This window comes from Dyadobacter frigoris (assembly GCF_005280585.1).
Taxonomy (GTDB): Bacteria; Bacteroidota; Bacteroidia; order Cytophagales; family Spirosomataceae; genus Dyadobacter; species Dyadobacter frigoris.
The window spans coordinates 173,015-403,700 of sequence record NZ_SZVO01000007.1 but is presented as its reverse complement, the minus strand read 5'-3'; the positions used below and the strand labels follow the sequence as shown (position 1 = coordinate 403,700).

Annotated in this window: 196 protein-coding genes (1 of these 196 only partly in view); 94 read left to right on the top strand and 102 right to left on the bottom strand. The window is 40.1% G+C overall.

The genetic code is table 11. The features are described from left to right. Window positions 1-12: 12 nt before the first annotated feature. The 11 genes from FDK13_RS17125 to atpD form a co-directional block, all read right to left on the bottom strand. Window positions 13-321, bottom strand: coding sequence for a DUF6787 family protein (locus FDK13_RS17125; RefSeq protein WP_137341216.1), 309 nt, complete (start codon window positions 319-321; stop codon window positions 13-15). Window positions 322-327: 6 nt separating this feature from the next. Continuing rightward, window positions 328-1,059 carry an RluA family pseudouridine synthase gene (locus tag FDK13_RS17120; RefSeq protein ID WP_137341215.1) on the bottom strand — a complete coding sequence of 244 codons (732 nt, stop codon included), beginning with the start codon at window positions 1,057-1,059 and terminating at the stop codon, window positions 328-330. A gap of 54 nt (window positions 1,060-1,113) precedes the next feature. Continuing rightward, complete coding sequence (panB, locus tag FDK13_RS17115) at window positions 1,114-1,932, bottom strand: 3-methyl-2-oxobutanoate hydroxymethyltransferase (protein ID WP_137341214.1); 819 nt, start codon at window positions 1,930-1,932, stop codon at window positions 1,114-1,116. 77 nt (window positions 1,933-2,009) lie between these two features. After that, on the bottom strand, window positions 2,010-3,350 hold the full coding sequence (locus FDK13_RS17110; RefSeq protein WP_137341213.1) for a murein hydrolase activator EnvC family protein: 1,341 nt from the start codon (window positions 3,348-3,350) through the stop codon (window positions 2,010-2,012). 95 nt (window positions 3,351-3,445) lie between these two features. Continuing rightward, window positions 3,446-4,276: a lipoprotein insertase outer membrane protein LolB1 gene (gene lolB1 / locus FDK13_RS17105; protein WP_137341212.1), complete on the bottom strand. Its 831-nt coding sequence runs from the start codon at window positions 4,274-4,276 to the stop codon at window positions 3,446-3,448. Next, the gene (locus FDK13_RS17100) at window positions 4,266-5,966 is read right to left on the bottom strand and encodes a tetratricopeptide repeat protein (RefSeq protein WP_229216073.1); all 1,701 of its coding nucleotides are present in this window, start codon (window positions 5,964-5,966) and stop codon (window positions 4,266-4,268) included. The genes lolB1 and FDK13_RS17100 overlap by 11 nt, the downstream gene beginning before the upstream one ends. 196 nt (window positions 5,967-6,162) lie before the next feature. Further along, window positions 6,163-8,595, bottom strand: a complete 2,433-nt coding sequence (locus FDK13_RS17095) for a TonB-dependent receptor plug domain-containing protein (protein WP_137341210.1) — start codon at window positions 8,593-8,595, stop codon at window positions 6,163-6,165. 806 nt (window positions 8,596-9,401) lie between these two features. Next, on the bottom strand, window positions 9,402-9,863 hold the full coding sequence (gene tnpA, locus FDK13_RS17090; RefSeq protein WP_137341209.1) for an IS200/IS605 family transposase: 462 nt from the start codon (window positions 9,861-9,863) through the stop codon (window positions 9,402-9,404). A gap of 37 nt (window positions 9,864-9,900) precedes the next feature. Further along, the gene (locus FDK13_RS17085; protein WP_137341254.1) at window positions 9,901-11,241 is read right to left on the bottom strand and encodes an APC family permease; all 1,341 of its coding nucleotides are present in this window, start codon (window positions 11,239-11,241) and stop codon (window positions 9,901-9,903) included. Between the two features lie 164 nt (window positions 11,242-11,405). Further along, entirely contained in the window at window positions 11,406-11,648 is a 243-nt protein-coding gene (gene atpC, locus FDK13_RS17080; RefSeq protein WP_137341208.1) for an ATP synthase F1 subunit epsilon, read from the bottom strand. Window positions 11,649-11,687: 39 nt separating this feature from the next. Further along, window positions 11,688-13,208, bottom strand: coding sequence for a F0F1 ATP synthase subunit beta (gene atpD / locus FDK13_RS17075; RefSeq protein WP_137341207.1), 1,521 nt, complete (start codon window positions 13,206-13,208; stop codon window positions 11,688-11,690). A gap of 304 nt (window positions 13,209-13,512) precedes the next feature. Here atpD and FDK13_RS17070 point away from each other — a divergent pair, with 304 nt between their 5' ends. The 8 genes from FDK13_RS17070 (at window position 13,513) to FDK13_RS17035 (ending at window position 19,996) form a co-directional block, all read left to right on the top strand. Continuing rightward, window positions 13,513-13,722 carry a DUF433 domain-containing protein gene (locus FDK13_RS17070; protein ID WP_137341206.1) on the top strand — a complete coding sequence of 70 codons (210 nt, stop codon included), beginning with the start codon at window positions 13,513-13,515 and terminating at the stop codon, window positions 13,720-13,722. A 141-nt stretch (window positions 13,723-13,863) separates the two neighbouring features. Next, on the top strand, window positions 13,864-16,527 hold the full coding sequence (locus FDK13_RS17065; RefSeq protein ID WP_137341205.1) for a tetratricopeptide repeat protein: 2,664 nt from the start codon (window positions 13,864-13,866) through the stop codon (window positions 16,525-16,527). A gap of 97 nt (window positions 16,528-16,624) precedes the next feature. Beyond that, window positions 16,625-17,089: a hypothetical protein gene (locus FDK13_RS17060; protein ID WP_137341204.1), complete on the top strand. Its 465-nt coding sequence runs from the start codon at window positions 16,625-16,627 to the stop codon at window positions 17,087-17,089. A 39-nt stretch (window positions 17,090-17,128) separates the two neighbouring features. After that, window positions 17,129-17,839 (top strand): ABC transporter ATP-binding protein, encoded by a 711-nt coding sequence (locus FDK13_RS17055; protein WP_137341203.1) that lies wholly within the window; start codon window positions 17,129-17,131, stop codon window positions 17,837-17,839. A gap of 8 nt (window positions 17,840-17,847) precedes the next feature. Then, the gene (locus FDK13_RS17050) at window positions 17,848-18,093 is read left to right on the top strand and encodes an RNA methyltransferase (protein ID WP_137341202.1); all 246 of its coding nucleotides are present in this window, start codon (window positions 17,848-17,850) and stop codon (window positions 18,091-18,093) included. Further along, complete coding sequence (locus FDK13_RS36635) at window positions 18,093-18,347, top strand: type II toxin-antitoxin system RelE family toxin (protein ID WP_220417376.1); 255 nt, start codon at window positions 18,093-18,095, stop codon at window positions 18,345-18,347. Before FDK13_RS17050 ends, FDK13_RS36635 begins: the two co-directional genes overlap by 1 nt. 122 nt (window positions 18,348-18,469) lie before the next feature. Then, window positions 18,470-19,192 (top strand): RluA family pseudouridine synthase, encoded by a 723-nt coding sequence (locus FDK13_RS17040; RefSeq protein ID WP_137341201.1) that lies wholly within the window; start codon window positions 18,470-18,472, stop codon window positions 19,190-19,192. 36 nt (window positions 19,193-19,228) lie between these two features. Continuing rightward, a complete protein-coding gene (locus FDK13_RS17035) occupies window positions 19,229-19,996 on the top strand; it encodes a hypothetical protein (RefSeq protein WP_137341200.1) in 768 nt (255 codons plus the stop codon). A 74-nt stretch (window positions 19,997-20,070) separates the two neighbouring features. Here the strand turns inward: FDK13_RS17035 and FDK13_RS17030 are convergent, their stop codons facing one another. Together FDK13_RS17030 and msrA are read right to left on the bottom strand one after the other, a co-directional pair. Next, window positions 20,071-20,604 carry a hypothetical protein gene (locus tag FDK13_RS17030; protein ID WP_137341199.1) on the bottom strand — a complete coding sequence of 178 codons (534 nt, stop codon included), beginning with the start codon at window positions 20,602-20,604 and terminating at the stop codon, window positions 20,071-20,073. Window positions 20,605-20,744: 140 nt separating this feature from the next. Then, window positions 20,745-21,419, bottom strand: a complete 675-nt coding sequence (gene msrA / locus FDK13_RS17025) for a peptide-methionine (S)-S-oxide reductase MsrA (RefSeq protein ID WP_170982820.1) — start codon at window positions 21,417-21,419, stop codon at window positions 20,745-20,747. A 276-nt stretch (window positions 21,420-21,695) separates the two neighbouring features. On the opposite strand from msrA, the gene FDK13_RS17020 reads away from it, so the two are divergent. Together FDK13_RS17020 and FDK13_RS17015 are read left to right on the top strand one after the other, a co-directional pair. Beyond that, a complete protein-coding gene (locus FDK13_RS17020) occupies window positions 21,696-22,241 on the top strand; it encodes a CopD family protein (protein WP_137341198.1) in 546 nt (181 codons plus the stop codon). 131 nt (window positions 22,242-22,372) lie between these two features. After that, window positions 22,373-22,567, top strand: coding sequence for a hypothetical protein (locus tag FDK13_RS17015; RefSeq protein ID WP_137341197.1), 195 nt, complete (start codon window positions 22,373-22,375; stop codon window positions 22,565-22,567). A gap of 73 nt (window positions 22,568-22,640) precedes the next feature. Here FDK13_RS17015 and FDK13_RS17010 read toward each other — a convergent pair whose 3' ends face one another. Next, window positions 22,641-24,038, bottom strand: a complete 1,398-nt coding sequence (locus tag FDK13_RS17010) for an MBL fold metallo-hydrolase RNA specificity domain-containing protein (protein ID WP_137341251.1) — start codon at window positions 24,036-24,038, stop codon at window positions 22,641-22,643. Window positions 24,039-24,163: 125 nt separating this feature from the next. Next, window positions 24,164-24,694, bottom strand: a complete 531-nt coding sequence (hpt, locus tag FDK13_RS17005) for a hypoxanthine phosphoribosyltransferase (RefSeq protein ID WP_137341196.1) — start codon at window positions 24,692-24,694, stop codon at window positions 24,164-24,166. A gap of 109 nt (window positions 24,695-24,803) precedes the next feature. On the opposite strand from hpt, the gene FDK13_RS17000 reads away from it, so the two are divergent. After that, a complete protein-coding gene (locus tag FDK13_RS17000) occupies window positions 24,804-26,036 on the top strand; it encodes a tetratricopeptide repeat protein (protein WP_229216072.1) in 1,233 nt (410 codons plus the stop codon). An 89-nt stretch (window positions 26,037-26,125) separates the two neighbouring features. On the opposite strand, the gene FDK13_RS16995 is transcribed toward FDK13_RS17000, so the two are convergent. The 7 genes from FDK13_RS16995 to FDK13_RS16965 all read right to left on the bottom strand — a co-directional run bounded on the left by FDK13_RS16995 (window position 26,126) and on the right by FDK13_RS16965 (window position 36,719). Further along, window positions 26,126-27,493, bottom strand: coding sequence for a dipeptidase (locus tag FDK13_RS16995; protein ID WP_137341195.1), 1,368 nt, complete (start codon window positions 27,491-27,493; stop codon window positions 26,126-26,128). 133 nt (window positions 27,494-27,626) lie between these two features. Next, window positions 27,627-28,283, bottom strand: coding sequence for a glycerol-3-phosphate 1-O-acyltransferase PlsY (plsY, locus tag FDK13_RS16990; protein ID WP_137341194.1), 657 nt, complete (start codon window positions 28,281-28,283; stop codon window positions 27,627-27,629). A gap of 153 nt (window positions 28,284-28,436) precedes the next feature. After that, on the bottom strand, window positions 28,437-33,104 hold the full coding sequence (locus FDK13_RS16985; RefSeq protein WP_137341193.1) for a hypothetical protein: 4,668 nt from the start codon (window positions 33,102-33,104) through the stop codon (window positions 28,437-28,439). Between the two features lie 88 nt (window positions 33,105-33,192). Beyond that, a complete protein-coding gene (gene prmA / locus FDK13_RS16980; protein ID WP_137341192.1) occupies window positions 33,193-34,029 on the bottom strand; it encodes a 50S ribosomal protein L11 methyltransferase in 837 nt (278 codons plus the stop codon). A gap of 108 nt (window positions 34,030-34,137) precedes the next feature. Further along, the gene (locus FDK13_RS16975; protein ID WP_137341191.1) at window positions 34,138-34,488 is read right to left on the bottom strand and encodes a HepT-like ribonuclease domain-containing protein; all 351 of its coding nucleotides are present in this window, start codon (window positions 34,486-34,488) and stop codon (window positions 34,138-34,140) included. Continuing rightward, window positions 34,478-34,774, bottom strand: a complete 297-nt coding sequence (locus FDK13_RS16970; protein ID WP_137341190.1) for a nucleotidyltransferase family protein — start codon at window positions 34,772-34,774, stop codon at window positions 34,478-34,480. The genes FDK13_RS16975 and FDK13_RS16970 overlap by 11 nt, the downstream gene beginning before the upstream one ends. Window positions 34,775-34,904: 130 nt before the next feature. Beyond that, window positions 34,905-36,719, bottom strand: coding sequence for a glycosyltransferase (locus tag FDK13_RS16965; RefSeq protein ID WP_137341189.1), 1,815 nt, complete (start codon window positions 36,717-36,719; stop codon window positions 34,905-34,907). A 226-nt stretch (window positions 36,720-36,945) separates the two neighbouring features. Between FDK13_RS16965 and FDK13_RS16960 the strand changes: the two genes are divergently transcribed. Together FDK13_RS16960 and FDK13_RS16955 are read left to right on the top strand one after the other, a co-directional pair. Continuing rightward, window positions 36,946-38,514 (top strand): glycoside hydrolase family 10-like protein, encoded by a 1,569-nt coding sequence (locus FDK13_RS16960; protein WP_170982819.1) that lies wholly within the window; start codon window positions 36,946-36,948, stop codon window positions 38,512-38,514. Window positions 38,515-38,601: 87 nt separating this feature from the next. Next, window positions 38,602-39,819 carry an NADH-quinone oxidoreductase subunit D gene (locus FDK13_RS16955; protein ID WP_137341188.1) on the top strand — a complete coding sequence of 406 codons (1,218 nt, stop codon included), beginning with the start codon at window positions 38,602-38,604 and terminating at the stop codon, window positions 39,817-39,819. 293 nt (window positions 39,820-40,112) lie between these two features. Here FDK13_RS16955 and FDK13_RS16950 read toward each other — a convergent pair whose 3' ends face one another. Then, window positions 40,113-41,123 carry an aspartate-semialdehyde dehydrogenase gene (locus FDK13_RS16950; RefSeq protein ID WP_137341187.1) on the bottom strand — a complete coding sequence of 337 codons (1,011 nt, stop codon included), beginning with the start codon at window positions 41,121-41,123 and terminating at the stop codon, window positions 40,113-40,115. Between the two features lie 1,284 nt (window positions 41,124-42,407). Then, window positions 42,408-42,983, bottom strand: coding sequence for a 5-formyltetrahydrofolate cyclo-ligase (locus FDK13_RS16945; RefSeq protein ID WP_137341186.1), 576 nt, complete (start codon window positions 42,981-42,983; stop codon window positions 42,408-42,410). A gap of 272 nt (window positions 42,984-43,255) precedes the next feature. Here FDK13_RS16945 and FDK13_RS16940 point away from each other — a divergent pair, with 272 nt between their 5' ends. The 6 genes from FDK13_RS16940 to FDK13_RS16915 all read left to right on the top strand — a co-directional run bounded on the left by FDK13_RS16940 (window position 43,256) and on the right by FDK13_RS16915 (window position 50,561). Then, window positions 43,256-44,467, top strand: coding sequence for an NADP-dependent isocitrate dehydrogenase (locus tag FDK13_RS16940; protein ID WP_137341185.1), 1,212 nt, complete (start codon window positions 43,256-43,258; stop codon window positions 44,465-44,467). A gap of 179 nt (window positions 44,468-44,646) precedes the next feature. Then, the gene (locus tag FDK13_RS16935) at window positions 44,647-45,903 is read left to right on the top strand and encodes a BamA/TamA family outer membrane protein (RefSeq protein ID WP_137341184.1); all 1,257 of its coding nucleotides are present in this window, start codon (window positions 44,647-44,649) and stop codon (window positions 45,901-45,903) included. A 48-nt stretch (window positions 45,904-45,951) separates the two neighbouring features. Further along, a complete protein-coding gene (locus FDK13_RS16930) occupies window positions 45,952-46,737 on the top strand; it encodes an AAA family ATPase (protein ID WP_137341183.1) in 786 nt (261 codons plus the stop codon). 210 nt (window positions 46,738-46,947) lie between these two features. Beyond that, window positions 46,948-48,165, top strand: a complete 1,218-nt coding sequence (locus FDK13_RS16925) for a pyridoxal phosphate-dependent aminotransferase (protein ID WP_137341182.1) — start codon at window positions 46,948-46,950, stop codon at window positions 48,163-48,165. Between the two features lie 170 nt (window positions 48,166-48,335). Beyond that, on the top strand, window positions 48,336-49,400 hold the full coding sequence (locus FDK13_RS16920) for a ferredoxin--NADP reductase (RefSeq protein ID WP_137341181.1): 1,065 nt from the start codon (window positions 48,336-48,338) through the stop codon (window positions 49,398-49,400). 138 nt (window positions 49,401-49,538) lie between these two features. Next, on the top strand, window positions 49,539-50,561 hold the full coding sequence (locus tag FDK13_RS16915; protein WP_137341180.1) for an LLM class flavin-dependent oxidoreductase: 1,023 nt from the start codon (window positions 49,539-49,541) through the stop codon (window positions 50,559-50,561). Window positions 50,562-50,626: 65 nt separating this feature from the next. On the opposite strand, the gene FDK13_RS16910 is transcribed toward FDK13_RS16915, so the two are convergent. The 5 genes from FDK13_RS16910 to FDK13_RS16890 form a co-directional block, all read right to left on the bottom strand. After that, window positions 50,627-52,501, bottom strand: a complete 1,875-nt coding sequence (locus FDK13_RS16910) for a M56 family metallopeptidase (protein ID WP_137341179.1) — start codon at window positions 52,499-52,501, stop codon at window positions 50,627-50,629. Window positions 52,502-52,503: 2 nt separating this feature from the next. Further along, the gene (locus tag FDK13_RS16905; RefSeq protein WP_137341178.1) at window positions 52,504-52,878 is read right to left on the bottom strand and encodes a BlaI/MecI/CopY family transcriptional regulator; all 375 of its coding nucleotides are present in this window, start codon (window positions 52,876-52,878) and stop codon (window positions 52,504-52,506) included. A gap of 272 nt (window positions 52,879-53,150) precedes the next feature. Continuing rightward, window positions 53,151-54,275: a DNA polymerase III subunit beta gene (gene dnaN / locus FDK13_RS16900; RefSeq protein ID WP_137341177.1), complete on the bottom strand. Its 1,125-nt coding sequence runs from the start codon at window positions 54,273-54,275 to the stop codon at window positions 53,151-53,153. A gap of 111 nt (window positions 54,276-54,386) precedes the next feature. Next, window positions 54,387-56,039, bottom strand: coding sequence for a gliding motility-associated ABC transporter substrate-binding protein GldG (gldG, locus tag FDK13_RS16895; RefSeq protein ID WP_137341176.1), 1,653 nt, complete (start codon window positions 56,037-56,039; stop codon window positions 54,387-54,389). A gap of 64 nt (window positions 56,040-56,103) precedes the next feature. Beyond that, window positions 56,104-56,997, bottom strand: coding sequence for a 3-keto-disaccharide hydrolase (locus tag FDK13_RS16890; RefSeq protein ID WP_137341175.1), 894 nt, complete (start codon window positions 56,995-56,997; stop codon window positions 56,104-56,106). 195 nt (window positions 56,998-57,192) lie between these two features. Here FDK13_RS16890 and FDK13_RS16885 point away from each other — a divergent pair, with 195 nt between their 5' ends. After that, complete coding sequence (locus FDK13_RS16885; protein ID WP_137341174.1) at window positions 57,193-57,417, top strand: hypothetical protein; 225 nt, start codon at window positions 57,193-57,195, stop codon at window positions 57,415-57,417. Here the strand turns inward: FDK13_RS16885 and rnr are convergent, their stop codons facing one another. The 4 genes from rnr to lipB form a co-directional block, all read right to left on the bottom strand. Then, complete coding sequence (gene rnr / locus FDK13_RS16880; RefSeq protein WP_137341173.1) at window positions 57,418-59,805, bottom strand: ribonuclease R; 2,388 nt, start codon at window positions 59,803-59,805, stop codon at window positions 57,418-57,420. It abuts the gene before it with no gap. Window positions 59,806-59,868: 63 nt separating this feature from the next. Beyond that, complete coding sequence (locus tag FDK13_RS16875; protein WP_137341172.1) at window positions 59,869-60,603, bottom strand: 3'-5' exonuclease; 735 nt, start codon at window positions 60,601-60,603, stop codon at window positions 59,869-59,871. A gap of 21 nt (window positions 60,604-60,624) precedes the next feature. Then, window positions 60,625-61,038, bottom strand: a complete 414-nt coding sequence (locus FDK13_RS16870; RefSeq protein WP_137341171.1) for a hypothetical protein — start codon at window positions 61,036-61,038, stop codon at window positions 60,625-60,627. Window positions 61,039-61,053: 15 nt separating this feature from the next. Then, the gene (lipB, locus tag FDK13_RS16865; protein ID WP_137341170.1) at window positions 61,054-61,806 is read right to left on the bottom strand and encodes a lipoyl(octanoyl) transferase LipB; all 753 of its coding nucleotides are present in this window, start codon (window positions 61,804-61,806) and stop codon (window positions 61,054-61,056) included. Window positions 61,807-61,998: 192 nt separating this feature from the next. On the opposite strand from lipB, the gene FDK13_RS16860 reads away from it, so the two are divergent. The 7 genes from FDK13_RS16860 (at window position 61,999) to FDK13_RS16830 (ending at window position 73,085) form a co-directional block, all read left to right on the top strand. Beyond that, complete coding sequence (locus FDK13_RS16860) at window positions 61,999-62,355, top strand: YraN family protein (RefSeq protein ID WP_137341169.1); 357 nt, start codon at window positions 61,999-62,001, stop codon at window positions 62,353-62,355. 1,027 nt (window positions 62,356-63,382) lie between these two features. After that, complete coding sequence (locus FDK13_RS16855; RefSeq protein WP_220417375.1) at window positions 63,383-65,698, top strand: glycosyl hydrolase family 95 catalytic domain-containing protein; 2,316 nt, start codon at window positions 63,383-63,385, stop codon at window positions 65,696-65,698. Window positions 65,699-65,856: 158 nt separating this feature from the next. Further along, entirely contained in the window at window positions 65,857-68,610 is a 2,754-nt protein-coding gene (locus FDK13_RS16850) for a DUF1553 domain-containing protein (protein ID WP_137341167.1), read from the top strand. 39 nt (window positions 68,611-68,649) lie between these two features. Further along, complete coding sequence (locus FDK13_RS16845; RefSeq protein ID WP_137341166.1) at window positions 68,650-70,125, top strand: DUF1501 domain-containing protein; 1,476 nt, start codon at window positions 68,650-68,652, stop codon at window positions 70,123-70,125. 53 nt (window positions 70,126-70,178) lie between these two features. Further along, on the top strand, window positions 70,179-70,502 hold the full coding sequence (locus tag FDK13_RS16840; protein WP_137341165.1) for an L-rhamnose mutarotase: 324 nt from the start codon (window positions 70,179-70,181) through the stop codon (window positions 70,500-70,502). Between the two features lie 22 nt (window positions 70,503-70,524). Further along, window positions 70,525-72,006 (top strand): c-type cytochrome domain-containing protein, encoded by a 1,482-nt coding sequence (locus tag FDK13_RS16835; protein WP_137341164.1) that lies wholly within the window; start codon window positions 70,525-70,527, stop codon window positions 72,004-72,006. Between the two features lie 158 nt (window positions 72,007-72,164). Beyond that, complete coding sequence (locus tag FDK13_RS16830; RefSeq protein WP_137341163.1) at window positions 72,165-73,085, top strand: sugar phosphate isomerase/epimerase family protein; 921 nt, start codon at window positions 72,165-72,167, stop codon at window positions 73,083-73,085. On the opposite strand, the gene msrC is transcribed toward FDK13_RS16830, so the two are convergent. Beyond that, entirely contained in the window at window positions 73,086-73,571 is a 486-nt protein-coding gene (gene msrC, locus FDK13_RS16825) for a free L-methionine (R)-S-oxide reductase MsrC (protein WP_137341162.1), read from the bottom strand. It abuts the gene before it with no gap. Between the two features lie 132 nt (window positions 73,572-73,703). On the opposite strand from msrC, the gene purU reads away from it, so the two are divergent. Further along, window positions 73,704-74,537, top strand: coding sequence for a formyltetrahydrofolate deformylase (gene purU / locus FDK13_RS16820; RefSeq protein ID WP_137341161.1), 834 nt, complete (start codon window positions 73,704-73,706; stop codon window positions 74,535-74,537). A gap of 140 nt (window positions 74,538-74,677) precedes the next feature. Here the strand turns inward: purU and FDK13_RS16815 are convergent, their stop codons facing one another. The 17 genes from FDK13_RS16815 to ilvD form a co-directional block, all read right to left on the bottom strand. After that, window positions 74,678-75,832: a 2-isopropylmalate synthase gene (locus tag FDK13_RS16815; RefSeq protein ID WP_137341160.1), complete on the bottom strand. Its 1,155-nt coding sequence runs from the start codon at window positions 75,830-75,832 to the stop codon at window positions 74,678-74,680. A 301-nt stretch (window positions 75,833-76,133) separates the two neighbouring features. Continuing rightward, window positions 76,134-77,204 (bottom strand): 3-isopropylmalate dehydrogenase, encoded by a 1,071-nt coding sequence (gene leuB, locus FDK13_RS16810; protein ID WP_137341159.1) that lies wholly within the window; start codon window positions 77,202-77,204, stop codon window positions 76,134-76,136. A 304-nt stretch (window positions 77,205-77,508) separates the two neighbouring features. Further along, window positions 77,509-79,092, bottom strand: coding sequence for a hydroxymethylglutaryl-CoA lyase-like TIM-barrel protein (locus FDK13_RS16805; RefSeq protein WP_137341158.1), 1,584 nt, complete (start codon window positions 79,090-79,092; stop codon window positions 77,509-77,511). An 81-nt stretch (window positions 79,093-79,173) separates the two neighbouring features. After that, window positions 79,174-79,770: a 3-isopropylmalate dehydratase small subunit gene (gene leuD / locus FDK13_RS16800; protein ID WP_137341157.1), complete on the bottom strand. Its 597-nt coding sequence runs from the start codon at window positions 79,768-79,770 to the stop codon at window positions 79,174-79,176. A gap of 130 nt (window positions 79,771-79,900) precedes the next feature. Next, complete coding sequence (locus FDK13_RS16795) at window positions 79,901-80,272, bottom strand: GxxExxY protein (protein ID WP_137341156.1); 372 nt, start codon at window positions 80,270-80,272, stop codon at window positions 79,901-79,903. Window positions 80,273-80,411: 139 nt separating this feature from the next. Beyond that, complete coding sequence (leuC, locus tag FDK13_RS16790; RefSeq protein WP_137341155.1) at window positions 80,412-81,815, bottom strand: 3-isopropylmalate dehydratase large subunit; 1,404 nt, start codon at window positions 81,813-81,815, stop codon at window positions 80,412-80,414. A gap of 538 nt (window positions 81,816-82,353) precedes the next feature. Continuing rightward, a complete protein-coding gene (locus tag FDK13_RS16785) occupies window positions 82,354-82,560 on the bottom strand; it encodes a DUF2683 family protein (RefSeq protein WP_137341154.1) in 207 nt (68 codons plus the stop codon). 72 nt (window positions 82,561-82,632) lie between these two features. After that, window positions 82,633-83,481, bottom strand: coding sequence for a helix-turn-helix transcriptional regulator (locus FDK13_RS16780; protein WP_137341153.1), 849 nt, complete (start codon window positions 83,479-83,481; stop codon window positions 82,633-82,635). 11 nt (window positions 83,482-83,492) lie between these two features. Further along, on the bottom strand, window positions 83,493-83,795 hold the full coding sequence (locus tag FDK13_RS16775; protein ID WP_137341152.1) for a nucleotidyltransferase family protein: 303 nt from the start codon (window positions 83,793-83,795) through the stop codon (window positions 83,493-83,495). Window positions 83,796-83,806: 11 nt separating this feature from the next. Next, on the bottom strand, window positions 83,807-85,063 hold the full coding sequence (ilvA, locus tag FDK13_RS16770; protein ID WP_137341151.1) for a threonine ammonia-lyase IlvA: 1,257 nt from the start codon (window positions 85,061-85,063) through the stop codon (window positions 83,807-83,809). A gap of 96 nt (window positions 85,064-85,159) precedes the next feature. Then, window positions 85,160-86,206 (bottom strand): ketol-acid reductoisomerase, encoded by a 1,047-nt coding sequence (ilvC, locus tag FDK13_RS16765; protein WP_137341150.1) that lies wholly within the window; start codon window positions 86,204-86,206, stop codon window positions 85,160-85,162. Window positions 86,207-86,268: 62 nt separating this feature from the next. Further along, on the bottom strand, window positions 86,269-86,802 hold the full coding sequence (gene ilvN / locus FDK13_RS16760; RefSeq protein WP_137341149.1) for an acetolactate synthase small subunit: 534 nt from the start codon (window positions 86,800-86,802) through the stop codon (window positions 86,269-86,271). A 54-nt stretch (window positions 86,803-86,856) separates the two neighbouring features. Next, entirely contained in the window at window positions 86,857-88,617 is a 1,761-nt protein-coding gene (ilvB, locus tag FDK13_RS16755; protein WP_137341148.1) for a biosynthetic-type acetolactate synthase large subunit, read from the bottom strand. Between the two features lie 43 nt (window positions 88,618-88,660). After that, window positions 88,661-88,873, bottom strand: coding sequence for a hypothetical protein (locus tag FDK13_RS16750; RefSeq protein WP_137341147.1), 213 nt, complete (start codon window positions 88,871-88,873; stop codon window positions 88,661-88,663). A 17-nt stretch (window positions 88,874-88,890) separates the two neighbouring features. Next, window positions 88,891-89,223, bottom strand: coding sequence for a type II toxin-antitoxin system PemK/MazF family toxin (locus FDK13_RS16745; protein ID WP_137341146.1), 333 nt, complete (start codon window positions 89,221-89,223; stop codon window positions 88,891-88,893). Continuing rightward, on the bottom strand, window positions 89,220-89,456 hold the full coding sequence (locus tag FDK13_RS16740) for a CopG family transcriptional regulator (protein ID WP_137341145.1): 237 nt from the start codon (window positions 89,454-89,456) through the stop codon (window positions 89,220-89,222). Before FDK13_RS16740 ends, FDK13_RS16745 begins: the two co-directional genes overlap by 4 nt. Before the next feature lie 34 nt (window positions 89,457-89,490). Continuing rightward, window positions 89,491-91,176 (bottom strand): dihydroxy-acid dehydratase, encoded by a 1,686-nt coding sequence (gene ilvD / locus FDK13_RS16735; protein ID WP_137341144.1) that lies wholly within the window; start codon window positions 91,174-91,176, stop codon window positions 89,491-89,493. A gap of 338 nt (window positions 91,177-91,514) precedes the next feature. On the opposite strand from ilvD, the gene murQ reads away from it, so the two are divergent. The 3 genes from murQ to FDK13_RS16720 all read left to right on the top strand — a co-directional run bounded on the left by murQ (window position 91,515) and on the right by FDK13_RS16720 (window position 93,639). Further along, on the top strand, window positions 91,515-92,318 hold the full coding sequence (gene murQ / locus FDK13_RS16730) for an N-acetylmuramic acid 6-phosphate etherase (RefSeq protein ID WP_137341143.1): 804 nt from the start codon (window positions 91,515-91,517) through the stop codon (window positions 92,316-92,318). A 189-nt stretch (window positions 92,319-92,507) separates the two neighbouring features. After that, a complete protein-coding gene (locus FDK13_RS16725) occupies window positions 92,508-93,155 on the top strand; it encodes a T9SS type A sorting domain-containing protein (protein ID WP_137341142.1) in 648 nt (215 codons plus the stop codon). A gap of 151 nt (window positions 93,156-93,306) precedes the next feature. Beyond that, window positions 93,307-93,639, top strand: coding sequence for a hypothetical protein (locus tag FDK13_RS16720; protein ID WP_137341141.1), 333 nt, complete (start codon window positions 93,307-93,309; stop codon window positions 93,637-93,639). Window positions 93,640-93,672: 33 nt separating this feature from the next. Here the strand turns inward: FDK13_RS16720 and FDK13_RS16715 are convergent, their stop codons facing one another. Together FDK13_RS16715 and FDK13_RS16710 are read right to left on the bottom strand one after the other, a co-directional pair. Beyond that, a complete protein-coding gene (locus tag FDK13_RS16715) occupies window positions 93,673-94,461 on the bottom strand; it encodes an NIPSNAP family protein (RefSeq protein WP_137341140.1) in 789 nt (262 codons plus the stop codon). Between the two features lie 131 nt (window positions 94,462-94,592). Further along, entirely contained in the window at window positions 94,593-95,621 is a 1,029-nt protein-coding gene (locus FDK13_RS16710) for a PorP/SprF family type IX secretion system membrane protein (protein ID WP_137341139.1), read from the bottom strand. A gap of 224 nt (window positions 95,622-95,845) precedes the next feature. Between FDK13_RS16710 and FDK13_RS16705 the strand changes: the two genes are divergently transcribed. The 3 genes from FDK13_RS16705 to FDK13_RS16695 all read left to right on the top strand — a co-directional run bounded on the left by FDK13_RS16705 (window position 95,846) and on the right by FDK13_RS16695 (window position 100,397). Beyond that, a complete protein-coding gene (locus FDK13_RS16705) occupies window positions 95,846-98,716 on the top strand; it encodes a PKD domain-containing protein (RefSeq protein WP_137341138.1) in 2,871 nt (956 codons plus the stop codon). Window positions 98,717-98,807: 91 nt separating this feature from the next. After that, the gene (ruvB, locus tag FDK13_RS16700; RefSeq protein WP_137341137.1) at window positions 98,808-99,833 is read left to right on the top strand and encodes a Holliday junction branch migration DNA helicase RuvB; all 1,026 of its coding nucleotides are present in this window, start codon (window positions 98,808-98,810) and stop codon (window positions 99,831-99,833) included. A gap of 117 nt (window positions 99,834-99,950) precedes the next feature. Further along, window positions 99,951-100,397 carry a (deoxy)nucleoside triphosphate pyrophosphohydrolase gene (locus FDK13_RS16695; protein ID WP_229216071.1) on the top strand — a complete coding sequence of 149 codons (447 nt, stop codon included), beginning with the start codon at window positions 99,951-99,953 and terminating at the stop codon, window positions 100,395-100,397. On the opposite strand, the gene FDK13_RS16690 is transcribed toward FDK13_RS16695, so the two are convergent. Next, the gene (locus FDK13_RS16690) at window positions 100,383-101,744 is read right to left on the bottom strand and encodes a dihydroorotase (RefSeq protein WP_137341136.1); all 1,362 of its coding nucleotides are present in this window, start codon (window positions 101,742-101,744) and stop codon (window positions 100,383-100,385) included. The genes FDK13_RS16695 and FDK13_RS16690 overlap by 15 nt on opposite strands. A gap of 127 nt (window positions 101,745-101,871) precedes the next feature. On the opposite strand from FDK13_RS16690, the gene FDK13_RS16685 reads away from it, so the two are divergent. Continuing rightward, the gene (locus tag FDK13_RS16685) at window positions 101,872-102,558 is read left to right on the top strand and encodes a ComF family protein (RefSeq protein ID WP_137341135.1); all 687 of its coding nucleotides are present in this window, start codon (window positions 101,872-101,874) and stop codon (window positions 102,556-102,558) included. 87 nt (window positions 102,559-102,645) lie between these two features. Here the strand turns inward: FDK13_RS16685 and FDK13_RS16680 are convergent, their stop codons facing one another. After that, entirely contained in the window at window positions 102,646-103,905 is a 1,260-nt protein-coding gene (locus FDK13_RS16680; protein WP_137341134.1) for an SUMF1/EgtB/PvdO family nonheme iron enzyme, read from the bottom strand. A 99-nt stretch (window positions 103,906-104,004) separates the two neighbouring features. Then, a complete protein-coding gene (mfd, locus tag FDK13_RS16675; protein WP_137341133.1) occupies window positions 104,005-107,355 on the bottom strand; it encodes a transcription-repair coupling factor in 3,351 nt (1,116 codons plus the stop codon). 195 nt (window positions 107,356-107,550) lie between these two features. Here mfd and pnuC point away from each other — a divergent pair, with 195 nt between their 5' ends. Continuing rightward, a complete protein-coding gene (pnuC, locus tag FDK13_RS16670; protein WP_137341132.1) occupies window positions 107,551-108,171 on the top strand; it encodes a nicotinamide riboside transporter PnuC in 621 nt (206 codons plus the stop codon). Here pnuC and FDK13_RS16665 read toward each other — a convergent pair. The 3 genes from FDK13_RS16665 to FDK13_RS16655 form a co-directional block, all read right to left on the bottom strand. Continuing rightward, window positions 108,168-108,608, bottom strand: coding sequence for a barstar family protein (locus FDK13_RS16665; protein ID WP_137341131.1), 441 nt, complete (start codon window positions 108,606-108,608; stop codon window positions 108,168-108,170). The two genes, pnuC and FDK13_RS16665, sit on opposite strands and share 4 nt — an antisense overlap. A 69-nt stretch (window positions 108,609-108,677) precedes the next feature. Continuing rightward, window positions 108,678-109,163, bottom strand: a complete 486-nt coding sequence (locus tag FDK13_RS16660) for a guanyl-specific ribonuclease (RefSeq protein WP_229216070.1) — start codon at window positions 109,161-109,163, stop codon at window positions 108,678-108,680. An 87-nt stretch (window positions 109,164-109,250) separates the two neighbouring features. Continuing rightward, entirely contained in the window at window positions 109,251-109,547 is a 297-nt protein-coding gene (locus tag FDK13_RS16655) for a muconolactone Delta-isomerase family protein (RefSeq protein WP_137341130.1), read from the bottom strand. Between the two features lie 367 nt (window positions 109,548-109,914). Between FDK13_RS16655 and FDK13_RS16650 the strand changes: the two genes are divergently transcribed. The 6 genes from FDK13_RS16650 (at window position 109,915) to FDK13_RS16625 (ending at window position 116,963) form a co-directional block, all read left to right on the top strand. Beyond that, window positions 109,915-110,478 (top strand): RNA polymerase sigma factor, encoded by a 564-nt coding sequence (locus FDK13_RS16650; protein ID WP_137341129.1) that lies wholly within the window; start codon window positions 109,915-109,917, stop codon window positions 110,476-110,478. Continuing rightward, entirely contained in the window at window positions 110,453-112,003 is a 1,551-nt protein-coding gene (locus FDK13_RS16645; RefSeq protein WP_229216069.1) for an outer membrane beta-barrel protein, read from the top strand. Before FDK13_RS16650 ends, FDK13_RS16645 begins: the two co-directional genes overlap by 26 nt. A gap of 111 nt (window positions 112,004-112,114) precedes the next feature. Further along, a complete protein-coding gene (locus FDK13_RS16640) occupies window positions 112,115-113,347 on the top strand; it encodes a serpin family protein (RefSeq protein WP_229216068.1) in 1,233 nt (410 codons plus the stop codon). A gap of 253 nt (window positions 113,348-113,600) precedes the next feature. Continuing rightward, window positions 113,601-114,899, top strand: a complete 1,299-nt coding sequence (locus tag FDK13_RS16635; protein ID WP_137341128.1) for an LVIVD repeat-containing protein — start codon at window positions 113,601-113,603, stop codon at window positions 114,897-114,899. Window positions 114,900-114,972: 73 nt separating this feature from the next. Further along, entirely contained in the window at window positions 114,973-115,563 is a 591-nt protein-coding gene (locus FDK13_RS16630; protein WP_137341127.1) for a hypothetical protein, read from the top strand. Window positions 115,564-115,727: 164 nt separating this feature from the next. Next, window positions 115,728-116,963 carry an LVIVD repeat-containing protein gene (locus FDK13_RS16625; protein WP_137341126.1) on the top strand — a complete coding sequence of 412 codons (1,236 nt, stop codon included), beginning with the start codon at window positions 115,728-115,730 and terminating at the stop codon, window positions 116,961-116,963. A 6-nt stretch (window positions 116,964-116,969) separates the two neighbouring features. On the opposite strand, the gene FDK13_RS16620 is transcribed toward FDK13_RS16625, so the two are convergent. Then, window positions 116,970-118,094 (bottom strand): glycosyltransferase family protein, encoded by a 1,125-nt coding sequence (locus FDK13_RS16620; protein WP_229216067.1) that lies wholly within the window; start codon window positions 118,092-118,094, stop codon window positions 116,970-116,972. Window positions 118,095-118,102: 8 nt separating this feature from the next. Beyond that, window positions 118,103-118,975 (bottom strand): UDP-2,3-diacylglucosamine diphosphatase, encoded by an 873-nt coding sequence (locus FDK13_RS16615; RefSeq protein WP_137341125.1) that lies wholly within the window; start codon window positions 118,973-118,975, stop codon window positions 118,103-118,105. 177 nt (window positions 118,976-119,152) lie between these two features. Here FDK13_RS16615 and FDK13_RS16610 point away from each other — a divergent pair, with 177 nt between their 5' ends. The 5 genes from FDK13_RS16610 to FDK13_RS16590 all read left to right on the top strand — a co-directional run bounded on the left by FDK13_RS16610 (window position 119,153) and on the right by FDK13_RS16590 (window position 125,602). Further along, window positions 119,153-120,595, top strand: a complete 1,443-nt coding sequence (locus FDK13_RS16610) for an energy transducer TonB (protein WP_170982818.1) — start codon at window positions 119,153-119,155, stop codon at window positions 120,593-120,595. A 59-nt stretch (window positions 120,596-120,654) separates the two neighbouring features. Further along, window positions 120,655-122,082, top strand: a complete 1,428-nt coding sequence (locus tag FDK13_RS16605; protein ID WP_137341123.1) for an energy transducer TonB — start codon at window positions 120,655-120,657, stop codon at window positions 122,080-122,082. Window positions 122,083-122,208: 126 nt separating this feature from the next. After that, complete coding sequence (locus FDK13_RS16600) at window positions 122,209-123,072, top strand: SPFH domain-containing protein (RefSeq protein WP_137341122.1); 864 nt, start codon at window positions 122,209-122,211, stop codon at window positions 123,070-123,072. A gap of 1 nt (window position 123,073) precedes the next feature. Further along, window positions 123,074-123,262 carry a type II toxin-antitoxin system antitoxin gene (locus FDK13_RS16595; RefSeq protein ID WP_137341121.1) on the top strand — a complete coding sequence of 63 codons (189 nt, stop codon included), beginning with the start codon at window positions 123,074-123,076 and terminating at the stop codon, window positions 123,260-123,262. 156 nt (window positions 123,263-123,418) lie between these two features. After that, window positions 123,419-125,602, top strand: coding sequence for a S9 family peptidase (locus FDK13_RS16590; RefSeq protein WP_137341120.1), 2,184 nt, complete (start codon window positions 123,419-123,421; stop codon window positions 125,600-125,602). 59 nt (window positions 125,603-125,661) lie between these two features. On the opposite strand, the gene FDK13_RS16585 is transcribed toward FDK13_RS16590, so the two are convergent. The 6 genes from FDK13_RS16585 to FDK13_RS16565 form a co-directional block, all read right to left on the bottom strand. Beyond that, window positions 125,662-126,339: an ATP-binding protein gene (locus FDK13_RS16585; RefSeq protein WP_229216066.1), complete on the bottom strand. Its 678-nt coding sequence runs from the start codon at window positions 126,337-126,339 to the stop codon at window positions 125,662-125,664. Then, entirely contained in the window at window positions 126,320-126,526 is a 207-nt protein-coding gene (locus FDK13_RS36120; RefSeq protein ID WP_229216065.1) for an AAA family ATPase, read from the bottom strand. Before FDK13_RS36120 ends, FDK13_RS16585 begins: the two co-directional genes overlap by 20 nt. Window positions 126,527-126,642: 116 nt before the next feature. Next, the gene (locus FDK13_RS16580) at window positions 126,643-128,172 is read right to left on the bottom strand and encodes a M28 family peptidase (RefSeq protein WP_137341119.1); all 1,530 of its coding nucleotides are present in this window, start codon (window positions 128,170-128,172) and stop codon (window positions 126,643-126,645) included. A gap of 225 nt (window positions 128,173-128,397) precedes the next feature. Further along, the gene (locus FDK13_RS16575) at window positions 128,398-128,790 is read right to left on the bottom strand and encodes a GxxExxY protein (protein WP_137341118.1); all 393 of its coding nucleotides are present in this window, start codon (window positions 128,788-128,790) and stop codon (window positions 128,398-128,400) included. 159 nt (window positions 128,791-128,949) lie between these two features. Continuing rightward, window positions 128,950-129,930, bottom strand: coding sequence for a porphobilinogen synthase (gene hemB / locus FDK13_RS16570; RefSeq protein ID WP_170982817.1), 981 nt, complete (start codon window positions 129,928-129,930; stop codon window positions 128,950-128,952). A gap of 107 nt (window positions 129,931-130,037) precedes the next feature. Further along, window positions 130,038-130,730: a response regulator transcription factor gene (locus FDK13_RS16565; protein WP_137341117.1), complete on the bottom strand. Its 693-nt coding sequence runs from the start codon at window positions 130,728-130,730 to the stop codon at window positions 130,038-130,040. Window positions 130,731-130,882: 152 nt separating this feature from the next. Between FDK13_RS16565 and FDK13_RS16560 the strand changes: the two genes are divergently transcribed. From FDK13_RS16560 to FDK13_RS16540, 5 genes are all read left to right on the top strand, one after another. After that, entirely contained in the window at window positions 130,883-131,896 is a 1,014-nt protein-coding gene (locus tag FDK13_RS16560) for an alpha/beta hydrolase (protein ID WP_137341116.1), read from the top strand. 120 nt (window positions 131,897-132,016) lie between these two features. Beyond that, window positions 132,017-132,841 (top strand): enoyl-ACP reductase FabI, encoded by an 825-nt coding sequence (locus FDK13_RS16555; RefSeq protein WP_137341115.1) that lies wholly within the window; start codon window positions 132,017-132,019, stop codon window positions 132,839-132,841. Window positions 132,842-133,041: 200 nt separating this feature from the next. Then, a complete protein-coding gene (locus tag FDK13_RS16550; protein ID WP_137341114.1) occupies window positions 133,042-133,824 on the top strand; it encodes a hypothetical protein in 783 nt (260 codons plus the stop codon). A gap of 133 nt (window positions 133,825-133,957) precedes the next feature. Next, window positions 133,958-134,782, top strand: coding sequence for a DUF4349 domain-containing protein (locus FDK13_RS16545; RefSeq protein WP_137341113.1), 825 nt, complete (start codon window positions 133,958-133,960; stop codon window positions 134,780-134,782). 23 nt (window positions 134,783-134,805) lie between these two features. Beyond that, window positions 134,806-135,912 carry a DUF6438 domain-containing protein gene (locus tag FDK13_RS16540; protein ID WP_137341112.1) on the top strand — a complete coding sequence of 369 codons (1,107 nt, stop codon included), beginning with the start codon at window positions 134,806-134,808 and terminating at the stop codon, window positions 135,910-135,912. A 10-nt stretch (window positions 135,913-135,922) separates the two neighbouring features. Here FDK13_RS16540 and FDK13_RS16535 read toward each other — a convergent pair whose 3' ends face one another. Both FDK13_RS16535 and FDK13_RS16530 read right to left on the bottom strand, forming a co-directional pair. Beyond that, window positions 135,923-136,570 (bottom strand): Uma2 family endonuclease, encoded by a 648-nt coding sequence (locus tag FDK13_RS16535; RefSeq protein WP_137341111.1) that lies wholly within the window; start codon window positions 136,568-136,570, stop codon window positions 135,923-135,925. A gap of 71 nt (window positions 136,571-136,641) precedes the next feature. Beyond that, window positions 136,642-138,183, bottom strand: coding sequence for a YifB family Mg chelatase-like AAA ATPase (locus FDK13_RS16530; protein WP_137341110.1), 1,542 nt, complete (start codon window positions 138,181-138,183; stop codon window positions 136,642-136,644). Window positions 138,184-138,433: 250 nt separating this feature from the next. Here FDK13_RS16530 and FDK13_RS16525 point away from each other — a divergent pair, with 250 nt between their 5' ends. Together FDK13_RS16525 and FDK13_RS16520 are read left to right on the top strand one after the other, a co-directional pair. Beyond that, complete coding sequence (locus FDK13_RS16525; protein WP_137341109.1) at window positions 138,434-139,432, top strand: N-acetylmuramoyl-L-alanine amidase family protein; 999 nt, start codon at window positions 138,434-138,436, stop codon at window positions 139,430-139,432. Between the two features lie 10 nt (window positions 139,433-139,442). Beyond that, window positions 139,443-140,141, top strand: coding sequence for an N-acetylmuramoyl-L-alanine amidase (locus FDK13_RS16520; protein WP_229216064.1), 699 nt, complete (start codon window positions 139,443-139,445; stop codon window positions 140,139-140,141). A 3-nt stretch (window positions 140,142-140,144) separates the two neighbouring features. On the opposite strand, the gene FDK13_RS16515 is transcribed toward FDK13_RS16520, so the two are convergent. From FDK13_RS16515 to FDK13_RS16505, 3 genes are read right to left on the bottom strand one after another with little or no spacing between them, the layout of a single operon-like run. Next, entirely contained in the window at window positions 140,145-140,615 is a 471-nt protein-coding gene (locus tag FDK13_RS16515) for a Uma2 family endonuclease (protein WP_137341108.1), read from the bottom strand. Between the two features lie 39 nt (window positions 140,616-140,654). Further along, a complete protein-coding gene (locus FDK13_RS16510) occupies window positions 140,655-141,503 on the bottom strand; it encodes a TIGR01459 family HAD-type hydrolase (protein ID WP_137341107.1) in 849 nt (282 codons plus the stop codon). A 20-nt stretch (window positions 141,504-141,523) separates the two neighbouring features. Further along, window positions 141,524-142,609 carry an aminoglycoside phosphotransferase/kinase family protein gene (locus tag FDK13_RS16505; protein ID WP_137341106.1) on the bottom strand — a complete coding sequence of 362 codons (1,086 nt, stop codon included), beginning with the start codon at window positions 142,607-142,609 and terminating at the stop codon, window positions 141,524-141,526. A gap of 206 nt (window positions 142,610-142,815) precedes the next feature. Between FDK13_RS16505 and FDK13_RS16500 the strand changes: the two genes are divergently transcribed. Continuing rightward, entirely contained in the window at window positions 142,816-143,826 is a 1,011-nt protein-coding gene (locus FDK13_RS16500; RefSeq protein WP_229216063.1) for a 1-acyl-sn-glycerol-3-phosphate acyltransferase, read from the top strand. 91 nt (window positions 143,827-143,917) lie between these two features. Here the strand turns inward: FDK13_RS16500 and FDK13_RS16495 are convergent, their stop codons facing one another. Next, window positions 143,918-144,973, bottom strand: a complete 1,056-nt coding sequence (locus tag FDK13_RS16495) for a VOC family protein (RefSeq protein ID WP_137341105.1) — start codon at window positions 144,971-144,973, stop codon at window positions 143,918-143,920. Between the two features lie 291 nt (window positions 144,974-145,264). On the opposite strand from FDK13_RS16495, the gene FDK13_RS16490 reads away from it, so the two are divergent. The 6 genes from FDK13_RS16490 to FDK13_RS16465 all read left to right on the top strand — a co-directional run bounded on the left by FDK13_RS16490 (window position 145,265) and on the right by FDK13_RS16465 (window position 149,944). After that, the gene (locus FDK13_RS16490; protein ID WP_137341104.1) at window positions 145,265-145,702 is read left to right on the top strand and encodes a thioredoxin family protein; all 438 of its coding nucleotides are present in this window, start codon (window positions 145,265-145,267) and stop codon (window positions 145,700-145,702) included. After that, entirely contained in the window at window positions 145,695-146,624 is a 930-nt protein-coding gene (locus tag FDK13_RS16485) for an FAD:protein FMN transferase (protein ID WP_137341103.1), read from the top strand. Before FDK13_RS16490 ends, FDK13_RS16485 begins: the two co-directional genes overlap by 8 nt. Continuing rightward, window positions 146,611-146,835: a DUF4266 domain-containing protein gene (locus FDK13_RS16480; RefSeq protein WP_137341102.1), complete on the top strand. Its 225-nt coding sequence runs from the start codon at window positions 146,611-146,613 to the stop codon at window positions 146,833-146,835. Before FDK13_RS16485 ends, FDK13_RS16480 begins: the two co-directional genes overlap by 14 nt. A 6-nt stretch (window positions 146,836-146,841) precedes the next feature. Continuing rightward, entirely contained in the window at window positions 146,842-148,068 is a 1,227-nt protein-coding gene (locus tag FDK13_RS16475; protein WP_137341101.1) for a DUF3570 domain-containing protein, read from the top strand. Between the two features lie 178 nt (window positions 148,069-148,246). Beyond that, window positions 148,247-149,281: a 3-dehydroquinate synthase gene (gene aroB, locus FDK13_RS16470; RefSeq protein WP_137341100.1), complete on the top strand. Its 1,035-nt coding sequence runs from the start codon at window positions 148,247-148,249 to the stop codon at window positions 149,279-149,281. 87 nt (window positions 149,282-149,368) lie between these two features. Beyond that, complete coding sequence (locus FDK13_RS16465; RefSeq protein WP_137341099.1) at window positions 149,369-149,944, top strand: DUF4136 domain-containing protein; 576 nt, start codon at window positions 149,369-149,371, stop codon at window positions 149,942-149,944. A 43-nt stretch (window positions 149,945-149,987) separates the two neighbouring features. Here the strand turns inward: FDK13_RS16465 and mraY are convergent, their stop codons facing one another. The 5 genes from mraY to rsmH all read right to left on the bottom strand — a co-directional run bounded on the left by mraY (window position 149,988) and on the right by rsmH (window position 156,618). Next, window positions 149,988-151,202: a phospho-N-acetylmuramoyl-pentapeptide-transferase gene (mraY, locus tag FDK13_RS16460; protein WP_137341098.1), complete on the bottom strand. Its 1,215-nt coding sequence runs from the start codon at window positions 151,200-151,202 to the stop codon at window positions 149,988-149,990. Between the two features lie 68 nt (window positions 151,203-151,270). After that, entirely contained in the window at window positions 151,271-152,755 is a 1,485-nt protein-coding gene (locus FDK13_RS16455; protein WP_137341097.1) for a UDP-N-acetylmuramoyl-L-alanyl-D-glutamate--2,6-diaminopimelate ligase, read from the bottom strand. A gap of 9 nt (window positions 152,756-152,764) precedes the next feature. Beyond that, window positions 152,765-154,912 carry a PASTA domain-containing penicillin-binding protein gene (locus tag FDK13_RS16450; RefSeq protein ID WP_137341096.1) on the bottom strand — a complete coding sequence of 716 codons (2,148 nt, stop codon included), beginning with the start codon at window positions 154,910-154,912 and terminating at the stop codon, window positions 152,765-152,767. Window positions 154,913-154,943: 31 nt separating this feature from the next. Further along, window positions 154,944-155,351 carry an FtsL-like putative cell division protein gene (locus tag FDK13_RS16445; protein ID WP_137341095.1) on the bottom strand — a complete coding sequence of 136 codons (408 nt, stop codon included), beginning with the start codon at window positions 155,349-155,351 and terminating at the stop codon, window positions 154,944-154,946. A 343-nt stretch (window positions 155,352-155,694) separates the two neighbouring features. Next, on the bottom strand, window positions 155,695-156,618 hold the full coding sequence (gene rsmH / locus FDK13_RS16440; RefSeq protein WP_137341094.1) for a 16S rRNA (cytosine(1402)-N(4))-methyltransferase RsmH: 924 nt from the start codon (window positions 156,616-156,618) through the stop codon (window positions 155,695-155,697). A 140-nt stretch (window positions 156,619-156,758) separates the two neighbouring features. Between rsmH and FDK13_RS16435 the strand changes: the two genes are divergently transcribed. The 3 genes from FDK13_RS16435 to FDK13_RS16425 all read left to right on the top strand — a co-directional run bounded on the left by FDK13_RS16435 (window position 156,759) and on the right by FDK13_RS16425 (window position 161,179). Further along, the gene (locus tag FDK13_RS16435) at window positions 156,759-158,006 is read left to right on the top strand and encodes a peroxiredoxin family protein (protein ID WP_137341093.1); all 1,248 of its coding nucleotides are present in this window, start codon (window positions 156,759-156,761) and stop codon (window positions 158,004-158,006) included. A gap of 135 nt (window positions 158,007-158,141) precedes the next feature. Continuing rightward, window positions 158,142-158,585 carry a MarR family winged helix-turn-helix transcriptional regulator gene (locus FDK13_RS16430; RefSeq protein WP_137341092.1) on the top strand — a complete coding sequence of 148 codons (444 nt, stop codon included), beginning with the start codon at window positions 158,142-158,144 and terminating at the stop codon, window positions 158,583-158,585. 188 nt (window positions 158,586-158,773) lie between these two features. Then, complete coding sequence (locus FDK13_RS16425; RefSeq protein WP_137341091.1) at window positions 158,774-161,179, top strand: 3-hydroxyacyl-CoA dehydrogenase/enoyl-CoA hydratase family protein; 2,406 nt, start codon at window positions 158,774-158,776, stop codon at window positions 161,177-161,179. On the opposite strand, the gene FDK13_RS16420 is transcribed toward FDK13_RS16425, so the two are convergent. Beyond that, window positions 161,180-161,860, bottom strand: coding sequence for a M10 family metallopeptidase domain-containing protein (locus FDK13_RS16420; protein WP_137341090.1), 681 nt, complete (start codon window positions 161,858-161,860; stop codon window positions 161,180-161,182). A gap of 277 nt (window positions 161,861-162,137) precedes the next feature. Here FDK13_RS16420 and FDK13_RS16415 point away from each other — a divergent pair, with 277 nt between their 5' ends. Next, window positions 162,138-162,584 (top strand): RrF2 family transcriptional regulator, encoded by a 447-nt coding sequence (locus FDK13_RS16415; RefSeq protein WP_137341089.1) that lies wholly within the window; start codon window positions 162,138-162,140, stop codon window positions 162,582-162,584. On the opposite strand, the gene FDK13_RS16410 is transcribed toward FDK13_RS16415, so the two are convergent. From FDK13_RS16410 to FDK13_RS16390, 5 genes are all read right to left on the bottom strand, one after another. After that, entirely contained in the window at window positions 162,529-164,196 is a 1,668-nt protein-coding gene (locus FDK13_RS16410) for a hypothetical protein (protein ID WP_137341088.1), read from the bottom strand. The genes FDK13_RS16415 and FDK13_RS16410 overlap by 56 nt on opposite strands. Before the next feature lie 6 nt (window positions 164,197-164,202). After that, a complete protein-coding gene (locus tag FDK13_RS16405; protein WP_137341087.1) occupies window positions 164,203-165,150 on the bottom strand; it encodes a glycosyltransferase in 948 nt (315 codons plus the stop codon). Between the two features lie 72 nt (window positions 165,151-165,222). Beyond that, the gene (locus FDK13_RS16400) at window positions 165,223-166,296 is read right to left on the bottom strand and encodes an NAD-dependent epimerase/dehydratase family protein (protein ID WP_137341086.1); all 1,074 of its coding nucleotides are present in this window, start codon (window positions 166,294-166,296) and stop codon (window positions 165,223-165,225) included. A gap of 592 nt (window positions 166,297-166,888) precedes the next feature. Continuing rightward, complete coding sequence (locus FDK13_RS16395) at window positions 166,889-167,140, bottom strand: hypothetical protein (RefSeq protein WP_137341085.1); 252 nt, start codon at window positions 167,138-167,140, stop codon at window positions 166,889-166,891. Window positions 167,141-167,217: 77 nt separating this feature from the next. Further along, on the bottom strand, window positions 167,218-168,948 hold the full coding sequence (locus FDK13_RS16390) for a M3 family oligoendopeptidase (protein ID WP_137341241.1): 1,731 nt from the start codon (window positions 168,946-168,948) through the stop codon (window positions 167,218-167,220). Between the two features lie 145 nt (window positions 168,949-169,093). Here FDK13_RS16390 and FDK13_RS16385 point away from each other — a divergent pair, with 145 nt between their 5' ends. Genes FDK13_RS16385 through FDK13_RS16370 form a run of 4 tightly spaced genes read left to right on the top strand, consistent with a single transcriptional unit; the run spans window position 169,094 to window position 175,058 of the window. Then, window positions 169,094-169,705 carry an RNA polymerase sigma factor gene (locus FDK13_RS16385; protein ID WP_137341084.1) on the top strand — a complete coding sequence of 204 codons (612 nt, stop codon included), beginning with the start codon at window positions 169,094-169,096 and terminating at the stop codon, window positions 169,703-169,705. 7 nt (window positions 169,706-169,712) lie between these two features. Next, the gene (locus FDK13_RS16380; RefSeq protein WP_137341083.1) at window positions 169,713-170,435 is read left to right on the top strand and encodes a tetratricopeptide repeat protein; all 723 of its coding nucleotides are present in this window, start codon (window positions 169,713-169,715) and stop codon (window positions 170,433-170,435) included. Window positions 170,436-170,455: 20 nt separating this feature from the next. Continuing rightward, entirely contained in the window at window positions 170,456-172,243 is a 1,788-nt protein-coding gene (locus FDK13_RS16375) for a S8 family serine peptidase (protein ID WP_137341082.1), read from the top strand. 31 nt (window positions 172,244-172,274) lie between these two features. Then, entirely contained in the window at window positions 172,275-175,058 is a 2,784-nt protein-coding gene (locus FDK13_RS16370) for a CHAT domain-containing protein (protein ID WP_137341081.1), read from the top strand. Here the strand turns inward: FDK13_RS16370 and FDK13_RS16365 are convergent. Next, window positions 175,051-175,254, bottom strand: a complete 204-nt coding sequence (locus FDK13_RS16365; RefSeq protein WP_137341080.1) for a DUF433 domain-containing protein — start codon at window positions 175,252-175,254, stop codon at window positions 175,051-175,053. The genes FDK13_RS16370 and FDK13_RS16365 overlap by 8 nt on opposite strands. A 70-nt stretch (window positions 175,255-175,324) precedes the next feature. Beyond that, a complete protein-coding gene (gene dctA, locus FDK13_RS16360; protein WP_137341079.1) occupies window positions 175,325-176,590 on the bottom strand; it encodes a C4-dicarboxylate transporter DctA in 1,266 nt (421 codons plus the stop codon). 257 nt (window positions 176,591-176,847) lie between these two features. Here dctA and FDK13_RS16355 point away from each other — a divergent pair, with 257 nt between their 5' ends. The 5 genes from FDK13_RS16355 to FDK13_RS16335 are packed head-to-tail and all read left to right on the top strand — an operon-like array spanning window position 176,848 to window position 181,042. Beyond that, the gene (locus FDK13_RS16355) at window positions 176,848-177,201 is read left to right on the top strand and encodes a DUF6686 family protein (protein ID WP_137341078.1); all 354 of its coding nucleotides are present in this window, start codon (window positions 176,848-176,850) and stop codon (window positions 177,199-177,201) included. Window positions 177,202-177,205: 4 nt separating this feature from the next. Further along, window positions 177,206-178,051 (top strand): heme/hemin ABC transporter substrate-binding protein, encoded by an 846-nt coding sequence (locus tag FDK13_RS16350; protein ID WP_137341077.1) that lies wholly within the window; start codon window positions 177,206-177,208, stop codon window positions 178,049-178,051. After that, window positions 178,051-179,163, top strand: coding sequence for a FecCD family ABC transporter permease (locus tag FDK13_RS16345; RefSeq protein WP_229216062.1), 1,113 nt, complete (start codon window positions 178,051-178,053; stop codon window positions 179,161-179,163). Before FDK13_RS16350 ends, FDK13_RS16345 begins: the two co-directional genes overlap by 1 nt. Next, window positions 179,160-179,951, top strand: coding sequence for a heme ABC transporter ATP-binding protein (locus FDK13_RS16340; RefSeq protein WP_137341076.1), 792 nt, complete (start codon window positions 179,160-179,162; stop codon window positions 179,949-179,951). The genes FDK13_RS16345 and FDK13_RS16340 overlap by 4 nt, the downstream gene beginning before the upstream one ends. 47 nt (window positions 179,952-179,998) lie before the next feature. Next, window positions 179,999-181,042 carry a hemin-degrading factor gene (locus tag FDK13_RS16335; protein WP_137341075.1) on the top strand — a complete coding sequence of 348 codons (1,044 nt, stop codon included), beginning with the start codon at window positions 179,999-180,001 and terminating at the stop codon, window positions 181,040-181,042. A gap of 490 nt (window positions 181,043-181,532) precedes the next feature. Here the strand turns inward: FDK13_RS16335 and FDK13_RS16330 are convergent, their stop codons facing one another. Next, window positions 181,533-186,989, bottom strand: coding sequence for an alpha-2-macroglobulin family protein (locus FDK13_RS16330; protein WP_137341074.1), 5,457 nt, complete (start codon window positions 186,987-186,989; stop codon window positions 181,533-181,535). A 185-nt stretch (window positions 186,990-187,174) separates the two neighbouring features. Then, window positions 187,175-188,398, bottom strand: a complete 1,224-nt coding sequence (locus tag FDK13_RS16325; RefSeq protein WP_137341073.1) for a 4-hydroxy-3-methylbut-2-enyl diphosphate reductase — start codon at window positions 188,396-188,398, stop codon at window positions 187,175-187,177. Window positions 188,399-188,684: 286 nt separating this feature from the next. On the opposite strand from FDK13_RS16325, the gene FDK13_RS16320 reads away from it, so the two are divergent. The 3 genes from FDK13_RS16320 to FDK13_RS16310 all read left to right on the top strand — a co-directional run bounded on the left by FDK13_RS16320 (window position 188,685) and on the right by FDK13_RS16310 (window position 190,978). Continuing rightward, on the top strand, window positions 188,685-189,251 hold the full coding sequence (locus tag FDK13_RS16320; protein ID WP_137341072.1) for an RNA polymerase sigma factor: 567 nt from the start codon (window positions 188,685-188,687) through the stop codon (window positions 189,249-189,251). A gap of 112 nt (window positions 189,252-189,363) precedes the next feature. After that, window positions 189,364-189,954, top strand: coding sequence for a hypothetical protein (locus FDK13_RS16315; RefSeq protein ID WP_137341071.1), 591 nt, complete (start codon window positions 189,364-189,366; stop codon window positions 189,952-189,954). After that, window positions 189,926-190,978, top strand: coding sequence for a hypothetical protein (locus FDK13_RS16310; RefSeq protein WP_137341070.1), 1,053 nt, complete (start codon window positions 189,926-189,928; stop codon window positions 190,976-190,978). Before FDK13_RS16315 ends, FDK13_RS16310 begins: the two co-directional genes overlap by 29 nt. A gap of 7 nt (window positions 190,979-190,985) precedes the next feature. Here the strand turns inward: FDK13_RS16310 and bshC are convergent, their stop codons facing one another. From bshC to FDK13_RS16285, 5 genes are all read right to left on the bottom strand, one after another. After that, window positions 190,986-192,536, bottom strand: coding sequence for a bacillithiol biosynthesis cysteine-adding enzyme BshC (gene bshC / locus FDK13_RS16305; RefSeq protein WP_137341069.1), 1,551 nt, complete (start codon window positions 192,534-192,536; stop codon window positions 190,986-190,988). 321 nt (window positions 192,537-192,857) lie between these two features. Continuing rightward, on the bottom strand, window positions 192,858-194,675 hold the full coding sequence (locus FDK13_RS16300) for an acyl-CoA dehydrogenase FadE (RefSeq protein ID WP_137341068.1): 1,818 nt from the start codon (window positions 194,673-194,675) through the stop codon (window positions 192,858-192,860). Between the two features lie 152 nt (window positions 194,676-194,827). Next, on the bottom strand, window positions 194,828-197,731 hold the full coding sequence (locus FDK13_RS16295) for a putative Ig domain-containing protein (protein ID WP_137341067.1): 2,904 nt from the start codon (window positions 197,729-197,731) through the stop codon (window positions 194,828-194,830). A gap of 21 nt (window positions 197,732-197,752) precedes the next feature. Then, entirely contained in the window at window positions 197,753-198,886 is a 1,134-nt protein-coding gene (locus tag FDK13_RS16290; RefSeq protein ID WP_137341066.1) for a glycosyltransferase, read from the bottom strand. Further along, window positions 198,883-199,887 carry a glycosyltransferase family 2 protein gene (locus FDK13_RS16285; protein WP_137341065.1) on the bottom strand — a complete coding sequence of 335 codons (1,005 nt, stop codon included), beginning with the start codon at window positions 199,885-199,887 and terminating at the stop codon, window positions 198,883-198,885. The genes FDK13_RS16290 and FDK13_RS16285 overlap by 4 nt, the downstream gene beginning before the upstream one ends. 231 nt (window positions 199,888-200,118) lie before the next feature. Here FDK13_RS16285 and FDK13_RS16280 point away from each other — a divergent pair, with 231 nt between their 5' ends. Then, window positions 200,119-201,258, top strand: coding sequence for an alpha/beta hydrolase (locus FDK13_RS16280; RefSeq protein ID WP_137341064.1), 1,140 nt, complete (start codon window positions 200,119-200,121; stop codon window positions 201,256-201,258). Window positions 201,259-201,278: 20 nt separating this feature from the next. Here FDK13_RS16280 and FDK13_RS16275 read toward each other — a convergent pair whose 3' ends face one another. The 3 genes from FDK13_RS16275 to FDK13_RS16265 form a co-directional block, all read right to left on the bottom strand. Further along, complete coding sequence (locus tag FDK13_RS16275; RefSeq protein WP_137341063.1) at window positions 201,279-202,406, bottom strand: acyltransferase family protein; 1,128 nt, start codon at window positions 202,404-202,406, stop codon at window positions 201,279-201,281. 354 nt (window positions 202,407-202,760) lie between these two features. Beyond that, window positions 202,761-203,939 carry an acetyl-CoA C-acyltransferase gene (locus FDK13_RS16270; protein WP_137341062.1) on the bottom strand — a complete coding sequence of 393 codons (1,179 nt, stop codon included), beginning with the start codon at window positions 203,937-203,939 and terminating at the stop codon, window positions 202,761-202,763. 165 nt (window positions 203,940-204,104) lie between these two features. Next, window positions 204,105-204,335, bottom strand: a complete 231-nt coding sequence (locus tag FDK13_RS16265) for a PspC domain-containing protein (RefSeq protein ID WP_137341061.1) — start codon at window positions 204,333-204,335, stop codon at window positions 204,105-204,107. A gap of 445 nt (window positions 204,336-204,780) precedes the next feature. Here FDK13_RS16265 and secA point away from each other — a divergent pair, with 445 nt between their 5' ends. Then, window positions 204,781-208,125 (top strand): preprotein translocase subunit SecA, encoded by a 3,345-nt coding sequence (gene secA / locus FDK13_RS16260; RefSeq protein ID WP_137341060.1) that lies wholly within the window; start codon window positions 204,781-204,783, stop codon window positions 208,123-208,125. A 157-nt stretch (window positions 208,126-208,282) separates the two neighbouring features. Further along, window positions 208,283-208,942 (top strand): phosphatidylserine decarboxylase family protein, encoded by a 660-nt coding sequence (locus FDK13_RS16255; RefSeq protein ID WP_137341059.1) that lies wholly within the window; start codon window positions 208,283-208,285, stop codon window positions 208,940-208,942. Here FDK13_RS16255 and FDK13_RS16250 read toward each other — a convergent pair. After that, a complete protein-coding gene (locus FDK13_RS16250; RefSeq protein WP_137341058.1) occupies window positions 208,934-209,554 on the bottom strand; it encodes a rhomboid family intramembrane serine protease in 621 nt (206 codons plus the stop codon). The genes FDK13_RS16255 and FDK13_RS16250 overlap by 9 nt on opposite strands. A gap of 66 nt (window positions 209,555-209,620) precedes the next feature. Further along, entirely contained in the window at window positions 209,621-210,595 is a 975-nt protein-coding gene (locus FDK13_RS16245) for a polyprenyl synthetase family protein (protein WP_137341057.1), read from the bottom strand. A gap of 362 nt (window positions 210,596-210,957) precedes the next feature. Between FDK13_RS16245 and FDK13_RS16240 the strand changes: the two genes are divergently transcribed. Next, on the top strand, window positions 210,958-211,788 hold the full coding sequence (locus FDK13_RS16240; RefSeq protein WP_137341056.1) for an aminotransferase class IV: 831 nt from the start codon (window positions 210,958-210,960) through the stop codon (window positions 211,786-211,788). 137 nt (window positions 211,789-211,925) lie between these two features. Here the strand turns inward: FDK13_RS16240 and thiL are convergent, their stop codons facing one another. Then, window positions 211,926-212,948 (bottom strand): thiamine-phosphate kinase, encoded by a 1,023-nt coding sequence (gene thiL, locus FDK13_RS16235; protein WP_137341055.1) that lies wholly within the window; start codon window positions 212,946-212,948, stop codon window positions 211,926-211,928. A 143-nt stretch (window positions 212,949-213,091) separates the two neighbouring features. Next, a complete protein-coding gene (locus tag FDK13_RS16230) occupies window positions 213,092-213,541 on the bottom strand; it encodes a hypothetical protein (protein WP_229216060.1) in 450 nt (149 codons plus the stop codon). 137 nt (window positions 213,542-213,678) lie between these two features. On the opposite strand from FDK13_RS16230, the gene FDK13_RS16225 reads away from it, so the two are divergent. The 12 genes from FDK13_RS16225 (at window position 213,679) to FDK13_RS16170 (ending at window position 228,052) form a co-directional block, all read left to right on the top strand. Further along, a complete protein-coding gene (locus tag FDK13_RS16225; RefSeq protein WP_137341054.1) occupies window positions 213,679-213,918 on the top strand; it encodes a cytochrome b5 domain-containing protein in 240 nt (79 codons plus the stop codon). A 6-nt stretch (window positions 213,919-213,924) separates the two neighbouring features. Beyond that, window positions 213,925-214,788 (top strand): N-acetylglucosamine kinase, encoded by an 864-nt coding sequence (locus FDK13_RS16220; protein ID WP_137341053.1) that lies wholly within the window; start codon window positions 213,925-213,927, stop codon window positions 214,786-214,788. A 72-nt stretch (window positions 214,789-214,860) separates the two neighbouring features. Beyond that, the gene (locus tag FDK13_RS16215; RefSeq protein WP_137341052.1) at window positions 214,861-216,105 is read left to right on the top strand and encodes a sensor histidine kinase; all 1,245 of its coding nucleotides are present in this window, start codon (window positions 214,861-214,863) and stop codon (window positions 216,103-216,105) included. A gap of 35 nt (window positions 216,106-216,140) precedes the next feature. Next, the gene (locus FDK13_RS16210; protein WP_137341051.1) at window positions 216,141-216,827 is read left to right on the top strand and encodes a response regulator transcription factor; all 687 of its coding nucleotides are present in this window, start codon (window positions 216,141-216,143) and stop codon (window positions 216,825-216,827) included. Between the two features lie 89 nt (window positions 216,828-216,916). Next, complete coding sequence (gene rpmB, locus FDK13_RS16205; RefSeq protein ID WP_031528537.1) at window positions 216,917-217,156, top strand: 50S ribosomal protein L28; 240 nt, start codon at window positions 216,917-216,919, stop codon at window positions 217,154-217,156. 134 nt (window positions 217,157-217,290) lie between these two features. Then, window positions 217,291-217,818, top strand: coding sequence for a 2-amino-4-hydroxy-6-hydroxymethyldihydropteridine diphosphokinase (gene folK, locus FDK13_RS16200; RefSeq protein ID WP_170982816.1), 528 nt, complete (start codon window positions 217,291-217,293; stop codon window positions 217,816-217,818). 238 nt (window positions 217,819-218,056) lie between these two features. Then, window positions 218,057-220,456, top strand: a complete 2,400-nt coding sequence (locus tag FDK13_RS16195) for a TonB-dependent receptor (RefSeq protein ID WP_137341050.1) — start codon at window positions 218,057-218,059, stop codon at window positions 220,454-220,456. A 6-nt stretch (window positions 220,457-220,462) separates the two neighbouring features. After that, window positions 220,463-221,404, top strand: a complete 942-nt coding sequence (locus FDK13_RS16190; RefSeq protein ID WP_137341049.1) for a DUF4249 domain-containing protein — start codon at window positions 220,463-220,465, stop codon at window positions 221,402-221,404. Window positions 221,405-221,534: 130 nt separating this feature from the next. Next, window positions 221,535-222,653, top strand: coding sequence for a DmpA family aminopeptidase (locus FDK13_RS16185; protein WP_137341048.1), 1,119 nt, complete (start codon window positions 221,535-221,537; stop codon window positions 222,651-222,653). A gap of 123 nt (window positions 222,654-222,776) precedes the next feature. Continuing rightward, window positions 222,777-223,172: a hypothetical protein gene (locus FDK13_RS16180; RefSeq protein ID WP_229216059.1), complete on the top strand. Its 396-nt coding sequence runs from the start codon at window positions 222,777-222,779 to the stop codon at window positions 223,170-223,172. Between the two features lie 125 nt (window positions 223,173-223,297). Further along, window positions 223,298-226,276, top strand: coding sequence for a protein translocase subunit SecDF (gene secDF / locus FDK13_RS16175; RefSeq protein ID WP_137341047.1), 2,979 nt, complete (start codon window positions 223,298-223,300; stop codon window positions 226,274-226,276). A 126-nt stretch (window positions 226,277-226,402) separates the two neighbouring features. Then, window positions 226,403-228,052 (top strand): amino acid permease, encoded by a 1,650-nt coding sequence (locus FDK13_RS16170; protein ID WP_137341046.1) that lies wholly within the window; start codon window positions 226,403-226,405, stop codon window positions 228,050-228,052. A 74-nt stretch (window positions 228,053-228,126) separates the two neighbouring features. On the opposite strand, the gene lhgD is transcribed toward FDK13_RS16170, so the two are convergent. Next, the gene (gene lhgD, locus FDK13_RS16165; protein ID WP_137341045.1) at window positions 228,127-229,326 is read right to left on the bottom strand and encodes an L-2-hydroxyglutarate dehydrogenase; all 1,200 of its coding nucleotides are present in this window, start codon (window positions 229,324-229,326) and stop codon (window positions 228,127-228,129) included. 602 nt (window positions 229,327-229,928) lie between these two features. Continuing rightward, a complete protein-coding gene (locus tag FDK13_RS16160) occupies window positions 229,929-230,423 on the bottom strand; it encodes a hypothetical protein (protein ID WP_137341044.1) in 495 nt (164 codons plus the stop codon). Between the two features lie 32 nt (window positions 230,424-230,455). Here FDK13_RS16160 and FDK13_RS16155 point away from each other — a divergent pair, with 32 nt between their 5' ends. Beyond that, window positions 230,456-230,686, top strand: partial view of a hypothetical protein gene (locus FDK13_RS16155; RefSeq protein ID WP_137341043.1) — the 5' portion only. It continues 393 nt past the right edge of the window; only the first 231 of its 624 coding nucleotides appear in the window; the start codon lies at window positions 230,456-230,458; the stop codon falls past the right edge of the window.

Genomic DNA, 230,686 nt, shown 5'->3' with positions numbered 1-230,686 from the left:
TATCGTATGAGTCTATCCTTTCCGTCCAAACCAGCTCCCTATCCGTCGAAACATTCTTTTTTCAAATTCCCAGAAAAAAGAAAATCTACCCCAAATCCAGCCCCAGGCGAGTAAAACAGCTTGGTAAAGGGGTAAAATAATCAGAATGTTAACCGTCCAGAGAAGCCAGGACGGAGATGTTTCCTTTGATAGTCCAACCAGATCAAAAAGTGCGCGCTTGATGTATAAAATGGAAAATCCGGTACAGGCAAAAACCAGTAAAATGATTAAGACGTCCCATCCATTTTTAACATTCCAGCGCTCTTTTAACTTTTCAATCATACTGGTTTATTCGTATAAAAATCCTAAGTGATCTGCTTTGATTATTTCGGTATCCAAGGGAAGGAATTCTTCCCAGAACGGGTCATTTGGAAGGCCTGCTTTGCAAATAATCGGCTCCTTTTTTACAGGATGTTCAAAGAATAGGCGACGGGCATGTAAGTTAATGCTCGCATCCGGATTGGGTTTTGGATAACCATATTTCAAATCACCGCGAATCGGGCAACCCATAGAAGCCAGCTGAACACGGATCTGATGCGGACGGCCCGTTACCGGTGTTACTTCCAACAAATTAAATTTATTGACATCACCCAAAAGTCTGTAACTAAGCTCGGCACGCTGTGATCCGGGAACTTCGTAATCATAAGCAGTAGTAACATTTCTCTGCTCATCTTTAATAAGCCAATGCACTAGTTTTCCTTTTTTTTCTGGCGGACGGTTTTTTACAACAGCCCAATACGTTTTTTGAACGTCGCGTTTACGGAATATTTCATTCATTCTTTCCAACGCTTTTGACGTTTTTGCAAATACAACCAAACCGCTAACGGGACGATCCAGACGGTGTACAGTTCCTAAAAACACGGCTCCCGGCTTGTCATATTCTTCTTTGATATATTCTTTCAACATTTCAAGTAATGGCTTGTCACGCGTTGAATCGCCCTGGACAAGTATACCTGGCTCCTTATTAACAATCAGTAAGTGATTGTCTTCATATATAATTTGAAATGGGCGCTTTGCCATAATTTTTTGTTTTAAACTTTTGTTTTTCTATCGAAGGAAACAAAAGGGAGGTGATCAATAAGACTCCTTTTCGTTTGGAAAAGATTTGCCTTTAACGTCTTTAATATAATTTGTAATTGCCTCGTTCATGATGTCATTTAAATTGGCATACTGACGAAGAAAACGTGGTTTAAACCCTTTATTAATACCCAACACATCGTGAATAACGAGAATTTGTCCATCAGCATGTGGTCCCGCTCCTATTCCTACCGTTGGAATGGCGATACTTTCAGAAACCAGCTTAGTAAGTGCCGAAGGAATTTTTTCCAGAACCACCGAAAAACAACCGATCTCATCCAGCATTTTGGCATCTTCCAAAAGCTTTTTAGCTTCAACTTCTTCTTTGGCACGAACGCTGTAAGTACCAAATTTATAAATAGACTGCGGCGTAAGTCCCAGGTGGCCCATTACGGGAACGCCGGCACTTAATATCCGCACAACAGACTCTTTGATTTCCAGTCCGCCTTCCAGTTTCACAGCATGAGCGCCGGATTCCTTCATAATACGAATGGCAGAACGCAGTGCTTCTCCTGAATTTCCCTGGTAAGAACCGAAAGGAAGATCAACCACGACCAATGCACGTTTTACAGCACGTACAACGGATGATGCATGGTAAATCATTTGGTCAATCGTAATAGGTAATGTGGTTTCATGACCTGCCATCACATTGGAAGCAGAATCTCCTACAAGAATCAACTCAACACCGGCAGCATCCACGATACCGGCCATTGAATAATCGTAAGCGGTCAAACAGGAAATTTTCTCTCCCCGCGTTTTCATTTCCTGAATGATATGGGTCGTAACGCGTTTTATATCAGAACTATGTACAGACATCTTTTTTAATTGTTAATGGTTAAGGGTTAATTATTAATGGTTAACCATTCACCATTAACAATTAATCATTAAAAAAACTATCTTCTTATCAGCCAGCTTTCCGGATTAAGCCGTGATGTGCTTTTCCAGATTTGAAACTGAAGTTCAGAAGTTCCGTCACCGTCCGTTGCTACGCGGCCGATCGTTTCCCTCGCCTTTACTTTTTGTCCGGCCTGAACTGTTACACCCGACATTTTAGCATAAACAGTCATGTAATTTCCATGCTGAATAGCAACCACATTACCCATTCCCGGCATTTGTGTTACATCCAAAACAACACCGTCATAAACAGACCGAACTGTTTCTCCTGCGTTTGTTTGTATATCCACACCCAGGTTATCAACCATTACACCTTTTAAAACGGCATGTGGGCGTTGTCCAAAATGACCGGAAATAAATCCTCTAGTTGGCCATGATAAACGTGATTGCGAAGCAGCAAATGACGATGCAAGCGTAACTTCTTCATCACTCATCCCACTTGATGAAACAACCGGCTCTTCTTTTGGTTCTTCCTCAATTATTTTTGCTTCACCTTTTTTCTCTCTTTCTGCGTTTTCGCGGGCTATGCGTTCACGTTCAGCTTTTCTTTTTGCTTCACGTTCAGCACGTTCCTCTCTTTCCCTTCTTTCGCGCTCCTTTTTCTCTCTTTCGGCAATACGACGGATGTTCGCTTCCAGTAAGTTTGTCGCTTTCCGGTTTTCTGCTAATTGATTGCGCAGTTCAACTTCCTTTTGCGATAATTCTTTTACAACCTCATCCTGCTTGGTTTTCAGGCCTTCAAGTTTTGTGTTTTCCGAAACCTGAGTAACGAGTACGGTTTGTTGCTGTTGTTTTTTGGAAGTAATACGCTGGCGTTCGGCCATCAGTTCCTTTTCCAGCACTTCCATTTGTTTTACCTGTCCCTGACGGGCGTCTGTATATTGTTTTAAATATTTGTAACGCAACACAAACTGATTGAAAGTTCCCGAAGAAAACAGGAAAACCAACTGATTCAGATACACGTTCCTTTTGGAAGCTTCATAAATCATGTCGCCATATTCGGCTTTTAACTTGCCCAGGTCATTAGCAAGTACAGACCGCTTTTTTTCAAGCGTTTTGAGTTCCTTATCCAGGATTGCCATATCGTCCGACAGCAGATCAATCTTTTTCTTTAAGTTATTGATTTGCTGATTCAGCGCACGCAACTGACCAAGGTTGACGTTTTTCTGAGAGGATGTCTGTTTCAGAATGCTCTGAATTTCGTTCATCTTGTCCTGGTTTTCACTTTTTTCCCGTTCCAGCTGTTCACGGGATTTTTGAGCAAATACGCTAAAAGACGTACAGCACAAAAGTGTCAGTACCAGAAATAAACGGCGATAATCGGGTTGATGAAAGGGCATATTTATTTTTCTTGCTGCCAAAATACCTTAAACGGCACGCAAAGTTAAGCAGACTTCACGTTTTTGTGCCTATAAATGAGTGGAGAATCTGATTTTTACCTTTTTCGGGTGTAGCTGGAAGGTATACTAAACGGGAATCCTGGGTTTTTAGCCGCCAATTCTACTTTATTATGTTTGATACGCATAGTGGTCTGATAGAATTGCTTGTCTTTTTGAGACTGAACATCCAGGTTGATAAGGCTGCCGAAAGGAAACAGAAATCCGCTTACGTCTTTAAAATCCTCGTAATTCAGCGTAAAGGTATTTTTTGTAGGAATTTCAATTGCTTTCAATTGTTGAAGTTTCAGATTTTTTTCATCAATATAATTATCCAAAATAATCCGCTCGTTCTCCTGATGAAGAACAATAAACTCATTTTCCTTATAAAATTTGGAGTCAGACGCAGGTGCGATAGGAAGATTTCCTACAATGATTGATTGTAAAAGTTTAAAATTCAGATCGAAATTATATTGTTTACTTAGCTGCGCATAAGTGAAAACAAAATATTCCTTGTGAAATTTGTCAACAAAAACAATGGAATCCGGCGTGATTAATCCGCGGGCAACTTCAAAGCCAATTCCAGTTACGGAAAGCCAGATCAGACTGTCTTTTTTTATTCTTATATTGACATTAGTATTGTCAAAATCCTGCGTGCTGCTTCGAAAGGAAAATTTGGATTTTGTCAGAAGATAGTCAAACGCAATTTCACTCACATTTACAGGTGCCACTGCATTGGCTGCCATGGAATCCGTTTTTGAAGAATCTTTTAATACAAAGGCCGAATCAAGCGCTGGCCTTGTTGTTCCTTTTGAAAGATGTTTTTTGTGGCATGAAGTAAACCAAATGCAGCCCAAAGCCAGGAACCATACCGTAATCTTATTGTTCATGTAATGTCCCGGTTGCTATTTTTTTATCCAGTAGTTCAGTTGTTTCTCCCATTTTCTTGGCTTTTTTCCATTGAAGAACGGCGTTATCGCGTTCGCCCAACTTGAATAGTACATCTCCATAATGTTCAACAATTGTGCCACTAATATTGGATGTATCCTTAATCGCTTTTTCCAGCGATTCCTTTGCTTTTTTGTAATCTTTCCGAATGTATAAAACCCAGGCATACGTGTCCAGGTAGGTGGCATTATCCTGATGCTGCTGAACAAGACGTTCGGACATTTTTAGTGCCAGATCCAGTTTTTCTTTACGAAGAGAAAGGAAATAACTGTAATTATTCAAAACGTGATCATTGTCAGGGTTTTCCTGTAAAGCGAGGTCGTAAGCTGCGTCTGATTTTGCGTTATCACCAAGCCCATTATATGCGTCACCGAGCTGAGCGTGGATATAAGGAATCATATCCGGCTTATCTGTGATTAGTTTCAGACTTTCTTCAAATGATGAAATGGCTTGTTTGTAATTCTTTTTCATCAAAAGTGCCGTTCCGTTGGAATACCATAACAGGCCTTGATTTGGGAAAATTTCCAACGCTTTTTCTGAATGCGCCAACAGGCTGTCGGCCTGATTCAATTCCCCGTCGAGCTGAATAATGGCACCCCAGACTTCATAAACAGAACCGTCCAGCCCGGCAGCTATTGCATACTTATCGCGGGCCTCTGCTTTTTTTCCGCGGCGCATGAGCAAGTCTGCATAAATAACGTGCGTACGTGCTTCACTTGGATGTGTTTCAGCCAATTGCTTGGCAAGAACGAGTGCCTCGTCCATTTCATCTTCTGTTTTCAGCATTTTAAGATAACCTGAAAGCACACGAATTTTGGGATCAGCATCCAGGTTTGGGTTAGCAAAAACCAGTTTTAACTCCTGATTACATTTTTGGACGTCACCATTTCGGCGATAAATATCTGCCAGAAGAACGTGTGCCTGTGCTTCATCAGGATTAATTTTTAAAGCTTCCTGTAAAGGGAGAACGGCATCCGAAATTTTGTCGTTAGCAATCAGCATTTCTGCTATTTCCACACGATAACTTGCTTCTCCAGGTTCGCTGTCTATCAGTTTTTTTGCTTCACCCAGCGCTTTTTCCAGTTTATTTTCCCTTAAATAAAGCTGTTCTTTCTGATGTGTAATTTCCTCAGTTACCCCAATTGATTTTTCAAGGAGATCGTAAGTCTGGATTGCTTTGTCAAATTGTTCGTTGAAAACATAAATAGCAGCAAGCTCAATTCCATACTCAAGATTTTCAGGATTTTTGGCCACCAGCGGCTCATAAATTTGCGCGGCTTCGGTATATTTTCTTTTCTTGGCATAAAGTTCTGCCAGTTGTTTTGCATAAAACGCATTGGTTTTATCAAGCTCATAAGCTTTTTTAGCAAGAATAAGGGCCTCATCCTGCCTGTCCAGTTTCAAAAGAGCAGTGGCTAACAAAAAATATCCGGCTCCGTCCGAAGGACTTTTTTTGATAATCTGTTCAAATACCGGAAGTGCACGGGCGGGCTGATCCGTCATCATGAATTTCATTCCTTCCGCGGTAAGTGTTTCCTCTTCCAGCCGAAATCCGGAGACAACTGCGGATTTTTCCTTTTCATGGGTTTTACTTCGACGTTGTGCATCGACGCGCGTGATTCCGAAAGCCATTAAAAGGCTTGTTAGCAAGAATATCTTCAATAATTCTATCCTCATATTTTTCTTGTTGCCAATCAGGAATTAAGACTAATCGGCTGTTTCAATATAAACAGCAAAGGTACCATTTTTTTTTCTGGTTGATTGGCAGAATCCCGGGCCGCTCTTCAATAGTAACGGATATTACAAAATATTCTTATAAGAAAGTCACTTATCGTACAGAATAACCTCCTTCTCCTGAACCCGGTATCCCCCAGGCAGTTAATGCCTCAGCCCGGATTGTTACATTTGTAGTGGCATCGGTATTGAAATAACTGAATTTTGCTTTGCCATCTTTGTCGGTTCTAAGCATTGGGGCCCAGAAAATTGTCGAGCGGTAATCAGGAACATTGTTATTGGGCAGGTCCAAATCGTAGCGGGGCGTATAAAATTCCCGGGGCGTGTTAAAACCTGCAATTTTTGAAACGGTTACACCTGGCAAGATGTCTTTCGAATAATCATAGTTGACGTTAGCACGTTTTGTTAAAACTGAAATAACGCCTCCTCCTCCACGGCTTCCGAAAATTGCAGCGGAAGTACCTTTTAGAACATCAATTGTTTCAACATCAAAAATATTAAGAGAAGTGATCATAGCTTTGTCAACAGGCACGCCGTCGAGCAAAAAGGTAGGTTCTGTATTACTGTTTCGAATACGTATCGAAGCATTGGAGCCTGATCCTGAGACTAGCACACCGGCCACACGGCCCTGAATCATATCCAGCACAGTCATGGCACCGCCTGTTGTCATGGCCGAAACTTTTATCGTCGCATCGGCGTGATTATATAATTTTCTGTTATCCCGGGGAACCTCTTTTTGTCCACGGATCGTCACTTCTTTTAATAGTTTTTCCCTGCTCGCGCGAATTTTTCTTTCAATTTCCAGATATTCTTCCGTCCTTTTTAAATAAGCCGCCATTTGTAATGCATCCACAGTAATCGGGTAAAACGGTATCCGGGAAATTGTAAATTTAGGCGGGTCAAAAGGAGTGACCAGAATGTTGAGCATATCCCTGTTTTTAGGATTCATTCCCTGCAAACGAACATTTAAGGAATCTTTAAAAACCAGGTTATCCAGCGAAAACAATCCTGTTGACCCCGTTTCTGTAGTCAAAAATGTATTTATGCTATCGCCGGTAAGATAAACTGAAAGCATCACATTTTCTGCCGGTTTTTTACTGTTTCGTTTTACTTCACCCTGAATTGAAAAACCCTGTTCTACAAAACGGGCGGGTGCGGTATGTGTTTCCTGCAAAACGTCTTTCCAATCAAATCTGCGCCAACCCTGAGTCATCATCAGGATATCAACTTTGATTTTCCGGTCTTCATTTTTTTTGTCAAAATAATAGGAGGGTTGCTCAATAGTACCTTTCAGGTCGGAAGAAAGCAGTAAGTAAGAAACGATATTCTGGTCAAATGGCTGCTGTGCAATTTGTCCCGCGTCTGTAACGGCTACCGACAAATTGGTTTCTACCGGTGCGCCGGAGCTATCTGTGACCATTACTTCAACCTCCGTTTTCTCTCTTAATTTGTATATGTTTTTTTGTGTATTGATCTTGACATTAAGCCGGTCGCCATGGTCTATAAAAACAACCCGCTCACAAACAGGTTGATTCAAATGGTCAAAAAGTGTCAGCTGCGTTATACCATCCGGAAATGCTGATGTTGGAACATTAAGCTGCAATCCCTTTTTTGTTACTTTTCCTTTTGCCGCAAAAGCAACCAGACCTCTTGTATGTGCGACAATATTTATTTCCTTATCCGTATTGTCTGAAAAATTGGCATAAATCAGGACACGCATTTTATCTGTTGTAGTCAGATTATTAACCATCATGATATATCCTTCCGGTTTTATTTCGGGAAAATTAAATGCTTTGAACGGCTCCGACTTTTTTCTCAGATAGGCTGTGTATTTCTGGTTGGCGGCTGGTTCAAAAGGGAATTTCCCCATGCCTAAATGCTCACTTTTCAGAGCAGCAATCGTATCGTTATTTTGGTTAAGAATAAAACCATTCACATCCGGACCCAAACCCGATTCGTCAATTGCCTTAAATCCTATACGAGTGCTCAGGCCGGCAACAAGTTGGCCGCCCTCGGGAAAAAACTGAACATCGAGTGCAGAGGCCGGACTTGCGGGTTTTTCTACATTATCATTGAAAAGGTAAATGTCTTTGTGAAAAAAGAAATCTTCCTGGAAATTACGCATCCAACTGGTATAGGCCCGAATAGTATATGCTCCTTTTGGTAAATCATCATTTAGTATAATGTCGCCCTTTCCAAATCCTCCGCTCAGTTTTACCCTTCTCAGCGCTATGCTTTTACCGTTCCGTTTATCAAGAAGATCAACATAAAGAACCTGACTCGCGCTATCTGCAAAATGCACGGAACCTTCTGCCAGATATGCATTGAACCAAAGTGTATCGCCGGTGATATAGTAAGGTTTATCAAGATGCAGATAAGCTTTTTCCTGAGGGAAAATACGGCGGTATTCCTGTAATCGGGTTAAAATTATTTTTGAAAAATCGTCTTCTGCCCATTTGTAAGAGGCAAGGGCGAAAACAGAGAAAATGAGAATTAGGGTCTTAGGTAAGGTGAGTTTGAAGGGCATGGCTGGTGATAAATTTTTAGTTTGATATGAAAATTAGAAGTGTGGTTTTATCATAATATTTTTTTGGAATTATAAATTGGTTTGGTTGCGATCTCCTATGCCACCCTTTCAGGGTTTAACGGTTGATCATCGTTTACGTTTTTCTATAATAATGTCATCCCTTCGGGATTTTTGCCCTTCGAATTTTTTAAATTGAAAAGATTTTGATTATTTCCTATACCCCCCTTTCAGGGTTTAACGGTTGATCGTAGTTTATATTTTTCTATAATAATTTCATCCCTTCGGGATTTTTGCCCTTCGAATTTTTTAAATTGAAAAGGTTTAGATTATTTCCTATACCCCCCCTTTCAGGGTTTAACGGTTGATCATAGTTTATATTTTTCTATAATAATATCATCCCTTCGGGATTTTTGCAATTCGGATTTTTTAGATTGAAATGGTTTTAGATTATTTCTTATACCACCCTTTCAGGGTTCTACAAATAGCTATTGGTTGCTTTTTCTATAATAATGTCATCCCTTCGGGATTTTCTATATTCGAATATTTTGATTGAAAACTAAGTTTTTGCCAAACCTTTTATATCATATTGCGTATTTAAAAATATTGTGGAATGTTTCCTTTCTCTTTTAATGTAATCATTCGAGATTATTATACCTTAACATCTTATGAACTTCCGAGATCCAAAATCCCGAAGGGATGATATTATTATAGCAAGTTAGATCGAGCCGAAAACCAAACCCGGAACGGGTGGCATAACCAGCTTAACTATTGTCCTGTCGGTCGACTAATGTGTTGAAAGTTGATACCTACTCAATCCAATCAAACAAATACTTTTCATCATACTGAACCTGAAATTTCGTCAGCATATCAATATATTCTTCTTTAAAAGTTTTCTTTTGATGATGTGCTTCCTGGTTACTAATATACTTAAAAACAGAATCGATCTGAGATTGTCCATAAGTAAATGAACCAAAACCTTCCTGCCACGCAAACTTACCTTTCACAAATTTTTTGGAATTAATAAAATTCGAAGAGTTATTCTTGATATCTCTAACCAAATCAGAGACAGACATTGATGGTCGGAGCCCGATGAAAACATGTACATGATCACCGACACCATTAACGATAATCGGTTTTTGATCTTTTCCTTTAATGGTGCCAGCGATATATTCGAAAACCTCAGTCCGAAATTCTTTTTTAATCAAATTTTCTCTGCCTTTTACAGCAAAAACCACCTGAACATACAATTGTGAAAAAGTACCAGCCATAGTATCATTAAGTTAGTGTGTGTTAAATATTCGAAATTCAATTCTTCCGATTCAACCTCTGAACGGCAAGAAAAATAGGATAACTCAATACCAAAAACAAAATCGAGTATTTACTGCTTGAAATATCCTGAACCACCGCCGAAACCAAAAATGCTATCGAAATAATCAGCATCAAAACTGGCAAAATCGGATAAGCAGGCACTTTCCATGGACGAGCCAATTCCGGTTCTTTTTTCCGTAACATCAGCAACGAGGCAAACCCGGAAGTATATCCCAAAACAAAAAAGAAAGTAGCAATATCCGAAAGTTTTTCACACGCCTCCTTTCCAACCAAAATAAGAATGATAGCGACAGCGGCTGTTATGGGCATGGCCAGAGCGGGTGTTCCTCCTTTGTTTACATAGGTCGCAGCTCTGATAAATAAACCATCACGGCTCATCGAGTATAGCACGCGCGGATTGAATAACATTTGTGCATTTACAATTCCAAGGATTGAAACCATCAAAAATATCGTTACAATTTTCCCTGAACCTTCTCCAAAAATTAAGCGGATTGCATCGGCAGCGGCAAGTTTCGAGCTGGCTAATTCATTCATTGGCAAAATGTAAAGTATCGCCAAATTGCAAAGCAGATAAATAATGATGATCAGTAAAACGCCGCCAATCATCGATTTTGGAAGATTTTTTGTGGGATTTTCGTCTTCCTCGGTGAAGTAAGCTGCTGTGTGCCAGCCGTCATATGTATAAAAAATGGCTTGAAGAGAAAATATGATTGGACCGATAAAACTTCCGGTTTGAATAATTTTACTTGTAGTCAAACTGGCATCTGCGGAGGAAATTTCTTTTCCATAAATATAACATACAGCTACAAAAGTGAATAAACCTACGGCTTTCAGGAAACTCATCACATTTTGAAAAGTACTTGCCAAGGCGAGGCCAATCCAGTGTATTCCGGTTAAAACCAATAATATAGAAGCTGCAACATACGGCTCATAACCCAAAAGTGATGGAATTAATAGCGCAAGGTATTCGCTCATCGTATAAACTCCGAAACCCAGGGCGGCGCAAGTACCCATCCAACTGTTTATTCCTACAACAAATCCTGCATAATCGCCGAAAGCGCGACGTGCATACACATACCAGGCTCCGGCTTTTGGTACAGAAGTCCCGAGTTCAATGGTGCAAAGTGTTCCGAGAAAGGCGTATAAACTGACTGCAATCCAAGCGCCCATAATGAGCCAGGGTTCTCCTAATTGGGCTGCAATCGGTCCGGGTTTTCTGAGAATTCCGGTTCCAATAGTACCGCCGATAGTCACGGCAATACCAAAGCCGACACCGAGTATTTTGAGTAATTCTTTTTTGGGAGAAGGTTGTGTCATAGGAGTGATTGGGAAAAGTGCTTTTCCGAAAATAGTCAAACTTTCGGAAAGTTAACGCTACCATACCACCGTTTTGTCAAAATGAAGATTGACAAAATAAAACCAAAAAAATAGGGTACAAGCCCGAAAGCGTGTACCCTACTAAAAAATTTATCGTTTTTACCCTACAAAATCGCCTCAGCCAAAACCAAAACTTTATTGTTCAGTACCTCAACCACACCACCATCGATGGTATAAGTTGTTTTGGCGCCACTGATATCAACAACCACATCGCCACGTTTAAGCGAGCTTACAAGCGGTGCGTGGTTATTCAACACCTGAAACTGTCCGTCGGTACCCGGTAAAGTAACAGCATTTGCCTCTCCGGCAAATACTTTTTTATCTGGGGTAATGATATCTAAATGCATATTTAATTGGCTTTTGGCTGTTAACGATCAATATTGTGATTATCTGTTAGCAGCTTCTGCCATCATTTTTTCACCTTTGATCTGAGCATCTTCGATCGTACCAACAAGGTTGAAAGCCATTTCAGGAAGGTGATCGTATCCGCCGTCCATGATCTGGTTGAAACCTTTAATTGTATCGTTGATGTCTACCAACACACCTTTAAGACCTGTAAACTGTTCAGCCACAAAGAAAGGCTGTGACAAGAAACGTTCTACACGACGAGCGCGTGATACAACCAGTTTATCTTCGTCAGATAATTCTTCCATACCCAAGATCGCGATGATATCCTGCAATTCTTTGTAGCGTTGCAAAATGCTTTTCACGCGTTGAGCACAATCGTAATGTGCATCACCTAATGTTTCAGCGTTCAAGATACGAGAAACTGAATCCAGTGGATCCACAGCTGGATAAATACCTTTTTCTGCAACTTTACGAGAAAGCGTAGTTGTTGCGTCCAAGTGGGTAAATGTCGTCGCTGGCGCTGGATCCGTCAAGTCATCCGCAGGTACGTAAACCGCCTGTACAGATGTAATAGAACCACGTTTTGTGGAAGTAATACGTTCCTGCATCTGCCCCATTTCAGTAGCCAAAGTTGGTTGGTAACCTACCGCAGAAGGCATACGCCCCAAAAGAGCCGATACTTCAGAACCTGCTTGTGTAAAACGGAATATATTATCGATAAAGAAAAGGATATCACGTCCTTGTCCTTCGCCATCTCCGTCACGGAAATATTCAGCAACTGTAAGACCTGTCAAAGCAACACGTGCACGTGCTCCAGGAGGTTCGTTCATCTGACCGAACACGAAAGTAGCTTGTGAATCTTTCAAAGTTTCGTAATCTACTTTTGAAATATCCCATCCGCCTTCTTCCATGCTGTGTTTGAAATCGTCACCGTATTTAATAATACCCGCTTCGATCATCTCACGCATCAAGTCATTTCCTTCACGAGTACGCTCTCCAACACCTGCAAATACGGAAAGACCGGCATATGCTTTTGCGATGTTGTTGATCAATTCCTGGATCAATACCGTTTTACCAACACCCGCACCACCAAACAAACCGATTTTACCACCTTTTACATAAGGAGCAAGCAAATCAATTACTTTAATACCTGTGAAAAGTACTTCAGTCGCCGTTGCAAGATCTTCATATTTTGGAGCAGAACGGTGAATTGAGATACGTTTGTCAGAAGCGTCAACTGGTCTAAGACCGTCGATAGGCTCTCCAATTACATTAAACAAACGTCCTTTAATTGACTCACCAGTCGGGATTGTGATTGGTGAACCAAGCGGAGTTACTACCATCCCGCGGAACATACCTTCAGTACTATCCATCGCAATAGTACGAACTCTGTCTTCTCCCAAGTGTTGCTGACACTCAAGAACTACTTTTTGTCCGTTTGATTTGATGACTTCTAATGCATCAAGAATAGCCGGGATGCGTTCGCTGTCTTCAAATGATACGTCTACAACGGGTCCAATTACCTGCGTAATTTTTCCTAAGTTTGTTGCGTTTGCCATTATAAGAATTTTAGTATAGTCTATGAGAGGTTATTTTCGAACCGCAAAAGTAGGAGATAATTTGGTCAGTACCAATAGTGTCACAATTGATTTATAGGATATTTTTTAGAAAATCACCCAAATTATGTGAAAAGTGTATAGAAATTATCAGAATCGATGACAAAAATAGTTTTCGAAGGAACTTTTTGTTTCTTGTTATGGCAAATGTTATTAAGCTATAAGTTATATTTTATTTTCGTCGGGCTGCGATTGAAATGAAATTCAGATCAATCTTTAAACACTTACACACCAAATAATACTAAATATGAATGCTGAACTTTTGAACCGTATCACATTCAATTTTTACCAGTGCGGTGGAAAACCATGCATTCGTAATATGCGTATCAGAGTTAAAGATATTCTTGAGTTATTGGCAAATGGCTTAACTGCGGATCAAATAATTGATGGGGAATTCCCTTCGCTTGAAATAAATGATATAAAAGCCTGCCTTTTATATGCATCCCTTAAATTGTAAACCAAACTTCATATAAATATCAAACCCTTCAAAAACCCGATTAAATAGAAATTACCGGACGTTAATGTTAGTTTTAACCCATTATATCAAAACTACAAAAGCCATCGTTGGTAAACTTTCCATATCGGACTAAAAATATTTATGAAAGAACTTTTTTTCTGGAGAGTGTGGTCTTCATCTGAACGCCGTATCAGTATAGCGGCTTTTGCTACAATTATATTGGCCCTTCTTTTCTTTATTGTTAAAGGTATTGATCCGCTTGCCAATGTTATCCGCTGGGATGTTTTGAGTGAATTGTCAGAGATTTCTACCGTTGTTGACATATTAAAATTTGATAACTGGCAATATGGAATTTCCGGTCCATCCAATCTTGTGACGGAACAGTTTGTGGCATCAACCATGCAGACTGATTTTATTACGATCAAAATATTCTGGGGGTTAATCATCGTTGGACTTTCCTCTATTCTTGCTTCATTAACCACCATGCCACGCTTCTGGTATCTGACCGGAATGGTAGCTTTTATCGTTTTAGTAGCCTCTGCCCGATTGGAAACGCTTGGTGTTTTCGGGGAAGGAAGTCGTACATTGTTCATTCTTACCGTCGTTTTATATGGGGGATTGAGCTACTATTTCCACGCATTTCGCCCGGATCTTGGTATTGGGTCCAGGATTATGGGACTTTTAGGAATTTCCATTTTCCTTGTGCTGCTAATAACATTTCTTTCGACGGTAGCTTTTCCTGCACTTACCGCGGCATCTTATTCGCTGCCGATCTGGCTGCTAATTTCTATTTTATTTTTGCTGATTTCAGCTACGGAAATTATTGCAGGCCTCGTTTGGCTAAGTACCAGTGGCCAGATGAAAGCCGGGAAATCCGGTTTTGCTAATTTTTTGGTAATAACAATCCTCTACCTTCTTTCGCTGGTATTGCTTTATTTAAAAAATACGAGGCAGATTGATTGGGACCTTACCTTATTAAGTCCGGTTTATCTGGCTATTGCAGCTGGTATCCTTGGAATATGGGGTTTCAAAAAAAGAGTTGATTCTACCAATGGGCTGCTTTCGTTCCGCTCAACGGGCTTCTGGTTATATACCGGAATGTTTATTGTTGCAGGCGCCTTCGCAGGTTATGCAGCAGGTACAGCCAATGATCCGTTACTGGAAGTATTGGAAGATGTTGTTGTTAATGGCCAGTTAGCGATGGGAATAGTGTTTCTGTTTTACATCATTATCAATTTTTATGCGGTCTTTAAGCAAAATCTGGCCGTTCATAAAGTCTTGTATAAACCCATGCGTTTTGGATTGACTCAAACGCGGCTGTTTGGCTTTGCAGGTGTGGTTATATTGTTTTCAATCCAAAGGTTATTGCCCGTTCATCAGGGAATTGCAGGATATTTCAATGGATTGGGTGATTTATATTCAAACACCGGTGAATATCCTTTAGCTGAGCAATATTACAAAATGGCTTTGCAGCAGGAATTTCAAAATCATAAATCCAATTATGCGCTGGCGTCTCTTGCGCTTACGCAGGGAGATAAAGTCGCCGGAGCCTACTATTTCCGTCAGGCATTATTGAAAAATCCCTCACCACAGGCTTATGCAGGGCTAACGGGAGTATTAATGCAGGAAAGTTTATTTTTTGATGCAATTTTCAGTTTGCAGGAAGGGTTACGCGCTTTCCCGGAAAGCGGAGAGCTCCTGAATAATCTGGGTATGCTTTATGCCAAAACCAATGTCGCGGATTCAGCGCATTATTATCTGGATAAAGCAGAAAAAAATAGCAAACGTCCGGAAGTTCCTGCTACTAATTTGCTGGCGATCTGGGCCAGAAGTACGGATTCAGGTTTACTCGATTCCTTGGCAAATAATAGTACGGCTCAAAAATATCTTTCATGGCAGGCTAACTGGCTTGCGGTCCAAAACTTACGTCAGAAATTTTCAAAACAGAATTTCGAAAATGATGCAATCAAATCGGATTCGTCTTTAAGTGTTTCCGGTCTGGCTTATTTAGTCAATTATTCCAAAAATCAGGCAGGTCTGGATAGTTTTCCGGCTACTTTTTTACCAAAACTGGCTAATAAAAATCAGTTGCTATCGGAAGATCTTTCTCTTGCCGCTCTTTATCCGGAATTTTATAGTGGTAATAAATTGAAAGCCGTTGAGACACTTTCAGTTTGGGCGGAACAAGGTGGAGAAAAAGCCAAAGTTTATCACAAGATTTTAGGTCACTGGTTATTACAGGTGGGGTTGTATGATCTTGCGATCAAACATCTTTCCAATGTTGATGGAATTGAGGGAGTATTGGGGCAGGCCGTTGGCTACTCACTTTCCGGGCAACAGGCGATTGGCGGATTATTATTGGAAAGAATGCAGGAAAAAGAGCCAAACGCAGCACTGCAAAAACTGCAAAATTCTTTAATGACGATAAAAGCACCGAAAACTAAGGCAGATTCGCTTTTTGCAATCGCTCAAAAATCACCATCGGAAAAAAATTACAGCAATGCTGTTCATGCCAATCCTTTTGACGAAAAAATTGTCTCTGCTTCCGCCAGTTATTTCAGACAAAAAAAGCAGATCCCGAAAGCTTATAGTATCGTTTTAGATGCGTTAAAATTCAACGACCGTGCTCCGCTTCTCTGGGAAGAATATACGATTTTAAGTTTACAGCAAGGCCTCATCGGACAAGCTGATGAAGGAGAAGCACAGGTGAAGGAAATCTCCTCTCCTGCCGGTTATCAGGCTTTTCTTGCTCGCTATCAGCCTATGCGCGCTCTCATCGAAAAACAGCGGGCGGAGTTTAAGTGATTTTTTATTTTAGCATTTGAAAGACGCGATTTGCCAGTTTTGAAAAACAAATTGTCCTGACGAGCCGGCATATTTTCTTCAAAATCCCAACAAACCTATGACGTTACAGTGGACATCAACGATGAGCGGAACGGAAACGCGTATTTTTCGAGGAAAACTGATCGCCGGATTATTGAAAGGAAGCCTTTGGAAGGATGATGCTTATGGCGAATTGAACGGGCATATGGTGCGGTTTAAAACCACAGGTTTTTGGAAACGCAAAACGCTGATTCTGGATATTGAAGGAACAAAAGAACTTGGCCATATCGAATACAATTCCTGGAAAACATCTGCCGTGATCATCTATGAAGATAAATCCTATGAATGGACTTTTGACTCGTGGGCGGGGAAAAACTGGAAAATAAAGAGCGGTGAAGATCAGGCGATCTATTCCAAAACCAGCGTCTGGAAAAACAAGGGAGATATTGAAGTAGAAAATATTTCTCCCGCGATCATTCTGGCCGGACTTTTTGTTTATGGTTATTTCCAGAAAATGGCAGCAGCGGTGGCCGCGTCTTCCTGATTAATTGAAACTTTCCTACCAAACAATAATTTCATTTATATGAAAATCATTGAAACGACCGATATCTCAAAACGTTATGTGATGGGCAGCGAGATTATCCAGGCATTAAAATCGGTAACCATTTCTGTCAGCAAAGGAGAATACGTCGCTTTTATGGGACCGTCTGGTTCCGGGAAATCGACGTTAATGAACATTATCGGTTGTCTGGATACGCCCAGTACCGGAAAATATATTTTGAATAATAAGGACGTCAGCGATATGACGGAAAGTGAACTGGCGGAAATCCGTAACAAGGAAATCGGATTCGTTTTCCAGACCTTCAATCTTTTACCAAGAATGTCTTCACTGGATAATGTGGCTTTGCCGCTGATTTATGCGGGTTTGAATAAGGCTGACAGAACTGAAAAGGCAATGCTTTCGCTTAAAAATGTTGGTTTGGAAAATCGTGCAGGACATAAACCCAATGAACTTTCCGGGGGGCAGCGCCAACGTGTGGCGATTGCGCGTGCGCTTGTAAATGATCCAAGTATTTTACTAGCGGATGAGCCAACGGGAAACCTGGATTCGAAAACTTCCTACGAAATCATGGATCTTTTTGACCAGTTATATAGCAAAGGAAATACAATCGTAATGGTTACGCACGAAGAGGACATTGCGCATTATGCGCACAGGATCATACGCTTACGTGATGGTCTGGTAGAATCTGATTCTATCAATCCTAATCCTACGAAGGTTGGGCATCTGGTCTGATGATATAAATGTCATTTGACATAATTTTAGTAACTTTCGGAAAAAGAAAGAAGAAGATGGAAGGGATCAGCTATTTAACGGACAATGCGGGACAGAAAAAGGCTGTGGTTATTGATTTTTCTTTATTGAAAAACAAGGATAATTTGGCCGAAATTCTTGAAGGTATAGAAGATGAAATTGCTGTGGAATTAAGACAAAACGAACCGAGATTGAGCTGGAAAGATGTACGAGATACATTGCTTGATAAGGACTGATGTATCAAATAGAAGTAGTAAAATCGGCACTTAAAGAACTGGAAAGCATACCAAAAATCTTCAAGTCAAAAATAATTTCGAAGATTGATGATTTGGCCGCGGAACCAAGACCCGGCGGTGTGAAAAAATTGGAAGGTTCAATTAATACTTATAGGATTGGAGTAGGAAACTACCGTATAATATACCAGATTAAGGATCTTCAATTAATTATTACAGTCATAAAAATTTCGGATAGAAAAGACGCATACAAGTGATGATATAGAAATATTTCAGTTTTTAAGCGTTTTAGTTTAACGAAATACAAGAATCAAAGTAAAATCCGAATGAATTACTTAATCGATGTAATTTATTCGGATTATTTTTAGTTAATACCTTTATGAAAATCAATTTCGCAGACTTAATTTTATTTGAAAACGAGGATTTTCTTCTCGTTAATAAACCACCTCATTTGGCCACGCTGGATGAACGTACCGCCGATCGTGGCGGAAGTGTTTTACGCCTTGCCAAAGAATATAATTCTGAATTACAGGCAGCGCACAGGTTGGACAAGGAAACTTCGGGTGTTTTGGCTTTTGCTAAAAATCCGGCAGCTTATCGTCATTTGGCTATGCAATTTGAGCATCGTCAGGTTACCAAACGTTATCACGCCGTAACAAATGGAATCCATAACTTGGATAGTATTTCCGTTTATCTGCCAATTTTGGCTTTAAAAAATGGTACGGCAGTAAAAATTGATAGGGTAGAAGGAAAGGTTGCAGAAACAATTTTTAATACACTAAAAGTGTATCGTGGTTACACACTTGTGGAATGTATCCCCATAACGGGCCGTATGCACCAGATCCGTATTCACCTTTCCTGTCTGAAAGCTCCCATCGTTTGTGACCCTCAATATGGCGGAGAACCAATTTTTCTTTCCACTTTAAAACGGAAATTCAATTTGAAAAAAGAAACCGAAGAACAACCACTTATTCAACGGGTTGCACTCCATGCGTTTTCTCTTTCTTTTGCATTGATGAATGGAGAGCAGGTGAGAATTGAAGCGCCTTATCCGAAAGATTTTGAAGTTTTGGTTAAACAATTGAATAAGTTTGGGGTGTAAAACTTTTGTTTCCAGTTATTTATAAGTCCAGGATCTATGAAATCAAATTTATCCTTTTCAAAAGTATTCATTGCTACGTTTTGTTTTTTGATGATGTTGGTCAGCCTTTCAGAAGCTCAGAATGTCAGAAAAAATGATGTGATTATAACCCGGACAAACGAAAAGATAGAGGCGATTATTCAGGAAATTGACGCTAGTACGGTTAAATATAAGAAAGCTAGTGACCCTGAAGGGCCTGTTTTTACCCTAGACAAAAAGGAAATTTCATCTATTCTGTATGGTAATGGTGAGGTTGAAAAGCTGGATAATGCTACGGATGAGTACTTTGCGCCGGGGAAAGTAGAGCCACCTGTTATTTATAATAAACCGGCGGAAAGGACTTATGATAACAGGAGCGGTGTTTCTTCATCGCAGAATTCTGATCAGCTGCGTAGAAATTATAACTTGTACTTAAAGAAATCGAGGTCGTACAAAAAGCTGGGTATCATTAGTGCATCTGCGGGGATATTATTTACGGTTATTGGATTTATCAAAGTTTCGGACGAGATAAATTATTACAATACTTATGGATATTATCAGTCGGAATCAAATCTTACGGCCGGTTCATTGCTTTTCACAGCTGGGCTTGGAGCAGGTATTCCGCTTACGATTCTTGGATTTGTAAAAGGTAAGCGATACGCAAGAAAAGCGGTTGACGCTCAACAGGAATTGAGAAGACGAAACGAACCTTTTTCGTTGAGACTAAGTCCAGGATTCAATCCGGTAACACAATCTGGATATCTTGCTTTGAAAATGAATTTCTAAAAATATCGGATAAAAGGCATTAAAAAAGCGGTTTGGAATCCCCAAACCGCTTTTTTAATGCCGAAAAGAAATTCTTAAAATTTGAAAGATATACCGAGCTGTAAAGGAGATGCACCATAGCCTACTTCTGCCCATCCGCTTAGCGCTGGCTTGAAATAATAACGGGCACCCGCATGAACAGATGGTACAATATCTGTATAGGACGTTTTATAGTCATTGTTATAAGTTCCTCCACCTTTGTACTTTGCAGAATAAGTACGGACATAAAGGCCTGCACCTGCGTAGATATCCAACTTCTCAATATTTAATTTTAGTAATTCATTGAAGTGATATGAGGCCCGCGGTCCAACATAGACATAAGAATAGCGCCAATCTCCACCCAGATATTTTGTGCTTACAATGGCTGCATAAACGCCTCCGCTGATTTGATTAGTAAATCCATATTCCGCAGATACATTAATTGGAACCCCATTTCCGTAAAGCCCGAAAGTACCAAGACCAATCCCGACATTCAATAATTTATCTCCTTTTTCATATTGTGCGTAGGCTGAGTGCGAAGTAACACTCAAAATGGCAATAACGATTAGCGTTGATAGAATCTTTTTCATTTTGAATAATTGTTAGAAGTATAATAATAGCACAAATAAAAGTGATTATTTCGTCCCTTCAAAACTTGTGCCATTACTACTTATTATTCGGGGGCTTATACTTGATGAACGGTTGTTTTCATTGATATTTCCAATGCAAATCAGATATCTTTTTTCAATTTGTCATGAAAAACTTTACGGAATTTTTCAAGTTTTGGGGCAATGACAAACGCGCAATATCCCTGGTCAGGATTCTTTGCAAAGTAATCCTGATGATAATCTTCGGCCGGATAAAACTTGTCTGCTTTTGTTATTTCCGTCACGATCGGCCTGGCATATGCACCAGATTTGTTCAACTCGTTTTTTGCTTCTTCGGCCAGTTTTTTCTGTTCATCATTTTGGTAAAAAATCACAGAACGATACTGTGTCCCAACATCATTTCCCTGACGGTTTAATGAAGTTGGGTCATGTCCGCGGAAAAATGCTTCCAAAAGCGCTGTATAACTGATCTTTTTAGGATCATAAGTTACCTGAATACATTCTGCATGGCCTGTCGTTCCTTCACAAACTTCTCTATAACCGGGATTTTTAACATGACCGCCGGAATAACCGGATACTACATCTTTTACACCATCCAGCGTTTCGAACAGCGCTTCAGAGCACCAGAAACAACCTGTTCCAAATGTGGCAATTTGCATATTGGCAGTATCAATTGCAGCCGATGCTGATGACTCATTATTCATTTTTTTCTTTTGTTTTTTGTCAGACTGTGCACATGATACAACGACCATACAGCACATTAATATGAATGTGAAAAACGGGATGTTTGGTTTCATTGAAATGATATAGTTAATTTTAAACTTATGTTAGGCAAACAACTAATTACAGCAGAAAGTTTATACCGTAATTTTACACTTCGAACCGAATTTGAATGTCTGTGGCCTCACAATCCGATCTATTCAGATATACGATTAAAACGGATTTGACGATCATAAAGAACAAACGGTACCGGGAATTTGTATAATTATTGTATAAATAATCAGTCATTTGTTTAGACGCAACTTGTTTCTTTTCCTTACAGATTATCACCTGAATTTTTGATTATTTTTCAAATGACTTATTTACATTTTAAAGCACTTCATATCATTTTCGTAGTGAGCTGGTTTGCAGGCCTTTTTTATATGCCGCGCCTGCTTGTTTATCACACAGAAGCCCAAAGTAAAATCGAGGCCGCCAGAGAAGTTCTGAATGAACAATTCATCAAAATGGAAAAACTGCTCTGGAACGCGATCATGGTCCCGGCTATGTGGATGACTTTGATTACAGGAAGTATTATGATTTACATTACGCCTGGCTGGCTAAGTCAGGGCTGGATGCATATGAAACTTACTTTTGTGCTAGGATTGATAGTATATCATTTTTTTACAAGAAAACTGATTCTGGAAATTCAAAAAGGTCACTTTCGTTTTTCTTCCATTCAATTACGCTTGTGGAATGAAGTAGCTACGATCTTCTTATTTTCCATTGTTTTTCTGGTGGTACTGAAAAATTCGGTAGACTGGATCTGGGGCGTTTTGGGTTTGATTGCTTTTGCGGTAATGATCATGTCGGCAGTCAGGATTGTAAAAAAGATCCGGGAAAAGAAGGTTAGTGAATAAGTTTCCACAGTATTCGGACATTTTATATTAGAGATAAGCAACTTAATGTATTTCCTGTACGTTAAATTATTTTGGTATGGTTCTTTTAAATATCAAATTGTTTATTTCTTATATACAAAAACTCAACGATCATGGTTTATATAAATAAGGTAATATATTTCATCGCAAAAGTCTGGTTTGCATTTGTTATGCTTCTGGCTCTTGTGCTTACGGCGATACTTTCTTTTCCATTTTTTATTCTGGAATGGATTGACAAATCACCAGCTAAAACAGATAATCTTGTTTTAAAAAGCAAACTGATACAGTTAAATAAAACTTCCGGGTAAGGAATTTTTATCGTTTTATATCAAAATGAGAGCTTTTCCAAGTGGAAAAGCTCTCATTTTTTTACGTTAAAAACTAAATTTCTATACTTTCATATAACTCAGGGATCACAACATTTTTAAATCCTGCATTTTCCAATTTGGCTTTATAGGAAACCTGTGTGTCATATTCTCCATGCACAAGAAATACCTTTTGAACTTGCTCAGGATTCTGGCAGGCGAGGAATTGAAGCATTTCACTATAATCGCCATGGGCCGAAAAGGAGTCCATCACTTCAATTTTTGTTTTAACTTCAAACATTTCACCAAAAATATTAACTTCCTTATCTCCTCTTTTCAAAGCGCCCGCCAAGGTATTGGAAGACGCATAACCAACAAGCAAAATAGTTGAATCCGGATCGCCAATATTGTTTTTAATATGATGTTTGATACGCCCGGCCTCTGCCATTCCCGAAGCAGAAATGATGATGCAGGGTTTGTCCAGATCATTTAAAGCAATGGATTCACTGGTTTCAGAGATATAATGAAGATTTGGAAAGGCAAAAGCATCGCCATCTTTTTCAATATAATCCAGAATTTCAGGGTTAAAACATTCCTCATGATCTTTCATGATTTTCGTAGCACGAACTGCCAGCGGACTGTCAATATACACATCAATCCGGGGCAGTTTCCCTGAATTTGATAATTTATCCAGCGTATAAATCAATTCCTGCGTACGGTCAATGGCAAAAGCGGGAATGATCACTTTGCCCTTTTTTTCTACACAAGTTTCGCTGACCACCTTTAGCAAATGCGCCTGCATATCATTTTCTTTTGGATGCAGTCTGTCGCCGTATGTTGATTCGCTGATGATAAAATCAGCTTGGGGAAAGGGTTGTGGTTTTCTTAAAATATTATCTTCCTGTCTGCCAATATCTCCGGTAAAAGTCAGTTTTTTAATTGTTCCTTTATCCGGAATACTCAAATGAACAGCGGCGCTTCCTAAAATATGTCCGGCATCGGTAAAGAAAACAGAAACTTTATCTTCTCCTAAATCAAATTTTTCTCCATACTGAACGCCTTTGAACAAAGTCAGCGCTTTTTCTGCATCTTCCGAATTATACAATTCTTCCACGAAAGGCCTTCCCTGCTTTTGGCGGCGTTTGTTAACGCGTTCCAGATCTTTTTCCTGAATATGAGAACTGTCCAGCAGCATAATTTTACAGAGATCGGCCGTTGCCGTTGTACAATAAATTGGCCCGGAAAATCCTTGTTTTATCAATCTTGGAATTAAGCCTGAGTGATCAATATGGGCGTGGGAAAGAACCAGGTAATCTACTTCTGACGGCTCAAAACCGAATTTCTGATTAAAATCGTCTGTTTGAATTCCCTGAAATAATCCGCAATCCAGTAATATTTTTGTGCCTTTTTCGGTTGTAATTAAATGTTTGCTGCCTGTAACGGTGCGTGCGGCACCAAAAAACTGAATTCGCATGTTATTATCGGCTAATCGTTTGTTGATATTTGAAAATTCAATTTGAAGAATTTCAATCAAATAAACGCGAATTGGTATAAATTTTTCCTTAAAACGTACAATCAGTTACCTTTGTAGAATAGAAATTATTCTGGTAGCACATAAAGCGCGTTCAAGTTGCGGCCAACGCCATCATAATCCAGACCATAACCTACAACAAAACGATTGGGTATTTCAAATCCAACGTAACGAAGGTCTACGGGTTTTTTAATCGCTTCCGGTTTGTGAAGAAGCGTAGCAATTTCAACAGACAAAGGTTTTAAAGCATGGATTTGAAGTAATAACTGGTGCATGGTAAGTCCGGTATCAACAATATCCTCGATAATTATGACGTCGCGGTTCGTAAGCTTTTCTTCCAAACCAATGATTTGCCGTACCTTTCCGGTAGATTCCGTTGCGGTGTAAGAAGACAGCCTGACGAAAGTGATCTCACAGGAAAGAGGAATATTTTTGACAAGCTCCGAAGCGAACAGAAATGCACCGTTTAATACTACTATGAACAAAGGACTGCGTCCTTCATAATCGGAATTAATTTGGGCTGCCAGTTCAGCAATCCGGTTTTCAATGTCGTCCCTGGAAATGAACGGAGAAAAAGTTTTATCGTGAATTGTAATCATGTCAGAATTTTCTTGGACAGTAATATTAACTCTTTTTTCAAAAACAGGACAGCACACAAACGTAAAATATGAATCCGACGTTAATATTGACAGATTTTTAAGCTTAATTATGAAAATAGTGCTGATTAAACCTATTGCTTTCAGTCTTGTTATTTTTCTATCCATTTCATCAGCCGTCGCCCAGCTTTACTCTTCGGCGGAACTGGATAAGAATTATGATATGGTTATCAAAAATCCAAGCGTACAGATCGAAGCAACAGAGGCAATTAACATGTTGTATAATTTTAAATTTGCCGAAGCTGATGCTGAATTTCGCTGGCTGAAATATCGATATCCCAAACATCCTATGCCTCATTTTTTAATGGGTTTGGCGGAATGGTGGAAAATTGTACCGAATACTGAAATTGAGACTTACGATAAAAGTTTTTTGGCCCAGATGGATTCTACGATCAATTTGGCAGAAGAACTTTATGATAATGAAAAGAATAAAATTGAACCGGCATTTTTTCTGGCTGCTGCTTATGCCTTCAAAGGGCGACTTTATTCTGAACGGAAACAGTGGACAAAAGCGACTTTTGCGGGTAAAAATGCGCTGAAATACCTGGATGTCTGCAAAGGAAACGGAGATCTGACGCCGGAACTTTTGTTCGGAGACGGGATTTACAATTATTATGCGCAATGGGTTCCAAGTGAATATCCGTTACTAAAACCGATTCTGGCTTTTTTCCCAAAAGGAAATAAAAAGCTTGGCGAACAGCAATTGGAAACAGTGGCGAACAATGCTTTTTACACCCGTGTGGAAGCGAGATATTTCCTTCTTCAGATTTACAGCATGGAAAATGAATATGGAAAAGCGTACGAAATGGCGAAGTACATGTGGCAGACATTTCCAAACAATCCGTATTTCGAACGTTACTTTTGCAGAACTGCATTTGTGACGGGAAAAACCGGGGAAGCTGAAAAAGCGGCTCAAAATATTCTTGACAAAATCAGCCAGGGCATCCCGGGTTACGAAGGTGTAAGCGGCAGGAATGCAGCGTATGTTTTAGGTTTTTACAATTTGCAGTATTACCGGAATTATGACCTGGCGAGCAAGTATTTCAAACAGGCAGTGGATTTTTCAACGCAGACAAATTCGATGAATGCGGGTTACTATGTGTCGTCGCTTTTGGGGTTAGGTAAAATTGCAGAAATGCAGAAAAACTATGATGAGGCACTTAGTTATTATAAACTCGCTGACGACAAAGCAGATAAACATTCAAGTCAGGAAAAAGAAGCGCGCAAGCATATTGAAGCCTTGAAAAAGCTAAAACGTGAAGAGCGCCGTAACAGAAGGAAATAACCTGATATTCCGTCGGACGGCTTTTTTGCCGTCCGACGGATAAGAAACCGAAGAATAATCAATCAAGTTTTCAAATAAATAAGAACTTCTTATTCCCCTTTTTTCAATTTCGCATAATGCTTGAAAAACAAAGGAATTGTTTCAATCCCTTTGTAATAATTGAAAAGGCCATAACTTTCATTAGGTCCATGCAGACCGTCAATATCAAGCCCAAAGCCCATTAAAATACTTTTTCTTCCCAATTCCTGCTCAAATAAAGCAACAATCGGGATACTTCCGCCGCCGCGTGTTGGAATAGGTTTTTTGCCAAAAGATTCTTCCATCGCTAATTCTGCTGCGTGGTATTCAAGAGAATCCGTTGGCGTCACATAAGGCAAACCGCCATGATGAGGAACGACAGAAACTTTTACAGAAGATGGTGCGATGGATTTAAAATGTGCTGTAAACAGATCACAAATTTCCTGATCCGTTTGATTTGGCACCAGACGCATTGAAATCTTGGCGTTTGCTTTTGAAGGCAAAACGGTTTTCGCGCCCTCGCCGATATAACCGCCCCAGATTCCATTTACATCCAGCGTCGGGCGCACAGACGTGCGTTCAATGGTGGTATAACCACGCTCTCCGGCGACATCCTCAATAGAAAGGTCTTTCTTGTATTCATTCAGATCAAAAGGCGCAGCGTTTAAAGCAGCTCTTTCTGACGAAGTCAGTTCCTCTACATTATCATAAAATCCAGGTATCGTAATATGACCGTTTTGATCTTTCAGCGATGCGATCATTTCACACAAAATATTGATCGGATTTGCCACACCGCCACCGTACACACCTGAATGAAGATCTCTGTTGGCTCCAACAACTTCCACTTCAAGGTAAGTCAGTCCGCGTAATCCCGTTTCAATGGAAGGCACATCATTAGCGATCATGCTTGTATCCGAAATCAGAATCGTATCACATTTCAGCAATTCACGGTTTGCTTTTACAAATGTTTCAAGGTGTGACGAACCAACTTCTTCTTCTCCTTCGATTATAATTTTAATATTACAAGCCAAAGAATCTGTCGCCAACATGGTTTCCAGCGCTTTTACGTGCATGTAAAACTGGCCTTTGTCGTCACAAGCACCACGGGCATAAATACGGTCATTTTTAATTACCGGCTCAAAGGGGGGCGAATTCCAAAGTTCGTAAGGATCAGCAGGCTGGACGTCATAATGGCCATAAACCAGCACAGTTGGTAAAGCCGGATCAATTATTTTTTCACCATAAACAATCGGATGTCCCGGTGTCTGATAAATTTCAACTTTGTCTGCTCCTGCTTCTGAAATGCGGTCGCGTACAAATTCTGCTGCACGGATCATGTCCTCTTTGAATTTGGAATCGGCACTTACCGAAGGAATTCTGATCAGATCAAGCAGTTCATTTAAGAATCTATCGCGGTTTTTTTCGATGTAGTTATTCATTGGTTCAAGCATTATTATTTTAAAATAAATCTTTATTACGGTTTAAAACCTGTAAGATTTTATCGGTGCCCAATATAAAAAAATAACCCCTAAGGTTTGAGCCTTAGGGGTTGGTATTTCAATTTTTTAATTCTCAGGAATGTCCTTTTGATTTTGATCTAGCGAAAATATTCACGCGGCTTTCATTTCCATTCAGTAATCTGACAATGTTTTTCTGATGTGTTATTACAACGAGGACAAACATGACAAATCCAAAAATGACAAGCAAAGTTTCAGGTTGCCCGAAGACTCCCAATAAGGATAATACCGGGAAAGCCAATGTGGCAAGTATAGAACTCAAAGAAACAAATTGAGAGGCGATTAGTGTCAGTAAAAATATGGTAATACTCATAGCTGCAAGCTCAGGATGAATGGCAAGCACCATACCCAATAACGTTGCAATTCCTTTTCCGCCTTTAAAACCAACAAAAACCGGAAAAATATGACCGACAATGGCGATAACTCCAAAGATAATCTTGTACATCAAAATATCCGTTTCGGCAATGGCACCCATATAAAACAGCATGGAAGCCAAACAAGTTGCCGTCCAGCCTTTCATTACGTCAATAAGCATTACAATTGTACCGGCACGTTTTCCCAACACTCTGAAAGTATTGGTGGCTCCTGCATTCCCACTTCCATGTTTACGCACATCAATGCCGAAATAACCAATCCCATACCATACAGAACTCGGAATGGAACCTAATAAATAGGCGGCTATTATCGTAATGATCAATAAGGCTATGCTCATTTTGTATTATTAGTAGGTTTATTTGAACTTTAAAAGTTTCTTAAAAATACGACACTTTTGTTTCTATAGCAAGCAAACAGGATTAAAACAATAAAATGCAAAAATAGGTTTAACTATTGAAAAATTCAAATCGGGAACATAACTATATGAAAATCAGAAGCCTTCTGTCTTTTCTTCTTTTTTCTTTTTCTCTTCTGCTACGGCTGCTTTTTTCTTCACAGTTTTTGCGGCAAGTTTGGCTTTTTTCAAGGCAGGTTGATAAAAGTCATCAAAGCGACTTACAAACATATCTTTTTCTTCAACACCTAAAGATACAAGTGACATGTCTTTGGATTTTGTATTACTGCCTTTTGCCGTAACCAGATCGTTGAAGTCAACCTGCGAAGAAATCACGCCCAACTCTTTTTCTTTATAGTCAAAATAATACCAGATATCCGGTGACGCCTGAATATACAGACTGAATTCATCACCTGCTTCTGAACGCCGGATTTCCAGCACACCATCCATTTGTGCATTGATATTATTTCTGCCAAAATTGGAAACGCCTATTGGTCCTTGTGAAAAATAAGCGTTATGTACCGGCGACCAATGCAAGTCCACGCTCGAAAGCACGAGTGGCACATCCAGCATTGGAGAAGCGTCAAATAATGGTTTATAACCAGCAGCCGAAAGTTTCACATAAGCATCCGTTGCTTTTGAACCGATCAGTGCGGCCAGTTTTCTGTTTAGTTGTTCCGCGTCATCATCCGCAGCCGTACTGTTTTGTTCTTCCAGATTTGTTTCAATAATTTTTGCTGAAAGCTGAGGCAAAACTGGAACAAGCGATGAAAGTTTCATTAACAACATAGCGTTAAACGAAAATCTGGAACTATCTACCTGGACATCGGCAATGGCCGTAGATTGAAGCCAGTCAGCGGAAGCCAGTTTCATCGGTCCTGAAAAAGAAGCGATTCCGGTTTTATCATCAAATGTCAATGTGTTTGCCTCGTCAACCAGGCTATCTTTTCCAACCGGCGGTGCCACTTTGAAAGCTTTTTTATCTTCATCATAGGCCATAGAACCCTGCGCCAAGTAAATATCTTCGTCACCATCTGATTCTTTTGGAGACAAAAATGTCATATACATACCGCGTTGTTCGTTGAAATGAAGACCAACGGAAAGTGGCAACTCGTGTTCGTTTTTCAGGTTTTTATCAATCTTAATTGAAACAGATTGTCCTGGTGCTTCTTTGTAAACTATCCATGAACTCTGGAAATCCTTGCGGAATTTCAGCATCGGTTTCACAAAACCATCCAACTGCAATGAAGGTTGATACGCGATAAGATTGATACCACCTTTGTATTGAATTCTTGGTGAAAGGATCAGGTTTTCAGTTTCTTTAATTTCCGCTCTGGCGGTTGTGTAATACCGGATCGGACCAGAATCTTTATTTCCTTTTGATTTTTTTCCTTCCGCCGCAGCTCCGATTTCTACCAGCTCAAAATTCTGCATTTTGATGTTGAATGTATCTTTTCTGGCGGTTATATATTGATACGTTGCCGAACCTTCAAAACGGTTTCTAGAATCGATTTTAATATCGGCATCGCGTAAATGGTGCGACGCGTTTAAGGTATCAATTTCTATTCTGGCCTTTTTCAACGGAACAATTCGTCCGTTACTTCCAATACTTACCATCCCTTTGTCCGGAATAATTTTCACATCAGCCGTGCGGATGAATGGGACGCCGCGAACATTCAGTGTTACTTTTTCAACATCATAAATACCTTCAGAGCCTTCAAAAGTCAAACCTTCCTGTTCTGGTGCGATGGAAGTATAGGATGAAGTTTCCCCAAATCCTTTCATCAGAATGGTCTTTTTCAAAATGTCCCATTTCGCTGTTGCGATCAGTGTTTTATAAGCCGCAACAGGAATTTCCATACCCGAGGAATCGCTGTCAAAACCGGTGGAATCGGTGACGAAGTTTACCACGGAAGTTTTAATATTGAAATCAATGTTGACATTTTTACCGGTCAGGATATTTTTGGCATCTTTTAGTTGTCCGCTGTTCACCGTAAACCGGGAGCGGTTTGCTAAAAATCCGTCTTTGTTAAATTTAATATCCTGCGATGTAAGTTCAGAATCCGGTCGTTTTAACTTTCCATGTCCGTATAATCCGGTTGAACGTAAAAGCAGCCCACCTTCCAGACTTGTTGTTCCTTTATAAAAAGAGAATGATTTTCCCGTTGTATTGATAAACATACTATCCGTACTTGGAGTCCAGCGCAAGGTGTAATCTTTCAGGTCAACCGCCGGGAAATATCCCTTGCCGATTGTTGCTTCTTTAATACTCGCCAGTTCACCCGAAGCATACAGAGAATCGGAAGCAAGCAAAATATTTTTAGCTGTCATGGAAGCGGATAAATAGCGCAAAACAGCTTTGGATTTCAAACCTGCATTGTCCATGACCAGCGTATCCGTAAACCTCGCCATGGCTTTTCCGCCATAGATTTTCATTTCAGTTACCGGCGGTTTGTACTCAAATCCGAGCGAATTGTCCGGCATACTTTTCAGAATTGTCTGGATAGGAGGAATGATGCCGTTTGAATTAAAAGTCCCTTCAAAAATCACATCACGCTGATCCAACCCGTCCATATCGATTTTCGGGATTTTGAAAAATACCTCACGCGGATAAAGCACTGTCCCGCGTTCAGGCTGATCGAAATAGACGATCATACCATCCGGAACGACCAGTCTCGGCGATTTTTTTCCTTTCTGAATACCCGATTTGTTTTGCGGATCACTCAGATAAAAGGTACCACCTTTTTCATATTTCACGTGTCCGCCAACTTCTCCGGTCTGCCCTTTTGCAAATTTTTCTTTCGGCGTGAAAGTGATCGAGTCACTTGGATTGACATTAACGAAAAACTGACCGTAGTTAAATTTAAGATTCTGACCTCTGAACTGGTAATTGTTAGCCACCAATTGTCCGTTCATGGTGAAGTCACGGTTGCGGCCGATAACTAGCTTTTTGTCAGATGGTATTGCAAAAATTTTCAACGAATCACTGACGATAAACCGGCCGACGCCCATTACGGTAAGCAAGGTATCTGGCAAATTAATGGTAGCATTGGCAACTTCATCGCTGGCTGAAAATTGGGATGTAACTTGGAAATTATCATAATCCGTTTTATCCAGACTGCCCAGAACATATAAAATTCCCTTTTTGCTTACTGCAAATTCATCGGTTTTTTTATCATAAATAAAATATCCGTCAAGGGCCAGTCTTTGCAATGCGCGACGAATAATCACCGGATCCTGTTTGAATTTTTTGGCTAAATCTTCGGCTAAAAAAGTTGGTTTTTTTTCAGTTTGAACATAATTTGTAGCCATCAAAAGCGGCTGAAAACCAAATTCCTGACTGATTCCTCTGAAACGTTCTTTTTTGAAAAAATCGAAAGATTCCAGTTTCACAGGTACAACGGATTTTCCGTCAATACGAAAAAATTCGACTTTGTTATTTGGAAAAGTCCAGCGCATCGCCTGCGACCAGATGCTCATTTTGTGGTAAGAATCAAGATAGGGCAACGGGCCGAAATCTGTTTTTTCGGCACGGCCAAGTTTTACCTGTCCCTCGGTATCATTGTAAATAAAAGTCACGCCCGGATGCGTCAGTGAATCTTTTCCGAGCGGCATTGAAAAAGAGGCCAGCGGGGCTGAAATAACAGAATCTCTCAGAGAAAACCGCTTACTCACTGCTGTAAAGGCAGGTTTGTCTTTATAAGAAACGGTAATTTTTGAAGGGTCATCACTAAGCGAAGTACTGTACATGACGTTTCCTATCAACGTAAAACCACCTTTGTAAGCAATATTTTTACGCGAAGCCTTTAATTTGGCATCATTAGTATTTGAAACAAAACGCGGATAAGGTGCAGGCTGACTTCTGGATTTTTTAACGCTTCGGTATTCCAGAGTTCCCTTAATAGGATTGGCCAGCTGATTTTCATTGTGTAATGTTACATTCTGAGCGACCAGTTTTGGCTGTGTAATATTGAAAGAATAAGTATCCAGATCCACGTAAACAGTCGAATCGCCCGCGGCCTGCCAGTTGAACTTTCCACCTTTTCCGGCAAAAATTCCATCTTTTAAAGAAATGCTTCCCGTGGCGGGACCAAAAGCGATGGAATCTCCCGAACCAATCATGCCAAAAATGACATTTTGTAAATCAATTATCGCACCTGAAACGGGTATCACGGGAGCAGATTTTGGAGAAATTACTTCATTGGAATCCACCGGCGTGTCCCAGTTATCAGCAGCAGCCACTTTTTGTGCTTCCACAACTTCTGCTTTTGTTGTATCAAAACGGAATTTATAAGTACCGCTTAACAGATAAAGTGAATTGAAATTCGATGTGTAAAGTCTGTTTGTTTCAATTGTATTCTTGATCGTTTCCAGAATGCGCTGGAAAGTTTTCGCATCATATTTATCACCCGATTTTGCTGCGAGGTCAAGAAATCCGTTTACGTCATTTCCCGATTTAGCGAGTGTTTGGGTATTTTTGATCAACAAATGAAGCACGGGACCAGCTTTTTGCCCTTTGGAAAACTGCGTTTTGACAATACCGATGAATTTGGTTTGCTGCGCAGGCGTGACAGTACTCATCCAGATACTATCGAGCTGAGCGGTAGACCGCATATAAACCGGGTTTTTGCTGCCGTCCATAAGCTTCCGGATCTGTACCATAAACTGGCCCGGATCGTCAGAAGCTTTGATATTTTGGGCATATAAATTTTCCCCGATGAATAGTATAATACAGGTTAACAGGAAGTAACGAGTGATCTTCATGTAGTATGTCAAAAGTTGGCCTTATAGTTTTATATTAAGCTATTGAAATCTAACGAATTAATCAGTTCAATAGCTTAATTCGCAGGATCTATTTTTCTTTCTCAAAAACAACGGTTGCCCATTGGTTTCGTGTATTGGATCTTAATTTTTTTAATCCGGTTTCTGCGGCACATTTTTCGATATCAGACTGATCCATTTCATAGAATCCGCTGGTGACAAGCCAACCGCCCGGCAATAGGTGCTTTACATATTTTGGAATTTCTTCCAGTAAAATATTTCTATTGATATTGGCGAGAATGCCGCCAAATTGTTTTTCTGCCTGAACTTCATTAATGGTTCCTTTAAATACTTCCGCCTCCTCGCCCAAGCCATTCATTGAAAAATTCTCAACGGTATTTTCCACCGCCCATTCGTCAATATCGAAGCCTAATAAACTTGTGGCTCCCAGTTTTGATGCTAAAATTGCCAAAATTCCTGTTCCGCAGCCAACGTCCATAATCGAAAGACCCGCATGAGGCAAGTTTAGTTGCTCGTTCATAACAAGCCAGGTCGTTTCGTGGTGACCGGTTCCAAATGACATTTTAGGCTGAATGAGCAAATCGTAAGTAAAAGTCGGATCCGGCTCATGAAAAGTTGCCCGAATACGGATGTCATTTCCTACTTCAATTGGCTCATAACTTCTTTCCCATTCCTCATTCCAGTTCTTCCTTTCTAACGATTTCCAGGAACTCGAAATTGCGGTAATCTCACTGTATTTGGCAATTAGGTCCTGTAAAACGGTTTCATTGAAATCTTCTTCAATAATATAAGCCTGCAAACCTTCGTCGGTTTCCACAAAAGATTCAAAACCTGCCTCGGCAAGTTCAGCCATTAATATTTCTGTAAATTCAGATTCAAGTTCCAGTTGTACTTCTACGTAATTCATGCTTTGTTGGTATAATATTCTATGGTGAAGGTCTTGAATTTTTTTATAAATTCAAGAGAGAAGGCTGGAAGTGCAGGTTATTGAATTATAAGAATTATGTTTTAGAAGCTATCTATTCAAGTGGTCAATAGCATTTTGGATTTGAAGTTTTAGCGTCGGCAATTCTTTTCTAACAACACCCCATAAAATCTGAGTACTTACACCAAAGTACTCATGCGCAATAATATTTCTAAACCGTTTAATAGGCTGCCATTCAATTTCGGGAAATTTTAATTTGGTATCTGAAGAGATTGAAGCGGTAGCTTCTCCAATTATTTCCAGTTGACGTTCAGTTGCTGAAAGATGCAATTTACTGATTTCAAACTCAGCGAAATCCATATTTTGAAGAAACATCTCGATATTTTCAATGGCTTCAAGAATATGCGCCAAACGCTCAGGGTCGCCTAAGTTATTCTTCATAAATCAGCAATTTTTCGCGGTCAATTGACGGTTGGATATGGGGAGATAATCCATCAGTTGTAACGAGATCCACTTTTCTTTCCAGCAAACTTTCCAGAGCCTCAATTATTTTAATATACTCGATCATTCCTATGAGTTTACTTTGGTCAAGCTCTACTAAAATGTCTATATCGCTTTCCGGCAACAATTCCTCTCTTGCCGCAGAGCCAAATAAATAAGCCTTTTTGACAGGTTTATCGCTCCAAAAGCCTGAAAGCTTGTGTTGTAAATTTTGTAGATTATTCATTCGGAGCGTAGGTATTAAAATAAAAACCTGATTAAAATTCTACTGGAAAAGAAACAAATCTTCAACAATATAAATTTAATCAGGCTTAAAACAAATTGTTATCTGTGTCGTCGCTATAAACTTAACGTCATTATGGTTTCCTCCTCTTTGTCGCCAAATCATGAGCCGTGTCATAATACGATCTCAAATTCATCCAGTCAAAAACATCAGAAATATTTTCAACGCGGTTACGCTGCATAATACGGTCGCGGCGCTGCATCTTTACAAATTTGAAAAGAATATCAGCCATTTGATCAGCTGCCTGAGCATAAGTCTGGGACTTACGGTTGATCACATAAATTCCGCGGTTTTCGTAATCGCGCATGATCTGCATGATATAATCACCAAATCCTGATAAGTCACTCGTTACAGTCGGAACCCCACGAACAACACATTCAAGCGGAGTATAGCCCCATGGTTCGTAATAACTTGGGAAAACGCCTAAGTGACAGCCGCGCACAAATTGTCCGTAATCAAGTCCGAATAATGGATTTGTTGAAGAAATAAAATCCGGGTGATAAACGATTTTTACACGGTCACGTTCGTTGTTGATCAGATTTGCTTTTCTGCAAAAATCTGTAATTCCGTCTTCCTGTTTCAAATCATGTGTAACAAATGCCGGCAACTTGTCCGTTTTCCAGGTCTGGATCGTACGGCGTAAGCGAAGGCGCCAGTACTCATCTACGAAATTATTTAGATCCGGCATCTTATGATCCACGCCCGAAGCCGCAGCCAGGAAAAGTTTCTCGCCAACTTCTTTTTCAATCGCTGTACAAGTTTCCTGCAATTCATTCAACACAGCTCGCGACTGCAATACATCCGGATTTACAGAATAATAAGGCTGTTTGGTCACGATGAACATCACAACCGTCATGTCCATATTAGCCTGTACCATTTTGTAATTCAGCCTTGCCAATGCTTCAAGAGTCAAGTCGTAGCCCTTATTACTAAATTCGTAACGGCCTGAGGTGAAGAAGTAAAGCGTTTTGTCAAGGTCAAAAGAATAACTCGGAAAGAAATGCCCTAATACAAACTCGTGAATCCTTTCTTTGTATTTCAAATGCAGATTCTGGAATTCATGAACTGCCTGAAAACGAACAACATTTAGCCCATTCGGCGTAACCAGATCCGGCATTCTTCCCAGGAAAACTTCACATTCACGCGCTGTTACGTCACTAACCGTTGTTAAAACGTGCGCACTTAATGCTGCAAATCTTTCAATAGAGGCCTGGGTTACAATGTTGTAATTTTTCGCTTCCTGTTCCCAGTCAAAAAATGGAAGTTTACTGTAAAACCCGTCAACATTCTGTGCAAGATAACGGCCCAGCATGGTGGCGTGCGTAGTAAAAGTTGTAGCAATTTTTACGTTTTCTCTTTTCAGATCAGGAAGTCCGCTGCTCGCCATCCACTCGTGGAATTGTGCAGAAATATCCTCTCTTCGCGCATTTTCTTCTGCATATTCTTTCAAATAAATACGCACCATTTCACCAAAACATAATGTCTGGTTAACCAATGGTTCGGTATTAATGGTTGAAATGCGGTTTTTCTCCCAGAGATTGTACTTAATGGTATCCAGCTCATGATTGATACTTTCCAGATCAAAAAGTACAACGCGTGGTTTGCCGGTTACAAGCCAGAATCCGTAATGAACTGTATAGCCCATTTCACGCAGTCTGCGCACTGTTTTACCTACATTGGTATCATCAAGATCTGTAATTTCTTCAAACTCGGCCGATGCTTTCTTTTCAAAATAAGGCCCAAGCAAATAATAATTATCATCCCACTTCTCGACCATCGCCGGCACCTTGGTTCTGATAACGGTATAAATCCCACCGACCTGATTACAAACCTCCCAGGCTATTTCAAAAAGGACGTTTTTTTTAGTTGTTTTTACAAATGGTTCCAATATGGGAGATAGGTTAAAACGTTATAGCGGTATATTTTGGTAATTTCTTGGGAGTTCGTCACAAAAAATCCTTGTAATTACACAATAAATATCCAGAAAAATTATTCACAATAACAATAATACCGGGATGTTTATTTGCTGATAAGACAAATTAAACAACTTCTCGGCTAACTTTGGTCTAAAATACGTTACTTTGATCGGATTAACATTTTGCATTCGTTATATAGTGAAAAAAATTCCAATTATTGCGTTTACCTTGCTGCTGGCCATTTTTTTGCTGGAAGGCTGTAAAGCCCAAAGCACAGAATTTGAAGATATTTATCCTCCAAAACGAGAATTCAGGGCAGTTTGGATCGCGACGGTTGATAACATCGACTGGCCCAGCAGTAAAAATCTTGTGCCTGATGAACAGCGGAACGAGTTTTCGAATCTTCTTGATTTTCATAAAAGGGCCGGAATGAACGCCGTTTTTGTGCAGGTCCGGGCTGCGGGTGATGCCTTTTATGCAAAAAGTAATGAGCCATGGTCTGAGTGGTTAACAGGGCAGCAAGGGCGTCGGCCTGACCCTATGTGGGATCCGATGGAATATATGATTAAGGAATCACACAGGCGCGGCCTGGAATTTCATGCCTGGTTAAATTTGAATCGACTCGTTCACAAATCGTCCACAAGTGTTTCTTCGGAGAATATGAGCCGTACGCATCCTGACTGGATTCTGAGTTATGACGGGTATAAATTATTCAATTTCGGAATTCCTGCTGTTCGTCAGTTTATTACGGAAATAGCGGTCAATGTTGCCAAAAATTATGATGTGGACGGTATTCATTTTGATGATTATTTTTATCCTTATGCCGTCGCTGGTCAGGTTATTAATGATGACGCAACATTCAGACAATACGGACAAGGGTTTTCTAATAAAAATGACTGGCGGAGAAATAATGTGGATTTGCTTGTCAAACAAATACACGACGCTTTAATGGCAGTAAATCCCAGAATCAAATTTGGTATTAGTCCGTGTGGTGTATGGAGAAATAAAGGCAACGATGCGGAAGGGTCAAAAACATACGGCGCACTTGCTTCTTATGATGATCTTTTTGCCGACAGTCGAAAATGGGTTCGCGAAGGTTGGGTTGATTATATTGCGCCGCAGGTTTATTTTTCTTCAAGATTTGGCAGAGTTCCGTACAAAAATCTGGTCGACTGGTGGGCCGAAAATTGTTATGGCCGTCATTTTTATGTTGGGCTGGGCGCTTATCGTGTAGGAGGAAAAGAAAAGGATACGCAGTGGCAGAATCCGACAGAAATACCAGGGCAAGTCCGTTACTCCCGTGAAAATGAGGCTGAGGGAACTATCTTTTTTAGCTCACGCTCCCTCAAAAATAATAACCTGGGCTTTGTTGATTCTTTAAGAAATGATTTGTTCCGTTATCCCGCATTGGTACCAACGATGAGTTGGAAAGACGCGATTCCGCCGCTTACACCAAAAAGTCTGAAAGCTACTTTGCTGACAAACGGTTTGGAATTATTCTGGGAAAAACCGGATCCTGCAACAGACGGGGAAACGGCTACTTATTATGTAATCTACCGTTTTCTACCGGATGAAAAGCCCTCAGCATATGACCCGAGAAAGATTTTGGGTATGGCGTATGAGGGAGAAAAATTTGTTGATACAACAGTTCAGTCAGGAAAAAGATACGTGTACTATATTACTGCTGTTGACCGTTTGCATAACGAGGGACGTCCTATTGGCCCGTTGAAAGTTCAAGTTTCGGATCAGAAATTACAGAGATTCTGAGAAAATAGTATTAGAAACCGGATCAATTCCGACCGCTTTTTGTTCTTATATTTGAATGAATTTCTGATAAGGAAAATAGAATATATCATGAGTCAAGCCATTCAATACGAATACCGTCCTGAATATCTTTCAGTTTCTGCTCCAAATAAATACAACTCCGAAACGCTTCGTACGGAAGAAATGGTGCTCAACATGGGACCGCAACATCCTTCTACACATGGTGTTTTGCGACTGGAGGTAGTTACGGATGGAGAAGTTGTCGTTGATGTAGTACCTCATATAGGTTACCTGCACCGCTGTTTTGAAAAACATGCAGAATCACTCCCTTTCAACCAGATCATTCCTTACGTTGACCGGATGGATTATGTAGCGGCGATGAATTCTGAACATGCCTATGTGATGGGTGTGGAAAGAATGCTTGGCATTGAAAACGATATTCCGAAACGAATTGAATATATACGTGTTGTAGTTGCTGAATTAAATCGTTTGGCCTCTCACTTTGTTGCTCTTGGTACATATGCTATGGATATTGGCGCTTATACGCCATTTTTATGGATGATGCGTGATCGTGAGCAGATTCTTCGTTTGCTGGAATGGACATGCGGGGCAAGAATGCTTTATAATTATATCTGGATTGGCGGTTTGTTTTATGACTTGCCTGTTGGTTTCGAAGAACGGTGTTCGGAATTTATTAATTATTTGAAGCCAAAACTGGTTGAATTACAGCAACTGGTTGTTGATAACAAGATTTTCATTCAGCGTACTGCAAATGTGGGTGTACTTCCTTTGCCGGTAGCTATTAACTATGGCTGTACGGGTCCTATGCTTCGCGCTTCAGGACTACGTTATGATTTACGTCGCGTGGATGGCTATTCTGTTTATCCCGAACTTGATTTTGATGTTCCGATTGGTGAAGGAAAAATGGGTGCTGTTGGTGATTGCTGGGATAGAACCTGGGTTCGCGTTGCAGAGTGTTGGGAATCTGTAAAAATAATAGAACAAAGTTTGGTACAGTTGCAGGGAGATCACAAAAGAACGCCATCTTTTGATCCACAGGCACTGGTACCCAAGAAAATACGTCCCAAAGCAATGGATTTTTACGTTCGTGCTGAAAATCCAAAAGGAGAATTAGGATTTTTCTTCCGTACCGACGGTCGCTCAGATATCCCTGTACGATGCAAAGCGAGAGCTTGTTCGTTTAACAATCTTTCTGTGATTGGAGAATTATCGAAAGGTGCATTGTTGGCGGATTTGGTGGCGATTATTGGTTCTATTGATGTAGTAATGGGTGAGGTTGACCGATAAGTATATTCATTGCATTAAATCATTAATTAGAAATGGCTCCTTTGGAGTCTCCTGTTTCTATAAATGCATGGAACTAACACATTTCCCTGCTCCATCGGAGCCTCCTTGAATTTCCAGGGCACTCCTGCGGAGTGAAAATTAACTAATTCAAGATTCCAATGCTATAAAAAGGTTGCTCCTATGGAGCAGTGCATATAATATTCTAGTTGAATTATTAATATCATTTTCCTAAAAACGAGAAAAGAGTGGCCATTCGGCCACTCTTTTCTCGTTTTTAACGTATTTGGAAAACCTTACGCTTCCTGCGCAACACCAACTAAATCATGTTTTGCAAGGAATTCAGCGATTTGAACCGTATTGGTAGCAGCACCTTTACGAAGGTTATCTGCAACGATCCACAGGTTCAAAGTTTTAGGCTGAGATTCATCACGACGGATACGTCCCACAAAAGTTTCGTCCTTTCCATGTGCTGTTAATGGCATTGGATAAAGGAAATTTTTAGGATCGTCCTGGATAATAATACCTTCTGCTTCACTCAAAATCTGACGAACTTCATCAAGATCAAATTCATTTTCGAATTCAATATTAACAGCTTCCGAATGACCGCCAATTGTTGGGATCCGAACAGTGGTTGCTGTTACGGCAATACTATCGTCACCCATAATTTTTTTCGTCTCATTCGTCATCTTCATTTCCTCTTTGGTATATCCATTGTCAAGGAACACATCGATGTGAGGCAAAACGTTTAAATCGATCGGATGCGGATACACTTTTGAAATGCTGTGATCTCCTGCACGCTCAGCAAAAAGCTGGTCAACAGCTGCTTTTCCGGTACCAGTTACAGACTGGTATGTCGAAACAACAACACGTTTGATTTTATATTTTTGGTGTAAAGGATGCAAAACCACTACCATCTGAATCGTAGAGCAGTTTGGATTCGCTATAATTTTATCTTCTTTCGTTAACGTAATTGCATTGATTTCTGGTACCACGAGTTTCTTCGTAGGGTCCATTCTCCATGCAGATGAGTTGTCAATAACGGTAATTCCAGCCGCAGCAAATCTTGGTGCAAGTTCAAGAGAAGTGCCGCCACCGGCAGAAAATATTGCGATTTCAGGTTTGGCTGCAATGGCATCCTCAAATCCGATTACCTTAATCTGTTTACCCTTGAATGTAACTTCCTTACCAACAGATCTTTCAGATGCAACGGCCAATAATTCCGTCACCGGGAAATTACGCTCTTCGAGCACTTTGAGGATTTCGCCGCCTACCAAACCGGTAGCGCCTACTACTGCGATTTTCATTCTAAAACCAGGATTAATGTGATTTGTAAAATTGTCTGTAACTCAACAAATTCCGGTAAAATCTGCCGGATTTGAAAAGTGGTGCAAATTTACGAGGAATTTAATAACAAATTGCGTTTTTATTGTACAAATGCTTTGGAGGATAAATTGAGAATTTCCTTTTTTGAGAAAATGAAATTTGATTTCGGTAAAATATGTCACCCCGCTGGGGTTTTGGACGATAATGGGTCGTAATTATTTCTATAATAATGTCATCCCTTCGGGATTGCGGAAAGGGAAATTGTTGAATACAAAAGGATAATCAGATAGTTGAATTCGGAATGAAATTTGATTTCGGTAAAAATATGTCACCCCGCTGGGGTTTTGGACGATAATGGGTCGTAATTTTTCTATAATAATGTCATCCCTTCGGGATTGCAGAAAGGGAAATTGTTGAATACAAAAAGATAATCAAATAGTTGAATTCGGAATGAAATTTGATTTCGGTAAAAATATGTCACCCCGCTGGGTTTTTGGACGATAATGGGTCGTAATTTTTCTATAATAATGTCATCCCTTCGGGATTGCGGAAAGGGAAATTGTTGAATACAAAAAGATAATCAGATAGTTGAATTCGGAATGAAATTTGATTTCGGTAAAAATATGTCACCCCGCTGGGGTTTTGGGCGATAATGGGTTGTAATTTTTCTATAATAATGTCATCCCTTCGGGATTGCGGAAAGGGAAATTGTTGAATACAATAAAGATAATCAGATAGTTGAATTCGGAATGAAATTTGATTTCGGTAAAAATATGTCACCCCGCTGGGGTTTTGGATGATGAGGGGTCGTAATTTTTCTATAATAATGTCATCCCTTCGGGATTGCGGAAAGGGAAATTGTTGAATACAAAAAGATAATCAGATAGTTGAATTCGGAATGAAATTTGATTTCGGTAAAAATATGTCACCCCGCTGGGGTTTTGGACGATAATGGGTCGTAATTTTTCTATAATAATGTCATCCCTTCGGGATTGCGGAAAGGGAAATTGTTGAATACAAAAAGATAATCAAATAGTTGAATTCGGAATGAAATTTGATTTCGGTAAAAAAACCACCATTTGATAAATTAAGATTGCGAAAAAAATCATGATTACAAATATTCTCTCAATTCACAATCCCGACGGGATGACATTATTATAGAAGTTCATTATTCACGATTTCCCTAACCCGGAACGGGTGACATAACCCTGGCAAAATCTGAATTATTACAAATCAATATTCTTTCAACATTTCATTACACCATACTAAAATTGCACAATCTCAAATGGCGTAATACAATAATTCATAGCCACATCAAATGAATCCAAATCATCAATTTCGTCTATTGCTTCAAAAAACGACAAACCAATTTTAACAACATCAGACCTACACTCAACCAGAAACCGATCATAATAACCTCCGCCGTAACCTACCCTAAATCCCCTTTTATCAAAAGCTAAAAGCGGTATTAGTACAGCGTCAATTTCATTTGGTGAAACGCTGAGCGAAGTTTCAGGATCTGGCTCAGGAATTTGCCAGCGATTGTTAATTAATATGGTTTCGGGTGTTAACAGATAATGTTCCATTTCCCTGGTTCCCGGTATGATCCGCGGGGAAATGATTTTTATCTGAGGGAAATTGCGAAGAAGTGAGATGATTCGCCAGGTATCAATTTCATTTTTACCGAGTTGAGGCAGGAATACGTGTACCGTTTGGATAATGTTAATTTTGAAAAAGAGCGTAATGTTTTTTAAAATGGCCTCATTTATCTCTTCAAGTTCTTTTTCCGACAGATTTTTTCTCCTTTGTAAAAATTCAGAACGTAGAGAAGATTTATCCATAATAAGGTAAAGAATTTAATGGTCAGGAATATTATTAAGCGTCAATATTAAAAAAAATATCCGGCGATAGTTCATAATTTATGGGAAACCGGGTAGATCAGGTTTACAGACGCTTTTTAAAGGATAATTATAGCGTCAAAGTGTTACAAAATTTGAAAGACTGAATTATAAATTCAAACTTACTTCCCGTTCTGTTTCGCCTTTTCAGTCTATAATTGTACTTTCACGGTCGCATTTCAATATCTTTAACTTTCGAATAGTAAATAATAATCATGAGCAAAATTAAAGTTGCAAATCCCGTAGTAGAGCTGGACGGTGATGAGATGACTAGAATCATCTGGAAGTTTATCAAAGAAAAACTTATTTTACCATATCTGGACGTAGATATTAAATACTACGATTTAGGTATTGAATATCGCGACGAAACCAATGATCAGGTTACGATCGATTCTGCCAATGCGATTAAAGAATTCGGTGTAGGTATCAAATGTGCTACCATTACGCCAGATGAAGACCGCGTTAAAGAGTTCAACCTGAAACAAATGTGGAAATCTCCAAACGGAACGATCCGTAACATTTTGGATGGAACTGTTTTCCGTGAGCCTATCGTAATGAGCAATGTACCTCGTTTGGTAACAAACTGGACTGCTCCTATCATCGTTGGACGTCACGCTTTTGGTGATCAATACAAAGCAACGGATTTCGTTGTGCCAGGAAAAGGAAAACTTACTGTTAAGTTTGAAGGTGAAGACGGACAGGTGATTGAGCACGAAGTGTATCAGTTCCAGGGACCTGGTGTTGCCATGGCGATGTACAACGTGGATGAGTCGATCCGTGGTTTTGCGCGTTCTTGTTTCAATGTAGCAATGGGCAAAGGATGGCCTTTGTACCTTTCTACTAAAAATACCATTTTGAAAAAATATGACGGTCGTTTCAAAGACATTTTCCAGGAAATTTACGATGCTGAATTTGCAGGAAAAGTACATTACGAACACCGTTTGATCGATGACATGGTTGCTTCTGCTCTTAAATGGGAAGGTAACTTTGTTTGGGCTTGTAAAAACTATGATGGTGACGTTCAGTCGGATACAGTTGCACAAGGATTCGGTTCTCTTGGTTTGATGACTTCTGTATTGTTGACTCCGGATGGAAACACTTTGGAAGCAGAAGCTGCGCACGGAACTGTTACACGTCATTACCGTGAATACCAAAAAGGAAGACCAACTTCAACAAATCCAATTGCTTCAATTTTTGCATGGACACGTGGTTTGGAATTCCGTGGTAAACTTGACGGAAACCAGCCATTAATTGATTTCTGCCAGACTCTTGAAAAAGTTTGTGTTGAAACGGTTGAAAGTGGTAAAATGACAAAGGATCTGGCTGTTTGTATTCACGGAAATAAAGTGAATCACGGAGAGCATTATCTTTATACTGAGGAATTCCTTGAAGCAATTAATGATAATTTACAAGCTGCGTTGGCTTAAATTGTTTTTTGCATATAATGAAAAGCTGCCGGCTCGTTTGAGAGCTGGCAGCTTTTTTAATGTGGGTCAATTGTAAAGGTCATTTTAAAGTATAGTTAGAAAATACTTAGATCTTTTCATTCCGGGCACGGATTTTGTATTTTGAGTTAAATTTGATCTCAATTAACCGAATTTTCGACTTGTTTAAAGCCTTTCTCAGTTTTATTATTTTATCATTTTGTGGGGCTTTCTTCCTTGAAGTTCAGGCACAGGTTGTTGTACCTATTGATAATTCAATAAGAGTCCAAACAAGTGTAATTCCTGATAGCTCTGCTCCTTCGGATAAAAAGGGTGAAGACAAAGATATTATGGATGTGCTTGGCCAGTTAAAAAAAAAGAGCAAAAGGGACAGTTTCAAAATAAAGGATAAAAAGTCCGGGAAGATTCTTTATTCCATGGTTCCAGCCGTTGGTTATACATTATCAACCGGTGTCGTTGGTTTGTTAAGCGCAAATGCGGCATTTTATTTGAGTGATACGGCTACAACCAACATTTCAAGTATCAGTACAAGCTTCAATTATACGCAATACAATCAGATAATGATACCGGTTATAGCCAATATCTGGACAAAAGATAATGGTTATAATATAATTTTTGACTGGCGATATTTCAAATATCCGCAGGATACCTATGGCCTTGGAGGCCACAGCGCGATAGCAAATGCCGACAGAATTGATTATTCCCACATTCGGATGCATCAAACTGTTTTGAAAAAAGTAGGAGGCTCTCTCTATATGGGCGTTGGTTATCTGCTGGATTATCGATGGAAAATCAGGCAGGAAGGAAGTAACGAAGATGTAACAAAATATGGACTTCCACCCAAATCCGTCTCTTCCGGGCTCGTTGCGAATATCCTTTATGATAATAGAAAAAATTCAATAAATCCAGTGGCCGGACTTTATGCCAACGCACGCTATAGAAACAACCTGACTGTTTTGGGAAGTAATACAAACTGGCAATCGCTGGTTTTGGAATTGCGTAAATATGTCAATTTTCCAAGGGGAAGCCGTAATACGCTGGCTTTCTGGGATTTTAACTGGCTGACTTTATCCGGAAAACCGCCGTATCTGGATCTGCCTAGTACAAGCTGGGATCCTTCGAATAATACAGGCCGTGGCTATATCCAGGGAAGATTCAGAAGCCCGAACATGCTGTATTTTGAAACAGAATACCGCTTTTCCCTTACGCAAAACGGTTTACTGGGAGGTGTGGTTTTTGGTAATGCGCAAAGTTTTTCTAATTGGCCAACGAAAAAATTCGATAAAGTTGCACCGGGCGTTGGCTTTGGTATCCGCGTGAAAATCAATAAAACTTCAAGGACTAATATTGCAGTGGATTACGGGTTTGGAGCAAATGGTTCAAGAGGATTGTTTGTTAATTTGGGGGAGGTTTTTTAAAAATAATGCGTTATTCATTTGTTTTAATGACCAAGAAATTAGAAAAAAATGATCGCTTCGATAGAAATACAGAATTTTCGTAATCTTAAAAATCTCCATATTGACTCATTAAGCCGTGTTAATTTAATTATTGGAAAGAATAATACCGGTAAAACGAATTTCCTTGAATCGATAAATTTCTATTCTTCACAGAATGAATTTCTTCCGGAAGAAAAACTTGTTGTTGATGATCTGGCACCAAATCTGCTGACAGAAGATGAAATTCTTTTTTCTCCAAATGTTAAACTCATCAGTCCACATTCCGGTATCCAAGGTTTTTTGAGACAGCATACTTTTGATATTTTCTCTGATTTCATTAGGGAGAAGGCGATGAATTGTCTGAAAATTATGGACGACCGTATTATCGAAGTAGATTTTGGCACAGATAATTTAAAGAATCCGATTGTTACTTTCATAAATGGGAAAAACGATGCATTGCTCCGCATGGGCAATGGCGTTCACAGAATTCTGACTATTTTACTGGCTTTAACTACTTGCGAAAACGGGATTGTGCTTTTCGATGAAATTGAAAATGGTTTACATTATTCGGTTCATGAAACTTTGTGGGACACGATCTTTGACATTTCGGAACGTTTAAACGTACAGGTTTTTGCAACGACACAGAGCATGGATACCATCCGGGCCTTTGGGGAGATCGTTAATCAAAATGAAAAACGGGCTTTAAATGGTGTACTGGTCAAACTTGAAAACACTGATAGTATAATTGAGTCTTTAATTTTTGATGCGGAAGAACTAAAAGTAATTACAGAACATTCGATTGAGGTAAGGAGATAACTAATTGGTTAATTTTTATGGTTTTAAGCTCAACAATCGTATTTGGTATACTAAAAAAACTCCGGCATTAATTCTTTTTTTTCTTTAAGACCTCCTATTTCTCCAACTCTTCCAAAAAAGCCGTAACTTTGCGGGCAATTTGTTGATATTGACCTGCGACAGGTTCAAATCACAAATGGAATATTTTCATTTAACTTAATTTTTGTTGCAATGTCCGCAGTAGCAGAGCAAACCCAGGTGCTGGCCAACCGTATCAATGCCCTCGATGAATCTTCGACGTTGGCAATGACCAAAATGGCCCGTGAATTGGCTGCCCAAGGCCACAAAGTGATTAGTCTGAGCGTGGGAGAGCCAGACTTCAAAACGCCCGCATTTATCTGTGAGGCTGCCAAGAAGGCAATTGACGATGGATTTCATGGATATTCGCCGGTAGCAGGTTACCCTGATCTGCGAAAGGCGATTGCTGATAAGCTTAAACGCGACAATAATATAGATTGGAAACCAGAAAATATTGTAGTTTCTACAGGAGCCAAACATTCTCTGGCCAACGTGATCCAGGTTTTGGTTAATCCGGGAGATGAGGTGCTGATCTTCGCTCCTTACTGGGTTAGTTACTCTGAAATGGTGAAACTGGCAGAAGGGAAATCTGTGATTGTGGAAGGTGCTTTTGACAATGGTTTCAAAGTAACCGCTGCACAAATGGAAGCTGCGATTACGCCACGTACAAAAGTTATCATGTACGCTTCACCAAACAATCCGACTGGCGCTGTGTATTCAGAAGCTGAGTTGAGAGAAATTGGGGCTGTTTTGGAAAAACATGAAGGAATTTATGTTTTGGCTGACGAAATCTACGAATATATCAACTTTACCAAGGAAGGACATTTTAGCATGGGATCAATTCCTGCGTTGAAAGACCGCGTGATTACCGTGAACGGAGTAGCGAAAGGATTCGCTATGACAGGATGGAGAATCGGGTTTATCGGTGCTGCAAAATGGATTGCTGACGGCGTTGAAAAATTACAAGGACAAGTTACTTCCGGTACTAATTCAATCGCTCAAAAAGCGGCCACAGCTGCATTTAATGGTCCATTGGATGCAACAAGAGAAATGACGAAAGCTTATGCTCGTCGCCGTGACCTTGTTGTTGGCTTGCTGAAAGAAATTCCAGGTTTCAAAGTAAATGTTCCGGACGGCGCATTTTACGCATTTCCGGATGTAAGTTATTACTTCGGAAAATCGGACGGAACTAATCTTATCAAAGATTCTGACGATTTTGCAAACTGGTTGCTTAACAATTCTTATGTTTCTACCGTGGCAGGTTCAGGTTTTGGTGCACCGAATTGTATCCGGATTTCTACCGCTGCTGCTGATGAATCATTAGTAGAAGCGGTACAGAGAATTAAAGATGCAGTTGCAACTTTGAAATAACATAGAATAAATTTATTGCCGGGCCTCATGGATTTTCAAGACCATGAGGCTTTTTCTTTTTATTTATGCGAATTACATTTACCAATTTCTTGTTGAAATATTAAAGCACGGTAAATTCTGGAATATTAAAAGCTGACAGCCGATGGCCGAAAGCTGACAGCCACATCATCATGAGCAAATATTATTTTTTAAAGATTAAAGAAATAGAAAAAGAAACGGAAGATGCGTCTACAATCCATTTTTGGCATCCTCTTAATGAAGTCGTAGCATACCGTCCCGGACAATTTATTACCCTGTTATTACCGGATGGAGACAAAAAAGTACGCCGCTCTTACTCCATGTCGAGTTCACCTTATACGGATGTTTCGTTAGCGATTACGATCAAACGTGTTCCTGGCGGGTTTGCCTCTAATTTTTTATTGGATACCGTGAAAGTAGACGACGTATTGGAAGCGATGGAACCTATGGGATTATTTTTTCCAAAACAGGAAGATGATCAGACCCGTCAGGTAGTTTTTATTGGTGCAGGAAGTGGAATAACACCTTTATTTTCAATCGCCAAATCAGTTTTGATGGTTGAACAGGAAAGTGAAGTTGTACTAATCTACGGCAGCCGAACAGAGTCCAGTATTATTTTCAAAGATAAGATCAAGGTTCTTCAAGATAAATATAAAGAGCGTTTTAAAGTAATTTATACGCTTAGCCAGCCAGAAGAAAGCTGGGAAGGACAACGTGGCCGTTTGAACAAAAGCCATATCTTAAAAATCATGGAAGGTTTGCCAGATTTAAAAGTCAGCGAAGCCGAATTTTTTCTATGCGGACCGGAAGATATGATGGAAGAGGCAAATCGTGCTCTGGCGATACGTGGAGTTGCTTTAAACAAAATAAGACAGGAAAGTTTCTTAACTGCCGCACCTAAACATGGAGAAGTAATTTTGGAAGAAACTGACGATTCGCCGAAAACGCATGAAATAACGCTTTTCTATGAGGGAACGGAATATAAAGTTCCTGTAAAACCTTATGAAACGATTCTGGAAGCAGCAATGAATATGGATATCGACCTTCCGTATTCTTGTCAGGCAGGAATGTGCACAGCCTGCATGGGCCGCTGCGTATCCGGAAAAGTGCAATTGGATGAGGAAGATGCGCTATCAGAAGCAGAATTAAAAGAAGGTTTTATTTTGACCTGCGTAGCACATCCGATGAGCGACGATGTGGTGATTGAAGTGGAATAATTTCGATAAAGGAATTTAATAATGCAGTGCTATACAAAAGGATATCGACGTTCCTAATGTATAGCATTGCTTTTTTGCAGGTAAATCAAGGTAACTTTGCATTTTATTTGAGAAACAAACATCGTCAAAGGAAATACTATGGAAATAGGAATTGATAGTTTCGCCGCCATGTTCAGTGGCGAGTCGGTTACGGCAATTGATGATGTGGATGCAATGGCTCAGTTACTGGAAAGGATTGAACATGCGGATCGTTGTGGCCTTGACGTCTTTGGAATCGGTGAGCACCACCGAAAAGGATTTCTGGATTCTGCGCCTTCGATGATTTTGGCCGCTGCTGCTTCAAGAACCGGCAAAATTCGTTTGACAAGTGCTGTGACCGTGTTAAGCGCTGCCGATCCGGTAAGGGTTTTTCAAAATTTTGCTACGCTGGATTTGATATCGCAGGGAAGAGCTGAAATGGTTGTTGGCCGTGGTTCTTTTACTGACGCGTTTCCTTTATTTGGATTGAATTTGCAAGATTATGATAAGTTGTTTTCAGAAAAACTGGATTTATTACTCAAAATAAGGGATAATGAATTTATAACCTGGTCTGGTAAATTTCGTCCTGCGCTACAAAATCAGCCTGTTTATCCGCGACCATTGCAGGAAAAAATACCAATTTGGTTAGGTGTGGGCGGTACCCCCGAATCTTTTATCCGCGCCGGTGTATTGGGTCTGCCCTTGATGGTAGCGGTTATTGGTGGAGAAACACATCGTTTCCGTCCCTTGGTTGATCTTTACAGAGAAGCAGGGAAAAGATCGGGATTTAAGCCAGAAGAATTGCAAGTTGGTTTGCATTCGCTGGGTTATGTGGGCAATTCAACGGAAGAAGCAATCGAAGAATTTTTTCCGGGATATTCCGAATCATTCACTAAAATCGGAAAAGAACGTGGCTGGCCTCCGATGACAAGAGCTCGTTTTGAATCTCAAATGGGACCGGAAGGAGCTTTATTAGTTGGTGGACCGGAAGAAGTTGCAGAGAAAATACTCCGCCACAGTAAAGCACTGGGTGGTATATCCAGACTTACTTTTCAAATGGATAATGCCGGATTGACGCATGAAAAACTTATGAAGTCAATTGAGATCATTGGGCAGATAGTTTCACCTTTGATTAATAAATAGAATTATTAGAAATTAAAAAGCCGTTTACCGTCATCGTATAGGACAGTAAACGGCTTTTTGTTTAATTATTTTTTAGCGGGCGGCGGCGGCGGAGTTAATGGCGCTTTTGGAGAAACTGGTGCTGCTTTTGGAGCTGCTGGTGGCGGAGGTGGTGGAATTGATACGGAAATTCTCCTGGCAGAAGCTGCCTTAGGGGCTGCCGGCGCTCTCGGTGCTTTTGCTGGTCTTGGTGGTGCAGGATGTAAATCTTTCAGTCCCAAGGAAGCCAGTCCCATATTCTTGCCTATTTCATCCATCTTACCGCTCAATTGATCCATTTCTTTTTCCATCTCACGATAAGGATCACCTGCTTTTTCTGCTTCTTTCAGGTTATTTGCGAGATCGGCATTTAGTTTGGTGATGACCTGTTCCTGCGCTTTGATCTGTTGTTCAAAATCGGCGAGTTGTTTTTCAAGATCAGTCTCGTTCAGTTTTGTTTTTGATTTAACATCAGGATGCAAAAGATTAGAACGTTTTTCCAGTAATCCCTGACGGATCTCATTAGCATTATCTTTTTTCCAATCAATTTTTTCGCGGTCTCTGTCAAAATGCTCCATTTCAAATTGACGTTTTTCCATTTCAAGTTGTAGCTCATTCATCCGGGTTTGTAACGGCTCCATTTCTTTCTGTAAAACGGCCATTTTTTGATGGAATTCATTCATCTTACTTTTAAGAGAATCACTCATAAACGGAAGTTCCGATTCATCAAAATCTTCATTAATGTTTATATTGATGTTTTCATTAATCTCGGGTATTTCAATATCAATCTCGGGTTCAACATCCACAACTACCCCGTTTTCATCTCTTACTGAAACATTTCTGGATTGTCTCGAGGCAGCCTGATGTGTTTTGGCTTTCGCTTTTTTCTTCTTTAAAGTATCCTGTCCAACAGCATAAACAGAAACGCCGATCAATGCAGCGATAAATAACATCGTAACCGGTAACCCGCCAAAAATTCGGGTCGACTTGGGAGCAACGCCCAATACGCGTTTTACACGTTGTAATAAAAGTGGTTTTTTAGAAGCAAAAGCCATAGCTAATGAATGATTTGTTTTAAATTCTGCAATTCCAACCAATGCGTGGGCTAACGAAAGGCGATCTCCGCAAGCTTCAATAGCCAGATCATCACAGCAATGTTCACGTTCAACCCGAACTCTTTCGGACAACCACCAAAGTGCAGGATGGAAGAAGAAAACGACTTCAATGAAGGATTGCAGCATATTGATAAGATAATCATGGCGGCGAATATGTGCAAGCTCATGCGCAAGAATGGCCTCAATCTGAGCCGTAGGAAAACCTAATAATAATCCGATTGGAATTAATACCACCGGCTGTAACGTTCCAATCACCATGGGCGTCAGGATTTTTGAAGATTCTTTAAGTTCTATGGATTGATAGACTTTCAGTTTCGCCGTCAACACACCAAATCTCGCTCTCCATTCCTTGTTCATAACCAACCGTGAATTGTGGCGAAGGTATTCGGTGTAAATCCATCCTCCAAGAAATCTTACTACCAAAACAGCAGCTCCTATAAGCCAGCAAATGACAAGCTCCTGTATATGTGCAGTCAGCCAAAGCTGAACTTTGGAAGTCAGGGAAAGTTCGTAAGTTAATGTTTTCCAGTCTGCTACGTTACCCGTTGTGGTTTTCAATGCGGTGCTTAAAATCTTGGGCGTAGCGTTGAAGTAATAATAGGAGAATGTTACAAGAGAAGAAATAACCTGGGTGGAAAGTGCCAGAATTCCTACGTTGTAACGAACCGCCGCGGGACTTTTTCTTAAAAGATATAGGGTAATACTGGCGATCAATACCAGCAAAGCACCCTGCCATAAGGAATGAACCAGCATCCATCCGAACGATGAAATGAGCGCATCAGAGAATAAGTTGAAAAACGATTTCATGGCTATTTTTTGTTTTCAAGGTTGTTTAACAATTCACGAATTTCATCTAATTCTTCCTGGGACGTCGAATGATTTCCCAAAGCCTGCATCACCAAACGGGCTGCGGAGCCCCGGAACGTTGATTCAACAAAACGGCCAAGCAAATCCTGCTGTGTTTCTTCTTCGTCCAACAGTGCTACGTAAATGTGAGAGCGGCCGTTTTCGGTTCTGTACAAAACGCCTTTGTCATGCATAATCTGCATAAGTTTTAATGTCGTTGTATAACCTGTGTCTTTGGATGCGGATAGGAAATCGTGAACTTGTCTGACGGTAGAAGGTCCTTCTTTCCATAAGTAGTTCAAAATTTCCAGTTCAGATTCAGTTGGTTTTATTATCATGGCTAATAAATTTTTATTAAATTGATTATTAATACGCAGGATCAAATTTGTCGCCTACGATTAAGTTCGTATCAAATGTCTACGAAAATATTCGTATTTGCAAACATCTATTACGATTATTTTCGTACTTAGGTGAAAAGTCAATGAAAATTGGGTGCAAGTGATTGATTAGCAGATAAATAAAAAATGCCAGCAGAAAATTTCTACTGGCAGTTTTTAGTATTTTAACAAAAATTAAGATAATGAATATCTGAATTTTGATTGATTTTATTCTAAACGTATGTATTCAACATTACTGGCATAACCAGCATCAATATATCTTCATTTGCTTCCTGATCAACCGGAATAATCAAACCGGCACGATTTGGTGCAGAAAGCTCGAATGTGATCGTCTTGCTGGACAAGTTTCCAAGTACCTCAATAAGAAATTTAGCATTGAAGCCGATTTCCATATCGTCGCCATTGTATTCGCACATCAAACGTTCATTTGCTTCGTTTGAATAATCAAGATCTTCCGCAGAAATCACAAGATCATTCAAAGACATTTTTAAGCGAACCTGGTGTGTAGTACGGTTTGAATAAATAGAAATACGACGCAATGAGCTCAGAATTTCCATCCGGCCAATTGTCAATGTATTTGGATTGTTTGTAGGAATGGCATTTTCGTAATCCGGGAAACGCTCATCAATCAAACGACAGATCATACGGATATTTCCAAAACTGAAAAATGCATTTGAAGCAGTAAATTCGGCTTTCACAGGCACATCATCAGAAGGCAGACAAGATTTAAGCAAGTTCAAAGCCTTACGCTGAATGATCATCGACGTATCAACATCCGATTTGATATCAGAACGACGGTAGCGCACCAAACGGTGGCCATCCGTAGCTACAAATGTTGCATTTTCAACACCCATCTGAACAAAAACCCCTGTCATCGCAGGTCTAAGATCATCTGTACTGGTTGCAAACAATGTGTTCGCGATTGCTGCTCCCAAAGCGGAAGAAGACAGATCAACAGATTGTCCACGGTTTACAGACGGCGTTTTTGGGAAATCGATCGGGTTTTCGCCAGACAATTTATAACGTCCATTGTCTGAGATAATTTCTGTTCCGAAAGTTTCGCTGTTAACCTGAAGCGTGATAGGCTGCTCAGGAAGGCCGCGTAATGTATCCAGCAAAAGTTTTGCAGGAACGGCGATAGCGCCTTTTTCGGTAGATTCTACTTCGATTTCAGTAATCATAACGGTCTGCAAATCAGATGCAGTAACCGTTAAGCGATTACCTTCCAGGGAAAGTAAAAAATTTTCTAATATAGGTACGATAGGGTTCGTTGAAACGACACCATTAATTGCAGACAGTTGCTTGAGCAGTACCGATGACGAAACGACAAACTTCATAATTCGTGACGGAAGTGGTTAATTAAAAAATATAAAAAACCCAGGCAGATCTTTAAATCTGTCTGGTAGGGAACAAAAGTAAGAAAAAAAATGTACTCCGCCGCTTTATTATTAAGCGAATTTGCGCTTGCGGATATAGTAACGGATTGCTCCGAAGATGCCAAGAATAACCAGGGGTAAAAGAAGATTCAGTGCCTGCCAGAATTTCTTGTCTTTATGCACTGCAATTTTATCCAAAGCACGAATGCTGATCTGTTTGCTGCGTGAATTGATGATTCCATTTTCGTCTGTCATGTAGTCCAGGGCATGCATGACGAAATCTTTATTGCCGAAAATATTGCTCGAAGCACGGTCATAACCGAGCGGAAGCGGCGTATTTCTGCGGTAGTCATAATCATTAACCACAACATCGCCGTCTGCGCAGATAATGATTTTCCCCTGCCCCGTCGGCTTAAAAGTCTTGGAACGCGGATCGTTTGGTAAAATCCTGTTTTCGAAAAGCGAATTAAAAGTCCCTTCCAAAAGAACTGCGGCTAATTTCACACCTCCTTTGTACTCAGCAGGATCAGGCTGCTGACGTGCTTCATTATAGCCAACCAAAGCAGGCGTATTAACCAGATTGGTATAAGGAGAAGTCATCAAAAGTGGGATTTTTTGAATACCCGGTGCACCACCCACTGTGTCCAGAGAACTTAGGAAACGCGAATAAACGGCATCCGTATTTCTGGTGATCGGGCTTGGGCCGAAATTATTCAAAAGAGGAAAAAACCGCCATGGAACTGCTTTGATCTCGGGTTTATCGCCCATATTTCCAATATTCATTGGAATCGTTGCGCAATTCAAATCCTTGACAAGATTGTTATTGATCCTGGCTCCCCAACGGAAAAATAGGTCGTTCAGGTTTAAATCAAGTGGTTGTACGTAATTTCCTTCCAGACTTACGCTATCCACTTTCGCTCCGTCAACAAAAAAAAGCGCTTTGCCGCCGCCGATTACATATTGATCCAGTTTGTATTTTTCTTCCTCGGAAAAGGGAACATCCGGTTTCAAAATCATTAAAGCGTCAAGTCCTTCGTAGGTTTCCGGATCATTAACGACCATAAAAACATCATAACTTTGCTGCATCGTCGCGATGAGATCGCTTAGTCTGGCCGGCGGAAGTTTTTGTGTATGATTCACAAGTAAGCCCACTTTCTTTTTTGCAGGATTATCAAGCACGCGAATCGCAGAAGCCAATTGGAATTCCACGTTTTCGTAAGATTGATTCAATTGTTCTTCGGGAGTACTGCTTTTATTTCCTTTTAAGAGCTGGACAGGAATCGCAAGCGTATCAGCCTGAACAATGGCCCCCGGAAAAATTAGTTTTTCTGTACGTTTTCCATCTTCATTGGCGAAAAGATTAGTCGGTGTTAAGCCACGATCTACCAGATTCTGATATTGTTTTTTCCTTTCATCTTCACTTGCCGCATCAGACGGATCTGAAAACTGGAAGGATAAATGTCCGTTGGAATAGGTTTTAAATTCTTCGAGTGTTTCGCGGGTAGCACTTTCCAGACGCTCAAAACCAGGAGGAAATTCACCGGAAAGATAAACGTTGACAATCACGTTTTTATCCAAATTGCTCAACAGCCGCTTGGTCGCGTCCGAAATGGTATATCGCTTATCTTCTGTTAAATCCCAGCGGAAAAAGAACAAAGAAGCCAGCCAGTTAACTCCGGCCAGAATAATCAATACGAATAAGAACCTTAAAATTGTTTTCTTCATGAAGCAGTAACGCCCGTTTTTTAGCAAAAATATAAAAACTATACGGAGTTATTGCGGCAGGCTGTTATTTCTTGTATTTACAGCTTTTGTTATCCGCAGATTGGTAGTATGATTTGTAGTTGGAAGCTTTCGGATCCATGCAGCCTTGCAGGTTTAGTATTTCAATATCTTTAAAATCAATCGGGTGACTTTCTGCCTGTAATGCGATATAACCACTCGTTAACGGCGTACCGTCTTTTTTGATCCACTCTTCAGCATTACTAAAATGTCCGGCTTTAAAATCATGGTCTTTGCCCACATAACCGCCGCCGATTTTTGGTTTGGTAAATGTGAAAACAACATCGCCGTTGATGATATGATGAACGATAGAATCGCCCAGAACAATTGCTTCGGCAGAAACCCATTGATCGCCATCGTAGGTTTTTGAAGTGGAGTTAATACAATGTGCCTGATCGATTTTCCCGTTAACCTCAACGATGGTACCCGGTGTGCAGAGATTTCCTGTGGTACGTTCTCCGGCATTTAATCCTCCCAGATATTGCATTTCCAGTGAAACCGGAAAATCCTGATCAAGGCCTAAACTGGCAGCAGATTGGGAATGCAACATGATACCGCTGTTACGGACATTCCAGGAAGCGCCGCCTGGGACCTGATTTCCGGTGAAACGATATTTCAGGCGTAGGCGGTAATGAGAAAACGGCTTGTAATAATACATATGGCCATATTCCGTGGTAAAAGTTTTGTATTCCTTATAATTCACCCGGATCATGCCATCTTCTACGATGAAGGTATTTTTATAATTGTCATTAACCTTATGTCCTGCAATTTTAATATCCCAGTTTTTCAGGTCTTTCCCATTAAATAAAGACTGCCACTCTTCTTTTTCAGGATTATTTTGGGCGAAGGTGGTGTAGGAAAGTAAAAGGAAAAGAGATATAAACTTGCAGAATTTGGACATAATGGAATATCGTTTGTTTCGAAAAGGTGGCGTTTGGAGTTTCCTACTTGATAAATCAAGAATTTAAGATTGATCTATACAGGCTCCATAGAGCCTCCTGCTATTTTCAGGAAACTCCAAAAGGAGTTATATTGATGCCGAGATACTTTCTGGCTATAAACAGGACGCCCTTACAGGGCGATGAAATTCAAAACTATGAAGCAAGAACCACTAGTGCCGGAATTATTGCAGGAAGCTTTCAATCGCTTTTCAACTTTGGAAACCGAAGAAGAAAAGGCGCAGTTTTGGAAGGAGCTGGCTAAAAATTCAAGTGAAATTTCTCCTGAAATTCTTAACCAACTTTTGCAAAATGGAGTTTTGAATTTATCAGAAAGAGTAAAGACTTTACACCAAACGGTCAAAGAAAAACCCCCTGCCTGACTATCTCCTTTTTCTCCGCTGCTTATCTTTTGGTGCAGCCGCTGAAGGCTTGCTTCTCCTCGAAGATGCTGGTTTTCCAGAATCCCGTGAAGACGATCCACGAGAACTTCTCCCACTTTTCTCATCAAATCCACCACCATTTCGTGAACGAATCGATGATGTTGTATTACCAGCCAAATACAAATCCATACTTCTGCGCGCCAGATTCGTATCTTTTACCTGTACTTTCACAGCATCTCCAAACGTGTAAATCTTTTTGGTACGCTGGCCTATCAGACGGTAATTATCTTTATCGTGTTCGTAATAATCATCACCTAAGTCATTCATCCTCACCAATCCTTCCGAAGCCGTTTCTGTGATTTCAACAAAAATCCCGAATTCGGTCACGCCGGTGATGATGCCATCGAAAACACGATCCTTGTCCATCGTGCTCATGAATTCAACCTGTTTGTATTTGATCGAAGCACGTTCTGCGTCAGACGCTAATCTTTCGCGTTCGGACGAATGTTTGCAGGCACTTTCGTAGGTTTCGCTGTTCACCGATTCTCCGCCGTTCAGATAATGCTGCAATAATCGATGCGCCATTACATCCGGATATCGACGGATTGGGGAGGTAAAATGCGTGTAACGTTTGAAAGCCAATCCAAAATGCCCCAGATCTTCAACGCTGTATCTTGCCTTTGCCATTGTTCTTACGGCCAAAGATTCGATCAGGTTTTGTTCCGGTTTTCCTTCGACTTCATGAAGCATACTGTTCATGGATTTCGCGATTTGCTTTTCATCATCCACTTCCAGTTTATGACCAAGTTTGGCAACAAATGAAGCAAAGGTTTTCAAACGATCCGGATCCGGTGCTTCGTGAACACGATAGACCATCGTATTTTTCGTAGGGCCTTTGGAAAGAGAATAGACAAATTCCGCCACACGTTTATTCGCTAAAAGCATAAATTCTTCAATCAGCTTGTGCGAATCGTGGCGTTCTTTTTGGTAAACACCTAAGGGTTTTCCATTTTCATCCAGACGGAAACGTACTTCGGCCGTTTCGAAATTGATGGCCCCATTTTTAAAGCGTTCTTTCCTTAGTATTTTCGCGATGCTGTTCAGCAACGTTAATTCATTTGGATAATCTCCTTCTTTCGTATCCAAAACCTGCTGGGCTTCTTCATATGAATAGCGGCGTTCCGAATGGATTACCGTTCTTCCAAACCATTCTTTCAAAATTTTGCCTTTCGGGCTCAACTCAAAAACAGCTGAAAAAGCCAGCCTATCCTCATTTGGACGGAGTGAACAAAGATTATTGGACAATTTTTCCGGAAGCATCGGCACCGTCCGGTCGACAAGATATACCGAAGTTGCGCGACGATTAGCTTCTTTTTCAAGCTCCGTTCCCGGACGTACATAATGTGACACGTCAGCGATATGCACACCAACCTCCACATTACCCTCGTCCAGATAACGCACCGAAAGCGCGTCATCAAAATCCTTCGCATCAGCAGGGTCAATCGTAAATGTTAAAGTTGCACGCATGTCACGACGCTTCAAAATTTCCTCTTTTGGAATAACATCCGGAATTTTCTGCGCCTCTTTTTCAACCGATTCAGGGAATTCGTAGGGCAAGCCAAATTCAGCCAGGATCGCGTGCATTTCTACATCATTCTCTCCCGCTTGTCCTAAAACATGCACAACTTCTCCCTCCGGCTGACGCGTTCTTGTTGGCCAGGTGGTCATTTTTATAATTACTTTATCGCCATTCGAAGCACCATGAAGATGTTCCGGTTCGAGGAAAATCGGGTCAAATAATTTTTTATGATCAGGCTGAACCACAGCATATTTCGGCCACACCTCAATGATTCCAACGATTTCTCTTTGTGATCTTTCAACGATTTCAACTACACGGCCTTCCACTCTGGTTTTTCCGGAATCTCCACGGCTCGTTTGTTGTCTTCTTCCTGATTTGGAAAGAATCTGAACCTTCACGATATCACCATCCCAGGCGCCGTTGAGCAATTCGGTTTCCACATATATATCATCTTCTCGACCTTCGATGATCACAAAAGCAAAACCTTTGTTCACACGGTCGACACGGCCTATTAAACCTGGATCTACCTGTGGTTTGTTGGGAGAAGCGGAAAAAGTACCATCTGCGTTTGAAATGATACGTCCGGCTTCCTGAAGTTCATGAAGGATTTCATTAAAAAGTGCCCGTACTTTTCGATCTTCCACACCAAAATGTCCATGTACGTCAAAAGGACGAAATGAATGTTCACTGTTCAGGTCGAAAAATGCCGCAATATCTGCTTTCAGATTATCAATATAGGATACAATATTATGCGGCGCATTAACTGTCTTATTTTCTTTAAATTCTTTGTTTGGTTTTTTATCTCTCATGAAGTTTTATGAGTAATTGTTGATTAAGGAAGGTGGAATAATTGTCTTGTTAAACTAATCAATTTATTCCACTCTTGTAATATTAGCGGCTCGCACGGGCTGAAAACTATTCATTTTCAAATATAATTGCGCCAGTACGACCACGTCTTCTCTGCAATATCGGCAAATTTTAGCGAGATCGTTCTCCTCGTAATAAACGCGCGTTACCTGATCGCCGCTCATTTCATTTTTGCTGCCGGGTATATCAAAAACCGCGGCCAGCAAATCCAGGGAAGTATAACTCTTGTAATCACCGAATTTCCAGAGATCCATTGTATCCTGATGCAGGATTTCCCAGGGCTTTTTACCGGTAATCTGTAATGCTTTTGGAATTTCAATGCCCAAAATAAGCATACGGCGGCAAAGAAACGGGAAGTCAAATTCTCTGCCGTTGTGGGCACAGAGAATGAGTTGTTCTGCTGGATATTTTTCTATCAGTGCTTTAAATTCAAGCAAAAGATTAACCTCATCGTCGCCGGAGAAGCTGCGGACTTTGAAGGCCATCTCATTATTTTCATCCCAATAAAATGCACCGAAGGCAATACAGACGATCTTGCCAAATTCTGCATAAATGGCACTGCGATCGTAAAAATATTCTTCATTGGAAATGGTATCGTCACCCTTTCTCAGCGTTATCGTTTTCTTATCCCAAAGCTTTTGCATCCGCTCCGGAAGCTGATCATACGAAGCGTAACCCGCTACGGTTTCGATGTCAAGAAGGAGAAAGTTTTTTGCTTTGCGGCGAAATTCATCTGTCATAGTGTGTGGTTCATTTATGCTTTAATCATGCAGGACACCTTCAAGACCAAGCGGCTCAATTTTGATAATATTGTCTTCTACAATACTGTCAGGAACGAAGATAAACTTTTTATCGTAAATCTGATTTCCAAGGAAATAGCTGATCCAGAATTCGTTATTCAATGGAAAAACATCCGGCATGATCGGCTCTACAACTACGTAATCCGCTGGTCTAATTTCAGGAAAAAAATGACGTAGTGTCGACGTTTTGATAGCTGCGTTTATACCAGATTCCGTATTTCCGTAACCCTTGGAAGTAACAAAAACACCGGTAATCGGCTGATCGTTTCTATTAATTACAATGACATTCCATTGCGCCTCATTCAATTCGTCGATTGTGCGGATAATTGCCACCTTAACGCCTTCTACCGGATGAAATATAATATCCTTCTTCATTCTTTTCCTTTATGCTTAATTTTCTAAAATATCTGTTTTCGAATAATATGGATTTGTCCAGATCATTTCAAAAAGACGACCTAAATGATTTTTTAACTGTGACGAAACTTCATCAAAATCAACTTCGTGCCCAAGTTCCTGGGAAATCGATGTAACGGCCTTGTCTTCAATCCCGCACGGAACAATGTTTCCAAAGTAAGTCAGATCCGTATTTACATTCAAAGCAAATCCGTGCATTGTAACCCAACGGCTGGCTTTTACGCCCATTGCACAGATCTTTCTTGGATTTCTTTGATCAACAAAATCGATCCAGACTCCCGTTAATCCACTGATTCTTCCCGCACTGATATTGTAATCGGCCAAGGTAAGAATAATCGCTTCTTCCAGAGTCCTCATATATTTGTGAATATCTGTGAAAAAATTGTCAAGATCAAGAATCGGATATCCTACAAGTTGTCCAGGACCGTGGTACGTAATATCTCCACCGCGATTAATTTTATAAAACTTTGCCTGGTTCTGGCTCAGATCGTCTTCACTCAGTAATAAATGATCCAGTTTTCCACTTTTCCCCAAGGTATAAACATGCGGATGTTCACAGAAAATTACCCGGTTTGGCGTAATCAATTGCTCATCAGCAGGAAGTGTGCGGTTTTGGGTTTTAACAGAAATCGTTTCAGCAAAAAGTTTTTCCTGGTAATCCCACGCTTCCTGATAATCGATCAGACCTAGATTCTGGAATTCTACTTGTTTATTAATGAGGGTATTCATGTCTGAAGGAAATCGATTTAACAACGGAAAATATCAAATCAAATGGTTTTAAACAAATTATGCCTTTTCGGCTGTGGTAAATCAAGTATTAATAATGGACAGTTTAATCGAAGATCGATTAAAACGCATAATCGATTTGAGATTTCTTTTACTTACTAATGAATAACACTATTTTGTACTAAAAATGTTCGAATGGCTATACACAACACGACCGGAAGCTGGGGTGAAACTCAGGCAACAACCTTTTTGGAAGGAAAAGGGTATGAAATTATTGAAAAAAATTACCGCCACAAACACGCGGAAATTGACCTGATTGTCAAGAAAAATAAAACCTTGATTTTTGTAGAAGTCAAAACCCGAAGCGGGACAGGCTTCGGAATGCCTGAGGAATTTGTGAATTATACCAAGGCGAAACTGATCATGAAAGCGGCAGAAAATTACATTTATGCCAAAGACTGGCATTTTGATATCAGGTTCGATATCGTCTCCATTTTAATTCTTTCCAGTGGAGGGATAAATATTAAACATATTGAGGACGCATTTTCGTGAGATAGTATTGTTTTGGTGCTTTGGAGTATTAAGATTAGTCTGGATTCTTTGTTTTGAAATATGGAATTCAATTATTGTTAGTGGTTTGTGAAATTTCCAGGGGACTCCTACGGAGTCGGGAATCCAGCTAAGGTAAATGCTAGCTATAAACAGGATGCTCCTATGGAGCGGGATAATTCCGAATGACCGATAATAGAATGTTTGATTCGAAATGCTTTTCAAGTTTCGGATATTTCCCTGCCACTTAGTGGCTTCTTGTTTATAGAAAACGCTGCTAACCACGACAAATCCTGGCTCCGTAGGAGCCTCCTGATGTTTGGTCTTACTATTCTTTGACCAGCGAAAAATTAAATATATTGTAGGTGCATTTTTGCTAGAAAATAGGATGGAAATACTTTGGAATAGAAGGGGACGGAAAAATCTAAAAAAGCAAACCGTAGATATTTCCAGGCGACTCCTAGGGAGTCAGGAAGGCGAGTAGCGACATTTAAGCTATAAACAGGATGCTCCTATCGGAGCGCGATAATTCCTGAATATCTAATATAATTAACAAGTTAAATTCATAAAATGTATTTGAGATTTCCAGATATTTCCCAGCCACTTGGTGGCTTCCTGTTTATAGAAAATTCTTGTTAATCACCGAAACCCGGCACCGTAGGAGCCTCGTGATGTTTGGCCTAACTATTGTTTTGACCGGCGAAAAATCAAATATTGAAGATGCATTTTTGTGAGAAGATACGATTGAAATGTTTTGGAATTGATAAGAAGGGTATGAATAAAATCTAAAAGCGGATCCTGGAAATTTCCAGGCGACTCTTACGGAGTCAGGAAGACGAATCGTAGTATTTGAGCTATAAACAGGATGCTCCTATCGGAGCGGGATAATTGCTGAGTGGCGAATAAAATAGAAAATTTAGATTCGAAAAATGCCGTTTGTATTCCGAATATTTCCCAGCCACTTGGTGGCTTCCTGTTTATAGAAAATGCTTGCTAATCTCCAAAAACCCGGCTCCATAGGAGCCTCCTGATGTTGCTATATATTCCGATAAAACCGATGTGTAAAATTTTCTGCTCACTCTTTTTTATTCTGACTGCGATAAACGCCTACGCGCAGCCGACTACAAAACACGACCTTCAATTTGATTCTTTGGCAACCGTTTGGGATGAAGCAATTCCACTGGGAAATGGAACCATCGGTGCGTTGGTCTGGAATAATGGCAACAAATTACGTTTTTCCCTCGACCGGGCCGACATCTGGGATATGCGTCCCATGGCTGGTTTACATCGAAAAGAATTCAGCTACAAATGGGTGCAGCAACAAGTTGAAAAGAAAGATTACAAACCAGTACAACAATATTTTGACGCACCCTACAATAAAGAACCAGCTCCATCGAAAATCCCTGCAGGCGCATTGGAATTCGACTTTGCAGGGAAAGATAAAGTGAAATCCGTTCATCTTTCATTGGACAAAGCTTTATGTGAAGTGCAATGGGAAGGCGGAATGACATTGAAAACCTTTGTTCATGCGACAGAGCCCGTAGGTTGGTTTAAGTTTGAAAACGTTAAAACCGATATTATCCCGCAGTTAATCGCTCCAAAATATCATGGAAAATTATCGGGCGGTGAGGTTAATTCTCTGGTAGGAGATGATCTGGCCAGATTGGGCTATAAACAGGGAACGGTAAATCGGCAGGGAAACAGCATTACTTACAAACAGGTAGGCTGGGGCGGATTTACGTATGAGATAACGGTTCAGTGGAAAAAAATTGGAATAGGAATAATTGAAGGGGTATGGAGTATTTCGTCACAATACCCTGATAAAAAGCTGAACCCCGTCTCCTATTCATTTGTCAAGACAACTATTTTGCATGGATTTGAAAAGGACTTTTTAAGTCATGCAAACTGGTGGAAAAAATTCTGGAACCAATCAGCGATCCATGTCCCCGACCCTGTTATTGAAAAAGAATGGTATCTCGAACAATATAAATTCGGCTCAGCTGCCCGCCGAGGCGCTCCTCCCATTTCTTTGCAGGCAGTCTGGACGGCAGATAACGGAAGGATCCCGCCATGGAAAGGCGATTTTCATCATGATTTGAACACCCAGCTAAGTTACTGGCCAAGTTACAGTGGAAACCATCTGGAAGAAGGATTAGGCTATTTTGACCATCTGGATGAAAATCTGGCTAATTACAAACGTTATACCAAAATGTATTTTGGCGTCGATGGACTGGCTGTTCCCGGCGTAACCACGTTGGATGGAACGGAAATGGGTGGCTGGATTCAATATTCACTTTCGCCGACGGTTTCGTCCTGGCTGGCTCATCATTACTATTTGCAGTGGCGGTACAGCATGGATACAAATTTTCTGAAAAACCGCGCTTATCCGTGGGTGAAAGAAGTTTGTACTTTTCTTGAAAAGATAACGGTAAAAGACGAAAATGGTCAGCGGAAACTACCGATCAGTTCAAGTCCGGAAATAAAGGATAACAGTCTGGAAGCCTGGTTTCCACAGAATACAAATTACGATCTGGCACTAATGAAATTTTCTTTCGGAGCCGGAGCTGAACTTGCTTTGGAATTGGGTTTAGTAGCCGAATCTGATCATTGGAAAGACATACTTTCTGAGTTTGGAGATTATGCGATTACGGAAAACGAGGAATTAATGTTTGCACCCAATTTGCCCTATCAGGAATCACACCGGCATTTTTCGCATATGATGGCCATTCATCCGTTGGGTTTAATTAAATGGGAAGACGGCGAAAAATCACAGGCAATTATAAAAAACACGATTGCATTACTGGATAAAGTGGGCCCTGACTGGTGGTGCGGATATTCCTATGCGTGGCTTGCTAACATGAAAGCACGCGCAAAAGATGGTGAAGGCGCAGCGAAAGATCTGTCCATTTTTGCCAAAGCCTTTGTATTGCCAAACAGTTTTCATGTCAATGGCGATCAGACGAAATCAGGTTTGTCAAAATTTACTTATAGGCCCTTTACGTTAGAAGGCAATTTCGCTTTTGCTGCCGGTTTGCAGGAAATGCTGCTTCAAAGTTATGCCGGATTTATTGAGATTATGCCAGCCGTTCCGGAATTATGGAAGGATATTGCTTTTGAAAAACTCAGGGCGGAAGGTGCTTTCCTTGTTAGTGCCAAAAAAGAAAACGGTCAAGTCACAGAAATTAAAATAGAAGCTGAAAAGGAAGGAGTTGCTACATTGAAATTACCTTTTAAAAAATATCAGGTTTTATCAGCCAAAGCTGTAAGTGCCAGTGTTCCGGAAGATGGCTTTATCGAATTGAAATGTAAAGCTGGTGGGAGCGTTGTGTTGAAAGTAGTTAATTGAATCAATCAAAACCATATTTTATTTTGCTAAATGCATATTGAATACGGGAAATAAGCTATTGAAATAAAAAATGGCGAAATTTAAAGGAAAGGAAGTATTTTTATAAATACGGGTTCTTTTAAATGATCAGTAAGTCAAGTTAAATTCAGTTCCTGACAATGAAAAAGTGGCAGTTTATTGGTTTGGGGGTGGCGGTGGTTTTATTATCATCCTTTTCCTGGTCGGGATTTTTCGACCATAAGGTTGATTATAATGAAGAAGTTAAACCAATATTGAACAAAAACTGCATGGGTTGCCATGGCGGTGTGAAGCAGGCGGGTGACGTAAGTTTTTTGTTTGAACATGAAATGCTGGAACCCGGGAAATCAGGTAAAATTCCTGTGGTGCGCGGTGATGCCGATGCCAGCGAAATGATACGCAGAATTCTATCGGAAGATCCGGACGAAAGAATGCCAAAAGGTGGTGCACATTTGAAGGAAGAGGATATCAAAATCCTGAAAAAATGGATTAATCAGGGTGCAAAATGGGAAACGCATTGGGCCTATAAAAGGATTGAAAAACCGGAGGTACCTGCCAATAAAAACCTTTGGAATTTTTTCGGATTGATTAATACCGGAAATGCCAATTGGCCTAAAAACGAAATCGATGAATTTGTCCTTCAAAAATTAAAACAAGAAAAACTTTCACCTTCTCCCGAAGCCGACAAAGCGACTTTAATTCGCCGCGTGAGTCTGGATTTAACCGGCCTGCCTCCTACTGAAAAAGAAGTTGCTGATTTTGAAAAGGATAACTCTGCCGAAGCTTATGAAAAAGTAGTGGACCGGCTTTTAAAATCACCATCCTATGGTGAACGCTGGACTTCCATGTGGATGGATCTTGCACGTTATGCAGACACGAAAGGCTACGAAAGTGATGGCGGAAGAAATATCTGGCGTTACCGGGATTATGTAGTGAAATCTTTCAACGCGGATAAACCTTTTGATCAGTTCACGATTGAACAATTGGCCGGTGATTTGATGCCGGAAAAGAAAACGGGAATGCCGTCGGATGAAAATATGATCGCCACGGCTTTTCACCGAAATACAATGATCAATAACGAAGGAGGAACAGACGATGAAGAATTCCGGGTAGCCGCTCAAATTGACCGTGTTAACACAACCTGGGAAGTTTGGCAGGGAACAACTTTCGCCTGTATACAATGTCACAGCCATCCTTATGACCCGATTCCTCATGAAGATTATTACAAATACATGGCGTTTTTTAACAATTCCCGCGATGAAGATGTATGGGATGAATGGCCGAAACTTCGTTTTTACAAAGGCGATGATTCGGCAAGGGTTGAAAAAGTGAAGTCCTGGATCAATAAACATAATCCCAAAGAGACGCAAAAATTCACGCAGTTTATGCGTGTGATGGAGCCGAAAATCAATGCGCATAGTATCGTCAAAGGTGATGAATCAACGGTTCTGCTGATTTCTTATTATGGTGTGAAGGATAAGGGAAATGCAAAAATTCCAAACGTCAACCTGACTGATGCTGGAAATCTGGTGTTGAATATTTCTACCAAAGCAGAAAATGCGGTGATGACTTTCCATTTAGATAAAATTGACGGACAGGTTATTTCCACAGTGAATGTTCCAACCAGAGATACCGTTTTGGTAACACCAATCCCGAAAATTTCCGGGAAACACGATATTTTTTTAACGCTAAAAAGCACCAAAAATCCAACAGAATGGGTGCGGATTACCTGGCTTGCATTTCAGGAAGCTTTGCCCGGATCCGGTGAACCGGAATATCCGGAAATCCTGAAAGATTATTCTACAATTCTAACCAAGTCAACGGAAAGTATGCCTGTGGTTTGGGAAGGAACGGGAGATTTTGCCAGAAAAACCAATGTTTTTGTCAGAGGAAACTGGTCGGTAAAAGGCGCTGAGGTAAAACCGGATGTTCCTAAATTATTGGCACCGATGCCAAAGGATTATCCAAAAAATCGGCTTGGACTGGCAAAATGGATGGTTAGCCGAGATAACGCATTAACTTCAAGAGTCATTGTAAACCGTTTTTGGGAGCAGTTATTTGGGAGAGGAATTGTGGAAACGGTTGAGGATTTCGGCTCGCAGGGAGCCGAACCTTCTCATCCCGAACTGCTGGATTGGCTCGCGGTAAACTTTATGGAAGATGATCATTGGAGCGTTAAAAAACTCCTGAAAACAATGGTCATGTCGGCTACTTATCAGCAAAGTTCAAAATCAGATAAAGCCAGACAAGAGCAGGATCCATATAACCGATTTATTTCAAGAGGTCCAAGAGTACGACTTAGCGCAGAACAGGTTCGTGATCAGGCGATGGCTGCTTGCGGTTTGCTTTCCAAAAAAATGTATGGTCCAAGTGTGATGCCACCGCAGCCGGAAGGAATCTGGTTATCGCCATATAGCGGCGAAAGCTGGAAAGTAAGCGAAGGAGAAGATAAATACCGGAGAGCGGTTTACACTTATTGGAAACGTACGGCGCCCTATCCTTCCATGACCACTTTTGATGCGCCAAGCCGTGAGTTTTGCCAGTCGAGAAGAATTCTGACCAATACACCTTTACAGGCTCTGGTAACGTTGAACGATCCTGTTTATCTGGAAGCTGCCGAAAAACTGGCGACAACGATGCAGAAACGAGGAAAAACGCCTGAACAGCAATTACGGGAGGGTTACAGACTTTTGACTTTCCAGCCAATCAACGATAAAAGTTTGCAGGTTTTGGTAAAAATATATGGTGACGCTTTGAAAACATACCGGGCCAGGCCATCCGATGTGGACAGTATTCTTGTGTATGGAAAAGAAAGGAAATCGCCGGAACTGGCCGCGCTGACTATTTCTGCCAATGTGATGTTAAACCTGGATAATGTGGTGACCAAGGAATAACCTGAGAAATTTTCTCTGATTCTAATGCTGATTACAGATATGGAAAAGTTATTGAAAGAATTACAACATGCTGATCTGCATAGTCAAACACGCCGACATTTTTTGCAGTCTGCTGGGTTTGGGCTTGGAGCTTTGGGTTTGGGCTCGCTTTTGGGATCCTGCGGTAATTCAAATGCAGAAACCAGCGCGACAGCCGAAGCGATGGGAGCGAAGATCCCTCAATTTGCGCCAAAGGCAAAACGGGTCATTTACATCCATATGGCCGGAGCGCCTTCGCAGCTGGAACTGTTTGATTATAAACCGGAACTGGAAAAATATCACGGAAAAGATTGTCCGGCTGAATTTCTGGAAGGAAAGAAATTTGCTTTTATTCAAGGGGTTCCAAAAATGTTGGGACCGCAGGGGAAATTTAATCAATATGGACAATCGGGAGCCTGGATGTCTGATTATATCCCTTATTTACAAACAGTTGCCGATGAAATTACTTTCATCAAAGCGATGCATACCGATCAGTTTAACCACGCTCCTGCGCAGTTGTTGCTGCATACCGGAAGCGCGCGATTAGGTCGACCGAGTTTAGGTGCCTGGTCGGTTTATGGTTTGGGATCAGAAAATCAAAATTTACCAGGTTTTATTGTGCTTGCTTCTGGCGGGCGACAGCCGGATGCGGGGAAAAGCGTTTATGGCAGCGGTTTTTTACCTTCGGTTTATCAGGGCGTGCAATGTCGCACAGGTGGAGATCCGGTTTTGTACGTGACGGACCCTAATGGTATGAACCGGAATATGCGGAAACAGACCATTGAAGCGATCAATGAGATTAATAAACAAACCTATAATGATGTTCAGGATCCTGAGATATTAACCCGGATCAGTCAGTATGAAATGGCGTTCCGGATGCAGATGTCTGTGCCTGAGGTCATGGACGTGTCCAAAGAACCACAGTTTATTCTGGACATGTATGGGGTAAAACCGGGCGAAGGAACCTTTGCTATGAATTGTCTTTTGGCTCGAAAACTTGTTGAAAATGACGTACGTTTTGTGCAGTTGTTCGACTGGGGCTGGGACGGCCATGGCACCACGGCGGGTGATAATGTTGAAGGAGGATTGAGAAATAAATGTCGACTTTCAGATAAACCGGTAGCTGCCCTGATTCAGGATTTGAAAATGCGCGGTTTGCTGGACGAAACGCTGATTATCTGGGGTGCAGAATTTGGCAGAACGCCTATGCAGGAAAATAGGAACGGTGTCGTTATGCCCTATATGGGCCGTGATCACCATCTTGAAGCTTTCACGATGTGGATGGCTGGCGGAGGCGTTAAAAAAGGATATACCCATGGTGAAACGGATGAATTGGGTTATTATGGTGTAAAAGACCGTGTCCATGTGCATGATTTACAGGCTACGATTCTCCATTTGATGGGTTTTGATCATGAAAAATTCACTTATCCATTCCAGGGAAGAAATTTCAGATTAACCGATACAGAAGGAAAAGTGGTGAAAAATATTATTGCTTAACAGGATATAATTCAACAATCATCGTCTTAAGCCTGAAATCAAACTCCAATCCAATGCAAAATGATACTGTGCTTGCTTTCCGAATGCAATTGAACAAGGGAAATGAAGCAGAATACAAAAAAAGACACGATGAAATCTGGCCGGAGTTGTCCGCACTATTGAAAAATGCCGGTATTCAGGAATATTATATTTTTCTGGACGAAGTAACTCTGGCACTGTTCGCATTTCAAAAACTCTCGCCAGATGCGGATACTTTCGGATTGTCTTCTTTACCAATTATGAAAAAATGGTGGGATCACATGGCTGATTTAATGGAAGTCAATCCGGATAATTCACCAAAAATTGTTGCCTGTCCGGAAGTTTTCCGGTTATTGTAATTTCAATTGTTCTCGTTTTTCTATGTTAATCCTCTTTCAGGCCACAGACTGGACCTATTTTATTGGACGTTTTCATCCGGTTCTGGTGCATTTGCCCATTGGATTTTTGCTGATCGCGGCACTTTTGGAAATTGGTAAGCGAATCGGAAAAATCACGGTAAGCGATTCTTCTATCACCTTTATTCTGGTTTGGTCGGCCATTGGTGCCACGCTGGCTTGTATTGCAGGTTATCTCTTGTCGCTTGGCGGAGGATATGATGAGGAATTACTGAGTGACCATCAGTGGCAGGGAATCGGTGTGACCGTTTTTGCCTGGATTGCCTGGTTATTTAAGTCAGGAAAAATTTCGATCGGTTCCGCTATTTATCTTCCAGCCTTGGGACTTTCCACGATTTTAACATTTACAGCCGGCCATGATGGCGGTTCGCTTACGCATGGAGACGGATATTTGACCCAATATACACCTGAACCATTCCGGTCTATGGCAGGAATTCCTCCGAGGACAGAAGAGAAAACGGAAATTAAACCGATTACCGATATTAATCAGGCAGTCGTCTACAAAGATATTGTCCAGCCGATTTTAGAAATGCGTTGTGCGCAATGCCATAATGCTAACAAGCAAAAAGGCGGTTTGCGAATGGATAATATGGCGATGCTGGTAAAAGGTGGTGAAGACGGCCCCGTATTTGTTTCGGGAAAAGTGCTGGAAAGTGCCATGATTAAGCGTTGCCTGCTACCTGAAACGGACGACGACCATATGCCACCAAAAGGGAAACCGCAACTCTCAGAATCGCAACTCGCTTTACTCAGCTGGTGGATTGAACAGGGTGCTTCCGGGGACAAAAAAGTTTCTGATCTGAAAATCACGGAACAGGTTAAGCCGGCTCTTGCGTCATTAACTTCTGGTTCAGGAGGGGAAAACTCAAAAAATGTTGACTCTCCGGTTTTAAGTTTGCAGGTTCCTGTACCTAATGAAAAGGCTGTGGAAGCCGTTAAAAAGGTTGGACTTTTGGTTATGCCCATTTCTCACGATAAAAATCTGCTGGAAGTAAGTGCAGTGAATGCATCCGGTTTTGGTGATGGCCAAATCGGTTTACTATCGCCTCTTTCTGAGCAAATTATCTGGCTTAAACTGGGTGGTACAACGGTGACTGATAATTCAATAAAAGAAATCAGGAAACTCAAAAATCTTAACAAGCTGCATTTGGAATATACTACTGTTACCGATGCTGGTTTGGCCACTTTGAAAGACTTGCAATATCTGGAATATATCAATCTGGTTGGGACAAAAATTACCGATGCCGGTTTGAAAAATCTTGCTTTGTCGAAAAGTTTGAAAAATATCTACATCTGGAAATCTGCTGTTACTGAAAACGGCGTTGCCGAAGTACAAAAATTGCATCCGGATCTGCATATTGTCAATGGATTTAATGAGGCGAAGGTTGCTGAATTTCTTAAAGCCGGAGATACAATTAAGAACGAGGAAAAGCAAAGAATTCAATAAGTCTACTTATTATGTGTGGTAGACAGCAGCAGAGCTGCGAAATATTTGTAGCTCAAATATTCTTCTAGCCGGTAAAGGTGCAGCGCACCGAAATATTTGTAAAATGCATTCTGTCAAGGGTTTAATATATTTAATTTGTTTTCACAATCAATTACGAAATGAATCGTAGACAATTTGTTAATACCTCAATGGCCGGGTTAGGCACTTTTGCATCCATAGAAACAATTGCAAAGGAGAATTCACGGATGTTTGAAAAAGCCAATGCCAATTCTCTAAAAATCCTGGCGACAAATTGGGGTTATGAAGGAAGTGTTGATGCATTTTGCGCTGCTGCAAAAAAGGAAGGATATGACGGTGCGGAATTCTGGTGGCCACAAGGTAAAAAGGAGCAGGAAGAATTATTTACCGCCCTGAAAAAGCATGGTTTAGAGGTTGGATTTCTATGCGGAGCTGGCCTGAAAGATTATTCGGCGCATCTGGATTTTTTCAAAAAATCAATTGATGCAGCAACCAAATCAGAAATCAAACCACTTTATATTAATTGCCATAGCGGAAGAGATCATTTCAGCTATGATCAGAATAAAGCATTTATAGACCATACGAGTGAAGCTTCTGAGAAAAGCGGAATTCCGATTTATCACGAAACGCATCGTGCAAGAATGCTTTTCGCAGCACATATTGCCAGAAATTTTATTGAGAAAAACCCGAAATTGAAGTTAACACTGGACATTTCGCATTGGTGTAATGTGGCGGAAACCTTGCTGGAAGATCAGGAAGAAACGGTTAAACTGGCACTTTCACGAGTAGGACATATTCATGCGCGTATCGGGCATCCGGAAGGGCCGCAGGTTAATGATCCGCGCGCTCCTGAATGGGAATCTGCGTTAAAGGCGCATTTGGCCTGGTGGGATGTTGTTGTAGAAAGAAAAATAAAAAGCGGAGAGCAAATTACGTTTTTGACAGAATTTGGCCCTCCGCACTATATGCCTACGCTTCCATTCACGAACCAGCCATTAGCCGATCAATGGGGAATTAATGTCTTTATGATGCACTTGCTGAGAAAGCGTTATAGTAAATAACTATAATTTTCTTTCCAAAAGCGTTAAAATGCTTTGCAATCCTTCAGCATCTGTTTCTGAAAAATCATTTAACTGATCGCTGTCGACGTCCAAAACCATCGCTACTGTCCCATTTCTATGGAAAACCGGCAGGACGATCTCTGATTTTGAAGCAGAGGCGCAGGCGATATGTCCGGGAAATTGATCAACATCCGGTACAATAATTGTTTTTTGCCGCGAATAACTTGCGCCGCAGACGCCTTTATGGAAGGGAATACGCGTACAGGCAATCGGTCCCTGGAAAGGTCCAAGAACAAGTTGTCCTTCTTTTGCTACATAAAAACCAACCCAAAAGAATCCGAAAGCTTCTTTTAATGCGGCAGCGATGTTAGCAAGGTTTGCGGTCAGATCACTTTCTGTTTCGATCAAACTATTGATTTGTGGTAATAAGACTTCGTAAATTTCCTTACGATCCGTTCCGACAGGTATTATTAGTTCTTCAGCCATTTCTTAGGATGTACTATTTGTAAGTTGAACAGTGATTTCTTTTAAAAAGTTGGACAAATAGCGGGTAATTTTAACAGGCCGGAAATTAAAAATGTGTTATTTAGCGCATTATTTTCCGTATCAATTGAACAAATGAATCACCGCCATATATTGCTGATGGACGGCCCCGATCACAAAGGGCTCATTTATCAGGTAACCCGCGTACTTTTTGAGCACAATCAAAACATTATTCGTAATGATGAATACGTAAGTCCGTCGGCTTATTTTTTCATGCGTACGGAGTTTGAAGGAGAAACTGATGCGACTGAGTTGTTGCAGATTCTTAAACAGGAATTGCCTGCCGGGATTAATCTTCGTTTAAACCCCAAAAAGAAAAAAGACATCGTCGTTCTGGTAACGAAAGAACATCACTGTCTGGGGGAATTATTGCTTCGTTATGCTTTTGATGAGCTGGATGCCAATATTCTGGCCGTGATAAGTAATTACAACACATTGCAGCCGCTGGTTAGTAAATTCGGAATACCTTTTCATTTTATTTCTCACGAAAACAAAACGCGCGAGGAACACGAAGAAGCGATTTTGAGAACGTTGGATGTATACCGCCCGGAATATCTGGTTTTGGCAAAATACATGCGGATCATTACACCAGAATTTGTTAATCATTTCCCGGATCGCATTGTTAATATCCACCACTCGTTTTTGCCAGCATTTATTGGTGCAAATCCATATCGTCAGGCTTATGAACGCGGGGTGAAAATTATTGGCGCGACAGCGCATTTTGTGAATAACGATCTGGATGAAGGTCCAATTATTGCCCAGGATGTGAAGTCAGTGGATCACCGGCAAACGGCTACTGATATGTCAACTTTGGGTAGAGATACAGAAAAACGGGTATTAACATCTGCTTTAAAGCTTGTTTTCAACGACCGCGTTTTCATTCACAACAACAGAACCATTATTCTTTAAACAAGAAAAAAGCCCTTAGTCAGACTCACCGAGGGCTTTTTGTAATCTGATGGATGTTATTGATTATGTAATAATACTAAAAAGCATTGTAATATCAAATTCAAATTCAGGTAATTATCCAAAATGATGTATGAAAAATATTAAGCAATGACAACGGTACGTGCCAAATCCACTAAATCTTTATCGTTAACTTCTTTCTTCAAATCAGCAACATCAAGGAATTTTTTGTAAAGATCATCCAGGATCGCTTTCTCGAAAGTGAAGCCCAGAAGTTCTAGACGGTGTTTCAAAGCATGGCGACCGCTACGCGCTGTCAATACGATATCCGATTTATCAACACCTACATCCTGCGGATTCATGATCTCGTAATTCAGCGTATTTTTTAAGAAACCATCCTGATGGATTCCTGAGGAATGCGCAAATGCGTTACGTCCAACAATCGCTTTGTTGGCCTGAACCGGCATACGCATCATTTTTGAAACCAACTGGCTTGTAGGATAAATCAATTGTGAATTCACCCCTGTTTCGTAACCTAATTCTTTATGAACATTCAAAGCCATCACCACTTCTTCCAAAGAGGTATTTCCGGCGCGCTCTCCAATTCCATTCATGGTAACCTCAACCTGGCGCGCACCTTCACGGATACCAGCCAGTGAGTTAGCAGTCGCTAAACCAAGATCATTATGACAGTGAATAGAAATTGTTGCGTTATGAATTCCTTTTACGTTTTCGAAAATATATTTAATTTTTGCGCCATATTCTTCTGGTAAGCAGTACCCTGTTGTATCAGGAATATTTACAACCGTAGCACCGGCAGCAATCACGGCTTCGACCAGTTGTGCAAGAAATACAAGGTCAGCTCTTCCCGCATCTTCACAATAAAACTCTACGTCTTCTACCTTTGTTTTGGCATATTTAGTAGCAGCAATCGCTCTTTCAATAATCTTTTCTCTCGTCGTATTGAATTTGTGCTGAATATGAATATCAGATGATCCAATTCCTGTATGGATACGACCGCGTTTTGCGAATTGCAAGGCATCGCCGGCAGCATCAATATCACCAGTCACTGCACGGGAAAGTGCACAGATAATCGGTTCACGGACAGCTTTGGATATTTCCATGACAGACCTGAAATCACCAGGACTTGAAATAGGAAATCCAGCTTCAATTACGTCTACACCAAGCTTTTCGAGTTGTGTGGCTACAATTATCTTTTCTTCCGTTGTCAATTGGCTTCCAGGGACTTGTTCGCCGTCGCGTAAGGTAGTGTCGAAGATTTGAACTCGCTGACTCATTGTGGGTACTTTGATTAAAGATTGAATTACGAATTTACTAATTTTAAGACAATATAAAACCCTTTCCGTTTGAGAGAAAGGGTTTTATATCTATTCAAGACAATGCCTTTCTCAATCTTAGGGATTGGTCTGAAGGAGCAGAAAAATGCAATTGTCGTGTGATTTCATGTTCAATATATCTTGCGAAAATTCGCTAACTGTGATTTTCTTCTGCAAAGTAATAAGAAGATTTTGGTTGAACAAATCTTCTTAATGAAAATTCAAAAAAAGATATATTTTATAATGAATCTAATTTTTTATATTAAATACGTTTTAAGATTTCTTCACCAATCGCATCAGTACCCAGGATCATTTCAGGAGCCGTTGTTGAGTCAGCGATATCGCGTGTACGGAAACCAGCTTTCAAAACCTGTTCAATTGCAGAAATAATTGCATCTGACTCTTCTTTCAAGCCAAAAGAAATGTCAAGAAGCAAAGCCGCAGAAAGAACCGAAGCCATTGGATTGGCAACGCCCATGCCTGTAATATCATGTCCTGAACCGTGAATTGGCTCATAAACTCCCGTGCTGTCTCCTACCGAAGCCGAAGCCAACATTCCCATGGATCCGGCAATCTGACTTGCTTCGTCAGTCAGGATATCACCGAATAAATTCGCTGTAACAACCACATCAAAACGACGTGGATCTTTGATAAGCATCATTGCAGCTGAGTCAACAAACTGGTGTTCTACGGTAATATCCGGATATTCAGGAGCAAGCGCTTGAACAACTTCACGCCATAGTCTGCTTGTTTCCAAAACGTTTGCTTTATCAACAGAACACAATTTTTTGCTACGCGTACGAGCTGCTTCAAATGCCCTGCGGGCGATACGTTCTACTTCATAACGGCTATATTCCGCGATATCGTAAGCGGTATCTCCATTGTTTTTACGGCCTTTTTCTCCAAAATAGATATCACCAGTTAATTCACGGAAAAACAGGATATCAGAACCTTTAAGGATTTCAGGTTTAATCGAAGAAGCTCCCAATAGTTCATCAAAAAGTTTGATTGGGCGTAAATTGGCATATAAACCCAGTTCTTTACGCATTTTAAGCAAACCTTGCTCCGGACGAACTTTTGCAGTTGGATCGTTATCATATTTTGGGTGACCAACAGCTCCGAATAAAATCGCATCGGAAGCGCGCATTTTTTCCAAAGTTTCGTCTGGAAGCGGGTTTCCGGTTGCTTCAATTGCAACGTGACCCATTAATGCTTCGTCGTAAATAAATTCGTGCCCGAATTTTTCAGCAATTTTAATCAAAACTTTTTTTCCAACTTCTGTAACTTCCTGCCCGATTCCGTCACCAGGTACTATTAAGATGTTTTTCTTCATTTTTATGGTTAAAATTTACAATCCGTTGGCCGGTTGAATAAGGTGCAACGGGTTTTATTATGGTTTTTGATTTAGATTTATAGAATTCGTTATCAAGTTAATAGCCCGTCCTACGGGGCTTTGAACCGGCAGGATTGAACCAATTTTCAATAATAATATCATCCCTTCGGGATTAAAATTGCGTGTTGACAATCCCGAAGGGATGACATTATTATAGAAATAGGGACGATTTTATATCGGGGGAACAACCCTGAAAGGGTGGCCCGCGCAGGGTGGCATAACCGAATTAACCAACCTGTTTACCTTACACTTTTTGAAATTCTGAATTAACTTCTTCCAATTTTGAATTCAGATCAAGAGCGCTCGGAACACCCAGCAAATTCAACATTTTCTGCGTGGCCTGAATCGCAGAAACCGTCTGGTCAGAATCCAAACCTCTGGTTTTTACGTCCTTACCATTTATTTCCCAGGTAATGATCGTTTCACAAAGTGCATCCGTCTTTCCACCCGGCGGGATTCGCACGGTATAATCCGTTAACATCGGCAAGGAAATTCCTTTTTTAGCGTAGATCTTTTTCAACGCATTCATGAATGCATCATACTGACCATCACCCTGGGCATTTTCTTCATAAATCTCGTCGCCAAAAGTAATCTGTAAAGTTGCAGATGGTTTAAGATTTTTCGAATGCGTCAAAACGTAATTTAGAATGACAACCTTTTCTTCGATCGCGCTGCTATCCAGTACGTCAGAAATGATGTAAGGAAGATCTTCCGGCGTTACAACCTCTTTCCTATCGCCAAGCTCAATGATTCGCTGAGTAACTTTTTTAAGGTCTGCATCAGACAATGTGATCCCGATATCTTTCAGGTTATTCTCAATATTCGCTTTCCCGGAAGTTTTACCCAAAGCATAAGAACGCAGTCTTCCGAAGCGCTCCGGCATCAGATTACTGAAATAGAGATTGTTCTTTTTATCTCCATCTGCATGAATACCAGCGGTTTGTGTAAAAACACTTTCGCCAACAATCGGTCGGTTGGAAGGAATTCGTATTCCCGAAAACGTTTCAACAATCTTACTAATTTTATATAGAGATCTTTCAACAACCGAAGTTTCAACTTCCGGCATGAAATCTTTTATAACTGCAATTGTACTGGCCAAAGAAGCATTTCCAGCCCTTTCGCCCATGCCATTTACTGTCAAATGAAGTCCATGTGCACCGGCACGAATCGCTTCCATCACGTTAGCAATGCTCAGATCATAATCATTATGAGCATGAAACTCAAAATGATGATTTGGATAACGATCGACGATTGATTTTACAAATTCGTACGATTCAGAAGGCGTAAGAATGCCCAAAGTATCGGGTAAAAGAATTCGTTTTACAGGTTGTTTTGTCAAAAAGTCAAGCGCGGCGAAAACGTACTCACGGGAAGTTCGCATGCCATTGCTCCAATCTTCAAGATAAACATTGCAGCTTATTCCCTTGGATTGTGCAAGTTCGATGACCTGCTCAATATCTTCAAAATGCTGCTGTGGAGTTTTTTTTAATTGAAAAGTGAGATGGTTTAATGAACCTTTGGTAAGCAGGTTCATGACTTTGGCACCTGAATTAAGCATCCAGTTGATAGACGCTTCTCCGTCTACAAAAGTGAGTACTTCGATTTTATCAATAAAACCGTTTTCGTTTGCCCAATCTGTAATTTTCTTTACAGCTTGAAATTCTCCTTCAGAGACACGCGCCGATGCAATTTCGATGCGGTCTACTTTTACCTCCTGCAATAAAAGCTGAGCAATTGTCAGCTTTTCAGATGCAGAAAAAGACACTCCGGAGGTTTGTTCACCATCCCGGAGTGTCGTATCCATTATTTCTATATAGCGTTTATTCATGAGGCGGTCGGCGGTCGGCGGTCAGCCGTCGGCTAATACAGCGGAAAGCTGATTGCCGAAAGCCGATTGCTGAAAGCCATTTTAATATAGTCTTTGTGCTTCAAATTCAGTGATATCACTCTTCATCGCTTGCAGATAATCAATATCATCAAAACCATTGACCATATTGTGTTTCTTGTAGCCGTTGATATCGAAAGATTCCTGTTCGCCTGAGGCAATAATTGTGATTGTCTGCTCAGGAAGATTTACTTCAAGCTCTGCATTTGGATCAGCTTCAATTGCCTGGAATATTTTATCCAGGAATTCTTCGCTAACCTGAACCGGCAAAATTCCGATATTCAGCGAGTTCCCTTTAAAAATATCAGCAAAGAAACTTGAAACCACACACCGGAATCCGTAGTCATAGATCGCCCAGGCAGCATGCTCGCGGCTTGATCCGCTTCCGAAGTTGCGTCCGCCAACAAGGATTTTACCGGAATAAATCGGGTTGTTTAATACGAAATCCTGTTTCGGAGTATCGTCGCCATTATAGCGCCAGTCTCTGAAAAGATTGTCTCCAAAACCTTCGCGTTTTGTAGCTTTAAGAAAACGTGCCGGTATAATCTGATCCGTATCAACGTTTTCAATCGGCAAAGGAACTGCCGTACTTTTTAATATGGTGAATTTATCGTAAGCCATTTTTATTGATGTTTTTTAGGTTACACAGAGGTTCACGGAGGTTGAAAGAGGGACACAGAGATTTTTATTTAATAAGCTAACAATCTCTGTAAATATCATTTTCTAACTATATGGTTCTCTGTGCAATCTTTCAATTTATAAATCTTTTTATACCGTTTTTCAATACTGAAACATTGAAATTGATTAGCAGACCTGCATTCATTTCGGAAAATCTCATATAGGTGAGAATTTGAGCTGTGTGAACGTTATTAATTATTTCAACACTTTTTAATTCTACTACTACCTGATTTTCAACGATGAAATCCATGCGGTAACCATATTCGATTTGAATTTCTTTATAGCGAACAGGTAATGGCTTTTGCCTTTCAAAAAACAAACCCGAATTACTTAATTCGTGGGCCAGACATTCTTCATAAGCCGATTCAAGTAAACCTGGACCTAATTCCTTATGAATTTCAATACAACATCCGATAATATCTCCGGTAATTTCATTAATTTCCATTATTACTTTGTGGTTATGATTCAACATCATAGACCACAAACTGATATCTAGGTCACACGAAAAAGGTTAGTAATATTTGTTCAAAAAACCTCTGTGGTTCTCTTTTTTTCTCTGAGAACCTCTGTGTAACCTTCACCAGTTACAACAGATCACGAGGATCAGTAACAACTCCCGTTACCGCCGCCGCCGCCGCCACCAACGGACTAGCCAAAAGCGTACGTGAACCCGGGCCCTGACGACCTTCGAAGTTACGGTTTGATGTACTCACAGCATATTTTCCTGCCGGGATTTTATCATCATTCATCGCAAGACATGCAGAGCAGCCAGGCTGACGGAGTTCAAAACCTGCTTCGGTTAGAATGTCAAGAATTCCTTCTTCTTTGATCTGGGCTTCAACAATGTGTGAACCCGGAACAACCCATGCAGTTACGTTATCTGCCTTTTTACGTCCTTTTACGATGGATGCAAAAGCACGAAAATCTTCGATACGGCCGTTTGTGCAGCTACCGATAAATACGTAGTCAATCTTTTTGCCCAACATCGACTCATTTTCATGGAAGCCCATGTAATTCAATGATTTGTCGTATGTTGCTTTTCCGCCTTCAACTTGTTCTGATGTAGGAATATTACGTGAAATCCCCTGACCCATTCCCGGATTTGTTCCGTATGTGATCATTGGCTCGATATCCTCTGCGTTGAAAGTATATTCTTTGTCAAAAACAGAACCTTCATCTGTTTTTAAAGTTTTCCAGTAAGCTAATGCTTTATCCCATTTCTCGCCTTTGGGAGCTTGTTCGCGACCTTCGATATAGTCGAAAGTAGTCTGGTCAGGAGCGATCATACCACCACGGGCACCCATTTCGATACTCATGTTACAAACCGTCATACGGCCTTCCATGGACATATTTTCAAAAACGTCACCAGCATATTCTACGAAATATCCTGTCGCGCCCGCTGTTGTCAATTTTGAAATAACATATAAGGTAACGTCTTTCGGCGTTACCGCCTTACCTAATTTACCGTTTACGTTTACACGCATTTTTTTCGGTTTTGGCTGCATAATACACTGAGAGGAAAGTACCATTTCAACCTCAGAAGTACCAATTCCGAAAGCAATAGCGCCAAATGCGCCGTGCGTAGATGTGTGTGAATCACCACAAACAATCGTCATACCTGGTAGCGTGATACCATTTTCTGGTCCAACTACGTGGACGATACCATTTTTTACATTACCCAGACCCCAGTGCGAAATACCGTATTTTGCCGAGTTTGACTCCAATGCATCCAGCTGTTTTGCTGAAAGTGGATCCTGTACCGGAAGGTGCTGGTTGATAGTAGGTGTGTTATGGTCAGCCGTTGCGAAAGTACGGTTTGGATAAATAACACCAACATTTCTGGTTTCAAGTCCCAGGAAAGCAACGGGGCTGGTTACTTCATGGATAAAATGACGGTCGATAAAAAATACGTCAGGACCATCTTCAATTTTACGAACAACGTGTGAATCCCACACTTTGTCAAAAAGGGTACTCGCTTGATTACTCATTCTCAATTTATGGTGAAATAGGTAACTAATATTAAATTTTACTGATTTGTAGCTGAAAACTAGCTACTTAAACCGGAATGCGACCGATAAAATAATCAGGGAAACAAATTTCATCAGAATACTTGAAATAAGTATAACGGGAAACGTTCAAAAAATAGTGTTTTTGGTTTGAAAAGGTGGATTGAGCGGAAATCTTTATTGATTTCGGGGAAATTTTCAAAAATAGATAGGAATTGTACAGTCCGCGGGGTGCTAAACTGATATAGAATCCTGTCGTTGTCCCAGAAGAAAAGAATGTAAATTTCGAAAGAATTAACCTCATAGAAGAACGAGCAATTTTTATTTATTAGTCCTTTTCGTACACTTGGATTCTCCGAAATAGACTTAAAAATTAAAGGTGTTTGAGAGATTTGATTTAGTGTTTCAAACATCTTTATTTCAAACTTATCCGCAACTTTATCTCCCCATCCGGCCCGGATTTGTTCAAAAATTGATTCATACGTTTCAATTGCAGTTTGTGTTAGAACAATTTCATACCTCATCTTAGAGAGGAACGTCTATGCTTAAATTCGTTAAACGACATTGTTTTTCCATCCTTCACATCTTTCAGGCCCTTTTCTATACCTGCGATTACATGATTTGGAAGCAAGTCGTTTCTTTTTTCAAAAGGAACGTGCATAGCTTCAAGAAAAGCAATAATTGCTTTTTCTTGCTCTTTTGTTGGGTGAATGATTAGTGATTCCAAGTTGTGTATAGTTATGTATTAAAGTAGATATACAAAGATAATAAATTGACTCAGAATATAATTACACTAAAATCAACCATGTTTCTTCGGAGTCACCCCAAACTTTTCCTTATACATTTTTATAAAATGCGACACACTTTCATAGCCAATTTCCGTACTAATCTCCGTAACGTTTTTCGTATTATTTCTTAACAAAAAGTCAGCATAATCCAGCCTTTTATTTTTAAGCCAAAGTGCAGGTGAAGTTTTAAATTCATCCTGAAAATCACGTTTGAAAGCAGACAAACTTCTGCCGGATAATCTGGCGAGCTCGTTTAAAGTAAGTGGTTTGAGATAATAACTGTTCATTAAAAAAGACAGATCTACCTTTTCCCCGATAAACAAACTGTAAAGAACAGCCCGAAGCTGTTTTGAAGAATCTAATTCGAGTAAATGCAAAAGTAATTCCTGAAATTTTAACCGGAGAAAATGGTTTTTTAACTCTGTTCTTGACTTGAAATAGGGAAAAACGGATTGAATAAATTTTTCAAAATTCTCATCCGATTTTAGTGGTAAAATCGGGTTTTCAAGTGTAGTTGTTGCCTCTTCCGGATTGAATAACTCAGGATGAAGATTTACAAATTCTTTCAGCAGCTTTTCATCAAAAAAGAAAACCAGACTTTTATACGATTCATTGATTGATTCAGACATCAGGTAAAAACCGCGCTGAATAAAAAGAATATCTCCTTTTTCAACATAAACTTCCTGTGTCGGGCTGCTGAATTTCTTTTCACCTTCCAACACCACAATTACTGCATGTTCCTCAAAAAATACCTCGTAACGGGATGGGTATACTTCATTGCGATAGGCAACAAATGTCATGTCCTGAATCTTTAAGGATTCAAATTCTTGGGAGCTTATGTGGGATGGGACGCGTAGCAAGTGGTTTTGAATTAAATATCAATGTATTCTATTTCTTTTTTTACCTCGCGTTGGACAAATGGAGCCATGCCTTCCCAAGTTAGTAGATCAACTTTTTTTTTAAGATTTTCTTCCAAAAAATCAGCCAAATTAAGATAGTTGCGGTATTTTTTCATGCCTGGTTGAAATTCAACAACGAAATCAACATCACTTTCTTCGTTTTGTTCCTCTCTTACAAATGACCCAAACAATCCTAATCTTTCAACACCAAATCTATAAAGGTCGGGTTTAATGGATATTATAATATCAATGATCTGAGATTTGGTATATTCCATTTGAAATGCTTTTAAACCATAAACTGAAACAAATCCGGCTGGTCATTCAAATATTCATACACAACCCGATTTTCATTCATTCGTTCGATTAAAGGCTCAAAATCTTCACGATTTTTCAATTCGATTCCTACTAATGCTGGTCCTTGTTCACGGTTTGTTTTCTTCACATATTCAAATCTTGCAATATCGTCATTCGGACCAAGTACATTCAAAAACTCGCGAAACGCCCCGGAACGCTGTGGGAAACGGATGATGAAATAATGTTTTAATCCTTCGTAAAGCAGCGAACGCTCTTTAATTTCTTCTGTGCGTGTAATGTCATTATTGCCACCGCTGATTAAGGCGACTACATTTTTTCCTTTGATCTCATCTTTCACCATATCCAGCGCGGCAACAGTTAATGCGCCAGCCGGCTCGGCTACTATGGCTTCTTCGTTGTAAAGTTGAAGAATTGTCGAGCAAACTTTTCCTTCCGGAACCAGTAAAACCTTATCTAAACTCTTACTGCAAATCTCAAAAGTGATATCTCCGGCACGACGAACAGCCGCTCCGTCCACGAATTTGTCAATGTGATCAAGCGTAACCACATGACCTTCTTCAATTGATTTTTGCATCGTTGGAGAACCTAGCGGCTCCACACCAATTAATTGCGTTTTTGGAGAAAGTTGCTTGAAAACAGTTGAGATACCGGAAGCTAATCCGCCACCACCAATCGCCATTAACAGATAATCGATTCTGAAATTGGCATCTTTGAATATTTCCAATCCCACAGTTCCTTGTCCTTCAATGACTTGTAAATCATCAAAAGGATGGACAAAAGTGGCATTATTTGCATTTTGATATTCAACAGAAGCATGGTATGCGTCGTCATAAGTATCACCCACCAAATGCACATCAACCCATTCTTTACCAAACAAACGAACCTGTTTTACCTTTTGAGCCGGTGTCGTGGTTGGCATAAAAATGGCACCTTTTACTTCCATTTTCCGGCACGCATAAGCAACGCCTTGCGCATGATTTCCTGCACTGGCGCAAACCACACCACCCGCTAATGCTTCCGCACTCAGACTTGCCATTTTATTATAAGCGCCTCTGATTTTATACGATCGAACCGTTTGAAGGTCTTCTCTTTTTAAATAGATATTCGCTTCATACTGCTCCGATAAATGAGCATTATAAAGTAATGGAGTATGATTTATGATTCCTCGAAGCCGTTCGGCAGCGAGAAAAATGTTGTCTAAGGTAGGAGTGGATGAAGATGAACACATGTCTGGAAAGAAAAAAGCCCTACGATTATTTCGTAAAGGCTTAAATTTATTAAAACCTTACAGGTTTTGAGGCCTGTAAGGTCAAGAATATTATTATTATCCGCGCTCTGGACGAAGGCTACGTACCGTAGCACCTGCCTGCCAGATTTCTGATTCACGAAGTTCAGCCAATTCTTCTTCCAATTTCACACGGTAGTCAGGTTGTGAGTTACGCGTGATGGAGATCGTAGCTTGTTCGCCTGATTTTACTGAGTTGTAAAGTTGTTCGAAAACAGGTTTAGTAGCGTCACGGAAAGGTTTCCACCAGTCAAGAGCACCACGCTGCGCTGTTGTAGAGCAGTTTGCGTACATCCAGTCCATACCGTTTTCAGCAACAAGAGGCATCAATGATTGAGTCAATTCTTCAACGGTTTCGTTGAAAGCTTCGGATGGCGTGTGTCCGTTTGAACGAAGAACTTCATACTGTGCAGCAAAAATCCCCTGAATAGCACCCATCAAAGTACCGCGCTCTCCTGTAAGGTCAGACGTTACTTCGCGGTAGAAATCAGTTTCGAACAAATATCCTGAACCAACACCGATACCCATTGCGATACATTTTTCACGTGCTTTACCCGTTGCATCCTGGAACACAGCGAAAGATGAGTTCAAACCTTTTCCTTCTACGAACAAACGACGAAGAGAAGTTCCTGATCCTTTTGGCGCTACAAGATATACATCTACGTCAGCAGGAGGAATAATTCCAGTCTGGTCTTTATATGTTACACCGAAACCGTGTGAGAAATACAATGATTTACCGGCAGTAAGATTCGCTTTAACCGTAGGCCACAACTCAATTTGAGCAGCGTCAGAAAGCAAATAGCAAATGATTGTTCCTTTTTGCAATGCTTCTTCAAGTTCGAAAAGTGTTTCGCCAGGAACCCATCCGTCAGCAATCGCTTTATCCCATGATTTACCACCTTTACGTTGTCCAACGATTACGTTAAATCCGTTGTCACGCATGTTTAAGCTTTGACCAGGACCTTGAACACCGTATCCGATCACGGCAATGGTTTCAGTAGATAGTACTTCGCGAGCTTTTTCTAGTGGGAACTCTTCGCGGGTAACTACTTCTTCTTCGACCCCGCCGAAATTTAATTTTGCCATTGATTATTAATTGAATTATTGATTACTACAAAATAAAAGACAATACTATGAAAATTATGTTACTACATATAATATTCCCACTCCGCTTCCGGTAGGTAATCTACCAGTGTTTGGGGAGATTTGCTTACCGCTACCCGTCCTGAGCGTACAAATTCAAGGATTTCGTGTGGTTTGATATAGTTGAAGAATTCAAAAATTTCTTCTTCCGTACCCGTTTTCTGAATGATCACATAAGTCAAATGCCAGTACACAACCCAGGCTTTATAAACTTTGTTAATCGTTTCAATATCAAGCGGTTTTGCTCCGATTGGTGTTGAAATCTTAAACATCGCAATTTCATTGTAAGCGATATCGTCGTTCAGATAACCGAAAACAGCAAGCACTTCGATGATCTTACGGATCTGGCGAACCAGTTTTTCTACAGCTTCGCGTGATTCATGACGAATGACGATGGTGAAGCGGGAAATACCCTTACGTTCCGTTTCCGAAACCGTCAGACTTTCAATATTGATACGGCGACGGGTGAAAATGGTTGTGATCTTATTTAATATCCCAATCGTATTTTCCGTAAATACGCAAATGGTGTAAGTTGTCATGATACTTTTAATGTCTAGTGAAAAAATGCAAGTGATTGTGAAAACTCATTTACATTATTCCAGTCTGATATCCGCTACACAAGCTCCTGTTGGAACCATTGGGAATACATTTTCTTCTTTTTCAACCAATACTTCCAATAAATATGGTTTGTCGGAAGCAAGCATTTTATCAAGCGAATCGTTAAGATCTTCTCTTGCACCGCAGGTATGTCCGTTGATACCAAAACCTTTTGCAATTGTGATAAAATCAGGATTTTGCAACTCAACAAATGAATAGCGTTTTGCGTGGAAAAGTTGTTGCCACTGGCGGACCATCCCAAGGAAATTGTTATTCAGAATGATGATCTTAACAGGCAAACCGCTTTGAGCAATTGTTCCCAATTCCTGAATCGTCATTTGGAAACATCCATCACCAATAATCGCAACAACCTCACGGTCAGATGCCCCTACTTTCGCCCCAAAAGCTGCCGGCAAGGCATAACCCATTGTTCCTAATCCACCAGAAGTGATGAAGGAATTTGGTTTTTTGAACTGATAATAACGAGCAGTCATCATCTGGTGCTGACCAACATCTGCTACAATTACCGCTTCACCTTTTGTTTTATCGGAAAGTGTACGGATAACTTCCGCCATTTTTATTTTTTCCGTCGTTGGAGCAAGTTCCGGCTGCGTGATTTTTTCATCTTCAATCGCATCGAATTTCTTGAATTCTGCTCTCCATGCTTCGTGATTATTTTCTTTCACCAGCGGCAAAAGCATTTCCAAAGCCCTTTTGGCATCACCAACAACCGGAGCATCGGCCTTCTTTATTTTATCAATTTCGGAAGGGTCAATTTCGATATGAACAATTTTTGCCTGCATTGCGTAACGGCTTAAATCTCCTGTCACCCGGTCATCGAAACGCATACCGATTGCGATAATCAAATCACATTGATTGGTAAGAACATTGGTACCATAGTTTCCATGCATACCCAACCAGCCCACATAATTCGGATGATCAACAGAAACAGACGAAAGTCCTAAAAGTGTTGAGGCCGCAGGAACATCAGTTTTTTCTATGAATTTCAACAATTCCTGCTCGGCTCCGGCGATCTGTACACCGTGCCCGAAAAACAAAAACGGGCGTTTTGATTCATTTATAAGCTTTGCAGCTGCTTCAACCTGGTCTTCTTTTGGCGACAAACGCGGACGATAGCTAAGCAGTTTTTCACATTTCTTATGTACAAACGGTTTAGACATCAGTTTCTGTTGTGCATCCTTTGTGATATCAATAAGCACCGGTCCCGGACGGCCAGACTTTGCTATATAAAATGCTTTTGCAATAATTTCAGGAATTTCGTCCGGATTGGTGACCTGGTAGTTCCATTTTGTGATTGGAATGGTCACACCCATAATATCCGTTTCCTGGAAAGCATCCGTTCCCAGCAAATGAGATCCAACCTGACCCACAATACAAACCATTGGTGTAGAGTCAATTATTGCATCTGCAATTCCTGTAACAAGATTCGTAGCACCGGGGCCTGATGTAGCCAAACATACCCCAACCTCACCGGTAATACGGGCAAATCCTTCGGCAGCGTGTGCGGCACCTTGTTCATGACGTACGAGAATATGATTAATTTGTTCCTGATAATCATAAATAGCATCGTAAACGGGCATAATTGCCCCGCCCGGATATCCAAAAATCGTTTTGACGCCTTCGGCGATCAATGACTGGATCAGTGCGTGAGAACCGTTGATCAGTTCTGGTGCTGCTACCGAAACTGGCTGCTCAGCGATTCCGGCTGTTTGTGTTTGGTTTTCATTAAATTCCATGACCTCTACTTATTTAGTCGGATGAATTTTTTCAATCTCAATTTTATAATTCGTGTTTTCGCATCGCGAAAACAGTTCTGTCCATTTTCGGAGGATTGTTCAAATCAAATTGGAAAGCAATACTATTGAGATAGTTAGCGGGCATCAATCTTTCGATTGACGTTTTTGGCTGATTTTTCGCATAGTATTTTTCAGTTTCCTCATGCGTTCCGGCATGAAAAGCTGTTCTATCCAATTTGAATGTATGTCTTTCCATTCGCGTTTTTTATTCTTTCAATATGTCAAAATTTCATTAAGGCCAATCTTTACCTGACGTAATTCATCTTCGGTTATTTGACCAATTTTATTTACGAGTCGGCTTTTACTAATTGTCCTGACTTGAAAAGTTATAATTTCGGAATCCTGATCTAAGCCACTTTTTTTGCCTTTTTTTACTATCACACATCCGGCAAAATTCTTTATTTTGGATGAGAGCGGGCAAGCAATTCCAACATCCAAATGATCATTCATCGTATTCCCACTAATAATGACAACTGGCCTTCTTCCTTGCTGTTCGCTTCCTTTAACCGGATTAAGGTCAGCCCACCAGATATCTTTTTGCTTCATTCCCCAATCATTTTCAGATAATCGTCTAAGCCATCTTCGCTAAGCTCAATTATCTCCTGATCTCCCTTTGCCTTTTTAAAAGAGGCCACGTATTCGGCCTTTTTAATCTGTTCAAAATACAGGTTCAAAGCCGTTTCAATGACGTCTTTTTTACTTGTTTTCAATTTACTGGCAACTGTTTCTAATTCCTTCAAAACAGTATCCGGCAGTTTACTTGTGTATGTGATTTGCATAATCGTAAATACTTTTTGTAAATATAAAAAATATTTACGCTTCGTCAGTAACACATCCTTCACTGGCAGATTTTACCGTGCGGATATATCTTCCCAACATTCCTTTTGTGAATTTTGGCTCTGGTTGAACCCATGCTGCTTTACGTGTCGCCATTTCCTCATCAGAAATATGAACAATAAGCTGGCGGGTGTTTGCGTCAATTGTAATTCTGTCGCCATCTTTCACAAGTGCGATCGGGCCACCGTCAAATGCTTCCGGAGTAATGTGTCCTACCACAAATCCGTGTGTTCCACCTGAGAAACGACCATCTGTGATCAATGCAATTTTATCTCCAAGCCCGGCTCCCATGACGGCAGAGGTTGGTTTCAACATTTCTGACATACCTGGTCCGCCTTTCGGTCCTGCGTTACGGATTACGACAACGTGGCCTTCTTTGATTTCTCCTTTGGAAAGCATGGTAATGATCTCAGATTCATGCTCACAGATTTTTGCTTCGCCATCGAACGTCAAACCTTCTTTTCCCGTAATTTTTGCAACCGAACCTGTTGGTGCAAGGTTACCGTACAATATCTGGATATGTCCTGATGCTTTGATCGGAGTTTCCAGAGGGAAAATAATTTTCTGGTTTTCAAAATTAAGATCCGGTGCTTCGGCTAAATCTTCTGCCAATGTTTTACCTGTTACAGTCAAACAGTCACCGTGAATCATTCCTTTTGAATACAAATATTTCATTACCGCAGGAACGCCACCAATTTCAAGGATGTCTTCCATAAAGTATTTACCGCTTGGTTTAAGATCGGCGATAAACGGAACTTTGTTAGAGATTTCCTGGATATCATCCAATGTTAAAGGAAGATCTGCTGCGCGGGCAATCGCGAGAAAGTGCAATGCTGCGTTTGTAGAACCACCCAATGCCATAACCAGTGTTAACGCATTTTCAAGCGATTTTTTCGTAATAATATCTCTTGGCGTAATATTCAGTTCAAGCAGGTTTTTCATTGCTGCTCCTATTTTTTTGCATTCTTCCTGTTTACCTGTATGTGTTGCAGGGTAAGAACTGCTGAAAGGCAAACTTAATCCCATCGCCTCGATTGAAGCAGCCATTGTATTGGCAGTGTACATACCACCACAAGCACCCTGGCCAGGAATTGAGTTTTGTATTACGCCTTTAAAGTCCTCGTCTGAAATATTGTTTGCAAACTTTTTACCAAGTGCTTCAAAAGCAGAAACGATATCCAGTTTTTGTCCTTTATAATGTCCTGAACGAATTGTTCCGCCGTATACCATAATCGCTGGACGGTCAAGACGTGCCATGGCCATAATAGCGCCCGGCATATTTTTGTCACAACCTACAACGGCGATAACCCCATCATACCATTGCGCAGCCACAACGGTTTCAATCGAATCCGCGATGATGTCACGACTTGGAAGTGAATAACGCATACCATCGTTTCCGTTTGTCATACCATCGGAAACTCCAATGGTATTGAAGATCAAACCGACCATGTCATTTGCCGTGATTCCTTGTTTTACATAAACCGAAAGTCCGTTTAAGTGCATGTTACAAGGGTTTCCCTCATAACCTGTACTGGCAATCCCGATCTGCGGTTTTGCCATGTCCTCTTCTTTTAATCCAATACCGTAAAGCATCGCCTGAGCTGCCGGATTAGTAACTTCCTGGGTTAAGGTTTTTGAAAATCTGTTTAGTTCTGTCGCCATGGTGAATTTTTGTAAAATAAAAAAAACACCTCACTCAGCTAGTGAGTGAGGTGCAGGTATATACCGTTAACATCCCACTCACGCCTGGGGCGTGACTACAATCAGGAGGAAGATTAAACGTGCTGTTAACATAAATCAATCAAAAAACGGAAATTTGCTGTTTAGCGAAATTTCGCTAACTCTTAAATCCTGTTACAAATTAGGAGCCTATCTTTTTATTTTCCAAATTTTGGGGCAATTTTTTGCAGATATACTTAGATAAATCCCATATTATTTATTTGGTAAAGGTTCGTTCAGAGAAAATAATTAATTTTGGATTTAAATCAATGCAACATTCCATGCTAACAACCGAATCTTCGTCTCTATATAATGATCTCGATCAGATGAGTATCAATGAAATTTTGAACTCTATAAATCGGGAAGATCAGACAGTACCCAATGCCGTTCAAAAGGTAATTCCGCAAATTGAAGCGTTGATTGAGGAGATTGTTCCGCGTATGAAAAAAGGTGGTCGTTTATTTTATATCGGTGCCGGAACGAGCGGTCGTTTAGGCGTTGTAGATGCCTCCGAATGTCCTCCGACTTTTGGCGTTCCGTTTGATCTGGTGGTAGGAATTATTGCTGGCGGTGATATTGCTATTAGAAAAGCCGTTGAAAATGCGGAGGACGACTGGAATCAGGCCTGGATTGATTTAGCTCCATATAATTTAACGGAAAATGATACCTTAATCGGACTTGCGGCTTCCGGCCGCACGCCTTATGTTATCGGCGGATTGAATGAAGCAAGAAAAGCTGGGTTGTTGACGGGTTGTGTGGTTTGTAATAACGGATCACCGGTAGCCGAGGCGTGTCAATTCCCGGTAGAAGTTGTTGTTGGTCCGGAATTCCTGACAGGAAGTACAAGAATGAAATCAGGTACTGCCCAAAAGTTGGTATTGAATATGATCTCAACATCTGTCATGATCCGTCTCGGAAAAGTAAAAGGAAATAAAATGGTGGATATGCAGATGACTAATGAAAAACTGGTGAATCGTGCGATCCATATGATTATAGATGAATTAGGCGTTTCTCCGGATGAAGCGGAATCATTGCTGGATCAATATGGTAGTGTTCGTGGAGCAATTGAGGCGGTAAGGAAATAGTCTTCAAAGGTATGCTATAATCGAATTAAGAATTTTACACGATTTGTTTGCATAAAACAGAAGATAACTTGAAGTAGTCATTTTTCTTAAAAAGTAAGAACGTAGATTTAATCTCATTTTCAGGCGGTTGTTTTAAATGAACAACGGTTTGGGGATGAGATTTTTTAATTGTTACATGCTATTATTTTTATGAAAACCATATACCTAAGATATTTTTTCGGTCTCGTTTTTCTTATTCAATATTGTGAAAATCCAAAGGTCGTGGCCAATGGAATTACCCCAATGAGGGCAACAGTTAAACTTATATCGTTTTCAGCAAAAATTGAGAAAGATATTTTAACGCTGAATTGGATAACAAGTTCGGAGAATAATATTAATGGTTTTGAAGTACAAAAAAGTTTAGATACAAAATCATTCCAAACTATAGGAATTGTGAAAGGAGACAAGGGTTCCAAAACGCAAATCAACTATTGTTTTGATGATAATGAACTACCGGCTTTTAGCACCCTTTATTATCGGTTAAAGGAAATAGATAAGGATGGAGCTTTTCAATATTCCAGAGTGATTGCCGTAAGCGGACAAGAACTGGGAATTCTAATGGTTTTCCCCGATCCTGGTGATGGTGTGTTTCCCTTATCAATAGAAAACACAAAATCTTTTGAGGTAAGAATTATGGACACAAAAGGAAATCAAATACCAATTTCGAGGACCATTACAAATAATACCAATGATATCACTGTGCATCCAAAAGGTCCTTTGAAACCGGGTTTTTATCAATTAAAAGTTATTTCTGACGACGGTATAAAGGTGCAAATGATGAAGGTTGTGGTTGAATGATTTTCTGAAATTAAAACTATCATGGAGAAAATATTAAAAGCAGAAGTGCTGGAAAGGAAAAAAAGCACATTTCGTGTCGAACTGACGAGAGCAGAAAACGGAAGGCTATTTGTGTCTGTTAGCCAACATATATTTCCAAAAATTACACGAAGTGGAGGAGTCCATTATTAGGATAAGGGCATCCGATTTGGAAGAAGTTATTCAAATATTGAGAATCTACCAGTCAGAAATTATAACAAATTATCCCAGGAAAAGAGCTCTTACCAGGGTAAAGGCGCATGAGTTGATAAACAGGTACTTAAATAAATGTCTTGAAATCGAAACCTTGGCTATCCAGTTTGACTGCTCTGTAACAGAAATTAAGCAACTGTTTCTGGAAGAAAATATAGTTATTGCCGGCAATAAAATACCAAAAGAAAAACCTGCAAAGATATTTTGGAGAAGAAAAAAAAGAAGGTCAGGATTGCCAGAGAAATGCTGGTAGTCCTGACCTTTTTTTAGTACCAAACTCAAATAATTAAAGATCCGAATACTCAGTTGGATACATATAAAAACTTGTATTTTTAGAAACGTTATTTTGGAATTCAGGATTCACTTTTAATTTGTTCCATTCTGCATCATCACTGAACGATTTCCAGTGTGCGTCACGATCTGCTTTATTTTCAAAAGTGGTCATGTACATCAAATTTGGCTGATGGCTTCCTGCAATCACTTCACCATAAAAGACAGCATTGAAGTTTAATCTTACAAAAAGCGGAACTTCACCTCCGTCGTTAAACATTTTCACTTTATTCTGGTGAATTTTTTCGGTGTGCCCTTCATAGCTACGCATTTCATACACACGCTCATTTTTTGCGCTTTTTAAATTTGGTTTTGCATGAACAGGCATCGTTGTAAATGCTTGTAAAATTGTTGTTTCAATACGGGTATAAGGTGGATTTTTAAATGGAGCATCAATATAATCTTTTCCGGCCGCCAGATATTTTGCATCTTTTTCCAATGTTTTTGGAAGCGCGACTAATTGATCCAACGAACTGATTGGAGTCAGAACGTAAATCAGTTTTCCGCTCATGGTATCGGACGGAACGGGTTTGAAAACCCCTACATCCTTAATTCCGGCACGGTGAGCCGCAGGTACATAAGCATCTTTCAGATAGCTTTCCACGGTTGCTTCCTGCGTTTTATCTTTTACGTGATATATTTTTACTTCATAATACTCTCTTTTCGGAGGAGCTGCCATCGCACTAATGGATAAGGCGAGCATAAAAAGGCTTAAAACTACATTTCTTTTTTGCAGATTGTTCATAAAATTATTTGCTCTTTGATATTTACGGGATAAGTTTTAATCGAAAAGATGGGAGATATGTATTTATACTGTAATAAAAAATGCAGGCAATAATCTACCTGCATCCTGTATATAAGAACGGTTGGGAAATTTTAAAATTTGGGGCACGAAAGCTGGTGTTTATTGCTTCTTGAACGTTTCGGTTTAGGGGTGAGCGGTTCAAATATATAAGACAAAGAAATTTCATGAGCTCCGCCACTACCGGCGCCCAAAGTTGAAATGGTTAAATCATAACTGTAACCGATCGAAAATTTATCCTGACGAAAACCGGCCAGAAATACCAGTGATTCATGGTTATTAATGGTTGGCTCGTACTTTTTGAAAGGAATCCCACGATACCACATACCTAATACCAAAGGTTCAATGGTTACGTACATACCCACATCCAGCTGGTCGTATTTCCCTTGTTTTTTGTAAAGAATAGCTGGAGAAATTGTTTTTTCTTTATCAATCTCATCTCCCAGATACGTATATCCTGCAAAGGGAATTCTTAAACCGGCCTGCAAACTTGCTTTTACCGGTAGTCTGGCTTCGGTGCCACTGAAGGCCTGGTTTGGGCGATTAATATGATGCGCTGATAAACCCGCCCAGTACCAGTCTGAGTAAACCATCATACCGGTTGAGAAATCTGCATAATTTACATGAGGTCCGCCTTGTGCAAAAGGATCAGTTGATGGCGTGCCGGTAAGTCCGCCGTTATTATACTGATCACCAAAAGTTAATCCGTAATAATCAAGCGACCGCGAAGAAAACCCGCCCTGAATACCAAGTCTTAGCGAGGTAACATCATTCAACGCAACCTGGTATGCATATTGTAAAGCGATATCCGTTGCTTTAAGATTTCCCAAACCCTGACTATCCGTTGTTACCTGAATACCGATACCGCTGTTATAATTCGGAAGAAATATATCGGCACCAAAAGATGCAGTGACAAAGTTGGCAGAAAGTGCTGGCCATTGGTTCCGGTAATTGGCGGTAAGTCTAGGTGCTAAGGCACCTCCTGCCAAAGCGGGATTAAGATATAATGGGTTAGCATAAAATTGAGAAAATTGCGGATCCTGGCTCCAACCTTCAAGGCTGAGCAGTGTCATAAAAATAATAGAGAGTAAACGCTTTATCATACAATAATAGACTTTGTCCGCTATTTACGGCGAATTGTGTATAGAGACATAAAAAATTACAAATTTTAATTCACAAATTGTCGCCACATTGCGTATTAATATTCAAATTAGCATGGTTTTTAAGACATTACCACACAAAATTTTAACATATTATTTTCGTTAGAATGATCGGGTAACAAGAATATTAATGTGGCGGGTAGGGATGATTGATTTAGTAACGAAACATGAGGCGATTTTATAATACACATCGGAAAATATTTTATTCTTTTTTCTTTTTGTTTTTCCTGGTAACAGGATTTGCAAAAGGTCAAACCTTTACGGTAACAGAGAAATGCGTGCCAAGTCCGGCGTGCGCAGAGGACGGAACTGTATTTAACGAAGATAATAATAGTAAGGCTACCGCATGGGCCTGGAATTTTGGTGATGGGGGAAATGATAATGTAAGAAATCCTTTGCACGCCTATAAAACAGCCGGGTCATTCACTGTCACATTGACCAGAACTTTCGCTGATGGTTCTAAAACAACTGAAACGCAATTAATTACAATTGGGGATGTTCCGCCTCCATTTCAGAAATGGAAAGCAGATACTACGATTTGTCCCGGACAAAGTATCGATTTGAATCCTTATCCTACCAATGCACCCGCAGGTGCCAAATATATTTGGTATCCGAAAGGAGATACTACACAGATTTTAAAGGTTGATAGTTCCGGTTGTTATTCCGTTCAGGTAATTATGCCAAACGGATGTAAACTCCAGGATAAAGTTAATGTGAAGATTTGTATGGAACCAACCAATTCGGAAGGGGCCAAATGGTATTTTGGAGCAAATGCCGGACTGGATTTCAATAATTCTCCGCCATCACCCTTAACGGATGGACAGGTTAATACGGCAGAAGGGGTTTCATCAATCGCAAATTCAAAAGGCGAATTGCTGTTTTATTCTGATGGTATTACGATTTACAATAAGGATCATCAGAAAATGACCTGTTTCGGGCTCACCAATTGTGAGCCGCTTTTAGGCAGTCATACATCCACGGAATCAGTTTTAATTGTGCCCCAGCCAACATGCCGGGGGTGTGAATATTTGTATAATGTTTTTACAACGACGGATATTCAAGGGACGAAATATCTTACGGTAAGCGTCGTGGATATGCGCCGGAATAATGGAAAAGGCGCGATCATTGAACAAAATACAACCTTACAACAGCCAACAACAGAAAGACTGGCAGCGGTTGAAAATAAAAAAGATACTACTTACTGGGTTGTATCCCACGATTACGGAACCAACAAATTCCGCATTTTTCATGCAACCACAGGAGGTTTAACAGAAACGAGTTCTCCTGAATTAGGCATGGCGCATGATTCTTTGAATAAAGGCGAAGGATATATGAAGTTTTCTGCCGCAGATAGTACAACGGGTGATAGAAGACTGGCGGTTGTAATCCCAGGTCCGCCAACAAATTATGTTGAATTGTTCAAATTCAATGATTCAACCGGTGTTTTGACCTACGATAAATTAATAAATCTAGGTCCCGCCCCGCCCACGGCGTATGGGATAGAGTTTTCGTCCAGCGGTGAAAAAATGTATGTTACCTTTCAGGGTGATGGGAAAACGAAATCGTATTTGAAGCAATACGATCTCACATTCAGCGACAGTACGCTGGTAGAATCGGCGCTGGTGATTGACAGTTCGGCTACGCAGAAATATGGAGCTTTACAAATGGCTTCGGATGGGAAAATTTATATGGCTGTTGACGGAAGCGACTATCTTGGGGTGATCGGCAAGCCGGAAAGAAATTCTGTAAGTACCATTGAATATAAACTTGAAGGTGCGAATCTTGGCGGGAAGAAAAGTGGATTAGGGCTACCGAATATGGTACAGGATTTTTCACAGGAATCGTCCGGACCGGGATTCACGGCTGATGGTTTTTGTACCAATGAACCTACAACGTTTGAAGCCGGGCCGATTTGTGATCCTAAAAAAGATACGTATAGTTGGGTATTTGGAGATGGTTCTGCCTCTCCGCCGTCCAAAGAGCAAAAAGTTACACATACTTATACACAGCCAGGAAGTTACCTCGTAACGCTTTCACAGACAAACGAGTGTACGACAATGGTTACCAAGGATACTGTTGTAATATTTGAGACTCCGCCGGCTATGAATTTGCGTGCGAATATAGATACCTGCGGACAATATATAAATCTGGATATGGGTATCACAGCACAGATTTATGAATGGTACAACAGGGGCAGAATTGTCGGCCGTTCGAGAACTTTGAAAGTTACAGCTACTGGCCGATATATTGCTGTTGCTTATAATGGTCCGCAAAGAGACTGTTTTACGGCTGATACAACCGAAGTCACATTACGAAAGCCACCGGCATTTGATCTCGGCGCTGATACAACGATGTGCCGGGACAGTTCTATTTTGATCACAGCTCCGGGACTTACGTGGCGGGAGTTTTTATGGAATACAGGTGAAACCACAAGGAGTATTACGATCCGTCAGCCAGGCACTTATTTTGTTCAGGTTAAAAATGGGAATGACTGTTATAATGCCGATACAATTCAGGTAGGTGAACTTCCTTCGCCTATTTTGGGACTTGCTCCTGAATATTATATCTGTGTACCCGATGGTGGATCAACCGTTCTTGATGCCAAAGGCGTCGGGGTTGTGCATTATGAATGGCCGGCTTCCGGAGATACGACACAAACGATAACAGTTAATCAAAAAGGTGTTTATACTGTTTTGGGAACAAATAAAGAGGGATGTATTGCCAAAAAGTCGACGACCGTTTTTGATCAATGTGAGCCCAGGTTCTTTATTCCCGATGCATTTACACCCGACGGCAACGGCAAAAATGAGACTCTGGAAGTTTTTGGAGCATATTACATAAATTATTCCATACGGATTTACAACCGTTGGGGAGAGGTAATCTACGCAACCAATTCTATTGAAAACCGTTGGGACGGAACTTACAAAGGCTTGAAAGTTCAGCCGGGTGTTTATCCATATGTTGTGTCTTACGAGGCCCAATATTTCCCTGAACGAAATCCTGTTGTCATGCGAGGCTCCGTTATGGTGATCCGTTAAATGTTCGGTTTTGCCAATAAAAACGATTATTTTTGATCAAATAAATGTGTCCGTTTTTTGTTAAAACGCGATTAATATTGTCAAAAAGCTTATGCGCCAGGATTATCTGTCCGGAGATAAAGAAAATCTTTCTAATACTGAAAAGGATGTAGAGCGGGCATTACGCCCGCTTTCGTTTGATGATTTTACAGGACAGGAAAAAATTCTTGAAAATCTTAAAATATATGTTCAGGCTGCCCGGCAGCGCGGTGACGCTATGGATCATGTGTTGTTGCACGGGCCTCCGGGTCTGGGGAAAACAACATTGTCTTATATCATTGCTAACGAATTAGCTGCCGGAATTAAAATTACTTCCGGGCCGGTTCTGGACAAACCAAGCGATCTGGCTGGTTTGTTGACCAATTTGCAGGAACATGATGTCCTTTTTATTGACGAAATCCATCGTCTGAATCCAATTGTTGAGGAATATCTTTATTCTGCCATGGAGGATTATAAAATTGATATCATGCTGGACAGCGGACCCAACGCTCGCAGCATCCAGATCGGATTGAATCCGTTTACACTTATTGGAGCCACCACACGTGCAGGAATGCTGACATCGCCTTTACGGGCACGTTTTGGTATTAATGCACGGCTGGAATATTATGATGCGCAGCTTCTGACATCTATTTTGAAACGTTCGTCAGTTATATTAGGAACGCCGCTGGAAGATGATGCAGCGTATGAAATTGCCCGCCGAAGCCGTGGAACCCCACGTATTGCCAACAATCTTCTTCGACGGACGCGCGATTTTGCACAGGTTAAAGGAAATGGCAGAATTACGGTAGCAATCGCTGAAATGGCTCTTCTGGCGCTTGATGTTGATCAGAATGGACTGGATGAAATGGATAACCGGATTTTGAGCACTATTATCGAGAAATTCAAAGGTGGTCCTGTCGGTCTGTCTACTATTGCTACGGCTTGTGGTGAAGAGGCAGAAACAATTGAGGAAGTTTATGAGCCATTTTTGATTCAGGAAGGTTATATGAAAAGAACTTCCAGAGGCCGGGAAGTTACCGAAAAAGCATATCGCCATTTGGGTGTGTTACCAAGACACCGTTCCGGAGAATTATTCTAGTTAGCTACGGTTGGAAAAGCTGATGTTTAGCTATTTACGCCCATGTTAAGATAGTGTCAACAAGACAATAATTGAGTTAATGGCATTGCATTTTCTCTAATAATTTCGTACTTTTGCGTGAAATTTTGTGTCACTGCTGGTATGATAGAAAGTATTGTTGCTGTAAAGTTGGTTGTGAGGGTGCCTTGTGCGATAATTGAACATGATGGAAAAGTCTTGGCAGGACAGCGTAGTGCGGCACTTTCGTTTCCGCTTCAATGGGAATTTCCCGGAGGGAAACAAGAGGAAAACGAGACCGACGAGGAAACTCTTGTTCGAGAAATACGTGAAGAGCTTGATGTTGATATTGAAATAATTCAAAAACTGCCTGTAACCACCAAAGATCAGGGTTGGAGAGAAATAATCCTCGTGCCTTTCGTTTGTAAGCTGCGTACTTTTGAAATGGCATTATCTGAACATGAGCAAATCATGTGGCTGGATCCACAAGATTTGCTGTCGTTAAACTGGACGGTCGGAGATTTGGATATTATTAAAAGCTACTATACCTATCTAGCGGGAAAATAATAATCTTTTTCCCTTTACCGTTTCATCGAAATTCCCATTTTCGTAAGCCAAATGGCCTGATACGAAAGTATGTGTTATCTGAGATTGGAAATTCGTTCCTTCAAATGGCGACCAGGCGCATTTTGAATAAAGATTGGACTTTTCTACCATAGTCGTTCCGTCAAGATCCATAAGGACCAGATCCGCCCAATAACCTTCACGAATATATCCTCTGTCCGCGATTTGAAAACAGTCTGCTACGGCGTGACTCATTTTTTCAACGACTCTTTCCAATGGAATTTTTCCTTTTTTACTTAATTCCAGCATAACATTTAATGTATGTTGAATCAAGGGCAATCCGGAAGGAGCCTGCCAGTAAGGAAGTGCTTTTTCTTCAATGGTATGCGGTGCGTGATCAGTAGCAATCACATCGATTCTATTATCCAAAACGGCTTGTAAAATCGCTTCTTTATGATGTGGTGCTTTGATGGCCGGATTGCATTTTATTTTATTCCCAAGCGTATGATAATCTTCAGCATCAAACCACAAATGATGCACACAGGCTTCTGATGTAACAAGTTTAGGAGATCCGTCAGCTAAAATAATTTGCCCGTTTTTGCGCTCTCCTACTTCAAAAAGAGAAACTTCATCACCCGTTGAAATATGAAGAATATGGAGTCTGGTTTTATGTTTATGTGCCAAACCGCTTGCAAAAGTGGATGAAATCAAACAAGCTTCTTCATTTCTGATCAACGCATGAATATCGTAAGGAACATTATCCCCATATTTTTCTTTGAAAAACTCCATACGCCGGCGAACCGTTGCTTCATCTTCACAATGTGTCGCAATTAACATCGGCACATTAGCAAACAGCTTTTCAAGAACATCCGGCGCGTCTACGAGCATATTTCCGGTAGAAGAACCCATAAATATCTTTATTCCGCAAACCTGCGTAGGATCCGTACACATAACCTCATCATAGTTGGTATTGGAACCACCCATAAAGAAGGAATAGTTTGCCAAAGAGCTTCTTTCGGCAATATCATACTTATCCTGCAATAATTGCTGAGTGAGCGCATTCGGAACTGTGTTTGGCATTTCCATGAATGATGTTACCCCACCTGCAACTCCGGCACGCGCTTCGGAATGAATATCAGCTTTATAAGTCAGCCCGGGCTCACGGAAATGAACCTGATCATCAATAATACCAGGCATTAAATAAGTCTCCTTGGCATCAATAACGCGGTCAGCAGGAAGGTTTTGTAGATCTTTTGCTATGCGTTGAATGTGACCATCAACAATATATACGTCAGATTCCTGGATCGTATTTTCATTCACAATCCGGGCATTCAGAATAAGAGTTTTCATTTCTACACTAAATAAATAATTGAAACACTGAAATCGCTTCTATTTCTTAAAAAGGTAAAGTTAAGAATGTCTTCGTTCCGAGCTAAATAATTCAATCATTCTCTCACTCTCTCATTCAAAATTCCCCATGACTTCTCTCTGGTTTGATTTCGTTGACCTTATCTTTCCAAGATGCTGCGAAGCTTGTGACAAAGGATTGGTTGGCAATGAAGATATTATTTGTACCTCATGCCGAATTGGATTGCCCAGAGTTGAACAGGACAGTGTTTTCAGTGAGATGATCGGGCAAAAGTTTGTTAATGTGCATGAAGTAGCCAGCACACATTCCTTTTTGTTATTTACCAAAAAAGGCAAAGTTCAAAAATTGTTGCACGCGTTGAAATATAGAGGAAAGTCTGAAGTTGGTATTTTACTCGGTTTTATGTTCGGGCAGGAAATGATGGAAAATGGGAATTTACCTGATGCAGATCTAATTGTCACAGTTCCGTTACACAAGAAAAAAATGAAAATTCGGGGTTATAATCAAAGTGATAAACTGGCAGAAGGTTTTTCAAATGCTACCAATATTCCGTGGTCGGGGAATGTGCTGGAACGAACCCGGTTTACAGAAACGCAAACAGGTAAAACAAGAAATGAGCGTTGGGAAAATGTGAAAGGCGTATTTCGAGTAAGTGAAAATATGGAAGGAAAAACGGTAATTATTATTGACGATATATTAACTACCGGTGCAACTTTAGAAGCCTGTATGGAAGTTTTGACAGAGGCTGGCTGTAAGCAATTTTATATTTTAACCATTGCTTCTGCTCAGCATTAAAGGAAATTGGCATAAAAAAAGGAAGGATTCAGGTTTTAAAACCGGAATCCTTCCTTTTTACTTTTATATAATAATTCTAAAAGAATCTTATTTACGGCTACCTGTTGCAATCATTGCACAACGGAAACCTACCGATGCAGTTGCAGAATCCTGATCCATGTAACGACGCGTTCCTGGTGACAACCAATAGGCTACGTCAGACCATGAACCACCTTTGTACACACGAAGATTATCGTTGATCAAAGAGTTGCTGTTTTTGCTATCATAATTTTTGGCATCATCCTGATATCCATCACGACGGAATGCATTCAAATCATTTACGTCATTGTTGGAAAGTGGACGATAAACGTCATAAACCCATTCGCTAACGTTTCCGGCCATATCATAAAGACCGTTGTCATTAGCAGGATATGAACGAATTTCCTGAGTAATGATCGCACCATCATTTGATTTTCCAGCGATACCTGCATAATCCCCAGGCCCGCGTTTGAAGTTGGCAAGCATCGTTCCTTGTTTACGGCCACGAGGCTGACGCATCGTAGAACCATCCCAAGGATAAATACGCTGGTTAGATTGATTTTCGTCAGCATACTGTGTACCGATCATGGCAATCGCCGCGTATTCAAATTCAGCTTCGGTTGGCAGACGGTAAGGAGGCATTACGTAACCGCTTTCAATTCTAAGTTGCGTTGGTTCCGCAGATGCAACTGCTTCCGCTTCGGCAGCGTTGGCAGCCTTTTTCTTTTTGCCGATAGCAAATCCTTTTTTCTTCTGTCCGGCTTTATTACCGATTGCAGTATTGCTTTTACTTACAGCAGCAGTTCTCCATGCGCAATAGTCGTTGGCCTGAACCCATGAAACACCTACAACAGGGTACAAACGGAAACCAGGGTGACGAAGATACATGGTCACGTATGAATCGTTAAATGACAATTCATTGAACCAAACGGCTGTGTCGGGTAAGGCTTTGCTGTAAAATTCTTCGGATGAATCTTTTTGAACAGCATTTAGGTATTCAAGATAATGAACGTTGGCAACTTCCGTCTGGTCCATGTAGAACGACTGGATACTCACCGTACGTTTCGGGTTGTCACGTCTGTTCATGACATCTTCTTCCAAAGATCCCATTGTAAAACGTCCTCCTTCGATATAAACCAAGTCAGGACCAGCAGGTAATGCTTTGTATTGTTTCACCTGATAGCCATCCTTGCCATTATACGCCAAGCCTGTTTTTGAACTGGATTTCCCAGGTTTCAAACTCGTTGGTCTTTTTTTCTTACTACAGGAAGTAGCCGCTAATAACACAATCAGTATCAACGCGATCGACCGGATACCCATCTTATGCATGCAAATCATTGCTTTAAAGTGACTTAGAGTGTTTGGTATTTAATAGTATGCGAAACTGCAAATGTATGAAATCAATCGAACTTATTTGCTAAAAATCCATTATTGACACATTTCAACTAAAATCTTATGCGCCTGGTCAATACTTTGTACATTTTCATAGATCAGCATCAGTTTCCCTTTCTGGTCTTTCAATGAACTTTGTTTTGGATGTAACTTGATGTAATCAATTACTTTACCGAATCTTGGCGACTGAAAAAACTCGTCGTTCTGCGAAGTAACGAAGTATCCTTTCAATGTATTGTTTTTTAACGTTAATTTTTCAAAATACAAACTTTCTGCTTCCCAACGCAAACGAACTGTTTTCAATAAATTCTGAACTTCCTTTGGCAGAGGCCCGAAACGATCCATTACTTCTTTCTCAAAACCAACCAGTTCTTCATTTGTCTTCATGTCGTCAAGACGCGTATATAACGAAAGTCTTTCTGAAATATTTTTAACATAAGTTTCAGGAATTAAAGTAGCGAAATCCGTCTCAATCTGGCAATCCGGCAACAATTTTGCAGGTAATCCCAAAGCTGATGAGAATAAATCTTTAAACTCGTTATTTTTCAATTCGGCAACAGCTTCATCCAGCATTTTGTGATATAGTTCATAACCCAGATCATTCACAAAACCACTTTGTTCTGCACCCAATAAATTTCCTGCACCGCGAATATCAAGATCACGCATCGCAACTTTAAATCCATCACCCAGTTCAGAGAATTCCTCCAAAGTCTGAAGGCGTTTTCTTGAATCACTGGCTAAGGTAGACGCATTCGGTGTCAAAAGGTAACAGAATGCTTTTCTGTTGGAACGCCCTACCCGGCCACGCATCTGGTGCAAATCCGATAATCCGAACATATGCGCCGAGTTGATAATAATCGTATTCGCGTTAGCAATATCAATTCCGGACTCAATAATATTGGTAGAAACCAGGATATCATATTCTCCTTCAATGAAATCGACCATCACTTTTTCAAGTTTATCGCCATCCATTTGCCCATGCGCCACCCCGATTCTCACTTCCGGAACGAGACGCATAATAATGTTAGCGATCGACTCAATATCATTTACACGGTTATGAACAAAGAAAACCTGTCCGCCCCGTTGTACCTCAAAACTGATCGCGTCGCGGATAAATTCTTCACTGAATGAATGAACTTCCGTTGTAACCGGCTGGCGGTTTGGCGGCGGCGTTCCAATCACAGAAAGATCTCGCGCACCCATTAATGAAAAATGAAGCGTTCTTGGAATTGGCGTTGCCGTTAACGTCAAAACATCCACATTCACACGCATTTCCTTCAATCTGTCTTTGGCTTTTACACCAAATTTCTGCTCTTCGTCGACGATCAGTAGACCAAGATCTTTGAAATGCACATCTTTATTCAAAATACGGTGTGTACCGATCAGGATATCAATTTTGCCTTCGGCTGCTTCTTTCAGTGTGTCTTTAATTTGTTTAGTTGATTTAAAGCGATTTATATAACCGACTTTTGCCGGGAAATCTGCCAAACGTTCACTGAAAGTTTTGAAATGCTGCATGGCCAAAATTGTTGTTGGCACCAAAACAGCGACTTGTTTACTATCACAAACCGCTTTAAAAGCTGCGCGGATTGCTACTTCCGTTTTTCCAAAACCAACATCACCACAAACCAGACGATCCATTGGATGGCCTTTTTCCATGTCATCTTTCACGCTGGCAATGGCCGTAGCCTGATCTGGCGTATCCTCGTAAATAAATGACGATTCCAGTTCGGCCTGCATGTAATTGTCAGGAGAAAACTGGAAACCCGGTGCCTGACGACGTTTTGCATAAAGCGCAATCAATTCGTGGGCGATATCTTTAAGCTGTTTTTTAACTCTTGATTTTTTAGCTTCCCAATCGCCCGAACCTAATTTGCTCATCGCAGGCGGCGTTCCTTCTTTGCCAGTATATTTGGCAATTTTGTGCAGGTTATGCACACTCACATAGAGCAAATCATTGTCACGATAAATCAACCGGATTGCCTCCTGCTCTTTTCCGTTGACATCTTTCCGCTCCATACCGGCGAAACGGCCGATACCATAATCCACGTGTGTTACGAAATCACCGACATGCAGCGACTTCAACTCTTTCAGCGTAATCGCTTTTGACTTGCTGAATTTTTCTTTTAATCGGTATTTATGAAAACGGGCAAAAATCTGGTGATCCGTATAACATGCAATTTTCAGGTTTTCATCAATGAAACCTTCCCGAAGCGAAATATTCGGCATTGGCTGAAATTTCACAAAGGGATCAAGATCTTCAAAAATCCTTTCCAGACGATCCAGTTGTTTCGGCTGTTCCGCGACAATTATATTGACAAAACCTTTGGACTGGTTTTCAGAAAGGTCGTCCAGTAATCGCTTAAAGTCCTTATTAAAAGACGGTTGTGGTTTGGAAGAATAGGGGAGTTTGCTTTCTGTTTTAAAATAAAACCTGCGGCCGAATTCAACCGTTTTAAATTTTTTGACCTGATTTAAAAAACCACGTCGTGTTTCAAATAGATCCGCCGGATTTGAAACGATCTGAACACCGCCGCTGGTAACTTCCTGCAATGCTTTTTCCGCTTTCTCAAAGCAGCTTTCAATGACTTCAAGTGTTAATTCGGCATCTTTAAACCACAACACAGAATCCTCATCAAGGAAATCCATGAAAGATTCTCTTGTTTCGTGAATCAGTTTTTGCTGAATATCCGGAACAATATTGATTTGTTTGGCAGTTTCAATCGAAAGCTGCGTATCCGGATCAAAAGAGCGGATACTTTCCACCTCATCACCAAAAAGTTCGATACGGAATGGATGTTCACTTGCAAAAGAGAAAACATCCAAAATACCTCCACGTACAGAAAACTGTCCGGCTTCAAAAACGAAATCGGCGATTTCAAAACCATAACTGGTCAGGAATTCTGTCAGAAATGACGGGTCCAGCTTCTCGCCTACTTTCACTGAAAAAGTGTTGGCAATCAACGATCTTTTGTTGATAACTTTTTCAAAAAGTGCTTCGGGATATGTTACAATCTGGAACGGTCCGGGTTTGGCAACGTTCAGTTTGTTCAGGATTTCTCCACGCATCAGAACGTTGGCATTATCAACTTCTTCGTAATGATATGGGCGTTTGTACGATGTAGGATAGTATAAAACCTCCGTTTTGCCCAGCAAATTCTGCAAGTCATTCTGAAAATAAGCAGCCTCTTCCCGATCGCTCAAAATATATAAAGCCGGACTTTTCTTTTTTTTCTGAATGGCCGCTGCAATCACCGCATCCAGACTGCCGACAAGTCCTTTGATCTGAATATGTGCGGCGTCCTGTTTTTTCGAGGCAATTTGTGAAATGAACAGATCCAGATAACTGTCACCTCCGTATAGCGTCAATAAATCTTTTACTTCCAAAAGTATATCTTAATTATTAGAGGGAATTTTCCCGGTTTTATAAACTATATCAAACACAAAAAGCCGTTCCAGAGATTTTCCCGGTCGGCTTAAATGATAACAACAGTTTTTCTACTTTTGTTGATACCATTGATTACTTTACAAAAATAACTGGTAAATAGATAGCATTTGTAATGAATGTGTTAATTTGATAAAATGATCGACTGGCTTAATCAATCCATTACTATCGCAGGCATAGCCACAACTGTTCTTGAAATACTCGGTTTTTTGACGGGCGCAATTTGTGTTTATCTCAATACCCGGCAAAATGTTTTAGGCTGGTTTTTCGGAATTATCAACGCCGTGCTTTATGTGATCGTTTTCTGGCAGGTTAAGTTATATGCTGATATGAGTTTGCAGGGTTACTATTTCTTCACCAGTATTTATGGCTGGTGGATGTGGCTGTATGGCGGGAAAAGTCACGACGGTATTTCTGTAAGTAATACACCATCAAAACTTTATGGAATTTTTGCCATAATCTTTTTTGCAGCAACTTTACTTTGGGGATTTCTCCTGGGTCGTTTTACAAATGCCAGTTTTACCTATGTTGATTCTGCATTAACCATAGCCAGCTTAATTGCACAATGGATGATGGTGCGCAAATATCTTGAAAACTGGATCGTCTGGATTGTGGCTGACGCGTGTTACACAATCATGTATTTTTACAAAGATTTATACCTCACGGCCATTTTATACGCCGTTTTCCTGGCATTAGCTGTTTTGGGATATATTCAATGGAAATGTGATATGAAGAAATTGGCGCGTACCAACCTTTAACAATCACCGAAAGGGATTTCCTGTTCTTCCAGAATTGTTCTTATTCTTGGTGAATCTTCAAAAATAATCCGAAGCTCTTTTTTAGCAACATCTTCCTCTTCGTCCATCCATTTCCAATCTTCCGCTGTGGCGTCGAAAATGTCAATAAGAGCTAAAATCTTATCGTCTGTTTTTTCCTTTGAAAGCCAGTCGTTAGAATTTGTGATGTATAAAATTACTTTTTCTTCTGTGATCCATTCCAGATCGTTCAGCATTTCATCAAGCGCATCCAGGTTTTTCCCGGAATAGTCTGGGAAGTTTAATGCTTCACCGATTTGCTCATGGAAATCTTTTATTGAAGTCGCTTTCTGACCATCAATTTTAGCAATAAATGCGCCGAGGAATGATTTACGAAGGTCTGTGTCTTTTTTGGCAAGAAGAAAATGTGTGTTTTTCATGGTGTTATTACTGATAGAATCAGATGTAAAAGTAAAAGTTGTGTAAAGATAAAAAGCTGCCGGGGAAAATTATTCGATTTGGGTAAAAGAATCATAATGATCACGTGTGTACCAGGCACGTTTATTTTCACTGGTGATCAAACGTTCCGCTCCGCGGTTTTTCCCTTTTTTCTTAGGATTCACATCCCATTCCTGGTATTTCATGATACTCCCCGCATCATCTTTTAGTGGCAAAAGTTTTTCAAAGTTTCCGAATTTTCTGCCTCCCTGATAACCTTCCGGTGCCTGGCCATTTTCGCGGATGTAGGCTAAAATATTCAAAACCTTCTGCGGAATCTGGTCTTTCTGGTTTTTGTTTAAAAGAGATTTATCAGATTTTCGGGTAAGTTTTAATGGTTTTTTAGATTTGGTTTCTGTTTGCTCCTGGCTTTGCGTTTTTTCCTGAGAAGTATTATTTCCATTCCCTGAACAGCCAAGGGCCATTAAGGTTGCAAGAATAAAAACGCCTTGTTTGAGCGAGGAAGAAATCGGGGTGTAGCGAATTTTGGAAATCATAATATCGAAAATATAATAAAGACTTTTTTACATAAAGAACCTCATCGTGCAGACAATGAGGTTCTTATAATTTAAATCATTCGATTTTTAATTCAATGAAAACATGGGCAGCCTAAGCGCAACGACATTGTTAAACATCAGTTTACAAATGGTTGGGTCCATGAAATCAATTAACGGAAATTCTGAAACCAGTGACATGACTTCAAACTCACTTTCCGCTCTTACCACGCACCAGAGTTTCAAACGGTCTTCTGATAAGGCATAAGACATCAATCGTCCCTGCTCCATTAATTCGTTGATCTTTTTTCTCTGCGCCGGTATTTTCTCAGTGTATTCTTCCGTCATAACAGCCGGAAGTTGGATTTCAACCATATATTGACTCATGAGCGAAAGAGGTTAGGTACGTGAAAACTCAATTTTTATACTCTTATAAAAGGATATGCACAAAGTAATAGTTCCTCCAACAGATTTGAGCCGATATGGTTTAACTCATATTAACACAACTGTTACCAATGATTTTTTTAACCATTTTTTCCGAATGTGTCGTTTGAACTTAGGTAAGTTAAAAAAAGTTTTAATTATTTAAACCTCTGTTACAACCATTTTTTAAATAAGCGTGTCAATGTATATAACAACTGGCAAATTATTTTTTCAGGAAGAATTGAGAAGCAGGTTTAGAACGAGACTCAGTCCTTATTTATAAGGCAGAATAAAATAAATCAAACCGAAAGTAGCACCCCTTAAACTTCGGATGACTTTTAACGAACAGGAATTGGTGATTGGCTGTCAACAGCGCAACCGTGTCGCCCAGAAACAGCTATATGATGTTTTTGGCGGCAAATTGTTTGCTATATGCCTGCGATATACCAAAAACCGTAATGATGCGGAAGATGTTTTACAAGATGCTTTTATAAAAATTTATGAGAATATAAGTACGTTTCGAAATGATAGCCCGCTTGAATACTGGCTGCGTTCCATCGCAGTCAATACGGCGTTAAACCATTTGAGACAACATAAATATTTAAAGCAGCTCGACGATATCGATACGCATGAAAATGGCTTGGCTGGTAAGGAAATAACTTTGGCAGATTTTCAGTGGCAGCAGCTTCTGGAATTTATCAAGGAATTGCCTATCGGCTGTCAGACTATTTTTAATCTGTACGCCATTGAAGGATACCAGCATAATGAAATAGCCCAGAAATTAGGTATATCTGAAGGAACCTCGAAATCGCAATATTCGCGGGCCCGTACGCTTCTTCAGGAAAAATTGAACAAAGAAACAAGATTTGATGATGGATCCGTCCAAAAAAAATAGCTTTGATGAGCAATGGAAAAGGGCATTTCAGGAAGCTTCTGAAACGCCTCCTCTATCTGCCTGGGAAGGCATAGAGGCCCGCCTTGACGAGGAAGAAAGGGAAAAAGTAATTCCGCTGTGGTGGAAAACACCAGGATATTGGTATGCAGCAGCTTCGGTAGCAGCATTGCTGCTGGTTGGTATAGCTTTATGGGATGGTTCTTACGATGTGAATAATAATAAAGCAGAGACGCAAATCGCGGCTAATAAATCAGCCTCAGATACTCAAAAAACAATTGCTGAAGAAAATGAAAGTATTATTTCAACTCAAAAACAAAACGGAAAAGAGCAGAATTTAAATTCTGAAAGCGCAATTGCAAATGTTGGAAGAAGCAAAGAATTGCCGGAAAGAGTAAATGTTTCCAAAAACACCGTGGAAAAATTGGCAGAACAAAAATCTGCATTTGGAAAAGGTGGAAATATCGTTGCACCTCCGGTTGAAAATATTATCGCCACGGCATCAGAATTTAAAAAGGAGGGAAAATCTTTGATTGTCAGTGATTTTAAGAAAACGAAAGAAATTACTGCAACAAAAGAAATGTCTGATTTGACAAACAATCCGGAAAAACCGATTGCGATAGCAAATCTGGATGCGGCAAGCCAGATTCTGGCAGAAGCGTTGACGCCGATCGGTTATAAAGATCTGGATGTTTATATGCAGAAACGATATGTATTTTTCAAGCCAGATCCGATGGCTGAAAGCAAACCTCCCAAAAAAGAAAAGAAAAAACAGGAATATTGGGCTGATGTGAATGTGATGCCTGCGAGTTTTAATCCAAATATCAATGTAACGAATGCGCCAAGTGCATATGCTTCAGCGAATGCATCGCGGCAATCCTTGTCAGGAAGCAGCCGTTCAGGAGCATCTTATGCCGTTCAGACACAGGGGGCGAAACGTATTTCCAAACACTGGTCGGTAGAAACGGGTTTGAATTATTTACAGGGAAATTCGACCTATGAAGGTGGTGGATATTTATTGAATGCAGTTACCAGTCAGTCGGAAAATGTTTTGCAAAGTGCATTTGCGGATAAAGCTGCTTTGGGGTCTAATGCGTCTCCTAATAGTCCTACTACTGGTGCTCCTTTATCTTCTTCCAATACCCTTTATATTGATTTAAATAAAGAAGTCAATAATAATTACCGTTTTGTTCAGGTTCCTGTTCAGGCAGGTTTTACATTAAATCCCGATAAGAAATTAAGCTATTCGGTTGTGGGTGGAGTGATAACGAATTTCTTTGTCAACAATGAATTTGAGTCTGCTTCGGGAACTGTTATTACAACAAAAGCGAAGGATGATGTTTACCGTAATTTGAATTACTCGGCAACAACCGGTCTGCGTTTCAACTATAAATTGTCGGCAAGATTAAAGGCAACACTTTCAGGATCTTATCAGAAGTCGCTGCTTTCAGGATTTAAAACCAGCGAATCTCTGGAATCGCATCCTTCTTTATATGGTGTTGCCTGGGGTGTGAGATATTCTTTTTAAAAAAATATTTGACTCATTCCAACCAATCAGCACGGAATTGACTCTTCATAACATAACCTGCTACGAAGGTTCAAAAAAGCTGAAAACCTATACACATTTTATTTATTAGCCATGAATAAAATATTCCAAATCAAGATGTTGATTCCTGCTGTTCTGGCGGGAATTCTTTTAAGTTGTAGTAACGACGATATCGATACTGGCCCGGGTGAAGTGCACCCGGTACAAATTCCCGCACGGATTTCTGCCGGTACCAACGATTTTGCGTTCGATTTCTTTAAAAACTTACAGGTTTTTGAAAAGCCCGAGGCAAATTTATTTGTATCCCCGCTTAGTCTTCACATCGCGCTGGGCATGCTTTTGAATGGTGCTGAAAATGAAACCGCAGCAGAAATCCTGAAAACATTGAAAATGGAAGGGGTTTCGCTGGCAGATCTCAATGATGCTTACAAAACGCTTTTGAATGATATGCCTGTGGCGGATTCCAAAGTAACGCTTGGCCTTGCCAATTCGGTTTGGTACAAAAATACTTTTCAGGTAGAAACTGATTTTAAAAATGTCTTAAATCAGTCTTTTAACGCAGAAGTTACCGGTTTGGAATTTAACGATGCGGCCAAGGATAAAATTAACCAATGGGCCAGTGACAAAACCAATGGGAAAATTAAAAAAGTACTTGACAAAATCAGTCCGAATGATCGGATGTTTTTATTGAATGCCTTATATTTTAAAGGAAACTGGGCTAAGCAATTTAATTCTAACAATACGTCGGATAAGCTATTTTATCTGAGTAATGGCTTGGCTAAGTATGTCAAAATGATGTCGGTGGAGTCTGAATTTGTAGTTAATTATTCTGAAAAATATACTGCCGTAAGATTGCCATATGGAAATGGTCAGTACGAAATGACTATTATCGTCCCGCAAAAAGATATAGTAATTAATGATATAATAGATTCCTTTACTTCAGAGGAATGGACAGGTTTGCGAACAAATGAATCTAAAACAAAAGTAACGGTTGGTTTACCTCGTTTAACTCTGGATTACGGAAAACGGCTGGATACAACTTTGGTAAACATGGGCATTATTAAAGCTTTCACCAGCGCTGCTGATTTAAAGAAAATTAATAAAACGGAAGAAATTTCGGTAGCGTTTGTTAAGCAGAATACCTATCTCGGAATCGACGAAAAAGGTACAGAAGCGGCAGCGGTAACAACAATCGGGATTGGACTAACATCGGCCGGGCCATCAAAAGAAATCATTTGCAACCACCCATTCGGGATCATCATTAGCGAAAAAACATCAAATACGATTTTGTTCATGGGGAGAATCATGAATCCGGATAGTAAATAGCCGTTAGCTGTTAGGGATTAGCTTTTGGCGAAAGTTGGTTAATTATCCATACTAACGCCTAATCGCTAACTGCCAAAAGCTAAAAGAAAATAAACGTTGGTGTCAATCGACGTTTTCGGGGTGCGTTATCGTCCGCTGGCTTTGCTTGCGGACGATTTTGTTTGTTAGGTTACAACCTTTCTTTCAATCCGCGTGTCTATTGTTTTAGTAAGAAAAAGTTTCACTGAATCTTCTCTAACAAATCCCTGCCGTCATGAAAAAATATTTACTTCCGATCCTCTTTGTATTGTTGGCCAGCAGTTTATGGTCTTGTAATGATCAGTGTAAGGAAACCCGTATTACACGACGATATACTCCGGTTTCTATCGCGCTTAAAGAACTACGAAGCAGTGTAAAGGCGGAGGCTCCACACGAGCTGATAAGACCGGGGAAAATTTATGTGAAAGGTAATTATTTGTTTATCAATGAAATAAAAGAAGGAATTCATGTGATCAACAACAGCGATCCGGCAAATCCAAGTTTTGTTTCCTTTATTAAAATTCCCGGAAACGGCGACATGTCCGTTCGTGATAATATTTTGTATGCCGACAGCTATACCGATCTTGTAGCTTTGGATTTAAGTGATCCTGTAAATCCGAAAGAAGTAAGCCGTGTCGAAAATGTTTTTAGGAATGGCCAGTTTGACGGTGCCTCCTGGTATCTGAACCAGACCAATGGCGTTGATAATCTTACGATTCAGGATTACACAATCGATTATGTTACAGAAACTGTTACAACCAGTTGTGAGGAAGATTTCACCCAGTATCTCTATTATAGTTTCTATGCAGATGGTGGTACGAAAGCTTTAAGTTCAGGTTCTTCTTCTGTCTCTGCGGCTACCAACGGGCAGGCTGGCTCTATGTCTCGTTTTGCGCTTTATGATCAATACCTGTATACCGTTGGACAAGGGAATTTACGGTTATTCAACATCGCTAATCCTACCAAACCAACCGATTTTGCAACCGTAAATATTGGCTGGAATGTTGAAACAATATTTCCATACCAACGAAAACTTTTCCTGGGTTCGACAACCGGAATGTTTATTTATGATAATACAGATCCGGCATCGCCTAAGCAGCTGTCCAATTTCCAGCATGGCCGCGCATGCGATCCCGTAGTTGTACATGATGATATCGCCTATGTGACACTCAGAACGGGTACAGCTTGTGCTGGAACTGAAAATCAGCTCGATCTCGTAGATGTTAGTAATGCATCATCTCCGACGCTTATCAAATCATATCAGATGGAAAATCCACACGGTTTGAGTATCGATTTTCCAACACTTTACCTATGTGAAGGAGATAAAGGTCTCAAAGTTTTTGATGTGACTGATAAAAATAACGTTGACCAGCATCTTCTTTCTTTTAAAAAGGATATGCACGCTTACGATGTGATCTCGCTTGGAAAAACACTTTTACTCATTGGAGACGACGGTTTTTATCAATACGATGCGAGCGATCCGGCAAACCTTCGTGAGCTAAGTAAGATACCGGTTAAAAAAGCAATTCAGTAATTTTTTTTGGACTATTTTAGTCTGAACAAATCGTTTGTACCGGTTTCTCCCTCAACAGTTTAAAAAATATAAAATGAAAATACTTTTTTCATTCTTCGTAGCCATTCTGGCTATTTCTACTTCTCTGGCACAGGAAGGATCTTTTAAAAAGAAATTTGTAAACCACACAGAATTTGGAGGTCTGTTTGGTCGTGTGAAATATGTAAATAACTCAGGTTACGGCAATGATCAAAATAAAGTGGATAGCAAAGCCAGTCTGAGCATTCAGACATTTAACGGAATTCATTTGAACCAGCGGCTGGATGTGGGAGTTACTCTGGGTTTTGATTGGTATAAAACGGCACTGTTAAATCCAATAGCAGCCGGAATCCGTTATGATATTACAAAAGGTTCAAAAGCGAGATTGTTTCTTACAGGTGATGCAGGTTACGGTTTTAATTGGCTAAACCAGGATTCTGATGGCTATAAAACAAAAGGTGGCTGGATGATAAATCCAGGAGTTGGGTTGCGAATGGGAAAAATCAATAGCTCTACTTTTACATTTTCAGTAACTTACAAACGGCAGGAAGCATATGCTGATAAACCTTTACTTTACAACCAGACTGTTCGTTATGAAGATAGGGTTTATAATCGGGTGGCTGCCAGGATTGGAATAAGTTTTTAAGACTAGTATCTTTCAATGATTTAAAAGTCAGTTTAGTAGGCATGAAAGCTCGCCTGGAGATAATATTTCAGACGGGCTTATTTTCGCGTAGATACCTTCTTTTTTTATTATATTCGATACGATTTTTAAAATCATATCTCCCTCTTCTTATTATACTCAACGTCGTGAAAATTAAATTATTCGTTATTCTGCTAGCCAGTGGGTTGTGGTCTTGTAAAGATCAATGTACCGAAACAAGAGTTGTCATCCGTGAGATTGCGATCACACATCCCTTTTCAGAAATACGAAATAGTGTGAAAGTTTTGCCGCCCCGAGAAATTGAGGACCCCGGGAAGATCGTTTTCAAGGATAAATATCTGTTTGTCAGTGAGATTAAACAAGGTGTACATGTAATCGATAACAGCGATCCGTCAAATCCAGCTTTTATTTCGTTTATTCAGATACCTGGAAATGGCGATATTATTATCAACGAAAATGTGCTCTATGCGGACAGTTTTTGTGACCTTGTTTCTCTGGATATAACGGATCCGGCAAATGCAAAGGAAACAGGCCGTTCTCCAGTCTTGTTTAAATCAGGCTGGTTTAATGGAATATGGTGGTCAGCAGATCAGAATGGATTGTTTTTTAATGAATATAAAAAAGACACGATCGTAGAGACGGCCGCAGTTGATTGTGAGGATAATACGCAGTTTGTAGAACCGCCAATAATAGATGAAATAAGAATCAGTCCGGAGTATTTGGACTTTTCAAAAACACCGCCCCGTTTTGTCATACAATATAATTATCTCTATACATCAGACGCAGGCAGTCTTGGAATATTCAATTTAAATAACAAAACAAATTTATCTCCACAGATATCGCTTGCTTTTAGGATTGTCTTTGCTAATATTTCTTCCTATCAAAATAAAATATTTATTGGGGATGGTTCCAGTGTATCCATCTATGACAATTCAAATCCTCCCATTCCTGATTTTGTTTCAAGTCTTGACTCCGTAAGTTTATGCGATAAAATTGTGGTTCAAAATGATATCGCATATATCGCCCAACGAGAAAAAACCATTTGCGGTAATGAAAACCAGCTGAAACTTTTTGATATAAGTAATATTAGTGCTCCAAGATTTATAAAGAAATTTCCCATGGACGGCCCACGCGCATTAAGTATTGATTTTCCAGTTCTTTATGTTTGTGAAGGAACTGGTGGATTTAAAGTTTTTGATGTCCGTGATACGGCAACAATTGATCAGCATTTACTTTCACATGAAAAAGATATTCAGGCGAATAACGTATTCGTCAGGGGAAAAAATGTTTTTGTGACAGCCACGGATGGTTTATACCAACTTGACGCTACGGATCCGAAAAATCTTCGCCGGCTCAGCAAAATACCTTTTAAGAAGATCTAATGGTAATTATTTTTTAGTTTGACCTGCGAGTGCAAGTTTTGGCGAAGGCGGATTTTTATCAAAAACTTCAACATTTTTAATAAACATGGCTTCCCCTCTGTGATACCAGTTTCTGAATTTTTCAGATTGGTCAATGTGATGCGGGAGATAATCCAGCAGCACGGAAAGGTTGAAGGTTTTTGACGTTACACCGGCACCGGAAATAACGCCATCCAGCGCATTACATTCCTGTTCGTAATGATTAGGAACAGGAACCATCATCACAGGTTTCCCCAGATACATGGCTTCACAAACAGATTCGAATCCGGCAGTTGTTACCAACGCCCGGCAGCTGGCGAGCATGGAAAGATATTTCTGGCTGTCGATTCTGTGAAATGTAAGCGTTTCGTCAATTTTATGCTCATCCGGAACGTCTGCCTTGTCCCAAAAACATTGCAGACGTATCTCCGGATGTTTCAGGTGCCATGCTATAATTTGCTCGCTCAAACTATGATGGGTCATGTACACCAGGAAAAAATCTTCTTTCAAAGGATATAAATCCCGGACTTCTTGTCTCAAAAGTGGTGGAACCACAATCAGTTTTTCATCAGGCAGTGATTCCATTTCCCGGAACGACAAAGCGAGCCTTTGACTTGCTTTCCAGGAAGCAGCTTTGGAATTAAGGTTGATCAGTATGCGGTTGATGCCGCTGTTTTTGGGAGAAGTAAAATCAGGATGAAGAATTAAATATTGATGCGCGATACAGATCATCGGTATTTTGGTACCATATAACACATTGTAGAGGCCGCTGTATGTTTCGTAAAAACTAATGATCAGATCCGGCTGAATTTCGCGGATCGTCTGGTGTATATAGCGTAAACTTTTTATGTATTGTGGAAGATGCGTGACCAGGCTCAGCAAAGTTCTTTTCACATTCATTCCTCCACCATTGTAGACAATACCGGGTGCATTAAAATAATAAACCGATGACTGGATTTGTTCTTTAAAAAAGGAAGGAATGAGCCGCCCGACCGCGCTGCCAACCATTGCGCCAACAAGGTCATGGCCAGCTCCGCGAAGGATCTGCCCCATAGATATAGCCTGCGTAAGGTGTCCCCTTCCTTCACCCTGTACCAAAAACAAAATCCTCATAAGCCGTATTAAATAATCCGCCTCTTATCTTCACCCAAAACAATTCCTGTGAAAGCTACCTGTTTGTCTATTGTAGGAAAGCTGTCGATTCTGCTTGTTCTTACTTCTTTTTGTTCAGCAGGTTTTTCGTCGAAATGCTGCTGATTGTAGTAAATAAGATTCCAGTTTCCTTCAAAATCTTCAACCAAAGCACTTAGCGTTTCAACCCAGTCGCCGGAATTCATGTACATCACCCCATCAATTTCCCGAATGGCCGGGTGATGGATATGGCCGCAGATTACACCGTCGCAATCACGTGAACGGGCAAGTTCTGTCAGTTTTTCTTCAAAATCCGACATATAATTCACCGCCATTTTCACCGATTGTTTTATTTTTTGGGAAAGAGAATAGTAAGGTAATCCTTTCCAGGCTCTGTATTTGTTGTAAAATTTATTTACCCAAAGCAAAAACGTATATCCGATATCGCCCAGATAAGCGAGCCATTTAAGATTTGTTGTGATTGAATCAAAAACATCGCCATGGGTTACATAAAATCGTTTTTCACCTGAATTCAGGATGTAATCTTTTCTGATCTGGAAATGTTTTCCCAGGCGCAACGGTATGATCTGGTCAAGAAAATCGTCATGATTTCCACGGATGTATATCACCTTGGTTTTATTTTCCTCAATCATCTTCAATACCCGTTTGAAAAACATGGTATGTTTCCGTTTCCAGACTCCATATTTTTTTAACTGCCAGGCATCAATAATATCACCATTCAGAATAAGCTTTTTACATGAATAGCTTTTCAGAAAATTGGTAACTTCTTCTGCCTTGGAACCACCTGCTCCGAGGTGTAAGTCAGAAATGATAATCGTTCTAAAATGAGTTGTTTCTCCCATGTTACAAATATTCTCATTTCATGTTACCTGGATATTACTTACAGGTTATCAGTAGATTAAGTTTTAGATAAACTAGTTCTACAAAATTGACATAAAATATAAATAATAATAATTCTAAGTATAATAATGGTAAATAAAGGATTATCTATATTTGGCTTGGATAAACTCACCCGACAAATGAAAAGACTATTATTGATTTTTGTGTTGATTAGTTATCAGGCTGTAAGTCAAACTGTTTACCAGCCCCATGAAGTTGAAAAACAGGCAACACCTGTCGGCGGATTTTCGATTCTCAATCAGTTCATTTTTGCGAATATTCAGGTTCCTTTCAGTGCATCCGTCAAAGGAATTAATTCAAAAATTTTTGTAAAAGGAATTGTTGAAACAGATGGATCCATGACCGGCTTACAGGTTGTGAAAGGAATCGATTCTTTATGTGATCAGGAAGCCATAAGAGTTTTGAGTTTGTACAAGGCATGGCAACCCGCAGTTTTAAAAGATGTAAAAGTTAGACAGGCAGCTGTTTATCACGTCTCATTTTTGGCACCAAAAAATGAAAACTTTGATAGTGGATTAGCAGGCATTGTGCATTACTACAATGACAAATTTCTTCCTGTAACAGATTCAAAAGATTTTAAATATAGAAGTGTTATGCCTGTGAATGAGCAGGGATTTATAAAAGACGATATTTCTTACGAAGCATTAAAAGGCGACAAATGGAAACGGATGAGTACGATACCTTTTGAGCGAAATGAATTCTGGAAAATAATATATGGAGAACCAGGCGTGGATTCTGTTCAGGCTTATGAACTTTCCGCCAAAGATCGATCAGAGACAAATTATGCACCGAAAATTGCTTTTCAGAAAAACGGGAAAATTTTGTTGTACAGGGAATATTCGTCTGCAAAAAAACTTCTTTTGAAGAAAGATTATTATCTCAGCGGCATGATAAAAGAAGTTGAGAATTTTGAAGATAGTATCAGTACTAAAATAAGCTGGTACAGAAACGGCCAGATCAAAAGTGTTATTCAAAATCCTCCTGCCAGTTTTGAGGTTCTTCAGGAAAGCCGGATAGTAAATGCCTGGGAACCTGATGGTACTCAAAACGTTAAAAATGGTAACGGCTGGTGGAGATATTCAGGTGAGGAAAATAATAAACTTTTAACAGAGGAAGGAGCCGTAAATGTGGGATCTAAGATCGGCAAATGGGTTGGGAAGCTGCCTGATAGTACAATTTATTATGTTGAACAGTATGAAAACGGGCTGTTAAAAGAAGGAACATGTGTTGTTAACGGGGAAAATGTAAGTTATAAGACCAAAGGCTTTCAGCCTAAATTCGGGGATGGAATGAAATCTGTCTACCAGTTTCTCGGACAAAATATTAAATATCCTATTGACGCTTCCAGAAAGGGAATCAGTGGAGTGGTTCTTCTTTCTTTTACCGTTTGTGAAGATGGAAGTCTTTGTGATTATAAACTGGAAAAAAGTGTCGTAAAAGACATTGATCAGGAAGCGCTCAGGGTGGTTAAAAAGATGGATGGGAAATGGAAACCAGGTGAACTTCGCGGCCAGAAAGTAAGGGTTAAGTATAATCTGCCAATTAATTTCATGTTGTTCTAAGCTTCCTTCTAAATCTGATTGCCAAAGGTCCCTGCGTTTAAATTTTAATTTCAACAGCCATGAAATCATTTATTGTACTACTCACTCTTTTCAGTTTTCCTGCTTTAAGCCAACAAGTATATAAGATCAACGAAGTTGAAAAACCCGCCGAGCCGTCTGGCGGCGTGGCATTTTTAAATCAGTTTATTACAGCTAATATCCAGATTCCTATCAAATCCGCTGCGAAAGGAATGAATACCAAAGTTATTGTGAAAGGCATTGTTGAACCTGACGGAAGTATGTCGGGGCTTGAAATTTCAAGATCGGTTGACAAAACAATTGACGCCGAAGCAATTCGTCTTTTAAGTTTATATAAAGCCTGGAAACCTGCTTTGATAAAAGACAAACCGGTAAGACAAGTGACCTTTTTTCCTGTGTTGTTCCGAACAAATCCAATGCCGGAATTTGACAGTACCGAAAATGCTTTGATTGAATATTTTGACAAAAATAATATTTTGATACCCAACGATCAGAGGAAAAATAAATTCAGAAACGTAATTCCGGTGGATGAACGTGGTTTTGTGCGTGGCGATATTTTATTTCAGGAATTTAGATTGGGTAAATGGAAAACGAATCTGACCTTACCTTTTGAAAAGAAAAAAATCTGGACTAAAATATCTAAATCTACACAAACCGATTCCGTAAAAGCGTTCAGTATTTCTGCAAAATCAGGCAATTTCGCGGATGGTTATGAAGAGGTAATTATCCAGCCAGATGGGACACTGCTCTCGAATGCGCGCTATCCGGGAGGTGGACGGCCGCCTTCGTCGGGAAAATATTATTTCCTGAACGGTGTGCTCAATGAGGAACAAAGTGTGAGTGATAGTCTGGTGAAAAACATAAACTGGTATGAAAACGGCCAACTACGAAGCATTATTGAAACCGGTAATAAAAAAGAGGTATCGATCAAAAATGTTTGGGATCGTGATGGTTCTCAACTTGTAAAGGATGGTAACGGTTGGGGTAAGATCAAGTCAAATTCTTATCGTCAAAAAGCATTATTTGAAGAAGGGAAAGTAGAAAATGAGCGTAAGTCAGGAAAGTGGGTTGGAAAATTCGCAGACAGTACGCTGGCCTATGAAGATTTTTATAAAGAAGGAATTCTGGAAAAGGGTATATCCTACTTCGATGGTGAAAAAGTAAACTATGAAAGTGATTATATTATTGAACCGCAGTTTAAAGGTGGAAAAAACAAAATGTATCAATTTCTGGGAGAAAATATAAGGCCTTCTCCAGCTGTTCCAAGAGCCAAGGGAAAAACAATCCTGTCTTTTGTCGTGCGTGAAGATGGGCATTTGGGTGATTATAAAATTGAGCAAAGTTTGGGTAAAAGTTTTGACGATGAAGTTGTACGCGTTGTCAAGAGAATGGACGGGTTGTGGGAGGCGGGAACGCAAAGAGGGCGAAAAATAAGTGTAAGATACAGACTGCCTGTTAATTTTGAATAAATAATTTACCACTCATCCCATCCCAAAGCCAATCAAAAGCTTTGGGATTTTTTTGTACCAATTTGTATTGGAATATGCTTTTCATTTGATAACATTGTGATATCATTTTACTATCACAATTACGCTATGAATGAAAAAGAATTACGCTCGATGTCAGGCTTTTTGCTATTCGGTATTGGTCTGATCATGTTATTTGGAGGTGTCATTTTTTCGATCGCCGAAGGCCGTCCTAATTTTGGCATTCTTGTTTCAATTATCGGATTCATTATCCTGATTGGATTGACAGTTATTAATCCCAATGAAGCTGTGGTAACCACATTTTTTGGTGATTACATGGGCACGATGAAACAAAGCGGTCTGCGATGGGTTAATCCCTTTTTCCGTAGAAAAAAAATGAGTCTGCGTGCACGAAACCTCAACGGTCAGAAGTTAAAGGTTAACGACAAACTTGGTAACCCGATTGAAATCGCTGCCGTGGTGGTTTGGCGCGTAGGTGACACCGCTAAGGCATCGTTTGAAGTGGACGATTACACAAAATACGTAGAGATCCAGTCGGAAGCTGCGGTACGTCATTTGGCCGGCGTTTATGCGTATGACACGATGGAAGCTGAGGAAGTAGAAATTCCGGAATTTACATTGCGTGACGGAAGCGGGAAAATCAACGAAATGCTTGAAGCTGAGCTGACTGAAAGATTGAGTAGGGCTGGAGTGGATGTTCTCGAGGCACGTATCAGTCACCTGGCTTATGCTCCGGAAATCGCCGGCGCGATGTTACAGCGTCAGCAGGCGTCAGCGGTAGTCGCTGCTCGTCGCCAGATTGTAAACGGCGCCGTTGGCATGGTGGATATGGCTTTGGCAATGCTTTCAGAAAAGGGAATTGTAAACCTGGATGAAGAACGAAAAGCAGCGATGGTTTGTAATTTATTAGTCGTTTTATGTGGTGAAAAGTCCGTCACACCTGTATTGAACGCCGGAACTTTGTATCCTTGATATGGCAGAAAAAAAAGCGTTTGTTTTGCGGATTAATCCTGAGATGTTGAAAGAGCTTGAAGCGTGGGCGCAGCAGGATTTCAGGAGTCTGAACGGACAAATAGAATATTTGCTCAGCGATGCGTTGAAAAAACAAAAGCGCTCGCGGAGCAAGGATATAAAAACAGATCCTGAAGAAGGAATTAGTTGATAATCAGTAGTGAGGTAAGCAGGTTTTGGTAAGGCAACTTTACCAAAACTTGCTTATTGTTATTGTATTATGACCAGCACATCGGATTTTGTAAATCAAAGTGTTAAAATTGCATTAGCAATCGTTCGTATAATATTTATTTCATACCCATTCCAAATGAAGCATTTGATCAAAGCACTAGTCTTTGTTATTATCTCCTCCCCTTTATTTGCGCAAATCCCGGCTAATTTTCAGTGGTTGTCTGATGGCAGCGGTTACCGGGATGAAGCAGAGGGTGAAATCTTCGAGATTAAATTACCTGGCAATCAGCCAAGAACACTCGTTTCAAAACAACAACTTACTCCAAAAGGCTCGGATAAAAATTTAGCCGTTCGCAGTTATACCATCAATGAAGCCGGAACTAAGGTTTTGATCTATACCAACTCAAAACGAGTTTGGAGAAGAGATACCAGAGGCGATTACTGGGTTTTGGATCTGGCAACGAATAACCTGAAACAATTGGGAAAAGGTCGTCCTGAATCTTCATTAATGTTCGCGAAATTTTCTCCGGACGGTAAAAAAGTAGCTTACGTTAGCAAACACAATATTTATTCCGAAGATCTGGCGACGGGTGCGATCAAACAAGTTACGCTGGATGGAACGGACCGTGTGATCAACGGAACTTTTGACTGGGTTTACGAAGAGGAATTTGATTGTCGCGACGGATTTCGCTGGAGCCCGGATAGCAAAACAATTGCTTACTGGCAACTGGATGCCCGCAAGATTCGTAATTTCCTGATGATCAATACGACGGATTCAATTTATTCCTACACGATTCCGGTTGAATATCCGAAAGTGGGGCAAACACCGTCACCATACAAAATTGGTGTGGTAGATGTGGTTACGGCCAAAACAAAATGGATGAACATTCCGGGAGATCCTCAAAATACCTACGTTCCGCGTATGGAATGGGCAGGAAGCGCTAATGAGCTGGTAATTCAGCAATTAAACCGGAAGCAAAATGTCAGCACTTTGTTTTATATCAATACAAAAGATGGTGTTTCAAAATCCTTTTTCACAGAAACAGACAAAGCGTGGATTGATATAAAAAGCCGTTGGGCGGATGGAAATGAAGGCTGGGACTGGATTGATGACGGAAAAGAATTTGTCTGGGTTAGTGAAAAAGACGGCTGGAGACATGCATATCGTGTAAGTCGTGATGGAAAAAAAGAAACCTTGATCACGACCGGAAAATACGATGTGATCACTCCGGTTTTGATTGACGAAAAAAATAACGCTTACTATTTCACGGCGTCACCGGATAACGCAACGCAGGAATATTTGTACCGCGCTTCCCTGGATGGAAAAGGAGAACCGCAGCGCCTATCACCGGCAGATCAGTCGGGAACGCATAGTTATGAAATTTCTCCTTTGGCAAGATATGCGACACATAGTTTTTCCAACGCTCAGTTGCCTCCCATGATGGAATGGATCACGTTGCCGGATCACAAAGCGGTGGATCCGAACAATTCGATCAGTGAAAAAATGATGCGCATTCGTCCCGCTGCGATGAATATTGAATTTTTCAAAATCAAAACGGCCGAAAATGTTGAAGTAGACGGCTGGATGGTGAAACCGGATAACTTTGATCCTGCAAAAAAATATCCGATTGTATTTATGGTCTATGGCGAGCCTGCGTCAAGCACGGTTCACGATAGTTACGGAACGGGAAGAAACCGTCTGTATACAGGAAGTATGGCCAAAGACGGGTATATCTACGCTTCGGTGGATAACCGCGGAACGCCTTCGCCAAAAGGTAGTGCGTGGAGAAAATCGATTTACAGGAATATTGGTACGATCAACATCAATGATATTGCCGGTGCAGCAACTTCGATGTTCAAGCAATATGCATTTATTGACACAAGCCGCGTAGCGGTGCACGGATGGAGCGGCGGCGGTTCTTCTACCTTGAATCTTTTGTTTAAATATCCTAAGCTATTCAAAACCGGAATTGCTGTTGCTGCGGTTGGTAACCAGCTGACGTACGATAATATTTATCAGGAACGTTACATGGGAATCCCACAGGAAAATCTTGAAGATTTTGTAAAGGGATCACCGATCACGAATGCAAAAAATCTGGAAGGGAACTTGCTTTATATCCACGGAACGGGGGATGATAATGTGCATTACCAAAATGCAGAAATGCTGGTCAATGAATTGATCAAGTACAATAAAGTTTTCCAGTTCATGCCTTATCCGAACCGCTCACACGGAATTTTTGAGGGTGAAGGAACATCGCTTCATTTGAGAACTTTGTTCACTGATTATTTGAAAAAGAATTGCCCTCCGGGTGCGAGGTGATAAAACCATGCTTATTAGATTTAAAACAAAAGCCCGGCATCAATTGTCGGGCTTTTGTTTTAAAATAAGGCAACAGGATTAATTTTAAGAAAGTCCTGCCACGGTAATCCTGTATCTCCAACTAAATAAATTTTCTTGGGCTGAAATTGCTTTTGAAAAGCGGCCATCCCGGATGATGATTGTTTTGCTCCACTTTTCACTTCAATACCAACGATATGATTTTTATATTCAAGCACAAAATCTACCTCCTGGTCCCGGTCACGCCAGTAGTATACCTTGTAATTTTCGGAAAGGGAATTGTTAGGCAAATGAGCTCCAATAGCAGATTCCACAATTCGTCCCCACTCTGCCGGATCTGACTTTATCTGCAAAAAGTTTTCAGCCCGCTGCGCACTAATGAGTGCAGTATTATGGACCTGAAATTTTGGACTGGAAGATTTTTTTCTGATAATATCGGCCGCATATTTTTCGAATCCTGCTAATAATCCGGCTGTATCGAGCAGATTAAGGTAATGAGAAAGCGTTGTCGTATTTCCGGCATCCTGCAACTGTCCCATAATTTTGGTAAACGACAAAATCTGACCGGAATAATGGCAGCCTAATTCAAATAAAACTTTCATCAGCGCAGGTTTTGCAACGCGTGATAACATCAGAATATCCCGGTTAATACTGGTTTCTATCAATGAATTTGTAACATACGATTTCCACCGTTTTTCATCATTTTTTCTGAATCTCATCAATAACCAAAATGAATTCTTTACCGGAGGAAGTTTTTATTTTTAAGCGAGCAATTTCCCACTGCTGTTCAAGCCAGAATGAATCAGAAATAAGAACAGAATCAGCAGAGGTAAAATGGGTATCAATGCTTAATTTTTGAAGCAGTTGAGTAATTACCGTCGTTTTTCCAACTTGGCGAGGTCCCATGAGCCCTGAATAAACTTCCGAGGTTCATTTATGCGGTCTGTAAGTAGTTTTAAATGAGATCTTTCGTACATGATTTACAATTTGCTCAATGTATTGAGTAAATTGTAATAATCTGTTTACTTCCCATAAAGTTTTTTCGCAGCCGCTTCATATTTATCACCTGTTACCCATTGCGGTGCCGTTTTACGGTCAGCAATTAATCGTGCGGTATACGTGTAAGCCTGGCAAAATTTCAACAAATAGTTAAAATCAACTGTCTCCGGATTATCAGAAGCCTGGTGATAGTGCTTCATGATATCACCGGAAAATTCTTTGAAGCCCGGTGTAAATGTTGGTGCGGGGATCCCTTCTTTCGCAAAACTTACATTGTCAGAACGGTCAAATAATCCTTGTTCAGGAGATGGATCAGCAAAAACGCCTAGTCCAAACGCTTTACTAGCCGTTTCAATCTCCGTTTTGACACCTGTACGATTTAAACCCATCACAGAAACAATAGTAGTGTCATTATACCCAGCTCCATCTGAATTCAGGTTGAAGATACATTTGTTCAGCGGTAACAAAGGGTGCCCCACATAGTACTTACCACCCAGTAGTCCAACTTCCTCGGCCGTCAAAGCAACAATTAAAACAGAACGTTTCGGAGGATTTTTGGCCAGGGCTTCTGCTGCGGTAAGCAAAGCTACGGTGCCAAAAGCATTGTCACGCGCTCCATTGAAAATACTGTCTTCGGGAGTAAAAGCTTGTCCACCTTGCTTTCCTACGCCCACATGATCGTAATGTGCAGAAAGAAGAATGTATTCACTTTTTAAAGTTGGGTCTGTTCCCTGAATATATCCGGCTACGTTATAACTGTTCACCAATTGGCTTTTTCTGCCAGCAGTCTTAAATGTTAATGTTTGAACGCCACGCAAAGCGCGTGTTATTTTGGCTTCTTTTCCATTTACCCAGGCTTGCGGAATTGCTTTTTTAGAGGCATCTTTCGCATCTGCCAGAGCCATTTTTTCACCGGCAAAATAGCGGTTCACCATATTCCATGGCATTGGCGCATTGAATAATTCTATAACTGCCACAGCGCCTTTTTCAGCAGCCAGTTTTCTTTTTTCGTTGGAAGAAGCGATGATTTCCGAAGGGGTTTGAACATCTGGCGTTCCGCTTTGCAGCAAAACAATTTTACCTTTTACATCCAAACCTTTATAATCATCCCAACCTTTTGCAGCATTTTCCAAACCGAAACTTGCATAAACCAAAGGAGCAGTAATATCCGTGGCTTCACCATTCATCAAAATCCAGTCTTCACCACTTTTTAGCTTTTCTTCGCCTGCTATGATTTCTCCCCCGCCATTTGCTCCCATTTTTTCAAATGGAACATTTTGGTAGTATGTTGACGTACCCGAAGCCGTATTTCCCGGGACAGGAACAAGACCTAATTTCCTGAACTGCTCTGCAATATACCTTGCCGCAACAAGATTTCCCTGCTCGCCAGTCCTTCGCCCTAAAAGCTCATCAGCCGCCAAAAACCGCATATGTGCTTCTGTTTCTGATTTTTTGATGGAGAATTCGGGAGGCAGGGATTTTTTCTTTTGACAAAAAACGCTGGTATTGAGTAGTAGTAATGCTGGGAGGAAAAGTAGAGGTAATTTTCTCATAGGATCTTGATTTAAGGATTTTAAGATTAACAGGATTGGCAAAAAGGGACTCTGCTGATTTTGTCAATGTCACTTTTTAGTTTTCTGGTTGGTATTGAAATGTTAATTATTAATCCAAAGTTACGGGGTAATTTACGTAACAAGATAATTATGATTTTGGGATTAACAGGATAAAAAAAGAGGCTTTCTTCTTTTTAAGAAAGCCTCTTCGGGTTATAGTTAGTATTAATTCTGTTTTTTGACAGGATTTTTGATTGAGTTAAATACTTTTTTGTACTGCAAACTCGTGGATCCAAAGTTAATTAGTAGTCCTATATCAAAATTGTAAGCAATGAGATAATTCTTGGCTTGTGCGAGATGGGCATCTTCTAAGGTTATCACTGCTTTCAATTCAATAATTACCTTATTTTTGACCACAAAATCTGCCCTTCGGGTCCCGACACGAATACCTTCGTAAAATATAGTCTGGTCTTGTTCCCTTACGAATTCTATATCTAAACGTCCTAGTTCAATAGCTATGCACCGTTGATAAATTACCTCTTGAAAACCATTTCCCAATGTATTGTGCACCTTCATGGAGGCGCCAATAATTTTATAGGTAATCTGATCCAAATCCATCAAACATATATTAAGTCCAATAAATCACCTTAAACCAATAGTAAGGCAATATTTATAAGACGCAACAATCATTCATAAGTAATTGAATCAAGATTCAAGAATAGCTAGTAAAACTAAGAAATACCAATTTTCAATCCCTAAAATCAAAAAATCCTAAAATCAAGATCCTAATATCACCGCAGCCTCCTTAGCAAAATAAGTCAGGATACATTTTGCACCAGCACGACGAATACTCATTAGCACCTCCATCATCGCACGGTCGCCGTCCAGCCAGCCATTTTGAGCGGCCGCTTTAAGCATGGCGTATTCTCCGGAAACGTTATAGGCAGCAATTGGAATATCAAAATTTTGATCCAGTTTGGCGATAATATCAAGATAAGATAGCGCAGGTTTAACCATCAGCATATCAGCTCCTTCTGCAAAATCCAATTGCGCTTCCAGTAAGGCTTCGCGGGTATTGGCAGGATTCATCTGATAGGTTTTTTTATCACCAAATTTTGGCGCTGATTCCAGTGCGTCGCGGAATGGGCCATAAAATGCACTGGCATATTTCGCAGAATAAGACATGATGCTCACATTAGTAAACCCTTCCCTATCGATTGTGTCACGTAAATAACCGATCCTGCCATCCATCATATCGCTTGGACCTAAAATATCCGCCCCGGCTTTTGCTTGCGCCACGCCCATTTTTGCCAAAATCTCAACCGTAGCATCATTAACAATTTCGCCATTTTCCACCAAACCATCATGTCCGTCAGAACTGTAAGGATCCATAGCAATGTCGGTCATGATCACTAAATCGGGGAATTTCTCCTTGATTGCCGTAATGGCTTTCAAGTAAAAAGTGTCCTCCTTATAACTTTCGGAAGCGTATTTATCCTTTTTTGTTTCGTGATAATTTGGGAAAAGGTCAATTGCACGAATTCCCAGATCGGTTACTTCTTTCAATTCTTCAAGAATCGTATCCAAAGAAAAACGGAAAATCCCAGGCATTGATTTAATCTCAACTTTCTGGTTAGTGCCTTCCTGGATGAACATTGGGAAAATAAAATCGGAAACCGAAAGTGTGGTTTCCTGTACCAAATCCCGGATTGCCGAGGATTTTCGGTTGCGTCTTGGGCGACGGTTCAAATAGATCATTTTATATGGGCGACAAGCTTTCGCTTTTGGCTTTTATTGTAAATAATTTCTTACACAAAGAACCATGGAGAAATAATTTGAGTTTCACGGCGGTAAATTTTCTGCTTTTATCCTACCATCAATTTGAAACCTTCACCATGCAAATTCATGATTTGGATTGAGGCGTCTTCCTTAAAATGTTTGCGTAGTTTGGTGATATAAACATCCATACTTCTCGCATTAAAGTAGGAATCATCACCCCAGATTGTTTTCAATGCAAAACTACGGCTAATGGGTTGATTAAGATTTTCGCAGAAAAGTTTAAGTAAATCCGATTCTTTGCTGGTAAGGCGGGTTCCTTTTTCGTCAAGAACTAATTGATGATGATTGTAATCAAAAGTATAATTTCCGATTTGGAAAACGGTACTTTTTTCTTCTTCCGGTAAATCCGATTGTTTGCGGTATCTTCTTAAAATAGCTTCAATTCTTAGAATAAGTTCCTCTCTGTCAAACGGTTTGGTGACATAATCATCCGCGCCCGACCGAAATCCCTGCATGGTGTCTTCCTTCATCGATTTAGCCGTCAGGAAAATAATCGGGACGTCTCGCCCGGTCATTCGTACTTCTTTTGCCAAAGAAAAACCATCTTTTTTCGGCATCATGACGTCAAAAATGCAGAGGTCATATTGATTGTCCACAAAACATTGCCAGCCTTTTTGTCCGTCAGTGGCAAGATCGGTAGGATATCCTTTGTCGATAAGATATTCCTGAAGTAATTCTCCTAAATTGGTGTCGTCTTCAACGAGTAAGAGGTTGGGCATTTTTCGTGGCTATATGATTAGAAATTAGTCTTCTTCCGCTTGCTAATCAAATACGGCATAATTTGCTAAAACGTGGCAGTATTGTTACAATTGGAATGCAGCATAAAACTAACGAACTTTCGGAGCAAAGAAACCTTCAAAAATCATAATATATGTTAAAAATTATTGTATGGATCGTCGCCGTGTTCGCGGTACTTGCCATTATTTATTTTGTCGGGCCAAAAGTAACTACCACAATACCAGAACCTAAGCTTCCGATTGTAACACAAAATCTTCCTGAGTTAGAAGCGGAAATCAACCGTTCAGAAGCGAAAGTTAAGGATATGAAAAGAGACAATCAGGCGCGTATCGTCTGGGCGGATAGTTCGAAAAAAGAAAAGACCCGATATAGTATCGTTTATATCCACGGCTTCGGAGCGAGCTGGGCAGAGGGCGAACCTATCCATAGAAATCTGGCAAAAAGATATGGAGCAAATCTTTATTTATCCCGTATGCATGATGCTGGAATCAGCGATTCCAATGCGTTTGATGATCTGACTCCAGACAATTTTATCGCAGGTGCAAAACGTGCTCTCGCCATTGGAAAAGCCATAGGTGACAGCGTGATCGTTGTAGGAACTTCTGCCGGGGGATTGTTAACGGTTTATCTGGCATCAACAAATCCTGAAATTAAAGGAATCGTACTTTATTCTCCATGTATGGCCGTAGCTTCTCCTGCTTTGAAATTAATCACTGGTCCATGGGGAAAACAAATTTTGCATGGAATCATGGGCGACCGTCGCAAATCGGCTGACACAATTCCGGAACGTGCGAATTTCTGGCTGCAAAGTTATCACACGAACGGACTTCTGGCTTTACAGGAAACCATTGATGCGGTTGCCAAACCGGAAGTTTATGAAAAAATAAAAATGCCTGTTTTTCTGGCTTATTATTACAAAAATGAAGAAGAGCAGGACAAGGTTGTTTCGGTAAAAGCGATGCTGGATATGTTTCCAAAATTAGGAACGCCGGCTAATCTGAAAGTGGAAAAAGCATTTCCAAACAGCGGCGATCACGTGATTGGATCTTACCTGCGTTCAAAAGATGTTGAGGGAGTTTATAAGGCTACGGAACAGTTTCTGGAAGAAAAGCTTGGACTAAAACCAGTAGAAACAATGCAAAAATAACCTTGATTGCTGGCAAGCTAATGCGCTGGATTATAAAAAGAATGTGGTTTAAGCAACCAAAATTTTGTTACTTTGTCGGCCAAAAAGGGCGTTAACTCGTAATTAACAATAAAGGAAATCATGGCATACGGTTTATTAAAAGGAAAAAGAGGGATAATATCCGGCGCGTTGGACGAAAATTCAATTGCCTGGAAAGTTGCGCTAAAAGCAAAGGAAGAAGGAGCTATATTCACATTGACAAATGCACCGATCGCTATGCGTATGGGCGCAATCAACGAATTGGCCAAAGTTTGTGATGCGCAAATTATTCCTGCGGATGCCACTTCAGTTGAAGATATTGAAAAGTTATATACCCAGTCGATGGACGTATTGGGCGGAAAAGTGGATTTTGTTTTGCACTCGATCGGTATGAGCGCAAATATTCGTAAAGGAAAACCTTACGGTGACCTCAACTATGATTATTATCTGAAAAGTCTTGATGTATCATCACTTTCTCTTCACAAATTTTTGCAGGTAGCGGAGAAATTGGATGCTATTAACGAATGGGGGTCTGTGGTTGCTTTGTCTTACATTGCTGCACAACGTACATATCCTTTCTATACGGATATGGCGGAAGCAAAAGCAATGTTGGAAAGCATTGCCCGTAGCTTCGGATATCGTTATGGAAAAGCTAAAAACGTACGTGTAAATACAATTTCTCAGTCGCCTACTAAAACAACGGCAGGTTCAGGAATAGGTGGATTTGATGCATTTTATGAATTTGCAGAAAAAATGAGCCCGCTTGGAAATGCTACGGCCGACGATTGTGCAAACTATACAATCTCCATGTTCTCTGACTTGACGCGTATGGTTACGATGCAAAATCTTTTCCATGATGGCGGATATTCGTCGACGGGAATCTCAGAAGAATTAGTTCAAATGATTCAGAATCAAAACAAAGCTTAGGTTTAAAACCAGCTGTAAAAGCGAGTTCGTGCTGTAAAAATTGAAAAATCCCTCTTGAACGGACCGTTCTGGAGGGATTTTTGTGTATTAATAAAATAATTAAACCGCCCATCCCGTTTGGCGTTGTATGGTTATGGCGAACTGAGTAGTTTCGCCTGTAAATCCAGTGCCTTGAATTCTATTACTAATCAGTTGTTTCTATGCATCATTCGATCAAAATAAAATATATTCTTCTTTCAGGATTCGCTCTTTTGTTGGCTTCCTGTGGAGGCGAAAGGGAGAAAGCTGCGGCCCTTCCTGACGCCCCGATTTATACATTGGTTTTTTTAGACAAAACGCTAAGTGTTAATATTAATAAAGCGTATGTCAACGAAAAATATCGCCGGACGCTGACTGATATTATGGAAAACAACATGAAAAATAAAGGCGACAAACTGGAAGTTTACTTTATTCATGAAAACACTTCCAAAGCACGCGCCTTGTCATTGACCATTCGGAGTGAAAAAGAAGTAAATGACGGAGCCAACGCAACAGACCGTGAGGCGATTGAAACAGCATTTCAACTTTCTTTACAAAGAGAGAAAAGCATTTTCCTGAGACAATTATTATTGAAACTGAATCAGCAAAATACGGGCGCTTCAAATCAATCCACTGATATTTGGGCAAGTTTGCCGGTAATCGCGAAAGCGGGAGAAAGCGGAGCGCAGGTTAGCGTTTATTATTTCAGTGATATGATTGAAAGCGTAAAAGGTGCAGGTCGCCGCGATTTTCACAAACAGCCACCCATATCTGATGCCCAGGCAGAAGACGAGGCAAAATCGGATGTTAAAAAACTCGAACAATATGCGATTGGTTCTCCTCAGGTAACGATCGTTTCTCCTTTTGAAGCTACGGCTTCGTCCAAAGAAAATAATCCACACGTGACACATTACTGGCAAACACTTTTTCAGGAACTGGGTGGCGTTAGTGTAGATGAATTATAACAATTCCTTGTAATCTATTTTCAGGAAAATATTTTTGGAATAACCGAAGATTTATTTTGGTTATTCCAAAAAGTACGTATATTTAAGAAACTTACATAATACTTAATTATGCATCTTAAATTACTTATTAGCCATGAAAATTTTAATCCTTCTTTTACCATTTATCTGTCTAATTTCCTGCGTAGGAAAGCAAGATCAGGAGAGTGTTGCAATGAATGTTGATCTTATGGCGGCACACCCTTCGCCTTCCCGAGTAGCCTTGCAGGATGGCGATATTAGTAGAGCCGTACCTACCCAAAAACTTATTAAAGAAGGATTTGTAGAATTTGAGACTTCTGATGTCGAGAAAACAAAGGCGCAGATAATGGCAGCAACATCTGCAAACAATGCTTATATCTCGTCGGATAAGCAAAATAATGTAGCGGATAAGGTTAGTTATACTTTAATCGTACGGATTCCGGCTTCTAAATTTGACTCGTTTTTAAATTCAGCTACGAAAGATGTTCGCTATTTCGATCATAAGCAAATTGATGTAAAAGATGTTACAGCGGAATATTTTGATGTAGAAACCAGGCTGAAAACAAAAAAGGAAATCGAGTTGCGTTATCGGGAATTGCTCAAAAAAGCCTCTACAATCAAAGATATTTTGAGTATTGAAACAGAACTTGGTACTATCCGCACTGAAATTGAATCTGCCGAAGGCCAGTTAAAACTGCTGGCCGATCAGGTTCAATACTCCACACTTCGGATCGAATTTTACAAAATCACCTCTACCCCTGCCGTATTTACTTATCAGCTTAGTTCTGCTTTTTCAAAAGGCTGGGAAAATCTGCTTACGATCTTGATTCTGGCTGTTGATATCTGGCCGTTTATTTTGCTTGGGATTGGGTTGTGGTTTGGGTTTAGGAAATTTGCGAAGAGGAAATCAGTGAAAAAGGAAGCTGATATGACAATATGAAACTCGTACATTATTTAATTTGCATGATTTACGTGATGACTTTGTCGTGTAAATCGGAAGAAAACCAAAAACAAAACCAACTTATTGTTGGGGAATGGACGCTTTTTAAAGAAGAACTGAACGATCAAAGAAAAATCGATTCAACAAATATCCCAGGTATGGAAATGGGATATAAATCGGGCTATACATTTAGAGAGGGAGGCTTCTGTGAGAATAAACTTGGGTATCACAAAGACATGGAATCGAACGACCATAAGTTCTTAGGTACAGAGACTAAATATCGTATACATGAGAATCGATTAGAAATTTATGATTTGACAAACCAGATATGGGAAGGGTATGAAGTTTTAAAGCTTGATAATAAAATTTTAAAACTTGCTTTAAATGATTCTGTCAATGTGATTTACGAAAGAAGCAGGTACAAATTGGATCCCGAAATTCCCTTTGATCAAATCATTGTTTCTTCCTCAGGTTGTTATGGGGTATGTCAAATAAATGATGTAATGGTATCAAGAAATGGTGAAGTTATTTTTAACAACGAACAATATACCAAAAAGACAGGGTTATTTTCTTCTTTTATGAATTTAAAAGAATTTGATAAGGCAGAGACGAAATTCAGAAAAGCTAATTTGAAAATGTTAAAAGACAGGTATATGGCTAGCTGGACCGATGATAATGAGATAACAATTTCACTGGTACGAAATGGAAGGATTTATAAAACAATAAGTGACTATGGAAGTCAATCACCAACTGAACTTTATTGGGCATATTTACCAATCACATATCTCGATCAAAAATTGCGTCTTAAAAGTTTGCCTCATAGCAAATTTTACAAAACAAGAATTTCCTCTTTTGAAAAGGAAAATAAACTGATCAGACTTGCTAAGTCCGAAAGTTTTTATTTAACAGATTTATTAAATAAAGCGGATAGGGTCAATACTTTATTTGTTGAAAAATATACTTTAAGAGCATATGGCGAGCAGGGGTCACTAAAAATAACAACAGACGGTCGCTACTTCAAGATGCGTTTAAAGAATGGTAAATTCACGATTTTGGATCTTGGATATGACTTTTTGAAGGAGAATGATTTACTAAAACGACTTTCAGATAAATTAGACTACGAGAAATAAAGAATTTGCCTCAAAAACCAACAATCGTCCTCAAATTCTCAACCTCATCAAAAATTGATAAAACCGGAATTTGAAAGCCTTCTACAACAAAACTTGTAACAAGTCCTTGGGAAGATTTTAAAACAAGATCGTAAACATCACCTTTGAGATGATATTGTTCCAAAGTTTGATTTTCCGGATCAATGATCCAGTATTCTTCTATTTTGTGGGATTGGTAATCTTTAAATTTTACACCTCTGTCTCGCTTTTCAGTAGAATCGGAGAGGATTTCTATGACAAGATCAGGTGCTGGGAAAAGCGTTTGATCTTCGGTAAAATTTAAAGACTTTTCTTTTCTGAAAAAACAGATATCTGGTTCATAGTCGTTTCTTGTCAGTGTTATCATTATTTTTTCAATGCCAACAAAGCCAAGATTATTCTTGCCTGAATAAATACTTAATAATCGATAAAGAAGACCGCTGGCAACATTGTGTCTTTTAGTTACGGGAGAGTGAATGATAATTTCACCATTGATAAACTCAACTTTTTCCTGCTCAGTAATGTCATTATAAAATTTCAATCTTCTCTCACGTTCCTGATTGAGTAAAGCACTAGCTTCCTGAAGCAGGAAATATGCATCAGGTTCATTTAAAATGTCAGATAGGATGCGATTGCTCATAATAAACAAAATGTCTTCTATTCAAAAATAATAAAAAATAACCAGTTTCTTGGAAATGGGTTAATTTATTATCATCCAGCCCAATTTTCCCTATCCAGACTCCGATATTGAATCGCCTCGGCCAAATGTTCCACCCGAATATCATCACTCCCAGCCAGATCTGCAATGGTGCGGGAAACTTTCAGGATTCTGTCATAAGCGCGTGCAGACAATCCAAGCCTGTCCATAGCCGTGCGTAAAAGAGCTGTTCCGGCTGTTTCAATGGTACAGATTTTCTTTACCATTTCTGGCGGCATCATCGCGTTGGAATAAATCTCTTTGTTATCCTTAAAACGTTCCGTTTGTCTTTCTCGTGCCTTAATAACCCGCTCCCGAATTTGTGCGCTGCTTTCTGATTTCCGGGTCGAAGCGATTTGGTCGAAAGTAACCGGCGTAACTTCCACATGCAGATCAATCCGGTCTAATAATGGTCCGCTGATTTTGTTTAAGTATTTTTGAACAACACCTGGTCCGCAGACACATTCTTTGTCAGGATGATTGTAATAACCACATGGACACGGATTCATACTGGCGATCAACATGAAATTAGCCGGAAATTCTACGGTCATTTTTGCCCTTGAAATACTGACTTTTCTTTCTTCCAAAGGCTGGCGCATTACCTCCAAAACCGTCCTTTTAAATTCTGGAAGTTCGTCCAGAAAAAGTATTCCGTTATGTGCTAACGAGATTTCTCCCGGTTGAGGAAAACTTCCGCCACCAACCAAAGCAGCATCGCTGATACTGTGATGGGGTGCCCTATACGGTCGACGAGAAACCAGTCCCATATGCGTTCCCAGCTTGCCGGCAACAGAATGAATTTTTGTTGTCTCCAGCGCTTCGGGTAGACTTAAAGGAGGAAGTATGCTGGGAATACGCTTGGCCAACATCGTTTTTCCTGCGCCGGGCGGCCCGATCATAATGGCATTATGCCCGCCCGCTGCCGCAATTTCCAAAGCACGTTTGATATTTTCCTGACCCTGAACATGTTCAAAGTCAGCGTCATATTCATTTTGTGTTGTAAAAAATAAATCTCTTGTATCCACGACAAGAGGCTCAATAGTACTTTTACCTTCAAAAAATGCGATTGCATCTTCAAGGGTTTCTACCGGAATTACGTCGATATTATTAACGATTGCTGCTTCCCGGGCATTTTCTGCGGGTAAAATAAACCCTTTAAAACCTTGTTTTCTAACTTCAATAGCAATCGGTAAAACGCCTTTAATTGGTCGCAACTTGCCATCAAGAGACAATTCGCCCATGATGACATAATCTTCCAAATTGTGTACCGAAGAAATTTGCTCAGAAGATTGTAAAATGCAAAGTGCTATCGGAAGATCATAAGCAGAGCCTTCTTTACGGATATCAGCCGGGGCTAAATTGACCACAACTTTTTGCCTTGGCATTTTGTAATTGAAATATTTCAGTGAAGCTTCTACCCTGTGCTCGCTTTCTTTAACCGCACTATCCGCAAGCCCGACAATGTGAAAATGCATGCCCTGGCCAACCTGCACTTCAATGGTAATCATTTTGGCATTCACGCCATAAACTGCACTTCCGAAAGTTTTTGCAAGCATAATACTGGTTTTAATTTGATAGTGTGTTGAAGTCAGCAGACAAACCCTTCCAAAATTAACAGGAAATTACATAACCTAGTCTATCCTCATCAAGATAAGCGGGACCGAAAATGTTGTTATTCTTTATTTGATTAAAATCGGATAAAAAGAAGATAGAAAACGTCATAGTGGTTGAATAAACATTAAATTTAAGCATTGAAATACCATCCTGACACGGGATTTCTTTTAATTTATTCATACTCCTATTCCCATGATAAAGTATTTATTTGTTTCCTTTCTTTTTCTGTTTTCACAAGAAAATGTCTTTTCTCAAAAAAAAACCAGTGCACTTTCCGGCAAAATAATTTGTGTCGATGCGGGACACGGAGGAACTGCTTTAACCGACAGCTACCGGGTTGGCCCTGGCGGTGAACGTGAAGAATGGATCAATTTACGCGTTGCCAAACTTTTGCAAAAAATGCTGGAAGAAAAAGGTGCAAAAGTTTTCATGACCAGAACAACGGATGATACAATCGCATTGTGGCGCCGGGCAAAAATTGCCGTTGATAACAAAGCAGATCTTTTCGTTTCGATTCATCATAATGCTACCGCTGATCCAAAAGTGGATTTTCCAATCATTTATTTTCATGGGAATTCGAGTGAAAATTTGGCGGGAGTTGTGTTGGGAAAAGAATTGGCCACGACTATTACAAAAAGTTTATTCAAGGGAAACAGCCCGGTCTCTGTTGCTTCTGATTTCAGTATTTTTCCAAAAGCCGGAGCGCAGGTTTTACGGGGAACGTATGGAATTCCGGCTGTTTTAGCCGAAGCTGCATTTTTCTCAAATCCGGAAGAAGAGCAAAAACTGAAACAGGAAGATTATAACAAAAAGGAAGCAGCGGCTTATACAGAGGCCTTTGAAGCATTTTTCAGCAAACCTATTCCTAAAATAATTCCGAAAAATTCACTGGTAACTGTTCCGCCTTTTCTGGTTTTTGAAGAAGCGGCTAGAATGAATGAAATTGCCCGTCGCTGGCATCAGGATTTTTTGGATGGACAGGCGTTGATGAAAAACACTGATAGCACTTCTATTCGTCAGGCTTATGATTTATTTACGCGTTCTGCGCGTTCCTTTCCGGATTCTTACATCGCAGCGGATTGTCACGCCAACAGAGCTCTTTTGTTAAGATTGATGGATAAAAGAGAAGAAGCCAGAGAAGAAGAAAAACGTGTGAGAGAATTTTATGTCAAATTTGCAGTCAAAAAATGAGCGAAATTTTATGAAAGGTAATAGTATTATTATGCGATTTCCTCTTGGAATGTTTTTGTTGTTTTTGCTGCTGCTAAGTAACAAATCTATGGCTCAGGCCACTTTCCGGATTCTTGACAAACCTATCACTTTTGATGCTGAAAGAAAACGGTTGTCTATTGATTATCTGGCAAACAGGCATTCCATCAGGCAGAAATCTCCTTATATCAAACCGCAAATGATTGTGCTGCACTGGACAGCTGTACCTTCTATTGAGGAGACTTTTGATGTTTTCAATCCGGTTTTACTGCCCGGCGCACGTGCTGGAATCGCTTCCGCGAGTAATTTAAACGTTTCATCCCAGTTCCTAATCGACCGCGATGGTACTATTTTCAGACTTTTACCTGATACCGCTTTTGCCCGTCATGTTATAGGACTAAACTATTGCGCGATCGGTGTGGAGAATGTTGGTTCAGATAAAGATCCTTTAACAAAAGAACAATTAAAAGCTAATGAGCAGCTTGTGCGGTATTTGAAAAAGAAATATCCGGCGATAGAATATGTAATCGGTCATTATGAATACACTGATTTTGTCGGACATCCGCTGTGGAAAGAGATTGATTCTAATTACAGAACTACCAAAACAGATCCGGGTGTTGATTTTATGGAAAAAATCAGAGAGAATCTGAAAGATCTAAATTTGAAAGGAAGTCCCTTGATTAAGAAATAGCAGTTATTTAAATACCATTTTCAAATCCAGTTCAATATTGGTAACCGGATCTTTAAAGATAGTATCCGTGAAATACTGAACCGAATTGTCAGGCAGAAATAATTGAACCGCTTTAACGGAAGGCATCACAATCCAGGCAGATTGAACACCACTTGGAAAATATATTTTTCTGATTTTCCCTGTCAGAGCATCGTACGCCTGTGTTGGAGATAGAATTTCGATGGCTGTAATTGGAGGTTCAGTGTAGCGGATTATATCTTCTTCCCAGTTGAAAACCAGATTTTGAAAAATTGAAATATCAGGTTTTGCGCGCCCGCTGAGTAATTCAAGTTCAAGTTCCGGCATAACGTCAAATTGACCGTCATATACGGAAAGTAGTACACTTAAACGATAAGTCAATCGGGAATGATTCAAAGACATGGTTTCTTCAAGAGGGGTTTCAATTTCCGTAATTTCAACTGCTCGTAAGTCCATAGCGTCTTTGTTTTAAACAAATATAAAAAATTAAACCTGTTACTCAACCACCGCCGAAACACAAATATAAGTCGGGATAATTCCGGTACTTCTGATACGAACTTCTGCGTCAATAGCCTGTGTATTACCGGTTAATACCAGCGCAGTATCCAGCCCGAATTTATTCCCACCTAAAATGTCGGTATGCAGAGTATCTCCTACCATCAGGATATCTCTTTTGCTGACATTCGGGTAGTTTTTGATATGCTGATAGGCGAAAATAAACATTTGTGGATCCGGTTTTCCAAAGCGGATGAACTGTCTGCCGATGGTATCCTCTATCATTTTTGCCAAAGCACCAACGGCAATGGAAAGGCGGGTTTTTGAAGCCGGATATGTTTTATCCGTATTGGCTACGATAACCGGGATATTGCGTTTTCGTAATAAATTAAGCGTTTTTGTCAGATCTGTGTTCCAGTCAAAACCCTCATCATCCAGAAATACAAGCGCATTAACATCCGAAATATCATTCAAATCCAGCTCCTTGATGGATAATGTTTTAATATCTGCGGTGCCGATATAATGAGCCGAATTCTCAGTCCCCAGATAAGCAACAATCCCGTTTCTTACTTTCAGGTCAAGATATTCACGGGCCAGCATTCCGGATGAAATGATACGATCCGGTGTAACGTCATTGATTCCCAATTTTACATAAGACTGAGCCAATTGTTCCGGACTTCTGGAAGCGTCGTTTGTAACGACATAAAAATCCTTTCCCGTTTCTTTGAGATAGGCAAATGTATTTTCAATCCCGGGTATTAAACCGTTGTAAGTTTTAAGTACACCAAATGCATCGAAAAATATAACTTCGTACTTCGAGAGTACGGATTTGAAGTTGTCTAGAATCATGAATTTGGTGTCTTGGTTTACTATTTATCTAAATTCTGTTTTTTCTTACTTTCTTTTGGTTCTGATTTAATACCCAGATGATTTAGGATTTTTTCGGGATCAAAAGTGTCAATTGAAGGAAAATAGAGCTCGTAAGCTTCTCTTTGCAATTTGGTGGAGTAAGTTCTATGAAAAAAGTATTTTCCGTATTTTATTACATAATTCAGAATAAAAAAACGATAAGCTTCTTTCATAAACCGCACTTCATTTTCTGAAAGCGGGTATACTTTATGGTATTCTTCCAGGAAAATCATAAACCGGTCTTCCATCAGCGGCGTAATCAGATAACTGAAAACGGTACGGTCGCCAACGTTAGAAACCACCCTGCTAAAAAAGTAAAAATCCAGAATCCGGGAAGAAACCCGGAACCAGTCATAATCCCAGCGGGAAAACAAATGCTGATCGTCTGTAACTGAGAAATTTCCAATATTCCAGTCTACAAAAACCGGCATCATATCAAAATTGATCACATTCAATTTATTGATATTTTTCAAAAACGTTTCACACTGTTCTCTGAGAAAATCAATGTGCATACGATGTTCATATTGCCCCGCTTCGGTATCCAGAATATCCAGCAAATGATAAATATCAGTTCTTAATTTTTTGGAAGATTTCGGAAGCGATTTCCCTACACGGAAACATGCAAGGTGGAATTTGGCCATTTCCTGGCCCAATTTCCGGATATGATCTTCATCCAATCTTTTGGGCATACGGTGCATGGCCCGGATCGGATTGTAAAAAACGACCCAGGTATCCAGAAAATCTTCCTGATAACGATAGGTATAAACCTGATTATTTTTCAGCAGCGATTTGGCCAGAACATTTTCAAAAGGATAAAGCAAATTGTTGGAAGCGGCCTGAATGATCCGGTGATCTTCCTTGAAATGTTCATATTTTCCAAAATAGGAAAGCTTGGCTATAACGGTATCATCGTTGTCCAGCGTTACCCGGAAAACGTGATTGGTAGAAACTTTGGCACTTATATCTTCAACCAATTTAATGGAAATAGAATCATCAAATCCCGCCCACGCTTTTTCAATAATGGCCGGATAGTCTTTTATACGCATGAAATAATTTAAAATTAGTAGTTAGATTGCTGATAAAATCGGGTACTTTTTAGTGATAAAGTGTTACAAAGTTAACAACTTCGCTGATACATTTTATGTAACCCTGTTTTCGAAGTAGTTCTTAAAATTGTTAAAATATTGATTTTCAGCAGAAACAGGAATTGAAATTCTGCGTTACTTCTTTAACATAGAATTTAACATTAATTTTGCAGCGAAACTTACCATTTAATATTTTGTATTTTTTCTACTTTTCCCGCTTTTTAATCCGCCTGGCGCTGCCCATTTTCCTTCGTCGGCTGTTTGTTGTTAATTTCGATCAAGTACCAAATAAGGGGCCATTGCTCCTGGCCTCAAATCATCCCGATTCATTTTTTGATGCGCTTGTGATAGGCGCAACGATGCGGCAGCCTATTTTTACACTGGCACGCGGCGATGCTTTCAAAAAACCTGCTGTGGCTTTCTGGTTAAGACAAATTAACCTGATCCCGGTTTTTAGAGGTTCGGAGGGGCGGCAGGCTGTTTTAAGTCTGGACATTACGACGAAGGAAAGTCTGGATGCGATGAAAAACGGTAATACCGTGATTGTTTTTTCAGAAGGCATTTGTGTGAATGAATGGAAACTTCGCCCGTTAGGAAAAGGAACGGCGAGAATGGCACATCAGGCCTGGTTTGGTGAAAGTAATCTGAAAGAAATGCAGGTGATTCCTATCGGGATGAACTATGAACATTATCGTGGTACCGGGAAACGAACGGCAATCCGTTTTGGCGATGCAATTCATCATACCGATATAAAAACAAGCCCTGAAGATTATGAAAAATGGCTTCGGGAATTTAATGAAATACTACAATTTAAAATGAATCAGGAAATTTTAACAATTCCTGAAACAGCGACCAAAGAAGAGCGGAAATTAGCTTTCAACAATTTCTTCGGACCGAATTCAATTCCATCAAAAGGCAACTTTTTATTACAGGGATTAGGCTGGTTTGGCCGCTTTATCCACCGACCGATTTATCATGCTTTTGATAAAAAAGTGTCAAAAATCACAGCAAGATCCGTTTTTTATGATTCAGCTTTATTTGGTTTGCTGCTTTATCTTTATCCTGTGATTGTGCTTTTGATAGCTGGTATTGTAGGGATTTTTGCAGGATTTAAAGTTGCTCTTGTGGTATTTGCAGCTTTGCCAATACTGGCTTGGCTGGGAAACCGCTATCGGTAATTTTATTATTTTGATAAAATAAAATGCTCTGATGTTTCCATTATAGAAAGCATCAGAGCATTTTTCATTTATTATAAAACGATATTATCTGCTAGTTTTTCACACGGTTCAGTCCCATCGTTTTCAACATCCAATCCGGCAAAGGTTTCTGATGTTTTCTCTTTTGAATATCAAGGAACCAGCCGATTTTTTTCAGGATCGGAAGTTTATGGGTTTCCACCATTTCGATTAAAGTCCCGTCCGGATCTTCCACATAAGCAAAACGGCCAGCCGCGGATTCCATACCAAATGAAGATTCGCTATCCACAGTAAAAGGATAACCCTGCGCCTGAACTTTTGTTTTCAAAGTTGCCAGATCCAGGGCATCGAAACATAAGTGAATGTAGCCACAATCCCCCCAATAACGGTTTTCAAAAAGTTTCTTAGGCTCACGATCAAGTGCCTGCAATAATTCGATCTGAATATTTCCTAACAGTCGGCTGAAAGCACCTTCTTCTGTAAAGTTTTTACGAAGCAAAACACGGCGGAAACGTTGTCCTGAAATAGAGGTTGGCAAATCATCAAAAACACCGGTTTTGTCATAAACAACTTCCAGGTTTTGAATCAATGTCTGATAGAATAAAATTGATTTATGGACATCAGAAACACCAACAACCACGCCCGCTACGCCGCCTATCGGTTTCCCTGTATTTTGGAACCACGAAGTATCACTTGTGATCTGAAAAATATTTCCGTAAGGATCATTTCCCCAGAAACCCTCTCCTTCCGGCAGCGAAACCAACGGCCCAACGGCTTCTTTTGATTGTGATTTTACCCAGTCGTGTGCCTTTTTTACATCCGGAGCTTTGAAGCGAATTGCATTAATTCCTAAATCTCCCAGTTCAAGTTTGAAATTTGCAGGTTGTGAAACACGGCTTGTAAAAGACCAGATTTCCAGTCCGCCGCCGCCTGCTAAATTTAGTGCTAATGCTGCATGTCGCTGATGTACAGTGCTTCCTGTGTAAGGAGTCATCAAAGGGGCTTCTGCTTTGTCGTCGAAAACGGGAACGTCAAAACCCAGAATGCGGCGGTACCATTGCCACGCTTCGGGTACATTTTGAACTCCAAGACCAACTTGCTGAATTCCGGAAATAAGTGCAGCACTCATGAAAGGGATATATTTTTTAATATGATAGAAATAGATTCAAGCCCGGGACCTTTTCTTTTATGGCCAAAGGAACCGCAATTTTACAAAATAAACAGGAAGTAACTTGTCAAAAGGTAATAATTGATTAGCAGGACGCAACGCTTTATAGAATTTTTTTCGTGGAAAATGTTTTGAGTACGATCTTTTTACAAACAATTCGTATACGTTGATTTTAGAAAATGACGTTTCAAATAATGGGAACTTACACGCCCGTTCGCTGTTTGAAAAGAATGACCTTAACTCCTGACAATTATGATTTCAATGGTCTTAGTTTTTTTAACAAACATATTTACACCGTTTTCACATGAATTAGCGGCGCAATCTATTCCTGTCGTAACAAGAAATGTCGTTGCCGAAAAGACCAAATTCATCGTTTTTTCAGGTTCTGACTGGTGTAAAAGCTGTATTCGGTTTAGAAAAAAGGTTTTGAGCGATCCTGCATTTGAAACATTTGCAAAAGAAAATCTGGACGTTGTGGTTGCAGACTTTCCGCAGAGAATAAAACTTCCCAAAGAGGTTGTCGAGCAAAATGAAGCTTTGGCAGAAAAATATAATCCAAAAGGCGTTTTCCCCAATCTGGTGCTGATTTCTCCGAATGGATCGCATTCCGAAATTATCGAGTACTCAAACCAGACGCCACAGGAATTTGTAAACGAATTGAAAAATTATTTACAACGCTTAAATGAATGAGTTTCGGTTAGTCGAAAAGTTGATGGGTTCGGCTTTTGAACTGATCATTGTTGATGATGACAAATCAAAAGCCGAAGAACTTTTGCAGGAAGGAAGAGCCGAAATCAAGCGGTTGGAAAGTTTACTTACCGAATTTGACGAATCGTCTTTTACGTCTCAGCTCAATATAAATGCAGGAATAAAACCAGTGCAGGTCGATGCAGAAGTTTATAAACTGATCAAACGATGCATCAACATTTCAAACCTCACACAAGGCGCTTTTGACATTACCGTCGGACCTTTAAAAAAGTTATATAATTTCAAGAACGAGAAGTTTGTATATCCAGAGAAACATGCGGTAAAAAAGACAATTTCTTTAATTGGATCGCAGCAGATTTCTTTTTTAAGCGACAACTTTATTTTTCTCAAAAAGAAAGGAATGCATATAAGTTTTGCGGCAGTTGGAAAAGGTTATGCAGCGGATAAAGTAAAACAGTTGTGGCTTGCAAAAGGCGTGCAGAATGGCGTTATCAATGCTAGCGGAGATTTAACTGTTATTGGTAAAAAATCGGAAGAAAAACCGTGGCAAATTGGTATTGCAAACCCGGATTCAGCCAATGAAGTTTTATGTTATCTGCCGATTGAAAATGCTTCTATTGCCACTTCCGGAGATTATGAGCAATTTTTTATGCACAAGGGAAAACGATATTCGCATAACATTGATCCGAGAACGGGAAAACCGGTGAGCGGTATAAAAAGTGTAACAGTAATAAGCCCGGGTGCGGAGTTGTGTGACGCCCTGGCAACGGCCGTTTACGTGATGGGTGTGGAAGTCGGTTTGCATTTTATAAATCAGCTTCCTCAAACGCATTGTTTAATAATTAATGACAAAAATGAAGTGTTTCCCTCACGAAACCTTAACTTTAAATATGCGGAGAAATAAAATATATAGTTGGATTTTAGGTATCATGCTAATGCTTGGCGGATTCGGCTGCAAGGCTGTAAAACCTTATCAGCGCGTATATCTCAATGATCCGGAAATGCAGATGGGAAGTAATTCAGGGAAAAAATTTGAGGAATACGTGGAAAGTATCCGTGAAGGAGATACGCCGGCAGCTGGTACAAAATCGAGTGGCGGCTGCGGATGTAATTAGCATATTATGAAAAGAAAATTTTTACTGGCAGGATTACTTAGTGTATTTTTATTCAAGGCGAAAGCGCAGTCTTCTGATAGTACGTATCAAAAAAATACTGTTTCCAAAACAGATATTGAAGTCGTTTATTCGCATTATATTCAAAACGGACATAACTCTGCTGTTACTGGCGGAATTGGGACCGAGAAAATGACGGTTTATTCTCCGTCGGTACGGATTGCTCATACTTTCAAAGAATTTAATACAATTCGTTTTGTAGGAGGTGCAGATGTAATCAGCTCTGCATCAGTGGATAATATCGATTTTGTGATGTCGTCTGCTTCCCGGAGAGATACGCGGTCTTATGGAACACTGAACTATCAGCGGCAGTTGAAAAAGAAAGATATCAGACTCGGAATTGGTTCCGGTTTTTCTATCGAATCTGACTATATGTCAATTCCGCTTTTCCTTTCGGCAGACTATGTTAACCCGTCAAAAACCAGAACTTTTTCTATTGATTTACAGGCTTATTTTGATGATCTGAGATGGGGACGACTGGATCCTGATTATTATCACGCAGTAAAATTGATTTATCCCGTTGAGCTCAGGTATAAAAAGTGGTTTGATAATTACCGACGGGATTCTTATAATGTAAAACTTGGTTTTACCCAAAGCATAAACCCACGGCTTGTACTCGGTATTTTTCCGGAGTTTGCTTACCAAAAAGGATTGCTGTCAACATCTTTCCACCGGGTTTATTTTAACAATGATTCACTGAAAGTTGAAAATCTCCCGGGTGATCGTTTTAAGTTTCCGGTTAGTTTGAGACTGAATTATTTCATGGGCAGCAGGACAATCCTGAAATTAAACTACGGTTTTTATTGGGATAGTTTTGATATACTTGGCAACAGTATTGAACTTGAAGCGGCGGTGAAAATTTCTTCGCAGTGGACGATTGCGCCGTTTTTCAGATACTACAAGCAGTCTGGTTCTGATTATTTTAAGCCTTACAAGCAACATAATATCTCGGAGAAATATTATACCTCAGATTATGATCTGTCCTCTTTCCAAACTTATAAGCCGGGAATAAATCTGAGATTTCTTCCGTCTCAATATTTAACAAAGAGAATTTCTTTTGATGAGTTAAATTTGCGCTATACTTATTTTCACAGATCTAATGGTTTGAATGCTCATATTATTACTTTGGCACTTAAATTTGGCAGAGAAAAAAGGTCTTTCAGGGATATGGAGTAACTTTTATTTAAAGGTGTGGATATACAAATCGCCAATATTTTGACTTTATACCCAATATTTCATATCTTAAAGCGAGATTTTCAAAATAATATATTAAATAATTTAAATTTCCACGCATCCATTAGGCGCTCGTCATCGTATATTTGATGAGCATTGTATTTTTATTGAAATTATTAGAATGACTCAGTCCGTAGTTTTAGCACCCATTACCGAAAGTTTACCAGAGTTTATTAATTCCGGGCAGTATTCAAAAGTGATTGTAATAGCAGATAACAATACCCGCAAGTACTGTTATTCATTGATCAAGCCCCTTTTGGGAAAACATAAGCTTGTGACTGTGCCAAGCGGTGAAAAGCATAAAGTGCTGGCCACATGTGAAACCATCTGGGAATCCATGACAGCCGCAGAATTGGACAGACATGCATTAGTGATCAATATCGGTGGTGGTGTAATAGGGGATATGGGGGGATTTTGTGCGGCAGTTTACAAACGTGGAATAGATTTTATACAGATACCAACAACGTTGCTTTCACAGGTTGATGCGAGTGTTGGGGGGAAATTGGGGATTGATTTTCAGGGATTTAAAAATCATTTGGGTGTTTTTAATATTCCAAAAAGTGTTTTGATTGATCCGTTTTTCCTAAAAACTTTACCGGAAAGAGAAATCCGTTCAGGCTTTGCAGAAGTGATAAAACATTGCCTGATCGCTGATGCTGATAAATGGAAAGTGATCCGTCAAAATGATTTTGAAGAACAAAACTGGACAGATTTGATTGCACATTCGGTAAAGATCAAACAGGAAATTGTAAATCAGGATCCTACGGAAAAAGGATTAAGAAAGGTTTTGAATTTCGGGCATACGCTTGGGCACGCTGTTGAAACGTATTTCCTTGCAAAAAGTGAAAATGAAAGATTGTACCACGGCGAAGCGATTGCAGTTGGTATGGTCATGGAAAGTTACCTTTCCTATAAAAGAGGCCTTATTGATCAGAAAACATTGATTGATATTGAGGAGTTTATCTTTGCAACGTATGGCAGGGTATTGATTAAGGATTCTGATGTTGAAGCAATTATTGCATTAACTCGACAAGATAAAAAGAACAGAGGAAGCGAAATTCGTTTTTCTCTTCTGGAAGGAGCTGGAAAATGTGGGTATGACATTGTGGTTTCCGTTCCTGAAATGCGTAAAGCAGTAGCTTATTATATGGGGTAGATCTGGTGACAGGACGGCATAAGCTATTGATTAGTGGGTTTTCAAAATTAGAGTAAATAATATCTATTTATAACCTGACAAAATTAATTGCTTATGCTGAAGTCTATTAAACCTTATGCCGCTTTATTAGTGATATTGATGTTAGCGGGTTGCTCGGGTGGTCGTAAAGTGTTTGTTGAACACGACTACAGTTATGAAACAAACTTTAAAGATTATTCTTCCTATACCTTTCTGGAATGTGAGCGGGATACCAACAATCTTTGTACAGAAATTTACGAGGCCATTCGCCGCCAGATGCAGGTAAGAGGTTACAAGCTTACTGCTGAAAAACCAACGCTATTAGTGAATTATGGTATTTTCTATGATAATCTTCGCTATCAGGGTTACATGCAGCCGGTCATAAAAAACTGGGTGGATACCGAAAACGATGGTTTCAGGTACGAGCCGATAAAATATGCCCTGGATAAGGGAACATTAATCGTTTCCTTGATTGATGCCGAGAGTGATCAGGTTGTGTGGAGAGGTTATGCCTCGGGTATTTTTAAAGGTGTGGATAACTCAAATAATCATTACCGAAGTGTTGTGCGGAGGATTTTTGACCAATATCCGCTTTTTGCAAAAGGATATGATCCGCGAAGATATAGCGAAGCTGTCGGAAGATAGATAAAAGAAGAGCCCGTCGAAAATTTTCCGACGGGCTCTTCTTTTATCTCAATTTCAGAGTTGCAAGTGTCAAAATTGCCAGGATAATTCCGACTACCCAGAAACGGGTTACAATTTTTGCTTCGTGTATACCTTTTTTCTGATAATGATGATGAAGCGGGGACATGAGTAAAATTCGCCTGCCTTCGCCAAATTTCTTTTTGGTATATTTAAAATAGCTGACTTGCATAATAACGGAGACCAGTTCGGACAGGAACACGCCGCATAAAATAGGTATCATTAATTCTTTACGGATTGCTAATGCTACTACCGCGATCACCCCTCCAAGCATCAAACTTCCCGTATCGCCCATAAAAACCTGGGCCGGATAAGCATTATACCAGAGAAACCCGACACATGCCCCGACAAATGCAGCACAGAAAATTACCAGCTCTCCCGAGTTCGGAATATACATGATGTTGAGATACTGAGAGAATTTGGTATTGCCGGAAAGATAGGCCAGAACCCCCAACGTGAGCGCGATGATACCCGAAATACCGGCTGCGAGGCCATCAATTCCATCCGTAATATTGGCTCCGTTGGAAACAGCAGTAATGATAAATATTGCTATAATCGTATAGATCACCCAGGTATATTCTTCCGGAAGCCAGCCAAAAAGTAAAGTCCGGTAATCAAATTCATTGTTTTTTGAAAAAGGAAGTGTTGTTACCATCGGATGAACAATATCCCGGTAACGTTGTACTTCACCAAGCGAAGAGCTTAAAAGTGGCTGGTCGTAAATGCGGATTTTAACATGATCGTTGAAGGAAAGTGTTAACCCAACAATCAATCCAAGCCCAACTTGGCCGACAATTTTAAACCTGCCGTGAAGTCCTTCTTTATTGTTTTTGAATTTTTTAAGATAATCATCAATAAAACCAATCATACCAGTCCATACAGCCGTTATGATCAACAAAACAATATAAACGTTGGAAAGCTTGGCGAATAATAATACCGGAATCAGAAGCGAGGCCAGGATAATAAATCCTCCCATTGTTGGTGTTCCAGACTTTTCCATTTGCCCTTCCAAACCCAGATCACGGATTGATTCTCCTACCTGTTGTCTGCGCAGAAAGTTGATAATCCATTTTCCATAAGTTGCCGCAATAAAAAGCGATAGTACCGTCGCCCCAAGTGCACGGAAAGAAATATATTGAAATACGCCGGCTCCGGGTATGTTAAATTGCTTGTCTAGGTATTCGAATAGGTAATAGAGCATGTAAAATCATGATTAGCGCTTGCAAAGTTGCCTTTTTCTTGCAGACTACGCAATGGAGGCCTGTATTTTTATTCTTTTTGGGAATGAAAATTTAAAAATGCTTCTCTCAAAACCTGTCTGTCGTCAAAATCATGTTTCACGCCACGGATATCCTGATAAGTTTCATGACCTTTTCCTGCGATGAGAATGATATCCTCGGGATTTGCTTCTGCCACGGCTTTGAAAATTGCTTCATGACGATCCGGAATGACGGACGTATTTTTATATTTCAAAGGCGGAACGCCTTTCAGCATCTGGTCAAGAATATCCTGTGGATCTTCATAGCGCGGATTATCAGAAGTAAGAATTACTCTTGTACTCAGATTACAGGCAATTTCTGCCATCTTCGGTCTTTTTTCGGCATCACGATTTCCTCCGCAGCCCACAATCGTGATCACCTGTTCATTTCCATGACGCAGATGCGCGATCGTTTGAAGTACATTTTCCAGAGCATCCGGTGTGTGGGCGTAATCTACAATACCAACAATATTATCAGCCGAATGAATTTGTTCAAATCTTCCCGGAGGACTGTTAAGGTTCGAAAGTGCAGTCAAAACTTCTTCCGGCATTTCTCCCAGAGCAAGCGCGGCACCATAAACGGAAAGTAGATTATACGCATTGAAACGACCAATCACCCGAAACCAGACTTCCTGATTATTAATTTCCATATGCATTCCGGTAAGCGTATCGGAAAGAATTTTTCCGTGGTAAGTCGCTACCGTTTGCAAAGAATAGGTTTCTATCCGTGCTTTGGTATTTTGTACCATCACTGAACCACGGCGATCATCAATATTTACAAGAGCGAAAGCACTTTTTGGTAACTGATCAAAAAAACCTTTTTTCGCCTTGATATAATTATCAAATGTTTTATGAAAATCGAGGTGATCGTGGGTAATATTGGTGAAAATTCCGCCGGCAAATTTCAAACCGGTAATACGATGCTGCGCTACGGAATGAGAACTAACCTCCATAAAAACATGCGAACAACCTTTTTCCAGCATTAAAGCCAGAAGTTGATTAAGTGCAACGGCATCGGGTGTTGTATGGGTGGAAGGAATAACTTCGTCTTCAATCTGGTTTTGAACGGTTGACAACAATCCGCAGCGGTAACCCAGTGCACGGAAAAGCTGGAAAAGAAAAGTGGCTACCGAAGTTTTTCCATTCGTACCCGTAACGCCTACTAATGTTAATTTTTTGGAAGGCTTATCGTAAAAAGAAGCGGCGACATAACCCATCGCCTCAGCCGAATCAATAACCTGAATGTAGGAAACTCCTTCACGCAATGTTTTTGGTAATTCTTCACAAAGAATCGCAACAGCGCCCAGATCAGTGGCTGTATCCATAAACTGGTGCCCGTCTACCTGTGTACCTCTTAGAGCGACAAATAAACTTCCCGGCATAATCCGGCGCGAATCGATGATAATTTTGTTGACAACGACATTATCAGATCCGTGAATTACTACATCTGCAATGCCACTGACTAAGCTATGAATTGGTTTTTGAATACTTTCCATAAATGGATTTTACTGTAATGTTAACAAGATCGTTTTAAGTCCGCTTTTGTTGCTGCCCGGTGGAAGCGATTGGCCCACGACTTTCCCGGAACCTTTAAAGGTTACCCGGAAACCTTTATTTTCCAAAATATATAAGGCATCCCGCATAGGCATTCCCTGCAAATCAGGAATGTCTTTGGATTCAATAGTCCGGGATTTCCATTTCGTTTTATTTCTGGCGATGACTGAACCGGCAGTATATTCCTGGGCATTTTCCGGTAAAGGAGCAAGTTTTAATTCTTCGCCAATTACTTTTAAATCAGAAGTTCTGCCTGCCCATTTTACGAGCTTGTCTTCACCACTTGTTGTATCTTTTTGTGTTTTCTGGATACTTACATCATGTGCATAAATCCGGTCGGCAACTTCCTTGAACACCGGCGCCGCCACACTTCCCGCATAAAGCAGGTAATTTTCCTTGGCGCCACGAGGCGTATCAATGATGACGATACAGCTGTATTTAGGTTTATTTGCAGGAAAATAACCCGCAAAAGAGGTGTAATATTTACCCGCGGTGTGAACTCCGTTAATCAATTTCTGGGCCGTTCCGGTTTTCCCCGCTATTCTGTAAAGATCTGTTTTAATATTTTTTGCAGAACCATGTTCCACTACACCTTCCAGCATAATCTTAATTTTGCGTAAAGTTTCAGGAGAACAAATAGGCTTTTCCGAAACATAAGGCAGGATTTTATCTTCCACCTTTTCTGCGCTTCGGATTTCCCTGACAACCATCGGTCTTACCCAATAGCCATCGTTCGCAACAGCATTGTACATGGCAAGCGTTTGAAGGGGTGTCATGCGCATTTCATATCCGTACGACATAAAAGTCAGCGAATAGTTGTTCCACTGTTTCGACGAGCGGTTTTTGATATAAGGAGGATTTTCTCCCTTCATATGAATTCCCGTCGGTTCAGTCAGGTGGAATTGCTTCAGGTACCCAAGATATTTATCCGGTTTAGAGAAAAAATAACGCTGCATCAGTAAATGAACACCGATATTGGATGATTTTTCAAAAACCTGTGCGGCAGTTAAAATCCCGTGACCACCTCTTTTAGAATCGTTTATGGAAAGTCCTCTGAAACGGATAGAGCCGGTGCCGGTATTAACAGTCACTTTATTTGGATCCATTTTGGTTTCCTCCAAAAGTGCCATCATCGTTGGCAACTTAAAAGTAGAGCCAGGATCCGTACTTCCGGCCAGTGCATAATTAAAAACTTCTTCGTATTTATCGTCAGGACGTTTTGTCAAATTGGCCATAGCACGGATCTCGCCCGTGGCTACTTCCATGACAATAACACAACCAAAATCTGCCTGTGCTTCGGTTAGTTTCCTTCTCAGTGCAATTTCTGCCATATCTTGAAAAGTCATATCCAGCGTCGTATAGATGTCTTTTCCCGTTTCCGGCTGAATATTTAAATTGTCGCCCACAGGAATTTTTATCCCGCCTTCTACCAGCTCAACCCAGTTTATTCCGTCTTTTCCTTCAAGTTTTTTGTCAAAACTTGCTTCAATACCAATATAACCCCGGCCGCTTTTGGGATCGGTTCCGCCAATGGTCCGGTCGGCCATAGGGCTGAAGGGTTTGTAGCGTTTGTAGATCATTTCAAACTTTCCTCCCCCACCCTTTTTGGCACGGGCGAAGAATGGCCACTCCTTTACTTTTTCTCTTTCCAGATAGCCAATTTCTTTATTTTTTAATCTTAAATACCGTTTGCTTTTACTTTTTCGGTATCTGATAAGTTTATCCTTATAGCCGTCAAAAGTATTTTCACCAAAATTCTTAACCAGCAATCGGGCAAGCTGATCTACATTATCATAAAAATAGGTTGAGTCAGCCACTTTGGTGTCAAATCCAACATAGTAATATGGCAATGAAGTGGCCAGCAAACTGCCGTCGCTTGAAAAAATACTTCCCCGCATAGCCGGAATTGTATCCAGTTTCAGGTCATTTTTTTCTGCGTATTCTGCCCAGGTTTTTCCTTTAAATTTAGCATAATACTGAACCTGAATTAGTTTCCCGAAAACCATGATGGCAAAAACAAACAAAAACAGGGCAACAATACGTGCCCGGTAAATCAGTGCTTTTTTATTATTCTGGCCGCTGTCTGTATCGCTTTTCATACCGGATTTTAGAATAATGGAATGAAGTGTATTATTCTTTTCTAATGATTATTTTCTTTGGCGGATTCAGGTTTTCTTCCAATCCATCCGGTTTCACTTTTTCAATGACCACGGATTGTTTTCCGCTTTTTTCATATTCAGCCTGGATGGAAGTGTATTCGGCCCGTAAATCTTCTACCTCTTTTTTTAATTTGATACTGCTTCTGACATACTCCTCAGACTGAAAACCGATTCTTTCATAAATCACCAAAAGAATAACGATCCACCCGAAATAATAGAAATATTTCACAGGAACCCGCTCTTCTTTTCCAGGTAATTTTTCCCCAAAAACCTTATCCAGCGGAAAAAATTTGTTCAGCCAGTTAAAAAGACTGTACTCACGACGTCGTTTTGGTGATTTTTCGGGTGTCGGTTTCGGTCTTCTTTTATTTTCAGCCATGTTTTCTACAACAGTATGTGTTATTAAAAATCATTTGTCAAAATCCGTTTCCAGCACGGTTATGTCACCCCGTTGGGGTTTAAAAATTCGCTCAGGGCAATGTCTTCCTATAATAATGTCATCCCTTCGGGATTTTTATATCAACAATCCCGAAGGGATAAATTTGTTTTTATAACAATATCATTATTCCGCTTAGGTAATTCATCCTTCTGGATTTCTAATGTCAACAATCCCGAAGGGATGACAGTATTATAGAACTTGGAATATCAGCTCAGCATAAACCCTGAAAGGGTGAAATAACCGCAAGAATGCTCCGTTTATTTCCTTATTCACATTGCTATTTTTAAGCCACTGGCAACTCTGCGATTCTCAATTTCGCACTTCTCGCCCGTGGGTTTCTTGCAACTTCTTCAGGTGTTGCTTCAATTGGTTTGCGGGTTATGCTTTTCAGCGGCTTAATTTCATTACCATAAAAATCCTTTTCGACCTCTCCGTCAAATTTTCCTTTTTGAATGAAATTTTTAACCGGCCTGTCTTCCAAAGAATGATATGACATGACTACAAGTCTTCCGCCCGGATTTAATATTTCAGGAACCTGCATTAAAAATTCTTCCAAAACCTTCATTTCATCGTTAACCTCAATCCGTAGTGCCTGGAAAACCTGTGCAAAATATTTGTTTTCGCGATGTTTCGGCGCATATCGCATCAATATTCCTTTCAGGTCATTTATGGTTTCAATAGGCGCATTATGTCTGGCCGAAAAGATTGCTTCCGCCGCTGTACGCGCATTTGTTACTTCTCCATAGCGGCTCAAAATCGATTGTAATTCCGTGGCCGAACGTACATTCAAAACTTCCCGTGCCGTTTTTTCATTGCTTGGGTTCATCCGCATATCAAGATCCGCATCAAAACGTGTAGAAAACCCACGCGCCGGTGTATTGATCTGATGTGACGAAACGCCAAGATCGGCTAAAATACCATCCACTTTTTCAGCTTTATGCAATTTCAAATATCTTTTAATATGTCTGAAATTAGCTGCTATGAAAGTAAATCTCGGGTCGTCTTTCCATTCCGCTGCATTTGCCACAGCATCAGGATCCTGGTCGAAAACCAAAAGGCGTCCGGTTGTTAATTTTTCTAAAATCGCCCGCGAATGACCGCCTCCACCAAACGTAACATCTACGTAGGTTCCGTCAGGACGAATATTCAATCCATCCAGACATTCGGACAGCATTACAGGTTCATGATATGTACTTGGAAGATCCATTTATTAAAAGCAACGTAGATAGGAACTATTTCTTGCCAACAGGCCGTTACAAACTTAGCAATTTTCAATGGTACGAGTTGTGCTTAAGTAGGGATTTAATTTTCTTGTCACACCTGTAATTCTATATTAATAAATTGAATATGAGAGCAATAAAATTGATAATTGTACTTTTTGCCGGTATAAGTCTCTGGGGCTGTCAGTCTTCCGCAGATTCTTCGGTGAAACCAGGAACCTGGCGTGCTACTTTAAGCCGTGACGGACAAACACTTCCGTTCATTCTCGACATCGCGCAAAATACCGACGGAAAAACTTATACCGTTTATTCCCTTAACGGAAACGAACGTTTAAAATTGGATAGTGCGTTTTTTGAAAAGGATTCCCTGCATATTCCAATGCAGCTTTTTGATTCTGAAATTACGGCGTTGGTCGATGGCGATAAATTAACTGGCGTTTATAAAAGGCTTGATGGTAAAACTGTAACGGGTTCGTTGCCGTTCCAGGCCACTTTCGGGGAAAATTATCGTTTTTTCAAAGAGGAAGCTCTTGATGGTGTAAAAAATGTTACCGGAAAATATACGACTATTTTTAAAAATGAGGTAACCATGGATTCAACTGAGGCTGTTGGTAATTTTACACAAAAAGGAAGTATTGTTGAAGGTTCCTTTCTAACACCGACAGGTGATTATCGTTTTCTTTCCGGAAACGTAAAGGGCGATAGTTTGTATTTATCCACTTTTGACGGTTCAAATGCTTATTTGTTTAAGGCCGCTATTTTGAAAGATGGTGTTTTAAAAGGTGCGATGTGGTCTGGAATTAAAGGTTATAAAACATTCACTTCCATTTTGAATGAAAATGCAAAACTACCAGATGCCACCAAACTGACCTACTTAAAGCCAGGTTCGGAAACGGTAGATTTTACTTTTCCGGATGCTGATGGTAAACCTTTATCTTTCAAAGATCCGCGTTTTCAAGGCAAACCTGTAATCATTCAGATTATGGGTTCCTGGTGTCCGAATTGTATGGATGAAACCAATTTCATTGCGCCGTGGTACAAAAAGAATAAAGCACGAGGCGTCGAAATTATCGGACTTGCCTTTGAACATTCCGCGGATCTGGCAGTTTCGGCTCCGAAGCTTAAAAGAATGGTTAACCGGTTTGGCATCGATTATCCAATACTTTTAGCAGGTACGAATACCAACGAGGCAACGGCAAAAGCGTTGCCAATGCTGAACAAAGTAATGTCATATCCGACCACTATTTTTGTTGATAAAAAAGGAAAAGTGAGAGAAATACATACTGGTTTCTCCGGTCCGGGAACGGGAAAATATTATGATGAATTTGTAGCGGATTTTAATCAGCTAATGGATAAACTGATTAGTGAAAAATAAATAAAATTGCACGCATCAGGCATTCAAAAATCTGATGCGTTTTTTTATGCAACAAAATTAGTATGCTTGCATAATATTAATTTGATTTATTACATTTGTAAACGTTACATCACTGACACCCTACCAATCTAAAAGATGCGCAAGGAAAAGACAATTGACTTCCAGATTAAGTGGGCATGGCATTCTATTTCCAGGATGTACAACGCTTATGCTGCCCGGTTTGATACAACTATGGCAGTTGGCTACGTGTTGCTAAATATTGATTTGGAGCATGGTACGCCGGCAACTAAAATTGCGCCCTTGTTAGGAATGGAACCTCGAAGTCTGGTAAGAATGCTGAAAAATCTTGAAGAAAAAGGTTTGATCGTACGTGAAGTGGATGAAAACGACAAGCGTTTTGTAAGAATTGTTTTAACGGATCTTGGTAAGGAAAAAAGAGAACTTTCCCGGGAAGGTGTTCTGTCATTTAATACCATGATCCGTGATAAAATCCCGCTTGAAAAGCTCGTTGTATTTTTTGACGTAATAAAAGATATAAACCGTCTGGTTGAAGAAGAAAACCAGAAATTGAAGGCGTAGGGGCGACCCTCGTGGTCGCCCTCTTCAAATATCCGGAATCATCGTGGTTAATCCGATATTGAATATCCACGATGATTTGTGGTTGATGCAATATTAATAATCCACGATGATCGTGGTTGATCCAATTAATAATTATGGAAGAAAGGGCGGCCACGAGGGCCGCCCCTACGACCCAAATAAAAAAATCAATGAACCGTTCAATTCGTAAAGTCGCCGTTTTGGGCTCCGGTATAATGGGGTCGCGTATTGCTTGCCATTTTGCCAATATTGGAGTAGAAGTTTTACTATTAGATATTGTTCCAAAAGAAGCCAGTGATGCTGAAAAAGCAAAAGGACTGACAACCGATCATCCCGCTGTCCGCAATAGAATTGTCAACGATTCTTTTCAGCAAACATTAAAGGCGACGCCAGCTGCACTTTACAGTCCTGCTTTTGCTTCAAGGGTGAAACTTGGCAATTTTGATGATAATCTAAAAGATATCAGCAACTACGACTGGGTGATCGAAGTAGTTGTTGAGCGCCTTGACATCAAGAAAAGTTTATATGAAAAAGTAGACGCGCTTCGCAAACCCGGAACGCTGATTACTTCCAATACTTCCGGAATACCAATCCATTTGATGGCGGAAGGCCGTAGTGAAGATTTCAAAAAGAATTTTTGCGGAACGCATTTTTTCAATCCTCCGCGTTATTTAAGGTTACTGGAAATTATTCCTACGCCGGAAACCGATCAATCAGTCGTTGATTTTCTGATGCATTATGGCGATTTATTTTTGGGTAAAACAACAGTTCTTTGTAAAGATACACCTGGTTTTATAGCAAACCGGCTTGGTATTTTTGCATTGATCCAAACCATTCGTGTGGCCGAAGAAATGGGCTTGTCGGTGGATGAAGTCGATAAACTAACTGGTCCTGTGGTTGGTCGTCCCAAATCCGGAACCTATCGTTTATCTGATGTTGTCGGATTGGATACTACCGTTCATGTTGCAGCGAATTTATACGCTTCGGGCGAAGGAACGGACGAATCCCGTGGTGCTTTTGTATTACCCGGAATCATGCAGAAAACGTATGATAACAAATGGTTGGGAGATAAAACCGGTCAGGGTTTCTACAAAAAAGTAAAAGACGACAAAGGGAAATCAGTTATTCTGGCACTGGATTTTCAGACATTGGAATACAAACCTTCGGAAAAAGTAAAATTTGCAACGCTGGAAGGTACAAAAGCAATCAGCGATGTAGCCAAACGTTTCAGTGTTCTTTTGGCAGGAAAAGATAAAGCAGGAGAATTTTACAGAAGAACTTTTGCCGATTGTTTCAAATATGCCACGTTCCGTATTCCCGAAATTTCGGATGAAATTTTCAGGATCGATCAAGCCATTTGCGCAGGTTTTGGCTGGCAACTGGGTCTGTTTGAGACCTGGGATGTTATTGGCGTAAAAAGTATGCTGGGCATTATGGAAGAGCTTAATGCAAAACCGGCAACCTGGGTTTATGAAATGCTGGAAGCAGGAAACGAATCTTTTTATAAAGTTGAAAACGGTAAAAGGCTTTATTATGATATTCCATCAAAATCATATAAAGCAATTCCGGGCCAGGAAGGTTTTATTATTTTAAGCAACCTGACGAATAATATTGTCTGGAAAAATGCTGGCGCAAATCTATATGATATTGGTGACGGAATCCTGAATCTGGAATTCAAATCCAAAATGAATACCATGGGTTCCGAAGTGATCGAAGGAATTCAGAAAAGTATAAGTCTCGCAGAAAAAGAGTATCGGGGACTGGTCATTGGAAACGAATCCAGTGAGGCTTTTTCGGCAGGAGCTAATCTGGCCATGCTTTTCATGTTTGCTATCGAACAGGAATTTGACGAGATCAATATGGTTATTGCACAATTCCAGCAAACGATGATGCGTGCTCGTTATTCTTCTATTCCGGTTGTAACGGCACCTCACACGCTTGCATTAGGTGGCGGCTGTGAATTAAATCTTCATGCTGATAAAGTTGTTGCTCATGCCGAAACGTACATTGGTTTGGTAGAATTTGGTGTAGGAATTATTCCCGCCGGTGGTGGTACAAAAGAAATGGCGTTGAGATGCTCGGACATGTATCAGGCGGGCGACACAGAATTGAATATCCTTCAGACTGCTTTCATGAACATAGCTCAGGCAAAAGTTTCGACTTCTGCGCATGATGCCAGAGCCATGAATTATTTGCAGGATAAAGATCAGATCGTACTAAATCGCAGCCGTTTGTTGGCTGAGGCAAAACAGGCAGCCATTGATCTGGCAGATAATGGTTATACCCAACCAAAACAAAGAAATGATATTAAAGTCCAGGGAAAGGCTGGAATGGCACTTTTCATGACGGGGATTGCCCAAATGAAAATTGCTAATTATATCAGTGAACACGATGCCAAAATCGCTAACAAACTGGCCTATGTTATCAACGGGGGAGATTTAAGTTCTCCACAAAATGTAACGGAACAATACCTTTTGGATCTTGAAAGAGAGGCTTTCTTATCACTTTGCGGAGAAAAGAAAACGCTTGAAAGAATGCAGGGGCTATTGAACGGAGGAAAGCCGCCAAGAAATTAATCAGGCTAACCAACGGCTTGGATTGCCGGTTTTGTCAAAAAGAGTATTTGAAAGTTGTCCGATATAGTTGTTCTGCTTGTTTTCAAAGTTTAGATCTTTCAAAATAAGCAGAACTTCTTCTTTTGTCACTTTTCTATATTTAGGATTCATCGTTCCGCCGAATTCACCAGCTTTGGCAGTCGGTTCCCATTGATATTGCGGATTAACAAGACTACCGCGTGGAGCCATTATAGGTGGTGGAGAATCACTTCCTCGGAAATCAAGATTTGCAGGATGGTCCAGACCAAGGCTATGTCCGAATTCATGCGCCGCTGTGGTGGAAGTACCGAGATTATCACTCGTAAGCCAATGCCCGACGTTATCTCCTATTCCGTAGCCCATGAAAGATCTTGTAATATGATTTTCATTTTCAATCCGGATGAAATTATTTTTATAGTTAAAGTTAACCGCAGCTCTAATCATTGCTTCACTTGTTGAGATTATTTTAAACCCGGTTAAAAACAAAACTTTCATTTGTTTTCCGTTGAATTCAACAAAAACTTCCGGCTCGTTATACATTCGGTTTATTTCATCAATTATTTTATTTCCGATTTCCTCAGTAGCCTGTGAACCATATAGATACAATCTTGAAATAATTTCAATCTGATTTTTTTCAAACTTGGGAGTTACGATCGCCGCCATTTAAGTGTGTATATTTTTGATTAATATTTGTATTTATTACAAATTAGTTTGAAAAGTCTATAAATTAGTAGAGTAAGTAGGATATTTTTTAAAATTGTAGTTTCTTGACGTTTACCAATTGGGATCATCTATTTTGTCTATCACAAATTAGTGAATAAAAAGCAGTTATCTTTTGTTATGTCTCATTGGGTTTAGGTTAATCCAGAAATTACATTGGTGAAATAGATTATTGCATCCGGTAAATTCTTTAAGACGAAATTTAGTATACCAATCAACAATGATATCAAAGAAAGCAAAATACGCTCTGAAGGCGCTCAAAGTATTGGCGGAACAATTTGGAAAAGGACCTGTTCTGATTTCATACATCGCAGAAAAAGAAAGAATCCCTAAGAAATTCCTGGAAGCAATTCTTCTGGATCTGAGAAATAATGGCGTTTTACAAAGCCAAAAGGGGAAAGGTGGAGGTTATTTGCTTAGGATCCCTCCCAGCGAAGTCAGTTTTTCAAAAGTACTCCGCATCATTGACGGTCCGATTGCACCGGCACTTTGCGTTTCTATGTTCTTTTATGGAAGATGTGAAGACTGCAAAGACGAAGAAACATGTAGCCTGCGTACAGTGTTGGAAAAATGGAGAGATGCTAACCTCGCCGTTTTGGACCAGACTACACTTAATGATTTATTGCAGCAAGGTACGGGAGAGCATTTGCTTGCTGTTGAGTCGTAAGCCGGTCATTTCTGACATAAAGTCTAACATCATACAAATCGGAGACCAGCGTATAATGCTGGTGGATGAAATTTGCTATCGCAGGGAAGTTTTCAACTCCCTGCGTTTTTTTATCCTGTACCCACATACTGTTTTTTCCAACTGCATCCAGAAAAACGGCTGGCTTAGTCCTGTTGAGGTCGCTGAGGTATCGGCTGAGATATTTTTCCTGCAAGGGATGTTTGAATATTGAGCGTTCTGAATGGTTTTCTGCTGTTCCCTGCGCTAGCTGCGCTTCAACATAATATTGACATTGCCAGCCCCAGACTACCATATAATCTCCCGCTTTTGTAAATTTTTTCAATTCAGTCACAACCGGATTTTCTGCCAGTTTGTTGGCTCCGTCTGTTGATTCAAAGGTATTGAGTCTGTGCTCTTTCCGATAGTTGATGGCATCATTTCCTGCAAACCACAGTAACAGCAACACGGGGAAAACTGCAAACCAGTTATGCCGTTTTGACAAACCGTAACCAGCCAGAAGTATCCAGGGATAAATACAGAAGTTCAAATAGTGAATAAAAGTATTACCGGATTTTGTAGCGGCATAAATTCCGGCCAGGATCAGCATTATTAATGTAGCGGGAAGTATGAATTGAGTCTGCGGTTTTTTATAAGAATCAGGAAGGAATGCTTTTGCAATTCCCAAAACAATCGGAATAAACAATACAAGTGAATAAATCTTGAAGTCAGGACTTAACATGATCAGATTGATCATTTGCCCGGGAATTGACAGCCAGTTGTTTTCGCCTGCATAAATTACGTTTCCCAGTAGATAAAAATCAATAAAATCATTAAAAACATGATTTGCAGTAGCCCAGATAAATAACGAAACCGGAAAAGCCAGTCCTCCGGCAAGCAAAAACAAAAGCGGTTTAATCTGCTTTGTTTTTCTGAAATAATGATAGCAAATCCAAAGCGCGGCCAAGACAATAACCATGGCCTGTGGCACTGATTGTAATTTTGCAAAAGGCATCATTCCGGCAACCAAGCCAAGAGAAAAGGTGGAAATTTGTGACGGATTTTTGCTCTTCGTGATTTTTGATAATAGCCAGATCGTCAAAGTCAATAAAAAAACGGGAAGCTGTTCGCTGGAATAATGGACAAAATCTGTTTCCTGAGTAAAGGCAAGAAAAACAGCGGGTGCGGCGATCGTTAGCCTGGCCACAGATTCTCCATACCAGTTTTGCATCGCCAAAAAGACAAAAAGTAATGCGCCAATAGTACAAAGTAGGCCCATTCCCCGTCCATTGGTATAGTCGATTTGAAAGCCAAAAAGTTTAGGGACAACAAGAAGATAATTATCCAAGGGGCCTATTGTAGTTCCGTCAACCGAGCGCCAGTAAACAGGATCTTCATACAAAGTAATGGCATGACTAAGCATTTGGCTTTCGTCTGCATTAATTTCCCGATTCAAAACAAGAACTGGCATACGCATAAAAACGAGAAGCAGTATCGTCAGTACGAGAAATAATTTTGCAGGAATTAATTTATAAACAGCAGAAAAAATGACGACTCCCGCCAGCAAATAACCAAGAAGCCAGTATAATGTGGGAGTACTGTCGAAAGTTACCATACGATCTTAGCTGATAGTATCTACTTTTTCTACAAAATCGCGATAATGTATTGCCGGAATAAAGTGTTGCTGAGATCGATATTGCAAAACCATAAACACCAGAAACAAGGAGATCAGGAAAGATTGCAGCATCAAAATAATAAGTGTGCTGCCCAAAGTTGATGCCCAGCCCGGTGTGGCGTTTCCGATCAATTTCAAAAACAGAATAATAATGATAAAGGCAACAGCTAAGCCTGACATGAATATGGAAAAAATCAATATTCTCACAGCCGTTGTATCAACCAGAACAGAAATCGTGCTTAAACCATGTAATACAAGAGAAACAAAATTCATCTTGCTTTCTCCTGCGAGACGTGTTGCCCGGTCGGTAGATACTGAATCGTAGGGAATTCTTGATTTTATAATTCCACCCGGATAATTATTCCAGATTTCAGAAACACGTACCAGATTTTTGAGTCTTCGCTGAGGAACAAGACTGAAATTACCGAATGTGATTACCTTACCGGTCAGCAGCTTGAACAGGTTTTTATAAATAATATAGAAAAACCGGAAGATGAAGTTTTCTGTACGCTTATTTCTCTGGGCAAAAATAATTTTACCAGGAACTTCCAATGATCTTTTAACCAGCTTGTTAATGTCGGAAGGGGCGTCTTCTCCGTCCGCATCCATGACAATTACATTGTCGCAATCGATATTTTCAGCAACGTAGGAAAGGCCGATTGCAATTGCTTTTTGATGACCAAGATTCCGGTAAAGACGTAAAACCTGAATTGCTTTTCCTCCAAAAGGAACGAAAGGCTCCGTTCTGTCTTTTGAAGAACAATCATCAACCACCAGTAAAGATGAGTTTTTCAAAACTGCCGGACTCAAATCTGTGTTTATTTTTTCTATTAACAGATTCAGAGCCTCCCAGTCATTATACTGTGGAATAATGATTACAAAATTTTCAGGCATAGCAGTGATGAAAATAACCTCCGAACAAGTATAATGGATTTTACTCGTTCGGAGGTTATAAAGACTAAGATATTATTTTACACTTGCCAATCTCGAAGAGATGCCGTCGTGTATTTGTGTAAGCGTTTCGGTTAAGCCAAATTCCCAATTCCAGCCTGGATAGTGTTCTTTAAACTTAGAAAGATCACTTACATACCAGATATGGTCACCAACACGGTTGGTTTCAGAATAGGAATGAGATAATTTATTGCCTGTAATTTGTTCACACAACGCAATTGCTTCAATCATCGAGCAGTTTGCAAAACGGCCACCGCCTGCGTTATATACTTCGCCCGGACGAGGATTTTGGTAAAAATGCCAGAACATATTGACAAGGTCATGGCTGTGAATATTATCACGAACCTGTTTCCCTTTATATCCAAAAATCGTGTAGTGATTTCCAGTAATTGCGCATTTCATCAAATAAGCAAGGAATCCGTGCAACTGAGCTCCTGAATGGTTTGGGCCTGTAAGACATCCGCCACGGAAAACAGCTGTTTTCATTCCGAAATAACGGCCATATTCCTGTACCATAATATCAGCAGCTACTTTTGAAGCGCCAAAAATAGAGTGTTTTGTATGGTCAATGCTGTGAAGCTCGTCAATTCCGTTTTTGAAATATGGATGACTTTCGTCGATTTCCCAACGTGTTTCCAATTCGACAAGCGGCAAATAGTTAGGATTGTCTCCGTAAACTTTATTGGTAGAAGTGAAAATAAACACTGCCTCAGGTGTGTGAAGACGTGTCATTTCAAGCATATTCAACGTACCAACTGCATTTACACCGAAATCTGTGAAAGGCTCGCGGGCAGCCCAGTCATGGCTTGGCTGTGCAGCCGCATGAATGATCAGTTTAATATCAGTTCCGTATTCTTTGAAGATCGGTTCCAATTGGCTAACCTCACGAATATCAGCAGAATAGTGCTTGTAATTTGTATAAGCTGATTCTATTCGGCTTTTATTCCACGCTGTGTTTCCATCAGCTCCGAAGAAATATTCACGCAAATTATTATCAACTCCAATTATTAAATCAAACTTGTCAGCTAAAAAAGCAACGGATTCACTTCCAATCAATCCGGCAGAACCGGTAACGAGCGCTATATTCATATTGAGTTTTAAATACGGTTTTTAAATCTGGTATTAAAATAATACTATATTTATGATGTGTATAATAAGAATGTAAAGTAAATTAAAAACGAACAATTATCCCAACCGGTTACTCAAGTGAGATTAAAATTACTGCTCATTTTTTAATTATATAAGAAGTTACAGCTTATAAATGATCAGAATATCAGTTGTTTATGATTTTAATCAACTCTTTTTGTTTAAATTTTCATCCACTATTTAAACTTTTCTACGGTAGTGATATTAAACTTTATTACATCAAAAAAGGTATCTTTTATAAAATGAAGTCGCCATTAAATAAGTTCAGACATATGAATTTTTATAACTGAGCTTGATGATTACAGAGAAGATTCCATTCAGCTGGCAGCAAAATAGTATTTGGGAGGATTGTTGTACCGTTAGGCCAAAGGTAACTTTTAACTTTTTAATCCCTTGGAATATTATTTTTCAACCGGTTATTTGAAAAAAGAACTGAAATTAATGTTCTAAAAGAGACACGCGGATTGTCATAAAAAAAGATATCCTTCATTTGAAGGATATCCTGTTTATAAAATCTATTCTGTAAAAACAGATACTATTCTTTAATGGATGCACTACCCGAACCGCCGTACAATTTTGCACGAATTGCATTTACGCGAGGCTCAATTGTTGGATCGGCAGTATATTTATTAGCCATTTGACGTGGTAAAGAATCTGGGCTTACACCGTAAACGTAGTCATTCTTTGCATTTAAGTCCTTCTGCTCTTTGTGGTTATATTTTTGATAATCACAAGAAGATAACAATGCGATACATGCCACAAAAGCGGCTATTTTACTAAATTTCATCTCTCTACTGGTTCATAGTAATACGCACAAAAATAACCGCCTTTTGCATAACCACCAAATGGTTAGCAAATGAATTATCAAATTTTTAATCGTTCTAACTCGCTTTGTACGAATTGCATCAATTCTGTGATGTAATTCTTGGAAAAATCAAAAGGAATATTGGCTGCCTGATAAATCTCTGTAATCGGCGCGGTGTAGCCCATTTTTAGCGCGTCAAGATATCCTTTCAATCCTTTTTCCGGATTTTCACGGTAGTTTTTCCAAACACCTATCGCGCCAAGCTGTGCAATTCCATATTCAATATAATAGAAAGGGACTTCATAAATATGAAGCTGACGCTGCCATAGATATTTTTGCAGATTTTCAAGTCCTGACCAATCCATTACCTTATCAGTAAACTGATTGTAGATTTCAACCCAGGCATGGGTCCGTTCTTCGGCAGTGTGTTCCGGATTTTCGTACATCCAGTGCTGGAATTTATCGACCGTCCCAACCCATGGAAGCGTTTCAATAATAGATTCTAAATGCTGAATTTTGGCACGGCGTAAGTCTGCATCATTATCAAAAAACTCATCCCAAAAATCCATTGTGATCAGTTCCATTGACATCGAAGCAAGTTCGGCAACTTCTGAAGGTGTGTGTTTGAAAGAATTTAAGGCCAAATCACGTGTTACCAGCGAATGCACCGCATGACCGCCTTCATGTAAAAGCGTAACCATATCCCGAAGATTGGATGTTGCATTCATAAAAATAAAAGGCACACCAATTTCTTCCAGCGGATAATTATAACCACCCGGCGCCTTGCCTTTCCGGGATTCCAGATCCAGATGTTTCATGTTTTTCATGATCTGAAGACAGTTACCAAGAAATGGATCAAGACGGCTGAAACAACGAATTGTTTTGTCAAGTAACTCTTCTCCGCTTGCAAACGGTTTTAATGGAGGCAATCCTTTCGGATCAACTTTTGTATCCCATGGACGCAGTTGTTCAACATTCAAAGCTTTTTTACGGCTCGTTGCCATATCGTTCAAAAGTGGTACAACGGCTTCTTTGACAGAATCATGGAAGTTGAAGCAATCCTGAGGCGTATAATCAAAACGGCCCATGGCAGCGAACATATAATCCCGGTAATTTGCAAAACCGGCGTTTTTCCCAACCTGGTCCCGAAGCGTAACAAGTTTGTTAAGAAGCTCGTCAAGAACTTCATGATCCTGAAAACGTCTTTCTGCAATCGTCCGCCAGGCCTCTTCTCTAACCGAACGATCAGAAGATTGTAACCGGTCGGAAGCTTTTTGCAAAGTCATTTCTTCGCCATCCAGCGTCACAGTCATGGCACCGGCAATAGCTCCGTAACGACGCTCTTCAGTTTGCATTTCCGTTTGTAATGGAATATTTTCTTCACGGAAAAGCTCTATGGCTTTTTTCATTCCGCGAATGGTAACGGCAAATCCCTGGTCAGTCAAATCATTTAAGTAAGGACTTTCCACTGCTTTTTTATCAAGTTCATTTCCATATTCTGCGAGTTTTGGCTGAATTTCAGTAATGAAAAATTGCAAAGCGTTGATCAAACCTGCATTGGCAGTATCACAGGTTTGGCGGATATATCTCCATGCAAAGTTTTCAGATAAATAAGATTCCAGCTCGCTTCTATCCAAAAACCACTGACGAAGATCCGAGGCCGAATTAATTACCCTGTCTTTTAAATTATCATAAAATGGCTGAAGGTCATCCCATTTTTTCAGATCAAATTCTTCTCCTATAAAAACCCTTTCGGATCGGGCTAACGTCGTAGTTTCCTGATTTATCATGATACCTCGTGCGATTTTTTTGTTGGCCAAAGGTAATGTGTAAATAGTGTAAACTGCAACTTTGAAAATAGAAGGAAACATCTGGTGAAAAATTTCGAGGAAACTGCCTTTTTACGTATATTTCCACTCCGAATTCGCACATACCATGCCATTTTTCCAAAAAATACTTTCTGATAATGTCCTGATTGATGGCATTTTATCAAAAGACAGCTCGTTGCGTTCTTTTGAAAATCGCCTTTACGAAAAATATGTTTACCTCATTCGTGAAGGTGTGTGGAAACATAAGCTTACAACAGACGAATGCTCCATCGTTTATTCTGATACTATCCTTACTGTTATTGAAAACATTCAAAACAAGCGGTTTGAAGGGCGTTCCGGGCTGAAAACTTATCTCTATCAAATTTTTAATAACAAATGTGTTGACCTGCTCCGAAAGAATGCGACTAATCGGCAGCAGGTGCATAAGGGAAATACTATTGATGATTACATGAACATACTTCCCGACGATTCCCGAAGTATTGTGCAACAGCTTATAGATCAATACGATCTGGAAGTTTTACACGAACGCTTGCTGGGACTTGGTGAAAAATGCCGGCAAATGTTGAAAGCATGGAGCGAAGGATTTATGGATCAGGAAATAGCGATAGAAATGGATTACCAATCTGCTGCTGTTGTGAAAACCAGTCGTTTGCGTTGCCTGGAAAAGTTAAGAGAAATGTATCATAAAGGAGTTAAAAAGGATAGTGGAAGAAAATAACAATGCCATGGAACAACGTATTGAGGATTATTTTGAAAGACAGCTTTCCGATGAAGAGCGAATGCGCTTTGATGAAGAATTACGAACAAACCCGGAACTGGCTGATTCAGTTGCTTTTTATTTGTTGGTAAAACAAAATGCGAAAGAAGATGGCCAGGAAAAACTATTGGCCGAAAGACATACGGAATGGCAAAAACTATCCCAAAATCCTTCCAGAACGATCACACGGCAACTGATATATTATACTGCCGCAGCAATTGTACTAATCGCCTTTGGTTTGAGCTGGTTTTTCCTTAATTCCGGAATAAAGGAAAGGGAACAATTGGCAGATGTCTATGTGAAGGAGAACTTTTCAACATTGAGTGTGCACATGGATGGTAAAGCTGATAGCTTGCAACAGGCTATCAATGAATATAATAAGGGCGATTATCGGAAAACCTCGTTCATCATTCAGTCTATACTAAAACGTGATCCGGAAAATGCAGAAGTGCAGAAAATCGCAGGAATTGTTTCATTGAAACTGAAAGATTATGACGGCGCCATTACCTATTTTCACCAATTAGGAGATCAGAAAAATCTGTTTTCAAATCCGGGAAAGTTCTATGAAGCTATCGCGCATTTACAGCGAGGCTTGCCGTTAGATAAAAAAGAGGCGGATGACTTGTTGAATGAGGTGATAGATAGTAATTTAGAGGGGAAAGAAGAAGCTGTGAAATGGGTAAATAAATAGTTTTTAACTACATCCGCAATATGAAATTTGTGCCTTCATTTAGAATCGTTGACGCTGACCGGAATCTTCTGGAATGTGACTATGAAAAGGAAAATCCGAGTTCTCTGGTCCTTGATTTCGGTAGGATCCCTTCAAAGCGTTCGCAGGAAAATGCTGACCTGGAAAGAAATTCAAAGCAATGGGGCCTGCATCTTCCAGTAGCCAAAGCACCGGACTTCAAGGACTTTTTTGTTTATGCCACGCCAAGGCAAAAAATACTAGTCGTGTCGGCTTCCGGCTATGAAGGAAGAAGTTTGTTAAGGGAAAATAACTGGGTTGTTCTTACGTTCACGCCTTTTGGTTCAAAAGACACACTTCAATTGCCCGTGCGGGTAATTCGTGTAAGTGAATGCGCCAATCCTAAGGATGAGTTTGGTGAGGAATCTTATACTGTATTGATTGAATGGCTTGACGACTATGACTTTGGGGTATTCGAAGTCAGTGAGAATACTGGAATAATTTTCCAGCAACAAGTTGAAAACCTGATCATTTGTGGAAAACCAAACGGAGATCCAGGCTCGATCCGTGACTTTACGGATACTGATTTTGTAGCTTTGGCCAGCGATTTTCCAGCCGTTTTAGGTACGCCGTCTTTCCAATATGTTAATGATGATTCGGTTATCGTAAGCGTTATTGATACCGGACTTTGGTACAAACTTGGAGGGGATAAAAAGAATTTGATAGGTAGCTATTTAAATTCTGAAACAAACGAGCGGAAGTTTGACGTAGCAAAAATAGAGAAAATTGAATCTCAGAATGACCGTTTACGTGGAAATTCATGGGGTTATTGCGCTGTAACTTCCTATTTGAGATCTTGCAAAGATGCAGACAATGTTTTTGATGCTGAATATAAAACGAATCTGGATTATGAAAATCTGGCAACAAGAACAAAGCTTGAAATTCTGAATAATCCTTATGATGATAACCGGGTCACTTCCTTGAATCCTACGAGAAGTGAAGGGCGCCACGGTTCTATTATTTCCGCTGTCATCAACCAACAAGGAAAAGTACCCGTATTGCCGGTTAAAGCTTTTAACTGCGCAGGATGGGGTACAATCTACGATTTACTTTGTTCGCTGAATTATGTGCTTGCTTGTAAAGAAGCAGGAATGAATATCCAGATTATCAATGCAAGTTTTGAGGGACGCTTAAATCCGGACGGTTATGAATTGCTGAAGAAAAAATTTGAACAGCTCGAAAAAAATAAAATCTGGGTCGTGGCAGCGGCTGGAAATGAGGGACAGGAATTGGTATTTGATGATTTCAATACAATGCCAAGTGCCACCGGTGTGGATGCCGTCAACGTTTTTCCAGCTTGTTTTAGTAAAATTTTCAACAATGTAATCACGGTTACTGATGTAAGTCCTTTTATTAAATTTGAAAGGAAAGATCTGCATAACAGGGATTTGTCTTATGCAAAAGTCAATCTGAATGAGCGCATCAAAAAAGATCTTAACCTGGACTTAGACCTATATGACTGGTTCTCGGGTTATCATTTTAATGGGAACTATTCCACCGAATTCGTTAACGCAGCGGTAGTCAGTGCTTATCCTTCGCCTTCGGATGGGAAACCTTTGCACGGAACTTCTTTTGCTGTAAGTTATTTCTCGGGGAAACTGGCGGAATATCTGACAACGCATCCTACCGAGCCGTCGGATGCGTTAACAAGACAAAATGTAATTGACGCAATTACCGAAAGCACGCTGGAATTGTCAGGGCGAATAAAAAATGGGGCGCTTCTCAAAATGGATAATGGGCCATTGTTTTGACCCTTCGTGATGCAATATTTTTTCAATACTAATGTTCAGGCAACTCATTTTTTTTCTGGTCATTTTATTTTTCAATATAGAGGGAAGAGCACAATGTCGCTCTTCCCAAATTTTTTTTGAAGACCTCTCTAAAATAACAGCAGGAAATCTGGATAGTACTCAGCAGATTAAACTTGAAAAATGGCTTATAAACTGGGAAAAATGTTATCCGGTTGCGGATTCAACTTACATAAGCGCGCTGCTGCAATTAGGTATGGTGCACCGTTTTGCCGGAGATTTCGACGAAGCGATTAAGGTCACAAAAAAAGTGATTCCACTTTATGAAAAATCAAATAGGTCGCTGAAAAAACGAGATTTGGTCAAAGCGAATTATCGTATCGGCGTTTATTACAACGCATCCCAATCAACCGAAAATGCTATAAAATATTTAAGCGAAGCGGTAAGAATCGGCAAAAACGATAAAGAATCTAAAACGTATATAGCAAGCGCATATTTGTATCTGGTTTACGCATATTACATAAAAGGAGATTTTCAAAAAGCACTTTCCTATGCCGATTTGGGAGAAGAAATAGCAACGGAGATCAAGGACATTGAAACACTTTCTGATATTTTATATCAGAAAGCGCAAGCCTTATCAGAACTTGAACAGAATAAAGAGGCAAAAATAGAAGTCTTAAAGGCAATTAATATCATGCAAAATCTTCCGGAAGCATGTTACTCCCTTGCGAATCAGCATCGATTACTGGGTGATATCAACAGGGCACTACATGAAAAAAAGGAAGAACTAGCTGAATATTTACTGGCATACAAGATTGCAGAACAATGCAAACACAAAAATCTTTCTGATTTTATTAACGCGATCGGGTTTTATTATTACCAGAATAAGGATTATAATCAGGCATTAAAATATTACCAGAAAGCACTTGATCTCAATAAAAGTGCTTACAGTAAAGGTGTTTTGCTGGATAGAATGGGCCTCGCTTATGCGGCCAAAAAAGATTATTTGAAATCATTTCAATATTTTCAACAAGGCTTAAAAGAGTTATTACCTACTGAAAATTTACCGGGAATTACTACTGTACCGAAAGCGAAATCAATCAGAATTACGGCACAGAAAGATTACCTGCTTTCAATTGTTCAGGATAACGCAGATACGTGGCTGGCGTATGGACAATTCTCAAAAAAAACGGATCCTGCAAAACTGAAAATTGCGTTAAAAAACTATATGCTGGCTGATACCATGATTGATTTCATGCGTTGGGAGCATACGGGAAATGTTTCAAAACTCTTTTGGCGAAACCGGACAAAAGGAATGTATGAAAATGCGATTGAAACCTGTTTTTTGCTGAAAGATCCTGAGAAAGCATTTTATTTTTTTGAAAAAAGTCGCGCTGTAATGCTTAATGACCAGTTAAATGAACTGGGAGCAAATCAGCAGTTAAGCGAAAAAGATGTGGAACGGGAAAGAACAATTCGGCGAAAAATTTCGGATTTGCAGGATCAGTTGAGTGAAAGTGAAGCGGGATCAAAACGATATCTAAGCTTTCGGAATGCTCTTTACAATGTGCAGGAAGAACAGCAAATATTTATCAAAAAGCTGGAAAAGGCCAATCCTCAATATTATTCCTATAAATACGATAATCGCGTTCCGGGACTGAAAGAAGTGCGTGAAAAAGTTATTCCGGATAGACAAACTTTACTTTCTTATTTTGTTGGAGACAGCGCCGTGTATGGATTGAGTATAAACGAAAAAAAAGTTAATTTAAAAAAGATTAAACTTGCTGATTATCAAAAATATATATCAGAATTTCAGAAATTATTGAGCGGCAAAGAAATTCAGAATAAACAGTTTGATCATTATTTAAGTGTTTCACACAAGTTATACGAATTGCTTATAAAACCTTTTGAAATAAAGTCAAATAGAGTGATTATTTCACCTGACGGGAATTTTCTACCTTTAGAAAGTTTGAGTTTTTCTTCTGAAAAACCTGATTTTCTGGTTAACAGATATGCTTTCAGCTATACTTATTCTGCGAGTTTTTTGGCAAAAATGAAACGGTCAGAAAGTGAAATATCTTCAACGAACGCATTTCTTGGGATGGCTCCGGTTCAGTTTTCTAAAAAACTTAATCAGGCTTCTTTGCCTGGCTCGGAGATTGCATTGGAAGCGATTAATAAACATTTCTTTTTTTCCAAAAGTCTTACCGGTCATGAAGCTTCGCGCGGTGCTTTTATGAAGGAATTGTCCTCTCACAGTATCATTCAGTTACTTACACATGCAAGTGCAGACAGTTCTGAAATTGAGCCCACGTTATATTTTGCTGATTCAACGCTGACACTTTCAGAACTTTCATCATCCGCTCTATCAAAAACACAATTGCTTGTTTTATCGGCTTGCCGTACCGGTGTGGGGAAAAACCAAAAAGGAGAAGGCGTGTTCAGTCTGGCCAGAGGATTTGCCGGTATAGGAATTCCCTCTACTTTGACCACGCTCTGGAGCGTCGAAAATAAATCGATTTATGAGCTGACAGAATTATTTTATGACCAGATGGAAAAGGGAATTCCATTAGATATAGCCTTACAGCAAGCCCAAATTGAATGGCTTAAAACGGCTTCAAAAAATGATCAGTTACCTTATTCCTGGGCAGGGATGGTATTGGTTGGAAATGCGGAACCGTTGGATATGGGGTTTTCGAAGAGTATGGTATATTTGATTTTGGGAGGAATTACTGCGTTAGTTATACTTGGAATTCTTCTTTTTCGCTCACGGAATTTGAAATCCGTTCATCGGAGTAAAAGAACAAGTCTTATTTAAAATGGCCTTGTTTATACAATATAGCAGCCTGTAGGCTTTCATTAGTCAGATGCGGGTACATTATCAATAAATCCGTTGTAGAAGCACCTTCACCTAGTTTGCGTAAGATCAATTCAACGGTCAGGCGTGTACCTTTTATTACCGGTTTGCCCAGCATAATACGATGGTCGGATTCGATGTAATTTCTATAATTCATAAGATATCGTCTTTAACTCAAATATATACAAAAAGAAATGAAGGATAAAGCTAGCGGACTTTGAATCAAATTACTTCGCCGATTCCTGCGTAATGTCCTTCAAATTATCAGTCACTATATTCTCGGTTTCCCGGATATTGGCAAATGCATAATTCATTTTATCCCGATCAAATTCTTTTTCATTATTAGCGATCCAGATCGTCGCTACGCCATTTCCGATAATGTTGGTGATAGCACGGGCTTCTGACATAAATCGGTCTATGCCGAGTAATAATGCCAAACCTTCTATCGGGATCACTTTTACGGCTGTCAATGTAGAGGCAAGCACCACAAATCCGCTTCCTGTCACTCCTGCTGCACCTTTTGAAGTAACCATTAATATGCCGATAATGGATAACATCTGGCCAATGGTCAAGTGCACGTTAAATACCTGCGCCAAAAAGATCGTCGCCATTGAGAGATAAATGGTAGTTCCATCCAGATTGAAAGAATATCCGGCGGGAACTACAAGTCCGACAACAGGCTTCGAACACCCCATCCGTTCCAGCTTTTCCATAACCGAAGGCAAAGCGGCTTCAGAGGAAGAAGTTCCTAAAACGATCAGCAATTCCTCACGTATGTATTTCAGATATTTCCACATACTGATTTTATAGGTATGTAAAACCAGTCCCAGAACCCCAAAAATGAAGATTGCCATCGTTATATAAACCGTTCCCATCAGTTTGGCTAATGGCAATAAGGTATGAATACCATATTTTCCAATTGTAAAAGCCATTCCCCCAAACGCTCCGATCGGAGCAAAAATCATGACAATGTGGAGTGCCCTGAACACATATTTTGAAGCAAAGTTCAACCAGGTAATAATCTGGTCTTTTCCTGAATATTTGCTTAAAATGGTACCCAAAACCAAGGAAACAAGAAGTACCTGCAAAGTGACATTGTCAAGAAAAAATTTCATCCAGCTGAAGTCATGTACTTTATTGGCATAAACGGAAATATCTCCTTTTTGAAGATTTGCCGTAACTACGCCATCGCCGGGACGAATAATATTGGCAACTAAAACGCCAACGATCAACGCCATTGTTGTCACAACTTCGAAATACAGAAGTGCTTTTGCACCCACTTTTCCTACTTTTTTCAAATCACCCATACCAATAATCCCCAGCGTAATCGTCAGGAAAATGATTGGATTGATAAATAATTTGACAATTGAAATAAAACCTTTGCCCAAAACATCCATTTTGACAGCCGTTTCGGGATCATAGTGACCGAGCAATGCACCGGCAGTAATAGCAGTAAGAACCCAAAAGGTAAGGTTGGTAAATAGCTTCTTCAATGTACTGAATAGTTAAGGAGTAAAGGATCAACTGACAGACTGTGTTGGCCTGTAACGATTTAATATAGATTTTGGATGGTAGTCAAGTTACGATATTAAAGGACTTTTTACTTAGTCGCAACGGTAGAAAACTATTTTTTTATTATTGTTTATACTTGGTCTAAATAATAAAACACTATATTTGCCCGTATCAAATGATAGCAGAATAGTATTCCGGAAAATTTAATTTATCTCAGGGCATTTTATCCAACTTGGTTATGCATGACTCCTCACATTCTTATTCGTCATTACGGATTTTAAGTCAGTCAAAAAACGGATATATCGGGCAGTGCAGCTGTTGTGATCATTACAATTTTGTTTTTGGTAATGTCCTTTTCATTTTTTCAGAAGACGGATTGAACGGTTTTCATTCTGTTTTATACGACGAGCACCAGTTTCAAACCATGGAAACGGCTTTGCCACATGGAAGAAATCATCTTTTACCCTCACCGATACCGAATTTCATGTTGTCTTTCAATGATGAAGAGGTGGAAGAGATCAAAAATCTCTTTCAGGAAACATTGCTGGCACTGGAAATCGACCGGATATTTTCTCATAAAAATAAAGAATAAGCTAATGCGCGACACAAGTTTTTGCAGCGTTTCCTGCGCTCTGATTTTGATTTTTTGTCTGACGTTTTCTTCCGCTTTTAGCAAAACGGTACCACTGCGTATTGTTTCTGTTAATGGAACATTGAGTGAAATCCTTGTAGGATTAGGTTTGGAATCTCAGATTGTTGGCGTTGACATCACGAGCACTTATCCCCCTTCTCTTGAAAAATTACCAAAAATCGGACATAACAGAAATATTTCATCTGAGGGTATTTTGGCTCTGAATCCTGATGTGATTGTGACGAGTGACCAAAGCATGATGTCTGCCAACGTACTTAAACAACTGAATAGCTCCGGGAAGAAAGTAGTGACTTTCAAGCAGGAATATTCTGAGGAGGGTACCGTAAATCTGATTCGTGAAATGGGCTCTTATTTCAATGCAAAACCGCAGGCGGAAAAAATGATCAAGTCATTGAAATCTGATCTGGCAAAACTTCCAAAAACAACGACACCAAAAAAATTGCTTTTTATCTATGCGCGGGGAACGGGAACATTAATGGTTTCGGGGAAAAATACTTCTCTTGACAAAATGTTCACTTTGATTGGACATAAAAATGCAGTAACCGATTTTACTGATTTTAAACCCTTAACATCGGAATCCCTTTTAGCAGCAAATCCGGACGTACTTGTTCTTTTTTCAAGCGGTCTGGAAAGTGTTGACGGTATCGACGGACTCCTGAAAGTGCCTGGCGTTGCCTATACCAATGCCGGAAAAAACAGAAAAATTGTATCGATGGACGGTCAGTTTCTGACTGGATTTGGACCGCGTTTGGGAAAAGCAGCTGCTGAACTGGCTCAAAAAGTGAAATAATGATAGAAGAAGAAACCATAGCAAAATCAAAAAGCAAGGATCACAAAATGGTTCAGGAGAAGCTGAAACAGCCAATTCCGCCTGGTTGGGTTATCCTGATTTTAGGCATTGCTTTGCTTGCCTGTATTATTTTTTCTGTTGGAACGGGTGCTTTGCATATTTCATTTTCAGAAATAATCGGGATCATTTCCTATAAAACTGGACTAACCGATACGCCGATTCTGGAAGAACAAAAGGACATCGTTTTTTGGGTGATTCGTTTGCCGAGAGTTTGTCTCGGAATTTTGGTTGGAGCGGGGCTAGGTATTGGTGGCGCGGCTTTACAAGGTTTGTTCCGCAACCCGATTGCCGATGCAACGTTGATCGGTGTCACTTCCGGTGCCTCACTTTTTGCAGTGATCGTGATTATGCTGAACATTAAATTTCTTGGCATTATCAATGAATATGCCGGAGCTTACACGTTGTCTTTTGCTGCATTTATCGGTGCTGCCTTAACAACAATGCTCGTATATCAGCTATCGAAAATAACAGGTGAAGGTGGTGTCACAACCATGCTTTTATGCGGCATTGCAATCAACGCTTTTGCTGCTGCGCTTACCGGATTGATGACATATATTGCCACGGATGAACAATTAAGAACAATCACTTTCTGGACATTGGGAAGTTTGGGTGGTGCCAGCTGGACTACCGTCATTTCGGTTGCGCCATTTATAGGTTGCAGTATCATTTTTATGCCTTATCTGGCTAAGTCTTTGAATTTGTTGGTTTTAGGTGAAAGTCAGGCAGCGCATCTGGGTGTCAATATGAAAGTCCTGAAAAGATCAATTATTATTTTGGCAACGATGGCCGTAGGTTCTTCTGTTGCTGTTGCGGGAACAATTGGTTTTGTTGGACTCGTAGTTCCGCATATTATCCGCAGCATTTTTGGTCCTGATAATCGTTATTTATTAATTGGATCTGCGCTTGGTGGTGCCGTCGTGCTGACATTGGCAGATACGATTTCAAGAACCATTGTCGCTCCTGCAGAACTTCCGATCGGTATACTGACTGCACTGCTGGGAACACCGTTTTTTCTGTATCTTCTTTGGAATCAAAAACGAAACCGTGTATGATCGAGACTAACAAGTTGCATTTTTGTGTAAAAAATAAATCGCTTTTACAGGATATCAATTTCAAAGCGAAGACGGGTGAGTTCTGGGCAATTGTTGGTGCTAACGGAGCCGGAAAATCGACTTTGATGAAGGTTTTGTCAAAAGAAATAACGCCAACTTCCGGAACTGTTTCTTTTCATGGAAAAGATCTGAGAAAATATAATTTGAAAGAACTGGCGCAGAAACGTGCTGTACTTGCACAACAAAATGTAATCACGCTTTCATTTACAGTACATGAAATCGTGTTAATGGGCCGTTATCCTTTTTACGATTCAAAACCTTCGCAGAAAGATCTGACTATTGTTGATCGTTGTCTTCAAAAGGTTGGAATTGCTCATTTCAGCGACAGGATCTATCCAACACTTTCGGGTGGAGAACAACAACGTGTGCAGCTTGCGCGGACGCTTGCACAAATCTGGGAAGTCCGGGAAGGATTTATTTTACTGGATGAACCTACTTCGGGAATGGATCTGCTGCATCAGTATGAAACATTTCAGCTGGCAAGAGAAATGACAAGAAAAGGTTACGGTGTTATCGCTGTCGTCCACGATTTGAATTTTGCATTACAATATGCTGACCAGGTTTTGATGTTAAAAAAAGGTAAAACTTTTGCGATAGGAACGGCGCATGAAGTTTTGACCGGCGAAAATATCAGAGAGGCATTTGGTGTATCAGTTAGAATTATTCAGCCGGATGACACGCCATTTCCGGTGATTATTCCAGAGGCTAGTCCTGTATCCGTTTGTTAACAAAATATTAAACATAAACATCTCCGTATCAATTAATACCATTCACTATGAAGACAGAATTAATATCTGACCGTGCAGCACTTAAAGATCGCTGGGCTGAATTTAAAGCAGAAAACCCTAAAACGCGTATCCGTGACGCAGCGAAGGAATTGAATACCACAGAAGCGGATCTGGTAGCCACAGGATTGGGTGAAAATATAATTTTGCTTGAAGGTGATTTCCGTGAATTGCTTAAAGATGTGCCTTCTTTGGGCTATGTAATGGCACTTACGCGGAACGACCATGTTGTTCATGAGCGCAAAGGAGTATATGAAAATGTTTCTTTCAACAATCATGTAGGATTGGTTTTGGGGCCGGATATTGATCTAAGATTATTTCTCGGCGATTGGAAATTCGGTTTTGCTGTGCATGAAGGAGATCGTCACAGTCTTCAATTCTTCAATAGTTTTGGAGAGGCAACGCATAAAATCTACCTGACTGAACAAAGTAACAAAGAAGCTTACGAGGTTTTGGTAGAAAAATACCGTGCTGTGGATCAGCAAGCTATGCCCTTGACGGCTGGAAAACCGGAGAAAAAAGCAGAAGAGCCAGCAAGAGATATCGACACGGCTGCATTCCAGGCAGAATGGCTGACTTTGAAAGATACGCATGAGTTTTTCGGACTTCTTCGTAAATATAAATTATCAAGAAAAGATGCACTTCGCCATGCTCCGGAAGGATATGCGTTTCAAATCAAACCGGAAAGTATGAAAGCGGTTTTTGATGCAGCTTCTGAAACGGAATTGCCGATCATGGTTTTTGTTTCCAATCCAAACTGCATCCAAATCCATACGGGTCCAATCAACAAGATTTTTGTGATGGGTCCGTGGCTGAATATTATGGATCCGGCTTTCAATCTGCATTTGCGTGAAGATGCAATCGATGAGGCGTGGGTTGTAAGAAAACCAACCGAAGACGGAATCGTTACAGGTATCGAATTGATTGATAAAGACGGTGTAATGTTTAACCAATTCTTTGGAAAGCGTAAACCAGGTCAGCCGGAATTAACGGCTTGGCCGGAGTTGATTGAGAAGTCGGTTATTAAAAAATAATTGCAAACGGCAATTCTATGATTGAAAGTTAGAAATTGAGGTATTAATGCCGAAATGCCGGAAAATAAAACGCTCCATAGGAGCATCCTGTTTATAGAAATCAATTTTCTGAGCTGTAATTTAGACTCCGTAGGAGTCGCCTGTTAAGTGCAATAAAATTACGAATCAGGCAGGAGGCTCCGAAGGAGCCGGGATATTGAGAGATTACAGATTTTTTCTATAAACAGGAGGCTCCGATAGGAGCCGCAAAATCTAAGTTAATATATTATTTCGCCATAGTGATTCAAATGGGCTGTTCCGTTTCGGGACAGTCTTTTTTGTTTTAATACGAAATGGTGGATGGTTAAAGTTTTATTATCGGTCGGACGGCGGGAAAAGCCGTCCGACCGGAGGCCCGTCCGACGGTTTTTTTACCGTCGGACGGGTAATAAAAATTATTTAATAGCGTCGTCTATTGCGAAACCTATTGCGCCCATTGCGGTAAAAAAAACTATTCAACCTTCAATTTCCCACTTCCCGAATAACTCCTATACTCTCCTTGATACATCGCATCAGCCGCCGCAGGCCCCGTTGTGAACGTTCCTTTGGAAACAATTCTAACTTGATAATAAAATGACTTTTCAATTTTATCAGCCGTTGTGAAAAAATGAATCCGATCATCACGAATATCATAATAAGTCGGAATAGCCGCATTTTTGATCCAGGGCATATCCCTCGGCTCCGAAATTCTTGGATTTTCAATTTCAAAACCCGCCGGTAACAAATCCGTCACAACAACATTTTCCACCGGAAGTCCATTCGTACTTGAAAGCGATAATTTTACTACAACCAGATCATTTTGATGCAGTACTGAAACCGGTTTTCCATCACGCGTCAGATACTGTCGACGAATACTTAATCCCTGATCTTCTTCCACAAAAGCACCTGTGGCAGACATCCCTTCTGATTGTGCAAACCAGTACAAATCACCTTTTCCCTGAGTCGTTACAGTCAATTTTTGATTGACAATTCCTTTGGCGATTTTCAATTCTTTACCGTCAAAAGCAGCGATTTTTTTTCCATTAATTAAAGCAGAACCGGTAACCGTAGACCCCGATGTTTTCTTAGCTACTTTTCCCAAAGCCAAAACTGCAAAACTTGCTTCCTGCGTATTGATATAAGAAGCAGATTGAATTGCTTTTGACAACTGACGGGCTAATGGTGAAATCTGCAAATTATCTCCATCTGTTTCCAAAAGTGTGTTTAATATCAAACCGAGATTTCTTAACGGAGAAGAATAACTGTCATCAAAAACGGCACTTCCATTTTGATACACATAACTTTTTGGCAAAATAGAACTGAAACTTCTCGTATCTCCTATCAACTGAAAAGCTCCGGCAAGCAGATAACGGGCATCTATCGTCAGCAGCTGAGGATTTTGTTTGTAATAGTTCATCGCTGACCGGTTTGGCGAACCCGTTAAAGCCAGGACATACAAGGAATAAAGCGTTTCCCTCCGCGCCACCGTTTTGCGGATTTGCGTTAAAGATTCTTTTGGTAAATCATTATTTGTGCTGGCTATCGCAATTTCCCTTGTCGCAGTTGTTCCTGTTTTAGCAGTCAGGTAATCAATAGCTTTGCTCAATGTTTTTGGATTTATTTCAAACCCAGCCCGGCGAGCTTCTTCCAGGAAATGAACGGCATAGGCCGTTGTCCACCAATCTTCTGTGACAGCTCCCGGCCACATAACCGCACCGCCATTGAACAATTGCTGCGATTCAATTTTACGGATTGCCTGCTGCACATTCGTAACGGGATTGAAGTCACTTTCTCCCGTTTTTATCAGATAAACCGGCGTAGCCATCGCTTTGGCGAGATCTGCAAAATAGAGCTGAGGAAATGCTTTTGAAATTGTTTGTTCCAGACAGCCATAAGGGTACCCAAGCAAGGTTGAAAGTGCTTTTCCACCACCTCCAACAAGTGGAGAGCGGCTCAAAACGACCTGACTGCTCGCGGTAGAAGGAATGAAATTATTAGTAAGATTTATCAATCCCTGCTGTCCGCCAGCGATTAATCCCGAACCGCTTGTTTTCAACAATGGTGAAGCCGGACGAACGGTAATTTCTGTTTGTTGTGTAAAGGTTTCTCCAAAAGCATTCACTTTTACAATCACTTTTCCGGCACCAATGGCAGCCAAAGCTTTTACCGAAAATATTGCTCTGGTTTCTTTTCCGGCAGGAATATTGATTTTTTGAACAGTAGGAACCGAACCGGAATTCAGCGGTCCGCTTACTTGTAAAGTTACCGTTGCATCTGCCGCTTTTTTCTCTGTATTACTGATATTAACCGGCAAAACCAGCTCATCACCCGGACTTAAAAAACGTGGTAAACCGGCACTGATCACAACCGGATCTGCCACTTTCATATTTTTATTAGCAGCGCCAAAAGCATTGTCTTTGTAGGCGACAGCCATAATCCGCAAATCGCCGCTGAATTGTGGAATGTTTATATCAAAAGTGGCTTCACCGTTTCCATTAGCCGTAATTTGTCCGCTCCAAAAAGAAACCAGTTCCGTTCTTCCGTTACTTAACGGATTAATTCTTTTTTCAAGATCATAACCATCACCACCAAAACTGGAAGCCCCTGAAATATTTAATTCAGGGAAAAGCAGCGCATATAAATTGTGACTGGTAACTTCCAAAGCGCGTTTTTGATAGAAATAGCCATGGATATCCGGCGTTTTGAAATTCTTGATCTGCAAAATTCCTTCATCCACAACGGCAATCGTTACTTCTGCATTAGGCTGCGTTTTAATCCGGATCTGTTGTTTCGTTTTTGATCTTGATTTTTCAACAGTCGTGATGGAAACAGGCAAATTTCGCTTTGAATCTTCTACTAAAACCGGAAGAAAGCCATTGGCAACCGTAAGCGGAAGATCAGAATTGTCAAGCGGTCGGATTAGCGTTGCTGTCACAAAAACATTCGGTAAATGTTCCTCTTTCAGGCTAAGTTTCAATTCGGCCGCTTTCTTTTCCGTCGTTAAAATGTGATGTTCCAACACACTATTTCTTTCAACGGTTACCAACAATCTTCCATCAAAAGGTGTTTTGAAAAGGATTTTCGCCGTTTCCCCGACATTGTATTTTTCCTTATCGGTTTCCATCAAAACCCGCCCTTCATTGCTTACTTCAAAGGACGAATATTGTGTATAACCTGAGCCATAAGCATAGAAATTGGCCACGCTATAATGTTCTGCTTCCGGCCTGCGAATTCTTACTTCATATTCTCCTGAAACCGTTGGGACATAGCGGAAAGTATTTTTTCCATTGACAAGATTGAGAATATTGGAATAAACAACCTTTTCACTTTTCCTGGAAGTGTAAGTTAGCTGCTCGTTTTTCTTTTCTACAACGGTCTGATATTCAAGACGGACGATTTCTACTTTTGCCTTGGCGCCATTTTGTAAAACTCCTTTGCTGTTAACACCAACAATTTCAAAAGGAACCGGCGCATTTACTCCGACATAAGAATCGGGTAAATGAATTCCGTAAAAAACGTTTTGTGTAAAAACATCAAAATGCTGCAAACGGTTAACCGGGCGGCCATTTTCATCAAAAACCGTAACGTATATTTTCCCTTCCAAAACCCCGATATCCTTTATTCCGGGAGCCAAAGGGAATTTTTCTGTTGCTTGTCCCTGCTCGTTAGTTATCCCTTGCCTACGTTCTTTTTCAAAAGTGGTTTCAGCAGGAATATCAAAAGTGAATTCAGGAAAACCCGCTGCGAAAAAGCTTTTTCGTTTCAGTTGCGATTCCATTTCATACGTCCGGTTACTCGCCGGCGGACCGAATAAATTAAGCGCTGTTGCTGTCAGTGAAATCGTACTGCCGGAAACATATTCTGTCTGCGCTCCGCTCAGATCTACCTTAATTCGATCGGGCATAAATTCCTCTACATTGACTGATTGAGAGGCTAATAAAACATCATTGGCATTATATACTTCCAATACATAAGTTCCGGTAAGTACCGCCGTTTCCATACCAACTTCCGTTTCTACGGCACCTTGTTTATTGGTGCTTTTTCGCCAGATCCGGTATTCTCTTCCGTTTGGTGTAACCAATCTTAATTTCAACGGAACTTCGGACGCAACCTGCCAATTTTGGTTTCTGATAACGGTATTGAAATGGAGCGTTTCACCCGGCCGGTACATATCGCGCTGGCCGTAAATAAAAGCTTGTAAGCCAGATGTATTATCTCGCTGTCCTTCTACTTCAAAACGGGAAGTTTCCACACGTGTATCATCCAAAAGCAGATAATTGAAATCTTCTTTGCTTCCGGCAGTAATCATTGCCAGTTTAAAACCAGGTGCTTTTTCGCCCAATTTCTCAATATGCGCAATACCGTCACCGTCGGTTGTAGCGGTGAAAATGGATTGATTATTGGTGCTGATTAATGTTATTTCAAGATTTGCGAGCGGCTCGTTTGTTTTGATAGAATTGGCAAAAACCCAAAGCTCATCTTTTCCTTGTTTGGCAATTAATCCGATATCAGAAATAGAAACCAACTTTGTAGCTCCTAAATAAGCTTCATCTTTGGAATTAACAGAAACGAGATAAATCCCACGACGACCGTTATCATCCGGCAGTGCAATATTTAATGCTGAAATTCCCTTAGCTTTTGGAAGATTTTCGGTATCAATAATTTTATTAACAACGATATCTGTAAAATTATTTTCCTCGTCGCCGCTATAATTGAAGGATCCGGTTGATTTCCATTCTTCGCCGACATAACCATATTCCTCCCAACGGTTTGAGCGCACATAACTAAGAATATTATTGGCATACAGTTTGGCAATTTTAACCTGAACTTTGGGTACATTCACAATCTGGACACCCATGTTTCGCGACCCTTTTGGCGTCATGTACAATGCCTTTTTATTGGAAAAAGATATCCCCGCCGGCATTTTCCCAAAGAATAAATCACGAGAAGTTTCGTCTTCCAACGTTTTTCCAAGTACGCCTTTTAATGTTTTATTGATCAAAAGCGCATAGGTATCAGTCTCATTAAAATCGCCTCTTAGAATGAAACCATTTTCTGTCAGTTCTCTGGTTAATGTTGCTGCCGGATTGATTGAAAAGCCGGTTTCAATACTTTCTTTGACTATTTCCTGCGTTGTAATGACGCGGACAAAAGCAGCATTATTTTCAAAACCGGTCTTGATATCAGATACTTCCAGATGAAGCGGGGATGGCAAACTGGTTGTTCTTTCAAGAATTTCATTGGTGATGTAGGTGGTATTTTGTGCTTTTAATCCTTTATCCAACGTGATCTGTAACGGCACTGGATTATTATCTGCTGCGCCATTATTAGCCAAGGCCAGTGTAATTATTTTTCCCTCCGCAGAAGGCAGGATTTTGTACGAAACAGATTTATCCGCCAGCGTTAATTTTAATCTTTCAGCAACATTTTGCGTCGTAACCGGATAATTGAAAATCAGTTTCACACGTGCTTCCTGGCGACCGGTTTCTTTTGAAAGTGTCCACCAGCTTTCCGTTTCTATCAGTTGGAGATATGGCGTATGAAAATCTATCGTTTCAGTAGAAACGTCATATTTTTTATCTGTTTTGGATTGAGATAATAATTTGTCGGTAAGTTTCGCTTTGTAATTTGTTGCAGATCCAAAACCATTAACCGGCGAAAAAATCAGTTCATTTGGCGCCGACCATTTGAATTTTCCGCGAACGGCTGGTTCAAACTGAATATATTGCGTTGAATCCCAATCGTTAAGCTGACTTTCGGAAACAAGATCTTTATTGAAAGTAAAAACAAGATTTTGCGACTGACCTATCTCGTCTTTGAAATTTGTTCCCGCAATTTTTACTTCATTCAGAGAAGAACAGCCATTGAAAAAGTACGCAGAAAAAAGAATGAAGATGAATAAAGAGGAAGAGAATTTTCTCATGAGCATGTTAACGAAATTTTTCAGACTAACAGAATTTGTTTGCGGCAATAACGTTTTTTATCCATAATCAGGATATAAAAAACGGATGATTTTTTATAACAAAAAACCATCCGTCTAAATTAACTGTAATTGTATCAAATCTTATTTTTGTCTGTCCTGATTTGTGTTAACGGTCAGAAAAATATTCCAAATCAGAAAGCTTTCATCACTTCTTCAATGGGTTTTGCACCTTCAAAAAATGATAACAAACGCATTAAAATACCTTCTACCACGGCATCAGGGCAGGAAGCTCCGCAGGTCAGCATAATACGAACGGGAGATTTTACCGGTAAATAATTTTCCGAAACTGTTTCCTCCTTTGTATGAAGATTAAAATGCCTGATCAGATTATTATCAAGGATTTTGTTAACGGATTCGATAAAATAAGTTGGCAGTTTTGCTTCACATAACTCAACCAAATGGGAAGTATTTGAACTATTATAACCGCCGGCAACGATTACCAGATCTGCCGGATGCGTTAATAAAGCATAAGTCGCATCCTGATTGTCATTTGTTGCATAACAAAGCGTATCCCTTGTATTGGCAAAACGTGTTTCCACTTCTTCGGGGCGCAGGCCGTAATGTTTGGTCATTACATTTTTTAAATAATCTGCAATACCTTGTGTATCAGAGGCCAGCATAGTAGTTTGGTTGACTACACCGATTCTTTGCAAATCTTTTTCAGGATTAAAACCTTCGGAATATTGACCTTCAAAATCTTCAAAAAATTGTTGTGCCGGAAGTTCCCCCGTTATGTATGAAGCCAAACGAATGGTTTGCTTCATATCTTCCACGACAATCGTGGGCGCATTTTCCTTGCTATGTGAAAAAGTTGCACGGGTTTCTTCATGAAATGGTTTTCCATGGACGATAATGGAATAATCCTTTTGCCCGATCTGTTCCGCCCGGTTCCATACTTTTTCTACGAACGGACAAGTCGTGTCGTAGATATAGGAATTAATTCCGAGCTCGGTTAATTTCTTTTGGTTTTCAATTGTTGTTCCAAAAGCGGGAACGATGACTATATCTTCCGGCGTCAGCTCTTCCCATGGAATCAGCTGATTGCCTTTGGTATCCATAATAAATTTCACTCCCCGATCTGTCAAATCCCGGTTCACATCCGGATTGTGGATCATTTCACTCAAAAGAAAAATCCGCTTATCAGGATTTTCAGAGATAGCTTTGTAAGCGATATCAATAGCGTTTTCCACTCCATAACAAAATCCGAAATGACGTGCGATCAGAAACTGCACCGGCCCAAAATCCAACATAGTTGGTGTGAAATCACGTTTCAGTTTATCGTTTTTACGACGGAATTCCTTTATTGGGGTGATGATATGGCTCCGGTAAAAATCGGGTATATTAAACGTCTTCATTTACAGATTCAGTAGGTTCTAAGTAACAAAATAGGCCATTTTTGAGCAATAGTCAAAACAGTAGCTTTTCTTTTTGATAACAAATGAGGGATTGGCTTTGTTCAAAAAAGCTTTCGGCTTTCGTCGATCGGCTTTCAGATGGTTGATAAATGGCAAATTTTGGTCGGGAAAAGTCAACTGCTGACAGCCGATTGCTGACAGCCACCAAAATATTTTGTAAATTGATGCAACATCTATACAAGTAATTACCTCTTTAATTCAGAACGTTCAAATCTAAACCTTCTGCTTGAAAACGAAATTGTACACCGACCAGCATGTGGACCTGGTAGAGCGTTGTAAACTCGGAGAGCGCAAAGCGCAGTATGAGCTATACAAATGCTACTCGAAGGCTATGTTCAACATTTGCATGCGGATAATAAATCATAACGGTGAAGCAGAAGATGTCTTGCAAGAGGCATTTGTGGATGCATTTACAAACCTCCATCAATTTCGTCAGCAATCGACTTTTGGTGCCTGGTTCAAGCAGATTGTTGTAAATAAATCTATAAACCACCTTCGGAGCAGGAAGGTAAAATGGGTGGAAATGGATGAGTTTCAGGAAACACTGGAAGACGGACAGGAAATGGACGACAGCTTTGGCTGGCATGAAAATGATACGACTTTGGAAGTTGAACGGATCAGAAATGCTGTTTTGAAATTACCTGATGGTTATCGTGTTGTGGTGAGTCTTTATTTATTTGAAGGGTATGACCACGAAGAGATCGGGGAGGTATTAGGAATCAGCGAGACGACATCGAGGACGCAATATATGCGGGGAAAAAGAAAATTGACAGAAATACTCGGAAGAGCTTAACGGAAAGCGAACGCAACGATTATAACAAAAGAAGAGTACATATAGATAATATAGAAAACTAAAAAACAGTATCATTTGAATCGAAACTTTACACTTTATATGTTAACAATCAATGAAAAAGTCTTCTGATAAAAAAGATCGTCTGGAAAGGTTTGTGCGGGATAATAGGGATGGATTCGATGTTTTCTTACCTCAGGATTCTTTGTGGGACCAAATCGAGAATAGTATTCCTTCGGCTGCCGCAGAACCGCAAAAAAAAGTAAAACGACTTAATAATCCTTATTTCGACTGGCGCATTGCTGCCGGAGTAATTCTGGCTCTGGGTGTCGGTTATCTCTTCTACCTAAACAAGGAATATGGTGTAACCCGGGATCCCGGCGTCGCGCTGAAAGTGCCTGCTTATGCCCGTGAATTCAATCAGTACAATGTGATGATTGATGAAAAACGGAACGAAATTTTTAAGCTTGCAAGTAATAATCCTGAATTGTACAAAGATTTTTCGGCAGATCTAAAAAGTCTTGAGAACAGCTACCAGAATCTTAAATCTGATCTGGGTAATGCGCCAAACCAGGAAGCATTGATTCGTGCTATGATAGAAAATCTGCAATATCAGGTGGATTTGCTAAATCAGCAGCTTACTATTTTACAACGTATCAAAAAGGCAACCCAAAGCCATGAAAAAAATAATTCACCTACTGTTTAATCTTGCTTTCCTGTTGCCCGCGTATGCTTTTGCGTTAGGTCCGGATGCTTCCATACTTGTTGAAAAACGGAAACATATTGTGAAGGTATTTGAAGTAAATGAGCGTGATCAGCTTATGATCGATAATCAATATGGCGAGGTAAAAGTAAATCTTTGGAAAAAAAATGAGATCAAAATTGAAATCATTGTTACCGCTTCCGCTCAAAGTGATTCGAAGGCAGCAGAATATATGAATTCGGTAACGATTGGTGAAAGTAGGTCAAAAAACCTTATCGGGCTTAAAACCATTATCGACAAAAATAGTTTTGCAAGCAGCGGATGGAGTGCGCTGAGAAATAAGTCAGGCGAGAAGAATTTTATTCAGATCGATTACACGATTTATATGCCAAAGGAAAATGAACTGGTAGTGAAAAACCAGTTTGGAGATACTAATATCCCTGTTTTTGAAGCGCCGCTTACCATTGATTCCAGACATGGGAATTTCTATGCCAATACGCTGGATAATGTACAGAACGTAATCAATTCACAATTTGGACAAGTGAAAATCGGGAAAATGGAAGGTGGAAATATGGAATTTAAATTTTCCAATTTGAAACTTGATCAGGTTAAAACACTTATCCTTAACATAAAAAACGGAGAACTTTCTATTGGCGATGTAAGCGATCTTACAACAAATATTAATTATTCAGAGGCCGTAATCGGCAAACTTCGGGGAAAGGGAAAAATCAATTTAAATTATTCTGACAATTTCCGGATGGAAGAGCTCCCTTCTTCTGATGAACATTTGAACATTCAGGCACAATTTTCTACTGTGACACTTCCGGCAGAATCCAACAGCTTTAACGTTATCGTTACGAATGGAAATTTCAGTTGTCCACCTAATGTGAATTTTTCCAAACAACCTGCTAAACAAGAAAAAACCACGTACAATCAGTCCAAGCAGTATCAGGGTAAAATGGGAACCGGCTCGGGTGCAAAAATTACCGTTTTTTCCAATTACGGTGATGTGAAACTGAAAAATTAACTTTGGATTATTCTTCTATCAATACATTATATCGGAAATCCAGTGGTTTGAAAGCGACCAGCAGTTTCGAGATAAATGTTGGATCGTTAAGATAAAAATTCAGGAAATTATCATAGCGTTCCTGAGAAGATTTTCCAGGAAACAACTTGTATTTCAAAGCAAGAAGCTGGTCAATTTCACTTTCATGATTTCTTTCTTCCGCTTTTTTCAGGCGTTTTTCCAGATGTTCAAAAGAGTGACGGATCCGGGTTTCTTCTGCTTTTACAGCACCGATCATGGATTTGTCAATGGCCGTTGCCTTGTTCAGTATTGTTTCAAAAAGCGCGTAGAAAGATTCTTTTTCTTCATCAAGATCCAAAACATTTGTTGAATGTGTTTCAACGAATTTCTTTCTCAATGTTACTTCATCCAAAAACAGATCTTCGTAGCTGATTTCTAGCTTTTCAACTTTTTTGCGTTGCTGTTCTGTAATATACATTGCAAAATTCCGTGGTATCAACATAGGGAAAGTTACCTTGTAATGATCAAAAATGCCTTTCAACTGCATCCAATAAGGCACTTCCGAAGGACCGCCGATGTAGGCAAGATTTGGCAAAATAATTTCTTCATATAACGGACGAAGCACCACATTCGGACTGAAATATTCCGGATATTCATCGGCAAGTCCAATGATTTCTTCTTCCGTAAAAACCAGATCCGTATTTAAAACCCTGTAAAGATTATCTTCTTTAACGATTCGTTCTCTCAGATTATCAACAAGATAGAATAAATTAATTTCGCGTGCGTTGAGCGGCGTATGGTAGCCTAGCGAAGAAAGTTTTGCAGTAGTATTGGTTACAATTTCAGCGGAAGTGGAAGTTGTAAGCTCTTCTTTAATAACAGGAAGAAAATGACGTTTCAGGTCTGTGTTATCTGCATCCAGACAAATCAATCCTTCCTTTCCAAATAATTCGTGCATATAACATCGAACTGCGTCGGATAATGTTTCACTTTCCAGATAAGCTTTTGCGAAAAGCAAAGGTCTGTCCGGCAGTAATTTAAGGATACTGTGAAGTTCTTTTGGATTAAGTCTTCCAACGGCGCCTTTATGCTCGCCTTCCCATTTATGTGTTTGTCCGTATAAATGAAACGAAGCAATTTCAGCGAAATCGTGGTCTTCGCTGGCCATCCAGTAAACTGGCACAAAGTTATATTCAGGATAAGTTTCCTTTAATTCCCGTGCAAGCTTAATGATGGTTACAATTTTATAAATAATATAGAGCGGCCCGGTAAAAATATTAAGCTGATGCCCTGTTGTAACTGTAAATGTTTTTTCGTCTAAAAGAACTGAGAAATCCGGGAGATAGGGTTGTCCTGCATATTGTTCTTCCAAAACTTTAACCAGCGTCTGACGTTTTTCAAAGCCAAAATCTGCTCTTTGTTTTATAATATCTGCCGCGTTTTCAACTGTTGGGAAAGTGCCGTAAAAGTCTTTAAGCGAAGGTTTTTGATCCAGATAATCGAGAAGCAGCGTAGGGAACTGACCCGTAGTACGCAAATCAACGGAATGAACAGTCATGAAAGGTGGTTTTTCAGTCTCAATTAAGGAATGCAAAGTAATCAGAGTTTAAGATGATATGCATTATGAAAATAAACCATGCAATCAGTCTGAAAGTTCATGAAAAAATCTGAGTTAAACTACTTCGTTAACACTTGTTAAGCAACCGGGCTCCACATATTGAAAAAATTGACATAAAAAGGCCGGAACTAACTTAGCTCCGGCCTTTCAATTGATCGTCTTTGGTTTTTAGTTTTCCAGATTTTCACCTGGTTTCTGCTTTGAATAAGTAATTAGCTAGGTTAATAAATTCAGTAATATGTTTGGGGTTTCCGCCTTATTTTAAAAAATATAGTCATTTTTAGCAATCAGGGCATCTGCAATCCGGCGGCGTGCGTCTTTAAGGTTCAAGGGTTCGATTTTCGTAAAACGTTTTAAACCCATGAGCATTACACGCAATTCATCACTTTCAGCAAAACTGGTGATGGCAGATTTTCCTGCGTTATTTACTTTTTCTACGGCCTCATTTAAATAAACCTGAGCAATATCTTTTTGCAGCGCATTTGCCTCGGCTCCAAGTAAATCAATTCTTTTTTCAACACGAAGCAAAACAGATTCAGCTACGTATGTCTCAATAATCATGTCAGCAAGATTCATGATAATTTCCTGTTCGTCCGAAAGTTTAGTCATGAATTTCTGAACAGCAGAGCCTGCTACCATCAAAACTGCTTTTTTAAGATTTCTGATCACTTTCTTTTCTGCGGCAAAAAGCGCTTCATCTTCATCAAAACCAAAATCCGGAATGGACATAATTTCTTTTCCAACCGCCATCGCTGGTCCCATCAGGTCAAGCTGACCTTTCATAGCGCGTTTCAAAAGCATATCAACAACCAGAAGCCTGTTGATCTCATTTGTTCCTTCAAAGATCCGGTTGATACGGCTATCGCGGTAAGCACGGTCCATCGGTGCATCGGCTGAATAACCCATTCCGCCATAAACCTGAACGCCTTCATCTACCACATAATCCAGTACTTCCGAGCCATGAACTTTCATGATCGCACATTCTATCGCCAGTTCTTCCAGTGCTTTTAATTTTGCTTCTGCGTCGTTTAAACCCTTTTCTTTTAACGTAATGATCAGGTCATCGATATTCTGGCCGACACGATAAGCAGCTGATTCTGTCGTAAACATGCGAATGGCCATTTCTGCCAATTTATGCTTTATCGCTCCGAAATTTGAAATCGAAGTTCCAAATTGTTTACGTTCATTAGCATAATTAATCACTTGTTTTGCCACTTGTTTTGAACCGCCAAGTGCAGCAGCAGCCAGTTTTATCCGGCCTATATTTAGAATATTAACAGCAATCTTAAAGCCATTTCCCTGTTCGGAAATCATGTTTTCAACAGGAACCAAACAATCGTTAAAGAAAATCTGACGCGTATCAGAACCTTTAATTCCCATTTTATGCTCCGGTTCATTCATGGTAATTCCGCCGAAGGTTTTTTCTATAATGAAAGCAGATAAATTTTTATCTGTTTGTCCGCTTGCATCAACAACTTTGGCAAAAACAATAAATACATCCGCAAAGCCACCGTTGGTTATCCACATTTTCTGGCCGTTGATGATATAATGTTTACCATCTTCGCTCAGTTTTGCTTTTGTTTTCCCTGAATTTGCGTCAGAACCGGAATCCGGTTCTGTTAAACAATAGGCTGCTTTCCACTCTCCCGAGGCTAGTTTTGGAAGATATTGCGCTTTTTGTGATTCGTTTCCGTAATATACAATCGGTAAAGTCCCGATTCCGGTGTGTGCTGAAAGAGCAACAGAAAATGAATTTCCTGCGCCGGTCGCTTCTGCTACCAGCATGGAAGTATTAAAATTCATTCCAAATCCACCATATTCTTCCGGTACAACGGTTCCCATTAACCCAAGTTCACCTGCTTTATCCATTAATGACGACATCAGCTCCGGACTTTTGGCCTGGTCAATTTCGTTCAGTCTAGGCCATACTTCCGTGCGCAAGAAATCGCGACAGGTATCGGCAATCATTTGTTGTTCTTCGTTAAACTCTTCCGGAATAAAAATCTGTGATGCGGGTGTTTCTTTAATCAAAAATTCACCTCCCTTAATCGACGTTTTTTTATCTTCTGCAACAGCCATAATGATCGATATTTTTAAAATTATTTACCAGTCTCCGGTAATTATAGTATGCAAGCATACTATTTACTTTTTAACAAATATATTCTCTTTCTTAATATTATGCAAGCATACTAATAAGAAAAATCGGAGATATTTTTTGATATTTTAATGATCTATTTTTTGAAAACCCGGAACTGTTTGACAAGTTTTCCATCCGTTTCCACACGTACATAATAGATGCCGGAAGTTAGTCCCATTCGGGTAAGATCCATATTGACCAGATTATCCTGGATCGTAATAAAACCAGTAGAAACCGGCATACGCTGTCCGGTACTGTAAACGATGGAATATTGAAACTGGCCAAGTGCTGAATGGTCGGGTAGTTTAAAATTAAAAATATCCTGAACCGGATTTGGGTAAAATTGCCATTCCGTCATATCCTTGGTGATATTGACAGAATCACCGGAAGAAATACTGAATTGAATAGAATTTGTAACGACCGCAGAATCTTTGTTGGAGGCGATAACGGTTAGCGTATATCTGCCTACATAAGGAGCAAATCCGGTTTCTCCTTCAAACAGCGCATATGGGAATTTGGATGTTGTGGATATTTTCCGGTAGGGGCCGTTCAAATTGAAATTGACCTGATCATACTCGAAATTTCCATATGCGTAAATATTTAATAATGATGGTAAATCGTTGTAAGCCAATACATCATTGCCGCTCAGGGAACGGATAATTGTCTGGTCAACGGCACGTCCTCCCCTGACCACCTCAAAACGGATGCGCGGAATTTCAACTTTTATTACCAAAACCGTTTCCACAGATCCTCCCGAATTGTCATAAGCCCGGATAATCAACCTGTATTCTCCTTCTTCGGTTGGCGTACCAGAAAAAACATTGAGCGAAAAATCCAGCCAGGAAGGTCTGTTTTGCACCGTGATCGATGATATATAGCCATCATTATCGGCAAAAATATCTGAGGGCAAAATGAATGTGAATGGATGGTTTACCTGCGCATACTTATCCGGAAATGTAGCGGTGATGTATGGAAGATCATTCAAAAACTGCGGTTCCACAACCTGCACGTTGAAATAAATTTCTACGAAAGCATCCTGATTATCATACGCTTTAAATGAAATCCTGTTATCACCTGTACTTGTTGGCCTGCCTGTAAGAATGCCATTCGAAAATTTTAGCCAGGAAGGCAATTCGCTGGCTTCTACTTTTGATATGGTTCCATCGCTATCAACAAACGCAGTTTTTGGAACAGTGAAGGTAAAGGGCTCATTAACAGCGACTTTTAAGTTTGAAAAATTACTGCTTACCGTGGGTGGTTTGTTTGTGTTTTCCTTGCTTTCCACACGGATTGTCAGATATGCGTCTGCTGTTGCACCTTCGTCATCGACACCCTGCACCAGTATTCTGAAATCCCCTAAAGTGGTTGGTTTTCCTGTTAATTGCCCGGAATTAAATTTGAGCCACGTTGGTAATGTACTAACCCGCGTACTTACAATGGTACCATCACCATCGGAAAATGTATCAATAGGCAGTCTGAAAGTAAAATCCTTATTAACAGCAATGATCTGCATCGGGATCGGCCTGAATACGTACGGTGCATGATTGGATGCATCCAGCCAGTATTCATCGCTTAATAAATCTTCTACCAGTTTGATATAAACCGGTTTTGGACTGGAAGGATTAGCATATGCCTTTTTTGACCAGTCATTGTAAATCACATTCCACGATCCTCCCTTTTCTACTGCTGAAGACAAACGATATCCGGTTGAATCTATATAAGTTACAGGCTGAATGGGTGTGTTAAGCCAGCGCGTACCGGCTTGTCTCATAGAAGATTCCAGTTGCTGCATGTCCGGTATTGTAGAAACAAGCACGGAAATAAAATTAGCTCCGTTAGTAAAATTTTCATTGATCTGAGTCGCAGTTGCGCTGTAGCCCAGAGACGAGTTATAAAAAGCTTCGTTTCCTACAATGAAATCAGCAGGAGCTTCGCTTTTCAGGACATCCATCGAAAAATGATGATCAGCGCCAGGTTCATCATTTGATTTAATGCCATCCGCCCTTTTGCTCAGATCCTTATAGGCCAGTGTTCCTCTGCTAGCCGATGCATTATCGTAAATGGAGCCAAAATCGGATACATACTTTATTGTAGCATCAACAGATTTTACGGCATCGATCATTTGATTGATGTAGTTTTTCAGAACAATGTGTCTGTACAAATACCAGTCTTTACCGGCGCGCTGTCCAAAAGAAAAAAAAGGATCCCAATTGGCGGTTGGTGCATAAGCCTGATCAAATGATTTGAACGATGTGCCCCAGAGATAATTCAACCGGTCAATTTTTTTGTAATTCGTGCTAAGCCATGTACGAAAACCCGATATCATGGTTGGAGAATAATCAAAAGCGGCAGGCTTCTCCTTGTCGTCTACCAGATTCCAGGCGGGGTATCCTGATTCCTGCGTTGGCGTATTGGTAACGGCAATAAAAAGCAGGCTTTTTTGTGTCTGAAGATATTTATAGCGTTGCGTAACTTCCTTTACAAAATCAATTCCTTTTTTGACGATATCCTGCTGGTCAAAACCAAAAGAGGTATCGTGATATCCGGAATTAAGTATTTTGCCAAAATTGTCAATGGATCCGTTTTGAGCTTTCCAGAAATTCTCGTAGCGTGTCGTATGCCTGCCCAGGTGAATGCGAATCGCCACTTTCATTCCAAGACTTGTGGCAAGTTTGACCTGGTCATCAAACCGCGCCCATTTGGGTGTATCCGTTGGTGAATTAAGATAAACCTTGTCCCAGGAAACGGTAAGGTAAACGGTGTTCAGACCATATTGATGGGCCATTTTGATAAGATCCAATTCTGGTCCCTGCGATTCATTTTCAGAGATATTCAGCAGAAGAAGAGCTAAATACCGCTGAGGATCGACAGCTTCTACACGGGCTGTATTTTCCTGAAAAACATTTCCAAAAGAATTGAAATGAATAAAAAACGTAATAAATCCGATCGCCACAGTAATTTTCCTGAGTGGAATCCAGGAAACTAAAAATTCATTCATATCATTCTCAGATTTACCAACTTAAATATTCTTATCTGCCGTGAAGTCTTCAATTATATTCTGCCACTGAGACACTCCTTTTTCAACACTGTAAGCAAGTGCTTTCTGACGGGAGAAATCTTTGTCAAAGCTCGATATTTTGTTATTCCATTGCAAAATACTTTCTGCAAATAACGGAATGTCCAGATTTGGCACAATGGTACCAAGTCCGGGCGTAATAAATTCGGTTGGACCGCCGCTTGCGAAAGAAACAATCGGTTTTCCTAACCAGGCAGCTTCAACTAAAACCATACCGAAAGGTTCCTGCCGGGACGTGAGCATAAATCCGTCCGCAGCTTCCATGTAAGAATAGTAATCTTCTTTTTGAGGACCAGTCAAATGGACTTTGACGTTTTTTAGTTGCTCACAGCGTTTTTTAGTCCAATATACTAAACCGTCTTTGCTCAAACTACCTACCCAAACCAGATGTACCCTGGCATTTTCGGGAATTTGTAGTGCAATATCCGGCAGCAAATCGAATCCTTTCCGCTCAGAGGAAGTACCCGACATTATCCAGACAAAATCATTGGGCCCCGCACCCCAGTCCTGTCTTATTTTACGGACTTTTTCTTTATCCGGCGCAATTTCATCCAGATCAACAAAAGGATATAGCCGCTTAACACTTTTACCTCCGGATTCTTTAAGACATTTACAAACAATATCTGAACAGCCAACAAGCAGATCGGAATCCTTTATTACTGTTTCAAAATCAGGGCTGCTTACCTGCGAATACATGGCAGAAAGCTCATGGATATGAGAAATTACCGGGATGTGTAATTCTTTTGCAATCTTGATAACGTCGGTCAGCATGACTGTGTTTACGTACCAGAGATCGGCATGAAAATCCTTTGATATTTTCTTTATCGCCCTGTGAACGGGATGAAAACCCATGTGAAAAGCAATTTTCTGGGAAAAAGAAAAGCTTCCGGGAGCGATAAAAACCGGAATGTCTGAGGGCAAATCATTAATTAATTCTCCTTTTGCAAAACAAACCAGCCCTGCCTCAAATTTACTTCGGTCTAAATATTTAAGGATGTAATAAATAAGCATTTCAGAACCGGTACGTGTGGCGTACGGGGTGAAAAAGAGTATTTTTTTTCGTTGGCTAACATTCATGATATGGTGAGTAAATCTATATTTTCGGAAGGTTTTATTTTATATAAGTACTTTTTGGCAAAAAGAGTCGGCCAGAAATAATGAAGTAAAACCATGGTTTTACGGGTAAAAATAATCTGTGTCTTTAAATGCCCGAAAGGATTTTTTTTCTGTTTAATATTTAAAAGCATTTTCCACAGGAAAAGTACCGGTATCATGGACACATAATGCAGAATCATCAACAGATATGCGCCAGTGCCATATTGTTTTCGGAGCCAAAGCATGTTGGAAACCTGCATTTGAGTACTGAATCTGTTGATCCAGGAAATGCTGGTTCTACGGAATGGATTATCGTTTTCCAGGTGTATGAAAGTGCAATCGTTGAAATAGCATAATCTACCTTGTTTTCCTAACCTGCCCGACCATTCCACATCTTCACCATACATAAAAAAATCTTCATCAAATCTTCCTGAAAGTTCAGCTGCCTCCCGTCTCACAAAAATAAAGGCACCTACAAGCCAGTCGCACTGACCGTCATTTTTATATTCGGGTTCGGGGTATAGCTTATTTAAAATACGGTCAATGATTCTGCTTGGAGGTAAGATGAAGAACGTTTTATGAAATTCATTAAAGCTTTTATAAAATGGCATTGGACTGCCGTCCGCATATTGTTGCAAAGCGCCGGCTGCTGATATGTCCTTTTGGTGCTCCATTTTATCCAGACAGCGGCCTATTACATTATCCGTTACCAGTGTATCGGCATTTAGGATTAGGAAATACCGGCCTTTTGAAGCTTTCATGCCCTCATTATTTGCTCTTCCAAATCCCGAATTGTATTCCATATCAATCCAGTTAATTTCAGGATATTGTGCCAGCACAACATTTTTTCCCCCATTTTCGGGATCGTTGTCAACTACAATTATTTCAAAAGTAACGCCGGATGTATGTTGATATATGGATTTTAAACAATTAATAATGAGTTGCGGAGTACGGTAATTGATAATAATAATGGACACATCCATGAATAAGCGGCGTATAGTTAATATGGCAAAAATAAAGATTCTATCTGGAACACAAGCAAATCTGGCAAAGAGACAATAAAAATAGCACTTTTGTTATCTAACGGTTACTGAGTCTGAAATTTAATATGTTTTCCTTTCATCATAATGGAACAATCTTGTCTTTCATTAGTACTTTTACTTATAGACTTCTTCGTTTAAATTGCCAATTTACCGGCTCAACGCATATTCTTAATGCCTTACAACATTTGTATCCGTTTATTAATCATTGTAATAACTACTTCTGTTTTTTTCTCCTGCGCCTCAACGAGCCAGCCTGATCCCGATGGAGGTACAACAGATCCTGACGGAGGTTCAACAAATCCGATGGATACCATAGCTTTTCCTTTTCCGGATACAACGGCATTTGCAAAAATTAATAAAACAGACAGTATTTTAGGGAATTCTCTCAGGTTTGGGGATGTGGATATTTTCCAGGAAGCGGCTCTGGAAAGCAAAACGGGAATCTATAATAAAGCCAAAGACTATACAGGTAAAGCGGTTGATCTTAACTTCTCATTTCTGGCTCCTGCCGCTGATACCTTGAAAAAGCGGCCATTTGTTCTTTTTGTTCACGAAGGGGCTTTTGTGTATGGCACGCTTGATAATGAGATGGGGAAAGCAAAATCATTTGCACAAAAGGGATATGCAACTGCTTCAATAAATTACCGGTTGGGATTTAACGGAGGAAGTCAAACCAATGTTTGCGGAGGCAATAAACAGGAACTTATCAGAACAATTTACCGGGCAGTTCAGGATACCTATGCGGCTTTGTTTTATTTTACCAGCAATGCCGAGACCTTGGGAATCGATGTGTCCCAGATATTCCTTGCAGGCAGTAGTGCCGGTAATATTACGATTTCATCCCTTGCCTATACAAAAGAAGCTGATTTTGAAGTCTTGGACCCGGGAATTGTAAAGTTATTAGGTTCACTCGACCCGCATCAGACTGCCAAAAGATTTAAATTAAGAGCGCTGCTGACTTCTCTTGGGTATGGTTTGTTAAAAGGCAGCAGCTTTTCGGTCAGTACGGCAAAACCGACTATTTTTTTCCAAAGAACAGGCGACAATGTTTTGCCTTACGAAAGTGGCTCATTGTTTTTTTGTTCATCCTATCCCGTAATTTCTGGTGCCAAAACTACTACTGATCAGCTTGTGACTTTTAAAATGCCATTTGAGCTCAATTACGAGCCAGAAATCGGGCATTTACTAAGTTATCCGGAATCTTATATCTCGCAACATTATGCTCTGTTTGTAAAACGGTTTTGGAAAAAGGATAACCGGCAGATAATTTCAGAAAGATATGCGGTTATCTCTGACAAAAAAATAAACTGAGATAAGGTTGATCCGGCAGTCTAAATTTTAAGTTTTGCCGTGAAAAAAGAATGTAATTTCTTTTCCACTAACTGGTAAGAAATGTGGGACACAATAAGCGTGAGAGAAAGCGTAAGAAAAAATGCCGAAGTTCCCGTAGAAAATGCGGGAAGGGAAACGAGCTCAAAAATATAAGTAATAAATACTGCAACTGGTACATGCAATAAATAAACAGAGAAGGAAATATCTCCCAGATAAATAAGGTGATGTGGATATTTAATTGATTTTCCGCGATTGTAGAAAACCAGAGCCATAAAAAGAATTCCCATATAAAAGCCCCAATACAAAGGGCCGTGACCACCGTAAAATCCGGATAAATATTGCCATACGACCACTACAATCACCGTGGCCAGAACTGTCCCTGATTGGAAAATGGTATGAAAGATACGGGATAAAGGAGGCGTGATATAAAACAGGCCGATTATTGCTCCGTAAACAAATTCCCAAATGATCGGGTTGGTAATCAAATTAATAAATAATGATCCGTAATTCTGTGTTTCCAAAGGCCGGAATGTGAAATTTCCGTAGGAAATTGGTATAATCACTAGTGTTAAAAGAATAAGCGCAGCAAAAACAAACCACCGGTATTTTCCTGATAACAAAGAAATTGCGATCAGTACATAAAAATACATCTCGTAATTCAGGCTCCATCCTACACCAAGATAAGCATACCCAAAAAAAGGAGGTTCGAGATAACTTAATGGAATGAAGAAAATACTACGTGTGATTTGCCAAACGATATCCAGTGATATATTAGCCAGAACCGGAGCAACAATGACTGCATAAGCCAGTGTTGCTATGACATAAAGCGGCCAGATACGGAGAATTCTTTTTAACAGGAAATTTTTTGCAGATACTATTCCGCCCTTCGATTTTCGGGTAACGAAAACCATAATGAACCCGCTTATTACAAAAAAAAGATCAACACCGGCAGCGCCTGAATTGAACAGAAAGTCAAGCTCTTTTTTTAGATAGCCGTCTGGTTTTATAATGTCTTTGAAATGGAAAATAATCACCATAATGACCGCAATACCGCGAAGCACCTGAATGATGTCAATCTTCTCGGAAGTCTTTATTAATTCCTTTTCAGGAAAGTAATTACTGGTCATTAGGGGTGCTGAATTTGATCCGGTGTGTGTAAAATAAGCACAAAGATTAATGATAACCGATACCCCTTGATATTTTGTGATTGTCCGAAGTATTGCTCCATGATTATTTTACAACTTGTAAATGTCTAAATAATCTTAACTTTTATTCAAAATTAATAAAAGACGATTTCCGGATTTTGTAAAATAGTGTCGAAAAAATGTCAGAATAAATTAACAATGAAGCAATTAGTATCAGTAATACTTAATGTTAGCTATTTTGTTTTCGTATTTGGTTTCAAATAAAAATTTTCATCATGAAAAACTTATTGTTTTCCATGATGAAAAAAGAATGCCTGATTTATTTATTAAACGGTATTAATTTAATCTTTCATAAATACCTGCTACGCCTTGTCCGCCGCCAACACAGGCCGTTACCATGCCGTACTTCTGGTTTCTGCGTTCCATTTCATTAAAAAGCTGAACAGAAAGACGCGCTCCGGTAGAGCCCAATGCGTGACCCAGCGCAATTGCACCTCCATTTGGATTTACAATTTCAGGATTAATTCCAAGTTCCTGAATTACTGCCAAAGACTGTGCCGCAAAGGCTTCATTCAATTCTATTTGCTGAATATCTGCCAGTTGCAATCCGGCTTGTTTCAATGCTTTTGGTATGGCAGCCACCGGCCCGATTCCCATAATTCTAGGATCAACTCCTGCTGTTGCGTAGGAAAGCATCCGGGCAATTGGTTTTAAACCCAGTTCATTCACCATTTTTTCAGACATTACTACCACAAAAGCGGCTCCATCAGAAGTCTGGGAAGAATTTCCTGCCGTTACCGAACCGCCAGCTGCGAATACAGGCTTTAATTTATTCAAAGCTTCAATGGTTGTATCGGCACGTGGGCCTTCATCTTTATCAACAACAGTTTCCTTTATTTTTTTCTTACCGGAAATCGGATCAAAATAAGTTTCCTGTACTTTTATCGGTACAATTCCAGTATCAAACCACCCTTCCTGTTGTGCACGCAATGCTTTCTGGTGCGATTGAAATGAAAATTCATCCTGTTTTTCACGACTGATATTGAAATCTTTCGAAACCTGTTCAGCCGTTAATCCCATACTCAGATAATAATCCGGATGGTTTTGGGCGATTTCGAAATTCAGCGCAGTTTTCCAGCCCATAGTAGGTACCAGTGACATGGATTCTGTTCCACCTGCAATAATGCAATCGGCCATTCCTGCATGAATTTTTGCAGAAGCCATCGCAATCGCTTCCACACCGGATCCGCAATAACGGTTAATTGTAATACCTGAAACGCTTTTGGGAAGCGCCAGCAAGGCTACATATCTTCCCATTTGCATGCCTTGTTCCGCTTCGGGAACTGCATTGCCAACAATGACATCATCAACACGTTCAGGATCAAGCTGAGGTATTTTTTCTAAAATATATTTAATGACATCAGCACCAAGATTGTCTGGCCGGGTAAAACGAAAACCACCACGGGTAGCCTTTCCAACCGCGGTGCGATAGCCGGCAACAATATATGCGTCCATAGATTTATCGGTTAGTTTATCAACTGAATTTTCAGTGAGATTTTGTACAAAAGAAAATTAGTATGCAGGCATACTATCGTAAAATTAAGAATTATATGTAAAACAAAAAACCGCCGGAATAGTTTTATCCCGGCGGTTTTAAATACAGTTCAATTGATGAAGTCCTTAGTGCGCTACCGGATTTTCAAAGTGTTCGATAGTTTTAGCTTTTTTAGGCATTGCGATCCACAATACGATGTAAAAAATGAATACTGGAAAATGTGAAGGAATAAAGAAACTCATCACAAAAAGTACTCTTACAATCACTACATCTATTTGTAAATAATTGGCGATACCAGCTGCTACACCACTTATTACTTTATTATTTACGTCGCGGAATAATCTATTATTGTTCATGGCTATGTTCGTTTTATTTGTTATTGTTGATTCAAAGGTACTGGGTGATACATAGTAGTTGTTATTAATCTATATGAATGGTTTAGGGAAGTGAAAAGTGGTTGTTTTTGATGAGGAATACAGAAGAGTTAGCTGCGAAAATGCTTCGCCTTTTATTTTTTGTTAAAAATCAGAGAGATTGTGTCTGATAGATGGGAATTGTTTCGTTTAATAGACAGCGTAAAATGCAGGAATTGTGCCGCGAATTAAGAATGAAAGCGTTACAGGAATTCTAAATAAACATTAAAATACCCTTAGGATTATCTAACATGTTGCTGATTACTATGCGCAATAAATTACATTTGTAGTTGAAAAATGATTTGAATAGCTGACAATCTGGCATTTTGGTCTATTCAGGCTTGATATTTTTTAAGAAAATTGAACGATTCACAATACCTATACCATCATGTTTAAAATATTTTCGAAGCTATTCGGCACGAAATCTGAGCGGGACTTAAAAGAACTGACTCCTTATGTCGATTTGGTAAACGCAGAATACGCGAAACTGGCTTCCTTATCCAACGATGAACTTAGAGCGCAATCAGAAGGCCTGAAAGCACATATTGCTTCTGAATTAAAATCAATTGACGATCAGATTGCAACCTTGCGCGAGCAGGCTGCTGCTGAGCCAAATGTTGATAATAAAGAAGCGATTTTTAAGAAAATTGATGCACTTGAGCTGGATCGCAATAAACAACTGGAAGTAGTTTTATTGGATATCCTTCCAAAGGCTTTTGCGATTGTTAAAGATACAGCACGCCGTTTTAAGGATTACGAAAGTCTGGAAGTGACTGCTTCCTACTTCGACCGTGAGGTTGCAACAAAGAAGAAAAACGTAACAATTAATGGTGACAAAGCCGTTTGGAATAGTACCTGGGATGTAATTGGCCAGCCAATCAAATGGAACATGCTTCATTATGATGTGCAGCTGATCGGTGGTTTGGTACTTCATCAGGGAAAAATTTCTGAGATGGCAACCGGGGAAGGAAAAACGCTTGTTGCTACCTTGCCTGCGTTTCTTAATGCACTTGCTGGCTTAGGCGTTCACATTGTGACGGTGAATGATTACCTGGCAAAACGTGATGCGGAATGGAATGCGCCTCTTTTTGAATTCCACGGCATGAGCGTAGATTGTATCGATCGCCACCAGCCAAATACTACGGAACGCCGTAACGCATACAAAGCGCACCTTACGTACGGAACGAATAACGAGTTTGGTTTTGATTATCTACGTGACAATATGTCACGCACGACTGAAGAGCTTGTTCAGCGTAAACATCACTATGCAATGGTGGATGAGGTCGATTCAGTTTTGATCGATGATGCCCGTACGCCATTGATTATCAGTGGGCCGGTACCTCGTGGTGATGAACAGGAATATCTTGAGTTAAAGCCTCGTGTTTCAAGAATTGTTGAAGCGCAGAAGAAACTGGCGATGGATTTGCTGAATGAAGCCAAGAAAAAAATTGCTGCGGGTGACAAAAAGGAAGGTTCTCTTGCGCTTTTCCGTGCTCACCGTGGTATGCCAAAATATAAACCGTTAATTAAATATTTAAGTGAGTCTGGTATCAAGCAATTGATGCAGGAATCTGAGTCAATTTATTTGGCAGAAAACCAGAAACTGATGCCTCAGGCTGATGCTCCTCTTTATTTTACCATTGACGAAAGACATAACAGCATTGAATTGACTGAAAAAGGAATTGACTTCCTTACCGGTGAATCGGAGCAAACAAACTTCTTTATCCTTCCGGATATCGCTGTTGATCTGGACATGATCGAAAAAGATCAGTCTTTAAATGAGCAGGAACGTGTTATTCAGAAGGAAGCGTTAATTCGTGATTATTCTATAAAAACGGCCCGTATTCATACAGTCAACCAACTTTTGAAAGCGTATACACTTTTTGAAAAAGACGTGGAATACGTGATCATGGACCAGAAAGTTAAGATTGTTGACGAACAAACCGGTCGTATTATGGACGGTCGTCGTTATTCAGACGGTCTTCACCAGGCGATTGAAGCAAAAGAAAATGTACGCGTTGAAGATGCGACACAGACTTATGCGACGGTAACACTTCAGAACTATTTCCGTATGTACCACAAGCTTGCTGGTATGACCGGTACGGCTGAAACGGAAGCGGGTGAATTCTGGGAAATCTATAAACTGGACGTAGTTTCAATTCCTACCAATGTAACTGCGGTTCGTAAAGATCACGAGGATAAAGTTTACCGTTCGGTTCGTGAGAAATACAATGCACTTACGGATGAAATTGTAGAGCTTGTTGAAGCAGGTCGTCCTGTTTTGGTTGGTACTACTTCGGTAGAAAACTCTGAAATTATCAGCCGGATGCTAACACTTCGTAAAATACCACATCAGGTATTGAACGCGAAACAACACCAGAAAGAAGCGGAAGTTGTTGCAGAAGCGGGTAAACCGGGTACTGTAACGATTGCAACCAACATGGCTGGTCGTGGTACGGATATTAAACTTACTCCGGAAGCGAAAGCAGCTGGAGGTTTGGCGATTGTTGGTACAGAACGTCATGAGAGTCGCCGTGTAGACAGACAGCTTCGTGGTCGTGCGGGTCGTCAGGGTGATACCGGTTCTTCTCAATTCTTTGTTTCTTTGGAAGATAACCTGATGCGTCTTTTCGGTTCAGACCGTATGGCGAAGGTTATGGATAAAATGGGTTTGGAAGAAGGCGAAGTGATCCAGAGCAGCATGATTACCAAGTCAATCGAACGCGCTCAGAAAAAAGTAGAGGAAAATAACTTTGGTATGCGTAAACGTCTTCTGGAATATGATGACGTAATGAACTACCAGCGGGATGCGATTTATACGCGTCGTCGTAATGCGTTGTTTGGTGATCGTCTGGCGGTTGATATTGCTAACACACTTTATGATGTTTGTGAAGAAGTGGTTTCAAACGCAGGAACTTATACAGAACTTGATCTTGCGACGATCACTACGTTGGGAATTGAACTTCCTTTTAGTGAAAATGACAATGTTTCCCTGAAACCTCAGGAAAAAACGCAGCGTCTTTACGAAGCTGCTGAAAAACATTATCAGGATAAAAACCACGAAATTTCAGAAAAAGCATTGCCAATTCTGCAATCAATTCACTCAGAACGCGGTGCTACTATAACTGAAATCATGATTCCTTTCAGTGATGGAATTCGTCAGACTGGTATCGTTGTAAATCTTAAAAAAGCCCTTGCAAACGGTGGACATGAGATTACTCACGAAATGGAAAAAGCGATCGTTCTTTCGCTGATTGATCAGGAATGGAAAGAGCATCTTCGTGAAATGGATGATTTGAAACAATCGGTTCAAAATGCTGTATTCGAACAAAAAGATCCATTGTTGATCTATAAATTTGAATCGGTTGAGCTTTTCAAACGTTTCCTCAGCAAAGTAAACTTTGACATGGTTTCGTTCCTTATGAAGGCGGATATTCCACAGGAAGACGCTGCTCCGGCTCCGGTTGTTCAGCAAACGGTAAGACGCCCGACACCATCGCCTGTACTTCAGACAAACCGTGATGAAGATTTTGATGCTGATCTGGATGGACCTAACGAGTACGCCCGTCAGATGGAATCAACTACAAAGGCTCAGCCAATAAAAGTGGATAAAATCGCAGATCGTAACCAGAAAGTTTCGGTTCAGTATCGTGACGGACGTGTTTTACGTGATGTGAAATACAAAAAAGTAGAACAGGAAGTTAAAAACGGTGAGTGTGTTGTTATCGAATAATGACAATCATCAGGCTTAACTAAAATAATATATAGTTAAAAAATAAGAAGCCTTGCCTTTCTAAATTAGATCGGCAAGGCTTTTTGATACGTGTAAAATCAAGATTTATACGATATTTGTATTTTTAAAGACAAAGAGTAAACGAAATTCCCCTTTCATGAAACTTCATAAAGAAGGTTACACGATCATGGCGATTGCCGCCATTATATTGATTCTGATTAATGTGGGCATAAATATGCTGCTTCCCGAAGGATATTGGATCCCGAGAATCACGCTGATTGCCAGTATATTTATTTTCTTTCTTATTGTACAATTCTTTCGTGTGCCAACACGAGTAGTATCAAAAAGCGAAAGTCAGATTATTGCTCCTTGTGATGGAAAAGTAGTTGTGATTGAGGAAGTGGTAGAAAGCGAGTATTTTAAAGGCCCAAGACGCCAGATCAGTATCTTCATGTCACCGATCAATGTGCATGTAAACTGGAATCCGGTTAGCGGTGTGATCAAATATTTCAGATATCACCCGGGATTGTATCTGGTAGCATGGCATCCAAAATCAAGTACTGAAAACGAACGTACGACGGTTGTTACAGAAACATCTTCTGGTGTTGAAGTTTTATTTCGCCAGATTGCGGGAGCAGCAGCGCGTCGTATTCGCTGGTATGTGAAAGAAGGAGATAAAGTTGAACAGGGAACCGAAATGGGTTTTATCAAATTCGGCTCCCGTGTTGATATTTTCTTACCGCTTGATGCAGAAATTAAAGTTAACCTTCAGGATAAAACGGTTGGCAGTATTACAGTTCTGGCTGAATTAAAATAATCGCCAGGATAATATTTGCTGAAAGAAATTTGGTACGGCGGTTGGATAAACAATCGCCATAAATACCATCCCGAATACTGCACCATAAATATGCGCGCTGTGGTTGACATAACTTCTGCCACGGCGTCCTTCATATATTGAGTAAGCAAGAAATAAGATTCCGAATACAAACGCTTTCAGCTTGATGAAGAAATACAGGTAAATATCCATTAACGGATTAATCAGGATTGCAGCAAACAGCACCGCAGAAACGCCTCCCGAAGCACCTAGCGAGTTATAATTGGAATTATTACGATGTTTTAAAAATGTTGGAATGTCGGAAACTACAATCCCAACGAGATATAAAAACAAATAATAGGCTGTTCCGTTTGTACCAAAAAGCATACTAAAAAGTCTTTCTATTCCTTCGCCTACAAACCATAACGTAAGCATATTGAAGATTAAATGCCCGAAATCGGCATGTATAAATCCTGAGGTGATAAATCGGTAATATTCATTGCGCTTGCTAACCTTGTACGGATTCATGATCAGCTTGTCCATAACAAGCGAATTTTGAAGTGCATAATAACTGATACCAGCGGTTATTACGATTAATATGAGGGTTATTGACATAATTTCTGATTAATAAATTAAAAATGAAAGTTGAAAATGTGGCAGGTTTTACCAGTTATCAACATTTTATTGTTCCCGTTCAACGAGCTGATGAACGAATTGAAGTAAGGACTTTTTCCTTTCAGGGTCAACAGATAACCTTTCCAGACAGTCAATTCCTTTTGCAAAATAATCACTGATTTTTTGTTCTGTTAAAGCGCGAATGCCCAAGGTATCATATATTCCTCTCACAGCAGCTACTTTTTCTTCTTTGTCAAACGTTTCAGCAGAAATCCAGTCGTTTAATTCTTGTCCGGTTTTTCCTTCTGCTTTTGTTAAAGCTTCAATAAGTAAGAACGTTTTCTTATTGGCAATAATATCCCCGCCCACCAGTTTTCCAAACTTTTCCGGATCTCCGTAAACATCCAGCAAATCGTCTTTCAATTGAAAACCGATTCCCATACTTTCGCCTGCCTCATATAGCAGTTTTGTCGCCTCTGAATCTGCTCCGCCGATGATTCCGCCTAATTCAAGTGCAAAACCCAACAGGACGGACGTTTTGAGGCGTATCATGTTTAAATACTCGTCTTCGGTAACATCCCAGCGGGTTTCAAAATTCATATCGAGTTGTTGTCCTTCACAAACTTCGGCTGCTGTCTGGTTAAAACGTAACAGCACATTTCTCAGATCTTCTTTTTTTATATCAATCAAAAAGTCATAAGCTCTGATCAGCATTACATCCCCCGACAAGATTGCCGTATTGGAGTTCCACTTTTCGTGCACGGTAGGTTTTCCCCGGCGAAGCGGCGCTTTATCCATAATATCGTCATGCATCAAAGTGAAATTGTGGAAAACTTCAACCGCGATGGCAGGTTTTAAAGCATTTTTCCAGTCATCGGTATAAAGCGATGCAGCCAGTAAAGTTAAAAGCGGACGAAAACGTTTGCCGCCAAGGGCCATAATGTAACGTATCGGTTCATAAAGTTCGGCAGGAGATTCTCCGTAGGAAGTTTGTTCTATTTCAGTTTGCAGGGTTTGCAGCAAATTTTCTGTCGTTGTCATTCGTGGCTTATTACTACACTTTCTTCCCTGATTGGGAAATAAATTTATTTGATCCTGATTTTCTCCTTTTAAGAGCAATACGCAAAGTAGCTAAATCCTGTTGAGAAACTCAAAGGTTAGTTGGATGAATGGTTCTGTATTTGGATTAAATGTATTGAACGATTAGAAAATGTGGCAATCCCAAGTAGGCGAGGATTTATTTGTATTAGCGGATTAATTAAAAAATATAATTGCCATATTTGATTATTAATTGTTTTTCTTGCCACGAATACACCGCAGCGGCGGACCGTGAATTAACACTAATTATTCTTTTAGCAAATTCGTGAATATCTGTGCATTCGTGGCTAAAATAAATTCTAACAATGCCTTTTCATCTTTATTTCAACGGAGAAATTTCTCCCTTAGATTCGACCATTTTTAAATCGAATGACCTGGCCATTTTGCGTGGTTATGGCATGTTTGATTATTTCAGGACTTACAACGGCGTTCCTTTTCGCTGGGATGATTACTGGCAGCGCTTTGAGAATTCAGCAAAATTATTAAAACTGCCTCTCCCTTTAAATCAGGAAGAAGTAGCAGAAATTCTAGCCGACTTACATGCATTATCCGGAGAGGCCGAAGTTGCTTTTCGCTTTATATTGACCGGTGGTTATGCGCCTGATAGTGTAAATGTCGTTCAGCCGAACTTTTTAATTCGGACAGAAGCATTGCCACGAGATAATCCGGCCGCTTTATTAAAAGGAATGAAAGTTTTGCCGTATCAGTATGTGCGTGATTTGCCGGAAATCAAAACGACGAATTATGTGCATATGGTTTTGATGGCAGATGAAATGAAAAAGCAAGGCGCTTCGGATCTACTTTTTCATAAAGATGGGGAAATCAGTGAATTGACCAGAAGTAATTTCTTCATTTTTAAAGGTGATACGCTGATTACTTCTGATACTAATATTCTTAGAGGAATTACCAGGAAAGTGGTTTTAGAGCTAGCAGCAGCACATTTTAAGATTGAAGTTCGTCCGCTATTATATTCTGAACTGGAAACGGCTGATGAAGCTTTTACAACAAGTTCAACGAAATGGGTTATGCCTATTGTACAGATTGGGGATAATCTTGTTGGAGATGGAAAAGCGGGGAAACGGACGCTTTCGTTGCAGGACTTATTTAAAAAAGTGGTTATGGAATGGGGAAGATAATTTTTTTTCGTGCTTAGTTGTGGCTTTTTTCTAAGTTTTTATTACCCGTCCGACGGCGGAAAAGCCGTCGGACGGGTGGCTTGGGAAAAAGCCTTTGGGTTAATTCGAATTTGCAAAATTAGATTTGCCTGTTCAAATTAATTCCAGCCTTGTGCTGTGATTGGAACTCGGTTGTCGCCTTTTGTATGTAATAAAACTTCATCCTTTTTATCCGTCATATAACCAATAACGCTGATTTTTGGATTATTTTTGATTTTGTCATAATCGCTTTGCGGCACTGTGAAAAGCAATTCATAATCTTCACCACCATTTAAAGCTGCTGTTATCGGCCCGATATTTAATTCTACGGCGCCAACATAAGTTTGTTCATCAATTGGTAATTTATCTTCAAAAACTAACGCGCCGACACCGGATTGAGAACATAAATGCAATAAGTCAGAAGCCAGTCCGTCAGAAAGATCGATCATCGAAGTTGGTATAACGCCTGCTGCTGCAAGTTCAAAAACCACGTCCATACGCGCTTCCGGACGAAGTTGTCTTTGGATCACATATTCTTTTCCATCAAGCTGCGGCTGCATATTTGGATCAGCCAGGAAAACCTGTTTTTCTCTTACCAATAACTGTAAGCCAATATAAGCGCCACCCAAATCTCCGGAAACGCATAAAAGATCGTTTGCTTTTGCCGTATTCCGGTATGTAATTCTGTCTTTCGCAACGCGTCCGAACACACTTACGGAAATAAATAATCCGGATAATGACGAAGAAGTATCGCCACCCACAAGATCCACATTAAAATCCTTGCACGCTGCTTTCATTCCCTCATACAATTCTTCAACGGCTTCAACTGAAAAACGATTGCTTAAAGCCAAACCAACGGTTACCTGGCGCGGAATCCCATTCATCGCGGCAATGTCGGATACGTTAATCGCAATTGCCTTGTAGCCTAAATGTTTTAGAGGAAAAAAAGAAAGGTCAAAATGAACGCCTTCCAAAAGAATATCGGTTGATAACAATCCGAATTCTGTACCTAAATCTATTACTGCGGCGTCATCGCCTATGCCTGTTATGCTGTCGGGTAAATTATTTTTTAGCCCTTGATTCAATCTTTTGATAAGACCAAATTCGCCTAAATTGCTGATTTCTGTTCTTGATTCTGCCATGTTGCAAAGTTAGCTAAAAATAAACGAAGCCATCTCTTGCGGGAAATGGCTTCGTTTATCAATAAAATTTTGAGATTAAAAGTTCAGTAACAGGTTGTTTATTGATAAGTCAATCTAAACAAGCCAGATTTTAAACTGAAAAATTACTGTGTTGAAAGTGTATATTGGTTAATTGTATTTCCTGTTTTTGGACTTGCGTCCACACGGGTTAATACAACTTTTGTGTCGTCAAGCGAAGTTATCGTGAATTTTACCGTACCACCGCTTCCGCTTGGCTGAGGCGTAAGTCCCGAAAGGATCAAAGTCGTTTCTCCGTCCACTGCCCAGGTACCAGTGAAGATATTTTTGTCAAATTCAGTGTAAGTTGCAACACCTCCGCTATTTAATACCAATTTGAAATTCGAGTATTCTGCACGGATGTTGCCAGCCCCACCTCGGGTGTAAACTACAACGGTTCCTTCTTTTACTGATTCGGCAGCCCACGATTTTGCAATACGTTCAGAAACTGCTTTTGGCGATTTTTTACCGCAGCCTGCTGTTACCAGTGTGATCGCCAGCAAAATAGTGCAAAGTAAAGTATACGTTTTTTTCATTCTATCTTTCACGGATAATTTTCTAATTAAACGCCAAGTTCAGATTTTTTAGTCTTAATATCAAAATATTCTGAAATGATCGTCTTAAATTCCGCCCCGGAAATAAATAAAACCGTTTTTTAAGTAACCAGGGGTTCATGAAAGAATATACAAAGTCTCAGCTCGCACTGCGAAACGGACAGGATAGAGAAGAGATTTGGTGTGCATACCAGGGACTTATTTATGACGTTACAACATCCCGGCTCTGGCGGAACGGACACCATTACGAACATTGGGCAGGACAGGATCTGACCAAAGAACTTGGAGACGCGCCGCATACGGAGCGTGTTTTTGAAAAGTTTAAGGTCATAGGAAAATTAACAGAACCATTTAATTAACAGCACTTGAAACAATATACTTATCTGATTGCAGACAGCGGTTCCACAAAAACGGATTGGCTGGTAGCAACAACCGGGAAAACACCATTTCGTTTTCACTCGGGAGGACTTAACCCTTTTTATCAAACCAAAGAAGAAGTTACCGAAATTTTAGAAAAAGAAGTATTACCCTTTATAGGATCTTCGATTGACCAGATATTTTTTTACGGAGCGGGCTGCGCTGATAAAGTTACCAGTCGCCCGATTTATGATGCGCTGGTAGATTCCGTGCCATCTGCGGAAATTATTGAGGTCGCTTCTGATATGCTGGCAGCGGCACGTGGATTATGTGGAAACAAGCCTGGGATCGCCTGTATTTTGGGCACTGGTGCAAACAATGCTTTTTATGATGGAAATAATATCAAACATTCTATCGGCTCGCTTGGTTTCTGGCTGGGCGATGAAGGCAGCGGATCTTACCTTGGAAAAACATTGCTGGTAAATTTCCTTCAAAATGAAATGCCTCAGGATCTTCACAAGCAATTTGAGGGAACTTATCCGGGAACAAACCGATTATTTGTACTTGAAAAAGTGTATCGTCAGCCGTTCCCAAACCGTTATTTCGCCACGTTTTCAGAGTTCATTTCAAAAAATATTCTGCATCCTTTTATCATCAAACTGGTTCAGGATGCGTTTATTCTTTTTACAGAAAAATACATTCTTAAACATCAGGACGCCGAAAAGTATCCGATCCACTTTACTGGTTCCATAGCGTTTTATTACCGGGATATTCTGAAATCTGTTTTGGAAAGTAAAGGTTTACAAGTGGGTAAGATTTTAAAATCGCCGATGGAAACGCTTTATGAATATCATTTGCAGAGAGATATGTGAGTAAAATTTTGTTATGGTTTTGACAGGCATACACTTTGAATACGATTAACTTATTTAGAAATTAATTCATCAATGCCAAGACGCTCCATTCGCTGGCTTACTGTATTTTCTGCGCTGCTGATAATCGGTGTTGTGATTACCCAGATTTACTGGGTAAAACAGGCACTCGATCTGCGGCATCGTCAGTTTAATCAAAATGCACATGTTGCTTTGCAGGATGTTGCCCAGGAACTTGCGTCGGTCAATGGCGTTATGCAGACTTCAAATCCGGTGGAGCAACTTTCACCGGAATATTTTCTTGTCAATACCAATGCGACAACACAACCGGATCTGCTGGAACATTTTATCAAGGATAGCTTCCAAAAACACAATCTGATAACGGATTTTGAAGTCGGGATTTATGATTGTACTACGGACCGGATGCGTTATGGCATGTCTTTAAGCACAAAAACAAATGACAAAACTTCTGCGAAAACATCAAACTGGGAGCGGACGGATAAATATCCTTATTATTTTGGAGTAAGATTTCCTGAGCAATCCGCCTACATTGTCGGGAACCTGAACGGATGGATATGGTCGTCTATGCTCGTTTTGCTTGCCGTAGGTTTTTTCGCTTATGCGCTGTTTATTATTTTAAGACAAAAACATTTGTCAGAAGTGCAGCGGAATTTTGTCAATAACATGACACATGAACTGCAAACACCGATTTCTACGATCCGTATCGCCGCGGATGTTTTAAATTCTGATATTATTGTCACCCAGCCGGAACGTCATAAACGTTATGTTCATATTGTTCAGGAGGAGATTTTAAGATTGCAAAGCCAGGTAGAAATGGTACTTTCCATTGCGAAAGCGGAACGAAATTCGCTCAATTTGAAGAAAGAGAAAATTGATGTAAATCAGGTTATTGACTCTTTATTATTGCCTTTTGAAGGGAAAATAAAGCTGAAATATGAGGCGGCCAATCATTTTATTGAAGCCGATATTTTTCATTTCAGAAACATGATCACCAATCTGATCGACAACGCCATAAAATATTCTCCCAACCTGCCGGAAGTTGTGATCAGGACTTTCAATAAAAAAAATTGTCTGGTAATTTGTGTAGAAGACAAGGGTTTAGGCATTGCCAGAGAATATCAGAAAAAGATTTTCAACAAGTTTTTCCGGATTTCCAATGCGGATGTTCACAATGTAAAAGGTTCAGGAATTGGCCTGAGTTATGTCAAACAAATTGTCCGTTCTCATCACTGGCATCTCGAACTTGACAGTGCTTTGGGACAAGGAAGTACGTTTAGTATCAGCATTCCTCAGAAATAATTTTTGCTTCAACCTAAAACTTAAATCAGTTACACTTGAAAAAGAAAATTTTATACGTCGAGGACGACCCGAATCTGGCCTTTGCAACGAAAGATAATCTGGAAGCATATGACTACGAGGTTGTGCACGCAAGCGACGGTGCAAAAGCTTTGGTTATCATTGAAAAAGAACATTTTGATATCTGTGTCCTGGATGTGATGCTCCCGAAAATGGACGGTTTTACCCTGGCTGAAAATATCCGGAAATCAGATAAACAGGTCCCGATTTTATTTTTGACAGCAAGAGCTTTACAGGAAGACAAAATCAAAGGCTTTGAATTAGGCGCAGATGATTATGTAACAAAGCCTTTCAGTATTCAGGAATTGATGCTGCGGATCGAAGTTATTTTACGCAGAAATAATTCCGGAAAACCAACCTCTGTTCAACCAAAAACAAACACGGTCGGAAAGTATAATTTCGATTTTACCAAGCTGACTCTGGCCATAAATGATAGCTTGCAAACCCTGACTTTTCGGGAAGCTGAGGTATTAAAATATCTATCGGAACGTCCCGATCAGGTGATTCGCCGGGATGAATTGCTGAAAGCGATCTGGGGAGACGACGATTATTTTATGGGAAGAAGCCTGGATGTTTTCATTTCAAGATTGCGTAAATATCTGTCCGCAGACCCTGCAATCCGCATTGATAACGTTCACGGTGTGGGATTTAGAATGACTTTCTAACGCATTCTTTTTCAAATATCTTTCATTTTTATTTGCACCAAAATAATAAATACCTATATTTGCACCCTCATTTGGAAAAATTGATCGTCATGGCTAAGGTTTGTCAAATTACTGGTAAAAGAACACGCGTTGGAAATAATGTTTCTCACGCTAACAATAAAACAAAACGTAAATTCTTCCCGAATTTACAAAAGAAACGTTTCTTCCTTCCTTCATCAGGAGAATGGGTTACGTTGAAAGTAGCTACTTCTGCTCTTCGTACAATCAACAAGAACGGTATTGAAGCTACGATCCAAAAAGCATACGATAAAGGAACGCTTACGTTCTAAGAAATTTGCGAATTTATTAGAAAGGACTTCCTTTTTTCAGGGAGTCCTTTTTTTCGTAAAGCTTTTGAACTGGAAAATTTCCGGCAATTATGATGGTAAAGAAATTACAGATTCAGTAAATATTTATCATAAACATGATTGACGAAATTGCTTCTGTTCAAAACGTTTTTCTTCTGTTAGGCTCCAATCTTGGTGACAGATTGCAAATTCTCAAATCGGCGGAAACGCTGATAGAAGAGAGAATTGGTAAAATTCAATCTGCTTCTTCCATTTATGAAACCGCTCCCTGGGGCGTTTTGGATCAGCCTGCTTTTTTGAATCAGATTCTTATTGTTACAACCGGATTGGTACCGGAAGAAGTCCTGCGCATTGTTCTCGAAATCGAACATGAGCTGGGAAGAGTGCGCTATCAAAGATGGGGAGCTCGTGTGATTGATATTGATATGCTTTATTATCAGGATCTCATTCTGGATTCTGCGCGCCTTACCTTACCACATCCAAGGTTGCACGAACGACGGTTTACGCTCGTTCCTCTAAATGAAATCGCTTCTGATTTCGTTCATCCTATTTTGCAAAAAACTACAAGTCAATTATTAACAGAATGTTCCGATCCCGGAGCGGTTGTAATTATTTCTGCAAATAATACTAATTCTGATTTTTAGAGTTAACAAAGAATTCCCCCCATTCATTCGCCATTTTCCGCTGTTTATCATTTTTTTATATTATGGTAATCTGATTATCACTTGTTTTACATCAAAGCTAGACAAAAGCTTAATTTTATTTTTAAGTAATCATAGGGGTAAGTCTTTCACTGGTTGTCCTGCAAATAGGAAAAGTTCAATTTATTAAAAGTAATAAGTTGTCTTAATCCGTCTTCGTATTAATCATCAATCAATTAGCATGAAAAGTAAAATACAAAAAAAGTGGATTGGGCTATTGCTGTCTTTTTTCAGCATAACAGCCGTTGCACAAACAAAACATACCGTAAGTGGGTACGTTAAAGATCTTGCAAATGGGGAAGGTTTAATCGGCGTTTCCGTTTACGTTCGTGAAGCACAGACCGGCGTAGTAACAAATCCGTACGGCTTTTATTCCCTGACGTTGCCGGCCGGTTCTTATACGGTCGTTTATTCCTACATGGGATATCAAAAGACTACGAAGACGATTGAATTGAATGCCGATCAAACGATAAGCGTTGAGATGTCTGATGAAAGCGAAAATCTGAAAGAGGTTACGATTTCAACAAAAAGAGATGACGAGAATGTGCGAAGTATTGAAATGTCTGTCAACAAAGTGGAAATGAAGACAATCAAAAAAATGCCGGCACTTTTGGGAGAAGTGGATCTGATACGCAGTATCCAGTTATTGCCCGGTGTTACTACGGTTGGCGAAGGTGCTTCCGGGTTTAACGTTCGTGGAGGTGATATTTCTCAAAATCTGGTTCTTTTGGATGAAGCCCCGGTTTTTAATTCTTCCCACTTATTTGGTTTCTTCTCGGTTTTTAATCCGGATGTAGTAAAAGATGTTAAACTTTTCAAAGGAGGAATTCCTGCGCAATATGGCGGACGTATTTCTTCGATTCTGGATGTAAGGATGAAGGAAGGAAATGCTAAAAAGCGTGAAATCAATGGCGGTATCGGTTCCATTTTCTCACGCCTTACCTATGAGCAGCCATTTGCGGCAGGCAAAGGATCTTTTATCGTGGCAGCCCGCCGCTCTTATATTGATATTTTGGCAAAACCATTTTTGAATAAAGATTTGAAAGATTCCAAGTTCAACTTTTATGATTTAACGGCCAAAGTAAATTACAGGTTAGGAAACAAGGATACATTTTTTGCTTCGGGTTATTTAGGAAAAGATATTTTCGGAGGCGGAGATTTTGGTTTTGGCTGGGGAAATAAAACATTAACAGGACGTTGGAACCACATTTTCTCCAACAAACTGTTTATGAACATGACCGCTTATTATAGCAACTACGATTATAATCTTGGCCAAAATGAAAACGATAAAAATGCAAAAGACCGCTTCGTCTGGAATTCCAAGATTATAACGAAAAGTATAAAACCTGATTTTACCTATTACATCACGCCAAAAAACCAGCTTACTTTTGGTGGCCAGTATATCAATTATGATTCCAGTCCGGGAAAAGCTACGGCAGTTTCCGAAGGTGAAGGCCTGAATCTGGATCTTCCTTCCCGTCACGCCGATGAATCTGCTATTTACATCGCCAACGAACAAAAATTGACTGACAAGATTTCCTTGCAATACGGTATCCGTTATTCTTATTTCCGGAGTTTAGGTCCAGGAATTGAATATTCTTACCGGGATACAACTGCAGGAATCAGAAAACAGCCAATTTTGCCAGGAAAGGAATATCAAAGCGGAGATGTTATCAAAACATACGGAAATTTCGAGCCACGTTTTGCTGTGAATATCGGTTTGAATTCGGTTTCATCTTTGAAAATAAGTTACAACCGTATGTCACAGTATCTGCATTTGTTGTCTAATACTGCTGCAAGTTCTCCTCTGGATGTTTGGACGCTGAGTTCTTCCAATATCAAACCAGAACTTGCTGACCAGGTTGCGCTGGGCTGGTTCCGGAATTTCAAGGATAATATGTACGAAGCTTCGGTTGAGGTTTATTACAAAAAGCTGCACAATCAGCTTGACTACGTGGTCGGTTCAGACTTGTTATTGAATCAATTTGTAGAGGGAGATTTGCTTACAGGAAAAGGAAGAGCTTACGGTGCAGAATTTTATCTGAAAAAAAATAAAGGCCGCTTAACAGGTTGGGTAAGTTATACTTTGTCTAAAACCGAAAGACAAGTTGATGGTGTGAACAACGGAAACTGGTTTAACGCACGTTTTGACAAACCGCATAACTTCACGTCAGTAGCGATTTTTGAGCTGAATAAAAGGCTGACCTTATCGTCCAATTTCACGATTGCTTCGGGAACACCTGCAACTTTTCCAACCAATGGATATTCTTGGGGCGGTTATTCGCTGGGTAACAACTATAATAATGCGAGAAATAATAACCGTATCCCGGCTTACCACCGTCTGGATCTTGCGGCGACACTTAAAGCACGTAAAAAACTTTTTGGAATTGGTGAGGGGGAATGGGTTTTCTCAATTTACAATGTCTACAACCGCAGGAATGCATTCTCGGTTTATACACGCCAGAATGAAGATAAGCCAACTGCCAGCGAAAAAGCTCAGAATCTGCTGAGAACACAAGCGGTACGCTATTCCGTAATTGGAAGTCTTATTCCTTCTGTTACTTATAATTTCAAGTTTTAATTAGCCATGAAGAAACAAAACATACATTTCAAAACAGGTTTTTTTAACGTCGCGATCGTACTTATGGCAATCATCGGATTGTCGGGTTGCGAAGATGTGATTGATTTAAAAACAGAAACAGGTCCTACACAGTTAGTCGTGGATGGCTGGGTTACGAATCAACCCGGAACACAAACGATTACCCTTACCTGGTCTTCTGCGTACTTTGACAGTAATCCGATTCAGCCGGTTTTAGGAGCAAAAGTGACTGTTACAGACAATATTGGTAATGTTTATAATTTCGCTGACGCGGGAGGAAATGGGAAATATACCTGGGGCAGCCTTGCAACGGATAGTTTGGGCCGGATTGGAAGAAAGTATACATTGAGAATCGAGTATGAGAAGGAAGTTTATACATCTCAAAATGAAATCAAACGTGTTCCTAAAATTGATTCTATCGCCTATACCCATGAGACACTTCCTATCAAACCAGACAAGGATAAAGGACAAAAGACGGGTTACATTGTTGAATTTTATGCAAGGGATTTCATAGGAACAGGTGATACTTACTGGATTAAAGAAGTATTGAACGGAAAAACGAATGTGGATAAAGCCGAGAAAATTTCCATTGCTTATGACGCGGCTTTCAGCGCAGGCGCACCTTCGGATGGTTTGATATTTATACAGCCATTGAGACGATCAATTACCTACGATTCTTTGTATCAGGCGGGTAGCCATGTGGGCGTTGAGCTGCATAGCATTACCAATGAGGCATTTTACTTTTTGCAGCAGGTAGTGGATCAAAGCACGAATGGCGGGATTTATGCTACGCCTATCGCAAACATTAAATCGAATGTTATAAATGCTGATCCGAAGGGTAGAAAAGCACTGGGTTACTTTGGTGCGTCGGCAGTAAGCAGAATGGAAACGATCGTTGACCCTGCAAAAGCAAGACCGGAAGAAGATTAGGGTGTTATTGGTAATACAATTGCAAAGCCGCCAGAAATTTCTGACGGCTTTTGTTTTTATAAATAATCGAAGATTTCCTACATCAGCATAAATCTTCCTTTGTATCTTGGACATTCAAAATACCGCTTCGATGAAAAACTCACTCCTTATCATTTTATTATTATTACCGGTTCAACTTTTCGCCCAAAAACGACCTCGTGAACTGGGAATAAAAATTGGCGTTTTACCAACCGGTCAATTCAATGCAATAACGGATGTGACCGGCGTAAAAGTTGGCCAGATAACTTTGGTAGAAGGAAAAGATATCCGAACGGGTGTTACTGCGATCATTCCGCGAGAAGGAAATCTGTTTCAGCAAAAAATCCCGGCGGCAATTTATATCGGAAATGGTTTTGGAAAACTTACGGGTTACTCGCAGGTTGAGGAATTGGGAACGCTGGAAACGCCCATTATTCTCACAAATACATTAAGTGTCCCAACCGCTGCCGATGCGTTAATTGACTGGACGTTGAATCAGAAAGGGAACGAAAATGTACGTTCGGTAAATCCTGTTGTTGGTGAAACAAACGATAGTTTCCTGAATGATATCCGGGGCCGCCATATCAAAAAAGAAAATGTGCTGGAAGCTTTGAACAATGCTCAATCAGGGAAAGTTGAGGAGGGAAATGTTGGCGCAGGTACCGGAACCGTGTGTTTTAGCTGGAAAGGCGGAATCGGAACTTCTTCCAGAAAATTGCCAGAAAAACTGGGTGGTTATACAGTTGGTGTTTTAACGCAAACAAATTTTGGTGGCGTTTTGAAGGTAAATGGTGTGCCGGTTGGAGAAGAATTGGGAAAATATGCTTTTAAAGAATCTTTGGATAAATCTTCGGATGGTTCCTGTATGATGATCATCGCAACCGATGCGCCTTTGGATGCCAGAAATCTGAAACGTCTGGCAAAACGCGCTATCATGGGTTTGGCAGAAACCGGTGGAATTGCTTCCAATGGCAGCGGAGATTATGTAATCGCATTTGCAACAGCATATCAGATTCCGCATGAAACCACGCAGGGAACTTCCAGTGTAACACTTTTGCATAATGATTTTGTTTCTCCTCTTTTTATGGCTGTGATTGAAGCTACCAATGAGGCGATTGTCAATTCCCTTTTCATGGCTAAAACATCCGAGGGATTTCAAGGTCATAAAATGGAAGAATTACCAAAGGAAAAAGTATTGGAAATCATGCGAAAATATGGCCGTTTGAAGTAAATGCTTAGGATTCCTTCTCATAATTTACAGTTTGTCAAAAGGATAATTCAGATATTTCAGACAAACCATTTGCGAATGTGATATTTTGGTTTAAAATTTGCGTTTTAAATCGAAGACTGAATCGTGCAGACGAAAAAAATTATTAACCAGACCATTAGCTTATTGCTTGCTTCCATGTTACTCATGGTGGCCGGAGCGCGGTCGTGGTCGGATAATGTGAATTCGGTTCAGAAATTTACTCAGAATACCAAGTCAATAGCCAAGGGAATTTTCCAGGAAAAATCGTCTACTAATACGGGAGACGATCAGCAGGCTACTGTAAGTGCACTTTCTCTGGATGCGGTCATTACACCCGCTATCTCGTTTGATTTCTCTCATTATTTTTATTTTGCCCCGCAGCCAGTCTGGCAGTTTATTGAAAGTCAACATATTATTGCTGTTGATTATAAGGAATCGTATTTTCTGTTTTCCTGTTTCAGTAGAGTTTTTGCCCGATATATTGTCACCAATGCCCCGTGACAGTTTTGTTATGACCTTTCCATCTTGACATATGAGTATCATCGCGTCTTGCGATCAACTTTTTTATTCTCATATATCAACCCATAGTAAATCCACTTTCAAAATCTCACATTTTTTACAAAACAATGACTAACAAGAATGGAATAATCGGGCTAACCATTGTGTTGGCTCTTATTAGTGCCTATTACCTTTCATTTACGTTCGTTTCACGTAACATTAAGGGCAAGGCAGAAACTTATGCTACGGATGCTTCTGGCAAAGTAGATGACAAGAAAAAACAACATTATATCGATTCACTTTGGCGTGAGGATGTCTATTTGGGACAAACTTTGCAGGAAGTAATGGAACGCGAGCTTAGCCTTGGTCTTGACCTTCAAGGTGGAATGCACGTAGTTTTGGAAGTTGCTCCGGCAGAAATCCTTAAAGGAATGGCTGGTGGAAATTCTCGCAGTGCGGCATTCCAAAAAGCATTAGCGGCTGCACAGGCGGACAAAAAAGCGGATAACAAAGCATTTGTAAAAATCTTTGTATCTGCATTTAAAGAAGCTGCGCCAAATACAAGTCTTGCAAGTGTTTTCGCTACAAGTGCTAACCGTACCAAAATCAACAGCAATTCTTCTGACAGCGACGTTGTTAAAATGTTGAACACAGAAATTGATGGTGCGATTGACAGAGCATTCCAGATCACGCAGGCTCGTATTGATAAATTTGGTGTAACCAACCCGAACATTCAGCGTTTGCCAGGTACTAACCGCGTTTTGGTAGAGCTTCCAGGTGTTGATAACCCGGAACGTGTTCGTCGTTTGTTATCAGGAGCTGCGAAACTTGAATTTGCACAAGTATATCTTACCAATGAACTGGCACCTGCGATTGATCAGTTGGGTTCTTATTTGGCAAAAGAAGATGCAAGAATTAAAGCTGCCGGAAAACCTGCTGCTGCGGTTTCATCGACTGACACTACTAAAAAATCAGGAGTAACCGGTTTGGCTGCTCAGCTTGAACAAAAAGGAGATTCTGCTAAAAGCGATACATCTGCTTTGGCTGCTCAAAGTGCTGCACTTACAAGTCTTTTTGTACCAATGCCACAAGGTTTGGGTGTTTATTTGAAAGATACTGCTCGTGCTAACGAAATGCTTGCTCGTCCGGAAGTTCGTTCTATGTTCCCTGCTGACTTGGTTTTCATGTGGGATCGTAAAGGAACTGCCGGTACCAACAACCAGTTGATCCTTCCTTTGTATTTTATCAAAAAACAAAATGGGCAGGCTGCTATGGAAGGTGATGTGATCGTTGATGCATCACATGACTATGATGACCGCGGTCGTCCGGAAGTAACCATGCGTATGAATGGTGAAGGTGCACGTAAATGGCGTACACTTACTGCCAACAGCATTGGCCGTCCGGTTGCAATCATTATTGATAATCTTGTTTACACGGCTCCTACGGTTCAGGGTGAAATTCCAAATGGTAATTCAAGTATTACGGGTAACTTCACAGTTGAAGAAACAAAGGATATGTCAAATGTGCTTAAAGCGGGTAAATTACCTGCTCCAACGCACATTGTTGAAGAAGCGATTGTTGGTTCAACTTTGGGATCGGAAGCGATTACGGCCGGTGTTTTATCATCGGTGATCGGTTTGGTCGTAATTCTTGTGTTCATGGTGGCGTATTACAGCGGCGCAGGTTTTGTTGCTGACATTACACTTCTGTTAAACTTGTTCCTTCTTTTAGGAATTATGGCTTCTCTTGGCGCTGTACTTACGCTTTCAGGAATCGCGGGTATCGTACTTTCGATTGGTATGGCCGTGGATGCGAACGTACTGATTTACGAGGGAATCAAGATCGAAATTGCAGAAGGGAAGCCGTTCAAGCTGGCTGTTCAGGATGGTTTCAAACATTCCATGACAGCGATTATTGACTCAAACGTAACGACACTTTTAACAGGTATTATCCTTTACACATTTGGTTCAGGTCTGGTTTTAGGTTTTGCTACTACGCTTGTTATTGGTTTGCTTACTTCGTTGTTCACCGCGATATTCGTTACGAGATTGTTCCTGGAATATCAGATCAAAAATGGTAAAGTTTACAAATTTTACTCTGGTTTGACTAAAAACTGGTTCAAGGATAACAATTTCGACTTTGTATCCCAACGCCGTCGTTTTTATATCATTTCTTCGGTGATCATGGTTATCGGAGTTGGTTCATTCATCTTTAAAGGATTCGGACTTGGTATCGACTTCAAAGGTGGTCGTTCTTATGTGGTTCGTTTTGATAAAAATGTTGAAACGGATGAAGTGCGTGAAGTAATGGCCGCAGCACTTGGAAACTCGCCGGAAGTAAAAACTTTTGGAGGATTTGACCAGGTTAAAATCACAACGGATTACCTGATTGAAGATACTGCTCCTGATGCGGATCAAAAGGCGGACACGAAAATAATGGAAGGTGTTTCCAAGATCAAAAATAACAAAGGAACAATCGTAAGTTCTAATAAAGTAGGTCCAACCATTGCATATGACACGATGATCAATGCATTGTATGCGGTTTTACTTGCCTTGGCTGCCAACTTTGTTTACATCTTCTTACGTTTCAAACGACTTGCATTTAGTTACGGAGCTGTAATGTCTCTTGCGCATGACGTAATCATTTTGTTAGCTGTTTATTCGTTATTCAACGGATGGCTGCCATTCTCACTGGATATAGATCAGGCATTTATCGGAGCGATTCTTACGATGATTGGTTATTCGATGAATGACACGGTTGTAATTTATGACAGGATCCGTGAGTATTTGAAAGATGATAAAGCAACAACAGAATCTTTGCCAACAATTATTAATAACGCCTTGAACAGTACACTTAGCCGTACAGCGGTAACCGGTATTTCGGTAATGCTTGTATTGATCGTGTTAATGGTATTTGGTGGTGAAGTAATTCGTGGATTTACATTCTGTATGTTATTGGGTGTAATTGTAGGAACATATTCTTCGCTATTTGTTGCTGCACCGATCGTTGTTGATATTTTACAACGTGAAAAAATTAAGCAAGCTTCTCTGGCCGTAACAGGCGGCTCAGATGCTGCTTCAACAAAAGGGAAAATTGTAAAAGCATAAGTGTTTAGATAATAAAAGGGGGAAAGTATTTTACTTTCCCCCTTTTTTATTCTGCATATGCCAATAATTAACAAATTTTATTTTAGTTTTAGGGTATAACGACATAATATTTACAAAAAACTTTTTATGGCAAATCAACTCTGGGTCAAAAAGCCTATTGACAAATTATTAAAAGAATCAACTGGGGAAGGTAATCAGCTAAAACGCACACTTGGACCTGGCAGTCTGGTTGCATTAGGTGTCGGTGCAATTATTGGTGCAGGTTTGTTTTCTATTACAGGTGGTGCAGCCGCCAATCAGGCCGGTCCTGCCATCACAATTTCATTTATGGTTGCAGCATTAGGCTGTGCCTTTGCAGGTCTCTGTTATGCAGAATTTGCTTCTATGATACCGGTTGCAGGTAGTGCTTACACGTATTCTTACGCGACCATGGGCGAATTTATCGCCTGGATCATCGGATGGGATCTTGTATTGGAATATGCGGTTGGAGCCGCGACGGTGAGTATCAGCTGGAGTAGGTATTTGATTAAATTTTTAGAGGGATTTGATGTCCACCTCCCCACCGCGCTGACGGTTGGTCCCTGGGACGGAGGTATTATCAATCTTCCTGCCGTATTTATTGTAATTCTCGTGAGTTTATTGCTCATGAAAGGTACCGAAGAAAGCGCAAAAGTAAATGCTGTGATCGTTGGATTGAAAGTTACGGTTGTTGTGATTTTTATCGTTTTAGGATGGCAGTATATCGACAACTCTAACTACATTCCTTACATTCCGGACAATACAGGAACATTTGGTGAGTATGGTTTCAGTGGAATTGTCCGGGCAGCGGCTATTGTGTTTTTTGCCTATGTCGGTTTTGATGCAGTTAGTACAGCAGCTCAGGAAGCAAAAAATCCTAAAAAGGATATGCCGATCGGGATTTTAGGTTCTCTTGTTATCTGTACAATTTTGTACATCCTTTTTGCACACGTTATGACGGGTGTTACAAATTATACTTCTTTTAAAGGACAGGATGGTATCGCACCGGTGGCAGTGGCTATTGAACATATGGGAAGTGCAGATGCGTCAGGCGTAATTCACCCGGATTATCCGTGGTTGAACCGTGCGATCATTGTAGCTATTTTAGGCGGTTATGCTTCTGTAATCCTGGTGATGTTATTAGGACAAAGTCGTGTATTTTTCAGTATGAGTAAAGACGGTTTGCTTCCACGTATTTTTTCAAGCGTGCATCCAAAATACCAGACGCCGGTTAGAAGCAATTTCATGTTCATGTTATTTGTGAGTTTGTTCTCTGCGTTTGTACCTGCACGTGTTGTTGGTGAAATGACCAGTATCGGAACATTGTTTGCATTTATCCTGGTTTGTATCGGTATCATTGTAATGAGAAAACAAATGCCGGATGTTCCGCGTGGATTCAAAACGCCGCTTGTTCCTTTGATCCCTATTTTGGGTGTTGGAACTTGTTTCTTCATGATGGCATTTTTACCACTTGATACCTGGATTCGTTTGTTCGTATGGATGATCATCGGATTTGATGTTTATCTATGGTACGGTATTAAAAACAGCTTTTTGTCCGACGGACAAGCTTCAACAATCCAAAATGGCCGCAAGGTTGCCGGATTAACGGGAATTGTACTTGCTGTTATTCTTGGAGGTATTGCTATTGCTCATGAGATGATGACAAATGGTGAACAAACAGGTTTGTTTTACTTCTCTATGATTTTTGCAGTGGCTCATGTAGTTATATTTGGAATGTCACAAATGAAGAAGGCTTAAAAAAGGACATTGTTATAAACCAAAAAAGCTTCCAATTAGGAAGCTTTTTTGGTTTAACGATATTGAAGATTTTCTTAAAGTCTTGCCAAAACTCTTTCAGAAACGGTTTGTCCGATAGAAAGTGAAGAAGTTGCTGCCGGCGATGGTGCATTACAAATATTGATAGCGCCTTTATTTTCGATGATTGAGAAATCGTCCAGTAACCCGCCGTCGTAATCGCAGGCCTGCGCACGAACACCTGCGCCACCCGGTATTAGATCATCACTTTGTATTTCCGGAATTAATTCCTGCAAAGCTTTTGTGAATGCTGCTTTTGAAAAGGAACGATAGTATTCGCCCATTCCGGTCTGCCAGTATTTCATGGCTACTTTTCTAAATCCTGGCCAGGCAAGGGCCTCGAATAACTCAGGGAAATTAATATCTGTTTTTTTATAACCTTCCCTTTTAAACGCAAACACAGCATTTGGGCCGGCTTCTACACCACCTTCTATCATACGGGTAAAGTGGACGCCAAGGAAAGGGAAATTCGGATCCGGAACGGGATAAATCAGGTTTTTGACCAGATGATGTTTTTCGGGCTTGATCTTATAATATTCCCCACGGAAAGGAATAATCTGAACTTTGATTTCTTCGGGTTGTGTTAACTGAGCGACTTTATCAGAATATAAACCTGCGCAATTGACCACCAGTTTTGTGCTGTAAACATTTCCGGAAGCAGTCACTACTTCGCTATTTGAAGCCAGACTTTTTATATTGACAACTTTCTCACCAAATCGAATTTCTCCGCCCAGCTTTTGAAATATTTCAGCATATTTTTCACTGACTGCGGTATAATCGATAATCCCGGTATAAGGAACCGCAATTCCTTCCAAACCATTTACATGTGGCTCCATCTCACGGATTTCGCCAGCACTGATCATCCGGTTTTTAGTTAAACCGTTTTGCATACCACGATCATAAAGATTCTTTAAAAGTGGAATTTGCTCTGGTTTGGTAGCTACCACTATTTTTCCACAAAGGTCGTAAGGCACATTTTCACGATTACAGAAATCCAGAAGCATATCATAACCACGAATACAATTAGTAGCTTTTAAACTTCCAGGTTTGTAATACAATCCTGAATGAATAACACCACTATTATGCCCGGTTTGATGTTTGGCAACACCATTTTCTTTTTCTAATAACAAAACCTTCAAAGTCGGTTTTTGTTCTTTTATACGAAGCGCGGTGGCCAGGCCAACAATTCCGCCTCCGATAATGATGATGTCATGCATGTTAATCACATTGGAAGGTTTGTAATAGGAAATCGAAATTTATTGAATTTACCTTCCTTGTGTAAAAATAGTCGTTTTTTGAATGATAGAAGAAATATGAATTTGTTTTTTGGGGAAGTGCGGCGGTTGCTGCCTGTTTTGACATTGTAAGCGATCTATTCTCTTCTAAAAATTTTTTGCTCTATACTTATCCGTTTATGTCGCATCAGAAGAATGCACCTTTTCTGAAAATATACTTGGCATAATTGGCCGCTCACAAGCAAATTGATATCTTTTTAACGGTGTTAATATTCGTAACTACCATTGGTATAGCTTTTAATTGTCTTGTGGTCGTTTATGTACAATCTTTTAATCTAACCCTGCATAGCAAAAGAGCTTAGCGCATTATAAAGGCAGTTTTATCGAATTTTCGAAGTACCTTAAAAGTCTATAACCTGATGATATTGAAGAAATTAGTAAAGACTTGGACAGCAACATGGGATAATTGGGCTTCGGAGAGAAGGGTATGATTTCGGGCAAAAAACCAGATAATAATTTAATTATGGGAGGACAGTAGCACAATAAAATAGACTTTATAAAAGACTATCCCACAAATGAGAGGCTTAAAATGCTTCCTTTTTGCCCCCAGATATAGTTATCAAATGAATAAATGCTTTTTTACAACGGGCTTCTAAACTTGGATCAGAAATGACGCCAATAGCTACTTCCGACACTTTATACACATCAAAATCGGGTCCTTGATCTTGCTGGTTAACACATTTACCAGTAGTGCAGGAAGCGAAAATGAAAATTTCTCCGTACACTCGGCTACTTCTTACAGAGTTAGGGCTTAAATCTTTAAAATTTCCCGTATACAACGTTTTGCCATTGTAGTTTCGAGAGGTAGGCAATGCAACATTTGTTGCATATAAAAATTCTTGTACTGAGAAATTACCAGTATCCTCTATTTTTAAAAATCTTGTCGATTGTTGAATAGAATTACGTATAATGGGACTGCTTTCAAATTTAGAGTTTAGCCAATCAATGGTTTCTTTACGAGTCTGTCCAAAGGCGGAAAAGCTAGCTATGGTCAAGATTATCAGTAATTTTAATTTCATAAGTATTTAATTTTCAGTTTAAAATTTCTGACATGCCAGAAGAAGAATATTCACGTAAAAAGATGCTAATTGAGGTTCATACCAATATTATTGATGCACAGCAGAAAGAGTATGATGAAAGATATAAAAATTGGTCTGCAAAGGCTCTTGAACAATTGGGCTTTACCAATAATCTTATAATCACGTTATCTGTTGCATTTCTAGGATTTTTATTTACCATTGACAATGCTAAATGTAACAACAAGTGCTTTTACATAACTATA

Excerpts from the sequence above, each read along its gene's own strand:
- ilvN (WP_137341149.1), bottom strand. The coding sequence starts at position 86,802 with ATGACAACTTACACCATTTGCGTATTTACGGAAAATACGATTGGGATA.
- FDK13_RS16230 (WP_229216060.1), bottom strand. The coding sequence starts at position 213,541 with ATGAAAAAAACGTATACTTTACTTTGCACTATTTTGCTGGCGATCACA.
- ilvC (WP_137341150.1), bottom strand. The coding sequence starts at position 86,206 with ATGGCAAAATTAAATTTCGGCGGGGTCGAAGAAGAAGTAGTTACCCGC.
- prmA (WP_137341192.1), bottom strand. The coding sequence starts at position 34,029 with ATGAATTACGTAGAAGTACAACTGGAACTTGAATCTGAATTTACAGAA.
- FDK13_RS16665 (WP_137341131.1), bottom strand. The coding sequence starts at position 108,608 with ATGAAAAACACACATTTTCTTCTTGCCAAAAAAGACACAGACCTTCGT.
- FDK13_RS16620 (WP_229216067.1), bottom strand. The coding sequence starts at position 118,094 with ATGAGGATTTTGTTTTTGGTACAGGGTGAAGGAAGGGGACACCTTACG.
- FDK13_RS16380 (WP_137341083.1), top strand. The coding sequence starts at position 169,713 with ATGGAACAACGTATTGAGGATTATTTTGAAAGACAGCTTTCCGATGAA.
- msrA (WP_170982820.1), bottom strand. The coding sequence starts at position 21,419 with ATGAAACCAAACATCCCGTTTTTCACATTCATATTAATGTGCTGTATG.
- FDK13_RS16855 (WP_220417375.1), top strand. The coding sequence starts at position 63,383 with ATGTTGCTATATATTCCGATAAAACCGATGTGTAAAATTTTCTGCTCA.
- FDK13_RS16830 (WP_137341163.1), top strand. The coding sequence starts at position 72,165 with ATGAATCGTAGACAATTTGTTAATACCTCAATGGCCGGGTTAGGCACT.
- purU (WP_137341161.1), top strand. The coding sequence starts at position 73,704 with ATGAATCACCGCCATATATTGCTGATGGACGGCCCCGATCACAAAGGG.
- FDK13_RS16630 (WP_137341127.1), top strand. The coding sequence starts at position 114,973 with ATGAAAATACTTTTTTCATTCTTCGTAGCCATTCTGGCTATTTCTACT.
- FDK13_RS16575 (WP_137341118.1), bottom strand. The coding sequence starts at position 128,790 with ATGGATTTGGATCAGATTACCTATAAAATTATTGGCGCCTCCATGAAG.
- FDK13_RS16540 (WP_137341112.1), top strand. The coding sequence starts at position 134,806 with ATGATTTACGTGATGACTTTGTCGTGTAAATCGGAAGAAAACCAAAAA.
- FDK13_RS16385 (WP_137341084.1), top strand. The coding sequence starts at position 169,094 with ATGCCATTTTTCCAAAAAATACTTTCTGATAATGTCCTGATTGATGGC.
- FDK13_RS16955 (WP_137341188.1), top strand. The coding sequence starts at position 38,602 with ATGAGTCAAGCCATTCAATACGAATACCGTCCTGAATATCTTTCAGTT.
- FDK13_RS16530 (WP_137341110.1), bottom strand. The coding sequence starts at position 138,183 with ATGCTTGCAAAAACTTTCGGAAGTGCAGTTTATGGCGTGAATGCCAAA.
- secA (WP_137341060.1), top strand. The coding sequence starts at position 204,781 with ATGTTTAAAATATTTTCGAAGCTATTCGGCACGAAATCTGAGCGGGAC.
- FDK13_RS17060 (WP_137341204.1), top strand. The coding sequence starts at position 16,625 with ATGACGTTACAGTGGACATCAACGATGAGCGGAACGGAAACGCGTATT.
- FDK13_RS16190 (WP_137341049.1), top strand. The coding sequence starts at position 220,463 with ATGAAGAAACAAAACATACATTTCAAAACAGGTTTTTTTAACGTCGCG.
- FDK13_RS16480 (WP_137341102.1), top strand. The coding sequence starts at position 146,611 with ATGCGGAGAAATAAAATATATAGTTGGATTTTAGGTATCATGCTAATG.
- FDK13_RS16605 (WP_137341123.1), top strand. The coding sequence starts at position 120,655 with ATGAAATCATTTATTGTACTACTCACTCTTTTCAGTTTTCCTGCTTTA.
- FDK13_RS16310 (WP_137341070.1), top strand. The coding sequence starts at position 189,926 with ATGAAAAAAATAATTCACCTACTGTTTAATCTTGCTTTCCTGTTGCCC.
- FDK13_RS16515 (WP_137341108.1), bottom strand. The coding sequence starts at position 140,615 with ATGGACTTACGAGCAGTTGAAATTACGGAAATTGAAACCCCTCTTGAA.
- FDK13_RS17040 (WP_137341201.1), top strand. The coding sequence starts at position 18,470 with ATGAAAATCAATTTCGCAGACTTAATTTTATTTGAAAACGAGGATTTT.
- FDK13_RS16750 (WP_137341147.1), bottom strand. The coding sequence starts at position 88,873 with ATGGAAAGACATACATTCAAATTGGATAGAACAGCTTTTCATGCCGGA.
- murQ (WP_137341143.1), top strand. The coding sequence starts at position 91,515 with ATGCTAACAACCGAATCTTCGTCTCTATATAATGATCTCGATCAGATG.
- rpmB (WP_031528537.1), top strand. The coding sequence starts at position 216,917 with ATGGCTAAGGTTTGTCAAATTACTGGTAAAAGAACACGCGTTGGAAAT.
- FDK13_RS16870 (WP_137341171.1), bottom strand. The coding sequence starts at position 61,038 with ATGAAGAAGGATATTATATTTCATCCGGTAGAAGGCGTTAAGGTGGCA.
- FDK13_RS16250 (WP_137341058.1), bottom strand. The coding sequence starts at position 209,554 with ATGTCAATAACCCTCATATTAATCGTAATAACCGCTGGTATCAGTTAT.
- plsY (WP_137341194.1), bottom strand. The coding sequence starts at position 28,283 with ATGAGCATAGCCTTATTGATCATTACGATAATAGCCGCCTATTTATTA.
- FDK13_RS16705 (WP_137341138.1), top strand. The coding sequence starts at position 95,846 with ATGAGGCGATTTTATAATACACATCGGAAAATATTTTATTCTTTTTTC.
- FDK13_RS16265 (WP_137341061.1), bottom strand. The coding sequence starts at position 204,335 with ATGAACAATAATAGATTATTCCGCGACGTAAATAATAAAGTAATAAGT.
- FDK13_RS16350 (WP_137341077.1), top strand. The coding sequence starts at position 177,206 with ATGCGCGACACAAGTTTTTGCAGCGTTTCCTGCGCTCTGATTTTGATT.
- FDK13_RS16840 (WP_137341165.1), top strand. The coding sequence starts at position 70,179 with ATGCAAAATGATACTGTGCTTGCTTTCCGAATGCAATTGAACAAGGGA.
- FDK13_RS16905 (WP_137341178.1), bottom strand. The coding sequence starts at position 52,878 with ATGATAATAAAACCAACTGAATCTGAACTGGAAATTTTGAACTACTTA.
- FDK13_RS16550 (WP_137341114.1), top strand. The coding sequence starts at position 133,042 with ATGCATCATTCGATCAAAATAAAATATATTCTTCTTTCAGGATTCGCT.
- FDK13_RS17015 (WP_137341197.1), top strand. The coding sequence starts at position 22,373 with ATGGTTTATATAAATAAGGTAATATATTTCATCGCAAAAGTCTGGTTT.
- FDK13_RS16845 (WP_137341166.1), top strand. The coding sequence starts at position 68,650 with ATGGAAAAGTTATTGAAAGAATTACAACATGCTGATCTGCATAGTCAA.
- FDK13_RS17035 (WP_137341200.1), top strand. The coding sequence starts at position 19,229 with ATGAAATCAAATTTATCCTTTTCAAAAGTATTCATTGCTACGTTTTGT.
- aroB (WP_137341100.1), top strand. The coding sequence starts at position 148,247 with ATGACTCAGTCCGTAGTTTTAGCACCCATTACCGAAAGTTTACCAGAG.
- FDK13_RS16520 (WP_229216064.1), top strand. The coding sequence starts at position 139,443 with ATGAAAGGTAATAGTATTATTATGCGATTTCCTCTTGGAATGTTTTTG.
- FDK13_RS17020 (WP_137341198.1), top strand. The coding sequence starts at position 21,696 with ATGACTTATTTACATTTTAAAGCACTTCATATCATTTTCGTAGTGAGC.
- lolB1 (WP_137341212.1), bottom strand. The coding sequence starts at position 4,276 with ATGAACAATAAGATTACGGTATGGTTCCTGGCTTTGGGCTGCATTTGG.
- FDK13_RS16995 (WP_137341195.1), bottom strand. The coding sequence starts at position 27,493 with ATGAATAACTACATCGAAAAAAACCGCGATAGATTCTTAAATGAACTG.
- FDK13_RS16170 (WP_137341046.1), top strand. The coding sequence starts at position 226,403 with ATGGCAAATCAACTCTGGGTCAAAAAGCCTATTGACAAATTATTAAAA.
- FDK13_RS16280 (WP_137341064.1), top strand. The coding sequence starts at position 200,119 with ATGCCTTACAACATTTGTATCCGTTTATTAATCATTGTAATAACTACT.
- ilvB (WP_137341148.1), bottom strand. The coding sequence starts at position 88,617 with ATGGAATTTAATGAAAACCAAACACAAACAGCCGGAATCGCTGAGCAG.
- FDK13_RS16815 (WP_137341160.1), bottom strand. The coding sequence starts at position 75,832 with ATGAGTCAGCGAGTTCAAATCTTCGACACTACCTTACGCGACGGCGAA.
- FDK13_RS16710 (WP_137341139.1), bottom strand. The coding sequence starts at position 95,621 with ATGATAAAGCGTTTACTCTCTATTATTTTTATGACACTGCTCAGCCTT.
- FDK13_RS16775 (WP_137341152.1), bottom strand. The coding sequence starts at position 83,795 with ATGGAATATACCAAATCTCAGATCATTGATATTATAATATCCATTAAA.
- FDK13_RS16370 (WP_137341081.1), top strand. The coding sequence starts at position 172,275 with ATGTTCAGGCAACTCATTTTTTTTCTGGTCATTTTATTTTTCAATATA.
- FDK13_RS16915 (WP_137341180.1), top strand. The coding sequence starts at position 49,539 with ATGGAAATAGGAATTGATAGTTTCGCCGCCATGTTCAGTGGCGAGTCG.
- FDK13_RS16545 (WP_137341113.1), top strand. The coding sequence starts at position 133,958 with ATGAAAATTTTAATCCTTCTTTTACCATTTATCTGTCTAATTTCCTGC.
- FDK13_RS16365 (WP_137341080.1), bottom strand. The coding sequence starts at position 175,254 with ATGAATTATAGAAATTACATCGAATCCGACCATCGTATTATGCTGGGC.
- FDK13_RS16315 (WP_137341071.1), top strand. The coding sequence starts at position 189,364 with ATGAAAAAGTCTTCTGATAAAAAAGATCGTCTGGAAAGGTTTGTGCGG.
- tnpA (WP_137341209.1), bottom strand. The coding sequence starts at position 9,863 with ATGGCTGGTACTTTTTCACAATTGTATGTTCAGGTGGTTTTTGCTGTA.
- FDK13_RS16290 (WP_137341066.1), bottom strand. The coding sequence starts at position 198,886 with ATGAATGTTAGCCAACGAAAAAAAATACTCTTTTTCACCCCGTACGCC.
- FDK13_RS16690 (WP_137341136.1), bottom strand. The coding sequence starts at position 101,744 with ATGAAAACTCTTATTCTGAATGCCCGGATTGTGAATGAAAATACGATC.
- FDK13_RS16275 (WP_137341063.1), bottom strand. The coding sequence starts at position 202,406 with ATGACCAGTAATTACTTTCCTGAAAAGGAATTAATAAAGACTTCCGAG.
- FDK13_RS16485 (WP_137341103.1), top strand. The coding sequence starts at position 145,695 with ATGAATGAGTTTCGGTTAGTCGAAAAGTTGATGGGTTCGGCTTTTGAA.
- FDK13_RS16660 (WP_229216070.1), bottom strand. The coding sequence starts at position 109,163 with ATGATTTCCAAAATTCGCTACACCCCGATTTCTTCCTCGCTCAAACAA.
- FDK13_RS16600 (WP_137341122.1), top strand. The coding sequence starts at position 122,209 with ATGAATGAAAAAGAATTACGCTCGATGTCAGGCTTTTTGCTATTCGGT.
- FDK13_RS17065 (WP_137341205.1), top strand. The coding sequence starts at position 13,864 with ATGAAAGAACTTTTTTTCTGGAGAGTGTGGTCTTCATCTGAACGCCGT.
- FDK13_RS16555 (WP_137341115.1), top strand. The coding sequence starts at position 132,017 with ATGGCATACGGTTTATTAAAAGGAAAAAGAGGGATAATATCCGGCGCG.
- ruvB (WP_137341137.1), top strand. The coding sequence starts at position 98,808 with ATGCGCCAGGATTATCTGTCCGGAGATAAAGAAAATCTTTCTAATACT.
- FDK13_RS16475 (WP_137341101.1), top strand. The coding sequence starts at position 146,842 with ATGAAAAGAAAATTTTTACTGGCAGGATTACTTAGTGTATTTTTATTC.
- FDK13_RS16245 (WP_137341057.1), bottom strand. The coding sequence starts at position 210,595 with ATGACAACGACAGAAAATTTGCTGCAAACCCTGCAAACTGAAATAGAA.
- hemB (WP_170982817.1), bottom strand. The coding sequence starts at position 129,930 with ATGATCTATTTGAACCGTCGCCCAAGACGCAACCGAAAATCCTCGGCA.
- thiL (WP_137341055.1), bottom strand. The coding sequence starts at position 212,948 with ATGGCAGAATCAAGAACAGAAATCAGCAATTTAGGCGAATTTGGTCTT.
- FDK13_RS16640 (WP_229216068.1), top strand. The coding sequence starts at position 112,115 with ATGAATAAAATATTCCAAATCAAGATGTTGATTCCTGCTGTTCTGGCG.
- FDK13_RS16610 (WP_170982818.1), top strand. The coding sequence starts at position 119,153 with ATGAAAAGACTATTATTGATTTTTGTGTTGATTAGTTATCAGGCTGTA.
- hpt (WP_137341196.1), bottom strand. The coding sequence starts at position 24,694 with ATGATTACAATTCACGATAAAACTTTTTCTCCGTTCATTTCCAGGGAC.
- FDK13_RS16910 (WP_137341179.1), bottom strand. The coding sequence starts at position 52,501 with ATGAAATCGTTTTTCAACTTATTCTCTGATGCGCTCATTTCATCGTTC.
- FDK13_RS16835 (WP_137341164.1), top strand. The coding sequence starts at position 70,525 with ATGTTAATCCTCTTTCAGGCCACAGACTGGACCTATTTTATTGGACGT.
- FDK13_RS16805 (WP_137341158.1), bottom strand. The coding sequence starts at position 79,092 with ATGAATAAACGCTATATAGAAATAATGGATACGACACTCCGGGATGGT.
- atpD (WP_137341207.1), bottom strand. The coding sequence starts at position 13,208 with ATGGCAAACGCAACAAACTTAGGAAAAATTACGCAGGTAATTGGACCC.
- FDK13_RS16970 (WP_137341190.1), bottom strand. The coding sequence starts at position 34,774 with ATGAATAATCTACAAAATTTACAACACAAGCTTTCAGGCTTTTGGAGC.
- FDK13_RS16255 (WP_137341059.1), top strand. The coding sequence starts at position 208,283 with ATGAAACTTCATAAAGAAGGTTACACGATCATGGCGATTGCCGCCATT.
- panB (WP_137341214.1), bottom strand. The coding sequence starts at position 1,932 with ATGTCTGTACATAGTTCTGATATAAAACGCGTTACGACCCATATCATT.
- FDK13_RS16505 (WP_137341106.1), bottom strand. The coding sequence starts at position 142,609 with ATGCGTATAAAAGACTATCCGGCCATTATTGAAAAAGCGTGGGCGGGA.
- atpC (WP_137341208.1), bottom strand. The coding sequence starts at position 11,648 with ATGCATTTAGATATCATTACCCCAGATAAAAAAGTATTTGCCGGAGAG.
- bshC (WP_137341069.1), bottom strand. The coding sequence starts at position 192,536 with ATGACTGTTCATTCCGTTGATTTGCGTACTACGGGTCAGTTCCCTACG.
- FDK13_RS16595 (WP_137341121.1), top strand. The coding sequence starts at position 123,074 with ATGGCAGAAAAAAAAGCGTTTGTTTTGCGGATTAATCCTGAGATGTTG.
- FDK13_RS16680 (WP_137341134.1), bottom strand. The coding sequence starts at position 103,905 with ATGCATAAGATGGGTATCCGGTCGATCGCGTTGATACTGATTGTGTTA.
- FDK13_RS17055 (WP_137341203.1), top strand. The coding sequence starts at position 17,129 with ATGAAAATCATTGAAACGACCGATATCTCAAAACGTTATGTGATGGGC.
- FDK13_RS16215 (WP_137341052.1), top strand. The coding sequence starts at position 214,861 with ATGCCAAGACGCTCCATTCGCTGGCTTACTGTATTTTCTGCGCTGCTG.
- FDK13_RS16390 (WP_137341241.1), bottom strand. The coding sequence starts at position 168,948 with ATGATAAATCAGGAAACTACGACGTTAGCCCGATCCGAAAGGGTTTTT.
- FDK13_RS17085 (WP_137341254.1), bottom strand. The coding sequence starts at position 11,241 with ATGACACAACCTTCTCCCAAAAAAGAATTACTCAAAATACTCGGTGTC.
- FDK13_RS16400 (WP_137341086.1), bottom strand. The coding sequence starts at position 166,296 with ATGAATATAGCGCTCGTTACCGGTTCTGCCGGATTGATTGGAAGTGAA.
- FDK13_RS16930 (WP_137341183.1), top strand. The coding sequence starts at position 45,952 with ATGATCGCTTCGATAGAAATACAGAATTTTCGTAATCTTAAAAATCTC.
- FDK13_RS16240 (WP_137341056.1), top strand. The coding sequence starts at position 210,958 with ATGCCTTTTCATCTTTATTTCAACGGAGAAATTTCTCCCTTAGATTCG.
- FDK13_RS16685 (WP_137341135.1), top strand. The coding sequence starts at position 101,872 with ATGACTTCTCTCTGGTTTGATTTCGTTGACCTTATCTTTCCAAGATGC.
- FDK13_RS16405 (WP_137341087.1), bottom strand. The coding sequence starts at position 165,150 with ATGCCTGAAAATTTTGTAATCATTATTCCACAGTATAATGACTGGGAG.
- FDK13_RS17010 (WP_137341251.1), bottom strand. The coding sequence starts at position 24,038 with ATGCGAATTCAGTTTTTTGGTGCCGCACGCACCGTTACAGGCAGCAAA.
- dnaN (WP_137341177.1), bottom strand. The coding sequence starts at position 54,275 with ATGAAGTTTGTCGTTTCGTCATCGGTACTGCTCAAGCAACTGTCTGCA.
- FDK13_RS17125 (WP_137341216.1), bottom strand. The coding sequence starts at position 321 with ATGATTGAAAAGTTAAAAGAGCGCTGGAATGTTAAAAATGGATGGGAC.
- ilvD (WP_137341144.1), bottom strand. The coding sequence starts at position 91,176 with ATGGCGACAGAACTAAACAGATTTTCAAAAACCTTAACCCAGGAAGTT.
- FDK13_RS17070 (WP_137341206.1), top strand. The coding sequence starts at position 13,513 with ATGAATGCTGAACTTTTGAACCGTATCACATTCAATTTTTACCAGTGC.
- FDK13_RS16445 (WP_137341095.1), bottom strand. The coding sequence starts at position 155,351 with ATGGCTGAAAATAAAAGAAGACCGAAACCGACACCCGAAAAATCACCA.
- FDK13_RS16435 (WP_137341093.1), top strand. The coding sequence starts at position 156,759 with ATGAGAGCAATAAAATTGATAATTGTACTTTTTGCCGGTATAAGTCTC.
- FDK13_RS16410 (WP_137341088.1), bottom strand. The coding sequence starts at position 164,196 with ATGGTAACTTTCGACAGTACTCCCACATTATACTGGCTTCTTGGTTAT.
- FDK13_RS16455 (WP_137341097.1), bottom strand. The coding sequence starts at position 152,755 with ATGGAAAGTATTCAAAAACCAATTCATAGCTTAGTCAGTGGCATTGCA.
- FDK13_RS36120 (WP_229216065.1), bottom strand. The coding sequence starts at position 126,526 with ATGGGACCTCGCCAAGTTGGAAAAACGACGGTAATTACTCAACTGCTT.
- mraY (WP_137341098.1), bottom strand. The coding sequence starts at position 151,202 with ATGCTCTATTACCTATTCGAATACCTAGACAAGCAATTTAACATACCC.
- FDK13_RS16725 (WP_137341142.1), top strand. The coding sequence starts at position 92,508 with ATGAAAACCATATACCTAAGATATTTTTTCGGTCTCGTTTTTCTTATT.
- FDK13_RS16510 (WP_137341107.1), bottom strand. The coding sequence starts at position 141,503 with ATGATTCTAGACAACTTCAAATCCGTACTCTCGAAGTACGAAGTTATA.
- FDK13_RS16195 (WP_137341050.1), top strand. The coding sequence starts at position 218,057 with ATGAAAAGTAAAATACAAAAAAAGTGGATTGGGCTATTGCTGTCTTTT.
- FDK13_RS16925 (WP_137341182.1), top strand. The coding sequence starts at position 46,948 with ATGTCCGCAGTAGCAGAGCAAACCCAGGTGCTGGCCAACCGTATCAAT.
- FDK13_RS16425 (WP_137341091.1), top strand. The coding sequence starts at position 158,774 with ATGAACCGTTCAATTCGTAAAGTCGCCGTTTTGGGCTCCGGTATAATG.
- FDK13_RS16450 (WP_137341096.1), bottom strand. The coding sequence starts at position 154,912 with ATGAAAAGCGATACAGACAGCGGCCAGAATAATAAAAAAGCACTGATT.
- FDK13_RS16565 (WP_137341117.1), bottom strand. The coding sequence starts at position 130,730 with ATGCCCAACCTCTTACTCGTTGAAGACGACACCAATTTAGGAGAATTA.
- pnuC (WP_137341132.1), top strand. The coding sequence starts at position 107,551 with ATGATCGACTGGCTTAATCAATCCATTACTATCGCAGGCATAGCCACA.
- FDK13_RS16975 (WP_137341191.1), bottom strand. The coding sequence starts at position 34,488 with ATGAAGAATAACTTAGGCGACCCTGAGCGTTTGGCGCATATTCTTGAA.
- FDK13_RS16270 (WP_137341062.1), bottom strand. The coding sequence starts at position 203,939 with ATGGACGCATATATTGTTGCCGGCTATCGCACCGCGGTTGGAAAGGCT.
- rnr (WP_137341173.1), bottom strand. The coding sequence starts at position 59,805 with ATGAGAGATAAAAAACCAAACAAAGAATTTAAAGAAAATAAGACAGTT.
- gldG (WP_137341176.1), bottom strand. The coding sequence starts at position 56,039 with ATGAAGAAAACAATTTTAAGGTTCTTATTCGTATTGATTATTCTGGCC.
- msrC (WP_137341162.1), bottom strand. The coding sequence starts at position 73,571 with ATGGCTGAAGAACTAATAATACCTGTCGGAACGGATCGTAAGGAAATT.
- FDK13_RS16615 (WP_137341125.1), bottom strand. The coding sequence starts at position 118,975 with ATGGGAGAAACAACTCATTTTAGAACGATTATCATTTCTGACTTACAC.
- FDK13_RS16715 (WP_137341140.1), bottom strand. The coding sequence starts at position 94,461 with ATGAACAATCTGCAAAAAAGAAATGTAGTTTTAAGCCTTTTTATGCTC.
- leuC (WP_137341155.1), bottom strand. The coding sequence starts at position 81,815 with ATGAGTAATCAAGCGAGTACCCTTTTTGACAAAGTGTGGGATTCACAC.
- FDK13_RS16295 (WP_137341067.1), bottom strand. The coding sequence starts at position 197,731 with ATGAATGAATTTTTAGTTTCCTGGATTCCACTCAGGAAAATTACTGTG.
- FDK13_RS16635 (WP_137341128.1), top strand. The coding sequence starts at position 113,601 with ATGAAAAAATATTTACTTCCGATCCTCTTTGTATTGTTGGCCAGCAGT.
- FDK13_RS16535 (WP_137341111.1), bottom strand. The coding sequence starts at position 136,570 with ATGAGCAATCGCATCCTATCTGACATTTTAAATGAACCTGATGCATAT.
- FDK13_RS16920 (WP_137341181.1), top strand. The coding sequence starts at position 48,336 with ATGAGCAAATATTATTTTTTAAAGATTAAAGAAATAGAAAAAGAAACG.
- FDK13_RS17050 (WP_137341202.1), top strand. The coding sequence starts at position 17,848 with ATGTCATTTGACATAATTTTAGTAACTTTCGGAAAAAGAAAGAAGAAG.
- FDK13_RS16285 (WP_137341065.1), bottom strand. The coding sequence starts at position 199,887 with ATGGATGTGTCCATTATTATTATCAATTACCGTACTCCGCAACTCATT.
- FDK13_RS17100 (WP_229216073.1), bottom strand. The coding sequence starts at position 5,966 with ATGGCTTTCGGAATCACGCGCGTCGATGCACAACGTCGAAGTAAAACC.
- lhgD (WP_137341045.1), bottom strand. The coding sequence starts at position 229,326 with ATGCATGACATCATCATTATCGGAGGCGGAATTGTTGGCCTGGCCACC.
- FDK13_RS16335 (WP_137341075.1), top strand. The coding sequence starts at position 179,999 with ATGAAGACAGAATTAATATCTGACCGTGCAGCACTTAAAGATCGCTGG.
- lipB (WP_137341170.1), bottom strand. The coding sequence starts at position 61,806 with ATGAATACCCTCATTAATAAACAAGTAGAATTCCAGAATCTAGGTCTG.
- FDK13_RS17095 (WP_137341210.1), bottom strand. The coding sequence starts at position 8,595 with ATGCCCTTCAAACTCACCTTACCTAAGACCCTAATTCTCATTTTCTCT.
- FDK13_RS16225 (WP_137341054.1), top strand. The coding sequence starts at position 213,679 with ATGAAAGAATATACAAAGTCTCAGCTCGCACTGCGAAACGGACAGGAT.
- FDK13_RS16645 (WP_229216069.1), top strand. The coding sequence starts at position 110,453 with ATGATGGATCCGTCCAAAAAAAATAGCTTTGATGAGCAATGGAAAAGG.
- secDF (WP_137341047.1), top strand. The coding sequence starts at position 223,298 with ATGACTAACAAGAATGGAATAATCGGGCTAACCATTGTGTTGGCTCTT.
- FDK13_RS16985 (WP_137341193.1), bottom strand. The coding sequence starts at position 33,104 with ATGAAGATCACTCGTTACTTCCTGTTAACCTGTATTATACTATTCATC.
- FDK13_RS17030 (WP_137341199.1), bottom strand. The coding sequence starts at position 20,604 with ATGAAAAAGATTCTATCAACGCTAATCGTTATTGCCATTTTGAGTGTT.
- FDK13_RS16490 (WP_137341104.1), top strand. The coding sequence starts at position 145,265 with ATGATTTCAATGGTCTTAGTTTTTTTAACAAACATATTTACACCGTTT.
- FDK13_RS16420 (WP_137341090.1), bottom strand. The coding sequence starts at position 161,860 with ATGGCGGCGATCGTAACTCCCAAGTTTGAAAAAAATCAGATTGAAATT.
- FDK13_RS16740 (WP_137341145.1), bottom strand. The coding sequence starts at position 89,456 with ATGCAAATCACATACACAAGTAAACTGCCGGATACTGTTTTGAAGGAA.
- FDK13_RS16340 (WP_137341076.1), top strand. The coding sequence starts at position 179,160 with ATGATCGAGACTAACAAGTTGCATTTTTGTGTAAAAAATAAATCGCTT.
- FDK13_RS16890 (WP_137341175.1), bottom strand. The coding sequence starts at position 56,997 with ATGTCCAAATTCTGCAAGTTTATATCTCTTTTCCTTTTACTTTCCTAC.
- FDK13_RS16375 (WP_137341082.1), top strand. The coding sequence starts at position 170,456 with ATGAAATTTGTGCCTTCATTTAGAATCGTTGACGCTGACCGGAATCTT.
- FDK13_RS16395 (WP_137341085.1), bottom strand. The coding sequence starts at position 167,140 with ATGAAATTTAGTAAAATAGCCGCTTTTGTGGCATGTATCGCATTGTTA.
- FDK13_RS16325 (WP_137341073.1), bottom strand. The coding sequence starts at position 188,398 with ATGAAGACGTTTAATATACCCGATTTTTACCGGAGCCATATCATCACC.
- folK (WP_170982816.1), top strand. The coding sequence starts at position 217,291 with ATGATTGACGAAATTGCTTCTGTTCAAAACGTTTTTCTTCTGTTAGGC.
- FDK13_RS16590 (WP_137341120.1), top strand. The coding sequence starts at position 123,419 with ATGAAGCATTTGATCAAAGCACTAGTCTTTGTTATTATCTCCTCCCCT.
- FDK13_RS16850 (WP_137341167.1), top strand. The coding sequence starts at position 65,857 with ATGAAAAAGTGGCAGTTTATTGGTTTGGGGGTGGCGGTGGTTTTATTA.
- FDK13_RS16560 (WP_137341116.1), top strand. The coding sequence starts at position 130,883 with ATGTTAAAAATTATTGTATGGATCGTCGCCGTGTTCGCGGTACTTGCC.
- FDK13_RS36635 (WP_220417376.1), top strand. The coding sequence starts at position 18,093 with ATGTATCAAATAGAAGTAGTAAAATCGGCACTTAAAGAACTGGAAAGC.
- ilvA (WP_137341151.1), bottom strand. The coding sequence starts at position 85,063 with ATGTGTTCATCTTCATCCACTCCTACCTTAGACAACATTTTTCTCGCT.
- FDK13_RS16945 (WP_137341186.1), bottom strand. The coding sequence starts at position 42,983 with ATGGATAAATCTTCTCTACGTTCTGAATTTTTACAAAGGAGAAAAAAT.
- FDK13_RS16650 (WP_137341129.1), top strand. The coding sequence starts at position 109,915 with ATGACTTTTAACGAACAGGAATTGGTGATTGGCTGTCAACAGCGCAAC.
- leuD (WP_137341157.1), bottom strand. The coding sequence starts at position 79,770 with ATGGCTTACGATAAATTCACCATATTAAAAAGTACGGCAGTTCCTTTG.
- FDK13_RS16300 (WP_137341068.1), bottom strand. The coding sequence starts at position 194,675 with ATGGCTGTTGCAGAAGATAAAAAAACGTCGATTAAGGGAGGTGAATTT.
- FDK13_RS16860 (WP_137341169.1), top strand. The coding sequence starts at position 61,999 with ATGGCTATACACAACACGACCGGAAGCTGGGGTGAAACTCAGGCAACA.
- FDK13_RS16885 (WP_137341174.1), top strand. The coding sequence starts at position 57,193 with ATGAAGCAAGAACCACTAGTGCCGGAATTATTGCAGGAAGCTTTCAAT.
- FDK13_RS16430 (WP_137341092.1), top strand. The coding sequence starts at position 158,142 with ATGCGCAAGGAAAAGACAATTGACTTCCAGATTAAGTGGGCATGGCAT.
- FDK13_RS16580 (WP_137341119.1), bottom strand. The coding sequence starts at position 128,172 with ATGAGAAAATTACCTCTACTTTTCCTCCCAGCATTACTACTACTCAAT.
- FDK13_RS16330 (WP_137341074.1), bottom strand. The coding sequence starts at position 186,989 with ATGCTCATGAGAAAATTCTCTTCCTCTTTATTCATCTTCATTCTTTTT.
- leuB (WP_137341159.1), bottom strand. The coding sequence starts at position 77,204 with ATGAAGAAAAACATCTTAATAGTACCTGGTGACGGAATCGGGCAGGAA.
- FDK13_RS17110 (WP_137341213.1), bottom strand. The coding sequence starts at position 3,350 with ATGCCCTTTCATCAACCCGATTATCGCCGTTTATTTCTGGTACTGACA.
- FDK13_RS16745 (WP_137341146.1), bottom strand. The coding sequence starts at position 89,223 with ATGAAGCAAAAAGATATCTGGTGGGCTGACCTTAATCCGGTTAAAGGA.
- FDK13_RS17120 (WP_137341215.1), bottom strand. The coding sequence starts at position 1,059 with ATGGCAAAGCGCCCATTTCAAATTATATATGAAGACAATCACTTACTG.
- FDK13_RS17000 (WP_229216072.1), top strand. The coding sequence starts at position 24,804 with ATGAAAATAGTGCTGATTAAACCTATTGCTTTCAGTCTTGTTATTTTT.
- FDK13_RS16655 (WP_137341130.1), bottom strand. The coding sequence starts at position 109,547 with ATGAGTCAATATATGGTTGAAATCCAACTTCCGGCTGTTATGACGGAA.
- FDK13_RS16875 (WP_137341172.1), bottom strand. The coding sequence starts at position 60,603 with ATGACAGATGAATTTCGCCGCAAAGCAAAAAACTTTCTCCTTCTTGAC.
- FDK13_RS16795 (WP_137341156.1), bottom strand. The coding sequence starts at position 80,272 with ATGGAAATTAATGAAATTACCGGAGATATTATCGGATGTTGTATTGAA.
- FDK13_RS16345 (WP_229216062.1), top strand. The coding sequence starts at position 178,051 with ATGATAGAAGAAGAAACCATAGCAAAATCAAAAAGCAAGGATCACAAA.
- FDK13_RS16160 (WP_137341044.1), bottom strand. The coding sequence starts at position 230,423 with ATGAAATTAAAATTACTGATAATCTTGACCATAGCTAGCTTTTCCGCC.
- FDK13_RS16950 (WP_137341187.1), bottom strand. The coding sequence starts at position 41,123 with ATGAAAATCGCAGTAGTAGGCGCTACCGGTTTGGTAGGCGGCGAAATC.
- FDK13_RS16185 (WP_137341048.1), top strand. The coding sequence starts at position 221,535 with ATGAAAAACTCACTCCTTATCATTTTATTATTATTACCGGTTCAACTT.
- FDK13_RS16585 (WP_229216066.1), bottom strand. The coding sequence starts at position 126,339 with ATGAGATTCAGAAAAAATGATGAAAAACGGTGGAAATCGTATGTTACA.
- rsmH (WP_137341094.1), bottom strand. The coding sequence starts at position 156,618 with ATGGATCTTCCAAGTACATATCATGAACCTGTAATGCTGTCCGAATGT.
- FDK13_RS16355 (WP_137341078.1), top strand. The coding sequence starts at position 176,848 with ATGCATGACTCCTCACATTCTTATTCGTCATTACGGATTTTAAGTCAG.
- FDK13_RS16940 (WP_137341185.1), top strand. The coding sequence starts at position 43,256 with ATGAGCAAAATTAAAGTTGCAAATCCCGTAGTAGAGCTGGACGGTGAT.
- FDK13_RS16525 (WP_137341109.1), top strand. The coding sequence starts at position 138,434 with ATGATAAAGTATTTATTTGTTTCCTTTCTTTTTCTGTTTTCACAAGAA.
- FDK13_RS16415 (WP_137341089.1), top strand. The coding sequence starts at position 162,138 with ATGATATCAAAGAAAGCAAAATACGCTCTGAAGGCGCTCAAAGTATTG.
- FDK13_RS16495 (WP_137341105.1), bottom strand. The coding sequence starts at position 144,973 with ATGAGTGCTGCACTTATTTCCGGAATTCAGCAAGTTGGTCTTGGAGTT.